Annotated in this window: 199 protein-coding genes (1 of these 199 only partly in view); 135 read left to right on the forward strand and 64 right to left on the reverse strand. The window is 65.3% G+C overall.

The window, feature by feature from the left end; all coding sequences use genetic code 11:
• Positions 1-285: 285 nt before the first annotated feature.
• Entirely contained in the window at positions 286-1,422 is a 1,137-nt protein-coding gene (locus tag RIdsm_RS05795; protein WP_201455558.1) for an NADH:flavin oxidoreductase/NADH oxidase, read from the forward strand.
• 37 nt (positions 1,423-1,459) lie between these two features.
• The gene (locus RIdsm_RS05800; RefSeq protein ID WP_057814398.1) at positions 1,460-1,837 is read left to right on the forward strand and encodes a cupin domain-containing protein; all 378 of its coding nucleotides are present in this window, start codon (positions 1,460-1,462) and stop codon (positions 1,835-1,837) included.
• Positions 1,838-1,864: 27 nt separating this feature from the next.
• Here RIdsm_RS05800 and RIdsm_RS05805 read toward each other — a convergent pair whose 3' ends face one another.
• The 3 genes from RIdsm_RS05805 to RIdsm_RS05815 form a co-directional block, all read right to left on the reverse strand.
• Positions 1,865-2,764, reverse strand: coding sequence for an NAD(P)-dependent oxidoreductase (locus tag RIdsm_RS05805; RefSeq protein ID WP_057814399.1), 900 nt, complete (start codon positions 2,762-2,764; stop codon positions 1,865-1,867).
• A gap of 64 nt (positions 2,765-2,828) precedes the next feature.
• Complete coding sequence (locus tag RIdsm_RS05810; protein WP_057814401.1) at positions 2,829-4,832, reverse strand: oxidoreductase; 2,004 nt, start codon at positions 4,830-4,832, stop codon at positions 2,829-2,831.
• 25 nt (positions 4,833-4,857) lie between these two features.
• Positions 4,858-5,637, reverse strand: coding sequence for an SDR family oxidoreductase (locus tag RIdsm_RS05815; protein ID WP_057814403.1), 780 nt, complete (start codon positions 5,635-5,637; stop codon positions 4,858-4,860).
• 302 nt (positions 5,638-5,939) lie between these two features.
• Between RIdsm_RS05815 and RIdsm_RS05820 the strand changes: the two genes are divergently transcribed.
• From RIdsm_RS05820 to RIdsm_RS05840, 5 genes are read left to right on the forward strand one after another with little or no spacing between them, the layout of a single operon-like run.
• Positions 5,940-7,118, forward strand: a complete 1,179-nt coding sequence (locus tag RIdsm_RS05820; protein WP_057814405.1) for an ABC transporter substrate-binding protein — start codon at positions 5,940-5,942, stop codon at positions 7,116-7,118.
• 35 nt (positions 7,119-7,153) lie between these two features.
• A complete protein-coding gene (locus RIdsm_RS05825; RefSeq protein ID WP_057814407.1) occupies positions 7,154-8,029 on the forward strand; it encodes a branched-chain amino acid ABC transporter permease in 876 nt (291 codons plus the stop codon).
• Positions 8,022-8,972 carry a branched-chain amino acid ABC transporter permease gene (locus tag RIdsm_RS05830; protein ID WP_201455559.1) on the forward strand — a complete coding sequence of 317 codons (951 nt, stop codon included), beginning with the start codon at positions 8,022-8,024 and terminating at the stop codon, positions 8,970-8,972. Before RIdsm_RS05825 ends, RIdsm_RS05830 begins: the two co-directional genes overlap by 8 nt.
• Positions 8,953-9,693, forward strand: a complete 741-nt coding sequence (locus RIdsm_RS05835) for an ABC transporter ATP-binding protein (protein WP_057814409.1) — start codon at positions 8,953-8,955, stop codon at positions 9,691-9,693. Before RIdsm_RS05830 ends, RIdsm_RS05835 begins: the two co-directional genes overlap by 20 nt.
• Positions 9,683-10,405 carry an ABC transporter ATP-binding protein gene (locus RIdsm_RS05840; protein WP_057814411.1) on the forward strand — a complete coding sequence of 241 codons (723 nt, stop codon included), beginning with the start codon at positions 9,683-9,685 and terminating at the stop codon, positions 10,403-10,405. The genes RIdsm_RS05835 and RIdsm_RS05840 overlap by 11 nt, the downstream gene beginning before the upstream one ends.
• Before the next feature lie 46 nt (positions 10,406-10,451).
• On the opposite strand, the gene RIdsm_RS05845 is transcribed toward RIdsm_RS05840, so the two are convergent.
• Positions 10,452-11,111 carry a GntR family transcriptional regulator gene (locus RIdsm_RS05845; protein ID WP_057814413.1) on the reverse strand — a complete coding sequence of 220 codons (660 nt, stop codon included), beginning with the start codon at positions 11,109-11,111 and terminating at the stop codon, positions 10,452-10,454.
• On the opposite strand from RIdsm_RS05845, the gene RIdsm_RS05850 reads away from it, so the two are divergent.
• The 6 genes from RIdsm_RS05850 (at position 11,110) to RIdsm_RS05875 (ending at position 18,419) form a co-directional block, all read left to right on the forward strand.
• On the forward strand, positions 11,110-12,171 hold the full coding sequence (locus RIdsm_RS05850) for an ABC transporter permease (protein ID WP_338049629.1): 1,062 nt from the start codon (positions 11,110-11,112) through the stop codon (positions 12,169-12,171). The two genes, RIdsm_RS05845 and RIdsm_RS05850, sit on opposite strands and share 2 nt — an antisense overlap.
• Positions 12,168-13,031 (forward strand): ABC transporter permease, encoded by an 864-nt coding sequence (locus RIdsm_RS05855; protein ID WP_082647300.1) that lies wholly within the window; start codon positions 12,168-12,170, stop codon positions 13,029-13,031. The genes RIdsm_RS05850 and RIdsm_RS05855 overlap by 4 nt, the downstream gene beginning before the upstream one ends.
• Before the next feature lies 1 nt (position 13,032).
• Positions 13,033-14,001 (forward strand): ABC transporter ATP-binding protein, encoded by a 969-nt coding sequence (locus RIdsm_RS05860; RefSeq protein ID WP_057814417.1) that lies wholly within the window; start codon positions 13,033-13,035, stop codon positions 13,999-14,001.
• Positions 13,998-14,969 carry an ABC transporter ATP-binding protein gene (locus RIdsm_RS05865; protein ID WP_057814419.1) on the forward strand — a complete coding sequence of 324 codons (972 nt, stop codon included), beginning with the start codon at positions 13,998-14,000 and terminating at the stop codon, positions 14,967-14,969. Before RIdsm_RS05860 ends, RIdsm_RS05865 begins: the two co-directional genes overlap by 4 nt.
• Before the next feature lie 72 nt (positions 14,970-15,041).
• Entirely contained in the window at positions 15,042-16,883 is a 1,842-nt protein-coding gene (locus tag RIdsm_RS05870; RefSeq protein ID WP_160325818.1) for a CocE/NonD family hydrolase, read from the forward strand.
• A gap of 18 nt (positions 16,884-16,901) precedes the next feature.
• Complete coding sequence (locus RIdsm_RS05875; protein WP_057814423.1) at positions 16,902-18,419, forward strand: ABC transporter substrate-binding protein; 1,518 nt, start codon at positions 16,902-16,904, stop codon at positions 18,417-18,419.
• 214 nt (positions 18,420-18,633) lie between these two features.
• Here RIdsm_RS05875 and RIdsm_RS05880 read toward each other — a convergent pair whose 3' ends face one another.
• Both RIdsm_RS05880 and RIdsm_RS05885 read right to left on the reverse strand, forming a co-directional pair.
• Complete coding sequence (locus RIdsm_RS05880; protein ID WP_057814425.1) at positions 18,634-20,820, reverse strand: xanthine dehydrogenase family protein molybdopterin-binding subunit; 2,187 nt, start codon at positions 20,818-20,820, stop codon at positions 18,634-18,636.
• A gap of 3 nt (positions 20,821-20,823) precedes the next feature.
• Positions 20,824-21,270 carry a (2Fe-2S)-binding protein gene (locus RIdsm_RS05885; RefSeq protein ID WP_057814427.1) on the reverse strand — a complete coding sequence of 149 codons (447 nt, stop codon included), beginning with the start codon at positions 21,268-21,270 and terminating at the stop codon, positions 20,824-20,826.
• Between the two features lie 450 nt (positions 21,271-21,720).
• On the opposite strand from RIdsm_RS05885, the gene RIdsm_RS05890 reads away from it, so the two are divergent.
• From RIdsm_RS05890 to RIdsm_RS05960, 15 genes are all read left to right on the forward strand, one after another.
• Positions 21,721-22,926: an acyl-CoA dehydrogenase family protein gene (locus RIdsm_RS05890; RefSeq protein WP_057814432.1), complete on the forward strand. Its 1,206-nt coding sequence runs from the start codon at positions 21,721-21,723 to the stop codon at positions 22,924-22,926.
• Between the two features lie 5 nt (positions 22,927-22,931).
• A complete protein-coding gene (locus RIdsm_RS05895) occupies positions 22,932-23,939 on the forward strand; it encodes a phosphotransferase family protein (RefSeq protein WP_057814434.1) in 1,008 nt (335 codons plus the stop codon).
• A 91-nt stretch (positions 23,940-24,030) separates the two neighbouring features.
• Positions 24,031-25,206, forward strand: a complete 1,176-nt coding sequence (locus RIdsm_RS05900; RefSeq protein WP_057814436.1) for an acetyl-CoA C-acetyltransferase — start codon at positions 24,031-24,033, stop codon at positions 25,204-25,206.
• Positions 25,206-26,012, forward strand: a complete 807-nt coding sequence (locus RIdsm_RS05905) for an enoyl-CoA hydratase/isomerase family protein (protein ID WP_057814438.1) — start codon at positions 25,206-25,208, stop codon at positions 26,010-26,012. Before RIdsm_RS05900 ends, RIdsm_RS05905 begins: the two co-directional genes overlap by 1 nt.
• Positions 26,009-26,980: an NAD(P)H-dependent flavin oxidoreductase gene (locus RIdsm_RS05910; RefSeq protein ID WP_057814440.1), complete on the forward strand. Its 972-nt coding sequence runs from the start codon at positions 26,009-26,011 to the stop codon at positions 26,978-26,980. Before RIdsm_RS05905 ends, RIdsm_RS05910 begins: the two co-directional genes overlap by 4 nt.
• Positions 26,981-27,002: 22 nt before the next feature.
• Positions 27,003-27,545 carry a TRAP transporter small permease gene (locus tag RIdsm_RS05915; protein ID WP_057814442.1) on the forward strand — a complete coding sequence of 181 codons (543 nt, stop codon included), beginning with the start codon at positions 27,003-27,005 and terminating at the stop codon, positions 27,543-27,545.
• A complete protein-coding gene (locus RIdsm_RS05920) occupies positions 27,542-28,846 on the forward strand; it encodes a TRAP transporter large permease (protein WP_057814444.1) in 1,305 nt (434 codons plus the stop codon). Before RIdsm_RS05915 ends, RIdsm_RS05920 begins: the two co-directional genes overlap by 4 nt.
• Positions 28,847-28,937: 91 nt before the next feature.
• A complete protein-coding gene (locus tag RIdsm_RS05925) occupies positions 28,938-30,071 on the forward strand; it encodes a C4-dicarboxylate TRAP transporter substrate-binding protein (protein WP_057814446.1) in 1,134 nt (377 codons plus the stop codon).
• Positions 30,072-30,160: 89 nt separating this feature from the next.
• The gene (locus RIdsm_RS05930; RefSeq protein WP_057814448.1) at positions 30,161-32,863 is read left to right on the forward strand and encodes a winged helix-turn-helix domain-containing protein; all 2,703 of its coding nucleotides are present in this window, start codon (positions 30,161-30,163) and stop codon (positions 32,861-32,863) included.
• 100 nt (positions 32,864-32,963) lie between these two features.
• Positions 32,964-34,517: a long-chain-fatty-acid--CoA ligase gene (locus RIdsm_RS05935; RefSeq protein ID WP_057814450.1), complete on the forward strand. Its 1,554-nt coding sequence runs from the start codon at positions 32,964-32,966 to the stop codon at positions 34,515-34,517.
• A 9-nt stretch (positions 34,518-34,526) separates the two neighbouring features.
• Positions 34,527-35,684, forward strand: coding sequence for an acyl-CoA dehydrogenase family protein (locus RIdsm_RS05940; RefSeq protein WP_057814452.1), 1,158 nt, complete (start codon positions 34,527-34,529; stop codon positions 35,682-35,684).
• Positions 35,685-35,696: 12 nt separating this feature from the next.
• A complete protein-coding gene (locus RIdsm_RS05945) occupies positions 35,697-36,902 on the forward strand; it encodes an acetyl-CoA C-acetyltransferase (protein WP_057814453.1) in 1,206 nt (401 codons plus the stop codon).
• The gene (locus tag RIdsm_RS05950; protein WP_057814455.1) at positions 36,902-39,013 is read left to right on the forward strand and encodes a 3-hydroxyacyl-CoA dehydrogenase NAD-binding domain-containing protein; all 2,112 of its coding nucleotides are present in this window, start codon (positions 36,902-36,904) and stop codon (positions 39,011-39,013) included. The genes RIdsm_RS05945 and RIdsm_RS05950 overlap by 1 nt, the downstream gene beginning before the upstream one ends.
• On the forward strand, positions 39,010-40,176 hold the full coding sequence (locus tag RIdsm_RS05955) for an acyl-CoA dehydrogenase family protein (RefSeq protein ID WP_201455560.1): 1,167 nt from the start codon (positions 39,010-39,012) through the stop codon (positions 40,174-40,176). Before RIdsm_RS05950 ends, RIdsm_RS05955 begins: the two co-directional genes overlap by 4 nt.
• Before the next feature lie 9 nt (positions 40,177-40,185).
• Positions 40,186-42,330, forward strand: coding sequence for a 3-hydroxyacyl-CoA dehydrogenase NAD-binding domain-containing protein (locus RIdsm_RS05960; RefSeq protein WP_057814457.1), 2,145 nt, complete (start codon positions 40,186-40,188; stop codon positions 42,328-42,330).
• A 20-nt stretch (positions 42,331-42,350) separates the two neighbouring features.
• Here the strand turns inward: RIdsm_RS05960 and RIdsm_RS05965 are convergent, their stop codons facing one another.
• Entirely contained in the window at positions 42,351-42,920 is a 570-nt protein-coding gene (locus RIdsm_RS05965) for a PAS and helix-turn-helix domain-containing protein (protein ID WP_057814459.1), read from the reverse strand.
• Positions 42,921-43,011: 91 nt separating this feature from the next.
• On the opposite strand from RIdsm_RS05965, the gene RIdsm_RS05970 reads away from it, so the two are divergent.
• From RIdsm_RS05970 to RIdsm_RS05990, 5 genes are read left to right on the forward strand one after another with little or no spacing between them, the layout of a single operon-like run.
• Entirely contained in the window at positions 43,012-44,184 is a 1,173-nt protein-coding gene (locus RIdsm_RS05970) for a thiolase domain-containing protein (protein WP_057814461.1), read from the forward strand.
• Positions 44,185-44,191: 7 nt separating this feature from the next.
• The gene (locus RIdsm_RS05975; RefSeq protein ID WP_057814463.1) at positions 44,192-45,736 is read left to right on the forward strand and encodes a class I adenylate-forming enzyme family protein; all 1,545 of its coding nucleotides are present in this window, start codon (positions 44,192-44,194) and stop codon (positions 45,734-45,736) included.
• A 39-nt stretch (positions 45,737-45,775) separates the two neighbouring features.
• Entirely contained in the window at positions 45,776-46,861 is a 1,086-nt protein-coding gene (locus RIdsm_RS05980; RefSeq protein ID WP_057814465.1) for a C4-dicarboxylate TRAP transporter substrate-binding protein, read from the forward strand.
• Between the two features lie 42 nt (positions 46,862-46,903).
• Complete coding sequence (locus RIdsm_RS05985; RefSeq protein WP_057814467.1) at positions 46,904-47,419, forward strand: TRAP transporter small permease; 516 nt, start codon at positions 46,904-46,906, stop codon at positions 47,417-47,419.
• A gap of 38 nt (positions 47,420-47,457) precedes the next feature.
• Positions 47,458-48,777, forward strand: coding sequence for a TRAP transporter large permease (locus tag RIdsm_RS05990; protein WP_057814469.1), 1,320 nt, complete (start codon positions 47,458-47,460; stop codon positions 48,775-48,777).
• 38 nt (positions 48,778-48,815) lie between these two features.
• Here the strand turns inward: RIdsm_RS05990 and RIdsm_RS05995 are convergent, their stop codons facing one another.
• Genes RIdsm_RS05995 through RIdsm_RS06005 form a run of 3 tightly spaced genes read right to left on the reverse strand, consistent with a single transcriptional unit; the run spans position 48,816 to position 51,998 of the window.
• Complete coding sequence (locus RIdsm_RS05995) at positions 48,816-50,366, reverse strand: TRAP transporter large permease (RefSeq protein WP_177228419.1); 1,551 nt, start codon at positions 50,364-50,366, stop codon at positions 48,816-48,818.
• Positions 50,363-50,857 (reverse strand): TRAP transporter small permease subunit, encoded by a 495-nt coding sequence (locus tag RIdsm_RS06000; protein WP_057815079.1) that lies wholly within the window; start codon positions 50,855-50,857, stop codon positions 50,363-50,365. The genes RIdsm_RS05995 and RIdsm_RS06000 overlap by 4 nt, the downstream gene beginning before the upstream one ends.
• A gap of 55 nt (positions 50,858-50,912) precedes the next feature.
• On the reverse strand, positions 50,913-51,998 hold the full coding sequence (locus tag RIdsm_RS06005) for a TRAP transporter substrate-binding protein (protein ID WP_057814471.1): 1,086 nt from the start codon (positions 51,996-51,998) through the stop codon (positions 50,913-50,915).
• Positions 51,999-52,379: 381 nt separating this feature from the next.
• Here RIdsm_RS06005 and RIdsm_RS06010 point away from each other — a divergent pair, with 381 nt between their 5' ends.
• Complete coding sequence (locus RIdsm_RS06010) at positions 52,380-54,467, forward strand: sensor histidine kinase (RefSeq protein ID WP_177228418.1); 2,088 nt, start codon at positions 52,380-52,382, stop codon at positions 54,465-54,467.
• 14 nt (positions 54,468-54,481) lie between these two features.
• On the opposite strand, the gene RIdsm_RS06015 is transcribed toward RIdsm_RS06010, so the two are convergent.
• The 6 genes from RIdsm_RS06015 to RIdsm_RS06040 form a co-directional block, all read right to left on the reverse strand.
• The gene (locus RIdsm_RS06015) at positions 54,482-55,636 is read right to left on the reverse strand and encodes a hypothetical protein (protein ID WP_160325819.1); all 1,155 of its coding nucleotides are present in this window, start codon (positions 55,634-55,636) and stop codon (positions 54,482-54,484) included.
• Positions 55,623-60,602 (reverse strand): carboxypeptidase-like regulatory domain-containing protein, encoded by a 4,980-nt coding sequence (locus tag RIdsm_RS06020; protein WP_057814477.1) that lies wholly within the window; start codon positions 60,600-60,602, stop codon positions 55,623-55,625. The genes RIdsm_RS06015 and RIdsm_RS06020 overlap by 14 nt, the downstream gene beginning before the upstream one ends.
• A 1-nt stretch (position 60,603) precedes the next feature.
• Entirely contained in the window at positions 60,604-61,629 is a 1,026-nt protein-coding gene (locus RIdsm_RS06025; RefSeq protein WP_057814480.1) for a DUF11 domain-containing protein, read from the reverse strand.
• Between the two features lie 48 nt (positions 61,630-61,677).
• Complete coding sequence (locus RIdsm_RS06030; RefSeq protein ID WP_057814482.1) at positions 61,678-62,709, reverse strand: DUF11 domain-containing protein; 1,032 nt, start codon at positions 62,707-62,709, stop codon at positions 61,678-61,680.
• Positions 62,710-62,756: 47 nt separating this feature from the next.
• Positions 62,757-63,230 carry a hypothetical protein gene (locus tag RIdsm_RS06035; protein WP_057814484.1) on the reverse strand — a complete coding sequence of 158 codons (474 nt, stop codon included), beginning with the start codon at positions 63,228-63,230 and terminating at the stop codon, positions 62,757-62,759.
• Positions 63,231-63,385: 155 nt separating this feature from the next.
• Entirely contained in the window at positions 63,386-63,895 is a 510-nt protein-coding gene (locus RIdsm_RS06040) for a TetR family transcriptional regulator C-terminal domain-containing protein (RefSeq protein WP_244955850.1), read from the reverse strand.
• Here RIdsm_RS06040 and RIdsm_RS30340 point away from each other — a divergent pair.
• From RIdsm_RS30340 to RIdsm_RS06070, 7 genes are all read left to right on the forward strand, one after another.
• Positions 63,885-64,124, forward strand: coding sequence for a hypothetical protein (locus RIdsm_RS30340; RefSeq protein ID WP_177228417.1), 240 nt, complete (start codon positions 63,885-63,887; stop codon positions 64,122-64,124). The two genes, RIdsm_RS06040 and RIdsm_RS30340, sit on opposite strands and share 11 nt — an antisense overlap.
• A gap of 180 nt (positions 64,125-64,304) precedes the next feature.
• Positions 64,305-65,699: an aminotransferase gene (locus RIdsm_RS06045; RefSeq protein WP_057814488.1), complete on the forward strand. Its 1,395-nt coding sequence runs from the start codon at positions 64,305-64,307 to the stop codon at positions 65,697-65,699.
• A 611-nt stretch (positions 65,700-66,310) separates the two neighbouring features.
• On the forward strand, positions 66,311-67,336 hold the full coding sequence (locus RIdsm_RS06050; RefSeq protein WP_074940191.1) for an ABC transporter substrate-binding protein: 1,026 nt from the start codon (positions 66,311-66,313) through the stop codon (positions 67,334-67,336).
• A 76-nt stretch (positions 67,337-67,412) separates the two neighbouring features.
• Entirely contained in the window at positions 67,413-68,465 is a 1,053-nt protein-coding gene (locus RIdsm_RS06055; protein WP_057814492.1) for an ABC transporter ATP-binding protein, read from the forward strand.
• Positions 68,462-69,370 carry an ABC transporter permease gene (locus RIdsm_RS06060; protein WP_057814494.1) on the forward strand — a complete coding sequence of 303 codons (909 nt, stop codon included), beginning with the start codon at positions 68,462-68,464 and terminating at the stop codon, positions 69,368-69,370. The genes RIdsm_RS06055 and RIdsm_RS06060 overlap by 4 nt, the downstream gene beginning before the upstream one ends.
• The gene (locus RIdsm_RS06065; RefSeq protein ID WP_057814496.1) at positions 69,370-70,185 is read left to right on the forward strand and encodes an ABC transporter permease; all 816 of its coding nucleotides are present in this window, start codon (positions 69,370-69,372) and stop codon (positions 70,183-70,185) included. Before RIdsm_RS06060 ends, RIdsm_RS06065 begins: the two co-directional genes overlap by 1 nt.
• Positions 70,178-71,812 carry an amidohydrolase gene (locus tag RIdsm_RS06070; RefSeq protein ID WP_160325820.1) on the forward strand — a complete coding sequence of 545 codons (1,635 nt, stop codon included), beginning with the start codon at positions 70,178-70,180 and terminating at the stop codon, positions 71,810-71,812. The genes RIdsm_RS06065 and RIdsm_RS06070 overlap by 8 nt, the downstream gene beginning before the upstream one ends.
• Here RIdsm_RS06070 and RIdsm_RS06075 read toward each other — a convergent pair.
• Positions 71,809-72,735 (reverse strand): LysR substrate-binding domain-containing protein, encoded by a 927-nt coding sequence (locus RIdsm_RS06075; RefSeq protein ID WP_057814499.1) that lies wholly within the window; start codon positions 72,733-72,735, stop codon positions 71,809-71,811. The genes RIdsm_RS06070 and RIdsm_RS06075 overlap by 4 nt on opposite strands.
• Before the next feature lie 222 nt (positions 72,736-72,957).
• On the opposite strand from RIdsm_RS06075, the gene RIdsm_RS06080 reads away from it, so the two are divergent.
• The 7 genes from RIdsm_RS06080 to RIdsm_RS06110 all read left to right on the forward strand — a co-directional run bounded on the left by RIdsm_RS06080 (position 72,958) and on the right by RIdsm_RS06110 (position 81,847).
• The gene (locus RIdsm_RS06080; protein ID WP_057814500.1) at positions 72,958-75,042 is read left to right on the forward strand and encodes an acetate--CoA ligase family protein; all 2,085 of its coding nucleotides are present in this window, start codon (positions 72,958-72,960) and stop codon (positions 75,040-75,042) included.
• 14 nt (positions 75,043-75,056) lie between these two features.
• Entirely contained in the window at positions 75,057-76,241 is a 1,185-nt protein-coding gene (locus RIdsm_RS06085; protein WP_057814502.1) for an acyl-CoA dehydrogenase family protein, read from the forward strand.
• Between the two features lie 11 nt (positions 76,242-76,252).
• On the forward strand, positions 76,253-77,680 hold the full coding sequence (locus RIdsm_RS06090) for an aldehyde dehydrogenase family protein (protein ID WP_057815081.1): 1,428 nt from the start codon (positions 76,253-76,255) through the stop codon (positions 77,678-77,680).
• 72 nt (positions 77,681-77,752) lie between these two features.
• Entirely contained in the window at positions 77,753-78,439 is a 687-nt protein-coding gene (locus tag RIdsm_RS06095; protein ID WP_057814504.1) for a hypothetical protein, read from the forward strand.
• Positions 78,440-78,813: 374 nt separating this feature from the next.
• Complete coding sequence (locus RIdsm_RS06100) at positions 78,814-79,395, forward strand: TRAP transporter small permease (RefSeq protein ID WP_057814506.1); 582 nt, start codon at positions 78,814-78,816, stop codon at positions 79,393-79,395.
• A complete protein-coding gene (locus RIdsm_RS06105) occupies positions 79,386-80,693 on the forward strand; it encodes a TRAP transporter large permease (protein ID WP_057814508.1) in 1,308 nt (435 codons plus the stop codon). The genes RIdsm_RS06100 and RIdsm_RS06105 overlap by 10 nt, the downstream gene beginning before the upstream one ends.
• 47 nt (positions 80,694-80,740) lie before the next feature.
• Complete coding sequence (locus RIdsm_RS06110) at positions 80,741-81,847, forward strand: mandelate racemase/muconate lactonizing enzyme family protein (RefSeq protein ID WP_057814511.1); 1,107 nt, start codon at positions 80,741-80,743, stop codon at positions 81,845-81,847.
• A gap of 36 nt (positions 81,848-81,883) precedes the next feature.
• Here RIdsm_RS06110 and RIdsm_RS06115 read toward each other — a convergent pair whose 3' ends face one another.
• Positions 81,884-82,807 carry a LysR family transcriptional regulator gene (locus RIdsm_RS06115; protein WP_057814513.1) on the reverse strand — a complete coding sequence of 308 codons (924 nt, stop codon included), beginning with the start codon at positions 82,805-82,807 and terminating at the stop codon, positions 81,884-81,886.
• A gap of 267 nt (positions 82,808-83,074) precedes the next feature.
• On the opposite strand from RIdsm_RS06115, the gene dctP (RIdsm_RS06120) reads away from it, so the two are divergent.
• The 4 genes from dctP (RIdsm_RS06120) (at position 83,075) to RIdsm_RS06135 (ending at position 86,962) form a co-directional block, all read left to right on the forward strand.
• Positions 83,075-84,106 carry a TRAP transporter substrate-binding protein DctP gene (gene dctP, locus RIdsm_RS06120; protein ID WP_057814516.1) on the forward strand — a complete coding sequence of 344 codons (1,032 nt, stop codon included), beginning with the start codon at positions 83,075-83,077 and terminating at the stop codon, positions 84,104-84,106.
• A gap of 85 nt (positions 84,107-84,191) precedes the next feature.
• Positions 84,192-85,301, forward strand: coding sequence for an NAD(P)/FAD-dependent oxidoreductase (locus RIdsm_RS06125; protein ID WP_057814518.1), 1,110 nt, complete (start codon positions 84,192-84,194; stop codon positions 85,299-85,301).
• Positions 85,285-85,575 carry a (2Fe-2S)-binding protein gene (locus RIdsm_RS06130; RefSeq protein WP_057814520.1) on the forward strand — a complete coding sequence of 97 codons (291 nt, stop codon included), beginning with the start codon at positions 85,285-85,287 and terminating at the stop codon, positions 85,573-85,575. Before RIdsm_RS06125 ends, RIdsm_RS06130 begins: the two co-directional genes overlap by 17 nt.
• Positions 85,568-86,962, forward strand: coding sequence for an FAD/NAD(P)-dependent oxidoreductase (locus RIdsm_RS06135; protein WP_057814522.1), 1,395 nt, complete (start codon positions 85,568-85,570; stop codon positions 86,960-86,962). The genes RIdsm_RS06130 and RIdsm_RS06135 overlap by 8 nt, the downstream gene beginning before the upstream one ends.
• Here RIdsm_RS06135 and RIdsm_RS06140 read toward each other — a convergent pair.
• Positions 86,946-88,400 carry an aldehyde dehydrogenase family protein gene (locus RIdsm_RS06140; RefSeq protein WP_057814524.1) on the reverse strand — a complete coding sequence of 485 codons (1,455 nt, stop codon included), beginning with the start codon at positions 88,398-88,400 and terminating at the stop codon, positions 86,946-86,948. The two genes, RIdsm_RS06135 and RIdsm_RS06140, sit on opposite strands and share 17 nt — an antisense overlap.
• 115 nt (positions 88,401-88,515) lie before the next feature.
• Here RIdsm_RS06140 and RIdsm_RS06145 point away from each other — a divergent pair, with 115 nt between their 5' ends.
• The gene (locus tag RIdsm_RS06145; protein ID WP_057814526.1) at positions 88,516-89,490 is read left to right on the forward strand and encodes a quinone oxidoreductase family protein; all 975 of its coding nucleotides are present in this window, start codon (positions 88,516-88,518) and stop codon (positions 89,488-89,490) included.
• Between the two features lie 14 nt (positions 89,491-89,504).
• On the opposite strand, the gene RIdsm_RS06150 is transcribed toward RIdsm_RS06145, so the two are convergent.
• From RIdsm_RS06150 to RIdsm_RS06160, 3 genes are all read right to left on the reverse strand, one after another.
• Positions 89,505-90,005, reverse strand: a complete 501-nt coding sequence (locus tag RIdsm_RS06150) for a TRAP transporter small permease (protein ID WP_057814527.1) — start codon at positions 90,003-90,005, stop codon at positions 89,505-89,507.
• A gap of 9 nt (positions 90,006-90,014) precedes the next feature.
• Positions 90,015-91,322, reverse strand: a complete 1,308-nt coding sequence (locus tag RIdsm_RS06155) for a TRAP transporter large permease (RefSeq protein WP_057814529.1) — start codon at positions 91,320-91,322, stop codon at positions 90,015-90,017.
• A 69-nt stretch (positions 91,323-91,391) separates the two neighbouring features.
• Complete coding sequence (locus RIdsm_RS06160) at positions 91,392-92,495, reverse strand: type 2 periplasmic-binding domain-containing protein (RefSeq protein ID WP_057814531.1); 1,104 nt, start codon at positions 92,493-92,495, stop codon at positions 91,392-91,394.
• Positions 92,496-92,723: 228 nt separating this feature from the next.
• Between RIdsm_RS06160 and RIdsm_RS06165 the strand changes: the two genes are divergently transcribed.
• Positions 92,724-93,443: a GntR family transcriptional regulator gene (locus RIdsm_RS06165; protein WP_057814533.1), complete on the forward strand. Its 720-nt coding sequence runs from the start codon at positions 92,724-92,726 to the stop codon at positions 93,441-93,443.
• On the opposite strand, the gene RIdsm_RS06170 is transcribed toward RIdsm_RS06165, so the two are convergent.
• The 6 genes from RIdsm_RS06170 to RIdsm_RS06195 are packed head-to-tail and all read right to left on the reverse strand — an operon-like array spanning position 93,440 to position 100,607.
• The gene (locus RIdsm_RS06170; protein ID WP_057814535.1) at positions 93,440-95,056 is read right to left on the reverse strand and encodes a GMC family oxidoreductase; all 1,617 of its coding nucleotides are present in this window, start codon (positions 95,054-95,056) and stop codon (positions 93,440-93,442) included. The two genes, RIdsm_RS06165 and RIdsm_RS06170, sit on opposite strands and share 4 nt — an antisense overlap.
• Before the next feature lie 19 nt (positions 95,057-95,075).
• Positions 95,076-96,023, reverse strand: a complete 948-nt coding sequence (locus RIdsm_RS06175; RefSeq protein ID WP_057814537.1) for a hydroxymethylglutaryl-CoA lyase — start codon at positions 96,021-96,023, stop codon at positions 95,076-95,078.
• A gap of 4 nt (positions 96,024-96,027) precedes the next feature.
• Positions 96,028-96,819, reverse strand: coding sequence for an enoyl-CoA hydratase/isomerase family protein (locus tag RIdsm_RS06180; RefSeq protein WP_057814539.1), 792 nt, complete (start codon positions 96,817-96,819; stop codon positions 96,028-96,030).
• On the reverse strand, positions 96,816-98,234 hold the full coding sequence (locus RIdsm_RS06185; RefSeq protein WP_082647306.1) for an MmgE/PrpD family protein: 1,419 nt from the start codon (positions 98,232-98,234) through the stop codon (positions 96,816-96,818). The genes RIdsm_RS06180 and RIdsm_RS06185 overlap by 4 nt, the downstream gene beginning before the upstream one ends.
• A gap of 20 nt (positions 98,235-98,254) precedes the next feature.
• The gene (locus tag RIdsm_RS06190) at positions 98,255-99,439 is read right to left on the reverse strand and encodes a CaiB/BaiF CoA transferase family protein (protein ID WP_057814543.1); all 1,185 of its coding nucleotides are present in this window, start codon (positions 99,437-99,439) and stop codon (positions 98,255-98,257) included.
• A gap of 10 nt (positions 99,440-99,449) precedes the next feature.
• Entirely contained in the window at positions 99,450-100,607 is a 1,158-nt protein-coding gene (locus tag RIdsm_RS06195) for an acyl-CoA dehydrogenase family protein (protein ID WP_420854110.1), read from the reverse strand.
• Positions 100,608-100,850: 243 nt separating this feature from the next.
• Between RIdsm_RS06195 and RIdsm_RS06200 the strand changes: the two genes are divergently transcribed.
• The 3 genes from RIdsm_RS06200 to RIdsm_RS06210 are packed head-to-tail and all read left to right on the forward strand — an operon-like array spanning position 100,851 to position 105,143.
• Positions 100,851-101,555, forward strand: a complete 705-nt coding sequence (locus RIdsm_RS06200; protein WP_057814547.1) for an ABC transporter ATP-binding protein — start codon at positions 100,851-100,853, stop codon at positions 101,553-101,555.
• A 9-nt stretch (positions 101,556-101,564) separates the two neighbouring features.
• Positions 101,565-103,928: an ABC transporter permease gene (locus tag RIdsm_RS06205; RefSeq protein WP_057814549.1), complete on the forward strand. Its 2,364-nt coding sequence runs from the start codon at positions 101,565-101,567 to the stop codon at positions 103,926-103,928.
• Positions 103,929-103,937: 9 nt separating this feature from the next.
• Entirely contained in the window at positions 103,938-105,143 is a 1,206-nt protein-coding gene (locus RIdsm_RS06210; protein ID WP_057814551.1) for an efflux RND transporter periplasmic adaptor subunit, read from the forward strand.
• 323 nt (positions 105,144-105,466) lie between these two features.
• Here RIdsm_RS06210 and RIdsm_RS06215 read toward each other — a convergent pair whose 3' ends face one another.
• Positions 105,467-106,147, reverse strand: coding sequence for a glycoside hydrolase family 25 protein (locus RIdsm_RS06215; protein WP_057814553.1), 681 nt, complete (start codon positions 106,145-106,147; stop codon positions 105,467-105,469).
• A gap of 385 nt (positions 106,148-106,532) precedes the next feature.
• Here RIdsm_RS06215 and RIdsm_RS06220 point away from each other — a divergent pair, with 385 nt between their 5' ends.
• From RIdsm_RS06220 to RIdsm_RS06250, 7 genes are all read left to right on the forward strand, one after another.
• Positions 106,533-107,801, forward strand: a complete 1,269-nt coding sequence (locus RIdsm_RS06220; protein WP_057814555.1) for a Zn-dependent hydrolase — start codon at positions 106,533-106,535, stop codon at positions 107,799-107,801.
• 27 nt (positions 107,802-107,828) lie between these two features.
• Complete coding sequence (locus RIdsm_RS06225; protein ID WP_057814557.1) at positions 107,829-109,364, forward strand: ABC transporter substrate-binding protein; 1,536 nt, start codon at positions 107,829-107,831, stop codon at positions 109,362-109,364.
• Positions 109,365-109,438: 74 nt separating this feature from the next.
• Positions 109,439-110,452, forward strand: a complete 1,014-nt coding sequence (locus RIdsm_RS06230) for an ABC transporter ATP-binding protein (RefSeq protein WP_057814559.1) — start codon at positions 109,439-109,441, stop codon at positions 110,450-110,452.
• Positions 110,453-110,454: 2 nt separating this feature from the next.
• Positions 110,455-112,281, forward strand: a complete 1,827-nt coding sequence (locus RIdsm_RS06235; protein WP_057814561.1) for an alpha/beta hydrolase family protein — start codon at positions 110,455-110,457, stop codon at positions 112,279-112,281.
• Positions 112,278-113,225: an ABC transporter permease gene (locus RIdsm_RS06240; RefSeq protein WP_057814563.1), complete on the forward strand. Its 948-nt coding sequence runs from the start codon at positions 112,278-112,280 to the stop codon at positions 113,223-113,225. The genes RIdsm_RS06235 and RIdsm_RS06240 overlap by 4 nt, the downstream gene beginning before the upstream one ends.
• Complete coding sequence (locus RIdsm_RS06245) at positions 113,222-114,130, forward strand: ABC transporter permease (protein WP_057814565.1); 909 nt, start codon at positions 113,222-113,224, stop codon at positions 114,128-114,130. The genes RIdsm_RS06240 and RIdsm_RS06245 overlap by 4 nt, the downstream gene beginning before the upstream one ends.
• A 21-nt stretch (positions 114,131-114,151) precedes the next feature.
• Positions 114,152-115,174 (forward strand): ABC transporter ATP-binding protein, encoded by a 1,023-nt coding sequence (locus tag RIdsm_RS06250; RefSeq protein WP_057814567.1) that lies wholly within the window; start codon positions 114,152-114,154, stop codon positions 115,172-115,174.
• Positions 115,175-115,180: 6 nt separating this feature from the next.
• Here the strand turns inward: RIdsm_RS06250 and RIdsm_RS06255 are convergent, their stop codons facing one another.
• Positions 115,181-116,056: a LysR family transcriptional regulator gene (locus RIdsm_RS06255; protein ID WP_064260305.1), complete on the reverse strand. Its 876-nt coding sequence runs from the start codon at positions 116,054-116,056 to the stop codon at positions 115,181-115,183.
• A gap of 545 nt (positions 116,057-116,601) precedes the next feature.
• Between RIdsm_RS06255 and RIdsm_RS06260 the strand changes: the two genes are divergently transcribed.
• Genes RIdsm_RS06260 through RIdsm_RS06275 form a run of 4 tightly spaced genes read left to right on the forward strand, consistent with a single transcriptional unit; the run spans position 116,602 to position 121,996 of the window.
• Positions 116,602-118,707, forward strand: a complete 2,106-nt coding sequence (locus tag RIdsm_RS06260; RefSeq protein WP_177228416.1) for a TonB-dependent hemoglobin/transferrin/lactoferrin family receptor — start codon at positions 116,602-116,604, stop codon at positions 118,705-118,707.
• A complete protein-coding gene (locus RIdsm_RS06265) occupies positions 118,708-120,438 on the forward strand; it encodes an ABC transporter ATP-binding protein/permease (protein ID WP_057814573.1) in 1,731 nt (576 codons plus the stop codon). It begins immediately after the preceding gene.
• Positions 120,435-121,154, forward strand: a complete 720-nt coding sequence (locus RIdsm_RS06270) for a ChuX/HutX family heme-like substrate-binding protein (protein WP_074940184.1) — start codon at positions 120,435-120,437, stop codon at positions 121,152-121,154. The genes RIdsm_RS06265 and RIdsm_RS06270 overlap by 4 nt, the downstream gene beginning before the upstream one ends.
• Positions 121,151-121,996, forward strand: coding sequence for a ChaN family lipoprotein (locus RIdsm_RS06275; RefSeq protein ID WP_057814577.1), 846 nt, complete (start codon positions 121,151-121,153; stop codon positions 121,994-121,996). The genes RIdsm_RS06270 and RIdsm_RS06275 overlap by 4 nt, the downstream gene beginning before the upstream one ends.
• A 31-nt stretch (positions 121,997-122,027) precedes the next feature.
• On the opposite strand, the gene RIdsm_RS06280 is transcribed toward RIdsm_RS06275, so the two are convergent.
• Positions 122,028-122,741, reverse strand: coding sequence for a GntR family transcriptional regulator (locus tag RIdsm_RS06280; RefSeq protein WP_057814579.1), 714 nt, complete (start codon positions 122,739-122,741; stop codon positions 122,028-122,030).
• A 276-nt stretch (positions 122,742-123,017) separates the two neighbouring features.
• On the opposite strand from RIdsm_RS06280, the gene RIdsm_RS06285 reads away from it, so the two are divergent.
• The 10 genes from RIdsm_RS06285 (at position 123,018) to RIdsm_RS06330 (ending at position 134,201) form a co-directional block, all read left to right on the forward strand.
• Positions 123,018-124,589: an ABC transporter substrate-binding protein gene (locus tag RIdsm_RS06285; RefSeq protein ID WP_057814581.1), complete on the forward strand. Its 1,572-nt coding sequence runs from the start codon at positions 123,018-123,020 to the stop codon at positions 124,587-124,589.
• 102 nt (positions 124,590-124,691) lie between these two features.
• Positions 124,692-125,669 (forward strand): ABC transporter permease, encoded by a 978-nt coding sequence (locus RIdsm_RS06290; RefSeq protein WP_057814582.1) that lies wholly within the window; start codon positions 124,692-124,694, stop codon positions 125,667-125,669.
• Positions 125,670-125,687: 18 nt separating this feature from the next.
• Positions 125,688-126,620: an ABC transporter permease gene (locus RIdsm_RS06295; RefSeq protein WP_057814583.1), complete on the forward strand. Its 933-nt coding sequence runs from the start codon at positions 125,688-125,690 to the stop codon at positions 126,618-126,620.
• Between the two features lie 12 nt (positions 126,621-126,632).
• Positions 126,633-127,622: an ABC transporter ATP-binding protein gene (locus tag RIdsm_RS06300; protein ID WP_057814584.1), complete on the forward strand. Its 990-nt coding sequence runs from the start codon at positions 126,633-126,635 to the stop codon at positions 127,620-127,622.
• On the forward strand, positions 127,622-128,722 hold the full coding sequence (locus RIdsm_RS06305; protein WP_057814586.1) for an ABC transporter ATP-binding protein: 1,101 nt from the start codon (positions 127,622-127,624) through the stop codon (positions 128,720-128,722). Before RIdsm_RS06300 ends, RIdsm_RS06305 begins: the two co-directional genes overlap by 1 nt.
• Complete coding sequence (locus RIdsm_RS06310; protein WP_057814587.1) at positions 128,722-129,345, forward strand: flavin reductase family protein; 624 nt, start codon at positions 128,722-128,724, stop codon at positions 129,343-129,345. Before RIdsm_RS06305 ends, RIdsm_RS06310 begins: the two co-directional genes overlap by 1 nt.
• 23 nt (positions 129,346-129,368) lie before the next feature.
• Positions 129,369-130,565: an amidohydrolase family protein gene (locus RIdsm_RS06315; protein WP_057815083.1), complete on the forward strand. Its 1,197-nt coding sequence runs from the start codon at positions 129,369-129,371 to the stop codon at positions 130,563-130,565.
• Positions 130,565-132,052 (forward strand): amidohydrolase family protein, encoded by a 1,488-nt coding sequence (locus RIdsm_RS06320; protein WP_057814589.1) that lies wholly within the window; start codon positions 130,565-130,567, stop codon positions 132,050-132,052. Before RIdsm_RS06315 ends, RIdsm_RS06320 begins: the two co-directional genes overlap by 1 nt.
• Positions 132,049-133,503 carry an amidohydrolase family protein gene (locus tag RIdsm_RS06325; RefSeq protein WP_057814592.1) on the forward strand — a complete coding sequence of 485 codons (1,455 nt, stop codon included), beginning with the start codon at positions 132,049-132,051 and terminating at the stop codon, positions 133,501-133,503. Before RIdsm_RS06320 ends, RIdsm_RS06325 begins: the two co-directional genes overlap by 4 nt.
• The gene (locus RIdsm_RS06330) at positions 133,500-134,201 is read left to right on the forward strand and encodes an aspartate/glutamate racemase family protein (RefSeq protein ID WP_057814594.1); all 702 of its coding nucleotides are present in this window, start codon (positions 133,500-133,502) and stop codon (positions 134,199-134,201) included. The genes RIdsm_RS06325 and RIdsm_RS06330 overlap by 4 nt, the downstream gene beginning before the upstream one ends.
• A gap of 176 nt (positions 134,202-134,377) precedes the next feature.
• Here the strand turns inward: RIdsm_RS06330 and RIdsm_RS06335 are convergent, their stop codons facing one another.
• From RIdsm_RS06335 to RIdsm_RS06345, 3 genes are read right to left on the reverse strand one after another with little or no spacing between them, the layout of a single operon-like run.
• The gene (locus RIdsm_RS06335; protein WP_057814596.1) at positions 134,378-135,793 is read right to left on the reverse strand and encodes a S8/S53 family peptidase; all 1,416 of its coding nucleotides are present in this window, start codon (positions 135,791-135,793) and stop codon (positions 134,378-134,380) included.
• 4 nt (positions 135,794-135,797) lie between these two features.
• Positions 135,798-136,724: a phosphatase PAP2 family protein gene (locus RIdsm_RS06340; RefSeq protein ID WP_236553197.1), complete on the reverse strand. Its 927-nt coding sequence runs from the start codon at positions 136,722-136,724 to the stop codon at positions 135,798-135,800.
• Positions 136,708-138,480: an AfsR/SARP family transcriptional regulator gene (locus tag RIdsm_RS06345; RefSeq protein ID WP_057814598.1), complete on the reverse strand. Its 1,773-nt coding sequence runs from the start codon at positions 138,478-138,480 to the stop codon at positions 136,708-136,710. Before RIdsm_RS06345 ends, RIdsm_RS06340 begins: the two co-directional genes overlap by 17 nt.
• Before the next feature lie 417 nt (positions 138,481-138,897).
• On the opposite strand from RIdsm_RS06345, the gene RIdsm_RS06350 reads away from it, so the two are divergent.
• From RIdsm_RS06350 to RIdsm_RS06370, 5 genes are all read left to right on the forward strand, one after another.
• A complete protein-coding gene (locus tag RIdsm_RS06350) occupies positions 138,898-139,188 on the forward strand; it encodes a hypothetical protein (protein ID WP_057814600.1) in 291 nt (96 codons plus the stop codon).
• Between the two features lie 85 nt (positions 139,189-139,273).
• Complete coding sequence (locus RIdsm_RS06355; RefSeq protein WP_057814602.1) at positions 139,274-139,564, forward strand: hypothetical protein; 291 nt, start codon at positions 139,274-139,276, stop codon at positions 139,562-139,564.
• 27 nt (positions 139,565-139,591) lie between these two features.
• Entirely contained in the window at positions 139,592-140,797 is a 1,206-nt protein-coding gene (locus tag RIdsm_RS06360; protein ID WP_057814604.1) for a lanthionine synthetase LanC family protein, read from the forward strand.
• Complete coding sequence (locus RIdsm_RS06365) at positions 140,794-141,816, forward strand: thiopeptide-type bacteriocin biosynthesis protein (protein ID WP_057814606.1); 1,023 nt, start codon at positions 140,794-140,796, stop codon at positions 141,814-141,816. The genes RIdsm_RS06360 and RIdsm_RS06365 overlap by 4 nt, the downstream gene beginning before the upstream one ends.
• A 14-nt stretch (positions 141,817-141,830) precedes the next feature.
• A complete protein-coding gene (locus RIdsm_RS06370) occupies positions 141,831-144,266 on the forward strand; it encodes a hypothetical protein (protein ID WP_143100443.1) in 2,436 nt (811 codons plus the stop codon).
• Between the two features lie 16 nt (positions 144,267-144,282).
• On the opposite strand, the gene RIdsm_RS06375 is transcribed toward RIdsm_RS06370, so the two are convergent.
• Together RIdsm_RS06375 and dctP (RIdsm_RS06380) are read right to left on the reverse strand one after the other, a co-directional pair.
• Positions 144,283-144,948 carry a GntR family transcriptional regulator gene (locus RIdsm_RS06375; protein ID WP_064261385.1) on the reverse strand — a complete coding sequence of 222 codons (666 nt, stop codon included), beginning with the start codon at positions 144,946-144,948 and terminating at the stop codon, positions 144,283-144,285.
• 155 nt (positions 144,949-145,103) lie between these two features.
• Positions 145,104-146,144, reverse strand: coding sequence for a TRAP transporter substrate-binding protein DctP (dctP, locus tag RIdsm_RS06380; protein WP_057814612.1), 1,041 nt, complete (start codon positions 146,142-146,144; stop codon positions 145,104-145,106).
• A 175-nt stretch (positions 146,145-146,319) separates the two neighbouring features.
• Here dctP (RIdsm_RS06380) and RIdsm_RS06385 point away from each other — a divergent pair, with 175 nt between their 5' ends.
• From RIdsm_RS06385 to RIdsm_RS06395, 3 genes are read left to right on the forward strand one after another with little or no spacing between them, the layout of a single operon-like run.
• Positions 146,320-148,377, forward strand: coding sequence for a TRAP transporter large permease (locus tag RIdsm_RS06385; protein ID WP_057814613.1), 2,058 nt, complete (start codon positions 146,320-146,322; stop codon positions 148,375-148,377).
• A gap of 33 nt (positions 148,378-148,410) precedes the next feature.
• A complete protein-coding gene (locus tag RIdsm_RS06390; RefSeq protein WP_057814615.1) occupies positions 148,411-149,301 on the forward strand; it encodes an NAD(P)-dependent oxidoreductase in 891 nt (296 codons plus the stop codon).
• Complete coding sequence (locus tag RIdsm_RS06395) at positions 149,298-150,629, forward strand: MmgE/PrpD family protein (RefSeq protein ID WP_057814617.1); 1,332 nt, start codon at positions 149,298-149,300, stop codon at positions 150,627-150,629. Before RIdsm_RS06390 ends, RIdsm_RS06395 begins: the two co-directional genes overlap by 4 nt.
• Positions 150,630-150,635: 6 nt before the next feature.
• On the opposite strand, the gene RIdsm_RS06400 is transcribed toward RIdsm_RS06395, so the two are convergent.
• The 3 genes from RIdsm_RS06400 to RIdsm_RS06410 are packed head-to-tail and all read right to left on the reverse strand — an operon-like array spanning position 150,636 to position 153,024.
• Complete coding sequence (locus RIdsm_RS06400; RefSeq protein ID WP_057814619.1) at positions 150,636-151,415, reverse strand: SDR family NAD(P)-dependent oxidoreductase; 780 nt, start codon at positions 151,413-151,415, stop codon at positions 150,636-150,638.
• 14 nt (positions 151,416-151,429) lie between these two features.
• The gene (locus RIdsm_RS06405) at positions 151,430-152,206 is read right to left on the reverse strand and encodes an SDR family NAD(P)-dependent oxidoreductase (RefSeq protein ID WP_057814621.1); all 777 of its coding nucleotides are present in this window, start codon (positions 152,204-152,206) and stop codon (positions 151,430-151,432) included.
• A complete protein-coding gene (locus RIdsm_RS06410) occupies positions 152,203-153,024 on the reverse strand; it encodes an N-acyl homoserine lactonase family protein (protein ID WP_057814623.1) in 822 nt (273 codons plus the stop codon). The genes RIdsm_RS06405 and RIdsm_RS06410 overlap by 4 nt, the downstream gene beginning before the upstream one ends.
• A gap of 149 nt (positions 153,025-153,173) precedes the next feature.
• On the opposite strand from RIdsm_RS06410, the gene RIdsm_RS06415 reads away from it, so the two are divergent.
• The 13 genes from RIdsm_RS06415 (at position 153,174) to RIdsm_RS06475 (ending at position 167,521) form a co-directional block, all read left to right on the forward strand.
• Positions 153,174-153,584, forward strand: coding sequence for a carboxymuconolactone decarboxylase family protein (locus RIdsm_RS06415; protein ID WP_057814625.1), 411 nt, complete (start codon positions 153,174-153,176; stop codon positions 153,582-153,584).
• 26 nt (positions 153,585-153,610) lie between these two features.
• Positions 153,611-154,543 (forward strand): sulfolactaldehyde 3-reductase, encoded by a 933-nt coding sequence (gene yihU / locus RIdsm_RS06420; protein WP_064261390.1) that lies wholly within the window; start codon positions 153,611-153,613, stop codon positions 154,541-154,543.
• A 202-nt stretch (positions 154,544-154,745) separates the two neighbouring features.
• Positions 154,746-155,741 carry a uroporphyrinogen decarboxylase family protein gene (locus RIdsm_RS06425; protein WP_082647313.1) on the forward strand — a complete coding sequence of 332 codons (996 nt, stop codon included), beginning with the start codon at positions 154,746-154,748 and terminating at the stop codon, positions 155,739-155,741.
• Positions 155,738-158,536, forward strand: a complete 2,799-nt coding sequence (locus RIdsm_RS06430) for an AMP-binding protein (RefSeq protein WP_057814629.1) — start codon at positions 155,738-155,740, stop codon at positions 158,534-158,536. The genes RIdsm_RS06425 and RIdsm_RS06430 overlap by 4 nt, the downstream gene beginning before the upstream one ends.
• 118 nt (positions 158,537-158,654) lie before the next feature.
• A complete protein-coding gene (locus RIdsm_RS30045; protein ID WP_057814631.1) occupies positions 158,655-159,302 on the forward strand; it encodes a TetR/AcrR family transcriptional regulator in 648 nt (215 codons plus the stop codon).
• 78 nt (positions 159,303-159,380) lie between these two features.
• Complete coding sequence (locus RIdsm_RS06440) at positions 159,381-160,424, forward strand: NAD-dependent epimerase/dehydratase family protein (protein ID WP_057814633.1); 1,044 nt, start codon at positions 159,381-159,383, stop codon at positions 160,422-160,424.
• An 88-nt stretch (positions 160,425-160,512) separates the two neighbouring features.
• Entirely contained in the window at positions 160,513-161,523 is a 1,011-nt protein-coding gene (locus RIdsm_RS06445; protein ID WP_057814635.1) for an ABC transporter substrate-binding protein, read from the forward strand.
• A gap of 62 nt (positions 161,524-161,585) precedes the next feature.
• Positions 161,586-162,365, forward strand: a complete 780-nt coding sequence (locus RIdsm_RS06450) for an ABC transporter permease (RefSeq protein WP_057814637.1) — start codon at positions 161,586-161,588, stop codon at positions 162,363-162,365.
• Positions 162,365-163,132: an ABC transporter ATP-binding protein gene (locus tag RIdsm_RS06455; RefSeq protein ID WP_057814639.1), complete on the forward strand. Its 768-nt coding sequence runs from the start codon at positions 162,365-162,367 to the stop codon at positions 163,130-163,132. Before RIdsm_RS06450 ends, RIdsm_RS06455 begins: the two co-directional genes overlap by 1 nt.
• Before the next feature lie 6 nt (positions 163,133-163,138).
• Positions 163,139-163,840: a DUF4286 family protein gene (locus RIdsm_RS06460; RefSeq protein WP_057814641.1), complete on the forward strand. Its 702-nt coding sequence runs from the start codon at positions 163,139-163,141 to the stop codon at positions 163,838-163,840.
• The gene (locus RIdsm_RS06465) at positions 163,837-164,685 is read left to right on the forward strand and encodes a fumarylacetoacetate hydrolase family protein (protein WP_057814643.1); all 849 of its coding nucleotides are present in this window, start codon (positions 163,837-163,839) and stop codon (positions 164,683-164,685) included. The genes RIdsm_RS06460 and RIdsm_RS06465 overlap by 4 nt, the downstream gene beginning before the upstream one ends.
• Positions 164,682-166,313, forward strand: coding sequence for a GMC family oxidoreductase (locus RIdsm_RS06470; protein ID WP_057814645.1), 1,632 nt, complete (start codon positions 164,682-164,684; stop codon positions 166,311-166,313). The genes RIdsm_RS06465 and RIdsm_RS06470 overlap by 4 nt, the downstream gene beginning before the upstream one ends.
• Complete coding sequence (locus RIdsm_RS06475; protein ID WP_057814647.1) at positions 166,310-167,521, forward strand: MFS transporter; 1,212 nt, start codon at positions 166,310-166,312, stop codon at positions 167,519-167,521. Before RIdsm_RS06470 ends, RIdsm_RS06475 begins: the two co-directional genes overlap by 4 nt.
• A 34-nt stretch (positions 167,522-167,555) precedes the next feature.
• Here the strand turns inward: RIdsm_RS06475 and RIdsm_RS06480 are convergent, their stop codons facing one another.
• From RIdsm_RS06480 to RIdsm_RS06495, 4 genes are all read right to left on the reverse strand, one after another.
• Positions 167,556-168,608 (reverse strand): dihydrodipicolinate synthase family protein, encoded by a 1,053-nt coding sequence (locus RIdsm_RS06480; RefSeq protein WP_082647344.1) that lies wholly within the window; start codon positions 168,606-168,608, stop codon positions 167,556-167,558.
• Positions 168,608-169,438 (reverse strand): GNAT family N-acetyltransferase, encoded by an 831-nt coding sequence (locus tag RIdsm_RS06485; protein WP_057814651.1) that lies wholly within the window; start codon positions 169,436-169,438, stop codon positions 168,608-168,610. Before RIdsm_RS06485 ends, RIdsm_RS06480 begins: the two co-directional genes overlap by 1 nt.
• A complete protein-coding gene (locus RIdsm_RS06490) occupies positions 169,425-170,477 on the reverse strand; it encodes an NAD-dependent epimerase/dehydratase family protein (RefSeq protein ID WP_143100442.1) in 1,053 nt (350 codons plus the stop codon). The genes RIdsm_RS06485 and RIdsm_RS06490 overlap by 14 nt, the downstream gene beginning before the upstream one ends.
• 142 nt (positions 170,478-170,619) lie before the next feature.
• Positions 170,620-171,276: a TetR/AcrR family transcriptional regulator gene (locus RIdsm_RS06495; protein ID WP_201259292.1), complete on the reverse strand. Its 657-nt coding sequence runs from the start codon at positions 171,274-171,276 to the stop codon at positions 170,620-170,622.
• A 286-nt stretch (positions 171,277-171,562) separates the two neighbouring features.
• Here RIdsm_RS06495 and RIdsm_RS06500 point away from each other — a divergent pair, with 286 nt between their 5' ends.
• From RIdsm_RS06500 to RIdsm_RS06525, 6 genes are all read left to right on the forward strand, one after another.
• Positions 171,563-172,216 (forward strand): cysteine hydrolase family protein, encoded by a 654-nt coding sequence (locus tag RIdsm_RS06500; protein WP_143100441.1) that lies wholly within the window; start codon positions 171,563-171,565, stop codon positions 172,214-172,216.
• On the forward strand, positions 172,207-173,154 hold the full coding sequence (locus tag RIdsm_RS06505) for an ABC transporter permease (protein ID WP_057814655.1): 948 nt from the start codon (positions 172,207-172,209) through the stop codon (positions 173,152-173,154). Before RIdsm_RS06500 ends, RIdsm_RS06505 begins: the two co-directional genes overlap by 10 nt.
• The gene (locus RIdsm_RS06510; protein WP_057814657.1) at positions 173,154-174,113 is read left to right on the forward strand and encodes an ABC transporter permease; all 960 of its coding nucleotides are present in this window, start codon (positions 173,154-173,156) and stop codon (positions 174,111-174,113) included. Before RIdsm_RS06505 ends, RIdsm_RS06510 begins: the two co-directional genes overlap by 1 nt.
• Before the next feature lie 64 nt (positions 174,114-174,177).
• Positions 174,178-175,215, forward strand: coding sequence for a substrate-binding domain-containing protein (locus RIdsm_RS06515; RefSeq protein ID WP_057814659.1), 1,038 nt, complete (start codon positions 174,178-174,180; stop codon positions 175,213-175,215).
• The gene (locus RIdsm_RS06520) at positions 175,212-176,732 is read left to right on the forward strand and encodes a sugar ABC transporter ATP-binding protein (protein WP_057814662.1); all 1,521 of its coding nucleotides are present in this window, start codon (positions 175,212-175,214) and stop codon (positions 176,730-176,732) included. The genes RIdsm_RS06515 and RIdsm_RS06520 overlap by 4 nt, the downstream gene beginning before the upstream one ends.
• Positions 176,729-177,565, forward strand: a complete 837-nt coding sequence (locus RIdsm_RS06525) for a carbon-nitrogen hydrolase family protein (RefSeq protein ID WP_057814664.1) — start codon at positions 176,729-176,731, stop codon at positions 177,563-177,565. The genes RIdsm_RS06520 and RIdsm_RS06525 overlap by 4 nt, the downstream gene beginning before the upstream one ends.
• Before the next feature lie 122 nt (positions 177,566-177,687).
• On the opposite strand, the gene RIdsm_RS06530 is transcribed toward RIdsm_RS06525, so the two are convergent.
• Positions 177,688-179,220, reverse strand: coding sequence for an ABC transporter substrate-binding protein (locus RIdsm_RS06530; protein WP_057814666.1), 1,533 nt, complete (start codon positions 179,218-179,220; stop codon positions 177,688-177,690).
• 427 nt (positions 179,221-179,647) lie between these two features.
• Here RIdsm_RS06530 and RIdsm_RS06535 point away from each other — a divergent pair, with 427 nt between their 5' ends.
• Entirely contained in the window at positions 179,648-180,271 is a 624-nt protein-coding gene (locus tag RIdsm_RS06535; protein ID WP_057814668.1) for a TetR/AcrR family transcriptional regulator, read from the forward strand.
• Between the two features lie 48 nt (positions 180,272-180,319).
• Here RIdsm_RS06535 and RIdsm_RS06540 read toward each other — a convergent pair whose 3' ends face one another.
• The 6 genes from RIdsm_RS06540 to RIdsm_RS06565 all read right to left on the reverse strand — a co-directional run bounded on the left by RIdsm_RS06540 (position 180,320) and on the right by RIdsm_RS06565 (position 186,792).
• Positions 180,320-181,981: an ABC transporter ATP-binding protein gene (locus RIdsm_RS06540; protein WP_057814670.1), complete on the reverse strand. Its 1,662-nt coding sequence runs from the start codon at positions 181,979-181,981 to the stop codon at positions 180,320-180,322.
• Positions 181,975-182,805 carry an ABC transporter permease gene (locus RIdsm_RS06545; protein WP_057814672.1) on the reverse strand — a complete coding sequence of 277 codons (831 nt, stop codon included), beginning with the start codon at positions 182,803-182,805 and terminating at the stop codon, positions 181,975-181,977. Before RIdsm_RS06545 ends, RIdsm_RS06540 begins: the two co-directional genes overlap by 7 nt.
• Positions 182,802-183,764 (reverse strand): ABC transporter permease, encoded by a 963-nt coding sequence (locus RIdsm_RS06550; protein WP_057814673.1) that lies wholly within the window; start codon positions 183,762-183,764, stop codon positions 182,802-182,804. The genes RIdsm_RS06545 and RIdsm_RS06550 overlap by 4 nt, the downstream gene beginning before the upstream one ends.
• Before the next feature lie 129 nt (positions 183,765-183,893).
• Positions 183,894-184,289 (reverse strand): RidA family protein, encoded by a 396-nt coding sequence (locus RIdsm_RS06555; RefSeq protein WP_074940182.1) that lies wholly within the window; start codon positions 184,287-184,289, stop codon positions 183,894-183,896.
• Positions 184,290-184,438: 149 nt separating this feature from the next.
• Entirely contained in the window at positions 184,439-185,401 is a 963-nt protein-coding gene (locus tag RIdsm_RS06560; protein WP_057814677.1) for a flavin reductase family protein, read from the reverse strand.
• A 164-nt stretch (positions 185,402-185,565) separates the two neighbouring features.
• Positions 185,566-186,792, reverse strand: a complete 1,227-nt coding sequence (locus RIdsm_RS06565) for an LLM class flavin-dependent oxidoreductase (protein WP_057814679.1) — start codon at positions 186,790-186,792, stop codon at positions 185,566-185,568.
• A gap of 272 nt (positions 186,793-187,064) precedes the next feature.
• On the opposite strand from RIdsm_RS06565, the gene RIdsm_RS06570 reads away from it, so the two are divergent.
• The gene (locus tag RIdsm_RS06570) at positions 187,065-187,778 is read left to right on the forward strand and encodes an alpha/beta fold hydrolase (protein ID WP_160325823.1); all 714 of its coding nucleotides are present in this window, start codon (positions 187,065-187,067) and stop codon (positions 187,776-187,778) included.
• A gap of 88 nt (positions 187,779-187,866) precedes the next feature.
• On the opposite strand, the gene RIdsm_RS06575 is transcribed toward RIdsm_RS06570, so the two are convergent.
• Positions 187,867-188,235 carry a RidA family protein gene (locus RIdsm_RS06575; RefSeq protein ID WP_057814683.1) on the reverse strand — a complete coding sequence of 123 codons (369 nt, stop codon included), beginning with the start codon at positions 188,233-188,235 and terminating at the stop codon, positions 187,867-187,869.
• 288 nt (positions 188,236-188,523) lie between these two features.
• Between RIdsm_RS06575 and RIdsm_RS06580 the strand changes: the two genes are divergently transcribed.
• The 3 genes from RIdsm_RS06580 to RIdsm_RS06590 all read left to right on the forward strand — a co-directional run bounded on the left by RIdsm_RS06580 (position 188,524) and on the right by RIdsm_RS06590 (position 191,231).
• Complete coding sequence (locus tag RIdsm_RS06580) at positions 188,524-189,987, forward strand: aldehyde dehydrogenase family protein (protein WP_057814685.1); 1,464 nt, start codon at positions 188,524-188,526, stop codon at positions 189,985-189,987.
• A gap of 68 nt (positions 189,988-190,055) precedes the next feature.
• Positions 190,056-190,445 carry a RidA family protein gene (locus RIdsm_RS06585; protein ID WP_057814687.1) on the forward strand — a complete coding sequence of 130 codons (390 nt, stop codon included), beginning with the start codon at positions 190,056-190,058 and terminating at the stop codon, positions 190,443-190,445.
• A 75-nt stretch (positions 190,446-190,520) separates the two neighbouring features.
• Entirely contained in the window at positions 190,521-191,231 is a 711-nt protein-coding gene (locus RIdsm_RS06590) for a carboxymuconolactone decarboxylase family protein (RefSeq protein ID WP_057814689.1), read from the forward strand.
• Between the two features lie 39 nt (positions 191,232-191,270).
• Here the strand turns inward: RIdsm_RS06590 and RIdsm_RS06595 are convergent, their stop codons facing one another.
• The 4 genes from RIdsm_RS06595 to RIdsm_RS06610 are packed head-to-tail and all read right to left on the reverse strand — an operon-like array spanning position 191,271 to position 195,740.
• Positions 191,271-191,582, reverse strand: a complete 312-nt coding sequence (locus RIdsm_RS06595) for an AtuA-related protein (protein WP_057814690.1) — start codon at positions 191,580-191,582, stop codon at positions 191,271-191,273.
• The gene (locus RIdsm_RS06600; protein WP_057814692.1) at positions 191,569-192,912 is read right to left on the reverse strand and encodes an acyclic terpene utilization AtuA family protein; all 1,344 of its coding nucleotides are present in this window, start codon (positions 192,910-192,912) and stop codon (positions 191,569-191,571) included. Before RIdsm_RS06600 ends, RIdsm_RS06595 begins: the two co-directional genes overlap by 14 nt.
• Positions 192,909-194,768 (reverse strand): TRAP transporter permease, encoded by a 1,860-nt coding sequence (locus RIdsm_RS06605; protein WP_057814694.1) that lies wholly within the window; start codon positions 194,766-194,768, stop codon positions 192,909-192,911. The genes RIdsm_RS06600 and RIdsm_RS06605 overlap by 4 nt, the downstream gene beginning before the upstream one ends.
• Positions 194,769-194,777: 9 nt before the next feature.
• Positions 194,778-195,740: a TAXI family TRAP transporter solute-binding subunit gene (locus RIdsm_RS06610; protein WP_057814696.1), complete on the reverse strand. Its 963-nt coding sequence runs from the start codon at positions 195,738-195,740 to the stop codon at positions 194,778-194,780.
• Between the two features lie 95 nt (positions 195,741-195,835).
• On the opposite strand from RIdsm_RS06610, the gene RIdsm_RS06615 reads away from it, so the two are divergent.
• Positions 195,836-196,744 carry a LysR family transcriptional regulator gene (locus tag RIdsm_RS06615; protein WP_057814698.1) on the forward strand — a complete coding sequence of 303 codons (909 nt, stop codon included), beginning with the start codon at positions 195,836-195,838 and terminating at the stop codon, positions 196,742-196,744.
• A gap of 60 nt (positions 196,745-196,804) precedes the next feature.
• Here RIdsm_RS06615 and RIdsm_RS06620 read toward each other — a convergent pair whose 3' ends face one another.
• The 8 genes from RIdsm_RS06620 to RIdsm_RS06655 form a co-directional block, all read right to left on the reverse strand.
• Positions 196,805-198,091 (reverse strand): TRAP transporter large permease, encoded by a 1,287-nt coding sequence (locus RIdsm_RS06620; RefSeq protein ID WP_057814699.1) that lies wholly within the window; start codon positions 198,089-198,091, stop codon positions 196,805-196,807.
• Positions 198,088-198,675 carry a TRAP transporter small permease gene (locus tag RIdsm_RS06625; RefSeq protein ID WP_057814701.1) on the reverse strand — a complete coding sequence of 196 codons (588 nt, stop codon included), beginning with the start codon at positions 198,673-198,675 and terminating at the stop codon, positions 198,088-198,090. The genes RIdsm_RS06620 and RIdsm_RS06625 overlap by 4 nt, the downstream gene beginning before the upstream one ends.
• A gap of 114 nt (positions 198,676-198,789) precedes the next feature.
• Positions 198,790-199,956, reverse strand: a complete 1,167-nt coding sequence (locus RIdsm_RS06630) for an acyl-CoA dehydrogenase family protein (protein ID WP_057814703.1) — start codon at positions 199,954-199,956, stop codon at positions 198,790-198,792.
• Between the two features lie 4 nt (positions 199,957-199,960).
• Positions 199,961-201,163, reverse strand: a complete 1,203-nt coding sequence (locus RIdsm_RS06635; protein ID WP_057814705.1) for a CaiB/BaiF CoA transferase family protein — start codon at positions 201,161-201,163, stop codon at positions 199,961-199,963.
• Positions 201,164-201,202: 39 nt separating this feature from the next.
• On the reverse strand, positions 201,203-201,574 hold the full coding sequence (locus RIdsm_RS06640) for a carboxymuconolactone decarboxylase family protein (RefSeq protein ID WP_057814707.1): 372 nt from the start codon (positions 201,572-201,574) through the stop codon (positions 201,203-201,205).
• Positions 201,571-202,626 (reverse strand): NAD(P)-dependent oxidoreductase, encoded by a 1,056-nt coding sequence (locus tag RIdsm_RS06645; protein WP_236553198.1) that lies wholly within the window; start codon positions 202,624-202,626, stop codon positions 201,571-201,573. The genes RIdsm_RS06640 and RIdsm_RS06645 overlap by 4 nt, the downstream gene beginning before the upstream one ends.
• Positions 202,533-203,561: a TRAP transporter substrate-binding protein gene (locus RIdsm_RS06650; protein ID WP_057814711.1), complete on the reverse strand. Its 1,029-nt coding sequence runs from the start codon at positions 203,559-203,561 to the stop codon at positions 202,533-202,535. Before RIdsm_RS06650 ends, RIdsm_RS06645 begins: the two co-directional genes overlap by 94 nt.
• A 287-nt stretch (positions 203,562-203,848) precedes the next feature.
• Positions 203,849-204,631 (reverse strand): IclR family transcriptional regulator, encoded by a 783-nt coding sequence (locus RIdsm_RS06655; RefSeq protein WP_057814713.1) that lies wholly within the window; start codon positions 204,629-204,631, stop codon positions 203,849-203,851.
• Positions 204,632-205,003: 372 nt separating this feature from the next.
• Between RIdsm_RS06655 and RIdsm_RS06660 the strand changes: the two genes are divergently transcribed.
• The 21 genes from RIdsm_RS06660 (at position 205,004) to RIdsm_RS06760 (ending at position 228,232) form a co-directional block, all read left to right on the forward strand.
• On the forward strand, positions 205,004-205,858 hold the full coding sequence (locus tag RIdsm_RS06660; RefSeq protein WP_057814715.1) for an N-acyl homoserine lactonase family protein: 855 nt from the start codon (positions 205,004-205,006) through the stop codon (positions 205,856-205,858).
• A complete protein-coding gene (locus tag RIdsm_RS06665) occupies positions 205,845-207,017 on the forward strand; it encodes an ABC transporter substrate-binding protein (RefSeq protein WP_057814717.1) in 1,173 nt (390 codons plus the stop codon). Before RIdsm_RS06660 ends, RIdsm_RS06665 begins: the two co-directional genes overlap by 14 nt.
• Before the next feature lie 17 nt (positions 207,018-207,034).
• The gene (locus RIdsm_RS06670) at positions 207,035-207,883 is read left to right on the forward strand and encodes a branched-chain amino acid ABC transporter permease (protein WP_074940208.1); all 849 of its coding nucleotides are present in this window, start codon (positions 207,035-207,037) and stop codon (positions 207,881-207,883) included.
• A complete protein-coding gene (locus RIdsm_RS06675; RefSeq protein WP_057814721.1) occupies positions 207,883-209,655 on the forward strand; it encodes a branched-chain amino acid ABC transporter ATP-binding protein/permease in 1,773 nt (590 codons plus the stop codon). Before RIdsm_RS06670 ends, RIdsm_RS06675 begins: the two co-directional genes overlap by 1 nt.
• On the forward strand, positions 209,633-210,355 hold the full coding sequence (locus RIdsm_RS06680; RefSeq protein ID WP_057814723.1) for a branched-chain amino acid ABC transporter ATP-binding protein: 723 nt from the start codon (positions 209,633-209,635) through the stop codon (positions 210,353-210,355). Before RIdsm_RS06675 ends, RIdsm_RS06680 begins: the two co-directional genes overlap by 23 nt.
• Before the next feature lie 516 nt (positions 210,356-210,871).
• On the forward strand, positions 210,872-212,275 hold the full coding sequence (locus RIdsm_RS06685; RefSeq protein ID WP_057814725.1) for an aminotransferase: 1,404 nt from the start codon (positions 210,872-210,874) through the stop codon (positions 212,273-212,275).
• 55 nt (positions 212,276-212,330) lie between these two features.
• Positions 212,331-212,594, forward strand: a complete 264-nt coding sequence (locus tag RIdsm_RS06690) for a hypothetical protein (protein WP_057814727.1) — start codon at positions 212,331-212,333, stop codon at positions 212,592-212,594.
• Positions 212,587-213,858 (forward strand): diaminopimelate decarboxylase, encoded by a 1,272-nt coding sequence (locus tag RIdsm_RS06695; protein ID WP_082647320.1) that lies wholly within the window; start codon positions 212,587-212,589, stop codon positions 213,856-213,858. The genes RIdsm_RS06690 and RIdsm_RS06695 overlap by 8 nt, the downstream gene beginning before the upstream one ends.
• Positions 213,859-213,916: 58 nt before the next feature.
• Positions 213,917-214,861 (forward strand): hypothetical protein, encoded by a 945-nt coding sequence (locus RIdsm_RS06700; RefSeq protein ID WP_057814729.1) that lies wholly within the window; start codon positions 213,917-213,919, stop codon positions 214,859-214,861.
• Between the two features lie 675 nt (positions 214,862-215,536).
• Positions 215,537-216,946, forward strand: coding sequence for an NAD-dependent succinate-semialdehyde dehydrogenase (locus RIdsm_RS06705; protein WP_057814731.1), 1,410 nt, complete (start codon positions 215,537-215,539; stop codon positions 216,944-216,946).
• Between the two features lie 13 nt (positions 216,947-216,959).
• The gene (locus tag RIdsm_RS06710) at positions 216,960-218,093 is read left to right on the forward strand and encodes a zinc-binding dehydrogenase (RefSeq protein ID WP_236553199.1); all 1,134 of its coding nucleotides are present in this window, start codon (positions 216,960-216,962) and stop codon (positions 218,091-218,093) included.
• Between the two features lie 29 nt (positions 218,094-218,122).
• Positions 218,123-219,145, forward strand: a complete 1,023-nt coding sequence (locus RIdsm_RS06715) for an ABC transporter substrate-binding protein (RefSeq protein WP_057814732.1) — start codon at positions 218,123-218,125, stop codon at positions 219,143-219,145.
• 100 nt (positions 219,146-219,245) lie between these two features.
• On the forward strand, positions 219,246-220,310 hold the full coding sequence (locus RIdsm_RS06720; RefSeq protein WP_057814734.1) for an ABC transporter ATP-binding protein: 1,065 nt from the start codon (positions 219,246-219,248) through the stop codon (positions 220,308-220,310).
• Positions 220,307-221,206, forward strand: coding sequence for an ABC transporter permease (locus RIdsm_RS06725; RefSeq protein WP_236553200.1), 900 nt, complete (start codon positions 220,307-220,309; stop codon positions 221,204-221,206). Before RIdsm_RS06720 ends, RIdsm_RS06725 begins: the two co-directional genes overlap by 4 nt.
• Entirely contained in the window at positions 221,206-222,024 is an 819-nt protein-coding gene (locus tag RIdsm_RS06730) for an ABC transporter permease (protein WP_057814736.1), read from the forward strand. Before RIdsm_RS06725 ends, RIdsm_RS06730 begins: the two co-directional genes overlap by 1 nt.
• Positions 222,025-222,026: 2 nt before the next feature.
• Positions 222,027-222,956: a hydroxymethylglutaryl-CoA lyase gene (locus RIdsm_RS06735; protein WP_057814738.1), complete on the forward strand. Its 930-nt coding sequence runs from the start codon at positions 222,027-222,029 to the stop codon at positions 222,954-222,956.
• 31 nt (positions 222,957-222,987) lie between these two features.
• The gene (locus tag RIdsm_RS06740; protein WP_057814740.1) at positions 222,988-223,722 is read left to right on the forward strand and encodes an enoyl-CoA hydratase/isomerase family protein; all 735 of its coding nucleotides are present in this window, start codon (positions 222,988-222,990) and stop codon (positions 223,720-223,722) included.
• On the forward strand, positions 223,719-224,897 hold the full coding sequence (locus tag RIdsm_RS06745) for a CaiB/BaiF CoA transferase family protein (protein ID WP_057814742.1): 1,179 nt from the start codon (positions 223,719-223,721) through the stop codon (positions 224,895-224,897). Before RIdsm_RS06740 ends, RIdsm_RS06745 begins: the two co-directional genes overlap by 4 nt.
• Positions 224,894-225,658, forward strand: a complete 765-nt coding sequence (locus tag RIdsm_RS06750; protein ID WP_057814744.1) for an enoyl-CoA hydratase/isomerase family protein — start codon at positions 224,894-224,896, stop codon at positions 225,656-225,658. The genes RIdsm_RS06745 and RIdsm_RS06750 overlap by 4 nt, the downstream gene beginning before the upstream one ends.
• Positions 225,651-227,270 (forward strand): AMP-binding protein, encoded by a 1,620-nt coding sequence (locus RIdsm_RS06755; protein ID WP_201455561.1) that lies wholly within the window; start codon positions 225,651-225,653, stop codon positions 227,268-227,270. The genes RIdsm_RS06750 and RIdsm_RS06755 overlap by 8 nt, the downstream gene beginning before the upstream one ends.
• Positions 227,270-228,232 (forward strand): NAD(P)H-dependent flavin oxidoreductase, encoded by a 963-nt coding sequence (locus tag RIdsm_RS06760; protein WP_057814748.1) that lies wholly within the window; start codon positions 227,270-227,272, stop codon positions 228,230-228,232. Before RIdsm_RS06755 ends, RIdsm_RS06760 begins: the two co-directional genes overlap by 1 nt.
• A 5-nt stretch (positions 228,233-228,237) precedes the next feature.
• Here RIdsm_RS06760 and RIdsm_RS06765 read toward each other — a convergent pair whose 3' ends face one another.
• Entirely contained in the window at positions 228,238-228,846 is a 609-nt protein-coding gene (locus RIdsm_RS06765; protein ID WP_160325824.1) for a MarR family winged helix-turn-helix transcriptional regulator, read from the reverse strand.
• Positions 228,847-229,068: 222 nt separating this feature from the next.
• Here RIdsm_RS06765 and RIdsm_RS06770 point away from each other — a divergent pair, with 222 nt between their 5' ends.
• The 3 genes from RIdsm_RS06770 to RIdsm_RS06780 all read left to right on the forward strand — a co-directional run.
• Positions 229,069-229,677: a flavin reductase family protein gene (locus tag RIdsm_RS06770; RefSeq protein WP_057814752.1), complete on the forward strand. Its 609-nt coding sequence runs from the start codon at positions 229,069-229,071 to the stop codon at positions 229,675-229,677.
• A gap of 205 nt (positions 229,678-229,882) precedes the next feature.
• Entirely contained in the window at positions 229,883-230,161 is a 279-nt protein-coding gene (locus tag RIdsm_RS06775) for a hypothetical protein (RefSeq protein ID WP_057814754.1), read from the forward strand.
• Between the two features lie 5 nt (positions 230,162-230,166).
• Positions 230,167-230,686, forward strand: the 5' end (the start) of a protein-coding gene (locus RIdsm_RS06780) for an ATP-binding protein (protein WP_057814756.1). Its footprint extends 2,810 nt past the window's final position; 520 of the gene's 3,330 nt are visible here — the first part of the coding sequence; its start codon is at positions 230,167-230,169; its stop codon lies beyond the right edge, outside the window.

Consider the following 230,686-nt stretch of genomic DNA (forward strand, 5'->3'; position numbering starts at 1 on the left):
CGGGCGCACAGGGGTCATAAGCTCACCCTATGGCCGGTCACGGGAGCATGGCATGGGGCGGGTGGGCCAATGCTGACGGAAGGTGGTTAAGCATTTGAAATGCCGTGAATTTGCGGTCTTCGCCGGTTAAGCCTATGCCGCAACGGCCCACCGGATCCCCCAAACCTCCATTTTGCCAAACTAACATTCGCTTGATAGCGCACGGCTTCAACGCTACCCGGGAAAGCATCACCGGGGCAGGGGCGCAGGTCACCGCGCCGGACCCGGACCAGCAAGGAGACAGCCGTGCCGGACACCATGCTTTTCGAACCGCTGCAACTGCGCGGGGTGACCCTGCCGAACCGCATCGCCGTTTCGCCAATGCAGGTCTACATGGCAGATGCAAAGGGCATGGCGAATGACTGGCATCTGCACCACCTCGGCAAGTTCGCGACCGGTGGGGCAGGGCTGGTCTTCACCGAAGGGCTGATCGTCGACCCGGTCGGCCGCAGCACGTACAGCGACTGCGGCATCTGGACGGATGCACAGATACCCCCATTGCGGCGAATTACCGACTTCCTGCGCGCGCAGGGCGCCGTGCCGGCCGCGCAACTTCATCATGCCGGCGCCAAGGCCGCCCGGCGCCGGGCATGGGAAGGTTTCAGCGCGCTCGACGACGAGGATGCCGCGAAGGGCGAGCCGCCTTGGCAACCCGTGGGCGTGAGCGAGGCGCGCACGCTGGCCAAGTACCACGCCCCTCGCGCCATGACCGACGAAGAGGTCGCCGCCATCCCCGAGACCTTCGCTCAGGCCGCCAGGCGAGCGGATACCGCCGGGTTCGACGTGGTCGAACTGCATGGCGCGCATGGCTACCTGATCCATTCCTTCCTGAGCCCGGTGTCGAACACCCGAGGCGCCCCATATGGCGGCAGCCCCGAGGCCAGGATGAAGCTCGCCCTCGACGTGGCGGAAGCGGTGCGAGAGGTCTGGCCGGCGCGCAAACCCCTGTTTGTTCGCCTGTCCTGCGTGGACGGCGTCGAAGGTGGCTTGTGCATCGAGGACAGCGTGAGGCTTGCCCATGAGCTGAAGGCCCGCGGCGTGGACGTGATCGATTGTTCGTCGGGCGGCATCCGGTCGGCAACGTCGAGTTCTTCCTCCGGCCCGCCAAAGCCGGGCTTCCAGGTGCCCTACGCCGACCAGATCCGACGGGAGGCAGACCTGGCCACCATGGCCGTCGGTCTGATCCTGAAGGCGCAACAGGCCGAAGATATTCTCCGGAACGGCGATGCCGACATCATCGCACTCGGCCGGGCCGTGCTTGAAGATCCGAACTGGGGCCTGCGCGCGGCGCATGAGCTGGGTCTCGACCCGAACCGCGACCGTTGGCCGAACCCATACGCCTGGGCGGTGCGGGCACTCGATGCCGCCCGCGATGCCGGGTGAAGACCCGACCGCGCCACGAAAGAACAGGAGATCAGGGATGTACGAGATAGACACCGAAACCGGCTGGAGCGAAATTCCAGGGACCTCCGGCCTGGCCGTGAAGCTGCTCAGCGGCGATTTCGACGAAGCGAACGCGCGCGGCTTCCGCACGCGGTATGTCCGGTTCGAGCCCGGCGGGGAGACGTTCGAACCCTTTACCCATACTTATTGGGAGGAAGTCTATCTCGTCGAGGGTGCGCTGGTCGCCAAGGAAGACGGACGGTCACTCGAAGCGCCCGCCTATGTGATCCGGCCGCCCGGCACGCCGCACGGCCCGTTCATTTCGCCCAAGGGCTGCCTGCTTCTGGAAATTCAGTACTTCGCGGAGCGTGCCCCGGGCGAAACCGATTATCTGGACCCCAAAGCCCCCACCTAGGCGCTTTTGTTACCGCCCGAAGGCGCATCACTTCGATCGAACCTGCGCGCCCGCGGCTTCTTCGATCAGCTGGATGATGCTGGTGAAGTCGTCGCCGCCGCGGCCCTCCTGCGCGGCGCGGTCCCACAGCCGGGTGGCGGCCTGCATCGTTTCCACGGGAACATCCAGCTCCGCGGCTTCGCTCAGGCCGAGCTTGGCGTCCTTCTCGACGATCGAGAGATGCGCGCCGAAGTCGAACCCACCCGTCAGGGCCGCCTTGGCCAGAATGGTGGCGGCGGCGCTCTGCCCGGTGCCGGCGGTCAGAACCTCCATCATGGCATCCGGATCGAGCCCGGCCTTGGCGCCCATGACCAGGCCCTCGGAGGCAATGACCATGTTGGCGGCCATCATCGCGTTGTTGACCACTTTCATCACCTGCGCCTGCCCGGGGGTCTGGCCCAGAACGTAGGTCTGCCGCCCGATCCGGTCGAGCCACGGCACTACGCGGTCAAGCGCCTCCTGCGCGCCGGCGGCCAGCATGGCCAGGCGGCCTTCTCGCGCGGCGGGCGGGCCGCCGGTGATCGGGGCGTCAACCGCCAGGATACCAGCCTTGGCAAGACGGTCGGCGATGCCCTCCATGCACGTCTTGCCGATGGTGGACATCTCTGCGTAGACGCGCACAGCGCTTCCGTGCACCACCCCGTCAGAACCGTAAGCGACGGCCTCGCTGACGCCTTGGTTCGGCAGGCAGGCAAAGACGACCTCGGCCGCGTCAGCCACTTCCCGGGGCGAGCCGTGCCCGATCGCCCCGCGCGCGGTGAAGCGGTTCATCGCCTCGGATGACGTGTCGAAGACGTGCAGTTCCGCGTCGTCCCCCAACAGCCGCTCGGCCATTGCGGCGCCCATCTGCCCGAGGCCGATATAGCCCAGTTTGGTCTTTTGGGTCATGTCCCTGTCACCACCTTTGTTGCCGGAGGAAAAGTCGAAGCGCGAGCGCTGTTACTGGCGCGATTCACATGTTGTTCCAAAGCGGGTCGAGCCCGGGCGTGTCGAGCGACCTTGCGCAAAGATGCCCTTCCCGGATCGCTGTCTGAAGGTTGCGCGGAGACATTGCGTCGCCAACGAAAAAGACGTTCGGCCCGGTCTCCGTGAATGCCATCCACTCGTCACGAAAGGTCTGCCGATAGGTCACCAGAACGGTCGTGTCGGCGGGCACGGTTTCCGGCCTGACGCCTTCGACGGGCCGAACCTCGACCGAGCCTTCGTTGATCGCCAGGACAAGCGAGTCCGCCAGTATGCGGAAGTTGCCAAGACGGTAGAAGCGGCGCAGCGCCGCCTGCGCGCGCCCGGTTTTCTCTATGTCCGGGGCAAAGATCGGGTGGCGCGTGACATAGGTGACGTCGAGCCCCCGCTCGAGCAGGTGCTCGCACACGCCGATCGCCTCGTAATGACCGACATCGTCCAAGACGACGGCACTATTCCCGAGATCCCGGCCGGCATCGTGGATCAGGTCGTCGGGCCGGATGACATTGGCACCGGGGGCGATTTCGACCTCGAGATGCGGAGCCGCCGTCTGAACGAACGCCTCCTCCATGTGCATGGCTCCGGTGGCGAGGATGACCACGTCCGGCCCCAGCGCGACAATCTCGTCCGGCTCCATGTAACTCGAGACGTGAACGTCGACACCAAGGCGGAAAATCTCTCGCTCCTGCCACTTGGTGATATCGCCGATGCCGTGGTTCTTGGGGAAATGCGCAGCCATGTTGATCTGCCCGCCCAGGTCCGGCGCCGCCTCGTAGAGCGAGACCTTGTGGCCGGCCAGCGCCGCAACGCGGGCGGCCTCCATCCCGGCCGGGCCACCGCCCACGACCACCACGTTCTGCGGCGTCTCGGACGGCACGATCAGGTGTTCGCCCAACTGCGCCTCGTACCCCACCACCGGGTTCACCGCACAGCCCATCCGGCCCGAGAACAGCCCACCGATACAGCCCTGATTGCAGGCGATGCAGGGCCGAACTTCCTCGGGGCGCCCCTCGAGTTCCTTCCGGACAAGATGCGCGTCGGCAATCGTTGCCCGCACCATGTTGATCATCTCGCCATCGCCCGCCCGCAACGCCTGTTCGGCATCATCCAGCGTGCCGAAGCGCCCGACGATCAGACGGGGAATGCTCACGCCCTTGCCGATCTCCCGCGCGTCGGGAAGCTGGTAGCCCGCCGACTGGTCCATCCCGGCATAGCGTTCGACATGGAAATAGTAGTCGCCCTGCGAGATATCGACGAAATCCAGCAACCCCTTGTCTTCCAGGTGCAGGATCGCGGCGTTGACATCTTCCGAGGCGAGGATGCTCTTGTCGCAGCTAGAGCCCATCCGCGCGCCGAGGGCGAAATCCGGTGGCACGCTGGCGCGGATGTCGCTCAGCACTTCCTCTAGAAACCGCATCCGGTTTTCGAGAGAGCCACCATAGGCATCTGTCCGGGTGTTCAGCCTGGGCGACAGGAATTGCGAGAAGAGATACCCGTTCCCGGCCAGAACCTCGGCCCCGTGCAAACCCGCCTTGGCCAGCCGCGCGGCAGCCGCGCCGTAAGACCGAACCAGCTCGGCGATCTGCCGCCCCGACATCTCGATCGGGGGCATGCGGGAATAGCGGCCGGGCAGGGTGGTCACCGACCAGGGCGGGCCGCCATTTGGCGCCGCCTCGATCCCGCCGCCATGCCACAGCTGGTTGAACAGCTTCATGCCCGTGGGTTCGATCGCCTCGACCAGCCGGGCGAGTTGCGGGATTGCGCTGTCGTCGGTCAGTTGCAGCGAGAAATTCGACGTCCGATGAATCGACACCCCTTCGAGGATCGACAACCCGATCCCGCCGCGCGCCCGCTCGAGGTGATAGTTGATATGGTCGTCATTCACTTCGCCCTTGGAAAACAAGGTCGCATGCGCCGACCTTACCAGCCGGTTGGGCAGGGTGACGGGCCCGACACGAAGTGGCGACATGGCGTGTTTGTACGTGTCTGACATCAGGCTAACCGACGTGCCGCGCGGATCAGATGGAGCGGCGTGACGTGATGCCGCCGTCAAGCGTGACGATTGTACCGGACGTGTAGCCAGATCGCGGCGAGGCGAGGAAGGCAAACAGGTCGGCCACCTCGCGCACACTGGCCGCCCGGCCCAGCGGGTATTGCCCCATCAGCTCCGTGTAGCGGCTTTCGTCATCCCAGGCCTCCTTCGCCCGCGTCTTCATGATCTTGACGATCCGGTCGGTGGCCACCGGGCCCGGGTTGATGCCGACCACGCGGATGTTGTCGTCAAGGCTCTTGCCGCCAAGCGCGCGGGTGAACCCCATAAGGGCGGCGTTCCCGGTAGAGCCGGCGATATAGCGGAAATCCGGGTTCTCGCCACCATTGCCGATATTGTTCAGTATGACACCGCCACCGGCCGCCTTCATACGCTTGTAGAACTCGCGGCACAGGTCGATATAGCCGAAGACCTTCACCTCCCAGCCGGCCCGCCACGCATCGGCGTCGACCTGCCACAGATCCCCCCCCGGGATGGCCCCGGCATTGTTGACCAGGATATCCACCGCGCCCACCGCCTCGGCAATGCCTTCGGCCGCATCGCGTGACGAGATATCGAATTCGTGAACGGTGACATCCGTGCCGTGTGTCTCGCGCAGCTTGGCCGCATTGGCGTTCAGCTTGTCGGCGGATCGGGCAACAAGATGCAGGTTGCATCCTTCCTCGGCGAATACCTCGGCCAATCCCGCGCCGATGCCCTGCGATGCCCCGGTGATGAGTACCGTCTTCCCGCTCAGTCTTAAGTCCATGCTGCATGCCTATTTTGCTGGATGTCCGAGGCCGTAAGGCCAAACCTGTATCCCGCGGCCCTGCACGCACGTCGAATTGAGCGTAGGCCCACTCCGATATTTCGCGCCAAGGCGCGACACTGTCCGTAAGGATGCCCCGGGATCATGCGTGGCACGCTATATATCTCGGGTCCGCTTGTGAACGAGGCGATTGATTTCGGGGACATAGGACCGGCCTATGGAGCCAAGCTAACTATTGTAAGTTTGGGGGTCGGGCAATATCCCTCGTAGATATTCATCCAAATGCAGGAGGAGGTGCTGAGATGACTATCTTCAACAAGTGCGCAACGTCGGGGGCTGCCATGCTGGTGGCGTCCTTCGCGGCGGCGCCCATGGCTCAGGCAGAGGAGGTCATCAAGCTTGGCCTGTCCACGCCGTTGTCGGGGGCTGCGGCCATCTGGGGCAAGGGCGCGGAATTCATGTGCGAAACCGCCGCCGAGGAAATCCGCGAAGCTGGCGGTGTCTCCGTTCAGGGCGAGACCTATTTCTTCGAATGCCTGTCCTACGACAACAAGTACAACGCGGCCGAGGGCACCAAGGTCGCCCAGGCGCTGTTCAACCGCGAAGGCGTGAAGTTCATCGGCGGCAGCCTGGGCACCGCGCCGGTCAAGGCCCTTCAGTCGCTCGCCGAGCGCCAGGGCGCGCTGGTCTTCACCACCGCATGGGGCGCCAGCCTGAAGGGGCCGGAACACCCGACCACCTTCACGCAGATGAACACCCCGGGCGAGATCCTGCCCGAGCTCATCGGTTACATCGTCGAGCAGCATCCGGACGCCGCGAGCGTGGCGATGCTCAACCCCAATGACGCGACCGGTCAGGAAACCGAAGAAATCGCCGCCCAGGTCTGGGGCGAAAAGGAAATCGAGATCGTCGCCAGCGACTACTACGAGCGCGGCACGACCGAGTTCCAGCCCATCGCGGCACGTCTGGCCTCGTTCGAGCCCGACATCATCGACCTCGGCGCGACGCCGCCGGCCGATGCGGGCGCGATCTTCAAGGAACTCGCCGTGATCGGCTGGGACGGCGTGAAGGTCGTCGAGGTCGGAACGGGCGCTGACGGCCTCAAGGCAACCGGCGGCGATGCGGCCGAAGGTGTCTACATGGGCGCCGGCGTGACCTTCAACCCCGACACCGCGACCGAGCACCAGATCGAGGTAAACGAGCGCGCGAAGGAAGCCATCGGTGAATCTCTGAACGCCGTGCAGATTGGCTTCTACGACTCGCTCTTCGCCCTGAAAGCGGCCATGGAAGCTGCAGACAGCGTCGAACCGCAGGCCGTCGCCGAAGCCATGCCCGACGTCACCTTCAAGACGTTCTACGGCAGCGAAATCGGCTTCTACGGTGAAGAGCGCTATGGTCGCGTCCAGCAGATGCGCCTGCCGATCATCGTGACCCAGGTGCAAGACGGCGAACTCGTCGAAGTCGGCCGCCTGACGCCCTGACGCGATAACAGCAACCGACCTACGGGGATCATACCGTGCAGACTTTCATCCAACTCAGTGCAACCACTCTTCAGATCGGTGCCGTCTACGTCCTCTTCTCCTTGGGCCTGACGCTGATCTTCGGGGTGATGCGCATCGTCAACTTCGTGCATGGGCACATCTTCGCGGTTGCGGCGCTCGTCGTGGCGTATCTTCTTCCGATCCTGGTGGGGGGCGGCCTTGCTGCCCCCGCCGCCTACGTCCTGGCCTCGCTCTGCGGCATCGCCGCATCGCTCGGGCTGGGGATCATCATCTATCTTTTCGGGTTCCGCTATTTCCAGCGCGACCTTGTCGGCTCGTTCATCCTGTCGATCGGCCTCGTGCTGCTGCTCGACGGCGTGCTTTTGCACGTGTTCGGCGGGGCCGTGCGCGGCGTGCCGGAAATCTTCCCCGGCTCCGTCAATATCGCGGGCGCCCAGATCACTGTTCAGCGGCTGTTCCTCTGCGGCGTCGCCTTCCTGATGGCCGGCATTCTCTATTGGACGCTCGGCCACACCAAGCTCGGCCGGGCCCTGCGGGCTGTGGCCTATGACCACGAGGCGGCCATGATGATGGGCGTGCCCTATGCGCGCATCGCCTTCTTCGGCTTCCTGATCGCCTCGCTTCTGGCCGCCATCGCCGGCGCCCTCATCGCGCCCGTGTCCATCGTCTCTCCGGTGATCGGCACTGATTACCTGATCAAGGGCTTCATCGCCGTCATCATCGGCGGGCTGGGCAGCGTGCCCGGCGCCATCCTCGGCAGCCTCTTCGTGGCACTCGTGGAAACGCTTGGTGGGTACTATTTCGACTCCTCCTACGCGACGATTGCGATCTTCGCGCTGGTGATCGTGGTCCTGCTGTTCCGTCCGAAGGGGGTGATGGGCCGTGCTTAAGTCGACTTCCACCATTAGCTGGCTCGTCTTCGCCGGCGCGGCGCTTCTGCTCTCGCTTCTGCTGCAGGATCTCTACCTGCGCAGCGTCCTGAACCTCATCGCCATCAGCGCGCTTCTGGCCGTCAGCCTGCGGTTCGTGATGCTGATGGGCGAACTGAACTTCGCCATCGCCGCCTTCGTCGGCATCGGCGCCTACGCGGCGGGCTACATGAGCACGGCGATGGAGGTGCCCTTCTGGCTTGCCATCCTGATTGCCGGCATCGGAACAGGCATCGTCAGCGCCGGCTTCGGGGCGGTCACGCTTCGCGCCAAGGGGCCGTACTTCCTGCTGATCGGCTTCGCCTTCACCGAGGCCATCCGCGTCGCCTATTCCAAGGTTCCGGCACTTGGCGGCACCTCGGGCATGATCGGGATCTTCCCTCCGATCGCGATGGACCCGTGGATGCCGTTCTTCGTCATGGCGACGGTGATCGTGCTGCTGCTCGTCTTCTTCATCCTCGAACATTCCGATTTCGGCCGGGTGCTCTTCGCCATCCGCGAAAAGGAAGAGGTCGCGCGCAGCGTCGGTATCAACACCTTCGTCTACAAGATCGTCACCATCGCCTTCGCCTGCTTCGCGGCCGGCATCGCGGGCGGCCTGCACGCCTTCGTCAACAACGTCATCAGCCCCGGCGATTTCAGCTACCTGATGGCGGCCTTCGCGCTGGCCTACGTGAAAGTCGGTGGCGAAGATCACTTCGTCGGCCCGATCCTCGGCGCGATTTTCCTGGTCTCGCTCTCGGCCTATGCCCTGGGCTTCGGCGGAGACGAGCATTTCATCTACGGCGGTGCCATCGTGCTGGTCGTCCTGCTGCTGCCGAAAGGTGCGGTGGGCGCGGTCGCCAACATGCGGCCGAAGAAATCCGACGTGAAAGGAGGCGCCAATGCAGCCCTCGAGCAATGACGCCCTGCTTCGGGTCAGCGAGCTCAGCAAGCGCTTTGATGGGCTGCTGGCCGTCGACAACCTCGAGTTCGAAGTCCGCCCCGGCGAGATATTCGGCCTGATCGGCCCCAACGGCGCGGGCAAGAGCACCACCTTCAACCTGATCAGCGGGTTCATCCCCTGGACCACGGGCAAGGTTCAGGTCTGCGGCAAGGAAATGCGCCGTGGCAAGCCGCTGGTGGCCAGCGAGGCCGGCCTCGTTCGCACCTTCCAACACGGCAGTTATGTCGGCGGCATGAGCGTGCGCGACAACCTCCGCCTCGGCACTATCGTCCGCAACAAGAAGGCGGATCGCGATGCCGGCGTGCTCGAGGCCGCCCGCCGGCTGGGCCTGTCGGACTATCTTGACGAAACCACCAGCAACCTGCCGCACGGGCTTCAGCGCCTTGTCAGCATGGCCATCGCCATCGCCGCACAGCCGCGCCTGCTCTGCCTCGACGAGCCGCTCACCGGCCTCAACGAGACCGAGGTCACCACCGTGCTCAATGTGCTCGACGACTACCGCAAGACGGAAGGCCGGGCGATCCTGCTGGTGGAACACAACATGAAAGCCGTTATGCGCATCTGCGACCGCATCCTCGTGCTGCACCACGGCGCGCACCTCGCCACGGGCAGCCCGGAAGACATCCGCGGCAACAAGGCCGTGATCGAAGCCTACCTGGGAGAGAGCCATGCAGCCTGACGCGCCGACCCTCGATCTGTCCGGGGTGTCATCCGGCTATGGCAGCTTCCCGGTTTTGCACAATATCGACCTCAAAGTCGAAAAGGGCACCATCGTCGCGCTGATCGGTGCCAACGGCGCCGGCAAGTCGACCCTCATCAAGACCGTCAGCGGCCTCGTCCGTACCAAGGGCGGCAAGATCGTCTTCAACGGTCAGGACTGCACCAGCCACAGCCCCGACAAGATGATCCGCGCAGGCCTTGGCCTCGTCCCGGAAGGGCGCCGTCTCTTCGGCGACATGACCCTGCGCGAGAATCTCGAAATGGGCGCCTATGCCCGGTCCGACAAACACGCCATCGCCAAGGATTTCGAGCGTGTGCTGGCGCTTTTCCCAGAGCTGAGAGATCGGCTTTCAACCGTGGCGTCCTCGTTCAGCGGCGGGCAGCAACAGATGGTTGCCATCGCGCGGGCCCTCATGGGCGCACCAAAGCTCTTGCTGCTCGACGAACCGACGATCGGTCTCGCCCCCGTGGTCGTGGAGCGCGTGGCCAACCTGATCCGGGAAATCTCCGAGATGGGCGTCGACATCCTTCTGATCGAACAGAACGCCGAGGTCGCGCTGACCATCGCGGATTACGGCTATGTTCTGGAGAACGGCAAGGTGGTGATGGAAAACAAGGCCGACGTGCTCCTCGACGACCCGCAGGTTCAGACGGCCTATCTGGGCATCTGACATCGCGGTGGCGCGGGCGCGGTCTGTGCCGGGCCCGGCCACCACTTCAGGTGCTGGCCCTGGTCAGGTGGTCGATGGTCGTGCGAATATGCCGTCGCGCGATGGCCTCGGCCCTGTCACCGTCGCCGCTGCGGATCGCCTCGACAATCTCCACATGCTCTTCGATGGCCCGGGTCGCGCGGTCGCGGTTAAGCATCGAAGACGGCGTGAATACCTGCGACGTCATCCTCACGAGCGGCAATTCTCGCGACAGGAACTTGTTGCCCGCGAGGTCCAGAATGGTGGCGTGAAACTGTACGTTCAGGTTCGTGTAGTCCTGGGGCACCCAGGGGTCGACTGACCGGCGCTGCTGTTTGACAAGGTCCAGCAGTATCTCGAGCGCGGCATCATCGGCATGTTTCGACGCCTCTCTGGCGGCAAGCCCGTCGATGACTTCGCGCATCGCGTAGGCATCGAGCAATTCATCGGGGCACACGCTGACAACCCGCACGGCGCCGCCGCTGCTCTGCGTCACGAGCCCTTCCTGCTCCAGCACGCGAAAAGCTTCGCGCACGGGGGTCCGGCTTACCTTCAGCGTGGTGGATATCTGAACCTGGCGAAGGTGATCACCGGGCGAGAGCTGCCCGGAATAGATGCGCTCGCGAAGCAGATTCGCAACTTCGTGAACCAGTCGGGTTCTGCTTTCCCATTCGAACGTTCTTTCCATGCACCTTACTTTAACAGGTTTTTCGCTCAAAAAAACGGCGACCTTGACGGCGTTAATCGTTAATGTATCCTGTATCCAAAGTCAACCATCGGTGGATCAGGGAGGCGAAGTGCTCGTACAGTTTGGTGCCAAAATGATCGGGTTCATTGGCACCGTTCTGGCGTCGATGGTCTTGATCTTCATCATGCTGGAGGTCCTGCCCGGGGATCCTGCACTGGTCATGCTCGGCCCCGATGCCACGCCGGACACGCTGGCCGCCCTGCGCACGGAAATGGGGCTGGACCGGCCAGTGCTCACACGGTTCTTCGAGTGGATCCTCGACATGCTTCGCGGCGATTTCGGCATCAGCTATGCTTATGGCGTGCCGGTTTCCGAGCTGATCCTGGACCGGCTTGCCGTGACCCTTCCGCTGGCAATGATCGCGATCGTGATAACGGTCGTGCTGGCGATCGGCCTTGGCGTATTCACGGCAATCAACAACCACAGGCTGCGCGGCCAGATCATCATGGCGCTGACCCAATTCGGAATTGCCATTCCCAGCTTTTGGTTCGGCCTGCTGCTGATCCTCCTTTTCTCGATCCACTTGGCTTGGGTCCCGTCCGGCGGTTTCCCCGGGTGGGACGAGGGGGTGGGCACGGCCCTCGAATCGCTGATCCTGCCAGCCTGCGCGCTCGCGCTCGTCCAGGCGGCGATCCTGACGCGTGTCACCCGTTCGGCTCTCCTCGAGGTGCTTCACGAAGATTACATCCGCACCGCCCGCGCCAAGGGGCTGGCAAGGCAGGGCGTGCTATGGCGCCATGCCTTGCAAAATGCGCTCGTCCCCGTGGCGACGGTCATGGGCCTGCAATTCGCATCCCTCGTCGCAGGCACGATCGTCATCGAGAACGTGTTCGCCTTGCCCGGCCTCGGGCGTCTGATCTTCCTGGCAGTCGAGCAGCGGGATCTGGTCGTCATCCGTGTCATCGTCGTTCTGCTGGTCGGCATGGTCATCCTGATGAACTACCTGGTCGATATCGCCTACCTCTTCATTGACCCGCGCCTCCGGAGGCGACCCGCATGACGGTTGCGACCGGCAGACGAGCCTCGGCATTCCGCAGGCGCCTGGGGTCGGCAGGGCTCAGCCTGTGGTGCGGCGGGGCCATCACGGTGTCCCTGATCGCCGTCACGATCCTGTCGTTCGTCTGGACGCCATACTCCCCCCTGAAAATGAACATGCGCGAACGGCTGCAGGCCCCGTCGATAGAGCATCTTCTGGGAACCGATCACTTCGGCCGGGATGTCCTGTCGATGCTCATGGTCGGCGGGCAAAGCGCCCTCAAGGTCGGGATCGTCGCCGTGCTTATCGGCGTCATCCTGGGGGTCGCCCTCGGTCTGGCCGCCGCCGCAAGGGGCGGGTGGTTCGAGGCTCTGGCGATGCGGACCTCCGATCTTCTCTTCGCCTTTCCCGTCGTCCTTCTCGCCATCATGCTTGCGGCGGGGTTCGGGCCCGGCAGCGTGACCAGCATGGTCGCCATCGGTATTCACAACGTGCCGATATTTGCACGCCTGACGCGGGCAGGGGCCAAGACGATCTGGGCGCGCGAGTTCGTGATGGCTGCCAAGGTCAACGGACGTGGAAATTTCTACATTTCGATGGTTCACGTGCTTCCCAACGTGGTGAACATCCTTGTCGTGCAGGCGACGATTTCATTCGCGATTGCCATTCTGGCAGATGCGGCGCTCGGGTATCTTGGCTTGGGCACACAGCCTCCGGTTCCGACCTGGGGGCGAATGCTGAGCGATGCGCAATCCTACATGGCGCAAGGCCCCTACCTTGCCATCTTTCCCGGCCTGACCATCGCGCTGGCGGTGCTGGGGCTCAATCTGCTGGGGGATGCGCTGCGCGATCTCATCGACCCAAGATCGTCGAAGGGGCACTGAGATGGCGTTGCTCGAAGTCGATGCACTCACGGTTGCGATCCCGTCCTTCGACGGTTGGATCAGGCCGGTTGACGACATCTCGTTCGAGATCAGCCGCGGCGAGATCGTCGGCATCGTCGGCGAATCCGGCTGCGGAAAGTCGACGACGGCCCTGGCCATCATGCGGTTGCTGTCGGAAAGCGTGAAGACGACCGGCAGCATACGATTTGCGGGCGAGGACCTTCTGGCCCGGTCCGAGGCCGAGATGTGCACCCTGCGCGGCAACCGCATCGCGATGGTCTTCCAGGAACCGATGACAGCCCTGAACCCGGTGAAATCCATCGGCTACCAGGTCATGGAACCGTTGCTTCTGCATACGAAAATCTCGCCGTCCGAGGCCCGGGCCGAAGCCGCAAGGCTGCTCCATCGGGTCGGCATCGATGATCCGGAACGGCGGCTGCGGGCCTATCCGCATCAGCTTTCGGGCGGGCAAAGACAGCGCGTGGTCATTGCCATGGCGCTGGCGTGCAAGCCCGACCTGATCGTGGCGGACGAGCCGACGACCGCGCTCGATACCACCGTCCAGCGGCAAATCCTCGATCTGCTCGTCGAACTGGTCGACGAAACGGACGTGGCCTTGCTGCTCATCACCCACAATCTCGCGATCGTCTCCGAGATCGCCGATCGTGTGCTGGTCATGTATGGCGGCCGGATCGCAGAGGCCGGGCAGGCCGACAAGGTCTTCGCCAACCCGTTGCACCCCTACGCCAAGGGTCTCATGCGGGCGCTGCCGCAACCCGGCGCCGCCCAAGGCGAACGCCTGAAGCCGATCGGCGGTGTGGTGCCCCGCCTGGCCGACATGCCGCCGGGCTGCCCCTTGGCCGACCGCTGCCCCGATGTCATTCCCGAGTGCCGGAGCGCGCGTCCCGACGTCCGGACGGTTGCCGATGACCACCAGGTCGCCTGCATACGTGTGGGAGGTACGCCATGACGACGACGACCGGCAATGTTCTCTCGGTCGACAGCCTGAACGTCGACTACGCGCTGCCCCGGCGCAGTCTTTTCACCGCACCGGGGCATTTCCGGGCGGTCAGCAATGCCACGTTCTCGATCAAAAGCGGCGCCTCGCTTGCCCTGGTAGGGGAATCCGGTTCCGGAAAATCCTCTCTGGCCAAGGCGGTGATGGGCCTCGAACCGGCAAGCAGCGGCACCGTGACGCTCTTCGACCAGGACGTGGCAAGCCTGTCGTCGGAAGCCTTCCGGAAACTCCGCCAGCGCTTCCAGATGATCTTTCAGGATCCTTACGGCTCCCTTGATCCCCTGCACTCGATCGAGCGCATCATCGTCGAGCCGCTTTTGGGCGTCGACAGGAAAACCGCCCGCGACCGCGCGGCAAAGGTCCTGTCCGACGTGGGCCTGTCGGCGGACGACCTGAAGAAATACCCGCACCAGTTCTCCGGCGGACAACGCCAGCGCATCGCAATCGCCCGCTCGCTGGTCACGCGCCCCGAACTGATCGTCGCCGACGAGCCGGTTTCGGCCCTCGATGTCTCCGTGCAGGCGCAGGTTCTGAACCTGATGCAGGATCTCAGGGCCGAGTACGGCATGGCCTACCTGTTCATCAGCCATGACCTCGCCGTGGTCGAATATCTCTGCGAGGATATCGTCGTCCTGTTCCGCGGCACCATCGTCGAGTCCGGCAATACACGCGACGTGATGCGCAATCCGATGCATCCCTACACGCAAGAGCTTGTCGCGGCGATGCCCCGGATCGGGCGGCGCAAACGCGGTGTCGACGCCGAACCCACCGCACCGGTCGATCGGGGTCCCAAGGACGTCTCGGAGAGCGGCGGCTGCCCCTACAAGGCCCGCTGCCCGCTGGCGGCGCCGGTCTGCGATGGCACGCCGAAACTTCGCCCCATCGAAGGGGGCCGCCATGTCGCCTGCCATTTCGCATGACCTGCCGATCCCCGCACCACGATCCACGACAGCATGTCGCGGCGGAAGCCATTCGAACAGAAGGAACAATTGATGCCAGGTTTTGAGGGCTCCTTTCAACAGTACGACTGCGTTGCCGACACGCATCATGGCGTTTCGATGCGCGACGGGGCCGTGCTCTATGCCGATGTCTACCGTCCGGCCCTGTCCGGGCAGGCCGTCGAAGGCAAATGGCCCGTCCTGCTCGAACGCACCCCCTACAACAAGGACCGTCTCTCGTATTCGGTATCGGGCCGGTACTTCGCCAAGCGTGGGTATGTCTACGTGGTGCAGGATGTCCGTGGCCGCTGGTCTTCCGAGGGTAATTTCGCGTTCCTGCGCAACGAGGCCGACGACGGTGAAGACACGATGACCTGGCTGGCAAGCCAGCCCTGGTGCGGCGACCGGATCGGAACGGTGGGCATTTCCTACACCACCGCCACGCAGCAGGCCCTTGCGATACGCCACCCCGAGAAGCTTGCCACGCAGGTGCTCTTCGACGGCGCCTACAACTACTTCCGCCAGACGATGCGCCACGGCGGCGCCTGCGAATACGCCATCGCCTTTCAGTATTCCGTCTCCATGGCCCGCACCGGCAAACAGGCTGTCGCCAACCCCCGGATCCGCGCCCAGCTCGACGAGATGTGGAAGGACCTGCCGAAATGGCTGCGTCACCAGCCGTTGCGCCAGGGCGCCTCGCCACTCCGGCTGACACCCGACTACGAACAATGGTTCTTCGACATGCTCACCAAGTCGGATTACGAGGACTGGTGGAAAACGCCCGACCTCGCGATCGAGGAGTATATCGACGACTACCCGGACATTCCCTTGCTCTTCGAAACCTCGTGGTACGGCCACCATATCACCGCCACCCTGTGGAAATACGAACAACTCAAGAACCGCCACAAGACGCCCAAGAAGCTGATCATCGGCACATGGCTGCACGGCGGCGACATGTTCGTCCAGACCTGGGCGGGCGATGTCGATTTCGGCTCGGCAGCGGCGCTGGAAGACAACAATTCCCTGCGCCTCCGTTGGCTCGACCACCAGATGAAGGGCATGACCACCGGGCTCGATGAAGAGGCCCCGGTGCAGCTCTTCGTGATGGGCGGCGGCAGCGGCCGCAAGGATGCGATGGGCCGTCTCTCGCACGGTGGGCGCTGGCGGGACGAGCAGGAATGGCCGCTCGCCCGCACCCGGATGACGACCTTCCACCTCAATCCGGACGGCCGGCTTGCGGAACAGGCACCGCCGGAAGATGCCGCGCCCATCACCTACGACTTCGATCCCGCCAACCCGGTCCCGACCGTTGGTGGAAACTTCACCAATTACGGCACGACCGGCTTCCTCGAAGGCGGTGGGTACAACCAGAACAGCGGCACGATGTCCGGCGACCACAGCCCCGACCTGCCGCTTGCCGTCCGCCCCGACGTGATCGTCTTCCGCACCGACCCTCTCGAAGATGGCGTCGAGGTCACCGGTGTCGTGACCTGCACGCTTTTCGTCAGCTCCTCGGCGCCCGACACGGATTTCACGGTCAAGCTCATCGACGAGTACCCCCCGAACGAGGATTACCCCAACGGCTATGCCCTGAACCTCGGAGATTCCATCCTTCGGATGCGGTATCGCGACGGATACGACCGCGCCGAGCTGATGACCCCCGGCGAAGTCTACGAAGTTCAGCTGCGGCTTCAGGCCACCAGCAACTTCTTCGCCCCCGGGCACCGCATCCGGATCGATATCTCCAGCTCCAACAGCCCGCATTACGACGTGAACCCCAACACCGGCGAACCCCTCGGGCTCAACCGGTGCCAGCAGGTCGCGCGCCAGTCCCTGTACGTCGATCGGGTCAGGTCATCGCATGTCGACCTCCCGATCATTCCACCTGAAGCTTAACCAAAGGAGAAGATAGAAATGCCAAATCGGTTTCTGAAAGGCCTGATGGCCAAGCGGCGAAGCGTGCTGATCGCATGTCTTGCCGTCATGATATCTCCGTGGCAAGCGGCTCACGCTCAATCGTCGGACAGTGAAATCGTCGTTGCGCTCGCGACAGAGCCGCCGGGCCTCGACCCGACGATGCAGGCCTCTGCCTCGGTCAGCGACGTCGTCTGGTACAACATCTACGAGGGCCTCACGCGCTACGGTCCCGACGGCAGCCTCGAACCGGGCCTGGCGGAATCCTGGTCGCGCGAAGGCGAGAACGTCTACGTCTTCAAGCTGCGCCCCGATGTCGTCTTCCACGACGGCACGCCTTTCACGTCCGAAGACGTCAAGTTCAGCTTCGAACGGAACGTGGCGGAAGAGAGCACCAACAAGCGCAAGCGCGTCTTCGAGAACTTTTCGAAAATCGAAACCCCCGACCCGCTGACCGTTCGCATCACACTGGCTGAGCCGTCTTCCCTTCTGCCCTTCGCGCTTGCAGAGGCAACCGCGGCCATCTCCTCGCCGGCGACGGCGGACGACAACCGGACATCCCCGGTCGGCACGGGCCCCTACAAGTTCGTCGAATGGGTGCGCGGCGACTCGATCGAGATGGAGCGGTTCGAAGACTACAACGGCCCTATCCAGCCGACGATCGACGACGTCACATTCCGCTTCCTGTCGGATGAAAACTCGCAGATCCTCGCGGTCCGCTCCGGCCAGGTCGACTACCTTCCGAGCATCGCGGCGGTGGAAGCCGTGGAAACCATCGAAAACCAGGGCGGCTATCAGATCACCCAGGGGCAAACCCAGGGCGTGCTGTTCCTCGGCATGAACAACAAGCAGGAACCGTTCGACGACGTGAACGTGCGCCGTGCGATGTACTATGCCGTCGACCCCGAAGTGGTGAATATCGGCACCCATGCCGGCCTCGGCAAGCTGGGCGGCGCCCAGACGAACGAACTCAACCCCTACTTCGTCGATGTTCTGGGCGAACGGCAGCCCGACCCCGAGAAGGCCAGGGAACTGCTGGCCGAAGCGGGCTATCCTGACGGTTTCACCGTCAATCTCCGGGTCCTGTCGAGCCCGTCCACCCGCCGCACGGCCGAGATCCTCGTCGGTGTTCTGGCCGAATCCGGGATCACGGTGGAGCTCGAAATCCTCGAGACAGGCCAGTGGATCGACACTGTCTTCCGTCAGAAGAACTACGACATGACGATCATTTCACACCCGGAACCCTGGGCGATCCTGAACTACACCGACCCGAACTATTTCTACCAGTATGACGGGCCGGAGTTCCGCGCCCTCATGCAGGAAGCGCAGGCCGCCACCGACGAGGAGGTCATTCGCGAGAAACTCGCCGCCGCGCAGGAACAGCTCTACGAAGATGCGCCGGTGGTCTGGATGTATGCGATGCCCCAGGTCGGTGTCGTGCGTGAAGGTCTGAAGGGCACGCGGGTCGATCTGCCCGTCTCGGCCTACCCGATCGCCGAGATGTCCTGGGAAGAGTAACCGTTGACCAAAAGGTTCGGGCTGTCCTTCAGCCCGAACCTGCCACGAGCCGCGATAGCACGTTACGCGAACTCTCTCTTTACCAGGCTCGGACCATTCGAAAACGCGACCCCCGAGCAAGCCGCCTTGCCACCGCCAGAAGCGCGCGGTGGAAAGGAAAAGGGGGAACCGAACGCTGCCGATCCCCCCTTCACACAAGTCTCAAATCGCGACGTCAGCCGAAATCATGCTTTGACAGGGGCAGGCTTCGAATGCGCCGCCCGGTCAGTGCGGACACCGCGTTCACGATGGCGGGCGGCACGGCAGGCAGGCCAGGCTCGCCCACACCCCCCATCTCGGCGCCGCTTTCCACGATCTCGACATGCACGTTCGGCATCTGGTCCGGCCGCAGGAACGGGTACATGTCGAAGTTCCGTGCCGTCGGCTCGCCGTTTTCATATACGAGCTCTTCAACCAGCGCCTCGGACGTGCCCAGCGCAGCCGCGGATTGCACCTGCGCTTCGATCACGGCCGGGTTGACGATCTGCCCTGGGTCCAGTGCGATCCAGAGATCGTGAACCCGAACCTCGCCACCGTCGATCGAGACCTCGGCAATCGCGGCCGCTTCCGACCCGAACGGAGAGGCCATCGCCACGCCACGCGCGCGGCGGCTGCCATCCTCTGCCTCGAACGGTCCGCGTTTCCAGCCGCCCGAGCTTTCGACGACCCGCTCCAGCAGCGTGCGCAGGCGATCGGACCCCGTCAGCAACCTGCGCCGCATCTCGACCGGATCCTGCCCACCGGCATCGGCCAGCTCATCAAGGAAGCACTCGTACATGTAATCATGCATCGAGTGGCCGACCGCGCGCCAATAGCCGATGACAGCCGGGTTCGGCTGGAACAACTGCCCGACACGGCTGTTCGGGATCGCATAGGATTTCCCCGAAATGCCTTCCGTCGCAGAGGCGTCGCTGCCGGGTTTGGCGTTGTACCACCGTCCAGTCGGGCCTTCGCCGACAACCTCGGCCACAAGGGCCGTCGGCCCGTCCGGCTCCACTGCGCCGCGGAAACGGGCCAGTCCGAGCGGGCGCACGGCGTCGCGCAGGAAATCCTCCTCGCGGCTCCAGATCAGCTTGACCGGCCGGCCGACCGCCTTGGCAAGCTGGATCGCTTGGGGAAAGGGGTTTGATGTCTCGTAAAGGAAATGCCGCCCGAAGAACCCCCCGAGAAGCTGAGAGTTGATCCGCACATTCGCGGGCTCGATTCCGGCAGCGGTGGCCGCCGCTTCGCGGAACATCTCGGGCGCCTGGTTGGGCAGCCACAGATCCAGCGAACCATCATCGTTGAACCGGGCCGTGGCCGATGGCGGCTCAAGCTGGCCGTGGACAAGGAACGGCGCGTCGTAGACAGCCTCGATCACCGTGTCGGTATTGGCAAGCGTCGCCTCCGCATCGCCCCGCGCCTCGACCTCGACGACCTCACCCTGCGCCGCCTCGAGCATGTCGCGGAACCCGGCGGAAGAGAAGCTTTCCGGCATCGGCCATTTCGCGTCTCCCTCGGTCCATTCGACCTCCATCGCGTCGATCGCGCGGCGGGCCTGCCAGAACCGGTCGGCGACCACGGCAACCGCGCCGTTCAGCACATGCACCGAGTGCACACCGCGCATCGCCTCGATGTCCTCGCGATTGACCACCGCACCGGCGGAAAGGCCAAGCCGCGGCGCATGTTTGACCGCCGCCAGCAGCATGCCCTCGACCTCGACATCGATGCCGTATTTCGCCTGACCGGTCGATTTCTCATGAATGTCGAGCCGCGGTTCCGGGCTGCGGATCCAGCGGAACTCGGACGGATCGCGCAAGGTCACATCCGCGGGCACCGGCATGTCCATCGCGGCCGTCGCCAGCTCGCCATATCCGGCGCGGCGACCGCTCGCATTATGCAGAACAGCACCCGGCTCCGTCGTCAGCTCGGACGCGTCGACGCCCCATTCCTGCGCGGCCGCCTCGATCAGCATGGCCCGGGCCGAAGCGCCCAGTTGACGCATGATCGGATAGGACGTGCGGGTCGAGGCGCTGCCGCCGGTCAGGCGGAAGCCCCCCATGAGGCCATAGGGGTTCCCCGCCGGCGCGCTTTCCACGGTAAACTGTGATGGCGCAAGGTCGAGCTCTTCGCCCACGATCTGCGCAAGCGCGGTAAAGATGCCCTGACCGCCCTCGATGAACGGGCTGAGCAGGCGGGCCGTGCCGTCCTGTCGAAGTTCGAGAAAGGCCTGAACGTCCGGGGGCTGTGCCCCCGCCGCCTCTTGTGCCCGACCCTGGCGGGCGGGCAGCGTCGTCGTCAGGACAAGGGAGCCCGTTCCGGCAAGGAAGGCGCGGCGGGAGACGTTGAGCGGGCGGCGCGGCTGTCTTTGCATGGCTGTCATTGCTCAGGCCTCCGACGCGCTGCGCACCGCGTCGCGGATCTTGTTGTACGTCCCGCACCGGCACAGGTTCACCATGGCGCCCGCGATGTCGTCATCGCTCGGGTTCGGCGTGTCATTCAGCAGCGACGTCGCCGTCAACACCTGGCCCGACTGGCAATAGCCGCATTGCGGCACCTGGTTTTCCACCCAGGCCGCCACGACCTTCCGGCCCGTCTCGGTCTCTTCCACAGTTTCGATCGTCGTGATCTCGGCATCCAGAACGCTGTCCGCAGGGGTCACGCAGGACCGCGTGGGATAGCCGTCGACAAGCACGGTACAGGCGCCGCACTGGGCGATGCCGCACCCGTATTTCGTGCCGGTAAGGCCAAGCTCTTCGCGTATCACCCAGAGAAGGGGGGTATCGGGCTCGACGTCGACATCGTGAGTCGTACCGTTGATGTTCAGCTGCATGTGGTCTCCTGTCATCCAAGATCGTGTGGCTGGCGAGTACCGGGCGCGCGACGGCCATGCTGACAAATCGGCGCGCATTACGGTGATCGCGGACAATATCGGACCGTATGTAGACGCTGCTGACCGGCTGTCTAAGGGCCCCTGCCTTATAGCGTTGATGAAGCTGAATCATGAATGGCGGCTGCGCTTCGGGACGGCCGCGCTCCGGGCGGGCCCTTGGCGCTTGCGCTGTCGGATTTCGTCGGTTGCGACGATCCCGGGAAAGATGTCCGGCCTTATGTAGCCGGGTAACGACCGCCGCGTCGGCGCGGCCATCGGGCCAGACCGCCGAGCGGCTGGATAAATGCGCCCGTGCGGTTGCTTGTTTCCGGCGAGCAGGGCTACATGGCGGGCGCCGGGCCCGGCCCTGATGCCGGCCCCACGTTCTTAGCCTGTGAAGGATAGTAGACCATGGATTTCAGAATTTCCGCCGACCTCGAAAACACCCGCCGCCGGATCGCGGCATTCGTCGAGGAAAGGCTTCTCCCGCTGGAGGCGGACAAGGCGAGTTATGACGACCATGAGAACATTGCCCTCGACGTGCTGGAGCGCGAACGCGCCGCGGCCCGCGAGGCGGGGCTGTGGTGCCTGCAGATGCCGCGTGAACTTGGCGGCGGCGGGCTGGGCAAGGCCGGGATGGCCGTCTGCTACGAAGAGATGAACCGCTCGATCTTCGGGCCGGTCGTGTTCAACTCGGCCGCGCCGGACGATGGCAACATGATGGTTCTGGGCGCGCTGGGCACCGAGGCGCAGCAGGAGCGCTGGCTGCAGCCGATCATGCGGGGCGAGGTGCGCTCGGCCTTTGCCATGACCGAACCGCACCCCGGCGGCGGCTCCGACCCGGGGATGATGCAGACCCGCGCCGAGAAGCGCGGCGACCGCTACGTCGTTCACGGCCGCAAGTGGTTCATCACCGGCGCCGACGAGGCCGCCCATTTCATCCTGCTCGCCCGCACGTCGGATGACGCGCGCCGCGGACACACCGCGTTCCTCTTCCACCGCGACGATCCGGGTTGGCGCATCGAACGCCGTATCCCGATCATGGGCCCGGAAGAGCATGGCGGCCATTGCGAGATCGTCTTCGACGGGCTCGAGATACCGGAAGAGAACGTCATTCTCGAAGAGGGGCGCGGCATGAAGGTCACCCAGACCCGCCTCGGCCCGGCACGCCTGACCCACTGCATGCGCTGGCTGGGTCTGGCCAAGCGCTGCATGGAGATAGCCACCGAATACGCCGAGGTGCGCGAAGGCTTCGGCCAGCGCCTGATCGAGCGCGAAAGCGTGGCGCAGATGCTGGGCGACGTCGCCATGCGCATCGAGGTCGGCCGCATGCTGGTGATGAAGGCCGCGCAGGAGATCGATCGCGGCGGCTTCGCCAAGAAAGAGATCTCGATGGCCAAGATCCAGGTGGCCAACGTGCTGCACGACGCCGCCGACGTGGCGATTCAGATCAACGGCGCCCGCGGCTATTCGAAGGATACCGTCGTGGAGTGGATCTACCGCTATGCCCGCCAGGCCCGCCTCGTCGACGGCGCCGACGAGGTGCACCGCATGATCCTCAGCCGCGAACTGCGCTCGGAAGGCCGCGACTTCTGGCGCTGGGGCGTGGCGGAGTAATCGGGATGAGCGAAACGGATTTCGACCCGGCCCGCCTTCAGGCCGTGCTCGACGCTGAACTCGGCGCCGCCCCGGTGTCCGAACTGACGCGCATTTCGGGCGGCCAGTCGAACCCCACCTATTTCGTCACCCACGGTGATCGCCGGATGGTGCTGCGCAAGCAGCCGAACGGCGAGATCCTGAAAGGGGCCCATGCCATCGACCGCGAACACCGCGTGATGAAGGCGTTGGGCCCCACCGATGTGCCCGTCCCCGACGCGGTGCTCTTTCACGACGACCCGGACGCGCTCGGCACGCCCTTCTACCTGATGGAGCGGCTCGACGGCCGCGTGTTCGACGATTGCTCGCTTCCCGGCATGGCGCCTGACGAGCGCCACGCCATCTATCTCGGCATGGCCGACGCCATGGCCAAGATGCACGCCGTTGACCCGGCCCAGATCGGCCTTGGCGACTACGGCAAGCCCGGCAATTACTTCGCCCGGCAGGTCGGGCGATGGACGAAACAGCTTCACGGCTCCACGGGCGAGCCCATCCCTGAACTGCATCGCCTCTCGGAATGGCTCGAGGCGAACCTCCCCGAGGATGACGGCAAGAGCGTCATCGCCCATGGCGATTTCCGCCTCGGCAACCTGATGTTCCACCCCACCGAACCCCGGGTGATCGCCATCCTCGATTGGGAACTGTCAACCCTGGGCCACCCGCTGGCCGACCTGGGCTATTGCTGCATGACCTGGCACACCACGCCCGAGGAATACGGCGGCATCCGGGGACTCGACCTCGAAAATCTTGGCATCCCCGCGAAAGACACGTTCGTCGCGCATTACGAGAAACAGGCCGCCTCCGGCCGTCTGAGCGATTTCCACGTCATCTTCTCGCTCTTCCGCTTCGGCGTGATCTTCGTCGGCATCGCCGACCGCGCCCGGGCTGGCACGGCCGCCGGCTCCGATGCCGCGCGTCTGGCGCCGCTGGCCCAGGCCTTCGGCCGGCGCGGGCTCGAACTGATCGACGGCTGAGGCGCGAATTCGTCGGTTGCGACGATCCGGGCAGGCCGCCCACATGACAGTGTGGCCAAGCAATATCTGAAGACCAGAAGGGAGGGGGCGGATGCCAGACGCCTATATCGTAGCCGCGAAACGCACGGCCGGCGGCCGCCGGAAGGGCGCGCTTTCGGGGTGGCACCCGGCAGACCTCGCGGCACAGGTCGTCGACCATCTCGTCGACCTCACCGGCGCCGACCCGGAAACCATCGACGACGTCATCGTCGGCTGCGTCGGGCAGGCGGGCGAGCAGAGCTTCAACATCGGCCGCAACGTGGTGCTGGCCTCCTCGCTGCCCGAAACCGTGCCGGGCACCTCGGTCGACCGGCAATGCGGCTCCTCCCAGCAGGCCCTGCACTTCGCGGCCCAGGCCGTCATGTCGGGCACGCAGGATATCGTGATCGCCGCCGGCGTCGAAAGCATGACCCGCGTGCCCATGGGCTTGCCATATACCCTGCCCAAGAAGAACGGGCTCGGCACCTACATCTCCCCCAACATGCAGGCGCGCTACCCCGGCATCGAGTTCAGCCAGTTTGACGGCGCCGAAACCATCGCCCGCAAATACGGCTTTTCCCGCGAACGGCTTGACGCCTTCGCCCGGCAAAGCCACGAGCGCGCGGCCCAGGCCACCGACCGTGGCCAATTCGAGGACGAGATCCTGCCGGTCGAAATTCGCCCCTTCGAAGGCGAGTCGGAGGGCATGCACGTCCGCGACGAGGGCATTCGCGCCGACACCACGCTGGAGGGGCTCGCAGGGCTCGACCCTATCGTCGAGGGCGGGCTTCTGACCGCCGGCAATGCCAGCCAGATGTGCGACGGCGCATCGGCGGTCATGGTGGTGAACGAGGCCGGGCTCAAGGCCCTGGGCGTCGAGCCGTTGGCACGCATCCACCACATGAGCGTCCATGGCGGCGACCCGGTCGTCATGCTGGAAACCCCGATCGAGGCCACCCGCCGGGCGCTGGCCAAGGCGGGCATGACACTGGACCAGATCGACCTCTTCGAGGTGAACGAGGCCTTCGCACCCATCCCGCTCGCCTTCATCGAGGCGCTGGGCGCCGATCCCTCCAAGGTCAACGTGCGCGGCGGGGCCATCGCCCTCGGCCACCCGCTCGGCGCCACCGGCACCAAGCTGATGGCGACGCTCGTGCACGCGCTTCGGAAACGCGACGCACGCTTCGGCCTGCAAACCATGTGCGAAGGCGGCGGCCTCGCCAACGTCACCGTGGTGGAGCGCCTGTAATGGCGGCCCCAACCCTGATCGAGCTCTCGACCGAGGGCAACGTGGCCGTCCTCACGCTCGCCAACGAGGCGACGCGCAACGCCCTCACCGTGGCGATGCAGCGCGAACTGCTCGACGCGCTCGACCGGATCGCGGCGGATGACGCGATCCACGCCGTGGTGCTCACGGGGCAGGGCAGGGGCTTCTGCTCGGGCGCCGAGCTTGGCGGCTTGAAACCCGAGGGCGACGAGACCCTGGGCCAAACCGTGGCCCGCCAGATGGACGAGACGACCCACCCCCTGATGGAACGCCTGCGCAACTTCGACAAGCCGGTGATCGCGGCGGTAAACGGCGCGGCGGCGGGCATGGGCGCCAGCCTCGCGCTCGCCTGCGACATGGTCGTGGCCGCCGAAACCGCCTTCTTCGTCTTCCCCTTCGCGCCCAATCTCGGGCTGGTTCCCGATTGCGGCGCGACATGGCACCTGGCCCGCCGCCTTGGTCCGGCGCGGGCGATGACCCTCGCGCTGACAGGCGAACGCCTGCCGGCTGCCACCGCGGCCTCCATCGGCCTCATCGCCGAGTCCGTCGACCCGGCCAGGCTCCACACCCGCGCCGTCGAACTCGCCACCGCCGCCGGCGCCGCGCCGCCGCACATGGTGGCCGAGCTTCGCGCCGCCTTCGATGCCGCACTCGCTTCCGATTTCTCTACCCAGCTGGAATATGAACGCCAGCGGCAGAAGGAACTGCTCGACGGCGCCGCTTTCGCCGAAGGCACCGCCGCCTTCCTCGAAAAACGCAAACCCGATTTCCGAAAGGCCGGCACATGACCAACCGCCTGACCGACATGCTGGGCATTCGCTACCCGATCGTACAGGGCGGCATGCAATGGGTGGGTTACGCCGAGATGGCCGCCGCCGTGTCGAACGCGGGCGGCCTCGGCACCCTCACAGCCCTGTCGCAACCCGACCCCGACGCACTCTCAAAGGAAATCGCCCGCACGCGCGAGATGACCGATGCGCCCTTCGCGGTGAACCTCACGGTGCTGCCTTCCATTAACCCGCCGCCCTATGCCGAGTATGTCGACGCCATCGTCGAAAGCGGCGTGAAGATCGTCGAGACCGCCGGCCAGTCGCCGCGCGAATTCGTCGAGACCTTCAAGGCCAACGATATCCGCATCCTGCACAAATGCACCCAGGTCCGCCACGCCCTCTCGGCCCAGAAATCCGGCGTCGACGTGATCTCGATAGACGGTTTCGAATGCGCCGGCCACCCGGGCGAAAAGGACATTCCCAACCTGCTGCTGGTGCCGCTCGCAGTGCGGGCGCTCGACATCCCCGTAATCGCCTCGGGCGGCATCGGCGAGGGCCGGGGCCTTGCCGCCGCGATGGCCATGGGCGCCGACGGCATCAACATGGGCACCCGCTTCTGCGCCACGAAAGAGGCGCCGATCCACGACAACATCAAGCGCGCGCTGGTCGAGGCCACCGAGCATGACACCCGCCTGATCTTCCGCACCATGAACAACACCGCACGGGTTCTCGCCAACGCCATCTCCGACGAGGTGGTCGCCACCGAACGGCGCGAGGGCGGCTGCGAGTTCAAGGATATCCGCCACCTCGTCGCCGGCCAGCGCGGCAAGGCGGCGCTGGAGGCGGGCGAGGTCGACAACGGTGTCATCACCGCCGGGCCGGTGATCGGCCTGATCGACGACATCCCAAGCTGCGCCGAACTGATCGAGCGCATGATGGAGGAGGCCCGCCGCCACCTGCGCGACGGGCTCGCGGCGCTCGTGTAAAGCGCGCCGGAAGGGAGGAGACATGAAGAGTTTCGGACGCGGGATCGACCGGCTCACCCGGGCGCTCGTCTTGCTGGGCGGGGTCTGCGTGGCGCTGATGATGCTGCACGTCACCGCCGAGATCGTGCTGCGCGCCACGCTGAACATGCCGCTGCCGGGCACCATCACCATCGTCGCCAACTACTACATGATCGTCGCGGCCTTCGCACCGCTGGCGCTTCTCGAACAGCGCAACGAACATATCTCGGTCGACATCTTCACCGCCGCCATGCCCGCGTTTATGCAGCGTATCATCGAGATCGCCGTGCGCGCCCTGACGGCGGCAGTCCTGTCGCTGCTGGCGGCCCGTACCTGGACCGAAGCCCTCTCCAAGGCCGATATCGGCGCCTCGGTCACGCAAGGCTCCTCCTCGATCCCGGTCTGGCCCGCCTATTTCGTGCTGCCCGTCGGAGCGGCGGCCATGGCGCTGGTCGCGGCGATCCGCATGGTCGAGGCGGCGACGCGCACTGATCTCGGCCTCCCCGACAGCCACGAGGCCCTGATGGCACAGGAGCGGGCGGAATGAGCGACGTAGGCATCGGTTTCACGGGGCTCGGCATCCTGCTTCTCCTCCTCGCCCTGCGCACGCCGATCGGCGTGGCGCTCATGTCGGTCTCCTTCACCGGGCTCTGGGTGCTGATGGGCTGGCGCGTGGCCTGGGGCTCGCTCGGCACGCTGCCCTACCAGTTCGCGGCCAACTGGGTGCTATCCTCCGTGCCGATGTTCCTCCTGCTGGGCTTCATCTGCTACCACACCCGGCTGACCGAGGGGCTTTTCGCGGCGGCGCGGCTCTGGCTCGGGCGCTTGCCCGGGGGCCTGGGCGTCGCGGCCATCGCGGGCTCGGCCGGCTTTGCCGCCGTCTCCGGCTCCTCGATTGCCTGCTCGGCCACAATGGGCCGGATCGCGGTGCCGGAAATGGTCAAGGGCCGCTACGACCCGGGCTTCGCCACCGGCATCGTCGCCGTGGCGGGCACCATCGGGGCGCTGATCCCGCCCTCGATCATCATGATCCTCTTCGGCATCGTCGCCCAGGAAAGCATCGCGGCGCTCTTCCTCGCGGGCATCGCGGCAGGGCTCATCACCACGCTCGCCTATGTCATCCTCGTTATCGTGCGCGTCCGCCTGAACCCCTCGCTCGCCCCGCCGGCCGAGGTCACCGCCACAAGGCGCGAGAAGATCGCCGCGCTGCGCGACACCTGGCCCATCGTCGCCACCATGATCGGCATCTTCGCCGGCCTCTTCGGCGGCATCTTCACCCCGACCGAAGCCGGCGCCGTGGGCGCGGCGCTGGCCACACTGGTGGCGGTCCTCAAGCGCAGCTTCACCTGGGCCCGCTTCCGGGCGGCCGTGTCCGAAACGCTGATGGCCACCGGCATGCTGCTCTTCGTCGCCATCGGCGCCAGCCTGCTGACCCGCTTCCTCGCCCTTTCAGGCGCCTCCGACGCGCTCTCCTCCGTCCTGATCGGCACCGACGTGCCCTTCGCCGTGATGATGCTCGGGCTGGTGCTGGTCTATCTGCTGCTGGGCATGTTCCTCGAACCCATCGGCGCCATGCTCCTGACGCTGCCCATCGTGCTGCCGGTGATCGACGCCTACGGCATGTCGGTGATCCTTTTCGGCGTGATCCTGACCAAGCTGCTGGAAATCGGCATGCTCACGCCCCCCGTCGGCATGAACGTCTTCGTCATCAAGAGCGTGGTCGGCAACCTTGTCCCGATCCAGACGATCTTCCGCAACGTGGCGATCTTCATCGCGGTCGACCTGGTTATCGTGGCCCTGCTCCTGGCGGTCCCGGCGCTCGCACTCTGGCTTCCCGGCCTGCTCTGATCGTCGCAACCGACGACGCGGCGCGCGCCCCGGCCCGCCAGACTGACCCTGACGATGCGAATCAGGCGTCGCTAAACCTCGGGAGGAAGAGATGATCACCAGACACACACTCGCGGCCAGCGTGCTGGCCCTGACGGCCGGCGCGGCCAGCGCCGACACCCTGACCTATGCCACCGGCTTTCCGCCGGGTTCAGACGCGGTGAAAGCCGCCGAAACCTATGCCGCGGCGATGGAGGAACATTCCGGCGGCGAGCTCGGCGTCAAGGTCTTCCCGATGTCGCTGCTCAGCTTCGCCGAAACCTCCTCGGGCCTGCGCGACGGGCTGGCCGATATCGGTTGGGTCGCCACCGCATACTTTCCCGCCGAATACCCGCATATCAACCTGATCGCCGAACTGTCGCTGCTGACCGCGGCGGATGACGTCGAGGGCGGCGAGGGGCTCGCCTATGCCGGCGCCATGGCCGAGTACATCTTCGGCGCCTGCGAAAGCTGCCGGGCAGATTTCGCCGCGCAGAACCAGGTCTTCACCGGCGCCGCCTCGTCGACGCCCTATGGCCTGCAATGTACCGAAGCCGTGACCAGCCTCGACGACCTTCAGGGCAAGCGCCTCCGCGTCGCCGGTTCGCAATGGTCGCGCTGGGCCGGGTCGGTCGGGGCGACGGCGGTGTCACTGCCGCTCAACGAGGTCTACGAGGGCCTCAGCCAGGGTGTGATCGACTGCGTCATCACCTCCGCGCCCGAGATCACCAACATGGGCCTCATCGACGTGATCAAGGCGGTCGACATGTCGACGCCGGGCGGCGTTTACGCCGCGAACGGTCCGATCAACATGAACAGCGCCCGCTGGGCCGGTCTCAGCGACGCGGGCCGCGAGGCCGCCCTGCGCGCCGGCGCCGCCTTCGCCGCTGACGTCTCCTGGCGCTACGAGGAAGGCTCGGCGCGCTCGCTCGACGCGGCCAGGGAGAAGGGCGTCGAACTGACCGAGCCGGATGAGGGCCTGACCAAGGCGACGGAAGATTTCATTGCGGCCGACGTGGACGCCATCGCCGAATATTATGCCAGCGAGCACGGCATCGAGAACGCCGCCGACATCGTCGCGGAATTCCGACCGATCCTCGAGAAATGGATCGACCTGACCAAGGATGTGGGCTCCGCCGAAGAGCTGGAACAGCTCTACTGGGACGAGGTCTATTCCACCGTGGACGCGTCGTCCTACGGGCAGTAACCTCAACGCTGCAACACCGGCGGACCCGGCGGCCAGGAATGGCGCCGGGTCCGTCTTGATGCGCAGGGGAGTGCGCAAGGGGGAACACGGTGTCGGATGGAAGTTACGCCCCGGCCAGGGGGCTGGGCCACAAGCTTGAAGCGCCCAAGGTCGGCGACGACGTGGTCGGGCGTGACGAGCATGTCCGCCGTCTCTGCGACGCCGAGGGCGCCAGGCTCATCCTCCTGCACGCGCCCTCGGGTTTCGGCAAGACCGTCGTCATGGCGCAGATCCTCGACGAGATGCGCCGCCGCGGCTGCGCCTGCGGCTGGCTGACCCTCGACCGTGCCGACAACGACGCCTCGCGCCTCGTGACCGGCCTTCAGGCGGCCATCGACCGGCTGGGCGCTACGCCCGGCACCCCGGCCGAAAGCGAAACCGGAAACGACGGCACCGCCATGGTCGAGCTTCTGGGCCGCGTCGCCGACCTCACCGAGCCCTTCGCGCTATTCCTCGACGATTTCGAAACCCTGCACGAGGATTCCGTGCTGACCCTGATCGCGCGGCTGATCCAGACCCTGCCGGCCCATGGCCGCCTGATCGTCGGCAGCCGCAAGATCCCCGACCTCCCCATGGCCCGCCTGCGCGCCACCGGCGAGATGCTCGAACTCGACATGCGCGCCCTCAGCTTCACGCGCGAGGAGACTGGCGCCTTCCTCGCCTCCGCCCGCGGCGTCGACCTGAACGAGGCCGACCAGACCCGCCTGCACAGCAAGACCGAAGGCTGGCCCGTGGCTCTCCGCCTGGCCTCGATCGTCCTCTCCGAAGCCCGCGATCAAAGCGGCTTCGTCCGCGATTTCTCCGGCTCCGACCGGCTGGTCTCTGACTTTCTCGCCGAGAACATCCTCGACACCCAGGACGCCGAAGTGCGCGAGTTCCTCCTGCGCACCAGCATCCTGCGCGCCCTCGAACCCCAGCTTTGCGAGGCGCTCGTGCCCGGCTGCGACGGTGCCGCGCTGCTGGAACGGCTCGCCGCCGCCAACGTGCTCCTCAACCGCATCGACGGCACCGCGCCGGTCTACCGCTTCCACTCGCTCTTCGCAGCTTACCTGCGCGCGCGGCTCGCCTCGCAGCACCCCGAAGAGCTGCCCCGCCTCCATACCGCCGCCATGGAATGGTACCTCGCCAACGACCGCCCCGTGCCCGCCATCGACCACGGGATCGAGGCACAGGCCATCGACCGCGTTCTCGCACTGGTGGGCGAGGTTGGCCAGGCCTGCCTCGAACAGGGCCGCATCCGCCTGCTGACCCGCTGGTTCGACATGCTGCCGGATGACCGCGTGGCCGACGAACCCCGCCTCTGCCTGATGAAGGCCTGGGCCTATTGCTTCACCCGCGGCCCGCGAGAAGCCGCTGCCGTGCTCGACGCCAACCGGCTCGAGGCCGAGGCCGGAGAGGTCGGGGCAGAAGCGCTCTCCATCCGCACCATGATCCGCGCCATGAGCGACGATTTCCGCGGCGCCGCCGAGATCGGCCGCGAGGCGCTCGACCGCGCGGCCTGCTCCTCACGCTACAGCCGCACGGTGCTGGCCAACTGCATGGCCAACGCCTTCTCGGTGCTCGGCGCCCCCGACGCCGCGCTCGAAAACCTTGACGAGGCCCGCGCCGAGCTCGGCGGACCCGAGGACGCCTTCAACACCATGTACTCCGAATCCGTCCAGGGTCTCATCGACCTTCAGGAAAACCGCTTCCGCGAGGCCAAGGCCCGCTTCCGCCTGGCCGCCTCCGCCCGCCGCTCCGACGACCGCCGCCGCTTCAACGGCAATGCCTGGGCCGGGGTGCCGCTGGCCTGCGTCCGCTACGAGGAAGACGCCCAGGACGAGGCGGAGCACCTGTTGCAGGTCTTCCTGCCCATCGTCCGCGATGTCAGCCTCCCCGATCACCTGATCCTCAGCCACGTCACCCTGTCGCGCATCGCCTTCTGGCACGGGCAGGTCGACCACGCCTTCCGCTACCTGGCCGAGTTGGAACAGGTCGGCCAGCGCCGCCGCCTTGACCGCGTGGTCGCCGGCGCCCGGCTGGAACGCACCCGGCTCTACCTGCGGCAGGGCAACCTTTCGGCGGCCCGCCACCAGATCGACCGCGCCCGCAACAATGCCCTGTGGGAGGAGGTCCGCGACCTGCGCCTGCCGGCCAATGACCTCGACACCCGCGACATCACCGAGGCGCGCGTGCTGCTCGCAGAGGGGCGCGCCTCCGAAGCGCTCGACATCCTCGACGCCGAAAGCGCTGCCGCCGAACCGCGCCACCGCCGTCGCCGCCTTCTGGTCCTGGACTTCCTGCGCGCCGCCGCGCTCCTGCGCCTCGGCGAAACCGGCCGCGCCCGCGAAACCGCGGGCAACGCCCTGCGCATCGCGGCGCGCGAAGGCTACCGCCGGCTGATCCTCGACGAGGGCGAGCCCGTCGCCGACGCCATCCGCGCCTGGGCCGGCCCCGCGCTTTCCGGCGACCTGCCGCGCCGCGACCCGGTCTTCGCCGAATGGCTTCAGGCGCTCTCCGACGCGCTCGGCCCCGGCCACGCCGCCGGCAGCACCGAGGTCTCCCGCCACGCCCCCCTCGACCCGCTCACCAAGAAGGAACTGCAGATCCTGCGGCTTCTTTCCGAGGGCTATTCCAACGCCGCCATGGCCGAGAAACTCTTCGTCTCCGACAGCACCGTGCGCACCCACCTGCGCAACATCAACTCCAAGCTCGACACCGCCAGCCGCACCCAGGCCGTCGCCGCCGCCCGCCAGCTCGGCATCCTCGGCTGAGAATCGTCGGTAGCGACGATGTTGCGCCGCCCCGCCCGGGGGTAGGTGTTGGGCCAAGGCCGGAGGAGACGTATCACGTGGGCCCTGAAGGGAGGATGCCATGTACCTGACACAACCGCTGCACAAGGCCCGCCGAGAACGGCCGGGCGACCTGTTCACGATCCACGGCGACCGACGGCAAACCAATGCCGTCTTCGCCGACCGTGTCGCACGGCTGGCCGGAGGGCTGGCGAGCCTTGGAGTGAAACCCGGCGACCGGGTCGGCATGCTCGCCGCCAATTCCGACCGCTATCTCGAATACGTCTTCGCCACCCTCTGGGCCGGCGGCGTCCTGAACCCCGTCAACACCCGCTGGAGCGTGCCCGAGATCGCCTATTCCCTCGATGACAGCGACACGCGCCTCCTCATCGTCGACGACAATTTCGCCCCGCTGGTCGAAGACCTGCGTGCTCAGGCCGATGTCGAGCTCACGATCGTCCGGCTGGGCGAGGCCGAGATCCCCGGCGCGCACGATTTCGAAGCGCTGATCGCCGGCTCCGACCCGGTGCCCGACGCCATGCGCCACGACGACGACCTCGCGGCGATCCTCTACACCGGCGGCACCACCGGCGCCCCCAAGGGCGTCATGCTCAGCCACCGCAACATGTATTCCGACGCGCTGGGCCTGACCGCGGCGGCCGATCACGGCGGCGACGCCCCGGGCCTGCACGTGGCGCCGCTCTTCCATGTCGGCGGGCTGGCGGTCGTCTTCCAGTTCGCCCTCCGCCGCGCGCCCCAGGTCACCATCCCCGCCTTCGACGCGGGCGAGGTGCTCCGCCTGATCGAGGCCGAGGGCGTCGGCGACATCTTCCTCGTCCCGGTCATGCTGCGCCGCCTCATCGAACATCCCGACATGGCCACCCGCGACGTCTCGGCCCTCCGCTCGATCCGCTACGGCGCGGCCCCGATCGATGTCACGTTGCTCGGCCGCGCCATGCGCGCCTTCCCCGAAGCGGGCTTCCTGCAGGTCTACGGGCAGACCGAATGCGCCCCCGTCGTCACCGTGCTTGCTCCGCAGGATCACGTCCCCGACGCCGAGGCGCCCCAGATGCGCTCCGCCGGCCGCCCCATCGCCACCGCCGAGATCCGCATCGTCGACCCGGAAGGTAACGAATGCCCCACCGGCCAGGTGGGCGAGATCGCCGTGCGCGGCCCGACCGTGATGCAGGGCTACTGGAACAAGCCCGAGGAAACCGCCGAGGCTTTGAAGGACGGCTGGATGCACACCGGCGATGCCGGCTGCTTCGACGAAGCCGGCTTCCTGCACGTGGTCGACCGCATCAAGGACATGATCATCACCGGCGGCGAGAACGTCTTCTCGACCGAGGTCGAGAACGCGCTTGCCAAGCACGACGGCGTCTCGCTCTGCGCCGTGATCGGCGTGCCCGACGACGAATGGGGCGAGCGCGTCCATGCCGTCGTGCTCTGCGTCGAAGGCCGCGACGACCTCTGCGCCGAGGTGCTCAGCGAACACTGCCGCGGCTTTATTGCCGGCTACAAGGTGCCCCGCAGCTTTGAATTCGTCACCGAAATGCCCCTCTCGCCCGCGGGCAAGGTCCTCAAGAAAGACCTCCGCGCGCCGCACTGGGCCAACCGCGACCGCCACGTCGGCTGAGGAGACCCCATGAGACCCCGACTGCATTTCGAACAGGAACACGACATGTTCCGCGACAGCGTGCAGAAGTTCCTGACGGCCGAGATGGCGCCCCAGGTCGACCGCTGGCGCGAGCAGGGCCATGTCGACCGCGCCGCCTTCCGCCGCATGGGCGAGGAGGGCTACCTCTGCATGTGGGCGGACGAGGCCTATGGCGGGCTCGGCATCACCGACCTGCGCTTTGAACAGGTGCTGCAGGAAGAAACCGTGCGCCTTGTCGATCCGGGTTTCTTCCACAACGCCCATTCCAAGCTGGTGGGCCCCTACCTCGAACGCCTCGCCACCGACGAGCAGAAGGCCCGCTTCCTGCCCGGCGCCGTCTCGGGCGAAACCATCCTCGGCATCGCTCTCACCGAACCCGACGCCGGCAGCGACCTCGCCGCGATCCGTACCCGCGCGGTCGAGCACGAGGATCACTGGGTCCTGAACGGCGCCAAGACATATATCTCCAACGGCGTCATCGGCGACCTCTTCGTCACCGCCGCCCGCACCGGCGACAAGCGCGGCCAGATCGGCCTCTTCGTCGTGACCTCCGACATGGAAGGCTTCTCGCGCGGCCGCCACCTCAAGAAGATCGGCCTGCACGCCCAGGACACCGCCGAGCTGCGCTTCGACAATATCCGGATTCCGAAAGAGAACGTGCTCGCCGACCCGGGCCGGGGCTTCACCTACATGGCCGAATGCCTCGCGGTCGAACGGCTGATGAGCGCGATCACCTCGATCGCCCACGCCCAGGCCGCCTTCGAGGTGACCACCGACTTCATCCTCGAACGCCGCGCCTTCGGCAAACCCATCGCCGCCTTCCAGAACACCCGCTTCCGCATGGCCGAGATGCGGGCCGAGCTGGACGCCGTGCAATCCTATGTCGACCGCTGCGTGACGCTCGCCAATAACGACCGCCTCTCGCCCGAGGCCGCCGCCGCCGCCAAGCTCGCCACCTCCGAAACCGAGGGCAGCGTGATCGACCAATGCGCCCAGTTCCACGGCGGCGCCGGCTACATGGACGAATACCGCATCGCCCGGATGTACGCCGATGCCCGCATCAGCCGGGTCTACGCGGGCGCCAGCGAAATCATGCTCGAGATCGTCGGCCGGGGTCTCGGCCTCGGCGAACGCGACCTGACCTGAGGATCTCCCCCAATGCCAGACGCCATCATCTTCGACCACGTCCGCACGCCGCGCGGCAAGGGCCGCCCCGACGGCGCACTGCACGGCGTGACCCCCATCCAGCTCGCCGCGCAAACCCTGCGCGAACTGCGCCGCCGCACCGAATTCGACCCCGCCGACCTCGCCGATACCGGGTTGGGCATCGTCATGCCGGTGGGCGAGCAGGGCTGCGACATGACCCGCTTCGCCCTGCTGGAAGCGGGTTATGGCGACGGGGCAGGGGGCTATCAGCTCAACCGCTTCTGCACCTCCGGCCTCGACACGGTGAAGATGGCGGGTGCCCTCGTCGCCTCCGGCCAGGCCGACGCGGCCGTCGGCGGCGGCGTCGAAAGCATGAGCCGCGTGCCCATCGGCTCCGATGGCGGTGCGGCCTATTCCGACCCGGCGGTCCTCGCCCGCTTTCCCTACGTCCCCAACGGCATCGCCGCCGACCTCATGGCCTCGCTCGACGGCACCACCCGCGAAGAGGCCGATACCTACGCCGCCGAAAGCCAGTCCCGCGCCGCCGAGGCCCGGCAGGACGGGCGCTTCGCTCGCTCCCTCTTCCCCGTGCGCGGCCCCGATGGCGAGGTGGTGCTGGAAGAGGACGAGGCAATCCGCCCCGGCACCTCGGCCGCCAAGCTGGGCGAGCTGCCGCTGGCCTTCGAAAGCCTCGGCGGGCTCGGCTACGACGACCTCGTGCGTGATCGCTACCCCTCGCTCGAACGGGTCTCCCACGTCCACACCGGCGGCAATTCCAGTGGCATCGTCGATGGCGCCTGCGCCGTCCTGGTAGGCTCCGAAGAGTGGGGCCGGGCCAACGGCCTCGCCCCCCGCGTCCGCATCCGCTCTGCCGCCTCGCTGGCCTCCGAGCCGCATATCTCGCTCGCCGGCGTCGTCCCGGCCACCGACGCGGCCCTCAGGAAGGCAGGCATGGAAATCGACGACATCGACCTCTTCGAGGTGAACGAGGCCTTCGCCGTCGTCCCCCTGCGCTATGCCCGCCACTACGGCATCGACCGCGACCTGATCAACGCCAACGGCGGCGCCATCGCGCTGGGCCATCCGCTCGGCGCGACCGGCGCCATGCTGCTCGGCACCCTGATCGACGAGCTGGAACGCCGCAACCTGTCGACCGGTCTGGTGACGCTCTGCGCCGCCGCCGGCCAATCGACCGCGATGATCGTGGAGCGTATCTGATGACCCAATCCACAGCCGCAGCCACCACGCCCGCCACCGGCACCGTCACGATCCGGCTGGCCGACCATGACTTCGACAGCCTCGCTACGGCGCTCCGCGACGCCATCGCGCAGCTGCCCGAAGGCATCCTGCTCGACGGGCGCGGTGGCGCACCGGTCGTCAACGATCCGCACGAAATCCTGCGCCTCTTCGGCACCGGCGCCGGGCGCGAGGCCGTGCGCGACTGGGCCACCCGCCGCGGCGCCGTGCTGCGCGCGCTCGAAACCTGCGGCGTGCCGGTGGCCTGTATCTGGTCCGGCCCGGCCTTCGGCCCCGGCTGGGAGATCATGCTCGCCGCCCACACCCGCTTCCTCGACGGCGAGGCGAAATCCTCGGCCCCCCGCGACCTCACGCTCGGCCTGCTGCCAGGCGCTGGCGCGGTGCAGCGGCTGGCGCGCATCCTCGGCGTCGAAACCGCCTCTTCCCTGCTGATGGGCAAACCGATGGACGGCGCGGCGCTGGAAACCGCGGGCCTCTGGACCCGCTGCGAGACCGGCACCGCCGAAACCGCCGCGAAGGACTGGCTCGCCGCCGCCGGCGAGTCGGCCCAACCGTGGGACGCCCGCCGCTACCGCATCGCCGGTGGCACCGGCGCCACCGCACCCCATGCCGCCAAGAGCTTCGCGCTTCCGGCCATCGCCGCCCGGGGCAGGGGTCATGACTGCGACCCCGCCCCGCTGGCCACCCTCCGCGCCCTCTACGAGGGCTCGCAACTCCCGATGGACGCGGCCCTGGCCCGCGAGGCCCAGATCACGGCCGAGGTCCTGACCGCGGGCGTCGCCACCAGCCGCATCCGCACCTTCGTCGTCAACAAGGCCCGCGCCGAGGAGGGCGCTGCCCGCCCCGACGCTCCCCGCCGCGAGGTGCGCAAGCTTGGCGTGCTCGGCGCCGGCATGATGGGCGCCGGCATCGCCCGCGCCGCCGCCGAACAGGGCATCGACGTCATCCTGCTCGACCGCGACCGCGACAGCGCCGACCGGGGCCGCTCCGGCGTGGCCAAGGCGCTGGAAAAGGCCGTCGCCAAGGGCCGCGAGACGGACGAAAAGGCAAACGCCACCCTGTCCCGTATCCACCCCACCGCCGATCAATCCGACCTCGCCGGCGCCGAGCTCGTGATCGAGGCGGTCTTCGAACAGACCGACCTCAAGCGCGAGGTCACGCAATCCGTACTCCCGCATCTGGCCGACGATGCCATCATAGCCTCCAACACCTCCACCATCTCCATCGACACACTGGCCGGCGTTCTCCCCGATCCCGCCCGCTTCATCGGGCTGCATTTCTTCTCGCCCGTTGACCGCATGCCGCTGGTCGAGATCATCAAGGGCCGCGACACCAGCGACGAAACCCTCGCCGCCGCGCTCGATTTCACCATGCAACTCGGCAAGACGCCCATCGTGGTGAATACCTCCCCCGGCTTCTTCACCAGCCGCATCTTCTGCACCTATATCGACGAGGCGATGGCGATGCTGGCCGAGGGCGTGGCCCCCGCCCTGATCGAGAACGCCGCCCGCATGATCGGCGCCCCGGTCGGCCCGCTGGCGGTCACCGACGAGGTCTCGCTCGACCTGCAGAAAAAGGTGATCGACCAGGCCGAGGCCGACGGGCTCGACCCACGCTTCCTGCGTGCCCGTGCCAAGCCGGTGGTCGAACGCATGGTCGCCCTCGGCCGGCTCGGCCGCAAATCCGGCGGCGGCTTCCACGACTTCCCCGAGGACGGCCCGAAACGCCTCTGGCCCGGCCTGGCGGAAGAGTTCCCGCCCGCCGCCACCCAGCCCGACGTGGAAGAAGTGAAGGCCCGGCTCCTCACCATCCAGGCCCTCGAATCCGCCCGCTGCATCGAGGAAGGCGTCGTCGAACGCCCCGCCGATGCCGATCTGGGCTCGGTGCTGGGCGTCGGCTTCCCGCCATGGACAGGCGGCGTGCTCAGCCATATCGACACCGTCGGCGCCACCGTCTTCGTCGCCGCCTGCGACGCGCTGGCCGATGCCCATGGCGATCGGTTCCGCCCCTCCGCCTGGCTCCGCGACCGCGCCGCCACCGGCACGCGGTTCCACGAAGGAGAGACCCCATGACCCTCATCCCCCGCACCATCTTCGAAGAAGAGCACGAACAGTTCCGCGATACCGCCAGGCGCTGGGTCGCCGACGTGCTTGCGCCCAAGGTCGAAAGCTGGCGCGCCAACGGCGAGGTCGACCGCGAAAGCTTCCTCAGTGCCGGCGAAAACGGCTTCCTCTGCCTCTGGGCCGACGAGGCCTATGGCGGCGCCGGCATACGCGATTACCGCTTCGACCAGGTCCTGCAGGAAGAGGTCGTGCGCGGCGCCGACCCGGGCTTCTACCAGAACCTCCACTCCCAGATCGTCGCCCCCTATATCGACCGCTTCGGCTCTCAGGCCTTGAAAGACCGCCTCATGCCCGGCGCCGTCTCGGGCGAAACCATCCTCGCCATCGCCATGACCGACCCCTCGGCGGGCAGCGACCTCTCCGGCATGAAGACCAAAGCCCGTCAGGACGGCGACGACTGGGTCCTTTCCGGCGCCAAGACTTACATCTCCAACGGTATCATCGCCGACGCTGTCGTCGTCGCCGCCCGCACCAACCCGGAGAAATCCCACGCCATTGGCCTCTTCGTCGTGGAAACCGGGATGCAGGGCTTCGCCCGCGGCCAGCGTCTCAAGAAAACCGGGCTCGACGCCCAGGACACAGCCGAGCTCTTCTTCGACGAGGTGCGCGTGCCCGCCGAAAACGTGCTGGGCGACCCCGAAAAGGGCTTTGCCTACATGAGCGAACTGCTCGCCACCGAGCGGCTCATGGTCGCCATCGGCTCGATGGCCCACGCCCAGGCCGCCTTCGACGAGACCATGGCCTACATCACCGAGCGCCGCGCCTTCGGCCGGCCCGTCGGCGCCTTCCAGGAAAGCCGTTTCGCCATGGCCCGCATGCGCACCGAGATCGACATCGCCCAGTGCTTCACCGACGACTGCGTGATGCTGGCCAATGACGGCCGCCTCTCGCCCGAGGTGGCCGCCGAGGTCAAGCAAGTCACCACCGATCTCGAAAACCGGGTGATCGACCGCTGCGTTCAACTGCATGGCGGCGCCGGCTTCATGGACGAATACCGCGTCTCGCGCATGTATCGCGACGCCCGGGTGAGCCGCATCTTCGCCGGCTCGAACGAGATCATGAAGGAAATCGTCGCGCGGGGCCTTGGCTTCGACGCGCGCAAGATGAGCTGAGGGAGAGAGATGTTGGACGACGCCGAAACCGTCTTCGACGGAAAAACCATGCGCCTGACCCGCGGGGCCGGCGGCATCGCCCGTCTGGTGATCGAAACCCCGGGGCCGCTCAACACGCTCAGCGCGGCGGTCCATGCCGATCTCGCCCGCGTGGTCGAGACGGTCGAGAATGACGCGCAGATCACCGGCCTCCTCGTCACCAGCGAGCGCGACGATTTCGTCGTCGGCGCCGATATCGGCGAGTTTGCCGAGCTTTTCGCGATGGACGAACCCGCCATCGCCACCCGTTGCCGCGATATGAACGCAGGCTTCGCTGCGCTCGAAGACCTGCGCGTGCCCACCGTCGCCGCGATGCCCGGCATGTCGCTCGGCGGCGGGCTGGAACTCGCCATGTGCTGCGACGCCCGCGTCCTCGCCGACACCGGCCGCGTCGGCCTGCCCGAGGTCACGCTCGGCGTCTTCCCCGGGCTGGGCGGCACCGTCCGCGCCCCGCGCCTCGCCGGCTGCGCGCTGGCGCTCGACATGATCGTGTCGGGCAAGCCCATCGACGCCGAGAAGGCCCGCAAATCCGGCCTCGTCACTGAAACCGCCGCCCCCGCCGCGCTGGGCGAAGCGGCCGGGCGCCTGCTGGCCGACCTCATCGCCAGCGGCGACTGGCGCGCCATGCGCGCCCGCAAGACCGCCCCCGCCGTCGGCATCGACCCCGGCGCCATCGACGCCGTCCGCAAGGGCGACCGCTCGGGCCCGCACCAGCCCGCCGCGCGCATGGCCATCGACCTGATCGAACGCACCGCCCCCCAGGGCCGCGCCGAGGCGCAGGAGGCCGAATGCCTGGCCTTCGCCGCCGTCGCCAAGACCCAGGCGGCCGCGTCCATGACTAAGACCTTCTTCGCCCAGCGCGCCGTCGCGAAAGCCGCCAAGACGGCCGCCGACGGAGCCGAGGCACCGGCAATTGTCGGCGTGCTCGGCGCCGGCATCATGGGCGGCGGCATTGCCTATACCCTGGCGCGCAACGGCGTGCAGGTGCCGATGCGCGATATCGCCGACACCGCCCTCGACGCCGCGGGCGAGGAGGTCGACCGCCTTGTCGCTGGCGAAATCAAGCGCGGCAAACTCGACGACGCCAAAGGCGCCGACCTCAAGGCCCGCATCGCCGGCAGCACCAGCCTCGACGGCACTGCCGACGCCGGCCTCGTGATTGAGGCCGTGGTCGAACGGCTCTCGGTCAAGCGCACCGTCCTCGCCGAGCTGGAACAGACGATCGCCCCCGACGCGGTCATCGCCACCAACACCTCGAGCTTGCGAATTGACGATATCGGCGCAGAAATGATCCACAATGATCGGCTGGTCGGCATGCACTTCTTCAATCCTGTCCCCAGAATGCCCCTTGTCGAGATCGTGCGCGGCACCCATAGCTCCGACGCCGCCGTGGCCCGCGCCGTGGCGACCGCGCTCAAGATGCGCAAGACGCCCATCGTCGTCGCCGACTGCCCCGGCTTCCTCGTGAACCGCATCTTGGTCGCTTACATCAACGCCTTCACAAAGCTGGTGTCCGAGGGTGTCGACTTCCGCCAGATCGACCGCGTGATGGAGGCGATGGGCTGGCCGATGGGCCCCGCGCTCCTGCAGGATGTCGTCGGCATGGATACCGGCGCCCACGTGATCGAGACCATCTCCGCCGGCTACCCCGACCGCATGACCCACGACTGGCCCGATGCCGTCGTCGCCATGTCCGGGGCCGGCCGCCTCGGGCAGAAATCCGGCAAGGGCTTCTACGCCTGGTCGCGCGACGACAACGGCCGCCTGCGCAAGCAGGACGACCCCGAGTCCGACGCGCTGATCGAAAGCATCCGCACCGCCCCGCCGCGCGAGGCCAGCGATACCGAGATCGAGGAGCGCATGATGCTGGCCCTCGTGCTCGAAGCTATCCACGCGCTGGAAGACAACGCCGTCGGCTCCGCGGCCGAGCTCGACATGGCGCTCGTCATGGGTATCGGCCTGCCGGTGCACATGGGCGGCGCGCTGGCCTGGGCCGACTGGACAGGCCTGCCAGAGATCGTGGCAATGTGCGACCGGTACGAAAACCTCGGGCCGGCCTACCGGGCAACGGAAGACCTCCGGCGCCGGGCCGAAACGGGCGACCCCTATCGCTGAGACGGCAGCGCTCGCGCCCCTCAGATGGCCACGACGATCTGCGAGACAAGTTCGGCGGTGTTGTTCACCCCGAATTTCTTCATCAGCCGCGCGCGATGCGTCTCGACCGTGCGGGTCGAAATGCCAAGCCGCTCACCGATCATGCGCGAGGTCATGCCCTGGCCGATAAGCGGCGCGATCTCGCGTTCCCGAGGGGTCAGGCGGACCGATTGGTATTGCCGCCCCTCGACGCGGTCGAAGGTCCAGATCATCAGGGCGAACGGGTCTTCCGGTGACAGGGTGCTGCCACGGGCGCGGGCCCAGAACACCTCCTGGTCGCTGGTCTGCATGAAGCGCTCGTCTTCCCAATAGGTCGCGCCCGTCTTGCGCATCTCCGTCTCGCAGACCTCGCCCAGCCGCTTGAAATCGGTGATCGAAGGATAGAGCCGCTGGGCCGAGCGGCCGATCAGATCGCTGCGGCGGTAGCCGAACATGCGTTCGAGCGCCCCGTTCAACTCGATAATGCGGCGATAGCGGACCATCACATGCGCCACGGGTGATTCTCGGAACGCCAGAAGCCCGGCCTTCTCGGGGGTGGACGTGTCGATCATGTACGTAGACCTACGTAGATAAGTGCGTATATCTACGCATATCCGGCGTTTCTTGTACATGTCATTCTTTCCGCAGTTGAGGGAGGACGACATGACCGGCAGGATTTCCATCGTTGGCAGCGGCCACACGAGTTTCGGCAAACGCGAGGACCGTCTCGAGGACATGATCGTCGAGGTCGTCCGCGAGGCCGTCGAGGATAGCGGCGTCGACCCCGCCGAGATCGATGCGCTGTTCCTGGGCCATTTCAATTCGGGCCTTGTGGCCGACGGGTTCGCCTCGTCGCTCATTCACCAGGCCTATCCTGAACTGCGCTTTACCCCGGCCGCCCGGGCCGAGAACGCCTGCGCTTCCGGTTCGGCGGCGATCCATGCCGGCATGAACGCGATCCGCGCGGGCCAGGCCCGCACCGTGCTGGTGGTGGGCGCCGAGAAGATGACCCACCGCTCGACCGAGGATGTCACCCACGCGCTGGCCGGCGCCGGCTACCAGAATGACGAGGAGGAGCGGAAACTCAGCTTCCCCCAGCTCTTCGGCGTCGCGGTGAAGGAGTACACCGGCCGCTATGGCAGCCCGCTCGACGCGATGGCACGGATCTCGGTCAAGAACCACGCCAACGCGATGAAGAACCCGCTGGCCCAGATGCGCAAGGAATTCACCTTCGAAGAGGTCTCGCAGGTCACCAACAAGAACCCCGAGATCGCCCCGCCGCTGCGCCTGAGCGACTGCTCGCTGGTAACCGACGGTGCGGCCGCCGTCGTGCTCACCACCGAGGAAGACGCCGCCCGCTTCGACCGGGCCGTGCGGATTCGGGCCGCCTCTCATGTCAGTGACCGTTTGCCGCTGCAGGGCCGCGACTTCCTGGCCTTCGAGGGGCCCGAACGGGCCTTTGCCATGGCCTTCGAAGAAGCGGGTGTGGCGCTGGACGACATGGATTTCGCCGAAGTCCACGACTGTTTCACCATCGCCGAGCTGCTGATCTACGAGGCCCTGGGCCTTGCGCCCAAGGGGCAGGGCGCCCGCGCGCTGGAAGAGGGCACCGTCTATCGCGACGGCGCCCTGCCGGTGAACCTGTCGGGCGGGCTCAAGGCCAAGGGCCACCCGGTCGGGGCTACCGGGGTGTCGATGCACGCGCTCGCCTACCGTCAACTGACCGGCCAGGCCGGCGAGATGCAGAAGGACGGCGCGTCTCTCGGGCTCGTCTTCAACATGGGCGGCTCGGCGGTGGCCAACTACGCCTCCGTGCTCGAAACCCAGAAAACCTGAGCCGACCATGAACATCGCAAGCTGGCTTCACCACACCGGCCTCGTGCGGCCGGACGCTCCCGCGATCCGCGCCGGGGCCGCGCTTCACGCAACGTATCGAGAGTTTGCCTTTCGCGCCTGGGCGGTGGGCGAGCACCTGAAAGCCGCCTACGGGGTCGGCCATGGCGACCACGTCGCGCTCTTCGCCAGGAACTGCCCCGAGTATCTCGAAATGCTCTACGGCGTGCTCTGGACCGGCGCGACGGTCGTGCCGATCAACAACAAGCTGCACCCGCGCGAGGCGGCGTGGATCATCGAGAACGCCGAGGCAAAGCTGGCAATCACCGAGACGGGCGACGTTTATGGCCCCCCCGACGAGCTTGGCGGGCATTGCGCCGAGGTGGGTATCCGGGCCGAGGAATTCGCCACTGCCGTCGCGTCTGCCCCTGCCGGGGCGTACAAACCGCCCGTCGCGACGGCGGAAGACGACACCGCCTGGCTCTTCTACACCTCCGGCACCACGGGCCGGCCCAAGGGCGTGATGGTCACCCATCGGAACCTGCGGATGATGGCCACGACCTACGCGCTCGATGTCGATACGGTCTCGGCCAGCGATCACTCGCTTTACGCCGCCCCGATGTCCCACGGGGCAGGTCTCTACAATTTCCAGTTCGTGCGCGCCGGCGCCTGCCATGTCATCCCCGCCTCGCAGGGCTTCGACCCCGCCGAAATCCGGCAACTGGCCGAGAGCCTCGGCAACCTCGTCTTCTTCGCCGCCCCCACGATGATCACGCGGCTTGTCCGCTATGCCGAGGCGAACGCCTATGACGGCGCGGGCATCCGCACGATCACCTTCGGCGGCGGGCCGATGTACCTGGCCGACATCACCCGGGCGCTCGACGTGTTCGGGCCCAAATTCGTGCATGTCTACGGGCAGGGCGAGTCGCCGATGACCATCACCTCGATGGCGCGCGACCTCGTGGCCGACCGGACCCACCCGAACGCCGACGCGCGCCGCGCCTCGGTCGGCACGGCGCAAGCCTGCGTCGAGCTGCGCGTGGTCGATGACGCCATGCACGACCGGCCCGTGGGCGAGACGGGCGAGGTCGTCGTGCGCGGCGACACCGTGATGAAGGGCTACTGGAAGAACGATAAGGCGACAGCCGAGACGGTGGTCGACGGCTGGCTGAAAACCGGCGATCTGGGCCGGCTCGATGCCGATGGCTTCCTGACGCTCACCGACCGGTCGAAAGACGTGATCATCTCCGGCGGCACCAACATCTACCCGCGCGAGGTCGAGGAAGCGCTGCTCACCCATGACGGCGTGCTCGAGGCCTCGGTCATCGGCTGCCCGCATCCCGACTGGGGCGAGGAGGTCGTGGCCTTCGTCGTGCTGACCAAGGGCAGCACCTGCGACGCCGGCACGCTGGAGGAGTGGTGCCGCTCGCAGATCGCCTCGTTCAAGAAGCCGAAACGATACATCTTCGTGCCCGAGCTGCCCAAGAACAGCTACGGGAAAATACTCAAGACCAGCCTGCGCGAACGCACCGCACCTCTGATCGAAGACGTGTGAGGCAGCCGCCAGGCATCAACGCTGACCAGGGAGGATATCATGCAGCGTAGAGAATTCCTGAAAAACAGTGCGGCCGTGGCCGGCGGTGCCTTCACATTGGGGGCCCCGTCGATCGTCTCGGCGGCGACGTCGCTGAAATTCGACAGCTACGTGTCCGACAGCGCCGGCCCCTCGTGGACCGACCGCTGGTATCTCGACGAGCTCGAGAAACGCACCAATGGCGAGGTCGAGGTCCGGCGCTACTGGTCCGGCTCGCTCAACAAGGTGGGCGAGCACCTCGCCGCAGCCCGTGACGGCACCTCCGAGATGACCCTGATCGCGCCGGGCTATTACCAGGCCGAGCTGCCGGTCACCCGTGGGCTCGACTGGTACTTCCGCATGAACCGCGCCGACGCGCTTCAGCGCGTCTGCCGCGAGACCTATGAAAAGTTCGACCCCCTCCGCGCCGAATGGGAAGAGCGTCACCGCTCCAAGGTGCTCTACTGGACCACGTGGAACTACGCCCCGCTGATCCTGCGCGAACCCATCGACTCGCTCGAAGGCCTCAAGGGCAAGCGCATCCGCGGCTACGGCGTCGCCACCGACGTGATCGAGGCGCTGGGCGGCACCGCCATCCCGATGGCCGCCCCCGAGGTCTACCCGGCGCTGGAACGCGGCATCCTCGACGGCGTCTACGGCTTCGATTTCGTCACCGCCGTGGCCTACAAGCTGCACGAGATCGCGCCGAACTTCTACGATATCGGCGACGGCCCGCACGGCACCTCGGCGGTCATCATGAACAAGGCCGTCTACGATGGCTTGCCCGATGACATCCGGCAGGTCTCCGACCAGATCGTCGACGAGATCTACGACCACAAGTTCGCCGAGATCTACGGCGAGGTGCTCGAGCGCTACGTCGACACCGCCAAGGCCGAAGGCGTGCAGATGAACACCATCTCCGACGCGGAGAAAGAACGCGCCCGCGGCCTCGTTCAGCCCGCCCAGGTCAACAAGTGGATCGAGAACGTCGCCCCCAAGGCCGGCGTCGACGGCGAGGAAATGCAATCGATCATCTCCGACGCCATCGCCAAGTACGACCCCGAAGGCGTGCTGCGCCGGCCCTACGAGATTGCCACCGGATCGTAAGCCCCGCACCATGTCCCTGCGACCACCCCGAAGGAGGACCCGATGAACATTGTCAGTCTCGCGCTGAAACGCGTCTCGGGTGCCTTCGGGGTGGTCGCGATGATCTTCCTGGCCTTCCTGATGTTCGGCACCACGGCCGACGTCATCACCCGGGCCGTTACGGGCGAGCCGATCTCCGGCGTCTTCGAGATGTCCGAGCTCAGCCTCGTCATGGTCGTCTTCCTCGGCGCCATGTGGGCGCAGGAGGATCGCGCCCATATCCGCGTCAACATGCTGTCGACGCGGCTTTCCGGCCTGCCGCACCGGGTGGCGATGGCCTTCGCGTGGGGCTGCGGGGCGCTGGCGCTCTTCATGTTCGCATGGCCCGCCACGCAAGAGGCGATCTATTCGGTGTCCATATGGGAATTCCGCTGGGGCTACATCCAGGTGCCGATCTGGTGGGCCAAGGTGGGGCTGGCGCTGGGGCTGTGGCTGGCGGCGCTGCAGATGGCGCTGCACGCGGTGCTCGCCGCGCTCCGGGACGAGCCGGAAGACACCACCACCGGCCCCGAGACGTAAGCCATGGCGCCGTGCTTCGCTGTTGAAAGGTAACCTGAATGGACCCGCTTCTCGCCACCTATATCGCGGTCGCGCTGATCTTCTTCCTGATGGCCACGGGCGTGCCGGTCTTCGCGGCGCTGGCGCTGTCAGGCGCGGCGGGGCTGATCATGGTCGAGGATCTCGCCTTCCTGATGACCCGGCTGAAGTCGCTGACCTACTCCACCACGGCCGTCTACACCCTCGTCATCATCCCGCTCTTCATCCTGATGGGGGCCTTCGCGCATCACGCCAAGATCGGCGAAAAGCTCTTCCACGTGGCCGCGAAATGGGTTGGCCATCTGCCCGGCGGGTTGGCCATGGCATCGATCCTGACAAGCGCGGGTTTCGCCGCCACCTCCGGCTCCTCGGTCGCCACCGCGGCCACCGTGGGCAGCGTCGCCCTGCCCGAGATGAAGAAAGCCGGATATGATCCATCGCTGTCGGCCGGGGCCGTCGCGGCGGGGGGTGTTCTCGGCGTGCTGATCCCGCCCAGCGTCCTCCTGATCTTCTACGCCGCCCTGACGGAAAGCTCGGCCGGCAAGATGCTCATCGCCGGGATCGTGCCGGGCCTGCTGACCACCTTCATCTTCATGATGGGCATCTGGCTCATCGCCCGCAAGGGCGCCTCTCGAACCGCCGTGACCCAACGCGCGGGCTGGGGTGAGGCGGTGGCCGGCACGGGGCAGGCCTGGCAGGTGCTGGTCCTCTTCATCGTGGTGATGGGCGGGATCTACATGGGCCTGATGACGCCCACCGAAGCGGGCGCGCTGGGCGCCTTCGCGGCCTTCCTGATGCTGCTCGCCCACCGCGCGTCGTGGCGCGAGGGGATGCTCGGAAAGATCACGGAAAGCTTCAAATCGACCATCGACACCACGGTGATGATCCTCTTCACCGTCATCGGCGCGGGCGTGTTCTCCTACTTCCTCACCCTCATTCAGGTGCCCAACCAGGTCGCCTCGGCGGTGGTCGACTCCGGCCTGCCGCCCTATCTGGTCATTGCCTGCCTGCTGCTGGTCTTCGTGCCGCTCGGCATGTTCCTCGATGCCTTCTCGATGATGGTGATCGCCATCCCGATCATGTTCCCCACCGTGCGCTCGCTCGGCTTCGATCCGATCTGGTTCGGCATCCTGACGGTGAAGATGTGCGAAATCGGCCTGATCACGCCGCCGGTCGGGCTCAACTGCTACGTCATCGCCGGGATCGACCGCGAAACCCCGCTGCCCACGGTGTTCCGGGGGGCATCGTGGTTCGTGGCGATGGAATTCGTCACAATCACGCTGTTGTTCTTCATCCCCTCGATCGTGACCTGGCTACCGGGGCTCATGACGGTGAACTAGGGCAGGGCGGCCCCGCCCCGACCCGCACCCGAGCCCGCCTAGAACAGCGCCCCCGGCAGCCACGTCGCCAGATCCGGCAGCAGCCACACCAGCAGCACGCCCACCGCCTGCAATCCGATGAACGGCAGCACACCGGCATAGATATGCCCCGTCGTCACTTCCGGCGGGGCCGCCCCGCGCAGGTAGAACAGCGAGAACCCGAAAGGCGGGGTCAGGAAGCTGGTCTGAAGGTTGATGGCGATCAGGATGCCCAGCCACACCGGGTCATGCCCCATCAGGATCAGCGTCGGCATCACCAAAGGCAGCACGATCACCGAGATTTCCACGAAATCCAGGAAGAAGCCCAGCACGAACACGAACAGCATGGTGAAAAGCAGCGCCCCGGTCGGCCCGCCGGGCAGGTTCTCCAGCAGATGCGCCACCCGCTCCTCGCCCCCAAGCCCGATGAACACGAGAGAGAACATGCCTGCCGCTAGAATGGTCGCAAAGATCATCGCGGTCATCGTCAGGGTCGAATACGCCGCATCGTGCATGACCCGCTCTCGCAGCGTGCCGCGCAGGGCCAGCAGCACCGCCACCACCCCGGCAACCGCCAGCCCCGCGTAGAGCGCGCCAAGCGCGTAATCGCCCGGCGACAGGTCACTCCGTTGCAGCCGCACCGGAAACGCCCCCGACAGAACCCCCAGCAGAATCAGCGCCCCGGCGCCGACCATGATCAGCCGCGGCGTATATCCCAGCCGGTGCCCCGCCATCAGCACCGCACCCACCGCCCCGACCGAGGCCGCCTCGGTCGGCGTGGCAACACCCCCGAGGATGGCGCCCAGCACGGCAAAGATCAGCAGAACGGGCGGCACCACGGCCCCCAGCACGTCAGCCCGGTCCGGCCGGGCCGCGCCGGCCTCGGCCGGCGGCATGTCCTGCGGGCGGATCATGCCGCGCAACAGGATGTACGCCAGGTAAAGCCCCACCAGCATCAGGCCCGGGATCAGGGCCGCGGCAAAGAACTGCCCGACCGACAGCGCCTCGACCGAGAATTTCCCCTGCTCGTACTGCGCCTGCTGATAGGCGTTCGACATCACGTCGGCCAGGATGATGAGCAGCGTCGAGGGCGGAATGATCTGCCCCAGCGTCCCGGCGGTACAGACGATCCCCGCCGCCACCCGCGGGTCATACCCGGTCCGAAGCATCGTCGGCAGCGCGATCATCCCCATCGCCACCACGGTCGCCCCCACGATCCCGGTCGAGGCCGCCAAAAGCGCGCCCACCAGCACCACGGAAATGCCCAGCCCCCCGCGCAACTGCCCGAAGATCCGCCCCATCGTATCGAGCAGCACCTCGGCGATGCGGCTTTTCTCCAGTATCGCACCCATCAGCACGAAAAGCGGTATCGCGATCAGCACATCGTTCGACAGAAGCCCGAACACTCGCTGTCCCATGGCCCCCAGAAGCGAGATATCCATCGCCCCCACCAGCCAGCCAAGATAGGCGAAACAAATCGCCACGCCGGCAATGCTGAAGGCAACCGGAAAGCCGCACAGGATCACCACGACCAGCGCCGCGAACATCAGAAGGTCGAGATAGGCTGTCACTTGGGTCCACGCACGATCAGCTTGATGATCTCCGACAGCGATTGCAGCATCACCAGGATGCAGAAGGCCGGGATCAGGGATTTCAACAGGAAGACCGCCTCGATCCCGCCGACGGAAATCGGCCCCTCGAGGATCTTCCAGGAATTGCGCACCGAGGGCCACGACCAGTAGAGCAGCGCCGCCATCGACGGCATCAGCAGGAAGACATGCCCGAACAGGTCGATGGCGCGGCGCGAGCGCGGGGCGGCCTTGGCATAGAAGATGTCGACCCGCACATGCTTGTCGACCAGCAGCGTATAGCCCGCGCCCAGCATGAACAGCGTGGCATGCATGTAGAGCACGCTTTCCTGCACGGCGATGGAATTGACGCCAAAGACATAGCGGCCCAGCACGATACCGAACTGCACCAGCACCATCAGCAGCGCCAGCCATTTCGTGACGGTCGCCACGATGGTGTTCATCCCGTCGAGCGTTGCGGCGATACGGTTCATCTGTCCCCCGGAAAGGCAGGTGTGGCGCGCCAGGCGCCACACCCTGGTCTTGCGATCAGTAGCCCATCACGCCCGCGCGGGCGTTCATCTGGCCGTTGTCGGCATAGGTCATGTAGCCGCCAACAAGGTCGCGATAGGCGATGAAGCTCTCGGTGATGCGTTTCACCAGCTCGTCCTCGTCCTGGCGCAGCTCGTCGATGACCTCCTCGGCCGCCGAGCCCATCGCCGCGATCACGTCGTCGGGCAGCTTGCGCACCTGCACGTCATGCTCTTCCACAAGGGTCTTGAGCGCCTGCGCGTGCTTGGTGGTGTACTCGGTCCAGACCGGGTTGTAGAGGCTTTCGCAGGCAAAGCTGACGACCTGTTGCAGGTCTTCGGGCAGCTCGCTGAACACCTCGGCATTGACGCCGCATTCCTCGGCCGAGGACGGCTCGCCCACACCGGGCCAATAGTAGTTCTTGGCGATCTGGTAATAGCCCAGCGCGCTGTCGGTCCACGGCCCGATGAATTCGCCCGCGTCCAGCGCCCCGGTCTGCAGCGCCTGGAACATCGCCGGCCCGCTCATCGCCTGCGCGGCCATGCCCAGCTTGCTGGCCATCTCCGAGGCAAGGCCCGTGGTGCGGAACTTCAGGCCCTTCAGGTCCTCGACCGAGTTGATCTCCTCGCGGAACCAGCCGGCCCATTGCGGCCCGGAATTGCCGCACAGGAACGGCTTGACCCCGAACCGGCCATACATCTCGTCATAAAGCTCTTGGCCACCGCCGTGGTAAAGCCAGCCCACCTGCTCGTCGGCGCGCAGGCCGAAGGGTTGCGACCCGAACAGCAGGATACCCTTCGATTTCGACCCCCAATAGGCCGGAACCGCGTGGTAAAGCTCCGCCGTGCCCTCGCTCACGGCGTCGAACACGCCGGGCCCGGGCACCAGTTCGCCCGCGGCAAAGAGCTTCACCTCGATCCGACCGCCCGAAAGCGTGGTGATCCGGTCGGCCAGCATCTGCGCGGCCACGCCCGGCCCGGGCAGGTTCTTGGGCCACGCGGTGACCATCTTCCACTGGCGCACATCCTGCGCGATCGCCGGGGCCGCCAGCCCCGAGGCAGCCGTCGCCGCGACGCCCGTTGCTAGAAATCTGCGTCGGTCCATTTTCTTATCTCCTTGTTGGCAATGTTGAAGCAAAGGGCGGGTGTGCGGTCAGAGACCGGCATGATCCGCCTTCCTGCACAAGCTGACCAGCCAATCCCACCCGGCGCAAGCCTGTTTTTCGCCCAACACCCGGCCCGCAGGCGATTTTCCCTGAAGTACCTAACCGCGCCCATGTCGCCGGGGCCACGGCCGGATCCGACCTGTGTGACACGGCCGCAACACCCCATACTTAACCATACCACTGTCCAAAAAAGGCCACATAAGACCGGTCATTTCCCGGGGCATCGGCGCGTCGTGACCTTCGGCGCAGACCCGGTGCCGCTAGGCAAGACGTGGCAGTGAACAGTTGATTGGGCCGGGGGCAGTCTCCGTATGAAGAACGTGAATCACCGGAATAAGACATCCCGGCTCGCCCGGGTGCTGATCGGCGTGTCCATCGTGCTCACGACGGCGCTTTTCTTCGTCGCCGTCGAGATCGATGATCTCCTGCGCGAAAACCATCTCAACGAAGTCCGCGCCGACAGTACGGTGAACCTCATCGAGGTCCGCGAGCATATCGAAGAGAGCATCTTCGGCCACTTCCTTCTGCTCCAGAAGGTCACCACCTATGTCGAGGAAAACCCCGACGCCACGCAAGAGGAATTCTCCGCCTATATCAGCACGCTCGATTACCTGCCCGAAGAGGTCATCAACTTCGCCACGGCGCGCGACCTCGTCGTGGACATGGTCTATCCGGTGGAGGGCAACGAAAGCGTCCTCGGCTTCGACTACCGCAGCAACCCCGACCAGCGCCCCGGCATCGAACGCTCGATCGAGAACCGCAGGGCAACCGTCGTCGGCCCGATCGATCTCGTCCAGGGCGGGAAGGGCTTCATCTTCCGGCAGCCGGTCTATGTGAACGATCCGTCCTCGGAAACCGGCAAGCGGCTGTGGGGCATCGTGTCGATCGTGGCCGAACACGATGCCTTCCTCGATGTCACCGGCCTGAACGATATGAGAGACGAGTTCGATATCCTGATCACTTCGGACCCTCTATACGCCGGGCGCGAGCGCGTGGTGCTCGGGAGCCCGGAAATCGCCAATCAGAATCCCATCAATCTCGAGCTCGAGTTTCCCACCGGTCATTGGGAGGTCGCAGCCATTCCGGCCGGCGGCTGGCCGACCAACTCGCCCACTTACGTGAAAGACCGCATCCTTCTGGGCTTCGGATCGGCGGTGATCATTGGCCTCGTGCTGCTGGTCGCGACCCTCGCCGTGCTCCAGCGCCGCGCCCAGGTCCGCCTGACCGAGGCGATCGAGGCGATGGATGGCGGCTTCGCCATGTTCGACCACAAGGGCCGCCTCGTCGCGTTCAACGCCAAGTACATGGAAATGTACGCGGTTTCCTCGGAACGCATCCGCGAAGGCGCGCGCTTCGAAGACATCATCCGGCTCGGCGTCCAGAACGGCCAGCATCCCGACGCGATCGGCCGCGAAGAGAAATGGATCCACAAACGGCTCGAGAGCTTCTTCGGCCCCGACACGGAATTCGAACAGGAGCTGTCGAACGGCCGCTACCTGCTCGCCTCCGACCGCGCCCTCAGCGATGGCGGCCGCCTCTGTGTCCGCACCGACGTCACCCAGCTCAAGCAGGCGGTCGACCAGGCCGAGGCCGCCAGCCGCGCCAAGTCCGAGTTCATCGACACGCTCTCGCACGAGCTCCGCACGCCGATCACCGTCATTCTCGGGCTGTCCTCGCTGGGCAAGAATTTCGAAACGCTGGGCATGACGAAAACCCTGCGCGAGAAGCTCGATGATCCCGAGGTCGAGATCGACGAGATCAAGGATGCCGTCTCGGTGCTGGTCAAGCATTTCACCGACACGATGGAAAAACAGGAACGGTCGGCCAAGCACCTGCACGGGCTGGTCGAGGACATGATCGATTTCGCGAAGATCGAGTCCCGCAAGCTGGCCGTGCGGCCCGAAACGGTCGATATCGTCGATCTCGTATCGTCGGTCACCGATCAGATCCGCATTAAGGCCGAGGAAAAGGGCCTCGCGTTCAAGGTCGAGGCCGAGAAGGGCGAGGTCTTCTGCGACCAGCTGCGCACGACGCAGATCCTCCTGAACCTGGTGGGCAACGCCATCAAGTTCACCGAGACCGGCGGCATCGAAATGAAGGCATGGCGCGAAGGCGACTCGGCGATCTTCGAGGTCTCCGACTCCGGTCCGGGCATTCCGACCGCCGATCAGAAGCGCATCTTCAACGCCTTCGAACAGCTGGAATCCTCCAACGTGCGCCGGCACAGCGGCATCGGCCTCGGCCTTGCCATTTCCCGCACGCTTGCCGACGCCCAGAACGGCTCGTTGCATGTCGACAGCGAACCCGGCAAGGGGTCGACCTTCACGCTCCGGCTGCCCTCCAACGAACGGCACGGCTCCGCACGCGATTACGGCGCGCATGCCAACAGGCTCGACTCGGCCGCCTGAGGCCCGCGCCCGCCTCACCGCACCGTCGCACGGATCACCACCTCGCCCGTCGCCCCGGCAGGCAGGGCCGCGTCGGCCAGGCTGACCCTACAGCCGCCGCCCGCGCAATCCTGCCCCGATACCGGCGTCGTCAGTCCGAAACCCGGCCCGTCCGCCTCGAACCCCAGTATCCGCGCGGCCCGGAACACGAGGCTGCCGTCAAGCTCGTCGGCAAGGCTCACGTCATCGGCCGGGCGCGTGCCGGTATTCGTCACCCGGATACGGTACTCGATGCAGGCGCCCGGAATGGTCAGCTCGGCCCCGCCCGGGGCGGGCGCGTCGAAATCGCCACAGGCCTGCGGGGTTTCCGAGATCACCGCCTGGGTTTTCGTGGCCTCGAGATTGGCGGGACGCACCGCGCAAAACTCGATATCCGACAGCGCGATCGCCTGCCGCTGCGGGTTGGGCGACGGGGCATAGAGCCCGTTGGTGTACTCGATCCGCACCGATGTCACCGGCTGCCCGAACCGCACGGTAACGTTGCCCTCGTCCGTGCCGGGCGCGGCATCGCCGCCGTAACCGACCACCTGGTTCGCGGCGAGCGGCGCGCCGAAATAAACCGTCGCCCTGTCGGACGTGGTCTGCCCCGCGGGGAAATACGGCGACCGCAGCGCGGGCAGGGCGGTGCCGCCGTCCTCCGTCACGCCGGTGACGGTCACGCCGTCGCGAAATCCCCGCTGAACCCGCTGATAGGGCAGGTAGTCCACATCGAGGATCTCGAAGCTCAGCCCGTCGACCGGCGACGCAAAATCGAGCCGAACAGTGACCGATTGCTGGTTGCTGCCGAAATCCACCTGCAAGGCCAGCGACTCATGCCCCGAACCCCGCCCGCCGGTGAACTCCGAACTCACGGCCGGGTATCCCTTTTCGAAGCGGTTGGTCGCGCCGGACAACGTGACCGTGACCGCCTCGCCCGTCCCGTCGCCCGAGGCACCCGTGCGCCCCGCGGTATACGTCCCGCCCTTGCTTCCAGCCGTCCAGCCGGTCTCCGACCAGTCGAGCCGAAGCGCATCGCCGGCCGCCGCACAGGCCTGCGCCCGCGCGGCCAGCGGCAGGGCAAGCCCCAGCAGCAGGGCGATGACCCCGGCCGCCATCGCCGGGCCCGCGGCGCGCCGCTCAGAAGATCTCATTGAAATTCTCCTGGTCGATCTTGAACCGGAACTGCACGAAGGCCCCCTCGTTCGTATAGCCGTTCTCGCTGAAATCCTCGTCGCGGAACCCGGTGACATTATAGCCCACCGACAGCCAGCCATTCTTGAACGGCGTCAGGCCCACCGACACCCCGGCCGAGAAATCGCTTGTCCTGCCCTCGGCCGACCACAGCGCCGCGCCATGCACGCCAATGTCGAACTTCTCGCTCAGGTCGTGGCGGTACTCGCCGCCCACCAGCATCAGGAAATCCGTCACCGTCTCGCCGTCGAAGGATTGCTCGATATATTTCATCCCGTGCCGCGCGGTCACCTCGTTCCGGTCGTCCAGCTGCTCGGTATAGATCAGCGAATTGATCACCCGGGTTTCGTCGACGACCTCGTCGCGTTCCCGGATCACCTCGAACTGTTCCAGCACGATGATCGGCCGCTCCTCCGGCCGCCAGGCCGAGCTGAACCGGACCTCGTGGTCAAGCTCCCGCGTGCCGTCCTTGCGCACCGCGCTGAAGAAATTCGCATAGGCCCCGACCGACAGGTTCGCGGTCAGCGGCGTCGTGGCCCGCGCCTGAAGGCGGACATGGTCGTTCTCGTCGGTATAGCCCAGCTCGGTATCGACCGAGGCCTTCCACCCCTCCGTCACCCGCTCGAACCCCGCGCGGTAAACGACGAACCCTTCCGACAGGCGCGGGTTGGTCAGCCCCGCCCGCTGCAACGGCCCGCTGTCCTCCAGGTTCCCGGCCAGCGAATCCTGCGCCTCGACACCCAGGTAACCGGTCGCATACTCGCTCATCTCCAGCTCCTGCCTGAGACCCAGGTGCCCCACCGTCTGCGCGTTCCTCCGTGTCATGGCATTCACCAGCCCGCCCGTCAGCACCGCGCCGGGCCAGACCGCGTAATCGGCCCCGGCGGCAAGGATATCGACCCGGAAATCCCGCCCCAGCGCCACCTCGTTCGTGCCCCACACCGACAGCCTCTCCGTAACGTCGTAGCGCAGCGTCAGCGTGCCCCGGTCGGCCTCGGCCAGCCCGCCGTCCTCCCATAGGCTCACCTCCTGTCCCATGGCCATCTGGAACCGCCCGTCCTCGCTTTCATAGGTCGCCCGGCCAATCGCCTTCAGCACCCGCCCGTCCGGCCCCTCCGGCGCGTTCCGCCGCTCGGCAAAGCGCAGCCCGATGCCCCGCGTTCGCCGGTTCTCCTCGCGCAGCACCAGCCCCTCGGCCAGCGTCAGCGTCTCGCGCGTGTCGACATTGTGCTCGCTCCGCGCGCTCGCCTCGAAGCGCAGGATATCGGTCTGGGTCTCGCCATCCTCGTCCACCTCGCTCCGGTCGGCCAGAACCACGCTCGCGGTCAGCCCGGCGCTGTTGATCGTCTGCGGACCCTCGACGATATTCTCGATCCCGAAGCCGGTGCTTTCCGTGCGGACATAGGCATCGACCACGCTCGCCCCGTCGTCATAGCGCAGCGTCACCTCGGCCGCATGCGCCTCCCGCCCGGCCTCCAGCACGTTCGACGCCTCCTGCTGCGACATCGCCACCTCGGCGCCGAAGGTCAGCGTGTCGCTCACCCGGTACTCCGCATCGACCCCCAGCAGACGGCCCGCGCCATCGGTATCGGCAATGTCGTCCTCGTGCACCAGCGTCAGCCCCGCCCGCAGCCGGTCATTCACCCGCACATCGTACCGCCCGCCAAGGATGAACCCGCTGCGCCGGTCGGTCTCGGTCTCGTAGGTCACCACGATGGTGTTGGGGTCCAGCTCCGGTGTGCGCGACAGGATCGGCGCCGAAAAGAAGATCCGCCCGTCGACGTAGTCGATCGTGTAATCCGACCCCCGGCGCAGCTCGACCCGGTTGATCACCCGCGCCGGGTCGCTGCGGTCCGTGGTCTCGATCACGATGGTTTCCGAGTTCGGCAGGATATCCGCCCGGCGCAGGTCGAACGGCCCCGACGTACCGTCGGCGGCAAAGCGATCCTCGGCAAAACCGAGGCTGGTCTCGGCCGCAAACAGCGTCAGCCGCTGCCGCTCGTCCTCGAAGATCGCTCGCCCGCCGGTCAGGCGGCGGGTATACTCGGCCAGCCTGTCACGCCCGACCCCGGTGTCGAAATCCCCGTATAGCAGGTCGACCCCCTCGCGCTCGAGGTGAAAGTAAAGCGGGCTCCGGCTGCTCGCGGCATCGCCCTCGCGGCTTTCGTCGCCATAGACGATGTAGTCGCGGTCGGGATCCTCGGCGAAGAAATCCCGCTCGTCGGGGTCGATGGCACTGTCATAGCGCAGGGTCAGAAGCCAGTCGTCGCGCACCACCCCCTCGGCATAGATCGCCGCCCGCCCGTCGATGGCCACGTCACCGAAGGACAGGATGCGCCGGTCGCCGGGGTCGGCCATGGCATCGGCCACCCGGTCCCCCGCCAGCGTCCCCTCGGCCAGCCCCACCACCGTCCAGGGCCGCTCGGCCGCCGAGATGCGCGCCGTCGCCACCGGCCGCTCATCCGCCCCCTCGATGGCAAACCTCGCCAGCCCCGACCGCCGGCTCGGCGCCAGCCGCATCCGGAAATACCCGTCGGCATCCACCGTCGCGGTGGTCCGCTGCATCGGCTCCGCCCCCTCGCGCGCGTCATGCATCCTTGCGTCGGCGGCGAACGCAAAGGGCCTTTCCACCGACACCGTGACAATCGCCCCCGGATGCAACGGCGTGCCCTCCGCATCCGTCGCTCGGAACACCACCCTCGGCCGGCTGCGCCCGTCCGTCCTCAGGTCCGACATCTCCTCCACCACCTCCAGACCGGCGGGCGTGTCGGCGAAACGGATGCTCCGCGTCTGCTCCCGCACGACGGCGCCATCCGCATCCCGCAACACCAGCCGCAGCCGGTTCACCCCGCCCTCCAGCTCGGCCCCGCGCCAGATCTCCAGGAACCGCTCGCCGCCATCCCCGGCAATCGCCGGCCGTCGATACAATTCCGGCACCGGCTCACCGTTCAGGTAAAGCTCCGTCCGTTGCCCCTTGCCCCGCACGATCGCCGCCGACAGGCTGCGCGTCGGCGGCAGGTGATTGTCCGGCGGAAAGGCGATCCCCACCCGCCGCGGTGCCGCATCCAGCCAATCCGCGTCATAGGCCTCGATCCCCGGCGGCATGGCGATCTCCGGCTCCGGCGCCTCGTCGATCCCGGTCTCGCGGATATGAAACCGCACGTTCCGCACGAATCCTTCCCGCGTCTCGACGAAGATCGATTGCGCCGACCCCGCCCGCCGCGTGTTGTTACCACACAGCACCGGCACATACCCGCGCGGCAGGGTCAGCGGATCGACCGCCAGCACATGCGTCCCCTGCACGATGCCGCGGAAGGTGAACCGCCCGCGCGCATCCGTCTCGGCAAACCGCCCGTTGGCCAGCATCACCCTGATGCCCGACAGGTCCCGTGCCGCCCGGCGCGGCGGGCCGCATCCCACCCGCACCTGGCCCAGCACCGCGCTCTCGTCCCGCTCGAAGGCCGGCACCACCTCCAGCCGGTGCGCGGCCGACAGCGTGGCGAACTCCTCGCCCGACGCGGTGCTGCGCGAGGTCAGGATCCCGCGATCGGGCGCCGCGGGCGTGACGCGCGCCAGGTAGCTCACCTGCCGCCGCGCCCCGGCACGCAGCTTCAGCCCCGCCAGCTCCAGCCTCCTCCCGTCCGCCGACACCTCCAGCCGGCCGCCAACCCTTTGCCCGTCAATCCGCAACGACCCGCGCACCAGGTTCAGCCCCTGCGGCAGCCGGTCTTCGAGATCGACCTCCGTGTCGCCGGGCACCGAGGCACCGACCGTGACGGTGAACCGAAGGGCCTCTCCCACCGCAAGCCGGTCGGACGAGGCCGACCGGCTGAGGTCAAGCATCGCCGCGCCATCGAGGGGGATATCGTAAAGCAGCGTCTGCCCGGGCGCGATCTCGAATGGTTCGAGATAGGAGGCGCCGGTCACCCGGGTTTCGGGGCTGACCGCCGCCCGTATCTGCTCGGGTGAAATGCGGCTCGGCGCGACATAGCCGTCGGGCGGCTCGAGGATGAACAGGTAGCGGCCCGGCTCGACATAGGGAAACCTGTAGCTGCCCGGCGCGAAGTCATAGCTTTGCCCCGAGGCATCGCTGGGCCGCCCGCCGCTGACCACGGTCGACGGGAAGGGCGAGACCAGATCCTCGCCATACACATCCGCCACCGCGCCGGTCTCGGCGTTCACGATGGTGATCCGCGCCCCGTCCAGCGGCGTGCCGCTGCGGCTGTCGAACACCCGCCCGGTGGGCGAAACCGGCCCGACCGTGACACTGTTCTCGAACTGCCGCTTGGGAAAACGCCGGTTGCTGCTCCGCGCGATCAGCCGCGAGTTCTCCCGCGTGGCCAGCCGCCCGTCGGCCTCGCGCCCCGACCCGTCGCAGGCGCATATGCCCCCGGCGAACAGCCCGGTATCCGCCCCGGTCTCGTGGATGCGCAGAAGCTCCGTATCGCCGCTCACCGAATCCTGCACCTCCAGCAGCGCGTTGTCCCGCCGCCCCGGATCGGTATTCGCCAGCGGGTCGTCGAGCACGAAGACAACCTGCTCGCCCGTCCGTACCCGGCCGGTTCTCGCAAGCCGGCTGATCACCGACGCCCCGGCGCCCGGCGCCGCCTCGGGAACCGGCCGGAAGGGGCCGCCGGCCCGCGCGGTGGTGCTGTAATCCGGCGGCGGAACCTCCAGCTCGATGGCATCCGCCTCTGCGCCCGACACACGATAGGCCGACAGCTCGCCGGGCAGGTCGGGGGCGACCACCTCGATCGTGCTTTCCGCCTCGATCGTGGGGATGCCGCCCGTGCCGAACTCGATCACGGCGCGGTTGGTGATCTCTCCGCCAGCCGCGCCCGGCTCAGGCGTCTGGGCCTGCGTCGTGCCCGCAATCAGCAGAAGGGCCGTTGCCGCTATCCGGAACGGTGCGCGCCATCTCGGCATGTCAATCCACTGTGGCGCGTATCCGGACAAAGGCCGAGCTGCCCGGCGCAAGCGTGGCCACCGCGCCGCTGATCATCGCCCCCTCGACATCCAACTCGTCGAACCCGTTATTGACCGCGACACTGTCGAAGGTCACCCCCTCGGGCAGGGTGTCGTTGAACTGCAGGAAGGTCGCCGGGCTGCCGGCCTCGGGCGCATTGCTCAGCGTGATCGTGTACTCGATGCAGGCGCCGGGGATGAACGCCTCGGCGTCCGGCTCGGGCGCGCCGCCGGAACAGGAAAACTCGCCCGAACGGTTTTCCGACACCACGACCACGTCCTTGGCCGCCGTCAGCTGCGGCGCCAGCACCTGGTAGCTCGTCTCGCTCAGCACGGTGCCGTCCTCGCCCTCGTCGGCATAGACGATATCGACCGCGCCAAGGCCCTGGCCGCGCACGGCACCCTGCGTGCCGCCGCCACCCGGCGTCAGCGGCGCGGCACTGACCTCGAAAGACGTCAGCGCACCATCGCCCGCGCTGCGCGGGATCGTCGCCCGGATCACCACGATCCGCGAGCCATCCGCCGGGATCGGGCCGGTCGAGACCACGCCGCTGGGGTCATAGGCCACGGCCGTGCCGCCGGGCTCGTCCAGAAGGAAGACCGAATAGGTGCCTTCCTCGCCGCCGCCGCCCGGGTCAAGCGTCAGGCCAAGCTGATCCGCCACCGCCGCGACATCGATGTCGAAGGGCACCGCCGCGTTGCCCGTGTTGGTCAGGATCAGCCGGATCTCCTGCGCCGCCGCGCCCGGTTCGACATTCACCGTCCCGCCGTCCTCCAGCGAGGCGAAGGTGAACGACAACCGTTGATCGACCGTAAAGCTCGCCTCGGCGGCCTCTTCCTGCGTGATCGTGTCGCCGCCGGTCTCGTAGCTCAGCGTCATGCTGTTCGAGACGATCTCGCCCGGCGGCGCGCCGGCAGCCGACGCGCCTTGCGCGAATGCGCCCATCAGCAGGGCCGCCGAAAACAGGGTGCGGGTGTCGCGTGGCATGGGGTCCTCCGGCAAGTCGTTGATCGGGTCGGCGGGCAGGTCGATGGGTCAGTCCACCGTGGCGCGGATACTTACGCTGGCGGTCGCGCCGGGGGGCAGGGCGGCCAGCTCGGCCGTGACCGTGCCGCTGGCTTCGTTCACCGCATCGAACCCGGTATTCGCGGCGATCCCGGCAAAGGTGATGCCCTCGGGCAATGCGTCTGTGAGGGTCACATTGACGGCGTCGGTGCTGGCCTCGTCGGCATTGCTGACGCTGATCACGTATTCCACGCAGGCCCCCGGCACGGCGGCCTCGGCCCCGGCTTCGGCGGCGCCCCCGCCACAGTCGAACTCGCCCGACAGGTTCTCCGACACGATCGCAGCCGTCTTCTCCGCGCTCAGCTGCGGCGCCTGGATCACGTAGCGTTCCGTCGCCTGCTCGGTGCCGTCCTCGCCGGGATCGGTGAAAATCGTGTCGACGCCCTGCAGGCCCTGGCCTGTCACTTCCGTCGTCACCGTGCTCGTCCCGGCATCGAGCGCCGTGGCGGTGACGTCGAACGTATCCTCCGCCGCATCGCCCACGTCGCCCGGCACATGCGCCACGATCTTCACGAAGCGTACCGCGTCGGCCGGAAGGTCACCGATCGTCGCGGTGCCGTCATGGTCATAGACGGCGTCCTCGGGCGCAACATCGGCCTCCGTGCCGACATAAACCGAATAGGTCCCCGGCTCGCCAGCCCCGGCCGGGTCATGGCTCAGCCCGATATCCCCGGCGCTCGCCACGTCGATATCATAGCCCGAACTGTCATTGCCCTCGTTCTCCAGCCGGAAGACCATCACCTGCCCGTCGGCGCCCTGGTCGGCCAGCACGGTGCCGCCGGCATCCTGCCCCTGGAAGCTGAAATCGACCTTGCGGTCGACCACGAATTCGACGCTCGCGGCATCGTCCTGCGTGATCGTCGTGCCGCCGCTCGAATACGAGATGCTGACCGTGCTCGACACGCTCGTGCCGGGTTCGGTCCCGGCGGCAAGGGCCGCGGCGCCGGGCAGGGACAGGATCGCGGCAGCCGCGACGGCTCGGAAGGTGGGGAAGAGTGGCATGGTCGGGTCCTGGGCTCGTGAACGGGCGGGCGCGGGGCCCGGGAAAATCAGCGGACGACGGCGTCGTAACTCACGGCGATCGTGCTTTCGGCACCGACTTCCGCGATCTCGATCCGCATATGGGTGAGGTCGGTCGCCTGCGCCTGGCGCGTCGTGCCGCCGTCCTCCACCGACAGCGTTTCGAAGGCCTCAAAGCTCTCGCCGCCATCGACCGAGAACGTGACGCCGATATCCGTCTCGGCCGACACCGATTGCGGGTCGATGGCAAGGCTGTCGTCAAGCGGCAGCGACAAGCCCACCGACGTCGCGGGAACGGGGTCGGTGTTTTCCAGCCGGATGCGGTAGATCAGCGGCTCACCGGGAACGGCGGTCTCGACCGGCTGAAGCTCGCTGTCGCCCTCGGCGCTGTCCACCTCCCGCACGACGTCGATCGAAACCGTGGTTTCGGCCTGGGCGGGCTGGATGGGCAGGAAGAATGCTGCGGCAAGCAGGCAAACCGGGATGCGGCTGTACTTATACACGTGACCTCCATTGCTGTCGGGCACCGTCGAAACACGACGATTCATCGTTACACCCCCACGCCTCTCATCCAAATGTGAAAGGAGTGTGGCATCAACCCGGACCAGCAAGAATTCGCAGGCCGGGGGCGCCGGCCCCGCGCTGCGGCCCCTAAGTATCAGAAATCTTTTGGAAAATGCAGGCGCAAAAAGGCCAGGCACGCCTCCCGGGCGCGGCTCTGCCCCTCGGATACCGGCCCGCCCGACACGATGCTCTCGATCCACAGGCCCGAGATCATCGCGTTGAGCGACACCGCCACCTGGTCTGCGTCGATCTCGACGCCGCGCATGCGGGCCAGCTCCTTCAGGTCGTCCGCCACCATGCTGTTGAAGTGGGCACGCATCTCGCCGCATCTCTCGCGATAACTGCCGACCCGCACCGACTCGGCCCAGAACGCCACCCACATCGCAACCGAGGCCCGCCCGCTGGCCCGCTTGCTGAAATCCGCCTGGATCATGCTGCGCACCCGGTCGGCCGGGCCGCTCGACGTTTCCCGCAATTCGGAGAGATAGGCTTCATACTCCTCGGCCGCATGGTCGAGCGCGGCGAAGATGATGCCCTCCTTCGACTGAAAGTGAAACGCGGCCACCCCGAACGAGCACTTGGCCTCGGTGGCGATGGAATTCATCGTCACCCCGGTCAGGCCCTTTTTCGCAATCACCTTGATCGCGGCCCGGATCAGGCTGCGCCGCCGTTCCTCTACCTTTTCCTCGCGGCGCGAGGCCCGCTTTCCGGCAGGCGCGTCCTTGCGGTTTTTCTCGCGGGTGGAAATCGGATCACCTTCCTCTGCATGGGGCCATATGCCTGATTTTTCGGCGTCCGGCGCGTTTTCCTACATGGGCGGGACAGCCCGATAATGTCAACGTTCTATCGGCTTTCGTGCAGCCGTTCCACCGGATGATTGCAAAAAAATGATTGATTAAGCAATCAAAAAAAGTTGACAGCAAAGATCCCCCGATGCACACAGTGCCGCCACGCGAACACCGCAGGATCATCCGCGCGAATCCCCTTGCGCGACGAAAAACGGAGGTAAGATCATGGCTGAAATTCAGGAAACGAGCGTCACCTCGGCGCGGCAGAAGCACATCGTGCGCCCCTCCCAGGAAATGGCGTCGCTCGGCAAGGACGACATGCCGGTCCTCACGAAGGCGGAAGGCATCTATGTCTATGCCGAAGACGGCCGCAGGCTGATCGACGGCCCGGCTGGGATGTGGTGCACCCAGATCGGCTATGGCCGCAAGGAAGCCGTCGACGCCATCGCGCACCAGGCCTCGACCATCTCCTTCGCCTCGCCCTGGTACATGAGCACCAGCCCCTCGGCGCGGCTGGCCGAAAAGATCGCCAGCCTCACGCCGGGCGATCTCAACCGCATCTTCTTCACCACGGGCGGCTCCACCGCCGTCGACAGCGCGCTGCGCTTCACCGAGTTCTACAACAACGTCCTCGGCCGCCCCGCGAAAAAGCGCATCATCTCGCGCATCGACGGCTACCACGGTTCGACCGGGCTTGCGGCCTCGGTCACCGGGCGCAAGGGCAGTTGGGCCAATTTCGACATCGAGACCGACCGCGTCTCGTTCCTGTCCTCGCCCAACCCGCGCCACGCCGGCAGCCGCACCGAGGCGGAATTCCTCGACGATCTCGTCAAGGAATTCGAAGACCGGATCGAAGCGCTCGGCGCCGACACGGTCGCCGCCTTCATTGCCGAGCCGCTTCTGGCCAACGCCGGCGTCATCATCCCGCCCAAGGGCTACCACGCCCGGTTCAAGGCGGTCTGCGAAAAGCACGACATCCTCTATATCTCCGACGAGGTGGTCACCGCCTTCGGCCGCTGCGGGGAATGGTTCGCCTCGGAAAAGGTGTTCGACGTCACCCCCGACATCATCACCTTTGCCAAGGGCGTCACCTCGGGCTACGTGCCGCTGGGCGGCTTCGCCATCTCCGACGCGGTCATCGCCCGCATCTCGGGCGAAAACGCCAACGGCAGCTGGTTCAACAACGGCTTCACCTATTCCAACCAGCCGGTTTCCTGCGCCGCCGCCATCGCCAATATCGACCTGATGGAGCGCGAGGGCATCGTCGATCACGCCCGCGCCACGGCGGGGTATTTCCGTAAGGCGCTGGAATCGCTGCTCGATCTGCCGGGGGCAGGGGCCGTTCACTCTGCCGGTCTGGTCGGTTGCGTCCAATGCCTGCTCGACCCCAGCCAGCCCGATGGCACGGAAGAGGACCGCGCCTTCGCCGCCCGCGTCGATGAGATCTGCTTCGATCTCGGCCTCATCGTCCGCCCGATCGCCGAACGCTGCGTGATCTCTCCGCCGCTGGTCATCACCCGCGCGCAGATCGACGACGTCGTCGGCATCCTGCGCAAGGCGATCACGCAGGCCGGGGAAGAGGCCGGGCTGAACGCCCCCGCCGGCGCGGCCGCCGGCTAAGCCGCCAGCCCCAAACAGCCGGGCGCCCCGCGCCCGCTGATCCTACCTCGCCCGTGGCGTCCTTCCCGGCGATGTCACGGGCGCTTCCGTTGCCGGGCCAGCCGGTCCGGCAAGGCCGCCGGACCTCGCCCGACCCGGGGCGCCGATACCCGCGCGATCGCGCCCGGGTATAAACTCAGCCACATCTCAAGCCCTGCCAAATACCCCGAAAACCTGCCGCCTCGCACGCGCGCAGGTGCCATTGTCCTGCGCGGCGTCGCAATGGTGCGGCCATGAAAAATCAATATTTAACAAGATATTAATCGCATACCGCTGACCCGGAGACACGATCCCCTGCATCGCCCCGACCCCCTGTTCCAACCCCCACACAGGGCCTCTCTAAACATTACTTCAGGTAATGCCCTTCTTACTATTTGTGACTTCGTCGAAGCCCCCTCCATCGCTACTCTTTTTTCAGTCGCGAAGGCCGCGCATGGGCAAGACACCACCCCCTGAACAGGCCTCCGAACCACGGCGCGCGAACCGGGGCGGGCCGGCCGAATGACACGGACGAAAACGAAAAGACCAAGAACCGAAACCGGAAACACGATCACACCGACAGGGAGAAGAAAATGAAACGCATTCTAGCAACCATGATTGCCGCGTCGGCGGGCCTGTCCGCCGCGCCGCTTCATGCCGAAGACTCGCTGACCTACGTCTCGTGGGGCGGCAACTACCAGCAGGCCGAGCGCGACGCCTTCCTCGACCCCATCGAGGACGAACTCGGCATCACCATCCGCGAGGAAACCTACACCGGCGTCCACGAAGTCCGCGCCCAGGTGCTCTCCGGCGCCGTGACATGGGACATCGTCGATCTCGGCGGCTTCGAATGCGCCCAGGGCCAGGCCGAAGGCCTCTTCGAAGACCTCGACTGGAACGTCGTCTCCACCGAAGGGCTCGACGAGAACGCCTGGTCCGACACCTGGGTCTCGATCCTCTATTATTCCACCGTCCTCGCCTATAACCCCGAGGCGCTGGAAAAGGCCCCGACCAACTTCACCGACTTCTGGGATGTCGAGAACTTCCCCGGCCGCCGCGCCCTCTACAACGAGGCGCCCACCATGCTCGAGGCGGCGCTGCTCGCCGACGGCGTGCCGAAGGATGAGCTCTACCCGCTCGACATCGACCGCGCCTTCGCCAAGCTGGAAGAGATCAAGCCGCATATCGACGCCTGGTGGGATTCCGGCGCCCAGTCGATCCAGCTTCTCGCCGATGGCGAGGTCGACATGCTGCCGATCTGGAACGGCCGTATCGAAGTCCTGAAGGAAGAGGGCTTCCCGGTCGAGATTGCCTGGGATCAGGGCACCCTCTCGGTCAGCTGCGTCGCCATTCCCAAGGGCGCACCCAACAAGGATCTCGCGATGAAGGCGATCAACCTGATGATCTCGCCCGAGATCCAGGCCAACCTGCCGCAATACATCAACTACGGCCCGGCCAACGCCCTTGCCTTCGACACCGGAAAGATCGCCGAGGACAAGGTCGCCACCAGCCCCTCCGCGCCCGAACACCTCAAGGTGCTGGCCGTCATCAGCCCCAGCTACTGGGGCGAGCGCCTGACCGAGCTCGACGAGCGCTGGGACGCCTTCATGCTCAAGTAAGCGACGCGTCCGCCGCCCGGGTTCACCGGGCGGCATCCCCCAATGACAGGAGGCGGAATTGAACGGCTCAACCGGAATGTCCATCAGCGGATTGTCGAAGCTCTACGGAGATTTCCGCGCCCTGGACTCTATCGACCTGACGATCGGGGCAGGGGAGTTCATGACCCTGCTCGGACCGTCCGGATCAGGCAAGACGACACTGCTCATGACCCTGGCGGGCTTCACCCGGCCGACAAGGGGCCACATCCAGATCGCCGGGCGCGATCTTGCGGCGGTTCCGCCGCACAAGCGCAATTTCGGCATGGTCTTCCAGCACTATTCGCTGTTCCCGCATCTGAACGTCGCCGAGAACGTGGCCTATCCCCTCCGGATGCGGCGCATGTCACGCGCCGATACCGAAGAGCGGGTCGCCCACGCGCTCGACCTCGTGCAGCTGCGCCACCTCTCCGACCAGCGTATCGGCAACCTGTCCGGCGGTCAGAAACAGCGCATCGCGCTGGCCCGCGCCATCGTCTTCGAACCCGACGTGCTGCTGATGGACGAACCGCTTTCGGCGCTCGACAAGAACCTGCGCGAGCAGATGCAGTTCGAAATCCGCAGCTTGCACGACAGGCTGGGCATCACCACCGTCTACGTCACCCATGACCAGCGCGAGGCGCTCACCATGTCCGACAGGATCGCGGTCATCAACCGCGGCCGGATCGCCCAGCTCGGCACGCCCACCGATCTCTACAACCGCCCGGCCGACAGCTTCGTGGCCGAATTCCTGGGCGAGTCGACCCTCCTTCCGGTCGATCGCACGGGCGAGGGCTATTCCCTCTCCGGTCAGCCGCTGCGCCATGACCACGCGGCGCCCGATGCAAGCTACCTGATGGTCCGCCCCGAAAAGCTCGAATTCTGGGAGCCCGAGCTCGAACCCACCCACAACCGCTTCACCGGCACGGTCGAGCAGAAGGTCTTTCAGGGCGACAGCCTGCAGATCCGCATCCGCCTGGCCAGCGGCCAACAGATCGTGATGCGCCGCTCCGCAAGGCGCACCGTGCTCGACCGGATCGGCGAGGGTGGCGCCGACATCGCGCTGGCCCTGCACGCCGAGGACACGGTCCTGGTTCCGGACGGTGCCGCATGACCGCACAAACCGACACGGCCCCGGCTGCCTCCCCCGACACCGAGGACAACACGCGCAAGCTTGCCGCCGCCGGCCGCGGCGAAACCTTCCGCCATTTCGCGCTGACCTTCCCGGCGCTCTTCCTGATCGTCGTGCTGGTCTTCGGCCCGGTCGGCTGGCTCTTCTGGCTCTCGCTGATCGAGGACGGCCAATTCTCGCTGGCCCATTACCGACGCATGTGGACACCCACCTATGTCGAGATCTTCAGCCAGACCTTCCGCATCAGCCTGCTCGTCACCGGCCTCGCCATCCTCGTTGGCTACCCGCTGGCCTACCTGATGAGCCAGCTGCCCAGGCGCATCGCCGGGCTGATGATGATCTGCGTGCTGCTGCCCTTCTGGACATCGCTTCTGGTGCGCACCTACGCCTGGATGGTGCTGCTGCAACGGCGCGGCCTGATCAACGACGCGCTGATCGGCACCGGCATCATCGAGCGGCCCCTGGCCCTCGTCAACAACCTCACCGGCACGGTGCTGGGCATGCTGCACATCATGCTGCCCTTCATGATCCTGCCGCTCTTCGCCAGCCTGCGCACCATCGACATGACCTACATGCGCTCGGCCTCGAACCTCGGCGCCTCGCCGATCCGCGCCTACTGGACGGTCTTCTTCCCGCTCTCCCTGCCGGGGGTCTTCGCCGGGGCAATCCTCGTCTTCGTCCTCTGCCTCGGCGTCTACGTGACCCCGGCGCTACTGGGCGGCGGCAAGGTGATGATGGTGTCGATGAAGATCCAGCAGAACGCCGCCCTCTATTTCGACTGGGGCGCCGCCTCGTCGCTCGGCGTGGTCCTTCTGGCCATGACGGTGGTGCTGTTCTGGGGCCTCAGTCGGCTGACCCGCATCGAAACCATGTTCGGAGGTGGATGATGCTGCAAGGCAATGCAACCGACACCCAGATCACCCACCTGCAACGGCTGTGGCTCTACGTCCTGTGCGGGCTGATCCTGATCTACCTGGTCTTCCCGATCTTCATCGTGGTGCCGCTCTCCTTCTCCGACAGCCGCTTCCTGCGCTTTCCCCCGAAAGAGCTGTCGCTGCGGTGGTACACCAACTTCATCACCTCGCCGGAATGGCGCGAGGCGATATGGGTCTCGATGCGGGCGGCCGTCTATACCACGCTGCTCGCCACGCCTGTGGGCGTGGCGGCGGCCTGGGGGCTGGCCCGCTCGCGCCTGCCGGCGGCCCGGCTGCTCGTGCTGGCGGTGATCAGCCCGCTGATCGTGCCGGTCATCATCACGGCGATCGGCCTCTTCTACCTCTATGCCCGGCTCAACCTTGTCCACACCATGACCGGCATCGTGCTGGCCCATACCTGCCTGGCCATCCCCTTCGTCTTCGTCACCGTCTCGTCGGCGCTCAGCAATTTCGACATCGGCTACGAACGCGCCGCGCGCAGCCTCGGCGCCTCTCAGCTGCGTGCCTTCATGACGGTCACGCTGCCTCAAATTGCACCGGCGGTGATGTCCGGCGGGCTCTTTGCCTTCTTCACCTCACTGGACGAAGTCGTGATTTCGTCGATTATCTCGGGCGGAGAGAACACGACTCTCACCAAGAAGATGTTCAGCGGCCTCCGAGACGAGCTCGACCCGACCATCGCCGCGGTCTCGTCGTTCCTGATCGGGGTCTCCCTCGTAATCCTGCTGCTTGCAGTAATGATGTCGAAAGGACGCAATGATGACTAAGGCAATGGCCGACACGATCCTCGTGAACGGCGACATCGTCACGATGGATCCGCTCTTGCCGCGCGCCACGGCGCTCGCGGTCCGCGACGGAAAGATCCTCGCCATCGGCGGGGATGACGACATCACCGACCTCAAGGGCCCCCTGACGCAGGTGATCAACGCCGGCGGGCGCATGGTTCTGCCGGGCATGCAGGACACCCATATCCACCTGCAGGACAGCGGCTACCAATACAGCGCCATGGCCGACCTGACCGGCGCGGTGACCCATGACGCCCTGCTCGACAGGCTGTCGGACTTCGCCGCCGGGCATGACGGCGAATGGGTGCTCGGCGTGGCCTACGACACCGGCGCCTTTTCCGAGGCCAACCTCAGCCGCGCCGACCTCGACCGCGCCGTGCCCGACCGGCCCTGCCATATCCTGTCGGCCGATCTCCATTCCTCCTGCCTCAACACCGCCGGCTGCACCGCCCTCGGCCTCACCCGCGACACGCCCGACCCCGACAACGGCCTCTTCGCCCGCGACGCCACGGGCGAACCCACCGGCATGCTGCACGAAAGCGCGATGGATTGGGCCCACAACCGCATGCCCCCGGTCACCGACGACGACTACGTCAACGGCATCGCCGAGGCCCAGGCGCTGTGCCACCGCAACGGCCTCACCGGCGTGATCGACCCCCGCGTCACCGAACGCCACGCCCGCGTCTACCAGCGCATGGCCGCCGACGGCAGCCTCCGGCTCCGGGTCGGCGGGGCCGGCCTCGTCCTCCCCGAGCTCAGCGTCGAGGACAACGTCGCCGGTCTCGTCTCCATGCGCGAAACCTATTCCGGCGGCCTCTTCCACCTCCATTCCGCCAAGTTCTTCCTCGACGGCGTGTTCGAGAACCGCACCGCCGCCATGATCGACGGCTACCAGGACGCCGCCGGCGGCAACTACCCCCTGATGTTCGACCCCGATCACCTCAACGCACTCTGCGTCGCCTTCGACGCGCTGCGCTTCCAGATCCACATGCACGTGATCGGCGATTACGCGGCCCGCGCCGGGCTCGACGGGGTCGAGGCGGCGCTCCGGGCCAACGGCGCATGGCCCTCGCTGCATCAGCTCACCCATGTCGAATGCGTCCACCCCGCCGATATCGGGCGCTTCGCCGAGCTGGGCGCCGTCGCCAACATGCAATGCCTCTGGGCCCGCAACGCTCCCACCGTCACCAAGGTCGCGGTGCCGATGACCGGCGCCGACCGCTCGGCCGACATCTACCCGTTCGGCGCCCTGATCGACGCCGGCGCCACCACCACGCTCAGCAGCGATTGGGGCGTCTCCAGCCTCAACCCGTTCGAAATCATGGAAGTGGCGATGACCCGCCAGAAGGTCGGCCAGCCCGACGATCCGCCCTTCCACCCCGAACATCGCCTCACCCGCGAGGATGCGCTGAAAGGCTATACCGTCAACGCCGCCGCCGCGGCGTGGCGGCCCGAAACCGGCAGGCTCTCCCGCCACACCGCCGCCGACCTCATCGTCATCGACCGCGATATCCTGACCTGCGACACCTACGAGATCGGCGCGACCGAGGTGCTGCTGACCCTCTTCGCGGGCACCGAGGTTCACCGCTCCGAGCGGTTCAACGGTTAGCCGGCCTGCTCCCGGGCCGGCGCCTCGCCACTGCGCAGCTCTGCAATGAGCCAGTCACGCACCTGCGCAGTGGTCTCCCGCATCGGGCTGTCCGCCGCGGCCACCACGTGATAGTCGAGCCCGGTCAGGTAATCCCGGTCGCACAGCGTCACCAGCCCGCCCTGTTCCAGCTCGTGCTCGACGATATACCGCCACCCCAGCCCGATGCACTGCCCCTTGATCACCGCCTGCATCAGCAGCGCGTAATCCGAGAACCGGATCTCGGCCGCCCCGCCCGGCGGCGGAAACCCCATTTCGGAAAGGTACTTGGCCCACGGCACGCGAAGCTGCTGGTTGAGATGCCCCAGCGTGTGCCCGGCGAGGGTCTCGCCATCGAGGGTGCCATGCGCCGCCACATAGGCGGGGCTCGCCACCGGCACGATCCGCTCCTGTTGCAGAAACCACGCCTCGAACCCGTGATCGGCCTCCTCGGTCCGCCGCACCCCAAGGTTCGCGCCGTCCAGCGGCCCGACCGCCTCGTCATGCAGGATCTGGAACCGGATGGGGATATCGGCGAAGGTGCTGCGAAACAGGTCCATCCGCGGCATGAACCAGTGCATCGCAAAGGCCGACGTGACCGACAGCGTCACCGTGTCCGGGTCGGATTTCAGCCGCTCGATCTCCAGAAACGCATCCTCGATCCGGCGGAACCCGCCCTCGACCGCATCCGCCAGGATCTGCCCGGCACGCGTCAGCGTCACCCCGCCCGAGCGCCGCTCGAACAACCGCACGCCCAGGTCATCCTCGAGCTGCCGGATGGTCTTGCTGACGGCCGGCTGGGTGACGTTGAACTCCCGGCTCGCCTCGGAAAAGCTCAGCTTCCGCGCGGCGCTCTCGAACACGAACAACGCGCCGGTCGACGGCAATCTCGAACGCAGGGTCATCGGCAGGCATCCTCGGTGACTCGCACCAGGTTATCATAACCTCAAGTAATGAAGTAGTGAGAAATCGCGGCATGGTGCGAGGCGCGCGATTTAAATACCTTTCCGACCAGAAACACCGCGCCCGTCCGCCCAAGCGATCCCTGGTCACCCATGCACTCACGCCCTCGCTCCCACCCCCAAGCCCTCGCACCGACCCGGGCCGACCCGGCCCGTGGCTCGGGCATGGATGCGCTCCTGCGTCCCTCGGGCATCGCCCTCGTCGGCGCATCGAACCGGCCGGGCTCGCCGGGACGGGTCATGGTGGAACAGGCCCTGGGCGGCGGTTATGGCGGCGGAATTTTCCCGATAAACCCAAGGGAAACCGAGATTTCGGGCCTTCCCTGCCATCCCGATCTCGCCGCGCTGCCGGCCCCCGTCGACCTCGCCGTCATCGCCCTGGGCGAGGCGCGCACCGAGGCCGCGCTGGCCGATGCCATCGCCCGGGGCATTCCCGCCGCGGTGATCTTCGCCGGCTGCGACGGCACCGACGCCACCGGTGACGGCGTACTGGCCCGCCTCACCGCCATGGCGCGCGAGGCCGGAATGGCGCTTTGCGGGCCCAACAGCATGGGGCTCGTCAACCCGTCCTTCGGGCTCAACGTGATGGCCTACGCGCCCCGCGTCGCTCTAAGGCCTGGTAATATCGCCCTGATCGCGCAATCGGGCTCCGCCTTCAGCGCCCTGACCTACAATCACGACCGTCTGGGCTTCTCGCTGGCCGTCTCCACGGGCCGCGAAATCGCCACCCGCAGCGAAGATTACCTGCACTGGGCGCTCGACCGGCCCGAGACCGGCGTCATCGGCCTCTTCCAGGAAACCGCCCGCGACCCCGACCGCTTCCGCGACGCGCTCGACCGGGCCGAGGCCCGTGGCATCCCCGTCGTCATCCTCAAGGTCGGCCGCAGCGAGGTGGCGGCCCAATTCGCCGCCAGCCACAGCGGCGCCATCGCCGGCAACGCCGCCGCCTACGAGGCCGTCTTCCGCGCCCATAACGTCATCGAGACCCACACGCTCGACGACTTCGCCGCCTGCCTGCAGCTTTTCTCCCATGTCGACCCGCTTGCGCTGCCCGACGGGCGGCTTTCCGGCGTCCACGATTCCGGCGGCGAACGCGAGATGGTCGTCGACCGCGCCGAAGACCTCAACGTGCCCTACGCCGTCCTCTCGGAACACACGAAAGCCCGCCTCAGCGAAAACCTCGACGCCGGCCTGCACCCGGAAAACCCGCTCGACGCCTGGGGCTCGGGGCAGGATTTCGAACCGAAAATCAACAACATGATGAACGCCCTCATCACCGACCCCGATGTCGGCGTGCTCGGCCTCTTCGTCGATATCCGCGACGGCTCGTGGACCTCGGGAACCTGCGTCGCGGCCCTCGCCAACGCCTCCGCCGCCAGCGGCAAGCCGGGCGTCGTGGTCAGCAACTTTTCCGGCGTGAACCACGCGGTGATGGCCAGCGACGCCATCGCGGCGGGCCTGCCCGTCATCGAAGGCACCGACGAGGGCCTCAGCGCCATCCGTGCGCTCTTCGACTGGCGCGACGCCCGCCGCCACGCGGCAACCGCCGACCCCCTCCCGCATGTCGCCCCCGGCATCGCCGCCAAGTGGCGCCTCCGCCTCACGAAACCGGCCCCCCTCGACGAGGCCGAAGCCCTCTCGCTCCTGGCCGACTACGGCATCCCCACCCCCCGGCTCGCCCGCATCTCCGGCCCGGCCGACATCGACGCGGCCGTCGCAACCGCCGGCCTGCCGCTCGTCCTCAAGACAGCCGCCCCCGGCGTGGCCCATAAAAGCGACGTGAACGGCGTCATCGTCGGCCTGCACACCACCGACGAGGTCCGCGCCGCCTATGCCGACCTCTCCGCCCGGCTCGGGCCTCAGGCGATCGTGGCCGAGATGGCCCCGAAAGGCGCCGAACTGGCCTTCGGCATCCTCCACGATGACAGCTTCGGCCCCCTCGTCATGCTGGCCACCGGCGGGATCTGGATCGAACTCCTCAAGGATCGCACCGTCGCCCTGCCGCCCTTCGGCCCCGCCGCCGCCCGCCGCATGATCGACCGCCTGCGCCTGGCCGCCATGCTCACCGGCGCCCGCGGCCGCCCCCCGGCCGATCTCGATGCCGTGGCCGACGCCCTCGCGCGCCTCTCCCGCCTCGCCGCCGATCTCGGCGACCTGATCGCCGAGATGGATGTGAACCCGGTGCTGGCAGGCCCCGGCGGATGCTGCGCCGTCGATGCCCTGCTGACGCCCCGGACCCCCAGCACATAACCGAAGGACAGACGATGGATTTCACCTTCACCGACCACGAACGCGCCCTCTCGAAACGCGGCCGCGACTTCTTCGAGCAGGTCCTCGAACCCCTCGAAGTCGTCACCGACGAGCACGGCGAACTCCCCGACGCCGAACGCGCCCCCCTGCGCCAGAAGGTGCGCGACTGGGGCCTCGCCGGCATCAACCTCGACAAGGATCACGGCGGCATGGGCCTGTCCATGGTCGAACAGACCCTGATCGAGGAACAGCTCGGCCGGGTGACCAACGGCCTCTGGTCCGCCGTCTGGCGCGCGCCCGTCAGCCTGAAATTCGGCACCGACCGGCAGATCGAGGAGTATCTCATCCCCTCCGCCGGCGGCGAACGCCGCGGCTGCTTCGCCATCACCGAGCCCGGCGCCGGCTCCGACCCGCGACAGGTCCAGACCCGCGCCGATTTCCGCGACGGGCACTGGCGGCTCAATGGCGAGAAGTGGTTCGTCACCTCCTACAACGCCAGCGATTTCATCATCGTTCACGCCCATGTCGACGGCGACCCAGACAAGCCCACGCTGTTCCTCGTCGACAAGCCCGATTACTACACCGCGCCCCCCAACACGACGCACAGCCGCTCGCCCAAGTTTATGCACAACTTCGCCTACGACCACGCCGAGCTGGTCTTCAACGACACCCCCGTGCCCGCCGACAAGATGCTGGGCGAGGTGGGGCAGGGCTTCGAGCTGACCAAGGACTGGTTCGTCGAGGCCCGTCTCCAGATTGCCTCGCACGCGCTGGGCGCCGCCACCCGCGCCGCCGAAATCGCCAACGCCTACGCCACCGAGCGCCGCCAGTTCGGCCGCGCCATTCGCGATTTCCAGGCGATCGAGTTCATGCTCGCCGACATGGCGGTCGAGCTTTACGCCGCCAAGTCCATGCTCTTCCGCGTCGCCGCCGAGATCGACAGCGGCGCCGACCGCTCGTTGATCCACTCCCACGCCAGCGCCCTCAAGCTGCACAGCTCCGAGGTGGCGGGCCGTGTCGTCGACAAGGCGCTGCAGATCCTCGGCGGGCGCGGTTACATGCGCGAAAACCCCGTCGAACGCCTCTACCGCGACATCCGGGTCGACCGCATCTGGGAAGGCACCTCCGAGATCCAGCGCAACGTCGTCGGCGGCCGCCTGCGCAAGATGGGCATGTCGCTTTACAGCGACGTGGCCTGATGGCGGCCCCTATGCATAGCCCGCACACAGGCGACATCTTCACCGGCGGGGCCTGGCACCCGCCGCTCGGCCGGGCGGTACAGCGCGTCATCAACCCCGCCACCGAAGAGGTGATCGCCGAGGTCGCCCTGGGCGACACCCGCGACCTCGACCGCGCCGTCGCGGCGGCCCGCGCAGCCTTCCCCGACTGGTCCGAAACCAGCCGCCAGACCCGCCTCGACCTGCTCCGGTCGGTGCTCGACATCTATACCCGCCGGATCGGCGATTTCGCCGCCGCCATCACCGCCGAACTCGGCGCGCCCCGCTCCCTCTCCGAAGACGCACAGGCGCCCGCCGGCGTGGGCCACCTCCGCGCGGTGATCGAGGCGCTCGAAGCATTCCCCTTCGAGACCCGCCTGCCCAATGGAGACCTGATGCTGCGCGACCCTGTCGGCGTCTGCGGGCTCATCACGCCGTGGAACTGGCCGATCAACCAGATCGCGCTCAAGGTCGCCCCGGCGCTGGCGGCGGGCTGCACCATGGTGCTCAAACCCAGCGAGTTGACACCGCTTTCCGGCCTGCTCTACGCCGAGGTGCTGGAAGAGGCGGGCGTGCCGCCCGGCGTCTTCAACCTCGTCAACGGCACCGGCCCCGAGATCGGGGCGGCCATGGCCGCGCACCCGGATATCGACATGATCTCCTTCACCGGCTCGACACGGGCCGGCAAGGCGGTGCTGCGCGGCGGCGCCGAAACCGTCAAGCGCGTGACGCTCGAACTGGGCGGCAAGTCGGCCAACATCATCTTCGCCGACGCCGACCTCGAAACCGCCGTTGCCAGCGGTGTGAAAACCTGCTTCCAGAACACCGGCCAATCCTGCGACGCACCGACCCGCATGCTGGTCGAGCGCTCCGCCTATGACCGTGTCGTCGCCCTGGCCGCGAAAGCGGGGTCAGAGGCCACGGTCGGAGACCCCGAACAGCCCGGCCCCCATATCGGCCCGCTGGTCAGCGACCTGCAATTCACCCGCGTGCAGGAGCTGATCTCGGTCGGCATCGCCGAAGGCGCGCGGCTGGTCACCGGCGGCCCGGGCAAGCCCGAAACCTGCCAGCGCGGCTATTTCGTCCGCCCCACCATCTTCGCCGACGTCACCCCCGACATGCGCATCGCCCGGGAAGAGATCTTCGGCCCGGTCCTCGTCATCCTGCCCTTCGACACCGAGGCCGAGGCGATCGCCCTGGCCAACGACACGCCCTACGGCCTGGCCTCCTACCTCTCCACGGGCGACCCCGACCGGGCCATGCGCGTGGCCCGCGCCATGCGGGCCGGCACCTGCAACGTCAACGGCGCCTATTTCGGCGCGGGCAGCCCTTTCGGCGGCTTCAAGCAATCCGGCCTCGGCCGCGAGGGCGGCGCGCTCGGCATCGAGGATTTCACCGAGGTGAAGGTGCTCGCCATCTGACCGCTCTTGCTGGCATACTGGCCGCCGGGGCACCTGGCCCCGGCAGGCAGATGGCAGGCGGAAGGATACACCATGAGCCTTTGCAGCGACGCGCTGATGGTTCTCTTCTACGACATCGAGGGCGACAGCCGCGATCACGACGCATGGCACAGCCACGAGCATTTTCGCGAACGTCTCTCGGTGCCCGGCTTCCTTCGCGCCACGCGCTGGGTTGCGGCGGGCCCGGGCCCCGAATTCATGGTGACCTACGAGGTCGACAGCGTCGATGTCGCCACCTCCGGCGCCTATCTCGACCGCCTGAACGACCCCTCCGACTGGACGAAATCCATGATGCCGCGCTTCCGCGGCATGGTGCGGGGCTTCTGCCACGTCGTCGCGGGCGCGGGGCTGGGCCTTGGCCATGTCGCCGCCGTCGTCCGCTTCGCGCCCGAAGCGGGGCAGGGCGGGGCGCTGTTCGACCGGCTGCGCGATGACGTGCTGCCCGGCCTCGCCGCGCGCCGCGGCATGGCGGGCGCGCACCTGCTCCGGCCCGCACCGCCCCCGCCCATGACCCGCGAACAGGCCCTGCGCGGCACCGACCGGCCCTTGCCCGCGCTGCTGATCGCCACCGCCTATGATGCCGCGGCCCTCGATCAGGCCGTCCGTGCCCTCCTGCCGCCCGAGGCGCTCCAGGCGACGCGGGCAGAGCCCCCGGCCGAAATCCTGACCTACACCATCGCCCACACCGCCACCGCCGCCGAGGCGCGCCCCGGCGGCTGACCCCGCGCCACCGAACGCCGTTGCGCCGCCCGCGCCCTGGCCGCGCGCCGCGTTAACCCCGCGACATCGGACAAAAATACCGACGTAATACCGACGTAATACCGACGCGATACCGACCCGGCTTTTCCGTTGTTAACCAGCCATTTGACCCCGATTCGGGCCCCGATCCCGGGACTCCGCCCGCACCCCTCGCCGAACCCCCGTCAACAGACAGGCCCGGCGGTCAAAATCATAACCCAAATCGATATTCAGACAGATTTTTTTAATTTGAATTTATGATCCGCGCCCATGCAATATCCCGCCACGGCGAAACGGCCCCGGAAAGCCGGGCCGATACCGGGCGATCACGTCGCCGACAGTACAGGAGACACCGAATGAACAGCGCGGGTGCAGGTTGGGCAAAGGCGGGCCACGTCCTCTGGAACGGCCTTCTCAGGCTGCAGCGCCTGATCATGCTCGCCGCCATCGTCTTCACCACCACCGCCATCATGATCGAGGTGGTGATGCGCTACATCTTCTCCTCCTCGATCATCGGCGTGCAGGAACTCGCGGCCTATTCCGCCCTCTGGCTCTACTTCTCCGGCGCCGCCTACGGCACCTACACCCGCGTCCACATCACCGCAGAGCTGACCCACCTGGTCTTCCGCTCGCCCCGCCAGATGCTGGCGCTCAAATTCCTGACGAACCTGATTTCCTTCGGCCTCCTGGCCTATATCGTCCCCTGGGGATGGCGCTATCTCGAATGGGGCCTCACCCGGCACGAGCAATCCTCCTCCACCTTCCTGGGCAGCACCTACGACATCGTCTTCTTCCAGTCCGCGATCTTCTACGGGATCGTCCTGATGACCTTCTATTTCTTCGTCGAGACGCTCCAGTGCCTGCGCGCACTCCTGTCGGGCGACGACACCCGCACCGACCTCCTGACCGACCGCCCCGAGGCCGACACATGGATATGATCATCCTCGCCTCGCTCCTGATCTTCACGCTGCTGATCTTCTCGGGCGTCCCCATCGCGCTGGGCTTCCTCGGCGCCACCGTCTTCGTCGCCGTCACCAAGGATTACGACCCCGATTTCCTGCTCCCGGCCGGCTTCGCCGCCTTCAACTCCGTCACCCTGCTGACGCTCCCCTTCTTCATCGCGGTGGGCTACCTCGTCACCGCGGGCTCCGTCGCCAGCCGCCTGATAAACCTCGCCGACGCCGTCTTCGGCCGCGTCCGCGGCGGGCTCGGCATCGTCGCCATCGTCGTCTCCTGCGTCTTCGGCGCCATCTCCGGCGCGGCGGCCTCCTCGGTCATCGCCATCGGCACCACGATGATCCCGCAGATGGAAAAACAGGGCTACCCCCGCGGCTACTCGGCGGCCCTCATCAGCTCGGCTGCCGTGCTCGCCACCATGATCCCGCCCAGCCTCGCGATGATCATGTTCGCCTTCGTCACCGGCCAGTCCGTCGCCGCCTGCTTCCTCGCCACCGTCGGCCCGGCCATCGTTCTGGCCACGCTCTTCAGCCTCCTCAACGTCATCATGGTACGCCGCATGCCCGGCGTCGTCTCGCCCAAGCCCATGTCCTTCAAGGGCATCGCCACCGACCTGCGCGACCGCACGAAACCCGCCATCGGGGCGATCATGCTGCCCGTCGTCATCCTCGGCGGCATCTACGGCGGCATCATGACCCCCACAGAGGCCGCCGCCGTCGCCGTCTTCTACGTCATCTTCCTCAGCCTCGTCGTCTACCGCGACATGAGCCTAAAGCAGATGGTCATCGCCCTGCGCGCCTCCGTGGCCAGCACCGGCACGATGATCGTGATGACCTTCTTCGCCGCCCTCCTCGGCCGCCTCTACACGATGGAGCAGGTGCCCAACCAGGTCAGCGACGTGCTGCTCTCCCTCTCCTCCGACCCGCTCGTCCTGCTGCTGCTCATCAACCTCCTGCTCATCATCACCGGCATGGTGATGGACGAGCTCAGCGCCATCCTCCTCGTCACCCCGCTGCTCTTCCCCGTGGTCCTGCAACTGGGCGTCCACCCGATCCAGTTCGCCGCGATCATCGGCACCAATCTCGGCATGGGCATGATGACCCCGCCCATGGCCGGCATCATGTACGTCGGCGCCCGCGTCGGAAGGGTCACGATCGACAAGATGATCGGCACCTCGATGATCCTGATCCTCTTCGGCTCGATCCCCGTGATCCTGCTGGTGACCTTCTGGCCGCCGCTCTCGCTGGCCCTGCCGCAACTCCTCGGCGTCGTGCGCTGAACCCTCCACCCAACCCGTTCGCTTCCAACACAAGAATGAGGCCCAAGTTGAAAATCACCGAGATCGAAATCTTCCCGGTCAGCATCCCCACGATCACGCCCTACTTCGTCTCCTCCGGCACCCTGACCGCCGCCAACTCCATCGTGATCCGGCTTCACACCGACACCGGGCTGTACGGCATCGGCGATACCTCCCCCTCGCCGCTCTTCTCGGAAGAGTCGCCCCAATCCGTCATCAGCACGATCCGCGATTTCCTGGCCCCCGCCATCCACGGCATGAACCCGCTCGAACTGGAAAGGGTCCATCAGCGCATGGATGCGGCGATCAAGGCCAACTCCTTCGCCAAGGCCGCCATCGGCATCGCCCTCTACGACCTGCTCGGCAAGCATTTCGACGTGCCCGCCTACCAGCTCATGGGCGGCCTCGTGCGCGATGAATTCCCGCTGCTCTGGCCCCTCATGGGCGGCGACGCGGAAACCAATGTCCGCGAAGCGCAGGACGCCATGAAGCGCGGCTACCGTTCGGTCATGATCAAGGTCGGCCACAACGAACCCGACATCGAGGTCGAGCGCGTCGCCGCCGTGCGCAAGACCATTGGCGACAAATGCGTGCTCATCCCCGATGCCAACCAGGGCTGGTCGCCGCAGGTGGCCATCCAGTGCATCCGCCGGATGGAGCCCTACAACGTCGCCTGGGTCGAACAGCCCGTGCCCCGATGGGATCTCGACGGCATGGTCAAGGTGCGCGAGGCCACCGGCGCCCTGATCTCGGCCGATGAAAGCCTGTGCTCGACCTACGATGCCATGGCACTGGTGAAATCCGGCGCGGTCGACGTGGTCAGCGTCAAGCTTCAGAAAAGCGAAGGCCTGCTCAAGGCCAAGAAGATCGCCGCCATCACCGAGGCCGCCAACATCCCGATCTTCATCAACAGCATGATCGAAACCGGCGGCAGCGTCGCTGCCAGCCTGCAATTCGCGGCCTCCACCCCCAACGTGGTGCCATACACCGCCGCGCTCATGTCCACCCAGCGCCTGCAAGACGACATCCTCACGCCCGGCAGCCTCGCCATCGACGGGCCCACCATCCGCGTGACCGACCGCCCGGGGCTGGGCATCGAGCTCGACGAGGCGAAACTCTCGAAATACGCCGCCTGACCCGGCCTGCCATCCCCCCGCCCGGGGGGATGGCGCCTAGCCCTTGTACGACGCATACGCCTCCAGCTTGCGCGCCAGCAGGTCCACCAGTTCCTCGGCCAGCTTCGACATCGGCCGGTGCGCCGGCGACATCAGCGACAGCTCGAGATGAATGGCCGGCTCGAACGGCCGGAACACGATCCCGCTGTATTCCTTGTACCCGCGCTGGTGGCTCAGTGCCGAAAAGCTGTCGCAGATCAGGTAACACATCCCCTCCGACACCAGCCTCAGCGCCGGCAGGACCGACTCGAACTCGAAGCGGTGGGTCAGCGGCACATCCGCTTCCTCGAAGGCCCGGCGCACCTTGGGGCCCAGCACGTTCTTCTGATGGATCAGTGCCAGCGGCCGGTTCGCCAGGTCGCGCGACGTGATCACCGGCTTGTCCGCCAGGTCGCTGGTCTCGGGAATGGCGCACAGGCAAGGCAGCGCGAACCGCCTCGCATTGATCGTGCTGCGCTCTTCCGAGGATTCCCCCACGCCGATGTCGTATTGCTGCGACGCGATCCAGTCGGTCACCACCGCCGACGACCGCATCATCAGCGAAACCTTAACGTTTGGCTTGTCTGCTAGGAACTCGGCCAGCGCATGGGGCATGAAATAGGAGGATGCGGTCGGGTTGCACGCAATGCGCAGCGTGCCCTTCTCCAGGTTGGCCACCTGCTGAATGGTCCGGCCCGCCTTGGTCAGCCTTTTGAGAACGGCCTCGGCTTCCTCTAGGAAGTAATGCGCCTCCGGCTTCGGCACCAGCCGCTTCTTCTCCCGCTCGAACAGGGCAAAGCCGATTTCCCGCTCCAGCCCCGATATGGTCGAGCTGACAGCGGGCTGCGTCCGCCCCAGGCTGCGCGCGGCCTCCGAGATCGAGCCGACGCGCATCACCTCGGCAAAGGTCTGAAGCTGGCGGATGGACAGATTCGTGCGCATCTTTACATATAAGCAGGAATTCTGTTTTCGGCGAAATAGAAAGATTAACCGGATGTTAACCTCTGGCGGGCCCGGCCATGGCCCCGTCTGACCGCTGGTCGAGGCCGGTCGCCCGGATATCATAAAGCTGATTTATGAATTTAGCGAAATTATCAATTTGGATTTCTGTATGCCCTTGCCCGATAGTGCCACCTGAGAAGCCCGCGCGCCCATCCGCAACCTGGCGCCGCTGGCTGTGAACGCACAAGGATAGCCAAGGAGGTTGGTATGACGGTTTCAGCATTGAAAGGCGCCACCCGCGCACTCGCATCGGTGGCCGTGGCGGCGGGCGTCATCGCGGGGGCGGGCCTCGCCCACGCCCAGGAGCACACGTTCAAGTGGTCGCACATGTCCCCGGTCGACTCCATCGTCGACCAGGCCACAAAGGCGATGATCGCGGAAATCGAGGAAAAGACCGAAGGCCGCGTCGCCTTCAAGCTCTTCCCCTCCGGCCAGCTCGGCGACTGGACCGAGGTCAACGAACAGGTCGTGCGCGGCGTCGTCGATTTCGCCACCCAACCCGTCTCACCTTCCTACGACCCCCGCCTTCAGATCCGGGTGCTGCCCTATTCGGTGATGAACTTCGCCGAGGTGGAAGAGGCCTATTTCGGCGAAGACGCCTACCTCTTCGACCTCATGAGCGAGATGATGGCCGAGAACGACATGACCGCGCTGGGCGTGGTGGCCCAGGGCTTCGGCGGCGGCGGCTTCCGCGAATGCCCCGAGGATGTCTTCGACACCGAGGCCAACAGCGGCCTGAAAATGCGCTTCCCGCCGGGCAACCAGGCCTGGCAGAACATGGTCGCGGCCCTCGGCTTCGAGCCCACCCCGGTGCCCTGGGGCGAGCTCTACCTCGCCCTGCAGACCGGCCTCGTCGACGCCCAGGTCGGCGGCCAGCCTTACAACACCTGGACAACCCACCGCGACGTCACCGAGTGCTGGGTGCAGTACAACACCCACTTCCAGAACTCCTTCGTCTTCGCCAACTCCGAGTCCTTCCAGGAACTCTCCGAAGCCGACCGGCAAATCGTCCGCGACGCGGTCATGACCCACGGCATGGCCAGCCTCGACATGGCCCGCGGCGAGGATCAGAAATACATGGATCTGATGGCCGAAGACGGCATCGAGGTCATCGTCCCGACCGAAGAACAGCTGGCCAGGATCGCCAAGCTCGCCCGCGAACAGGTCTGGCCCGTCATGGATGACGTCATCGGCAAGGACCTGATGGACATGATGCGCGAAAAAGCCGGCCTGATGTAAGCCGCGCGCCCTTGCGAAACCGAACCGGGCCGCCCCGAAACACGGGCGCCCGGTTCATCACGACAGGATACGACCGGATAGCGGAATGGGCTTTGACTACGCGATCATAGGCGGCGGCGTCGTCGGCCTCTCGGTGGCCTGGGGCCTGCTCAGGCGCGGCCACAAGGTCGTCGTGCTCGACGGAAGCGACGGCAGCTTCCGCGCCAGCCGCGGCAATTTCGGCCTCGTCTGGGTGCAATCCAAGGGCCTCGACCGCCCCGAATACGCCCGCTGGTCGCAACGCTCCACGGCCCTCTGGCGCAGCCTCGCCGACGAGCTACTCGCCAACACCGGCATCGACGTGGCCCTCAGGCAGACCGGCGGCTACTGGTTTTTCAAATCCGATACCGACCTCGCCGCCATGGTCGCGAAATACGAGGGCCTCAAGGCCCAGCTCGGCGGCGACTACCCCTACGAGATTCTCGACCAGGACCAGCTGCGCAAGGAAGAACCCCAGATCGGCCCCAAGATCACCGGCGCCATCCTTCACCACCAGGACGGCCACGCCAACCCGCTCAAGCTGCTCCGCGCGCTGGCCGCCGACACCCGCCGCCTCGGCGGCGAGGTGCTGACCGGCAAGACCGTCACCGCCATCACCCGCAACGGCCAGTTCCGCGTGACATGCGAGGATGGCACCGTGGTCGAGGCCGCCAAGACCGTCATGACCGCTGGCCTCGGCGCCGCGGGGATCGGCCCGCAAATGGGCTTCCGCGCCCCCGTCCGGCCCCAGCGCGGGCAGGTGCTCATCACCGAGAAACTGCCGAAGATCATCAACCGCCCCTCCCTGGTCGCCCGTCAGGTCGACGAAGGCGGCATCCAGATCGGCGCCACCAACGAAGAGGTCGGCTTCGACGACAGCGTCACCCTCGACGGCATCGCCGGGCTCGCACGCGAAGCCATCGAGGCCTACCCGATCCTCGGCCGCGCCCAGCTCATCCGCAGCTGGGGCGCCCTGCGCGTCCTCACGCCCGACGGCCTGCCGATCTACCAGCAAAGCCCCGAGATGCCGGGCGCCTACATGGTCACCTGCCACAGCGCCATCACCCTCGCAGCCGCCCATGCCCTGCTGCTGCCCGACTGGCTCGACGGCACCCAAGGCGCCCCCGATCTCGAGGTGTTCAGTGAAAGACGGTTCGACAATGCAAAGACTGGATGACCCCGCCGCCCTCGTGCAGGTGCGGTTCGACGGCACCACGCTCGAACTGGCCGAGGGCGGCAACCTCGCCGCCGAACTGCTCGCTGTCGGTGTCGCCGCCTTCCGCCGCACCCCGGTCTCCGGCGCCCCGCGCGGCCCGTTCTGCATGATGGGAGCCTGCTTCGACTGCCTGGTCGAGATCGACGGCGTCGTGCGTCAGGCCTGCATGACCGAGGTGCGCGACGGCATAGAAATCAGCCGCCCGTCGGCCGGCGCGGAGGTCTCGAATGACTGAGACCGATCTCGTCATCATCGGCGCCGGGCCGGCCGGCATGGCCGCCGCACGCCAGGCCGCCGACGCCGGGCTGTCGGTCGTCCTGCTCGACGAACAGCCAGGGCCCGGCGGCCAGATCTATCGCGATATCACCCGTGCATCCCCCACGCGCCGCGCGCTGCTGGGCAAGGAGTACGACAAGGGCACGTCACTGGCCGAGGGCCTGCAACACCCCGATATCACGCATATTTCCGGCGCGGTCGTCTGGCAGATCGAAGGCGACGCGCAGGTCGCCTACACTGCCAACGGGGTCGGCGCGCTGGTCACGGGCAAACGCCTGCTCATCGCCACGGGCGCACTGGAACGCCCCATGCCGGTGCCGGGCTGGACCCTTCCGGGCGTGATGACCGCCGGCGCCGCCCAGATCCTCCTCAAGCAATCCGGACTCGTCGTCGAAAACGCCGTCCTGGCCGGCGCCGGCCCGCTCCTCTACCTCGTGGCCGCCCAGATGTGCCGGGCCGGCACGCCGCCGCTGGCGCTTGTCGAGACCCAGGCCGCGTCAGACCGGCTTTCCGCCCTCCGTCACGGGGCAGGGGCGCTGCGGGGCTGGCGATACCTGCTCAAGGGCCTCGGCCTTCTGCGCGAACTCAGGCGGGCCGGCGTCAAACGCTACACCGGGGCCGACGACATCGCCATCGAGGGCTCGACCCACGCCGAGGCACTTCGCTTCTCCGTCAAGGGCAGGACGCACCGCTTGCCCTGCGACACCGTGCTGCTCCACCACGGCGTGGTGCCCAACACCCAGGTCGCGCGCGGCCTCGGCGTCCCGCACCGCTGGCATGCGGGGCAGGGGGCCTTTTGTCCCGAAAGGAACGACTGGGGCGGAACGCCGGTCGACGGCGTCTTCATCGCCGGCGATGGCGCCGGCATCGGCGGCGCCGAGGCTGCGGCGAACGCGGGCAGGCTCTCGGCACTCGAAATCGCCCGCCAGCTTGCGACCCTCACGCTGGCCGAGCGCGATGCCGCGGCGAAACCGCTGCGCCGCCGATTGCGGCGCGACCTTGCCGCCCGCCCCTTCCTCGACAGGGCCTATCCCCCCTATGCCGGCGCCCTGTCACCGGCCGACGACACGATCGTCTGCCGCTGCGAAGAGGTGACCGCCGGCGATATCCGCGGAATGGCCAGGCTCGGCTGCCGCGGCCCGAGCCAGGCCAAGGCCTTCGGCCGACAGGGCATGGGCCCCTGCCAGGGCCGCTATTGCGGCCTCACGGTCACGGGCCTGCTCGCGGCCGAGACAGGGCAGTCCCCGGACCAGACCGGCTATTACCGCATCCGGCCCCCGTTCAAGCCCGTGACGCTTCAGGAACTGGCGGATATCGCCCCGGATCAGCTCACCCGTGGTGATTGATGATCGTCTTGACCCGCGAAAACTCGAGCAGCGCCATCAGCCCCTTTTCCCGCCCGTGGCCCGATTTGCGTACCCCGCCAAACGGCAATTCGATCCCGCCGCCCGCCCCGTAGCCGTTGATGAACACCTGTCCACAGCGCAGGGCCTTGGCCACCCGGTATTGCCGCCCGCCATCCCGGGTCCAGATGCCCGCGGCAAGCCCGAACTCCGTGCCGTTGGCAATACGTACCGCGTCGGCTTCGTCCTCGAACGGGATGGCGGCCAGCACCGGGCCAAAGACCTCCTGCTGCGCCAGCCGGTCGGCCGGGTCCACCGGCCCGTAAAGCCGCGGGGCGACATAGTATCCCTCTTTCGGCGCCTCAGGGTCGACCTGGCCCTCGGCCATAAGGGGCGCGCCCGCCGTGCGCAGGAACTCCTCGACCCGGCCCTTCTGTTTCAGGGAGATCAGTGCGCCAAGGTCCCTGTCGGCGCCATGAGACGAGGCGACCAGCGTGCCGAACCGCTCGACAAGCCGCGCGGTCAGGGTCTCCCAGATGTCCCGATGCACCAGCACCCGCGAGCCGGCCGAACAGGTCTGCCCGCCGTTCTGAACGATCGCCCCGGTCAGCACCGGCAGCGCCTTCTCCAAATCGGCATCCTCGAACAGGATCTGGGGCGACTTGCCACCCAGTTCCAGCGTGCAGCCGATGAAGTTCTTCGCCGCCTCGGTCTGGATCATCACGCCAACTTCCGGCGACCCGGTGAAGGAGATGAAATCAATGCCCGGATGCGACGAAAGCGCAGCCCCGGCCACGTGGCCCCGCCCGGTGACCACGTTCAGCGCCCCGTCGGGAAACCCCGCCTCCTGCGCCAGCGCGGCAAGGGCCAGCACGGTCAGGCAGGCATCTTCGGCCGGTTTGACGACGGTGGCATTGCCCATGGCAAGCGCCGGCGCGACAGTGCGGCCGAACATCTGCGCCGGGTAGTTCCACGGGATGATATGCGCGGTGACCCCATGGGGCTCATGCTCGGCGGTGACCGCGTAGCCGTTGAGAAACGGAATGACCTCGCCATGCAGCTTGTCTGCGGCGCCGCCGTAGAATTCGAAGTAGCGGGCGGTCGCCACCATGTCGGCGCGCGCCTGCTTCATGGGCTTGCCACAGTCCAGCGCCTCGATCCGGGCCAACCGGTCGGCGTGGTCGTCGATCAGGCGGGCCAGCGCCATGAGCAGCCGGCCACGTTCGGTCGCCGTCAGCGCCGACCATGCCCCGCCGTCGAACGCCTCGCGTGCCGCCGCGACCGCCGCGTCGATATCTGTCGCGTCACTGTCGGCAATGGTCGCGAAGGGGGCGCCGTCGCTTGGGCAGATCATGTCGAGCGTCTTGCCCGACGCCGCGGGCTGCCAGCGCCCGCCGATCAGGTTGAGCGGGTCGGGAAGGGCAATGTCGAGGTCTTTCATCAGGGGCTCCTTTGCGGTTGCGTGGCGGGTCGCAGCTTGACCCGATTTATGTTCGAACATAATAAGGACGGCGAGGCCCGGTAGCGGCCAGACACCTATTATACGGGAGCGCGACATGCCGAACGCCATCGTCCTGCGGGAATTCGGACCGGCCGAAAACCTTGTCTTCGAAGAGGTCGCGCGCCCCGAGCCCGGGCCGGGCCAGCTGCGCCTTCGCGTCTCCGCGATCGGCGCGAATTACCATGATGTCTACGTGCGCACCGGTCTTTACCGCACGCTCGACCTGCCGGGCGTTCCGGGGATCGAACTGGTCGGCGTGGTCGAAGCGCTGGGCGAGGGGGTGACCGGCCCGGCCCCCGGCACGCGCGTCGCCTGCGTGACCGGCCGTTATGGCTGCTATACCGAGGAAGCGGTGGTGCCGGCAGAGCTGGTGCTGCCGATGCCCGATGCCGTCAGTGACGAGGCCGCGGCCGCCGGCATGCTGAAAGGGCTGACAGCCGCCATGTTGCTGACCGAAGCCTACCGGGTGGGGGCCGAAACGACCCTGCTGATCCACGCCGGCGCGGGTGGCGTCGGCCAGATCGTGACACGGTGGGCCAAGGCGCTCGGCGCGACCGTGATTTCCACCGTCGGGTCCGAAGCGAAGGCCCGCGTTGCCCAGGCGTGCGGCGCAGATCACGTCATCCTTTACCGCGAGGAGGATTTCGTCGCACGCGTGAAGGAAATAACCGGCGGCCGCGGTGTCGATGTCGCCTACGACTCGGTCGGGAAGGACACCTTCGCAGGCTCGCTCGATTGCCTTGCCCCGTTGGGGCATCTCGTGAATTTCGGCCAGGCGTCCGGCCCGGTGCCGCCGTTCGAGGTGTCGCGCCTCGCCGCCGGGTCGCATACGCTTCTGCGGCCGATCATCTTTCACTACCTGGCCGATCCCGCGCGGCGCGGACCTCTCTTCGAAATGTTGCTCGGGGCGATGGAGGCGGGCCTCGTCACACCCGACGTCGCCCTGAGCCTGCCCCTCTCCGAAGCGGCCGAGGCGCATCGGGCGCTGGAAAGCCGCGCGCTGGCAGGGGCGGTGATCCTGCGCCCGTGATCGCGCCGCGGTGGTCATCCCCTGAAGATCGCCACCGCGTCGACCCAGAACAGCCGCAGCATTTCCAGCAGCATGAGCAGGAAGGCAAGCGGCATCATCACGGCAATCGGCCAGAGCAGCCAGGTATCCGTGCCGATCTGCATCGTCCGGCCCGTGTCGACCGCCTTCATCACGAAGGTCGAGCTGAAATAGAGAATGGCGAGGTAGACCGCGATCTCGACCGCCAGCACGGCCGCCCCGAGGGCACGCGCGGCAAGACGCGGCAGATGCTCGGAGAGAAGCTCGAAGCGGGGAAACAACCCCTCGCGATGAGCCAGCGGCATCGCCCAGAACACGATCAGCGGGAACAGCACCCGCTCGATCAGGTTATAGCCGCCGGGAATGAGGTCGGTATGCAGGACATAGCGGCCGAAAACCCCGGCGACCGTGATCAGCATCACCGCAAGGATGCACAGCCCGGCTCCGATCCCGGCCATGTTCTTTTCGATCAGTCCGATTGCAGACCAGAAGCGCATTTCAAGCTCCTATCGGATATGGGCGGGCAGCCAGGTCACCAGCGGCGGCCAGAGCAGCATCGTGGCGGCCACGGTGACCGCGGCGATAAAGGCAAAGAGCGTCGTCGGCCGGAAGACCTTGGCCACCGGCACGTTCGACACGCTGGCAGCGGCATAGGTCGACAGGCCCACGGGCGGTGTCAGGAGGCCGAGCGTGATCATGAAGCTCGCAAGAATACCGAACCAAAGCATGTCGACCTGCGCGGCTTCCAGCATGGGCTGCACGATCGGGATGAGCAGGATGATCACCGCGATGGATTCCAGGATCATGCCGGCAATGAAGATGACAAGCATCAGAACGGCCACCAGCATCAGCGGCTGATCAATCATCGGCTCGGCAGCAGACAGGATCGTGCGCGGCAGTTGCGAAAAGCTCAGGAACCGCGAGAACACCTGGGCGGCGATCACCAGAAGCACCAGCATCGCCGTGACCTTGGCCGACTCGGTAAGGGCGGCGTAGATGTCGCGCAACCCGATCCGGCGCATGGCCAGCATGCCGGTCAGCGCGGCAAAGGCGCCCATGGCGCCGGCTTCGCCGACCGTGACGATGCCGCCGTAGATGCTGCCGAAGACGACGAACATCAGGAAGAGCACGAACAGGAACGAGATGATCGTGCCGGGCCCGATGGGTTCGTCCTCGATCACCGTGGCATCGCTGCCGCGGGCCTCGGGCCGGATGTCGGAAAAGGCCCAGAGGCAGAAGATGAAAACCAGGATGCAAAGGATCGCAGGCCCGATGGAGGCGATGAAGAGCGCCCCGATCGGCACCAGGGTCATGGAGCCGTAGATGATGACGATGATGCTGGGGGGGATGATGGCCGAAAGCGACCCACCAATGGCGGCCAGACCCACGGCGAAAACCTTGGTATAACCCGATTTTTCAAGCTCGGGCCCGGTAAGGACCGCAAGAGAGGCGGCGCTCGCGCTGCCTGACCCCGAAACCGCGCCGAGCATTCCGCCCGTGAGGATCGTGGCCACACCGAGCGGCAGCCGCCTTGGGCCCGCAAGACGCCGCCCGATACGGAAAAGATCGACGATCACGTTGCCCTTGAGCAGGGCCTGCGCCATCAGCAGATAGAGCGGCACAATGGAAAGCGAATAGGTCGAGGCGGTGAAGAAGATGTCCTGTCCGACCAGCCCGTGCAGCACGCGCGGCCCGGCCCACAGATAGACCCCGACCAGCCCGGCCCCGAAAAGGCAGGTTGCCACGGCCTGTCCGAGGAAAAGGGCGATGGCGAACCAGGCTCCGACGAACCAAAGCGTGAATTCATGGGACATGGCACTCTCCCCCCTGCCGATCCGGTCGGATACCGGCGGCGGCGCACCAGACGCGCCGCTGCCGTCGACTCAGAGTCCGAGATACTCGGAAATGCCGGTCGGAAGCACACCGCCTTCGGCAACGATGTACTCACCATAGAGCTTTGCCGCGGCCTTGGCAGGATGGCCCTGCGCTTCGAGCTTCTCGATCCACTCGACCCAGGTGTCCTCGGCCGCCTTGGCGATATGGGCCTGCATCTCGGGTGAAAGATCGTCGATCGCAACGAATTCCGACCCGGCATCGACGGCGACCTGGCGCACCGCGCCCACACCTTCTTCCCACTGCTGTGCCGCGTCGATCGACACCTGGCGGGCCGTCTCGTCGAAGATCTTCTGTTCTTCCGGCGACATCCGGTTCCATGCGTCCTGGGTGATCGCCAGATAGCTTTCCCACTGGCCGATCGACACGCCTTCGATCGTGTATTTCAGAAGCTGCTCCATGGAGTAACTCTTCCAGTCGACCACGGCGAGCACGATCCCCTCGATCGTGCCGCGCGACAGCGCCTCGTAGGCTTGAGAGGCGGGCATCGTGACCGGCGTGGCGCCGAGTTTCTCGAGCACGATGGTCTGAAGACCCGAGCCCGCACGCATGGGGACGCCCTGGAAATCGCCGGGCGCTTCAAGTTTCTTGCCGGTGGTCGAGATGGAATAGGCCGCGGTGGCGCCGATGCCCCAGCCGATGATGCCCTTGTCGCCGATCTCGTAGTCGTAGAACGTCTTGCCGTCGACCAGCTCGACGTCGCTGTCCATCAAGTTCTGGAACGCCCGGGTGACCATGACCGAGTCGGTCTCGTATGTCGGCAATTGCGTGACTTCGCTCAGCGGGAAGGCGCCTTCGTGGTAGGGCGCAACCAGCGGGTCGATGATGTCGACAACGCCGTTCTGCAGCGCATCGAGCTCACGGCCAAGGCCGGTCAACTCGCCCGCGAAGAACGGCGTGAAGGTCATCTCGCCACTGGTCTTCTCCTCGAGCCGTTCCATCAGCACCTCCTTGTGGGCCGAAACCCAGAGATGCGCGCGCGGCAGCGAAGAGGCGATTGAGAAATTGTCGGCGTGAGCGGCGCTTGCCAGCCCGATTGCGGTGGCGACAGCGGCCGCCCGTGTGCCGATACGGCGCACGACGTTGATGTTCATAATGGTAGTCCTCCCTAACCATCCCGACCCCTCGATCGGAACATTCGTCGGGTAACGCCGGCCCCGTCTGCGCGGTGTATTTTGGCATGATTACCCTAGGTATTATTATATTCGAACAAAATACCTCGCACAAGACATGTTGGCAAATTTATTCGGACTAAATATCATGGTCTGGACAAGTCCGCGACGCGCCGTGGATGGTGGAAGCCCCGATTCAGGAGACCATTAATGACCGACGGCAGGACTGCAACGATCCATCACTCGGTGCTGGCCGACGAATTGCAGCAGGAGATCGTCAGCGGCGCCTACAATGTCGGTGAACGGTTCCCGACCGAGGCCGATCTGCAGGAGCGTTTCGGCGTGGGCCGGTACACCGTGCGCAAGGCTTTGAAAGTGCTGACAGAGCGGGGCATGATCGCGCGGAAGCGCAAGAGCGGGTCTGTCGTCACCTCGACAAAGCCGCTCTCGCAATACATCCACAGCCTTCGCGACATCCGCGGCCTGACGGAATTCGGCCGCTCTACCGACCTTGCGATCAAGCAACAGGGGTTCGTCGTTCTCGAAAAGACCGATCAGGATACGGGCGGTCGGTATTACCGCCTGGCCGGGCTTCGCAGGCGCAAGGCTGACAACATGCCGCTTTGCTGGTCGGAGATCCTGATCGCCGAGGCCTATGCGGATATCCGTAACCAGGGCACGGGCGACGATTCTCCGATCTACGAGAAGATCCTCGAAAAGTACGAGCTGAAGCTGGGATATGTCGAGCAGAGCGTGTCGGCCATCCCTCTCAACCCCGCGATGCGCGACCTGCTGGAAGCCGGCGAGGAGGTTGCAGCGCTCATGGTCGAGCGAAAGTACTTCGAGGCGGGCGGCACCGTGTTCGAGCGGTCGCGCAACATCTACCCCGGCATGCGCTACGTCATGACCAACGTCTTCCGCGAACGCTAGGTCGCGCCGATGATCGTGTCGGCGGCTTTCTCGGCGATCACGTAGGTCGCGGCCATCGTGTTGGCCGATGGCATCGAGGGCATGATCGACGCATCGACCACGCGCAGGCCGTCGATGCCATGCACCTTCAAGTCGGGGCCGACCACGGCCATCGGATCGGTCTCGGGCCCCATGCGGCAGGTGCTGATGAAATGGAACACGGTCGAGCCGAGGGTGCGGGCATAATCGAGGATCTCGTCATCGGTCGTGACCTCTGCACCGGGGCTTTCGAGCGCGACGAGATATGGCGCCATGGCCTTGGAGTCCATCAGCTTACGGGTCCAGCGGACCGCCGAGACGATGACACGGCGGTCGGTCTCGGCAGACAGGTAATTGGGCTGGATCTCTGGTGTTTCGCGCGGGTCCAGGCTGCGGGCCCGCACGTGCCCCTTGCTTTCCGGGCGTTGTTGCCATGCGCCACAGGTCATGCCGTCATAGCTGTCGAGCAGGCCGACGATGCCTCCGGCAAAGCTGGCGGGGGCGAAGGTGAACTGGATGTCCGGCTGATCGAGCGCGGGATCGGATTTCCAGAAGGCATAGGCGAGCGATGGGCTCAGCGACAGGACGCTTGGCCGGCGCAGGGCGTATTTGACCGCTTCCATCATGAGGGGAAGGCCGCGCGTCATCCGGTTGATCGTGCGCACGCCCTTGACCCGCGCGGTCGCGCGGATGGCCCAATGATCCTGAAGGTTGGCGCCCACGCCGGGCAAGTCATGCACGACAGGCGCGCCAAGATCGTTCAGCAGGTCGGACGGTCCGACACCCGAGATTTGCAGAAGCCGTGGCGAGTTGAGTGCGCCGCCACACAGGATGACCTCTCGTTCCGCCCTTATCGTGTGTTCGGTTCCGTCTGCGCGCATCAGCACGACGCCGGTCGCACGTCGGCCGTCAAACTGGATGCGTTTCACCACAGCTTCGGAGATAAGGCGCAGGTTGCCGCGGCGGCGGGCGGGGCCGAGGAAACTGCGCGCGGCGCTGCGGCGACGCCCCCCCTCGATGACCCGCTGATAGAACCCAGCCCCGGCCTGATCGGGGCCGTTGTAATCGGTGTTGCGCGGGATGCCGTTCTCGACGGCGGCCTCGACGAAAGCGTCGCACAGAGTATGCGGCCAGTCGAGATCGGAAACCGGCAGCCCCCCCGATCGCCCGCGATAGGCGTCGTCCCCGCCCGTGCCGAGGCGCCGCTCGGTTCGGCGGAACAGTGGCAGCAGGTCGTCGTAACTCCAGCCCGGGTTGCCGCGCTGCGCCCAGCTATCGTAATCGGTCCGCTGGCCGCGGTTGTAGCACATCCCGTTGATCGAGCTCGAGCCTCCGAGGGTTCGGCCCTGGGTCGCCGGAATGGGGCGGTTCGCCGTGCCCTCACTCGGTTCTGAGGTGAATTGCCAGGTGTATCTGGGGTTCACGAGGGTCTTGATGTAGCCCGCCGGCATGTGAATGAACGGGTGGCTGTCCCGCGGGCCGGCCTCGATCACGCAGACATTGCGGGTGCCGTCTTCGGTCAGCCGGTCGGCCAGCAGGCATCCGGCGGTGCCTGCTCCGATGACGATGTAATCATGTGTCTCGCTCGCGGTCATGTCGTTCCTCTTGCGCGTATCAAGCCATGGCGGTGGCAAGCGATGGATAGCTTTCGGCCAAGCCTGGAATGCCCGCCTTTTGCACCGCGCCGCCCAGTGTTTCGTTCGGCAGCCAAGCCGACAGCCGGCTGCGAAGATCCAACAGCGCCCTCATGTCTATACCGGTGGAAAGCCCCTGCGTTTCCAGCAGGTAGACGGTATCTTCCGTGTCGATATTGCCCGTGGCGCCGGGCGCGAATGGGCAGCCGCCCAACCCTCCCAGCGAGGCGTCAAAGCGGCGGATGCCGGTCTCGACAGCCGCCATGACGTTTGCAAGGCCAAGACCGCGCGTGTCGTGAAAATGGGCGGCGACCGGGGTGCTTCCCGTTTCGGCCAGGACTGCGGCGAATAGCCGGCGTACCCTCAGCGGGTCGGCATAGCCCACGGTATCGGCGATCATGATCTCGTCGGCCCCGGCCTCGACTGCTTCCGCAACCAGCCGCAAAACATCGGCTTCCGCGACCTCACCCTGCAGGGTGCAGCCAAAGGCCGTGGCGATGCCACAGCTCAGGGCCACCTTCCCCTCGAGCCCACGGCTCCGGCGCTCGGCGGCCACTGCGCGAAAGGCCTCTACGGCTTCCTGGCGGGTGCGACGCACATTGGCGCGGCTGTGCATCTCGCTGGCCGAAATGACGTAGTTGATCTTGCCAATCCCGAGGTCATAGGCGCGCTCGGCCCCCTTCAGGTTGACGGCGAGGGCAGAGGCGAGCGTGCCCGGTACCTCGAGCGCGGCCGCAGTCACGGCGTCGGCATCGGCAAACTGGGGAATGACATGCGGGGGGACGTAACTTGTGACTTCGATTTCCGGCAGGCCCGCGCCGGCCGCGGCTTCGATCCATTCCAGCTTGAGCTCAGTCGGCAGGACATCTTTCACCAGCTGCAATCCGTCGCGCAGCCCCACTTCCCTGATACGAACGAGATCGGCCATGCGCCTATTTCCCCTCGAATTTAGGTGGGCGTTTCTCGTTGAATGCGGCGGTTCCCTCGTGCCTGTCCTGCGTATGGATCAGCCGGTAATAGGCCTCGATCTCGAAGCTGAGACCGTCCGACAAGGACATGTTCACCCCCTTCCGGATAGATTGCTTCGCCTGGTTGACGGCAAGCGGGGCATTGGCCGCGATCCGGTGGGCCACATCAAGCGCCGCTTGCATCAGTTCGGCGCCGGGCAGCACACGGTTCACCAGCCCCCATTCATGGGCCTGCGCGGCGTCGAAGGTGCCGCCGGTGAGGATCACCTCGGTGGCCCGCCGGGTACCCATGGCGCGGGGCAGGTTCTGCGTCCCCCCCGCTCCTGGAATGATGCCGAGCTTGACCTCGGTCTGGGCAAAGCGGGCGGTGTCGGCCGCGTAGATGAAGTCGCAACAGGCGGCAATCTCGCAGCCCCCGCCGAACGCCGCGCCGTTGACCGCGGCGATGATCGGTATGGGGCAGGCGATGATCGCCCGCGCCATGCGTTCGAAAACGAGGTGTTGCGCCGTCCATTCCTCGTCGGTCATGCCAAGCCGCTGCTTGAGGTCCCCGCCTGCGCAAAAGGCCTTGTCACCATCGCCCGTCAGCACGATGCAGCGCGCGCCGCAATGGTCGAGCTGATACCCCTCGAACAGGGAACACAGGTCCAGACCCATCTGCGTGTTGAGGGCGTTCCGCGCCTCTGGCCGGGTGAGGGTCACGACATCGACATGGTCACCATGCCGCGCAAGGGTGAGGGTTTCGTAGCTGGTCATATGTCATCCCGTTTCAAAGCGGCGAGGTCGGCCAGCCAGGCGTCGACCGGCATGTCGCTGTCCAGAGCAAGCCCGGCCTCGAAAGTGGCCCGCGCCGCAGAGCGCGATGTTCCGGGACGAAACCGTGACAGGCAATCGTGCCACTTGTCCAGATGGTCGTCGGGCAGGATGGGGTCTTCGGGCGAGCCCGGCGAGGTCGTGCAGGTGGCCTCGGCGGTCGATCCGTCGCGCAAGGTCAGGGTAACGGTTACAGGGGCTGAGCCGACGTCTCCGCCTCGCTGTGACCGGCCCTGTCGTTCAACCAGTTCCACATCGCCGAAACGGGCGCGCAGGGCAGGGCGGTCGACGGCGGCCTGGGTGAAGCTGGCCAGGTTGACCCGCCCGTCCGCCAGGCTGGCCACAACGGCATATGGGCCACTGAAAAGGGCCTCCAGCGCTGTCGTCGGGCGAGGGTGAATGAGCGGGCGGGTTCCGCCCGCTGGCATGTCCACACGGGCCGAAACCATGTCGTCCAGCGTAATGCCCTGTGCCTGTAACGACAGGGAAGCATGGATCATCCGGTGCAGCATGTAGCAGCAGGGATAGCGCTTCAGCTCGAAGCCGGGCGTTTCGATGACGAAGGGCGTGCCGAGGGTGACGTCGCCCGGCCAGGTATCGGTATGGCCGCCGGAAAAGGCATTCAGGAAGCCGTTGGTTTCGAAAGGCTCCCGCGATGCTTCAACCCCGGCCGCGGCCAGTGCTACGGCGCGAAGGCCGCTTTCCGCGGCAAGCCCCACGTGCAGTGACTTGACCGGCGTTCCGAAGTTTCGCCGCAGTCCCGACGACATACTGGCGGCAATGGCCAGAGATGCGGTGGTGCACGCGTGATCCTGGCCAGTCAGCCGGGCGACGGCCGCCGCCGCGCCAAGCGTTCCAAGGGTTCCGGTGGCATGAAAGCCCAGGTCATAGTGCCGGAAGCCAAGCGCCTCGCCCGTCCGGATCAGGACCTCTGTGCCGACGCAGACCGCGTCGATCAGGTCGCGCCCGGTCGTGTCGTGGGGCATTGCCGCGAGACAGGCGGCGAGGACCGGAGCCGTGGGATGGCAGATCGCGAGCATGGACACGTCGTCGTAGTCCAGAACATGGGATGCCATCCCATAGAGGCGCGCGGCGTCGTCGCGCCGCAGCATCCCGCCGGACCAGAAGTCACGAACGGCGTCCGCGTTCTCTGAGCGTTGCAGGGTTGCAGCCAGCCGGCCTACGGCGGGCTCGGTTCCGCCGGCGAGCATCACGGCCATGGTGTCGATGATCGAGGAAACGGCCCGTGTCCGGGCAATGCCGGACGGCTTGGCCGAAACCACGAAATGCGCCATTCGGCCGGTGGCTCCGGCTGTGGCCGGGCTCTCGGGGCGCTGGGCTGTCGATTGCACTGTCATGTCCTGGTCTCCTGTTCGTGCTACCCGATGATCCCGCTGTCGCGCAGCCGGGACACCTGGACCTCGTCGAGGCCCAGGCCGGAGATGATCCGGTTGGTATCGGCACCAAGGTCTGGCGGGGCAGACCGGGCGTGGGGCCGTTGCCCGTCGGCCCGTATCGGCAACCCGACGACCTGGCCGCCGGTGCCGGGCAGTGTTTCCAGAAGCCCGACCGCATCGACCTGCGGGTCGTTCACGATCTGCGAGACATCGTTGATGAGGGAGCAGGGCGCCCCCTCGGCCCGCAATCGGCTGACGATCTCTTCGCCATTCATGGCAAGCGTGCTTTGCTGCAACGCCTCTTTCAGCGCAGCGCGATTGGCCACGCGCGACGGGTTGTCTGCAAAGCGCGGATCCTCGGTCAGGTGCATGCAGCCGAGTCCGCGGCACACGCAACCGAAGAGCCGATCGTTGCCGGCCGCGATGAAGACATAACCATCCTTGCAGTGATAGACTTCGTAAGGCGCCGCCATCGCGACACCGGAGCCGAGACGTTTCTGTACCTGACCGGATACGAGGTAGCTCGAGATGACTATCGACATCCAGCCGATGCCCGTGTCGAGAAGGCTGGCCTCGACGGTGCAACCCTCTCCGGTACGGGTGCGGTTCAGCATCGCCGCCAGTACCCCGAGAGCGGCCCAGATGCCGGTGCCCAGGTCGACGATCGAGACGCCGGCCCGAACGGGTTCGTCGCCATCGTGACCGGTCACGCTCATGATGCCGCCAAAGGCCTGGATCAGGGGGTCATACCCCGGGAGCGACCGCAGCGGGCCGTTCTGGCCGAAGGCGCTAATCGCGCAATAGACAAGCTTCGGGTTGGCCGCGCGCAACTCGTCCGCTCCAAGACCCGCCTTCTCGGCGCTTCCAGGCTTGAGCGAATGGACCAGGATATCGCAGTCGGCCGCGAGGCGCCGCAATAGATCCTGACCCTCGGGGGTGGACGTGTCGACGCAGATGCTCTGCTTGTTGCGGTTGAGCGCGGAAAACGTGGCCGAGCGCCCGTCGTCTCCGATCGGGCTCCAGGCGCGGGTGTCGTCGCCCTTGCCGACACGTTCGACCTTGATGACCTCCGCGCCGAAATCGGCCAGGATCTGGGTCGCGAACGGACCGGCCACGTTTTGCGTGAGGTCGAGCACGGTGCAGCCCTTGAGAACGGTATCCAGCATCAGGGGCCTTTCAGTATGACCGCGGCAGGCCAAGCACATGCTCGGCGAGGTAACTGAGGATCAGGTTGGTCGATATCGGCGCGACCTGGTAAAGCCGGGCCTCGCGAAACTTGCGTTCGATGTCGTACTCTTCGGCAAAGCCAAAGCCGCCGTGGAACTGTACGCAGGCTTCGGCGGCCGCCCACGAGGCTTCGGACGCGAGCATCTTGGCGAGGTTCGCCTCCTCGCCGCAGGGTTCGTTTGCCTCGAACAGGTCCGAGGCGCGTTCGACCATCAGTGCGGCGGCCTGGGTTTGGGCATAGGCCCGCGCGATCGGGAACTGCACGCCCTGGTTCTGGCCAATCGGGCGGCCGAAGACCTCACGCTCCTGCGCATAGGCAATGACCTTGTCGAGAAACCAGCGGGCATCGCCGATACATTCGGCGGCAACGAGGATGCGCTCGGCATTCATGCCCGACAGGATGTAGCGGAAGCCTTTGCCTTCCTCCCCGATCAGGTTTTCGGCGGGAACGGGGACATTGTCGAAGAACACCTCGGTCGTGGAGTGGTTCATCATCGTGCGGATCGGCCGGATCGACATTCCCGCGTCGCGCGCGGCCTGCATGTCAAGCAGGAAGATCGACAGACCATCTGTTTTCCGGCCAACGTCCGAGAGGGGCGTCGTGCGCGCCAGCAACAGCATCAGGTCTGAGTGCTCCGCACGCGAGGTCCAGATTTTCTGGCCGTTCACCACGTAATCGTCTCCGTCCCGAACGGCGGTGGTGCGCAGGGCGCCGGTGTCGGTCCCGCTGGTCGGCTCGGTCACGCCGAACGCCTGCAAGCGCAACTCGCCCGACGCGATCCGGGGCAGGTAGGTTTGCCGCTGCTCGTCGCTTCCGTGTCTGAGCAATGCTCCCATGATGTACATCTGCGCATGGCATGCGGCGCCGTTGCAGCCGGTTCGCTGGATTTCTTCCATGATGGCGGATGCGGCGGGCAGGGGCAGGCCGGCCCCCCCGAATTCCTCGGGAATGAGGGCTGCAAGGTATCCGGCGTCCGTCAGCGCCTGAACGAACTCGGACGGATAGGCCATGTCACGGTCCTTGTCCCTCCAGTAGCTGCCGGGGAAGCGCTCGCAGACTTTCCTGACGCCCTCCCTGATCTCAGGAAAGGTTTCTGCAATGGGCATCATGTCCTCCCTTGTGCCGCTGTATCGGCGGCACATCTCGCTGTTTATATTTATTCGAACATAAAAATTCTGCCGAGTCGAGATTGATTGCCGGTAAAAAATTTATATTCGAACAAATATGGTGAAAGCCGGTCATGTCGCGCCGCGCGGAGGCAGGATTCTTCCCGAACAAAGCTGAGCTTGACATGCATCAATGCTGAGCGGCCTCGCACCCGTACACTGCACCTCGAAAGGGGTTTCGTCATGGGCGCAGTGTTTCGCACACAAGGCCTGAGCAAGGTCTACGACACCGGCGATCTGAAGGTCAGGGCGCTGGATGGCGTCGACCTCGAACTGTTTTCCGGGGAACTCGCGGTGCTTCTCGGCCCATCGGGCAGCGGAAAGTCGACCCTTTTGAACATTCTCGGCGGACTCGACCATGCGTCGTCGGGCAAGGTCTGGTTCCGGGATATGGATCTGTCGGCCATGAGCGACCGGGACCTGACGCTCTATCGCCGTAATCACGTCGGCTTCGTGTTCCAGTTCTACAACCTGGTCGCCAGTCTTACGGCGCGAGAGAATGTGCACCTGGTTACCGACGTGGCGCCGAACCCGATGCGCGCCGAGGATGCCCTGGCGCAGGTCGGGCTCGATCATCGCATGGACCATTTCCCGGCTGAACTTTCCGGGGGCGAACAGCAAAGGGTGGCTATCGCACGGGCGATCGCCAAACGGCCGGAGGTTCTGTTGTGCGACGAGCCTACGGGTGCACTGGATAGCAAGACCGGTGTTCAGGTGTTGGAGGTTCTGCGCGACGTCAATGACAGGCTGGGCACCAGCACCGTTGTGATCACCCACAACGCCGCCATCCGGCAGATGGCGCACCGGGTGGTTTATTTTCTCGACGGGCGGATCGACCGGATGGAGGTGAACGACGCCCGAATGGCACCTTCCGATATCAGCTGGTGAGGTCAGGGTATGCACGCGCTTGACCGCAAGCTGTTGCGCGACTTCCGCCGCCTCTGGGCCCAGGCTCTGGCCATTGCGCTGGTGCTGGCCTGCGGCGTCGCGATCCTGCTGACCACGTTTGGCACCTATATCTCGCTAGAGGAGACGCGAACCGCCTATTACGAGCGCAACCGTTTCGCCGACGTCTTTGCAGATGCCACGCGCGCGCCACGATGGCTGTTGCGCGACATTCGCGAGATCGAGGGCGTTCGCGCGGCCGACGCCCGGATTGCGGAATTTGCCGTGCTTGACGTGCCGGGGCGCGAGGAGACTGTGACCGCGCGCATCTTGTCGCTGCCGGCGGGCGGCCCCGGGCACCTCAACACTCCGATCCTGCGGCGGGGCCGTTTGCCGGCGCCCGGCGCTGTCGACGAGGTCGCCGTGAACGAACCCTTCGCGGAGGCGAACCACCTGGGCCCCGGCGATACCTTCCTTGCCAATCTCAACGGGCATCAGCGCGAGCTGACACTGACCGGTACGCTTTTGTCGCCCGAGTTCATCTACACCATAGGCCCGGGCGCGCTGATGCCGGATAACGAAACCTTCGGCATTCTTTGGATGCCGGAAACCGCGGTCGCCGCCGCCTTCGACATGGAAGGAGCGTTCAATAACGTGACGCTCAAACTCAACCGCGGCGCCAGCATCGATGACGTGATTGATCGCCTCGACGATCTGCTCGATCCCTATGGCGGGTTTGGTGCCTACGGCCGTGATGTACAGATCTCCAACAGTTTCATCGAGTCCGAGCTTGAGCAGCAGAAAACCGCGGCGATGATCCTCCCGCCGATTTTCTACGTGATCTCGGCTTTTCTCGTCAGCATGGTGATTGGCCGGATCATCGCCCTTGAACGCAGCGAGATCGGCTTGCTCAAGGCGATCGGCTATTCCGACGTGGAAATCTGCGTGCACTACCTCCTTCTGGCGGTTCTGATTGCCATGGCGGGCACGCTTATCGGCTGGGGCGCGGGAACGTGGCTGTCGCGGGCGCTGGCCCGGCTTTACGCCAGGTTCTTCGATTTCCCCTACCTGATCTACAATCTAAGCTATTCCGCCTATGCGCTTTCGGGGCTTCTGGCGGTGGCCAGCGCGGCGCTGGGGGCGGCGCGCAGTGCACTGCGGGCGGCCCGCCTGCCGCCTGCCGTTGCCATGGCGCCGCCCGCGCCGCCAAGGTTCAAACGCACGCTCTTCGATCGGATGGTGGCGGCGCTGCACCCGACACAGCCGGTGGTGATGATCCTGCGCAGCCTGATGCGCTGGCCCGTCAGGTCGGCCTTTACCGCGCTGGGGCTGGCGCTTGCCGTTGCCGTACTGGTGGCGACAAGCTTTTTCCCCGCAGCGCTGAACGAGATGATAGCCACCACCTTTGACCGATCGAACCGGCAGGACGCCATGCTGATGTTCGAACCCGACGTGCCGGAAACCGCGCTTGCCGCCGTCGCGGGCCTGCCGGGCGTGCTGCGGGCCGAGGGGCAGTATTACCAGTCGGCTGTGTTGCGCCATGCCCATCGCGAAAAGGATGTCGCCATCGAGGCCCGCCGCCCCGGAGCTGACCTTGCCCGCATCATCGGCGCAGATGGGGAGGTGGTTGATCCGCCGCCGCATGGTTTGTTGCTGTCGCGGCGGCTTGCCGGTCAGCTTGTCGTCGGGCCAGGCGATGTCATCGAGATCGAGCTTCTCGGCGGCGTCAACGAAACCCATGAGGTGCCCGTGGCCGGAATCGTCACGCAATATGTTGGCCTGGGGGCCTATATGGACGTTGAAACACTCAGCCGCCTGTTGAGGCAGGCACCGCGCATTTCGGTGGCCAACCTCGAGGTGGACACCGGCGCACTTCCGGAGTTGCACAAGGTGCTCAAGGATACCCCGGAACTGAGCGGGCTGATCATGCTCAACAAGATGCAACGCTCTTTCGAGGCGACGATCCGTGAAAACGTCACCATCATGACTACGATCTACATGACCGTGGCCGTGATGATCACAATCGGCGTGGCCTATAACGGCGCCCGCATTCAGCTGTCGGAGCGCGCAAGGGAGTTGGCCAGCCTGCGCATATTGGGATTCTCGCGGGCTGAGGTGTCGTTCATTCTCGTCGGGGAAACCATGCTTCTGGCGCTGGTGGCGCAACCCGTAGGCTGGCTTCTGGGAGCCGGCATAGCCGGTGCGCTGGCGCATGGGTCCGCGAGCGATCTTTATGAAATTCCCCTGATCCTGAAGCCGGCGGGCTTCGCGCAGGCCAGTCTGGTGGTGTTGGGGGCTGCGCTGGTATCGGCGCTTGTCGTGCGCCGCAGGCTCGACCGGCTCGATCTCGTGCAGGTGATGAAAACACGTGAGTGAGGATGAGTCATGAAAACAAGAACTGTTGTACTCACGGCATTCGGTATCCTGACGGCAGGCATGCTTGGCGTTGTGGCGTTTCGGACAGATCCGGTTCCGGTGGACCTTGTAGAGGTCACTCGTGGGCCGATGCAGGTGACTGTCGATGTCGAGGGCAAGACGCGTATCACCGAGATCTACGAAGTGGCGGCGCCCATCCGGGGCGTGGCGCGACGCTCGCCGGTTCGGGTGGGCGACGATGTCAGGGCGGGGCAAACGGTCGTTGCCATCCTCGATCCGGCCGCGTCAGACCCGCTTGACCCGCGCAGCCGGGTTCAGGCCGAGGCGGCGGTGCGTGAAGCCGAGGCAGGTCTGCACATGGCCCGCAGCAACCTTCGCAAGTCCAGAGAGGAACTGGACCTTTCAGAGAGCGAATTCCGCCGGGCCAAGGAACTGGTTGACCGTGGTGTGGCCTCGCTGACCCGTTTGGAAAATGCCGAGCAGACCCTGGGGGCCCGGAGGGCGGCGCTGGAAGCGGCGATTTCGAACCTGGAAATGGCCAAGGGGGCGCTTGACCGGGCCCGGGCGACGTTGATCGAGCCGAGTAATGCCGTACAGTCTTCCGGCGATTGCTGCCTGAAGATCACCGCGCCGGTGGACGGTCGCGTTCTCAAGATCGAGGCCGTGAGTGAGCGGCCGGTCGCTGCCGGGGCGCATCTGCTTTCGGTCGGGCAGCCTGATGACCTCGAGATCGTGGCGGATGTGCTGTCGACCGATGCCGTCCGCCTAGCGGTCGGAAACCCGGCCCGGGTCGAGCGGTGGGGTGGTGATGGCGCGCTTGACGCTGAACTGGTCGAGATCGAGCCCACCGCCTACACGAAGGTTTCGGCGCTTGGCATCGAGGAGCAACGCGTGGACGTGGTGTTCAGCCTGCTCACGCCCGTAGATCGGCGTTCCTCCCTCGGGCATGGTTTCTCGGTCTTCATGCGGGTGGTGGAGTGGCAAGGGAATGACGTCCTCCAGATCCCGTTGAGTGCGCTGTTCCGGCAGGACAAGACATGGGCGGTTTTCGTGGCCGAAGGCGGCGTCGCTCGCCTTCGCACGGTCGAGGTTGGCCGGATGAACGATCTTACGGCCGAGATCCTTGGTGGCTTGGCGGACGGAGACCGGGTGCTTGTCCATCCCAGCGACAGAGTTGACGACGGTACACGGATCGTGCAGCGGTCGGAGGGTTGAGCGGCGAATGGCGCGGATGTCGCTCCGTGGGCGTATGGGCGTGGCGCCTATACGCCTCCGCAATCAAGTGCCGGGGGCGCGGAACCAAATGCCCGAAGGCGCCGGCGTTGCCCTGTGAACTGGGTTTTGACTACCAGATGCCCGATGCTCAAGAACCGCTTTTTGAATGAGTGTCTTGTCGCACTCTTCCGAAGCTGGCGGAACGCGTAGCTTTCTCGAAAAAAGACGCATCAGCCAGTCGGTTCAGCGGTCAGCCGATGCCTCTTGCCAGGCCGGTGAACCACAGATGCAGGCAGTCGGACCTGTGCAGTCGAGGGGACTTCTCACTTGATCAACACTGCTTGAAAGTCGTCAGCGCTCCCGTTGAAGTAGCTCGCGTCGACCTTGCCGGTGACCCCGGAAAGATCGAAGGAATCCGTGTACTGCCAAATCGTCCAGTCGTTCCAGCCATCCGGGATTTCTGGGTGGTCCACGTTGTAATCGGCAATCCAGAGCCGCTTGCCGGGCAAGCTTTCCTTCATCGCATGATCCCAGAAATTGGGACCCGTATAAATGATTGGCGCATGGCCGTAATGGTCCTCGAGCTTGCCGAGGAACGTGTCGAAATCCTTCAGCAGGTCATCGTCGATCGGGGCTGCGATATGCTCGATATCAACGATGGGGGGAAGGTCACCCGCTTTCAGAGTGACGTTCGAAATGAACCATTCCGCCTGCTTGGCGGGGTCGTCGTCGGTTTCGTAGTAGTGGTAGGCGCCACGCACGATACCTTCATTTCCGGCAGACCGAAACCGATCGACAAAGGTCGGGTCGAGCCAGTCCAGACCGTCGGTCGCCTTGAGGATCACGAAGAGTGGAGACGCTTTGCCGATCTCCGACCAGTCCGTCACCTCGTTGTGGTGCGACAGGTCGATGCCGGTCTTGAGCGCCGCATCGTCGGCCCAGGCCGATCCGGACACGAGCAGCAGTGCCAGGGCCGAAACGAGGGCCCGTCTTAAGTCAATCATTTCAGGCCTCTTTTCTGGTTCTTGCTCGAAAGTCGAAGACACGCACGGCGCCGCCTGGCGGAGCTTTCGACCCTGGTGACGTTCTACTCGTTTCTTTTGAAACCGCCAAGCGGCGGAACGGCGGAGGCGAAATTCACGTCCTCGGCAGTATCACCATCCACGACACTCAGTATAACTAAATGTAAAATAAAACAAAGCAATTGACAGAAAATGAAATCTGGAAAAGGGTCGCCCCATCCGAAGTCTGCAGTACGGATTCGGAAAATTGGCTTGGGACAGGTGCGGATCCGTTCTGAGCTCAAAGACCTAAAAGACCGCTCCGGCACGGCGAAGCCAACGGTTCGGTGCCCACCGAAGGCGAGCGGGAAAGTAACGAAGGATCAAGATGGAGCTCAGCGAAAACCGGCTGCTACAAAGGTTGGACAGGCTGTCCGAGTTCACCGAACCCGGGCGCCCCTGGACACGCCGCGCGTTCACCGACCGCTATGCGTCGGCAAGGGATTGGCTGCGGAAGGAAATGGAGCAGGCCGGCCTGACCACGCGCATCGATGCCGGTGGCAACCTGATCGGAACGCTTGCCGGTTCAGAACCGGGGGCGGGCATTCTTGCCAGCGGCAGCCACATAGATACCGTCGTCGACGGTGGAAGGTATGACGGTATTCTTGGCGTCGTTGCCGCACTGGAAGCTGTGCAAGCCATCCATGAAGCCGGTGAGACGCCTCGCCACACTCTCGAGGTGATCGACTTCCTGTCGGAAGAACCCAGCGACTATGGGGTTTCCTGCGTCGGGAGCCGGGCCATGGCTGGTAATCTCCCCGCCGACCTTCTGGAGTACACCAACTCCTCTGGCGAGAGGCTTGGGGAGGCCATCAGGCGGGCAGGCGGCTCACCTGAGAAGCTAGATGGCGCCCTGCGGCGCGAGGGTGAACTGTCAGGTTTCCTGGAACTGCACATTGAACAGGGCCGGGTTCTGGAATCCTCCGGCACGCAAATCGGCGTCGTGACCAACATCGTCGGGATACGGCGCTACGAGATTATCATCAGCGGGCGTGCTGACCATTCTGGCACGACTCCGATGAACCTCCGGCAGGACGCACTTGTCGGCGCATCACGGATCGTGGAGCGGGTAAATACGCAAGCGAAGGAACGGCAGTCGTCGAACGGCTACCTTGTGGCAACCGTCGGCAAGATCAGCGTCCGCCCGGATGCCGCCAACGCCGTTCCGGGTGAAGCCCGGCTTACGGTCGAGGTGCGAAGCGACAGCCAGGATCGGCTGGATAACTTCCTCGAGCCCCTGATCAAATGGGCCGAGGACGCTGTTTGCCGGAACGACCAGTTGCGGATCGAGGTACGCCCGCTCAGCGCCTCGCATCCGACCGATTGCGCGGAACCCATCGTCAACACGGTGGCCGAGGCCGCCACTGAACTCGGTTTCAGTTCGATGAAAATGCCGAGCGGCGCCGGTCACGACGCCGCCCACATGGCGCGGCTCTGCCCGACGGGGATGCTCTTTGTGCCCTGTCTGGATGGAAGAAGCCATTGCCCGGAAGAGAGCATCACGATGGACGATGCGCTCAACGGTGCCCGGGTTCTGCGCCGGGCGCTGCTCTCACTGGATTGCACGGCACCGCAAGGGGTCGCGCAAGCGAAATAGTCACGGATCTCAACAGAGGAGAAGACAATGCTGAACAAACTGAAGACATCTGCCGCCATCGTGGCGGTCGCCCTGATGGCGGCCGGCGCGCATGCGCAGGACCGGACGGAAGTACGCATCGCGTACGACACCATTCCTCCGACCATCGACCCCCACATGTCGACGGCCTACTCCACGATGGATTTTGCCGCCCAGATCTTCGAGCCGCTGGTGACGCTCAATGCCGATTACGAGCCGGAGCTCGTGCTGGCCGACTCCATCGAAGTGAGTGACGACGGCAAGACCTACACGATCAAGCTGCGCGAAGGCATCACCTTTCATAACGGCGAGCCGCTGACGGCCGATGATGCCGTGGCTTCGATGAACCGCTGGAAAGAGAAATCAATCCTCGCGCGCGGAACTCTGTCGGACGCAACCTTCGAAAAGGTCGACGACCTGACGCTCGAACTCAAGCTGGCCGAGGCTGCGCCGCTGACCCTGTCGGTCATCGGCAACCCGATGCAATTCGCCGGCATCATGCCGCAGGAAATCATCGAGAACGCCCCTGCACAGGGCGTGACCGAATACGTCGGCACCGGACCTTACGAGGTCGCCAACTGGGACACGGATCAGGAGATGCACCTCGCCAAGTTCGAGGATTACAGCTCCGTCGACACGGAGCCGAACGGGCTTGCCGGATCGAAGAACCCGGGCGTCGATGACGTCTACATGGAAATCGTGACGGACGATTCGACCCGCGTGTCGGGCCTACGGTCGGGTCAGTACGACATTGCCCTGCGCCTGCCGCATGACAATGCCGATCAACTGCTGAATTCGGACGACCTGAAGATCTTTGCAGAGGACTATGCTTTTCTTGGTATGTTCTTCAACAAGAAGAGCGGCCCGTTCACCGACATCAAGCTGCGCCAGGCTGTCGCCGCCGCGCTCGACATGAACGAAATTCTCTATGGCGCGCTGGGTAACGAGAAGTTCTATTCGCTCGAGCACTCGCTCGCCTCGCCGAACCAGGTGCTCTGGTACAACGACGCCGGAGAGGAATACTACAATCAGGACGACGCAGAGAAGGCTCGCAAGCTGATCGAGGAATCCTCCTACGACGGCGAAGAGCTGACCTTCCTGGTGACACGCGCCTACCCGCTGCACTTCTACGCGGCGGTCATCGTGCAGCAGCAGCTTCAGGAAGTCGGTCTGAACGTGAAACTTGCGGAATATGATTGGGCCACGCTGCTCGAATACCGCTCCGACCCGGAAGCATGGGACATGTTCGCCTCGGAGTTCACGTTCGAGCCGACGCCGATCAACGCGATCTTCCTGCACTCGCGCAACGAGTATGCCGGCTGGACGAACAGCCCGGAGGTCGACGCCCTGATCGAAGAGATCCGCGTGACCGAAGATCAGGACAAGGCGCTTGAACTGTTCACGGAGCTTCAGGCCGAGTTGATGGAGTACACGACCTACATTCGCTACGGCAACTACAAGCCGCTGCACGGTCTTTCAGCAAAGATCGAAGGGTTCACTGTCTCAAACAACATCATCCTGTCGAACCTGTCGGTTGCTGACTAAACAGAAATGACAACCAGCGAGGCGATGCGTCCGGCATCGCCTCGCGTCTGCCACCACTCGCCAAGGAATGCCCCATGTCGCGTCCCGCCACAGCTGATGTCACCCCGCAACCTGCTGCGGAACCGCTGCTGCGTGCCACGGACATCCGGCAGCATTTCCCGGTCCGCCGGGGATTCTTCAAGCCCAACGCCTATGTGAAAGCCGTCAACGGTGTTTCGTTCGACCTGATGGAAGGCGAAACATTTGGACTGGTCGGGGAATCCGGCTGCGGCAAGAGTACCCTGGGACGCACGCTCTTGCGGCTGATCGAACCGACAGACGGCGCGTGCTTTTATCGGAACGAGAACATCTTCGAGAAAACGCAGGCCGAGTTCGGCAAGTATCGCCGCGAACTCCAAATGGTGTTTCAAGATCCCTATTCGTCGCTCAATCCCAAGATGCGCGTCGGCTCGATCCTCGAAGAGGCCATGACCATCCACGGCATTGGCACACGTAAGGAACGCACCGATCGTGTGATCGATCTGCTCGAAACCGTTGGCCTGTCGAGCGAGCACTACTTCCGCTTCCCGCACGAGTTTTCCGGCGGTCAGCGGCAAAGGATCAACCTCGCCCGTGCGCTATCACTCACCCCCAAGGTGGTGGTCTGCGACGAGACTGTCTCGGCGCTCGACGTGTCGATCCAGGCGCAGGTCTTGAACCTGATGAAGCGCATTCGGAAGGAGTTCGACCTGTCCTACCTGTTCATTTCGCACGACCTGGGCGTGGTGAAATACATTTCCGACCGGATTGGCGTCATGTATCTCGGCAACCTGGTGGAGGTCGCCACCTCGAAAGAGCTTTTCGAAGCGCCGAAGCATCCCTACACGCAAGCGTTGATTTCTGCGCTGCCCAAGACGAATCCCAAGATCGACAAGCAGCGGATCAAGCTGTCGGGCGAGGTGCCCTCGCCCCTCAATCCGCCAAGCGGGTGCTGCTTTCACACGCGTTGCCCGCACGCGACCGACATATGCCGCAAGGTCGTTCCGACCTCGCGCACCATTTCCGGCACGCACAAGGCGGCCTGCCATCTTTACGAGGACAACGTGTGAGCATGTATCGGCACGTCGTCACTCCACTTGAGCTAAAGGATGGGACGCGCTCCCGGCACACGCGCCTGAATTCGGTGACGTGGGACCCGACATCGCGTGAGCTCATCTACCTTAGCAACGAAGCCGGGCTCACCGGCCTATGGAGCTGCGACCCGGCCACCGGCAAGCGCAAGGCGCTGACAGATCCTTACTTGAACGTCGTGCGGTATTGGCCGGTCGAAGATCCAGTCGTGAGACTGGTCCTTGCCTTAGACCCGGCATTCACCGAGAGAGAGCAACTTTTTCTTCTGCATCATGACGGTACACTGCGCGCATGGATCGAAGCGGAAGACGCCTACCACTATTTCGGCGGTCAACTTTTCGACGGCGTGGGGTTTTATGTCTCGAACAGTGCGTCGGACACCCGCCACCGCATCATGCAGGCGGATAGATCGACCGGCCGAGACCGAGAACTTTTCGCGTCGGATGCGGTGCTGACGACAGTAATGCCGCTCTCGTCAGAGCGCCTCTTGCTGCTTGAAGAATACACCAATATCGACCGGAGGTTCCGCGTCTTCGACACGCAGACCGGGGTGCTCACCGCGCTTGCCGCCGGATATGGCCGGATCGGTCAGATACGCCCCATTTCCGCGGATACTGTCATTTTTGCCGGTGATCTCGGCGGCGAAAGGGTCGGGCTTCACACCCTGAACCTTGATAGTGAAGCGGTGTACACCGTCTTGGAAAGGCCCGATCAGGACGTGCTGGCCTTTTGCGTTCATCCGACGACCGGTCGCATCGCCATGACTCTGAGCAAGGAATGCGCGTCGGAGCTCGTTACGACGACACTTGATGCGCCACACGTCGCGGTGGCGCTGACGCGTGAGCCGATCCACGTGCATTCCATGTGTTTCCTCGGTGAGGACGACTTGCTTACCGTAACCTCCGGGCCGTTCCAGCCACCCGAAGCACAAGTCCATGCGCTGGCGAAACCGGCCGAAGCGCCGGATGCCTCCTGCGCAACGACAGAGGCCGGCGCCGAAACGGTGGAGCGGTTCACCTCCTTCGACGGACGGGAAATCGAGTATGTGGTCATGGGCTCGCCCGACAGCGGGCGGGCGATGATCTATCTGCACGGTGGCCCCGAAAGCATGTTCGAGCGGTCTCATTCCCCGGTCCTCGAGCAACTCGTTGACAACGATGTGCTGGTCATCGCCCCGAATATCCGTGGCAGCGAGGGGTATGGTCGATGCTTCATCGGCCTCGATGACGGGAACAGGCGCACCGATGCTCTGGCGGATGTGATTGCCCTGCGTGAACATGTTCAGGCACGCCATGGGCTGGATGACGACAAGATCGGCGTTATGGGGCACAGCTACGGCGGGTTCATGACCCTGATGGCCATATCGCACCATCCCGGGCTCTGGGCTTGCGCGGTGGACATCGCAGGGATGTCCCATCTCGGTAATTTCCTGAAAACCGCGCCCGCCTGGCGGCGCAGGCTTCGCGCGATGGAATATGGCGACGCTGCCACGCATGCCGACTTCTTCGACGACACCGCGCCGCTCAACAAGGCCGGCGAGATCCGTTGCCCCCTGCTTATCCTGCATGGCGACAGCGACACGCGCGTCCCGACGACCGAGTCTTTGGCCATGGCTGAAGCCATGGCGGCGGAAAACAGGGATGTCGAACTTCGGTGGATCGAAGGAGAAGGGCACTTCCTGACCAGGCGCACATCGACCGAATGCGCGGCGTCGACGATCGTCGAATTCGTCAAAGCCAGACTTGCGACACCGAGCGAAACGCCTGGGCGCCCTGCGCATTCCTACTCCATTCCGGGGGCAACATGATCACCTATATCGTCAAGCGAATCCTGTCACTCATCCCTGTCCTTGGGGTGGTCGCCGTGGTCGTCTTCGCCCTCGTGCACCTCTCGCCGGGCGACCCCGCCAGCGTCATTCTCGGCCCCGACGCATCGGCTGCCGATATCGACCGCCTGCGCGAGGAACTCGGCCTGAACCGCCCGGTGCCGCAGCAGTTCTTCATGTGGCTCGGCAATGCGCTGACCGGGGATCTGGGCAATTCCCTCTATAACGGCACGCCGGTCACCGAGGTCTTCCTCAACTATTTTCGCCCAACGCTCTCGCTTGCCATCTTTGCCCAGATCATAGGCATCGTCGTGGCGTTGCCGATGGGCGTCTTCGCTGCTCTCAACAGGGGAAAAGGCGTGGACGGCGCGCTGATGAGCTTTGCCCTTGTTGGCATCTCGGTCCCGAGCTTCCTGATGGGTCTTCTGCTCATCCTGTTCTTTGCCGTCTTCCTCAACTGGCTCCCCGTCGCGGGCTATGCGCCACTGTCCGAAGGCCTTCTGACACATCTCGAATTCCTGTTGCTGCCGGCAATCTCTCTGGGCTTCATCCAGGCGGCGCTCATCACCCGCATCACCCGCTCCGCGATGCTCGAGGTGATGAACAACGCCTATGTCAAAACGGCGCGGGCCAAGGGCCTGCCGCGCGCTGCCATCGTGATCAAGCACACCCTGCGCAACGCCTTCATCCCCATCCTCGAGATCATAGGACAAACCTTCACCACGCTCATCGCCGGCGCCGTTGTGGTCGAGTTCGTCTTCAACATACCCGGGCTGGGGCAGCTCATCGTCAATTCCGTCGAGCGTCGCGACTTCCCGGTAATCCAGGGCACAGTCCTTCTCGTTGCCTTCGGCTATGTGCTGATAAATCTCATCATCGACCTGATCTACGGAATCGTCGACCCGCGCGTGAGGCTTGACCAATGACCGATACGCCCCCCACTGCCGAAGAGCTCAAAGCGGCGAAAAACCGGCTGAAGCAGGAACAGCGCAGCCTGACGATAAAACGATTCATGGCGAACAGGCTGGCGGTTTGCGGCCTTGGTCTTACCGTCGTGATCTGCCTCGTTGCCTTTCTCGGGCCGCTGATCTCGCCGCACGGTCCGCTCGACATCAATCCGATCAACCGCCTGAAGCCGCCATCAATGGAAAACTGGATGGGCACCGACAACTTTGGCCGGGATATCTATGTCAGGGTCATGTACGGGACGCGCGCCTCGCTTCTGATCGGTTTCAGCGTTGCCTTGCTATCCTCGGTGATCGGTGTGGCGATCGGCCTGTACTCGGCCTATTTCAAGCCGCTCGATCACTTGCTGATGCGCATCACCGATGGGCTTATGGCCTTTCCGGCGATCCTGCTGGCGATTTCGGTGATCGCCGTGTTCGGACCTACGACGCAGAACGTGATCCTGACTCTGGTGGTTGTCTACACGCCGTTGATCGCGCGGGTGGTGCGGTCCAATGCGCTTGTGGTCAAGGAGCAGCCCTATATCGAGGCGCTTCATGCCCTGGGCTCCAGCACGACCCGGATCATCTGGCGGCACATCTTCCCGAACACCGTTTCCTCGCTGATCGTCCAGGCCAGTTTCGTCTTCGCTGTCTCCATCATCACCGAGGCCATGCTGAGCTTCCTCGGCGTGGGCATTCCCGCACCGCACCCGAGCCTCGGCAACATCCTCTATGACGGGAAGAACGTCATCACCTCCGCCTGGTGGATGACCGTCTTTCCCGGCGCGATGATCATCGGGATCGTGCTGGGACAGAACATCCTCGGCGACGGTCTGCGCGACTTCCTCGATCCGCACACGAACAAGGCCGTGTCCAAACGCTAATCCGAAAGAAAGGGCTTCGACATGTCCGCGTCTCACGTCATTGATGTCCAAAACCTGCGAACGCATTTCCACACCGAGAAGGGCCGGGTTACCGCCGTGGACGATGTGTCGTTTCACGTCGAACGAAACGAAGTTCTCGGTGTCGTCGGGGAATCGGGCTGCGGCAAGAGTGTGACGTCAGAGGCGATCATGCAGCTTCTCAATACCGATATCACCGACTTCGAGGGTGAGATCATGTTCGACGGCGAGAACCTTCTCACGCTGGATGAAGACAGGCTTGCCCGGATCCGGGGCAAGGACATCTCGATGATCTTTCAGGATACGACCAGTTCGTTGAACCCCCTCTACACCGTTGGAGATCAGATTATCGAGGCATTGCAGACCCATGGCCGCCGTAACCGCAAGGCAGCCGCAGAGGCCGCTCTGAAAGTGGTGTCTGCCACCGGTATACCTTCGCCGGAAAAGAGGCTGCGGGAATACCCTCACGAGCTCTCGGGCGGTATGCGACAGAGGATCATGATCGCCATGGCCCTCGTGTGCGAACCCAAGCTTCTGATCGCGGACGAGCCGACCACCGCACTGGATGTCACCACACAAGCCCAGATCCTCGATCTGATCGTTCAGATGAAAAGCGATCTTGATATGGGGGTGATTTTCATCACCCACGACATGGGCGTTGTCGCCGAGATCTGCGATCGCGTCGCCGTCATGTACCTTGGCCAGGTGATCGAGGACAGCACGGTGGAAAGCCTGTTCGAAGCGCCGCTGCATCCTTACACCAAGGGTCTGATGCAGGCGATGCCCACAATCGAGAGCGATCCCCAGGCCGATCTTTACACGATCAAGGGCAAGGTCCCGTCCCTGTCCGACGTGCCCAAAGGTTGCCGGTTCGCGGCACGCTGCCCCTACGCGACGGACAAGTGTGTTTCGGAGGCCCCGTCGCTGGAAGTGGCGACAGAGGGGCACAAGGTTCGCTGCTGGCATTGGAAAGCGATTGCCGAGGGCAATGCGCCGGCACATGAGAAGGCCGCAGAGATGACCTGAGAGAGGTCATTCTTCCAGAATTCCCATCCCCTTCAACCGGGCGACCTGCAATTGTATCTCGGTGAACATGGATTCCGAAACCTGACTGACGGGAACGCCGTCGGGTGTCAGGAAGACAAGATCCCACTCGATCCTGGGTACAAGCCTCTTTGATACAACGGATGTGCCCGCGAGAAGCAGTTCCGCGAACGGGTCGACAATCGCGACACCCACACCTCGATCGACAAGGGCGCAAGCCCCGCGCATGGTGCCCATTTCCACGACGGTGCGGCGGTCCTTGCTTTCGGTCTGGATCACTTCATCGACGCGTTTCCTCAGCGGGCTGTCAGGCATGAGGTCGATGAAATCCTCGTTGTGCAGCATGTCTTGCGATATTTTATCCTGCTTTGCCAACGGGTGGTCCCGGTGCATGATGCAACGCGCCTCGCACCGTGCGAGCTTGCGTACCTGCGCGCTGTAATTCCCGGCCTCGAGCGTAATTCCCAAGGCAACATCGCAGTATTTCTTGTCGAGCGTCCTGAGCAACTCGCGCATGCCGACGTCGAGAACGCGAATCCCGACATCGGGGTGGGTTTCATGAAAGCTGCGGATGGCGTCGAGTAGAAACGTATCCACGAAGGTCGGCTGCGAGGCGACAACAATGTTGCCAAGCTGGTTGTTCGCGATGGCCGCGGCATCCTGAGTGGTTTCCCGCACCTGCGAGATCAGGCGCATGACCGAAGCGTGGTACAGGTGCGCTTCCGGTGTGGGCTTCAGCTGGTTTCGTTTCTTTTCGAATAGGGCGAAGCCGAGTTTGCCTTCAAGCGTGCCCAGAAGTCTCGAGATCATGGGCTGGCTGACCCCGATTTCTTCTGACGCGGCCTTCATCGTGCCGTACTTCATATATGCGTCGAACGCTTCGAGTTCCCGGAGTTTCAATTGGGCTTTCTCCTGCTTGGTACCGGAGAGATATCCTGCCTTGGACTGTTTGTCTTTCGATTCCGAGGCCGGGAAAACGTGAAGCCCGGCGAAGGGGAGAGCAGGGCCATGGCGTGAAGAAGGCAGAACTTTCCTCTCTGAAACGAACGCCCTGTGCTACCGGGCAAAGGCCACGTCCCTCTACCTCAAAGGGTATGGAGGTGCGCAATTCAGCGCGACGCGTGTGTTTCTGAGAGATCGTGGCCGTGGCACTCAGATTAAGTTGACTTAAATTATAAGGTTTAGTACGGACCGTATCGGAAGCAAATTCCGAACAAGCCAGCCCCCGTGCGCCCGCTATCAACAATAAACGCGCAGAGGGATGGAAAATGTCCAAGCCACTGAATGTTGCGGTGCGCCTCATGGCGGGCCTGTTCTTGGGGGTGTGCCCGGCCACGTTGGTGTCGGCGCAGTCTGGTCACGTAGAACTGGGGACGATAACACTGAAAACGGACCGTGCAGGCGGGCAGGTGCTCGATGTACCAGCCAATGTCACGGTGATCGACGAAGAGGACCTGGAAGATCGGCACATCACCGATATGGAGGAACTGGTCCGCAACGTGCCAGGCGTGACCGCGCCGCGCCAAACCTCCGGTACCGATCCGTTCAGCACGTTCGGCGGTTTCACCATCCGCGGGGTCGGCGGGAACCGCGTGGCCATGCAGGTCGACGGCTCGCGTGTCCCCGAGCGGATCATCGACGGCACGCGGGATTACCTGGATTTCAGCTTCACGAAGCAGGCAGAGATCGTGCGCGGCCCGGCTTCGGTGCTCTGGGGTGCCGATGCCCTCGGCGGCCTGGTGGCACTTGAAACTCTTGACCCCGAAGATCTGCTCGACGGCCGGGACAGCGGGCTGAACGTCAAGGGTGGTTTCGACAGCTTCGACAGCAGCACCGACGTCTCTCTCACCTTCGGCCAGCGCTTCACGGACGACCTTTCGATCCTCGTCGGCCTCAAGCGCAGCACGGCGAACGAGCCGGAATTGTCGAACGCCCGGGATGATGGCGGCATTTACGGCTGTCCCCGGAATATCGGCTTCGGTGCGATCCCCTGTGGCGAATTCGACCCGATGAGCACCGAGTCCACGCGCACTCTGGCCAAGCTGGTCTGGACTCCCGGCCAGAACCACCGCTTCGAATTCAGCGCCGACATTACCGGCCGCGAAACCGATGTGCGCCAGCTTGCCTCGCTGGGCCCCGTCTTTTCAACCGTCACCGGCTTGCCTACCGGTGAGGTCATCAACCAGAAAGACCGGTTCCTCGACCTCTACCGCGAGCGCTATGCGGTCGAGCACAGCTATACCCCTGGTGGCGTAACGCGAGAGTTGCGTACCACCTTCGCCTATACGCCCAACGGATACTCCCGCACCGGCACCGAAGCCTCTACCTCCGCCGCAGGCGACAGCATCATCACGCGAGATTTCCTGGGCTATTCCGAGGATTTCTACGAGCTCGACGTTCAAGCCACGTTCGACTTCATGCTGGGCCAGACCGAGCACGAGCTGATCATGGGCTTCGACGGCGACGTGGCGCGTACCGATTACCAGCGGCGCGATATTGAGACCAATCTGACGACGGGCGTCGTCACCGATACGCGTGCGGGCGGCTTCAACTTTGCCAACGCCACTACGACCCGGGCTGACGTCTACGTGCAGGACCAGATCACCTTCGCCAACGGCGCGTTCGAACTGACGCCGGGACTGCGCTTCGCCACCTACAGGATCGAACCGCGCCCCGACGCCAACTATCTGGCCGTGCCGGGCAAGGAGCCGCGCACGCGCGAAGAAGAGCGCCTGCTCGCCAGCCTCGGGGCGATCTACAGGTTCGACGATACTTGGTCGGTCTGGGGCAAGTACGGCGAGGGCTTCAAGATGCCCACCGCGCAACAGCTCTACACCTCGTTGCCCGGCGCCTTCTTCAACCTGATCCCCGCGCCCAATCTGCGCCCGGAAGAGGTCAAAAGCTACGAGCTCGGCCTCCGCTTCGAGAAGCCCCTCGGCTTCTTCGCCATCAACGGCTTCTACGCCCAGTATGACGACTTCATTCAGGATTTCTACAACCCGCCGGGCACAACCGACTATACCTACCGCAACATCTCGAAGGTCGACATCTGGGGGATCGAGGCCTCGGGTGCGTGGCAATTCACCGATCGCACCGGCGTCGATTTCTCGGCCGCGTGGCAGAAGGGTCGTCAGAAGGTTTCGCCCGCGGCGGTCGAAACGCCGCACACCCTGCCGCCGCTCACCGCGACCGTTGCGCTCAAGCATGAGTTCCCGGCTCAGAAACTCACGCTGGAAGGTGTGGCGACATTCGCCAGCGACGTGAAGGAGACAGCAAACCCCACCGACTTCAAACCCGACGGCTACGCGCTGCTCGATCTCTACGCCAAATGGGAGGTCGTCGATAATGGCTTCGTGAAGTTCGGTGTACAGAATGTCTTCGACACGCGTTACTTCGTGCCCAATGCCGCGACCTACAGCACGACCGCATCGTCAAGCGTGGCGCGCACCAACCCGATCGAGCTGCAGACCGGGCCTGGCCGGACCTTCATGGTCAGCTTCGACAAGACCTTCTAGATGCGCGCCGTATTCCAGCGCATCTATCGCCTGACCCGACTCGCGGCCTCCGGGCCGCGGGCCTGGGTCGGGCTTACCATGTTCGGCTCGGTGCTCGGCCTGCAATTCGCCGACATCTGGGTCGATGTGCAGATGATCGCCTGGTACAAGCGGTTCTACGACGCGCTGGAAAACCTCGACGCGTCCGCCGCAATCCGCGAACTCTGGGTCTTCGGCGCCATCGTCCTCCTGTCGTCCATGATTTTCCTGCTGGGCGACTACATCCGCAAGCGGCTGCTCCTGCGCTGGCGGGCGCAGCTCACCGACCGCGCCCTCGATGCCTGGACGAACGGGCACGCTTACTGGCACCTGCGCCCGGGGCTCTCGCCCAAGTCCGTCGACAACCCCGACCAGCGCATCGCGCAGGATTGCCGCCTCTACATCGAGCTTCTGCTGCAGGAAACGCTCGACCTGATCGGCCGCATCGTGGCGCTGGTCTCCTATGTCGTGATCCTCTGGAACCTCTCCGACTTCGTCCTGCACCTGCCGATCTTCGGCCGCGAATTCGCCATTCCCCATTACCTCGTCTGGCTGGCCTTCCTCTACGTGGCGGTCTCGAGCCTGTTCACCCACCTGATGGGCCGTCCACTGAAATCGCTCGTCTTCCGGCAGGAACGGCGCGAGGCCGATTTCCGCTACGCGCTGGTTCAACTGCGCGACAACGCGGGCGAGGTTGCCCAGTCCGCGGGCGAGCCGGCCGAACGCCGCCGTCTCGCGCAGCGCTTCGATGGCATCCGTCACAACTGGTATCGCCTCATCGGGCGCGAGTTCATCCTCGGCCTCTTCACCCGGCCCTATTACCAGTCGATCCTGCGCATCCCGCTCTTCTTCTCGCTGCCCGCCTATTTCGCCGGCGCGGTCACGCTGGGCGGGCTGATGCAGCTCTCCAGCGCCTTCGGCCGCGTGACGCAAACGCTCAGCTGGTTCATCTTCTCCTACCGCGACCTGGCCGAGTTCGCCGCCGTCGCCGAACGGCTCGACGACCTCTTCGCCAGCGCCGACCGACCGCCGCCGATGCCCGGCGCGGCCCGCGACATCATCCGCACCACCGCCTCCGACGACGCGCTGCACGTGCGCGGCCTGCGCCTGGTCACGCCGCAGGGCAGGGCGCTTTTCCCGGTGCCCGACCGCACCATCTACCCCGGCGAGCGGGTCTGGATCGCCGGCGCCTCGGGGCAGGGGAAAAGCACGCTGCTCGCGGCTGTCTCGGGCGTCTGGCCCTATGGCGAGGGCCAGATCGACCGCCCGGCGAACCGCATCCTTTACCTGCCGCAGAAACCGCACCTCTTCGGCGAGGGGCTCGCCGCCGCCGCCTGCTACCCGGAAGATCCCGCGGATTTCGCACCCGAGCGCATCCGCCAAGTGCTGTCCCAGTTGGGCCTCGACCACCGCCTGCCGGCGCTGGACGATGACGGCCCCGGCGCGCTCGAAGGGCTGTCGATGGGCGAACGCCAGCGCCTCGCGCTGGCCCGCGTGCTGCTGCTCCGCCCCGACTGGGTGGCCCTCGACGAGGCCACCAGTAGCCTCGACGCCACCGCCGAGGCCGAGATCCTGTCGCTGATCAACCGCTCGCTTCCCGACACCGCGATCCTCTGCGTCTCGCACCGGGATCCGTTCCCGCTCGCCCCCTATTCGATCTGGCAGATCGGCCTGCCGCAACAGGACCAGACCCAACAAAGGAACACCGCATGACCCAAGCTGCGCAAGACACCGTTGAAACCGCCATGGGCCGCTGGCGCCTCGACGGGGCCGACCCCGCCGCCATCCTGCAACACCTGCCGAAGATGGATCGGGTGATGCTCGCCATCCGTCTCGAAAATTTCATGCATGAACGGCTCGGCACGGTCGACAGCGTCACCGTCGAAGGCGGCCGCATCCAGATCACCGGCCCCGAACAGGCCGCCAACCTGCCGGCCGACGCCTTCGCCTCTGTCGTGCTCGACATCAGCACGATCATGCGCGACAAGCTCTACCCCCGGCTCGAATTCCTCGACGCCGCGGGCGAGCGCATCTTTTCCGTGACCGGGCTCGAGGGCGCCGCACCCATGGAAACCGCGCTCGACGGCCTCGCTCGCACCACGCTGCCCGCCAATCCGCCCGCCCCCCGTGACGAGACCGCCGAACCGGCCGAGATCGACCCCGCAGACCCCGGCCTCGCCCTTCTCGAAAAGCTGCAGGAAAGCGCCCAGCCGGTCACCATCACCGCAGAGTTTTCGGGCCTCACGCAAAGCTGGCAGGGTACGATCGAGAAAATCGTGCCGATGGGCGGATATATCAACGTCATGACCAAGGGCTTCCACCTTCACCTCGCCGGCGGCAGCGTTGCGGGCTGGGAAACCGATGCCAACGGCCACCGTGCGCTCGACGCGGATGGCGCGCCCACCGGCCTTCTCGTGGTGCCGTCATGAGGGCGGGTGAGTGGTTCGAGCCCGGCACCGGGACGTCGCTCGCTTACTCTGACGTGCTGGCACGTGCCGCACGTGCCCCGGCAGTCCTGCTGGGCGAGACCCACGACCGCGCCGACATCCATCGCTGGCAGTTGCATGTTTCCGCAGGGTTATTGGGGTGCGGTCGCCCCCTTGTCATGGGCTTCGAAATGTTCCCGGCGCGCCTCAATCCAGTGCTGGCCGAATGGGTGGCTGGCGGGTTGAGCGAGACGGCGTTCCTCGAGCGCGCCGAGTGGGTGGAAGTCTGGAATTTCCCTCCGGACCTGTACCTGCCTCTCTTCCGGTTCTGCCGCGACACCGGAACGGAGATGATCGGCCTCAATTGCCGAAGGGCGCTTGTCAGCGAAGTTGGCAAGCTTGGATGGGACAACATCGAAGAAGAGGCGCCGGAAGGCCTGACGCCTGCGCGATCAGCTACGCCGGAATACCGCCAGTATCTTTTCGAAGTGACAGGCGGCGCGCGGCCCGATCGGCAGGCTAAATCCGCTGAAGACCCGGCTTTCGACCGGTTCGTCAGGGCCCAGCAGACCTGGGACCGATCCTTTGCCTGCCGGATAGCGACGCGGGCGAAACAGGACGATGAACCGCTGGTGATCGGCATCATCGGGCGTGGACACCTGGAATTCCGCGGCGGCACCCCGTTCCAGCTGGATGATCTCGGGTTAAACGGTGCTGCCGTGTTGCTCCCGTGGGACAAGGACATGCCGCATATGAAAGGGCAGGGCGACGCTCTCTGCTGCATGCCCGATGGCAAGGAGAGGATCTCGCGCTCAGACCCGAAAGGTGATGTCAGTGCAGCCTGACTACCTGTCCAAGCGGGAGTGACGCTTCCCGTTATCCATCAAGCAGGCTCGCCCGAAGGTCGAGCTTGCTGTCTTCCTTGGAAGAGAAATCCAATCGGCTTTCGATCCCGCGCAAGTGGCTGTCCATAAGGGTCGAGGCCTCGCCTCCTTTGCCCTCGAGGATCAGCTCGGTCAGCCTGGTGTGTTCTTCCAGTTCCGCCTCGTCCGGGTTCTTTGCCTCGTAAACCGCGATGATCAGCGAGGAACGGGCGATCAGTTCGCGAACGAAATGCGCCATGATCGGGCTGTCGGCCTGGTCGGCAAGCACCTGGTGATATTTGCCGCAGCGCTTGATGACCTGCACCACGTCGCCGGCTGCCCGGGCGATGTTCTCGTGCTGCAGGTGAGCATGCATGGCCTCGCGAATCGTGTCACTTGCAGTCTCGGCTGCGCGGGCGGCCAGGTGGCACTCGATCACCCGGCGGGCACGGAAAACCTCGCGTGCTTCCTCGACAGAGGGCTGGGCCACGAAGGCCCCGCGATTGGCTACGAGGGTGACCACATGGTCGGCCGCGAGACGCGAGAGAACTGCCCGCATGCGGGTGCGTCCGATGCCGAAGATGTCGCATAGCTCATCTTCCTTCAGGTGCGTTCCCGGTGCGAGATTGTGGTCGACGATCGCGTCGAAAATTCGGTTGTAAATCTGGTCACTATCTACGGTTTCGGCGCCTCCGGACGCTGTGGCAAGAGTCGATGTCTTGTTCATGATGCCTCTCTCTCCGGCGTCGCGTGATGGCTGCGGCGAACGTGCCGCGTAAGGCCCCGTGCAAACCGCCAAGCCAATACGTGCGATCATACCGTATACAATGGTTGTATGAAAGCTGTTCAAATATTGTGTACGATTTTATTTTACTTTTGTACACAATTATGAAAACCTTTGGTCATTGGCCCTGGTGCAAGCACATCACTCAACCGGGCCGCCGCCCCAGAAACAGCGCCTTAAGAAGCGCGCGGGGCATTCACAAACCAACGGGAGTTGCAGATGAACTTCAGACTTTTCACCGGAACCGCGGTCGCGGCCCTGGGCCTCAGCCTCAGCCTTGCATCGGCGAACACGCTGCGCATGGCCGATTCCACCGATATCGCCGCGATGGATCCGCACTCCATGACGGAGAGCAACACGATCGGCTTTCTCAACCATGTCTACGAGGGGCTGGTGCGCTACAACGAAAACCTGGAGGTCGAGCCGGCGCTCGCCGAGTCGTGGGAATTCGTCGAGCCGACACGCGTGCGTTTCAAGCTGCGCGAGGGCGTGACATTTCACAATGGCAACCCCTTTACCGCGGATGATGTCGTTGCCTCGCTCGAGCGGGCAAGCCACGACACGTCACCCGTCAAAAGCAACCTGCCCGGGCTAGAGCGCGCCGAGAAGGTCGATGACTTGACGGTCGATCTCGTCCTGAAAGGGCCGGATCCGATCGTGCTCAACTACCTCACCAACATCTACATCCTCGACAAGGAGTGGATGGAAGAGCACGATGCCCTGCTCCCCGCCGACATGCGCCGCGGCAAGGAGAACTATGCCGTCGCCAATTCCAACGGCACCGGCCCCTTCGTCCTCGAAAGCCGCCAGCCGGATGCGCGCACGGTCCTGACCGTGAACGAGGGCTGGTGGGACGAGCCCCGGCACAACCTGACGCGGATCGAGTTCAGCCCCATCGGCTCCGATGCCACGCGCATCGCTGCACTGCTCTCAGGCGAATTGGATTTCATCACGCCGGCGCCACTTCAGGATATCGAGCGGATCAACCGGGCGAGCGGTGTTTCCGTGATCGAGACCCCCAGCCTGCGGACGATCATGCTGGGCCTGAATTATGCGGATACGTTGCACAATTCGAACCTCACCGACGACAACCCTCTGAAAAAGCAGAAGGTGCGCGAGGCTCTGCAACTTGCGATCAACATGGAGCTGATCCGCGACAAGATCATGCGTGGCCGGTCACGCAACGCAGGCCTACTCGTGGCGCCGCAGGTTCCGGGCTTTGACGAGGCGCTGGATACGCGCCCCGCTGCCGATGCGGATGCCGCCCGGGCCCTTCTGGAAGAGGCCGGCTACCCCGACGGGTTCGAGGTGGGGCTCGACTGCCCGAACGACCGCTATGTCAACGACGAGGAAATCTGCCAGGCGATCACTGCCATGTGGGCCCGCATCGGGGTCGATGCGCAACTGACGGCGCGGACCAAGTCGAAGCACTTCGAGAAGGTGCTCGCCGGCGGTGGTGACATCTACATGGTGGGCTGGGCGACGCTGCCGATGCTCGACAGCTACAGCGTCCTCTCGGCCCTGCTGCACACGCCCGGCGACCGTATGGGCGCTTGGAACCCCGGCGGATATTCGAACCCCGAGATCGACGCGCTGACCACCAAGATCGCGACCGAACTCGACGAAGAAAAGCGAACGCAGATGATGAAGGATGCGTTGAAGATCGCGCGCGACGACGTCGCCATCATCCCGCTGCACCAGCAGCCGCTGGCCTGGGCCGTACGCGACGGGGTCAACCTGAGCGTCACCGCGGATAACAAACCGCGCCTCTGGTACGCCACCATCGACTAAGGTGGGTCATGGCCCGGCCCGCGCGGAACCTCTCCCGACCGCGCGGGCCGACGGCCGAGACATACGCGACCACATCAAACCCAACATCCGGAGTCCGTTCCCATGACAGCCTTCATCCTCCGGCGTCTGATCCAATCCATCCTGGTCATGCTGGCCGTGGCCCTGATCGCCTTCACCATGTTCCGCTTCGTCGGCGACCCGGTGAACAGCATGCTGCCCGAAAACGCCACCGCCGAAGAGCGGCAGGATCTGCGCGAACAGCTTGGCCTGAACGCCCCCGTCACGACCCAGTTTGCACGCTTCGTCACTGGCGCGGCGCAGGGCGAATTCGGCATTTCCTACCGCAACAAGCGCCCGGTCAGCGACCTGATCGCCGAGCGCCTTCCGGCGACACTGGAACTGGTGCTGGCCGCCGCGATCTTCGCGCTGGCGATGGGGGTGCCGATGGGTATCTACACGGCACTCCACCGAAAGGGTTTTCTCAGCAATTCCATGCAGATCCTGTCGCTGATCGGCATATCGGTGCCCACCTTCGTGACCGGTATCCTGCTGATCCTCGTCTTCTCGGTCTGGCTGAACTGGCTGCCCTCCTTCGGGCGCGGCGACGTGGTCCAGATCGGCTGGTGGTCGACCGGCCTGCTGACATGGAGTGGCCTGAAATCGCTGGTGCTTCCGGCAATCATGCTGGGCCTCTTCCAAGTAACGCTGATCATGCGGCTTGTGCGGGCCGAGATGCTCGAGACCCTGCGTTCCGATTACGTGCGCTTTGCCCGGGCCCGGGGCCTGACCAACCGCGCCGTGCATTTCGGACATGCGTTCCGCAACACGCTGATGCCGGTGATCACCATCGTTGGGCTGCAACTGGGCGCGATGATCGCCTTCGCCATTATCACCGAGACCGTCTTCCAATGGCCCGGCATGGGCCTTCTGTTCATCCAGGCCGTCAGCTTTGGCGACATCCCGGTGATGTCGGCCTACCTCGTGTTGGTCGCGCTGGTTTTCGTGGTCATCAACATGATCGTAGACCTGCTCTACTTCGCCATCGATCCGCGCCTGTCGATCCGCGCGGGCCGCGCCTGATCCAAGGAGACCAGACCCATGGCAACCCTCATCGGAAAACACTCACGCCTCACCGCCTTTTTCGAAAGCGACCTGTTCTACAACTTCCGCACCTCGCGGATCACCGTGATCGCGTTCATCGTGACGATCGGCATGGTCCTCGCCGCCGCGCTGGCGCCGTGGATCGCGCCGCATGACCCGTTCGACGTCTCGACCCTCAGCCTTCTGGACAGCGAACTGCCCCCGGCCTGGGTCGAGGGAGGGGATGCCCGCTTCCTGCTGGGCACCGACAACCAGGGGCGCGACGTATTCTCGGCCATCCTCTACGGCTCGCGCATCTCGCTGGCGGTGGGCTTCATCAGTGTTGCACTGGCCATGGTGCTGGGCGTCATCGTCGGCCTCGTCAGTGGCTATTTCGGCGGCATCGTCGATGCCTTCTTCATGCGCATCGCCGACGTCATGCTGAGCTTCCCCACCATCCTCGTCGCCCTCCTCGTCAGCGGCATCGCGCGGGGCATCCTGCCACGCGAACTGCATGACAGCGCGGCGCTGGTGGTGCTGATCTTCGCCATCACCATCACCACCTGGGTGCAATATGCCCGCACCGTGCGCGGCTCGACGCTGGTCGAGAAGAACCGCGAATACGTGCTGGCCGCCCAGCTCGTGGGCCGCCGGCCGCCGGCGATCATCTTCAGCCACATCCTGCCCAACGTGATGGGCCCGGTGCTGGTGATCGCGACCATCAACCTCGCCATGGCGATCCTGATCGAAGCGACGCTGTCGTTCCTCGGCGTCGGCATGCCGCCGACGAACCCCTCGCTCGGCACGCTGATCCGCGTCGGCAACGAGTACCTGTTCTCGGGCGCCTGGTGGATCGTGATCTTCCCCTCGCTGACGCTTGTGGTGCTGGTGCTGGCGGTAAATCTGCTGGGCGACTGGCTGCGCGACGCGCTCAACCCGAAACTGCGCTGAGGAGACGGAGATATGCAAACCATGACCCATTCCGCCGACCCGCTTCTGCAGGTGCGCGACCTGTCGATCGCCTTCGACACCCGCCACGGGCCGCTGCGCGCCGTCGACAACATCACCTTCGATCTCGCCCCGGGGGAAATCCTCGGCATGGTCGGGGAATCCGGCGCCGGCAAATCGCTGACGGGCACCGCGATCACCGGCCTTCTGGAACGGCCCGGCCATATCAGCGGCGGCGAGATCCATTTCGAGGGCCGGCGCATCGACACCCTGTCGAAGGATGCGATGCGCCCGCTGCGGGGCCGCAAGATCGGCGCGATCTTCCAGGATCCGCTGACCAGCCTGAACCCGCTACTGACCGTGGGCAAGCAGCTGGTCGAAACGATCCAGACGCATATGTCCATGTCGAAGGAGGCCGCCCGGAAACGCGCCATCGACCTTCTGTCCGAGGTCGGTATTCCGGCCCCGGAACAGCGAGTGGATCACTATCCGCACCAGTTCTCGGGCGGGATGCGACAGCGGGTCGTCATCGCGCTCGCGCTTTGCGCCGATCCAAAGCTGGTGATCGCCGACGAGCCCACCACGGCGCTCGACGTCTCGATCCAGGCGCAGATCCTTGCCCTGCTAAAGAAGATGTGCCGCGAGCACGGAGCGGCGGTGATCCTCGTCACCCATGACATGGGCGTCATCGCCGAAACCGCAGACCGCGTGGCCGTGATGTATTCCGGCCGCCTGGTCGAGATCGGGCCGGTCGAACAGGTCGTGAAAAACCCGCGCCACCCCTACACCAAGGGGCTGATGGGCTCGATCCCCGTCGTCGGCGGCGGGCTGAAGCGGCTAACCCAGATCGACGGTGCCATGCCCCGGCTGACCGACCTGCCGTCGGGCTGCGCCTTCCACCCCAGGTGCCCCAAGGCCACCGAGGCCTGCACCCGCGTGAAACCCTCTGCCGTGAAGGTGGAGGACGGGCAGGTTGCCTGCCTGTTGTATGAAGGAGCCCAGTGATGCAGACCGTAACGAACCAAGGCGACGCACCGCTTCTGTCCATCACCGGAATGAAGAAGCATTTCGACCTCTCGCCGCCGCTTCTGAACCGGGTGATCGAGCGCAAGCCGGTGCAGCATCTGCGCGCCGTCGATGGGCTGGATATCGCCGTGCCGAAGGGCAAGACCTTCAGCCTCGTGGGCGAGTCTGGTTGCGGTAAGTCGACGGTGGCCAAGCTGGTGGTCGGGCTCTACGGGCCGACCGAGGGCAAGGTGATCTTCGACGGGGCCGACCTGACCGATCTCGAAGCCTCGCAGCGGGCCGAGTACCGCCGGCGCATCCAGATGATCTTTCAGGATCCCTATGCCAGCCTCAACCCGCGCTGGCGGGTGCGGGACATCATCGCCGAGCCGCTGCGCTCGTTCGGGCTGGTGGGCTCGAAGCAGGAGGAGCGTGACGAGGTCGGGCGTCTGCTCGAACTGGTCGGGCTGAACGCACGCGACGGCGAGAAATTCCCGCACGAGTTCTCGGGCGGCCAGCGTCAGCGCATCTCGATCGCGCGGGCCATCTCCTCGCGCCCCGATTTCCTTGTCTGTGACGAGCCGACCTCGGCGCTCGACGTGTCGGTGCAGGCGCAGATCCTCAACCTGATGCGCGACCTGCAGGAGGAACTGGGGCTGACCTATCTCTTCATCAGCCATGACCTTGCCGTGGTCGATTTCATGTCGGATTACGTGGGCGTGATGTACCTCGGCCGGCTGGTCGAGGTGGGCCCGGCGGAGCAGGTCTTCCACAACCCGACGCACCCCTACACCCGCCTTTTGATGGACACGATTCCCGACATGGAGATGACCCGGCGTGACCGGGCGCCGGTGGCGGGCGAGGTGCCCAACCCGATCAACCCGCCGCCGGGCTGCACCTTCCACCCGCGCTGCCCGCTGGCCAATGCCCGCTGCAAGGCGGAGCCGCCGCAATTGCGGGCCATGCCGGGGGATGCGCGGGTGTCGTGCCATGCAGCCGAGGAAGGGCGCATACCGCCGCTGGTCAAGGGCCCGGCCGGGCTCGCCGCCGACGACGACGCGCCCGTGATGCAACTGCGCGCAAGCGCCGGAGGTGCCTGATGGAAGTCGATTTCACCAAGCTCGACCAGCGCGACCGCTACCGCCTGCTGTGCAGCTTCGTCGCCCCGCGCCCGATCGCCCTTGTCACCACGCTGGACAAGGACGGCACGTCGAACGCCGCGCCGATGAGCTTCTTCAACGTCTTCTCGCAGGATCCGCCGCTGGTGATCCTGGGGATACAGGTCAAGCCCGACGGCGCGCCGAAGGACACGATCACCAACATCCGCCGCAGCCGGGAATTCGTGGTGAACATGTGCGACATGGCCATTGCCCAGCAGATGGTGGATTGCGGTATCAACTTTCCGCAGAGCGTCGATGAGCTCGAGGTGACGGGCCTGTCGCTTGCCCCTTCGCGGCAGATTCAGCCGGGGTGGGTGGCTGAGGCGCCCTGTGCGATGGAGTGCCGGGTAGCGCAGATTCTCGAATATCCCCGGCGGTCGATTGTGCTGGGCGAGGTGGTTCAGATGCACGTGCGCGACGAATGTCTCGACGAGAACGGCCGCTACGTGCGCCCCGACAAGTACCAGCCCATCGCCCGGCTTCACGCCGACAATTACATCGTCTCGGACGACCAATTCGAGCTGTTGCCCACGGCCGCGCTGCAAAGCGCCCGCACTGCATGATGACCGAACAGGAAGATGGTGAAATGAGTAAAGCGCTGTTGTTGCAAAATGTCCGGCCCTGGGGGGCGGAGGCCACCGATATGCTGATCCGCGACGGGCGGATCGCCAGGATCGCCCAAGGGCAGGCGGCCGACGGTGCCGACACCGAAGACGGGGCAGGGGCCATCCTCCTGCCCGGGTTGGTCGAGGCGCATACCCATCTCGACAAGTCCCTCTGGGGCATGGGCTGGCGCCCGCATCAGGCCGGCCCGCGGCTGATCGACAAGATCGATACCGAGCGGCGCCTCAAGACCCAGTGGAACATCGACCCCCACCGCCAGTCGATGCGTCAGGCGCTTCTCTCGCTGTCCCATGGCTCGACCGCGATCCGCAGCCACGTGGATATCGACACCGAGATCGGCCTCGCCGGGTTCGAGGGCGTGGCGCAGACCCGCGATACCCTCAAGGGGCAGGTCGACATCGAGATCGTCGCCTTCCCGCAATCGGGCATGATGAGCCGCCCCGGCACCGCCGAGCTGATGGAAACCGCGCTCGCGAACGGCGCCGAAGTGGTCGGCGGGCTCGACCCCTGCGGCATCGACCGCGACCCCAAGGGTCAGCTCGACGCCGTCTTCGCGCTGGCCGAGAAACACGGCAAGCCGATCGACATCCACCTGCACGAACCCGATGAGCTGGGCGCGTTTTCGATGGAGATGATCCTCGACCGGATCCGCGCCCACGGCATGCAGGGGCAGGTCACGATCAGCCACGCCTTCTGTCTCGGCATGGCTGATCGTGCCCGCGCCCACGGGCTGATGGAGCGGCTGGCCGAGGAGAAGGTTTTCATCGCCACCGTCGCCACGCCATCGCGGCCCGTGCCGCCAGCGGCGGAGTTGCGTGAGCGCGGTATCACCCTCTGCGCGGGCTCCGACGGCATCCGCGACACGTGGGGGCCCTATGGCAATGCCGACATGCTGGAACGTGCCATGCTGCTGGGATTGCGCAACAATTTCCGCACCGACCCGGATGTCGAACATGCGCTCTGGTGCTGCTCCTATGGCGGGGCCGAGGTGATGGGGCTCGAGGGTTACGGCCTGACCGAAGGCAGCGCCGCCGATCTCGTGCTGGTCGATGCCGAGGCCGTGGCGCATGCCGTCGTCGCCCACCCGCCGCGCCGGCTGGTGCTCAAGGGCGGCGCCGTGGTGGCCCGCGACGGCCAGACCCTGACCGAGGCCCCGTGATGCCGGCACAGGAACAAGGCACCACGCTGATGACGGCCCGCTGGGTCGTCGGCCACGAAGACGGGCGGCACGTGCTGTTCGAGAACGGCGAAGTGGCGTTCGAGAACGGGCGGATTACCTTTGTCGGGCATGGTTTCCCCGGCGAGGCCGCCCGGCGGATCGACTGCGGCGATGCGGTGCTCGGCCCCGGCTTCATCGATCTCGACGCGCTGTCCGATCTCGACACCACCGTGCTTGGCTTCGACAATCAGCCGGCTTGGAAGAAAGGCCGGGTCTGGCCCGCAAGCTATATGCGCGCCGGCCCGCGAGAGATGTACACGCCCGAGGATCTGGCCTGGCAGAAGCGCTATGCTTTTACACGCCTGATCCGAAACGGAATTACCACGGCGTTGCCCATCGCCTCCCTATTCTACCGCGAATGGGGAGAGACGCCCGAAGAGTTTGCCGCTGCGGCCGACGCGGCAGAGGAGCTTGGGCTGCGGGTCTACCTGGGGCCAGCCTATCGGACCGGGAACACTTTCGTCACCGATGATGGAGAGATCGATTTCCATTTCGACGAGGCCCGTGGGCTCGATGGTCTGAAGGCGGCGGAAGCCTTTTGCCGCGATCATGAAGGCCGGGCCGGCGGGCTGATCCGCACCATGCTTGCCCCTGACCGGATCGAGACCTGCACCGAGGAATTGCTGCGCCGGACAGCTGCTGCCTCTGCCGACTTGGGCGTGCCCGTGCGGCTGCATTGCTGTCAGTCGGTCTTCGAATATGAAAGCGTGTTGCGTATGCACGGGAAAAGCCCGCCGGAATGGCTGTTGAGCCTCGGTTTCCTGTCGGAGCGCAGCATCCTGCCGCACCTGACCGTCATCTCGGGGCGCAACGGTATCACCCACGACGGGCCTGACCTTCAGATCCTCGCCGACTCGGGGGCCAGTCTGGCCCATTGCCCGCTGGTGATGGCGCGGGGCGGGCTGGCGCTTGATGACTTCGCCACCTACCGCGAAGCAGGCCTGACCATCGGTATGGGCACGGATACGCACCCGCCTGACATGATTTTGAACATGCAGGCGGGGCTGCTGATGGGCCGGCTGAGCGCGGGTCGCCCGCAGGCGGTGCGTTCAGAGGACATGTACGACGCGGCGACGCTTGGCGGGGCCAAGGCGCTGGGCCGGTCCGATCTTGGCCGGCTGGAGCCGGGCGCCTGTGCCGATATCACCGTGATCGGGCTGGACGACCCGGCGATGGGGCAGGTGATCGACCCGATCCAGACGCTGATGCTCAACGGCTCGGGCCGCGACGTGCGTACCGTGGTGATTGACGGGCGCGTGGTGATGCGCGACGGGGTGATCCCGGGGGTGGACGAGGCGGCGATGCAGGTGCAGGCGCAGGCCCAGTTCGACGGGCTTGTCCGGCAATACCCCGACCGGACGCATGGGCATCCGCCGTTATCCGATATTTTCTCGTCAAGTTACCCGCTTCGGAGGGCTGCCTCATGACCGACCTGCTGATCCGCAATGTGACCGCCGTGACCGTGGATGCGGGGCGCCGGGTGATCGAGAATGCCGCCATTGCCGTGCGTGGGGACCGGATCGTTTACGTCGGGTCTGATGCCGATCTTCCGGCTGAGTTTGAGGCGGCGAGGAAGGTGATCGACGGGCACGGAATGGCGGCGATGCCGGGGTTGATCGACAGCCATTCCCATGCGGGGCACGGGCTTGTCCGCTCGCTCGGGGCGGGCAATACCGAGGTCTGGTTTCAGGCGTGCGAGGAGATTTACGCGCGCGGCTCGACGGTGGATTTCTGGCGCGCCGAGGCGGAACTGGCGCAGCTGGAACGGCTGATGGCGGGCGTGACGACCAACCTGACCTTGCTGGGGGGCGGGGCCGATATCTATCGCACGGACGACCCGGTTTATGGCGATGCGCATTGTGCGGCGACCACGGCTTCGGGGCTTCGTACCGTGCTGGCCGTGGGGCCGGGGCGACCGCCTTTTCCCAAGCCATACAAGGCGTTGCAGAACGGCGAGGCACAGGATGTACGCCTGAGCTTCGCGCGGCAGATGGAGGTGAGCGAGGACCTGATCCGCCGGCATGATGGCGTGCTGGACAAGCGCACCGGCATCGCGCTGATCATGCCGGTTTACCACGCGCATCACATGGAGGACGCCGCTGATGCGAAGGCGATCCGCGAGATGTCTGAGGTCGTGGCCGACATGCGGGCGCGGCACGGGGTGCTCTACACGCAGGACGGCCATCGCGACGGGACCATCGCGCTGGCGCAGGGGCTTGGCACGCTGGGGCCTTTCGCGCTGTTGTCGCATAGCGTCGACCTGACCGACGCGGATTTCGCGGCGCTGCGGAAGACGGGGGCCAGTATCGTTCACAACCCGACGGCGATCATGTCGATCTATGGTCGCTGCCCGGCGCCGGAGCTGATCGACGCGGGGGTTCGGGTCGTGCTGGGCTCGGATGCCGGGGCGCCGGACCGGGGGTTCGACATGTTCCGGCACATGAAGCAGGCGATGCTGTATCACCGCCGTCACTTCGCCGATCCGGCATATATGCCGCCCGGCAAGGTGCTGGAAATGGCGACGATCGACGCGGCCGACGCGCTTGGGCTGGGCGACGAGCTGGGCTCGATCGAGACTGGAAAGAAAGCCGACATCATATTGATAGATATGAAAAAACCGCATCTCTCCCCGGTCAACATGCCGCTGACCCGGATCACTCATTTCGCCACCGCGGCGGATGTGGATACCGTGCTGGTCGACGGGCGTGTGGTGATGGAGGGGCGGCAGGTGAGGACGCTGGAGCCGGGGGCGGTGATGGAGGCCGCCGGGGTGGAGCTGGCGAAGGCGCTGGAGCGCACAGGGCTGACGGCGCTGACGGAGGAGCCTGCGGGCATGTGGGGGGCGACGCGGTTTGCCGGGGGGGAGGCGGGCTCATGAAAATCCACGTGGTGAACCCCAATTCGACCGCCGCGATGACCCGCACGATTGCCGAGACGGCGCGGGCGGTGGCGCGGGCCGGAACGACGATCACGGCCAGCAACCCGGCGCATGGGCCGGCGAGCATTCAGGGCTATTACGACGTGGCCGCCTGCATGCCGGGGCTGTTGGAGGAAGCAGGCCGGCACCGGGATGCGGATGCGGTCATCGTGGCCTGTTTCGACGATACCGGCGTCGATGCCTTGCGGGCGATGCTGGATGTTCCGGTCATCGGAATAGGCGAGGCCGCCTATCATGCGGCAAGCCTGATTTCCACGCGATTCTCGGTGGTTACGACCTTGCCGCGCTCGGTTCCGGGGCTGGAGGCGAACCTTGTGCGCTATGGCTTGATGGCGCGCTGTGGCTCGGTGCGGGCGAGCCGTGTGCCGGTTCTCGACCTGGAGAAACCGGGGGGAGAGGCCGAGCGGCTGATCGCCGCGGAGGTGCGGCTTGCGGTCGAGGAGGACATGGCGGAATGCATCGTGCTGGGCTGTGCGGGGATGGCGGAGATGCGGGCGCGTCTGGCGGAGGCGTTCGGCATTCCGGTCATCGACGGGATCGGCTGCGCGGTGGGGTTCGTCGAGACGCTGGTGGCCGCGGGGCTGAGCACGTCGAAGGCGGGGGGCTATGCCTCGCCGTTCGTGGCGGAGATGGCGTGAGATTTTCCGGTTAACGAGGCGGTTTCGGGCATTTGGGCGCGAATCAGGGTTAATGCCCTGATTTTGCGTGAAAACCGCATGTCGGTATCGCGTCGGTATAACGTCGGTATTACGTCGGTGTTTTTTCCCGACGCGAGGCGGGTTAACGCACCGCGCGGGCGGTGCGCCGGGCCCGTTCAGGCCGGGGCGGTTGCCGGCGGGGTTTCGGCGGGCGCCGGGCTGTCGGGAAAGGACAGCTCGCCGTTCCAGGCCGGAACGGTGATTTCCTGACCGGCGCGCGAGACCTTGACGCCCAAGGTGAGCAGGAAGCTCTTGGCCTCGATCCCGTCGGCGTCGGGAGACAGGCGGCCCGTGGAGCGGGCCAGCGACAGGACCCCCGCGACGATGGCCGAGGCGGCGGAGGTGCCGCCGAAGCGGCAGAAATAGGAGCCGAATTCGCGCAGGCCGATTTCCGGCTCGTCGCCCAGGAACGGGCCGCCAGCATAGCCGTAGATGCCCGGCACGTCGGTGCTGATGATGTCGAAGGCGGAGAATTTCTCGTTCGAGGCAGCCGAGGCATGGGCGGGCAAGGTCTGATCTGCGCGGTGCGGATCGAGGCGGATTTCGCCCCGGTCGTAGGTTTCGCCGTCATCGCTTGGCCCGCAGAGCGTGACGTGGCGGGTGTCGGAATAGCTGCTGCCGACACCCTTGGCGTTGATCGCGCCGACCGAGATGATGCCGTTATGTTCGGAGGCGAGGTTGGCGGGGTAGATGCCGTGCTCCTCGTTGCTGTTGCCGGCGGCGCAGACGATGGGGCGCTGATGCGAGACCTGCACCAGAAGCGTGGCGAGTTCTTCCCACATCTCGAGCTCGGCCGGGGTGATGGCGGTGGGGGCCACGAGGTCGCGCAGGGCATGGTCGCTGATCATCCGGTTGAGCTCGGGCACGGTGCGGCTGGGGTCGGAGATGGTGCGGGGGATCAGGACGACATCGGCGTCGATCAGCTCGGCATAGAGCAGGGCGAGGATGAGCTGCTCGGGGTCGGGATTGTAGTTGGTCGAGATCGGGACGATCTCGCAATGCGGGTCGACGCCGGCATAGGGCAGGGGGACGTTGTCGTGACCGGGGACGGGGCTTGGGTAGCCGTCGGCGGCGCGGGCGATGGCGGGCCGGGCGCCGACAAGGCCGCAGATGGCCGTGCCGTGAGAAGAGAAGTCGGCCCCCGTCATCGGCTGGATGCCGTCGAGCCAGGCGGTGCCGTCATGCGACAGCCGGTCGACCATCTCGGCCAGCAGCTCGGAGGCGCGGGGCAGGCCATCGACGACGGGCGTGCCGGCGTTGAGGTCGAGGGCGCCGATCCTGGCGGTACCGTCGCGATAGGGGAAGGCGCCGAGGCGTGTCGAGAAGAGGTCGAGCGCGAGGTCGCGGTTGATGGCGGGGCGCAGGTTGGGGTGGTCGGCCGCGACGGAAGTGTCGATCACCGCCACGCGGGTGGGGCGCGGGGCGTCGGGTGCGACCTGCCAGCCGTTGGGCGCGTGATCGGGCGTCAGGATGCCGAGGGCCACGAGATGCCAGAGCGCGTCGTAATCGGGGTGTGTTTCGGGTTTGGTCATGGTCTCAGATCCATTCCTGGTAGGCGGCGAGCATCTGCTTGCGGAGGACTTTTTCGAGCACCGGCGCGATCATCCGGGCGAGTTCGTAGCCGGCGCGGGAGTCGGAGGCGTAGTGCACCCCGGCCCATTCGCGGTTCTCGGCGATCCGCCGGGCGCTGTGGAAAAGCTCGGCGCTGCCCGGGTGTTCGGGAAGCATGCGCGAGAAGATGAAGGCGATCGAGAAGGACTGGAACGAATGGTTGCTTGGATAGGAGGCGTGCGCGGGGTTGGGCAGGCAGGGCCTGAGCCTCGGTTCGGCCTGGTTCGGGCGCAGGAGGCTGAACCGGTCCTTGAAGCGCAGGCCGATCTCGTCGGTGAGGGCGAGCACGGTGAGGAAAAGCGCGACCGTGGCGCCGTAGCCGCCGTATTCCTCGATGCCGAGGGGGCGGAGGTAGCCTGAGAGCTCGAGGCTGGCTTCGCGGAAGATCTCGTCGCGGCGGGTGGCGGCCTCGGACTGGGTGCGCAGGTGCTGCTTGACCAGAAGGTCGATGCATTCGTGGCGCAGCTGTTCCATCGTGGGGGGCGGTTGCAGGGGCAGGCCATCCCATTCACCGAGGATCTCGTAGAGCGCCTGCCGTTCTTCCCAGGGCTCGAGGATGCCGAGGCCGCCATCGGTGTCGAGGTTGCCGGCGTCGCGGTTGCGGTTGCGATTCCTGTTGCGATTGCGGTTTCGGTTCCGATTGCGGTTCCGGTTCCTGTTGCGGTTCCGGTTCAGTGCCAGAAGGCTGCCAAGGGCGCCGCCCGCGCCGGCCGCGGGGCCGCCGGCGGCGGCCGGGTCGGCCTGTGGCGCATCGGCCCGGCCTTCGAGGGCCAGCCCTGCGGCGGTTACCACGAGCCGGTGCCGCTGAAGCAGCCCGGCGGTGTTCAGTTCCTGATCATAATCCACAAACATTCAGCCCCCTGAGTATCTGGTCTTCGGTTTCCCGGTGCAGGACGCGGAACCGCTTGCGGCGGATCTCCGGGTCGCTGAAATCCGGATCTTCGATGAGCAACCGGTCGTAGATGCCGCGCGCCTCTTCCGGGCGGTTCTGCAGGCCGTAGGTTGCGGTGAGGTATCGCATCGCCGCCGAGAAGCGCGGCTGGCGGGTGAGGGCGGCGCGGCCGGAGGTGACGGCCTGGCCCAGCTCGCCCTTGAGCATGGCGGTCATGCAGAGCGTGGTGTCGAAGCCGAAGCGCAGCGGGCTGTACGCGCCCAGCCGGACGGCGCGGCGGGCGGCGTCATAGGCGGCGTCGATCTCGCCGGTGTAGAGCTTGTGGAGCGCGTAGTGATCCCAGACGAAGGCCTGGGTGGGGTTCAGCTCGACCGCCCTGTTCAGCAGGGTGGCGGCGGCCGCGTGATCGCCGAAGCCGTAGCCCAGCACGTGGCCGAGGCTGGCGAGCGTGATGCTGTTGAAGGGGTTGCCCTGGAGCACCTCGCGGACGAGGGCGCGGGTTTCCTCGGCCTCGCCCGAGGCGAGCTGGCCGACGTTTTCGCCCAGCTTGAAGGAGAGGCCGTAGCATTTCAGGGCCGGGTAGATCGGGTCGGGGGAGATGTCCTGGGCCGCGTCGAGGAGGGTCTGGGCGTTGTCGAGCGCGTTGTCGTCGAGGCGGAACATGAGGTTGAGGGCGGTGTAGGCCACCTGTTGCGGCGGGGGCGGCTGGCCGCCGGGGGTGCCGCGGCGTTCGAAGAGGAACCGGGCGAGGCGGTCGACATTCTGCGAGATGAAGCCGTGCATGAGGCCGAAATCGTCCTCGATCACGTCGCGGCGCTGGGCCTGGATGGACTGGGACCATTCGAGGATCATGTTGGGCGCGCGGTAGAGGAAGAAGGTGAAGGTCATCGCCTCGCCGATCTGGAGCGTGCGCAGGCGGACGTAATATTCGACCTCGACGGCGCCGGTGAGCGTGTCGCTGGGCAAGGTGGCGTTGCGGAAGTCGTAGATGTTGACGGGTTCGAGCTCCTTGAGGTTGCGGGCGATGCCCTCGAGGATGAAATCGGCCAGGTACATGGTGCTGTCGTCGCAGCCGTGCTGGATGCTGGGCAGGTAGCCGATGCAGAGTTTCGAGGGGTTGGGGGGCGCCATGCGTTGCAGCAAGGGCTGCGGATCCGGCCGGGCGGGCAGGGCCAGGCCCGAGGCGGGGGTGCGGGGCGAGGTTTCCGCCATCCGGGTGAGCTTGTCGGTCCAGAGGGTGCGCTCCGTGCGGAGCCAGTCCTCGAATTCCTCGTCGGCGATATCCATGCCTTCGAGAAGCTGGGTGTCGGGGTTGAGCGCCAGTTTGCCGTAGAGGCCGGGGGTGTCGTCGAGCGCCCAGGCATCGACCCAGAGCGTGTCGGCCCGCAGGCTGATGGTCTTGCTGTCGATGACGAGGATATCGTCGATCAGTTCGCCCAGGTCGCGTTTCAGCTCGAAGACGGTCTGGCGGAGGTTGGTGGCGGCGCGTTTCTGGTTGCTGCCGCTCCAGAGCCGGTCGCGGAGCCAGACGCGGGTGCGTTCGTTGCGGGGGGCCAGCGCCAGCAGGGCGAGAAGGCCCTGCGCCTTCTGGCCCTTGGGCGTGATGCGGCCGAACCGGGTGTCGGTAAGCGCGAAGGGCCCGAGGAGGTACATGCGCAGCCGCGGCGGCCGGTCGTTCGCGGCCTGCGATGCGTCGATGTCCTGGACCAGTGTCACGGAACGACCCTTTCGTCGGTCTGAGAATCGGAGTGCGACACAACTTGAGCACGAAATAATGGCAAAACCGGGAAACCGACCGTAGACCTTTGAAACCGCTGCCGAACTCACTCGCAGTCACTCCTGTTCAACTGCGAATCATCCTTGGTAATCTGGCGTTATGGGAGCGTTAGGCGCGGCGCCTGCCGGGCGTTATGCGCCGGTTTTCCGTCTGTTGGCCCGCGGACACCCCCACACCAAGAAGCTGAAACCCTTTCACTTTTACACCCGTATGGCGTGTATCGGTGCGTCGGTAAATGCCTAACCTTTCCCTAACGTCAATTTCGGCAGGTTTGTACTCAGCCGGGCGGTCGGATGGCCGCAAACCACGCGGCCCCGGCGCGACGGCACATTTGAAACCTCATCAGGAGAAGACCCATGGCTGATACCAAAGTTGCCGCTCTCGAAGCGAAAATCGCAGAACTCGAAGGCCGCATTCGCGGCGTGAACCCTTCGGTGATCGACAAGATCGGCTCGCTGGCGAATTTCAGCGCCGGCAGCTGCACGAACGAGTGCACCGCCGCCTGTACCATCGGCTGCACCAAGGGCTGCACCGGGACCTGTGTCACGCAGGAACCCGAGCTCGATGTCGAGGTGGCCACCACGGTCGTGGACCAGGGCGAGGTCGCGCGCGGCGTGAACCTCTTCAACAGCCTCGCGAAGCGGTAAGCCCCGGCGGCCCGGCCCGGCGGCGGTGCCGTCGGGCCTATCCCGCGGAGATTTCCTGTCACCCTCAACCGAACGGGGACGTCCCATGAAAAAGATACATCTGCTCGAAATGCAGCTGACCAATCTCGAACTGCAGATCCGCAACCTTCAGCTTGTGCAGGGCCTCGTTTCGGAAGCCCGCACCCATGGCTGCACCGGGGGTTGCACCGGAAGCTGCCCCGACCCGACAGGCGATTGCACCTATGGCTGCACCAACGGCTGCACCAATGGCTGTACCGACGGGTGCAATGACGAGGTGGGCGGGGTGTTCGGCCCCGATGACCTTGTCGGCGATCCGGGCGATCCGGGCGGGCCGCAGGGGCCGGGCAAGTCGTAAGCCGGACCAATCACAGGGAGAGAACAGATGCTGACCGAAACCGGGGCGGCGCTGCCGCCGCAGGAGACACACGATAGCGCCGCGCGCCTGGCGCGCGAGGCACTGCACCTTTTCGCCGCGACGCCCCAGTCGCGGGACATGCCGTGGGACCCGGGGCCCATGGTGCTGGCCGATCATGCCAGGCTTGAGGCGGGCCAGCTCGAGACGACCAGCGCGGCCTGGTTGGAGCGGATACCGGCGCCTCCCGGCCCGTTTTCCGTCTTCGCCGGTCACGCGGGCCTGGTCATGGGGCTTTGGCATCTCTCCCGTGCCGGGCTGCCTGACCAGGCCGTTATGAAACGAACACATGCCCGGTTGCGCGACGAGCTGCTTCTGGCGAGCCGCCGGGCCGGCTGGGCCCGGCCGGTCAGGGACTGGTACGATTACGACCTGGTGACGGGGCCGGCGGGGCTGTTGCTGTCGATGCTGCCCGACGGGGCGGTCGAGGCGGAGCAACTGGCGCCGGTGGTGGCGCATTTGGTGGGTCTGCTGGAGGCGGAGGACCTTGCCGGGCTGCGGCCGGACGGGTGCGGGGCGGATGCGCAAAGGCGGTGGAACCTTGGCCGGGTGAACCTTGGGCTGGCCCACGGGGTGCCCGGGGTGATTGCGGCGCTGAGCGGGTATATCCGGCGTTATGCGCCGGAGGATGAGCGGGTTTACATGGCGCTGGAGCGGGCGACCGGGTGGCTGATCGCGCAGGCGCATCGTGACCGGCGGGGGCTGACGACATGGGCGCCCGGTTCTGAGGCCGGGTTGCCGGACCCGGCCCCGGCGAGCCATCGCGAGGCGTGGTGCTATGGCGCGCCGGCGAATGCCTGGGTGATCTGGGAGGCGGGGGATGTGCTGGACCGCCCGGCGTTCCGGAGCTTTGCGCTGGAAACCTTCCATGCCTATGCCAGCCGGTTCGACCCGGCCTTTCACCTGGATCGGGACCCGCTGGAACGGCTGGCCATCTGTCATGGGGCGGCGGGGATCATGCTGATCGCCGATGCCTTCGTGCGGCATGCGGGGTTTGCCCCGGCCGAGGCGTTGCGCGGGGCGACGCGGGAGCTTGTCGAGCCCCGGCTGGGCGATGTGCCGGCGATGATGGTCGCCAACCCCACCATGCTGAGCGGGGCGAGCGGCATCCTGTCGGCGATTTTCACCATTCAAGGAGGGCGGCGCGACTGGCTGTCGGCGCTGGGATTGAGATGACACATCAGATGACGAATTTCCTGTGCGATCCGCGGGACGAGCCCGTGCTGTCGCTGAAGAACGAAACGCTGGCGTTGAACCATATCGCGACGCTGATGGGGGCCGAGGCCGAAAGGGCCGTGCTGAACGGTGCGCCGGACGAGGCGCGGCTGGCGCTGGCGCGCTGCGTGTTCCGCGAGGCCGGGATGGCGGCGGTGGCGCAGTTCTACGAGAACGACGGCTGGGTTCAGCTTGGGCTGAGCCCCTGCCCGGGGATGCGAGCGGCGCTGTACCGGGAGGTTGAAAAGCTGCCGGCGCGGCTGCGTGGGCGGTTCCAGGTGCGGGCGGCGTTCTTCATGCACAAGCCGCCGGGGCTTCGGCTTCGGGTGCAGGCGGCGCTGACGGATGCCGGGGCGCTGGGCTTCGAGATGGCGGACGCGGCCAGGGGCTGGCGCGAGGCGGGTCTCGTTTCGGATGTGCGGGAGGAGATCTACGAGCCGGAGACCACTCTCTTTGGCGGGGCGGGGTCGATGCGGCATGTGCACGGGCTGTTCTCGGAGGATAGCGGGTTCTGGCTGGCGCATCACGCCAGGCCCGAGCAGGGGGAGCGGACGCTGGAGGTGGCGCTGATCCTGTTGCGGTACGTGTTCTCGGGGCTGGGCGTGGTCGACTGGGAGGATATCGACGTCTGGGAGAAGGTGCGGTCGCGCACCGGGCGGGCGTTTCCGGCGGGGTTCGACGCGGATGGCAGTGCGCTGGGCGAGGTCGGGGCGACGATCCTGCGGCTGTGGTCGGAGCCGGGCGGGGTGTTGCGCGCGCTCGATGCGCGGACGCGGGCGCGGACGGAACGGGCCGGGGCGCGGCTGGTGAAGCTGGCGGCGGACTGGAAGGCCGAGTGTTTCGATGCGGGGCGGGCCGGGACCGGGGTGCGGTCGGCCGCGGCGCTTTACACGATCTTCTTTTTCAACCGCGCGGGGCTGCCGCTGGAGCGGCAGATCATCGTGGCGGAAACGCTGGCCAGCCGACAGGTGATGGAATGAAGGATATGCATGTTGTGTCTGACACGGCCGTGGCGACCTGCGTGATGATGCGGGTTTGTGCGGTGCCGCTGGAGCTGTACCGGGAGGCGGTGCCGCCCGATCTGCATGGGCTGTTGCTGGAGCACGAGGCGTGCCGGGCCGGGCTGGAGAGGGCGGCGGAGGCGGCGGTTGCGGCGCTTGATGACGTGGTCAATGCCGGTGGCTGGAGCCGGGAGGAGACCAAGAAGCTGGGCACGCTGCGCCGGCGGGTGGCGCGGCGGGCGCCGCCGCAGCCGGTGGATGGCGAGACGCTGGGCTGGCTGGCGGAGCGGGCTGCGCCGCTGGCGGCGGAGATCGAGGGGGTGTTCGGGGCGCTGGCGAGGCGCGACGGGCTGCTGGACGAGATCGCGGCAAGGTTGGAGGCGGGGGCCGAGGCGGTGCTGCCGGAGGTCTGGGCGCGGATCGCGGGGGCGCCGGCGCTGGCGGCGCTGGTGAGGGAACATGATGCGGCGTTCTTCGGGCTGTGTTCGGAGGGGGCGGAGGAGGCCGGGTTCTGGAGCGGCAAGCGGGGGCGGCACCGGGCGAAGTATCTCAAGACGATCCTGCAAAGGGGGACGTTCCGGACGGTGCCGCGCGGGTGGTACACTTATGCAGGGTTTGCGGCTGTTCAGGGTGGCCCGACGGGCCCGCTGGTCGTAGCCGCGCGAAAGGCGGCAAGCCATGCGGTGAACTTCCATGACCTGCGGCGGCGGGCGAGCGAGGATTGGGCGGAGGGGGACGACGTGCCGCTGATGCTGTCGCCGCTCAACTGGCGGGACGGGGAGCGGATAGGCTTTTGCGTCTCGGGCTGGGCGAACCCGGCGAAGGTGTCGGAGATCAGCCTGCGGCGCAGCGATTTCCTGGGGCGCGTGCTGGAGGCGATGGAAGGGCACGTGCTGTCGGCGAAGGAGATTGCCGGGCGGATGGATGGTGCCGTGACGCCGGAAGAGACGGAGATCCTGCCGGCGTTCCTGGCTCATCTGCTGGAGAAGGGGGTGGTGCAGGCCTGTCCGCAGGCCGGGCAGAGCTTGAGCGGGTGGGCCGCGCCGGGGCGGCTTTCGGCGCCAGCGCATATCCGGGCTCGGCCGCATAGTTTCACGGATGTCTATACCGGGATCGAGGGGGCGGTGAGTGCTGACCAGCTTGAACGGGTGCAGGCGGGAATGGCGGATGTGGCGCGGCTGTCGGCCTTGATCGAGGGCGATCGGGCCGGGCAGGCGGGGCCGGGGGATGCGCGGGCTGCGAGCGGGAGCGTGCCGCTTTTGTCGGTGGTCCGGGCGCGGCTTCTGAAGGAGGAGCGCGCAGGTGGCGCGCCGGTGCCGAGCGGTGGGACGCCTGCGGCGTTCCGGGCCTGCGACTGGCCGTTGCCGTCGTCGAGGCAGGGCGCCTATGCGCGGCTGCACGGGCATATCGGGTCGCGCCTTGGCGGGGCGGGGCCAATCACGCTGCCGGGGGCGTTGCTGGAGGGCGGCGGTGCGGCGCCGGTCTGGCCGAGGGACGCGATGGTCAGGCTGGCCGGGCCGGCGGCCGGGTTCTGTGGGGTCTTCGACGAAAGCTTCGTCGCCGGGTCGATGGATGCGCGGTTTCTTTGGGCGGCGGAGCGGCTGGGCCATGACCTGCCGCAGAAGGCGTTTTACGAGGAGTTCCTGACGGCCCTTCAGGGCGATCATGGCATCCGGTTCGTCGAGCTGCTGTTTCCGCCGCTTTCCCTGGGGGCCGCCAACGCGGTGATCCGGCCGCGTTACCTGGACCGCTGGACGGGCGACCCGGATTGCGGAAGCTACTTTCAGTCGGAGACGGCGGGCATGGAGTTCCTGTCGCTCGAGCGGTTCGGCATCGAGCGGACGGCGCGGGGGCAGCGGCTGACCTGCGACGGGGAACGGATTTTCGCGATGTACCACGCGACCCGGCTGCCGCTGCCGCCCTGGGACGTTCTGACCAACCAGATGCTGAACGCGGCGCCGCCATTCATGCGGGTGTCGTCGCGGCGGTTGCACCGGGTGCTGGATGCATTTCCGGAGGCGGCGTCGGCGCCGCCCGTTCAGACGGAAAGCGGGCTGGTGGTGTCCTGTGCGCAGTGGCGGTTGCGGCCGGAGGAGCATTGGGCGCCGGAAGACGGGCTGCTGGACAAGATGCGCGGGCTGGCGCGGCTGAGGCGGGACCGGGGCGTGCCGCGTTTCGTGTTCCTGTCGCCGGGGCCGGGGCTGCGGCCGGAGGTGTGTGATCTGGATGACCCGCTGAGCCCGCGGAAGATCGAGGAGGTGGCCGAGACCGCGCCGGACCTGCTGGCGATCGCGATGACGCCGGACGAGACGACGAGCCTTGTGAAGAGCGCGCTGGGCACGCATGCGGCCTGTGCGCTGGTCCGGTATCCGCTGGGGCGGGGGCCGGGTGCGTTGGCGGAAGGGGCGGCGGCGGAGCTGAAGTGGTGAAGATGCGCCGGGCTGGTCAGGCTTCCTTCGCCTCGGCCTCGGCCAGGAATTTCAGCGAGATCTCGGCGGCCTTGGCGACATGGGCCTGCGCGGCCTTCTTGGCGCGCTCGGGGTCGCGGGCTTCGAGGGCTTCGAGCAGTTCGCCGAGTTCCTCGATGGATTTGTCGAGCCGGCCGCCGGCCTTCAGCGAGGTGGCGCGCAGCAGGAGGATGCGGGAATTGAGGAAGTTCAGGCTGGGCCCGAGGGCCTTGTTGCCGGAGCCTTCGATCAGTTTCTCGTAGAAACGGTTCTTGGCGGCGACGCGGACGACCGGGTCGCTCGAGCCGGAGATGGCCTTGAGCCCTTCATAGGCTTCGCGCAGGGCCTGCAGGTCGTCTTCGGTGGCGCGTTCGGCGAAGATGGCGGCGGCGAGCCCTTCGAGTTCGGAGCGGACCATGTAGATGTCGCGGGCCATCGAGGATTCGATCTTGGCGACGACCGGGCCGCGATGCGGGACGACGTCGATCAGACCCTCGGATTCGAGCTGACGGAGCGCTTCGCGGATCAGGGTGCGGCTGACGCCGACCATTTCGCACAGGCGGCGTTCGAGAAGCCGTTCGCCGGGCGAGAAGCGCCCCGCGACGATGGCGTTGCGGATGGCTTCGATCACCTGAATCCGCAGGGGCGCGGCAACGCGTTCCACCCGGAATTCCGTATTCGGATCGGCTGATTTACCTGTCGTCACGATGGCAGCCTTACGTTTCTGACCTGACAGAGCATAGGCAATCTCTGCGTAGACGGGAACCCCTGCAACCCACAGGGGATCCCGCTTTTTTCAAGACGTTGCACGACGTCGGGTCAGGAGCCTTCGCGGCCGAGCGCTTCGCGGATCTGCTCGACATAGGCCTGGCCGTCGACACCGATTTCCTCGGCGCGGTCGTACCAGCCTTCGAAGGCCGCGGCCGAGTATTGCTCGGAGCTGACTTCTTCCTGAAGCTCTTTCGGGGCGACCCAGAGTTCGGAGCCGAGTTCGGCGAATTTCTCTTTGGCCGTGTCGATGTAGGTCTGGTAGGTGCCGAAGGCTTCTTCCTCGAGCTCGGCCATCGCCTGGCTGATCTGGCCGCGCACGTCTTCGGGCAGTTCGGCCCAGGTGTCGGCGTTCACGAGGATGACCCAGCCGGTGATCGGCGAGATTGCCCAGTCCTGCACGTGGGGTGCGACGCGGGGCAGTTCCATCGCGGCGCCGACGCACATGGAGGTGAAGACGCCGTCGATGACGCCGCGCTCGAGTGCCGGGGTGACTTCGGAGGTGGGCATCGGGATCGGCTTGGCGCCGAGCGAGCTCATCAGGGCGGCGCTTTGCGGGTTGTGGATCCGGATGCGCTTGCCTTCGAAATCGGCGACCTCGTGGATCGGTTCCTTGGAGAAGAGGGCGGTCGGGCACCAGGCGCCGTCGGCCAGCATCTCGGCGTTCCAGTTCTCTTTCCAGATGTTCTTGACGTCTTCGCGCCAGAACGCCTCGCGCACCTCGACATAGTCGTCGATGCCGTTGATGAGGCCGGGCAGGTTGAAGATGCCCATGCGCGGATCTTCGGCGGAGATGTAGGTGTGCAGAGCGGCGGACATCGGCACGCGGCCGTCGCGGACGGCGCCGGCGACTTGATTCGAGGCGACGAGAGAGTCGCTCACGGTGATTTGAACGCGGCCGTCGGTGGCTTCGTCGATTCGCTCTGGAATGCCCTGGGTGAGTGCGGTGTAGACGTCACCGGGCGACACGATGACAGCCATCGTGAAGTCGAATTCTGGTTCCTGTGCAACGGCTTGGCCAGCCGTGAGGGACAGGCCCAGGGCCGCTGCGCCCATCACGCCGCGCGCCGTGGATTTAAGTGAAATGGTCATTGAGTTCCTCCCAAAAAGTGGAATTTCGCCGCGATCGAAAGGATCCGGAATCGTGCGATCGTGGTAGGAGCATACGATAATACAAAATGTTGCTTGTCAACCTTCGCCCTGATACGGTTCAAGCCAAGGGAGCGGCGTGGGAGCGCGTCGACGGCTACGGAGGATGAGGAATCTCATGAGCAACGACACTACGCTGAGCGTCCCGCAGGGGGGCTCCGACGGTAACCTGTTCATTGCGTCGGTTCGGGGTCTGACACAGCTTGCAGGTCTTCTGGCGGCGATGACGCTTCTGTTCATGACGCTGATCGTTTTTTACGAGGTCGTCATGCGGTCGGTGTTCAACGCGCCGACCAGCTGGGTCGCCGAGATCAGCGTGTATTCCTTTGTTGCCATGGTGTTTTTCGGGATGGGCGTGGCCCAGACGAAGGGCGCGCATATCCGGGTGGAAGTGCTGCTCGATTCCGTCAAGGACGAGACCCGCACGCTGCTGATGCTGCTGGGGGACTGGCTGCTGCTGGTGCTGGTGGCGCTGAGCGGCTGGGAGATGTTCTGTTTCACGGTGTCGGAATTCATCAACGGCACGCGCGACTGGGGGCTTCTGGCGACGCCGCAGTGGATTCCCGAAACGCCTGTCGTGATCGGTTATGCGCTGTTCTTCTTCTCGATTCTACAGACGGCGTTCGATGAGCGCGCCCCGAAGACCGAGGCGCGGATCTGGGCGGCGCCGGCGATCGTGCTGGCGGCGATCGGGGCGCTTGCGCTGATCGGGCGGCGGGACTGGTTCCCGTTCGACTGGCTGCCGGTGGATATGGCGACGCTGGTCATCACGGCCGCGATCCTGCTGATTGCCGCCCTGTGGAGCGGGGCGCGGATTGCCGGCATCCTTCTCGGGCTGCTGGTGGTGATGGCGGTGCTCTTTTCCTATGCGCAGGACGCCTCGCTTGTGTTCACCGGCGTGCTGATGACGGTCTCGCTGCTTGGCCTTCTGCTGCTTGGGGTTCCGGTCGGTGGCACGCTTGGGATGGTCGGGCTGATGGGGCTGGCCTTCACGCTGAACAACCCGCAGCTGCCGATCCTGGCGGACCGGTCCTGGACGAGCATCAACTCGTTCACGCTGACCGCCGTGCCGGCCTTCGTGCTGATGGGCACGCTGCTGGTGCATAGCGGGGTCACGGTGCGGCTGTTCGACATGCTGGTCTGCTGGTTCGGGCGGGCGCGCGGCGGGCTGGGCCATGCCGCGATCGGGTCGTCGGCGATCTTCGCGGCGGTGTCGGGGTCGAGCCTGGCGACGGCGGCGACGCTGGGCCGGGTGGCCGCGCCGGAGCTCAATTCACGCGGTTACAGCCGGCGCCTGACCTATGGTGTGGTCGCGGCCGGCTCGACGCTGGGTATCCTTGTGCCGCCGAGCATCGCGATGATCATCTACGGCAACACGGTCGGCGCGCCGATCACCGTGCTGTTCGTTGCGGGCGTTGTGCCCGGTCTGGTGCTGGCCTGTCTTTTCGCGCTGACCATCTTGATCTGGTCCTACCTGTCGAAAGAGGCGGTGCCGGAGGGCGAGCGGTATTCCATGGGCGAGAAGTTCCGGTCGACGCTGGGCGTTCTGCCGTTCCTCGTGCTGATCGCGGCGGTGCTGGGGTCGCTCTATTTCGGGATCGCCACGCCCACGGAAGCCGGGGCTGTCGGGGCGGTCGCCGCCTTTGCGATCTGTGTTGCGGCCGGGCGGGCCGCGCCGATGGATATCTATCACGCGCTGACCGACACGGTGAAAGTGACCGCCTTCATCATGCTGATCGTGGTGGGCGCGTCGATCTTTTCCTGGGTGTTCGATTTCCTGCGGCTGCCGCGCGAGCTGGTCAGCACGGTGACGGAGGCCGAGTTGCAGCCGTGGCTGGTGATGCTGCTGCTGGCGGTGTTCTACCTGCTGATGGGCACGCTGATCGAGTCGATCTCGATGATGCTGATGACGCTGTCGGTGACCTTCCCGATCGTCGTGGCGCTGGGCTTCGACCCGATCTGGTTCGGCGTGGTGCTGGTGCTGCTGGTCGAGATCGGCCTGATCACACCACCGGTCGGCATCGTGCTGTTTATCCTGCGAGGGCTGGGAGACGTGTCGCTCAGGGATATTACGCTGGGCGTCATTCCCTTCATCCTGGTGATGCTGTCGATGCTGGTGCTGCTCTACTTCTTCCCTGACATCGTGCTCTGGCTGCCAGAGCAGATGGAAGGCTGACATTAAAATAACCACTACCAAGGAGTTATCGGAATGAGCCTCAAGCTTGGCTTTGTCGGAATCGGTCGTATGGGCAAACCCATGGCCGGACATCTACTGGACGCGGGCTATGACCTGACCGTGTTCGACCCGAACAAATCGGCCGTCGAGGCGCTGGTCGCCAAGGGGGCCAAGGCCGCGGAAAGCCCCAAGGCCGTGGGCGACGAAGCGGAACTGATCCTGATGTCGCTGCCGACGCCGGATGTCGTGACCGAGGCCGCGACCGGGGCCGAGGGGATTTCGAAAGGGTCGAAGGCGCGGGCGGTGATCGACCTGTCGACGACCGGCCCGACCGCGGCAAGGGCGCTGGCAGAGGGGCTGAAGGCCGACGGGCTTGGCTGTGTCGACTCGCCGGTGAGCGGCGGTGTGGCCGGGGCCGAGAAGGGCAGCCTGACGCTGATGACGGCCTGTACCGACGAGCTTTTCGCCGAGGTCGAGCCGATCCTGAAGCTCTTTGGCAAGGTGACCCATGTGGGGCAGGAAGCCGGGCAGGCGCAGCTGATCAAGGTGATCAACAACCTGATGTCGGTGACGGCGCTGGCGATTGCGTCGGAAGGTATCGTGCTGGCCGAAAAGGCGGGCGTTTCGGGTGAGACGCTGATGAACGTGGTCAACCAGGGCAGCGGGCGGTCGAATGCCAGCGAAGACAAGATCCCGAAATACGTGCTGAGCCGGAAATTCGATTTCGGCTTTGCGCTGGGGCTGTCGGCGAAGGACGTTCGGCTGTGCATCGCGGAAAGCGAGGCGCTTGGCGTGCCGATGATCGTGGGCAGCGCGGCGAAGATGCTGATGGGCATCGCGCATACGCAGCAGGGGCCCGACGCGGACCTGACCGAGCTGATCAAGTCGGTCGAGCGGCTGGCCAACGTGGAGCAGGCCTCTTGACCGAGGTCACCCGGGCGCTTGCAGAGTTTGCCGCGACGGCCGAGGTGCCCGAGCCTGTTCGGGAGGAAGCCAAGCGCTCGATCCTGAACGGGCTGGCCACCGGGATTGCCGGTGCGGAGGATGACGCGGTGCGCATCGCGCAGGCGACGCTCGACCGGCTGGAGCCGGGCCAGGGCGTGGGCCTGATTGCGCGCGACCAGGAGGCGGGGCCGCTGACGGCGGCCTTCCTGAACGCGATGGCGATCAACGTGCATGATTTCGATGACACGCATCCCGGCACGATTCTGCATTCGACGGCGCCGGTGCTGCCGGTGCTGCTGTCGCTGGCGGCGCAGCAGACGGTGAGCGGGCGGGCGTTTCTGGAGGCCTATGCGGTGGGCGTCGAGGTGGAATGCCGGGTCGCCAACGCGGTGTCGCCGGGGCATTACCGGCGGGGCTGGCATATCACCGGCACCTGCGGGGTGTTCGGGGCGGCGGCCGCGGCGGGGCGTATCCTCGGGCTGACGGCCGGGCAGATGGTGGATGCGTTCGGGTCGGCCTCGGCGCAATCGTCGGGGCTGGTGGAAACGCTGGGCTACATGGCGAAAAGCGTGGGTGTCGGCGGGGCCGCGCGCGGCGGGCTGCTGGCGGCCTGGCTGGCGAAGGACGGGCTTTCGGGCCCGGCGGCGCCGCTGGAAGGGCCGCGGGGGTTTCTGCGGGTGACGTCTGATGCGCCGGATTTCGAGCAGGCGATGCCGCTCATTGGTGGCAAGTGGGAACTGATGCGGATCACCTATAAGCCTTACCCCTGTGGCGTGGTGCTGAACCCGGTGATCGAGGCGGCGCTGACGCTGGGCGGGGGCAAGAGCCACGCGCCGGGCGAGATTGCGTCGGTGACGGTGACGGGGCACCCGCTGCTGGCCGAGCGGGCCGACCGGCCCTCGCCGGAAAGCGGGCGGACGGCGCAGGTGAGTGCGCAGCATGCGGTTGCGGCCTGTTTTGGCCGGGCGGCGGCCGGGTTGCCGGAGTTTTCCGACGCGGCCGTGGCGGATGCGGCGCTGACAGAGCTGCGGGCGAAGGTCGTGGTGGTGCAGGACGAGAGCTATCCGGTGGGCGCGGCCCGCGTGGACGTGGCGCTGGCGGATGGCGGGACGCGCACGGAGACGGTGGACGTGGCCGAGGGCGACCTCGGGCGGCCGCTGTCGACGGAGCGGTTGCAGCAGAAGCTGGCGGACCTTGTGGCGCTGGGCGGGTCGGGGTGCGACCCGGTGGCGATTGCCGAGGCGGTGCTGGGGCTTGACCGGGCCGACGATGCCGCGCCGATCTTGCGGCTCGTCCGCCCGGGCTGAGCGTGTTCAGGTGGCGGGCGCGCGATCGCCCGCCGTCACACCGCCGTCGATGGTGAAGGCCTGTCCGTTGACCATCGCGGATTCCTCGGCGCAGAGATAGACGGCCATCTGGGCCACCTCGTCGGCGGTGATCATCCGGCCGGTGGGCTGGTATTTCGAGAGCGCCTCGAACCGTTCTTCGACCTCGTCGGGGTAGTATTCCGTGAGGTAGGAGCGGATGAAGGGTGTCTCGACCCGGGCCGCGCAGATGCAGTTGGCGCGGATGCCTTTTGCCACGTAATCGACGGCGACCGAGCGGGTCATCATCACGATGGCCGCCTTGGAGGCGCCGTAGGCGAAGCGTTCGTACATGGCGTGCACCCCGGCGAGCGAGGCCATGTTGAGGATGGTGCCGCCGCCGCGGGCGATCATGCCGGGCATGAATCCCTGCATCATCATCATCGTGCCGCGCATGTTCACCCGGTAGACGAGATCGAGATCCTCGGGCGAGGCGTCGAGCAGGGCGCCGATGCGGATGGCGGCGGCGTTGTTGACGAGCACGTTGATGGGGAGGTTTTCGGCCTCGAGGCTGTCGTTGAGCGCCGCGATGGCGGTGGGGTCGGTGATGTCGAGCGCGCGCAGGTGGAGGGTGTCGGTCTTCGCGTCCGCGAACTTGGTTTCGAGGGCGGCGAGGTCGAGATCGGTGGCGATGACCTGCGCGCCCTGCGAGAGGAAGAGCTTGGTCAGGGCCGATCCGATACCGCCGGCGGCGCCGGTCACGAGGCATGTCTTGCCGTTCAGTCGCATGGAATGGTCTCCTTTCACGCCACGGACCAGCCGCCGTCGATCGGCAGGTCGGCCCCGTTGATGTCTGCGGCCGCATCGCTGCACAGGAAGGTGGCGGCGGCGCCGACGGCCGCGAGGTCGACGAAGCGGCCGTTGGGGTTGCGGGTGGCGAGGTAGGTCTGCTTCGCCTCGTCCAGAGTGATGCCGGCGTCGCGCGCCTGTCCGGCGATGCGGTCCTCGATCGGTTCGGAGAGGACGGTGCCGGGGGAGATGGCGTTGCAGGTGATGCCGGTCTGGGCCAGTTCCAGCGCGAGGGCGCGGGTCATGCCGATAAGTCCGGCCTTGGTGGTGACGTAGTCGATGCGGTTGGCGGCGCCCTTGGTGCCGTAGATCGACGCGACGTTGAGAATGCGGCCCCAGCCCTGTTGTTTCATCGCCGGCACGCAGAGGCGGGCGAAGTTGAAGGCGGCGGTCAGGTTGACCGCGAGGGAGGCATCCCATTCGTCGGGGTCGCAGTCTTCGACCGGCTTGAAGTGGCGCAGGACGGCGTTGTTGACCACGATGTCGACGGGGGCGCGGGCGGAGGCGCGGTCGACAAGGGTTTCGGTTTCCGAGCGGGAGCGCAGGTCGGCGGGGTCGTAGGTGACGGTGCTGCCTGTCTCTTCTGCCAGCGAGGTGGCGACGGCGTCGCCGTCTTCCTGGCTGAGGATGCCGGTCAGTGTGACGGCGGCGCCGGATGCCGCGAGAGCGCGTGCGATGGCGAGGCCGAGGCCGCTGGTGGCGCCGGTGACGAGGGCGTGGTGTTGGGTCATGCCGGCCCTCCGGAAACGGGGTGGGGGCGGGGCGCCACGTCGAGCCGGACGGCGATGCCGTCGAGCGCGTCGGTGACGGGCGGGTAGAGGCTCATGACGAGGGGGTCGTGGCCGGGGATGACGTGATCGGCGCTGTCGGCGAGGTCGAGGGCGGACTTGTAGCCCTTCAGCAGTTCGTCGACGCGGTAGACGAAGGGGAAGGGGCGCGCCTTGAGGAAGTTCTCGTAAAGGTGCGAGGCGTCGGAGGCGATGACGACCCAGCCCCGTTTTGTCCAGACCCGGGCCATTTGCAGCCCGGCGGAATGGCCGCCGACATGGTGCAGCGAGAGGCCCGGCACGATTTCGCGGTACCCGTCGTGGAAGACCGCGCGGTCGGCGTAGACCAGCCGGACCATTCCCACCACGTCTTCGACATCGAACGGGTGGCGCAGGAAGCTGTCGCACATGCAGCGGCCGGTGGCGAAGGCCATCTCGCTGTCTTGCAGGTGGAAGCGGGCCTTGGGGAAATCGTCGAGCCCGCCGGCGTGGTCGAAATGCAGGTGGCTGAGGATGACCTCGTCGACCTGGGCCGCGTCGATGCCGAGCTCGGCCAGGCCCTGGGCGGGCGTGCGCAGCAAGGTGCGGCCGCGTTCCTTGGAGGCGCGGGCGTTGAAGCCGGTGTCGATCACGAAGCAGCGGTCGGAGCGCTTGGCGACCCAGACGAAGTAATCGAGGGGCGAGCTGGCCTCGTGCAGGTCGTCGCCGCCGATGAAATTGTCGGCCCCCGTGCGGCCCTCGTGGCGGCCGTACTTGATTGCGAAAAGTTCAAATGGTTCCAAGGCTCGCTCCCTTCCTCCGTCTTGCGGGCGGATGCTATCGCAGAGCGGAAAGATGAGCAATGATGATAAGACCGTAATACAATCGTTGACGCCATCGGGCAATGCGATGTAATTTCGTCATACAGCCCGACAAAATGGAAGGAGAGCATATGACCATGCGGCCAGAGTTTGAGACCGAGCAGTTCCAGAAGGGGCTGGAAGTGCGAAAAGAGGTGGTTGGCGAGGAGTATGTCGAACGCTCTTTGAATGCGGCGACCGATTTTACCGCCCCGCTGCAGAAGCTGGTGACGGAATATTGCTGGGGGGATGTGTGGACGCGGCCCGGCCTCGACCGGCGGGCGCGCTCGATTCTGAATCTCGGGATGCTGATGGCGCTGAACCGGAAGGATGAGCTGAAGCTGCACGTGCGCGGGGCGCTGAACAACGGGATGACCCGCGAGGAAGTGGGCGAGGCGGTGCTTCAGGCCGGGATCTATTGCGGTGTGCCGGCGGCGCTGGATTCGATGCGCGTGGTGGTCGAGACGTTCAAGTCTATCGACGAAGAGAGTTCCGAGGGCTGAACGCCCCGCTGTCAAGGAGGATGACGATGAAGATAGGTTTCGTGGGGCTTGGTGCGATGGGGCTTCCCATGGCGATGAACCTGGTCAAGGGAGGGCATGACGTCACCGGGTTCGACCTGTCGGCGGATGCGCTGGCGGAGCTTGAAAAGGCGGGCGGCACGGCCGGGGCATCGGGCGCGGCGGCAGCCGAGGGCGCCGACCTGGTGGTGACGATGCTGCCGAAGGCGGAGCATGTCGAGGCGGCGATCTTTGGCGAGACCGGCATTCTCGAGGGTGCGGGCGCCGAGACGGTGCTGGTCAACATGTCGACCATCCTGCCCGAGGAGACCGATGCGATCAGTGCCCGGCTTGCGGGGCGCATGGCGATGGTCGATGCGCCGGTGGGCCGGTCGGCGCTGGAAGCCAAGCGCGGGGCGCTGCTGATCCTGGCGAGCGGGTCGGAGGCCGACAAGGAAAAGGCGCGGCCGGCGTTCGAATGCATGGGCAACGAGACGATCGACTGCGGCGCGATCGGCAATGGCTCGCGGGTGAAGATCATCAACAACTTCATGGGCGTGTCGCTCAATGCGCTGACGGCGGAGGCGCTGACGCTGGCCGAGGCATCGGGGCTGGATATCCGGCTGGCGCTGGACGTGATGCGGGGCACCATCGCCGGGATCGGGCATATGAAGGTGACCTATCCGAACAAGGTTCTGAAGGGCGATCTGCTGGCCGGTTTCCCGTCGGACCTGGCGCACAAGGACCTTGGGCTGGCGATCCGGCTGGCGGAGAGCACCAACGTGCCGACCTATATGGGGGCGGCGGCGTTGCAGACCTATTCGATCGTCCGGGCCGAGGGCCGGGGGCGGCAGGATTACACCGCCGTCTACCCGACGTTGCGCGGTCTGGCGGGGCTGCCCGAGGCGATCCCCTATGACGCGAGCGGCGACGAAGAGTACGACCCGTTCAAGAAGGACTGAACGCTCGGCAGGAGTGTTGAGACGGCGCCGTCAGGTACTGGCGGCGCCGTTTTGCGTGTGGGGCGATCTGGTGGCGGTGATAGTGGGGATGCGGGGTACGGATTTAGCGGAAGCCCGATGCGAGAAGAGCGGTTTCCGGTTCTTGCTCTCCCGCCGTGAGTTCTGAATTGTCGAACACTACCACTAGTGGTACGCACGGGTCATGTCGGCAAGAGACCACTACATGGAGAAGGTCGAGCAGGCCAGGCACGGGGCCGTGCCGGGCGGCGCGACGCCTGTGGCGTTCTGGACGCATCACCCCGTGGCGGATCAGCGGGCCGAGACGCTTGCCGACGCGACCTGTGCCTTCCAGGACCGGTTCGGGTGTGACCTTGTCAAGATCACCCCGGCGTCGAGTTTCCAGCTGCGCGACCTGGGCCAGACCGACAGTTGGAACAACGACCCCATCGGGCGGCGGGATTTCGGGCCGCCTATTTTGCGGCAGGCAGAGGATTTTGACCGCCTTGCCGAGAGCATGGCACGCGAGACGCACCTGTCGGAGCATCTGCAGGCGGCACGGATGATCCGGGCGCGGGTGCCGGGGCATATTCCGGTCCTGCAAACGGTGTTCGACCCGCTGTTCCAGCTTCGCGTGCTGGCGGGCGACCATTGGCCGGCGCATTGCCGCGAGTGCCCTGAAAAGATCGCCCCCGCGCTGGAGGCGCTGACGGCGCGGACACGGCGCACGATCGAGCGGTTCATGGAAGCCGGGGTCGACGGGATCTTCCTGGCCGTTCAGCATGCCGGACAGGAGACGGACCGGGAGGCGAGCTTTTTCGAGATCGGTTTGCCGGAGACCCTGTCCTGCCTGTCGACGACCGGCCGGGACAGTCTGAATTTCGTGCATCTGCACGGCAACGGGATACCCGCCGACCTGCTGGATGCCTATCCGGAGACGACCGTTCACTTTTCCTTCGACGCCAACCCGGCGCTGGACGAGGGGCGGCGGGCGCGGGCCGATGCGTTGCTGGCCGGGGGCATGAGCCCGTCGCGGCTGGCGGTGATGGAGGGCGACGAGGTGGCCCGCGAGACAAGGCGCTTGATCGGGCGCATGGAGGGCCGGAACTTCACGCTGGGCGCCGGGTGCGCCTTGGTGCAGGCGACGCCGGAGCGCAATGTCATGGCCGCGATCTCGGCCGCGCGGGGATATGTGCAATGAACGTGCGCGAGGTTCTCGTTCCGCCGCTGTCGATGGCGGATCTGGAGCATCCCTTGCCGAGCCGGTTCGCGCAGGTGGCCGGGGCCTGTGCCGACCGGCCAGCGATCATCGACGACAGCCGCACCGTGACCTATGCCGAGCTTCAGGACCTGGCCGGCCGCTACGGGGCTTTCATCTCGCGGCATGTGGCGCCGGGAGAGCCGGTGGCGCTGTGCATGCGGACGAACCGGCACGTGGTGGCGGCGATGCTGGGGGCCCTGATGGCGGGGCGGCCTTACGTGCCGCTCGATCCGGCCTATCCGGCGGATCACTTGGCGCGCGTGGTGCGGCACAGCGGCGCCGGGCTTGTCATCGGTCACGTGGCCGAGGATTTGGCGGCGCTGGCCGGGGTCGAGGGGTCGGCGGTGGAGAGCGTGACGTCGATGGATGTGCTGGAGGCGTCCGGCGCGGGCCGGTTCGAGGCCCGCCCGGAGGCTGCCGCCTACGTGATCTATACCTCCGGCTCGACCGGGGCGCCGAAGGGGGTCTGGCAGGATCAGCGGGGGCTGCTGCACGATATCCTGCAGTATTCGCAGGTGGTGCAGCCCGGCCATGCGGACCGCCACAGCCTTTTGTATTCGCCCTGCGTGAACGGGGCCCTGCGTGACATCTACGGCTCTGTGCTGAACGGGGCGACGCTTTGCATGTCGGACCTGCGGCGCGAGGGGCTGAGGGCCGTTCTGCGGAGCCTGACCGATCGGCGGGTGACCCTTCTGCACGCGATGCCGCCGGTGCTGCGCAGCCTGGCCCGCGTGGCCGATGGGCCGATCTGCCCGGAGGCGCGGGTTTTCTACACGGCCGGCGACCGTTTTCTGACGCAGGATCTTCTGGCGGCGCGCGCGAGCCTGCCGGAGGCGTGCGAGATCTATACCGGCATCGGCTCGACCGAATGCGCGACGCTTTACCGGCACTGGATCGTGCCACGGAATTTCGTGCCGGAGGGGGAACTGGTGCCCGTCGGTTTTCCGGTCGAGGATCGGGAGATGCGGCTGGTCGACGAGGCCGGGCAGGGGATGGCGGACGGTGAGATCGGGCAGATCCGCGTTTGCAGCCCGTATATCGCGCGGGGGTACTGGAAGGACGAGGCGCTGACGCGGGAGACGTTCCGGCCCGATCCGGGACGGCCGGGATGGCGGTGTTTCCAGCCCGGCGATCTTGGCCGTGAGCGCCCGGACGGATTGCTGGAGTTTCTCGGGCGAGCCGACCGGCAGATCAAGATCCGGGGGTACCGGATCGAGCCGGCGGAGACCGAGGCGGCCCTGCGCCGGATCGGTGGCGTGGCGGAGGCGGCGATCGTTCCCGAGGAGCGGCTGGGCAAGACCAGCCTGATCGGTTTTGTCGAGCCCGTGGAGGGCGCCGCGCTGGACGGGGCGGCGTTGCGGGATGCGCTGGCGCAGGCGCTTCCGCCGCAGTTGCTGCCGAGCCGGGTCATCGTGCTGAACGCGTTGCCGCGGCTTGGCAATCTCAAGCTCGACGTCAAGGCGATGCGGACGATGCTGACCGACGAGGGGCGTGCGCCGGCGGGGGCGGCTGAGCTGCCCGACGGGTACATGGCCCTTTGGGAGAAGGTGTTCAAACGGCCGGTCGATGCCGATATGGCGCTTGAGGCGCTGTCGGCGGATTCGCTCGAGCTGCTGGAGCTCGAGCTGTTGCTGGAACGGGATCTGAAGGTGTCGGTGAGGGATGCCATCGGGCCGGAGGCGACCCCGCGCACCGTTTGGGCGCAGGCCGTTCCGGCGCCGGAGCGGCGCCTGACCCGATACGGGGCGATCGATGACAGGCTGAATGCGCTGGCGTCGCTGATGGCACGGTCGAACGGCATCGCGCTGGACCCGGACGGGCTGGTGCGGCTTCACAATCACGGTGGCAGCCGCATGCCGCTGATGTGGTGTTTCAACCAGGTGAGGGAGGCCAATGCGCTGGCCGCGGCGCTTGGGCCGGACCAGCCGTTGATCGCCATGCGGTCGCTGGCCGGGCTTTACACCGGCGACCGGCCGCCGCCGCACGAGGAGCGGCAGGTGGCCGAGCATTATGTCGGGATCGTCCTGGGGCGTGATCTGCCGCAGCGGGTGGTGGTGGGCGGCAATTGCCAGGCCGCGCCGCTTGCGTTCTACATGGCCAATGCGCTGGCACTGTCGGGGCATGGGGCGGCGTCGCTCGTGCTGCTCGAGAAGCTGCTGCCGGTGCCCTATGCCGGGCGCGCGCTGATCCTGTTCGGGCGCGACAGCCGGCTGCACAACCCGTCTTTCCAGTTCGCCGAGCCCACCGCTGCGTGGGACCGGTACCTGAGCCGCGGGCAGACCGCCCTGGTCGACGGGTCGCACGGGAAGTTCTTCGACCGGCCGAATGTCGTCTCGCTTGCCGGGGCGTTGCGGGCCGAGATCGACCGGGCCGGCGAGGTTGGCTGGCTGCCGGAAAGCGCGCGTCGGGTCGTTCTGAAGGTTGCGGGGGCGCCGGACGGGCGGACGGTCGTGCATGTCGGTAACCCGAACGAGGTCGATCTTGTCGAGGGCGCTCGGAGCCGGATCGGGATTGCGATACATGCGCTGGGCCCGGAGGAGGCCGATGCCCGGCCGGCCCGCGTGCCGGACCTTACCGTGCCCCTGCCACGGCGTGTCGCGGCCGGGGAGAGCGCCGATTTCGAGGTGGCTTTGCCGCCGGACAGGCATGGGACGGGCCGCTATGTCGTCAGCCTTTGCGAGGAAGGCGTGGGCTGGTTCGCGTTGCTTGAGGGGTCGGCGCCGATCTTGGGGTGACCCGGTAGCGGGGCCGGCGCGACCGGTTGCCGCGTGGCGCCGGACGCAGCAAGACGCTTTAAGTGTTCGTCGAAAAATAATAGAATACTTAAATATACGCAATTGGGACGGTTTGCTGATGACACAAGCGCGCAGGCGGGGCCGGTCTAGGAAGGACTCGGCGGATCTGAGGGCGGCCATACTCGGGGCCGCGACGGAGGAGTTTTCGGCAAAGGGGTTCGACGGGGCGCGCGTGGGGGCGATCGCGGAGTCCGCGGGCGTCAACATCAACCTCGTCTACCACTATTTCGGCAACAAGGAGAGCCTGTTCATTTCGGTGATGGAGGCGACCTATCGGACCATCCGGACCCACCATAACGACATGAACCTTCGGGCGCTCGACCCGGAAAGGGCGATGTCGGACCTGGTGCGGTCGACCTTCGACCTGTTTAGCCAGAACCACCATATAATAGGGCTTCTGAACTCGGAAAACATGCACGAGGCCCGGCATATCGCGCAGTCTGACGAGATCAGGAACCTGTATAATCCTCTGCTGGAATTCATCAGCGACACGCTGGAGCGCGGCGTGGAAAAGGGGGTGTTCCGGAGCGGTGTCGACCCGATCGAGCTGTTCATCACGATCAACTCGGTCAGTTACTTTCACCTGTCGAACCAGCACACGCTGGGCTTCATTCTGCACCGCGATCTGTGCAGCCCCGAAAGCCTTGACGCGCGCAAGGCGCATGCGGTGGACGTGGTGCTTTCGTTTCTCAAGAACACCGGGTGATTTAAGCGTGAGCTTAAAAAAGTTTGACAGGAATCGCGACCCTCATTAAGCATTTACTTAATTAAGGAGGAGGGAAGCATGTCATCTGGCTATGGGTTCGGCGATCTGCCGGAGAGCATCGAAGACGAGGAGGCGCTGGAGGAGTTGCTGTCTCGTCCGCCGCAATGGCTTTGCGACAAGCTCGGCTCGCTGGAGGGCGACATCGCCGTTCTGGGCGTGGGCGGCAAGGTCGGGCCGACGCTGGCGCGCATGGCGAAGCGGGCCGTGCCGGACAAGAAGGTCTTCGGGGTGGCCCGGTTCTCGGACCATGAGGTGCGTGACCGGCTGGACAGCTGGGGCGTCGAAACCGTGGCCTGTGACCTGCTTGACCGCGCGGCGGTGGCCGAGCTGCCGAAGGCCGCGAACGTCATCTACATGGCGGGCAAGAAGTTCGGGACGGATGACGACCCGTCTTTCGCGTGGGCGATGAACACGCATGTTCCGGCGACGGTTGCCGAGGCGTTTCGCGAAAGCCGGATCGTCGCCTTCTCGACGCTGTGCGTCTATCCGTTCGCCCCGGTGGCGGAGGGCGGTTTCAGCGAAGAGGTCGAGCCGGGGCCGACGGGCGATTACGCGACGAGCTGTGTCGGGCGGGAGCGGATGTTCAGCTATTTCTCGCGCAAGTACGACACGCCCGGGCGGCTGGCGCGGCTGAACTATGCCATCGACATGCGCTATGGCGTTCTGCACGACATTGCGGGCTGGGTGCGCGACGGCAAGCCGATCCCGATCGGGACCGGTTATGCGTCGGTCATCTGGCAGGGCGATGCGATTGCCCAGATCCTTGGCGCGCTGGCCCATACCACGGTGCCCACGAGCCCGCTGAATGTCGGCGGGCCGGAGCATATGAGCGTCGTCATGGCGGCGCGCGCGTTCGGGGAGCGGTTCGGCAAGGAGCCGGTCTTCGAGGGCGAGGTGCAACCGGATGGCTGGTACAACAACACGCTCGCGGCGCAGCGCCTGTTCGGCTATCCGTCGGTTCCGCTTGCGGTGATGATCGACTGGGTCGCCGACTGGATGCTTCGGGATATGCCGAGCCACGACAAACCCACCCATTACGAGGAGCGCCGGGGGGCTTTCTGAGCGGTCCGGTGGAGGAAACGGCGCGTTCGCCCGGGGCGCGCCAGGATAAGACATAATCCCGGGCATTTCGATCTAGGGAGGACGAACAATGAAACCGCAATCGCGACTGGGAATAACCCTGTCGATCGTGTCGGCCGGCATTCTGAGTGCCGGTGCCGCCGCAGCGCAGGACAAGGTCAGCTTCATTCTCAATTGGGTGACGGCCGGCGAGCATGCCGCCGTCTATTATGCCGATCATGCCGGCTGGTTCGAGGAGGCCGGTCTGGATGTGAGCATCGAGCAGGGCAAGGGTTCTGCCGTGGCCGCGCAGCGCGTGGGTGTCGGCGCGGCGGAGATGGGCATCGCCGATCTTGGCACGTCGATGGTGGCGCGGGGCGCCGGGGCGGATATCGTTGCCGTCATGAACATCTATGCCAACTCGCCCTACCAGATGTACTGGCTGGCGGAGTCGGGCATGGAGGATCTGGACGATTTCCCGGGCCACAAGTTCGGCAACCCGCCGGGCGATGCCGCGCGTGCGATGTGGCCGGCGCTGGCCGGGGCGAACGACATGTCGCCGGATGACATCACCTGGGTCAATATCGCGCCCAACGCGAAGGTCAGCGCGCTGGCCTCGGGGGCGATCGACGGGACGACCTTCTTTGCCAACTATCACCACGTGATGGCCAATGCCTTTGGTGACGACCTGCGCTGGTTCGCGTGGTCGGAGAAGGGCGTGAACCCCTATGGCAACTCGATCATCGCGAATGGCGAGTTCCTCGAGGAAAACCGCGATGTGGTCGGGCGCATGGTGGAAGTCCTTCAGCGCTCGCACCGGTATTGTGTCGAGAATGGCGAGGAATGCGTGGGGGTGCTTTCGGACTATGCCAGCGGCATCACCGTCGAGAACGAACAGGCCAACTGGGACGTGACGACCCGGCTGATGTCGGACGAGTTCTCGACCACGAAGGGCCTTGGCTATTTCGATCCCGGCCGGATCGCTTCGGATTACGAGCTGGTCAGCAAGTATTTCGACATCGCGAGCCCGTTCGATCCGGAGACGATCTATACCAACGAGTTCATCGACCCCGAGATCACCATGATCGAAATCGGGAATTAACGCACCTGACCGGCCAGCGGGCCAGGTTCTGACGGCCCGCACCCGACCGAAAGATGAGCGTGATGAAGTCTATTCTCGAATCCGCAGCCGCGAGGCTGGGCCGTGGTCCCGTGGGGCCCATCCTGGTGCATCTCGTCGTGATTGCGATCTGGCAGATCGCCGCCGATTTCGGCGGTCTGCCCCGATATTTCCTGCCTTCGCCCACCGAAACGCTGGCCACGCTGTTCGAGCCGCGCAACCGGTGGGCGGAGAATACCCTGGTCACCACGATCGAGATCTTCGGCGGTTTCCTGATCGCCGTGGTCGTGGGCGTGGCGATCGCGCTGTTCTTCAGCTGGAGCCGGCTGTTGCTTGCGCTGTTCATGCCGCTGCTGGTGTCGCTGAACATGATCCCGAAGGTCGCGCTGGGCCCGCTGATCATCGTCTGGTTCGGTTATGGCATCGGCACGAACATGGCGATTGCCTTTGCGATCTGCTTCTTTCCCATCGTCATCACCACGGCGCGGGGCCTGAGCGAGATCGAGCCGGAGATGCTGTACCTGGCGCGGACCGTGAATGCCTCGAAATGGCAGATCTTCCGGAAAATCCAGTTTCCCGGTGCGTTGCCCTATATCTTTTCCGGCATGAAGGTGTCGGCCGTTCTGGCGGTGGCCGGGGCGATCGTGGGCGAGTTCATCGGGTCGGAGAAGGGGCTCGGCTACCTGATGCTTCAGGTGCAGATCAATCTCGACACCGCGACGATGTTCATGTCGGTTCTGATGATCACGCTGATCGGGGTCGTGCTTTACGGTGCGGTCGCCTTTCTCGAGTGGCTTCTCGTCAAACGCGGAGGCAATGCGTGATGCAAAAACCGTTCATTCATATCTCGGGCCTGAGCAAGGTTTACAACAAAGGGAAGGCCAACGAGTACCCGGCGCTTTCCGATGTCAGCCTTGACGTGAAGGAGGGGGATCTTGTCTCGATCGTCGGCCCGTCGGGCTGTGGGAAATCCACCCTGATCATGATCATCGCCGGTCTGCTGGAGGCCACGGAGGGCACGCTGGAAATCGGCGGCGGCGACGGGGGGTTCGACGTCAACCGGCATGTCGGCATCGTCTTCCAGCAATCGCTGCTGCTGAAGTGGCGCACCGTGCTCGACAACGTGCTGCTGCCGGCCGAGTTCCTGGGCCTGCCCATGCGAGAGGCGCGGGACAGGGCGCGCGACCTGCTGGCGCTGGTCGGATTGCAGGGGCAGGAGGACAAGTACCCAAAGCAGCTTTCGGGCGGTCAGCAACAGCGCGTCTCGATCGCGCGGTCGCTGGTGCATGACCCGAAGCTGGTTCTGATGGACGAGCCGTTCGGCGCGCTGGATGCGCTGACGCGGGAGCACATGAACCTCGAACTGCTGCGCATCTGGGAGCAGAGCGGCAAGACGATCCTGTTCGTAACGCACGGGATCAGCGAGGCGGTGTTCCTTGGCTCGAAGATCGCGGTGATGACCTCGGGCCCGGCGCGGCTGGCCAAGGAAATCGACGTGCAGCTGCCCTATCCCCGCCGGCTCGACATGAAGACACACGAGGATTTCGGCGCCTATGCGCGCGAGGTCTACGGCTTGCTTGGCATGGAGTGAAGGACGATGACCAGAGTGACGGATGCAACCGGCCTGATGGCGTTCTGGGCGGATATCGAGCCCGGTTACGTGTTGCGGTACCAAGAGTGGCACAATTGCGAGCACGTGCCGGAGCGGGTGTCGATCCCCGGTTTCCTGCGGGGGCGCCGGTACCGGGCGGAGGACGGGACGCCGCATTTCCTGATGATTTACGAGACCGAGGCGCCGGAGGTGCTGTCGTCGGACGCCTATCTTGCGGCGCTCAATGCCCCGACCGACTGGACGCGCGAGGCGCTGACGTATTTCCGCAACCCGACGCGGAATATCTATCGCCGGGTCGAGGCGGCGGGCCGGGAGCTTCGGTTCTGCGCGCCGTGGCTGATTTCGCTGCAGTTCAACCGGGACGAGGCGCCGGGCGGGGCGGACGTGGCGCCCTGGCTTGCGGCCATGGCCGAGGCGCCGGGGATCGGGCGGGTGCAGCTTTGGGCCGTGGACGAGGCGGTATCGGGCATCCAGACATCGGAACGGAAGATCTACGGAGGCGGTCCGGGGGAGCAGAAATACCTGCTTCTAGTGGAGGCCGAGGCGCCGCACCCGTCGGCGAGCGAGGCGCTTGCGGCTGCTGACGCCGCGGCGCCCGCCATGGGCGCGCGGAAGAACGAGGTTCCGGGGCGGTTCTGGCTTGAGATCGCGCATGAAGACAAGACGGCAGGGAAGGACGAGGCATGAAGCTTTTCAGGTTTGGCGAACGGGGCAGGGAAGAGCCGGGGATCTTGGCCGCGGATGGCACGCTGCGCAGCCTGGTTGGCGTGATCCCGGATATCGACGGGGCGGCCCTGTCGCCGGAGGCGCTGGAGGTGTTGCGCGGCACGGATACGGCGGCGCTGCCGCCCGTGCCGGAGGGCGCGCGCATCGGCCCCTGCGTGGGCGGCGTGGGCAAGCTGATCGGGATCGGGCTCAATTACTCCGATCATGCCGAGGAATCGGGCCTGCCGATCCCGAAGGAGCCGATCGTTTTCCTGAAGGCCAACACGTCGATTGCCGGCCCCTATGACGAGGTGGTTCTGCCGCCCGATGCGAAGAAGGCGGATTGGGAGGTCGAGCTGGCCTTTGTGATCGGCACGCGCGCCAAGCATGTGGCCGAGGCGGACGCGATGGCGCATGTCGCGGGCTATTGCATCGTCAACGATATCTCGGAACGTGCCTGGCAGGCCGAGCGGGAGGGGCAGTGGACCAAGGGCAAGAGCTATGACGGCTTTGCGCCGATGGGCCCGTGGCTGGTGACGGCGGACGAGATTGCCGACCCGGGGAATTTGCGCATGACCTGTGACGTGTCGGGCGACCGGCGGCAGGATGGCAGCACCAGCACGATGATCTTCGGCGTTGCGACGCTGGTCAGCTATCTGAGCCAGTTCATGACACTGGAGCCGGGCGATGTGGTGACCACCGGCACGCCGCCGGGCGTGGGGCTGGGGATGCGGCCGCAGGTCTGGCTGAAGGATGGTGACGTGATGCGGCTGGAGGTTGCCGGGCTCGGACACCAGGAACAGGCGGTGCGGGTCGCGGCCCCATGACAGCGGGCGCTGGCGAGGGGGCGAGCGACGAGGGGGATTACGATTTCATCGTCGTCGGGGCCGGGTCTGCGGGCTGCGTGCTTGCGAACCGGCTGTCGCGCGATCCGAAGCGCCGCGTGCTGCTGTTGGAGGCCGGCGGAAGCGACAACCATTTCTGGGTTCACGTGCCGGTCGGGTATCTTTACGCCATGGGGAACCCGCGGCTTGACTGGTGCCTGAAGACCGAGCCGGAGCCCGGCCTGAACGGGCGGGCGCTGAACTATCCGCGGGGCCGGGTGCTGGGCGGCTGTTCCTCGATCAACGGCATGATCTACATGCGCGGGCAGGCACGGGATTACGATGGCTGGCGCCAGATGGGCAATACCGGGTGGGGCTGGGACGATGTCCTTCCGTATTTCAGGCGGTCCGAGCGCCATTACAGGGGGGAAAGCGCCACGCATGGCGGCGACGGCGAGATGCGGGTCGAGCGGCAGCGGCTGAACTGGCCGATCCTTGACGCGGTGATCGATGCCGCGCGCGAGCTGGGCATCGCGCCGACGGAGGATTTCAATTCCGGTGACAACGAGGGCGCGGGCTATTTCGAGGTGACCCAGAAGGGCGGGGTGCGGTGGAACGCGCGGAAGGCGTTTCTCGACCCTGTGCGGCGACGGCCCAACCTGCGGATCGTGACCGGGGCCGAGGTGACGGGGCTGGCTTTCGAGGGTGGGCGCGCGACCGGCGTTTCGTTTCGTCATCGGGGCCGGAAATGTCATGCGCGGGCCGGGGCCGAGATCGTTCTGGCGGCGGGCGCCATCGGCTCGCCCAAGATCCTGCAGCTTTCGGGCGTCGGGCCGGGCGATGTGCTGCACCGGCATGGGATCGATGTCAGGCATGAGCTGCCCGGGGTCGGGGAGAACCTGCAGGATCATCTTCAGATCCGGACGGTGTTTCGGATCAAGGGCGCACGGACGCTGAACGATCTTTATGCCGCGCCGCTGGGAAAGCTGCGGATCGCGGCGGACTACGCGTTGCGCCGGTCGGGGCCGATGTCGATGGCGCCCAGCCAGCTGGGGATTTTCACCCGGTCGGGCCCGGAGCACGAGACGGCCAATATCGAGTATCACGTGCAGCCGCTGTCGCTCGACAGGTTCGGCGAGCCGTTGCACCGTTTCCCGGCGCTGACCGTGTCGGTCTGCAACCTGAGGCCGGAGAGCCGTGGCACCTGTCATATCACCAGCCCCGACCCCGCTGCGCCGCCTGCGATCCGGCCGAATTACCTGAGCACGGAAGGCGACCGGCAGGTGGCGATACAGTCGATCCGGCATGCGCGGCGCCTGATGCAGACGGCGGTGATGCGGGCCCATGCGCCCGAGGAGCATCTTCCCGGTGCGCATCTGGACAGCGATGCGGAGCTTGCGCGGGCGGCGGGGGATATCTCGACCACCATCTTTCATCCGGTGTCGACCTGCCGGATGGGGACGGACCAGGGGGCCGTCGTATCGCCGGAGCTGACGGTGAATGGCGTTGGGGGGCTGAGTGTCGCCGATGCGTCGGTGATGCCGGCGATCACCTCGGGCAATACCCATGCGCCCGTGACCATGATCGCCGAGAAGGCGGCCGACATGATCCTTCGGCGGGCGGCCGGATGACAGGCCGGGACGACGGGCGCGGCGCCCCTGGGGGTGATGCCGATTGGCTGGTGATCTGTGCGGCGATCCTTGCCGGGGTCGTGACGGCCATGCAGATCGGCAAGGCCAGCGCGGCATTGCCGGCCCTGCGGGAGGGTTTCGGGGTCGGGCTTGCCGACGCCTCGCTTTACTTTTCGCTGTTCAGCCTTGGCGCGGCGTTGTTGAGCACGGGGGTGGGCATGGTCGTGCTGCGCATCCGGCCGTTGCGGGCCGGGTTGACGGGGCTTGTGCTGATCGGTTGCGGGAGCCTTGCCGGGGGGATGGCCGAGGGCTGGGCCGGGCTGCTGGCGGCCAGGGTCGTCGAGGCGCTTGGCCTGCCCTTGGTGGTGTGTGCGATGCCGGCGCTGATCCAGTCGTGCAGTTCGGGGCGGCAGAGGGTGCTGGCGATGGGGTTCTGGGCGGCGTGGCTGCCGCTTGGGCTGGCCTCGGCGATGGTCATTCCGGTGCCGTGGGAGGCCGAGGGAGCGTGGCGGCAGTTGTTCATGATCTGCGGCGTGCTGCCGCTCGTTTCGGCGGGTTATCTTCTGGTCATCTCGCCGCGTGTCAGGACGCATACCAGCCGCGAGATCCGGCAGGCCGCCGCGGGCTGGCCGGACGCGGCGACGGTGGCGGCGGCGGTGCTGTTCGCCCTTTTCCAGGGGTCCTACCTGACGGTGCAGGGGTTTTTTCCGACCATCGCGCTGGACGCCTGGTCGCTTGACATGACGCAGGCGGCGCGGCTTGGCGGGCTGTCGGCGCTGTTCGTCATCATCGGGAACGTGGCGGCCTCGTTCCTGCTGTCGGGGCAGGTTTCGGCGGCCAAGCTTCTTGTCGTGTCGTTCGCGGTGATGGGGGTGTGTGCGCTGGCGTTCTTCTTCGAGCCGCTGCCGCTTTCGGTGAGGCTGGGGGCGGTGCTGATCTTCATCACGCTGGCCGGGGTTCCGCCTGCCGTGATCTGGGGGCTCGTGCCGCAGTTGGCGGCGCGGTCGGGGGCAGGGGCGGCGATAACCGCCGGGGCCGTGTACCAGGGCGCGGGCACCGGGCAGCTGGTGGGCCCGCTTGCGGCGGGCACCGCGGTGGATGCGATGGGAAACTGGAGCGGCGGCGCGCTGGTGACGACCGCCTGTTCGGTGGTGGCGATCGTCATCACGGTGCGGTTCGTCGGCGGGCTATCGGAGAGGCCGGCGTGACGCACGCGGTTCGGGCGGGCGGTTGCGGCCGGGCTCAGCTGTCGAGCCACCTTTCGAGGTTGGCCGAGACGAAGGCGTCGTCGGACAGGTCGGGGTGATCGCGCAGGACCCGGTCGATCCGCTGGCGCTGACCGGGGCCGAGGCTTTCTTCGGGATCGAGGCACCAGAGCCCTTCCAGCAGCCCCTGCCGGCGCAGAACCTCGTGGCAGCCGGCGATGCAGCCGGCGAAGTCGTTCTCCACGTCGAAGAAGGCCGCGTTGCAGTCGGTCACCCGACTGTCGAGTGCCAGCAGGTCGGGCGGGACGGCACCGGCTTCGGCGGCCTGCCGGCAGGTGTGGTAGAGCGCGACGGCGTTTTTCGTCCAGACGGACCAGTGCCCGAGCAGGCCGCCCTTGAAGCGGACTGTCACCGGGGCGCCCTCGCGCATGACCTGGAAGGGGAGGAGCAGGTCGAGCACGATATGGTCGTCATTGCCGGTGTAGAGCGTGATGCGGTCTTCGGCGCCCGCCTCGACGAGGCCGCGGATGACATCGAGGGTTCGGTAGCGGTTGAACGGGGCGATCTTGATGGCGATGACGTTGGGCAAGGCGCAGAAGCGCGCCCAGAATTCCGCGTCGAGATGCGCGCCGCCCACGGCGGGCTGAAGGTAGAAACCTATGAGCGGGATCTGGGCCGCGACCTCGGCGCAATGCGCGATCATGTCGTCGGCCGGGCGGGTGGACAGGGCGGCGAGGCTCAGCAGGCCGGCGTCGTAGCCGAGTGAGCGGGCGGTTTTCGCCTCGGAGGTCGCCTGTGCCGTGTCACCCGCCAGCCCCGCGACCATCGCGAGGGACCGGTCGGTCCACTGGCGTGCCGTGTCGGCGGCGATTTTCAGCACGCGGTCGTAAAGCCCCGCCTGCCGGATCTGGAACTGGGTGGTGTGCACGCCCACGGCCAGGCCGCCGGCGCCCGCGTCGATGTAATAGCGCGACAGGGCACGCTGCCGGCGTTCATCGAGGGTGCGATCGGCGGTCAGCGCGAGTGGATGCGCCGGAATGGCAGTGCCCTGTCGCAGAAGCGTCAGGCCGGGTGTTTCTGTGGCTGTCATCATCCGTACTCCGGCCCTGCGGTTGCGAACAGTCTGTCGGGCGCGCCGAAGGGCGCGCGCCGTTCGAAAGCCATGCGTGCGAAGCGGCGCTGAACGGCGAAGCCCCGTGCCGCGAGCCACGCGCCGATCTTCTGCCACCCCTGTGGCACGTCGATGAAGAGGGGCGCGTCGCCAAGGGGCAGTTGACTGATCAGGTGGATGGCGCCGTCTTCCGAGGTCGAGACGACCGGCCCGGCCTGCCAGGCGCGACGGCCGCGGCGGAGGAGGGCGAAGCCGGTGTCGGCGGTGCTGATCGCGATCGTGTCGGGCCTTGAGAGAAACGCGCGCAGGAGCGCCGGGCGTGCGGCGCCGAAGGCCTGTGCGTCGAGGTGCGCGATGGCCTGTGCGTCGGTGGCGGGCCCGGGCCGCAGTGCCGGCATTGATCCCTCGCCGTCGCGTTGCCAGCGGTCGTAGCGGAACTGGGGCACGAACCCCTGTTTTTCATAGACCGGCTGCCCCTGTTCGGTGGCGTCGAGCACGGGGACGAGGCCGCGCGCCCGCAGATCGTCGGCGCAGATCCGGACGAGCGCGCTTGCCAGCCCGCGCCGGCGCATGGCGGGCGTCACGATGACCATGCTGACAAAGCCGAACGGGCCGTCATAGGGCAGGGCCGCGCTCGTGGCGACCAAGCGGCCGGAGCGATCCCTCAGGCCGATGGTCAGCCCCTCCTGGATGAAGTGCGTCCAGTCTGCGGCAAGCTGGTTCCAGCCCACGTCGCGGGACAGGGCCAGGGCATCCTGTTCGTCGCCCGGGGACAGCCGGACCTGGTGCAGCCCGTCAAAATCCGCCATCGCGGACCTCGTACTTGGTGGGCTTGTTGAGGCTTGGCATGTCGCGCATGACCCAGTCTGCCACCCAGTCGAGCATCACGCTGACGGGGACGGTCGGATAGCCGAAGAGCCGGGCCGCCTCGGCGCTGTTGGAGAGCCACGCGCTGCCGGGCTCTGTGCCGGTCAGGCGGGGGGTGATGCCCATGCGCTGGCACAGTTCCTCGAGAAGCCAGCGGACCGAAAGGGTTTCGGGGCCGCTGACGTTGATGGGGCTTGTGGGCGTGGTGCAGTGCCGGAGGGAGCGGAGGGCCTGGGCGTTGGCGTCGCCCTGCCAGATCACGTTGACATGGCCCATCGGCGACAGGTCGATCGTCTGGCCCGCCTTGAGGCGGGTGGCGAGATCGTGCAGGACGCCGTAGCGCAGGTCGATGGCGTAGTTCAGGCGGAAGAGCCGCCCGGGCGCGCCGTGCAGGCCCGAGAAATGCTCGAAGATGCGTTCGCGCCCGAGGCAGGATTGCGCGTATTCGCCGCGTGGGCCGGGCGGGGTGTCTTCGGTGGCGCCCTGGTGAAGCACGTCGATCAGCGGATAGACGTTGCCGGTCGAGAAGGCGATGATGCGCGAGGCGTGGAAGGCGGATGCGACAAGGGCCGGGCAGTAGGTGTTCATGGCCCATGTGAGGGGCTGGTTGCCGCTGGCGCCGAACTTCATGCCCGCCATGAAGATCACGTTTTCCAGTTTCGGCAGGTTCTGGACCTGTTGCGGGTCGAGAAGATCGGCCTGGATCGTTTCTATGCCGCAATCTTCCATCTGTCGCCGCGACTGCGGGTCGGAAAACCGGGCCACGCCGACGATACGCTTGTCGGGGGCCGCGTTGCGGGCAAGCCGGGCCAGCGTGGGGCCCATCTTGCCGGCGGCGCCGAGGATGATGATGTCGCCCTCGACGGCTTTCATGTCTTCGATCAGGGCCGCGTCGGGGCGCGACAGGAAATCGTCGAGCTCTTCCGTGCTTCCGAAACGCGCGGGCAGGGTGCGCAATCCGTCGGTCTCTTTCTTCAGCATTCGCTACCTCCCGATCGGCGCGCCGTCAGAGCGGCGGCGTATCAATATATAACTATTTGGTTGAAAGCTAGAGAAACGATGTCTTCATGGCAAGTGAAAACGTTCACCTGGAGAGTTGGGGAGGGGCGGGTGCCGGGTGCGATCAGGCCCGGAGGCCGTTGATCGTGAGGGTGACGATGTGTTCGCGGTAGGCCGCGATCGTTTCCGTGCGGTCGAGTTCCCTGCCGAAGATGGCCGAGAGCGTGGCCGCGTTCGCGAAGTAGAAGAACGTCATGCCGGAGATGGAGATATAGAGCTCGAGCGGGTCGACCCCCTTGCGGAACACGCCTTCCTCGACGCCGCGTTCGAGAATTTCGGAGACGAGTTTCAGGATCGGCGAATTGGTGTTCTTGGCGAATTCGGAATTCTTGATGTGCTCGGCGCCATGGGTGTTCTCGTCGGACAGCAGGCGAATGAATTCGCGGTTCGAGGCGAAATAGTCGAGCGAGAACTCGATCAGGCGTTTCATAGCGGTTTCAGGGGGAAGTGCGCTCAGGTCGAGCTCGGTTTCGCGCTTCCGGATCTCGGCATAGGTGGCTTCGAGGGCGGCGCGGTAAAGCTCTTCCTTGCCGCCGAAATAGTAGTAGACGAGTTGCTTGTTCGCCTTGGCGCGGTCGGCGATCCGGTCGATGCGCCCGCCTCGGAGGCCGTGTTCGGCAAACTCTATCTGCGCCGATGCAAGGATCGACGCGCGGGTGGCTTCGGGGTTGCGGCGATGCCGGCCCTGGGCTTTGGAAAGTATGTTGTTGGATAACGACAAGATCTTCTCGCACCTGTTCAATCGACGTTCTCAAGACCAGATGGCGCAGCGTAATGCCAGCGCTTTCTGGCCTTCCGGTGAATGGATGGATCGCGAGCCTGAGCCTGCGTGCCGGTCGTGCTGCCGGCAATTTGAGCATGGTCGCCGGGCGAAGTCAATTTTATAACTAAATAGTTGGTTGCAATTGACAGGAAACAGTATCTCGCTCATTTTTGACTCGAATCGAGGTCGTGCGCCCGTTCGTGCGACCGTGGGCCGACAGGATCGGGCGGGAAGGGAACAGCGCGTGCTTCATTCCGGAGAGCTTGCATCGTCTTCGCAGGAGGTGCCGACATCGGAACGTGTCCGGAGCGCGGCATTGGTCGTCGTGGACATGCAGAACGACTTCGTTCGGCAGGGCGCTCCGTTGGAGGTGCCGACGTCGCGGGCAACCATCCCTGTCATCTCGGGCCTCGTCGACACGTTTCATGCGCGAGACCTGCCGGTCATTTTCACCCGTTTCGTTTCGGGTCCGGAGCCGGGGCTCATGTGGCTCTGGTCGCCGGAATGCCGGCCGGACACGAAATGCTGCTGGCCCGGGCGTCTGCGGAGCTACGATGACGCGGACGGCGCGCTGGACTGTGCCGCGGTTGTCGACGAGCTGCGCCCGGAGGCCGGGGATATCGTGATCGACAAGCGGGGCTATGGCGCGTTTCACGGGACCGACCTTTCGGCGAGGCTGCGGTATCTGAACGTCTCGTCGCTGGTGGTGACCGGTACGGTGACGCAGATCTGCGTGGAGGAAACCGCGCGGGAGGCGTTTCACCACGGGTTCAGAACCACGATGGTTTCCGACGGGGTTTCCTCCTATGCGCCGGACCTGCATGCCGCGACGCTGAAGAATTTCGCGCTGAAGTTCGGCTGGGTGGCCGGGGCGGAGGAGGTGGCGTCATGGCTGTAGGCGCCGCGCGCCTTCGGTACGATGCCGGCCAGTCCGGCATCTGGGTCATTCTGGCGGCGGGCTTCGGCTTTGCGCTGCTGTTCCTGCCCGATTTCCGCACCTTCGAGAACCTCGCCAATATTCTGCGCCAGTCCGCGGCGCTGGGGTTGATCGCTGTCGGGCAGACCTTCGTCGTCCTTCTGGGGATGGTCGATCTCAGTGTCGGCATGACGGCGGGGCTGGTCGTCGTGCTGTCGTGCTGGGCGCTGGATATCTATCCGGCCCTCACCGTGCCGGTCGCGCTTGCCATGATCCTGGTGGGTGTGTCGATCGGTGCCCTGAACGGGGCGCTGGTGCGGTGGCTGAGGCTGCATCCGCTGATCCTGACCTTCGGCATGCTGTCGGTTCTGCAGGGGCTGATCTTTACCTTCACCGACCGGAGCGTCGGGCGTGCCTCTGACCCGCTGAAGGAACTGGCGAACGGTTCGCTGTTCGGGGTGCCGCTGTCGGCGATCCTGCTGGTGGGGCTGGTGCTGGTGACGCAGGCGGTTCTGTCGCGCACGCGCTTCGGATTTCACCTGCTGGCCGCGGGGGGCAACGCGGACAGTGCGCGGAAGGCCGGGATCAATGCGGGCGGGCTTCAGGTGGCCGCCTTTGCCATCGCCGGAGGGTTCGCGGCGGTGGGAGGGCTGGTGCTGGCCGGTCGCCTGGGGACCGGCTATCCGCTGGCGGGTGTGGGGCTGGAGCTCGATTCCATCGTGGCTGTCGTGCTTGGCGGTGCCGCGCTGAGCGGCGGGCGGGGGAGTGTCGTCAATACGCTCGCGGGGGTTCTGGCGCTGACGCTGGTGTCGAACCTGCTCAACCTGTTCGGCATCTCGGCCTTTGTCCAGATGTTCGCCAAGGGGGCGATCGTGGTGGCGGCCATCCTCGTCAACCAGCCGAGGGAGACCGCACGGTGATGGCGATGACCCCAAGCCGCGACGGCGTGCTGCGCTTCCTGTCATCTTATGCCATCCTTGCCGTGCTGGCGGCCGTGTTCCTGCTGGCCGTGCTGATCTCTGACGCGTTCCTGCAGCCGAAATACCTTTTCAACGTGATCCGCCAGATCGCCCCGGTGGGCATCGCGGCGGTCGGTGTGACCTTCGTGATGATCCTTGGCGGGGTCGACCTGTCGATCGGGGCGATCATTTCACTGTGCGCGGTGGTCGGCGCCGTGCTGATGGACGGGCAGGCGGCGAACCTGCCGATGGCCATCGCCCTGACCTGCGGTATCGGCGCCCTGGCAGGTGCGTTCAACGGCGTGGTTCTTGCGTTTTCGCGGGTGTCGCCGTTCATCCTGACGCTTGCCACAGGTATCGCCATACTCGGGATCACGCAGATCTTCTCGGGCGGTACGGCACGGGGCATCGTTTCGCCGGGGTTTCGGGAATTCTTCAACTATCGCATCGACGGCGTCGTTCCGGTTCTGTCGCTTGCGTTCCTGGCGGCGGTTCTGGTTGGCGTGGTGATCCAGAAGCGGACGCTGTTCGGGCAATACGTGTTCCTGACCGGGTCGAACCGCCGGGCGGCGCTGCTTGGGGGGATCCCGGACCGCGGGGTCATCATCGCGGCCTACGCGCTTTCGGGCCTGTTCGGGGCGCTGGGCGGGCTGGCGCTGCTGGCGCGGTCGGGTGTTTCCAGCACGCTTTCGGGGCAGGGGCTCGAATTTCAGATCCTGGCCGCCGTCGTGCTGGGCGGGACGACCTTCGAAGGCGGGCGCGGCGGGGTCATCGGAACGCTGGCCGGGGTGCTGGTGCTGGTGATCGCCTTCAACATCGTGAACATCAGCGGGCTGCCCTACCACCTTCAGATGGTGGTCATGGGGCTCATCATCATCGCGGCCTCCGCCATTTACGGCCAGATCAATGCCCGATCATGACGACAACAATGAAGACCCAATACGGAGAGGTGGACCAAGAATGAAACTCACGAGACGACTGCTCATGACAACCGCCGCGGCCCTTGCCGCGATCAGCCTTGCCGGTCCGACGTTTGCGGACAAGCAGACCGAGGAACGGCAGGCCGCCGCGGCGAAGGAGGCCGTGGATACGTCGAAATTCGCCAAGGAGGGCCCCTACAAGATCGGGGTGTCGGCGGGGTACCTGTCGAATTCCTGGGTGGTGTTCGCCCTGCAGCATATCCACTGGGAGGCGTCGAAGCATGACGAGATCGAGGAAGTCATCGTCACCGACGCGGCCTTCAACCCGACCAAGCAGATTTCGGATATCGAGGATCTGCTGCGCCAGGATATCGACCTTCTGATCTATTGGCCGGTCGACGATGCCGCCATCGCGAGCGTTCTGGAACGGGCGGTTGCCGAAGGGACGCCGACGGTTCAGGCGGGCGGCGGGTTCACCGACAATGCCGGGACCGTCTCGAACGCGTATATCAGCCAATGGCGGCTGGGGGAGATGGTGGCCCGCAGCCTGATGGACGACCTTGGCGGCGAGGGCAAGATCATCGCCATGCTGCCGATTGCGGGCACGACGGCCGCCGTCGATCAGCTCGATGCGCTGAACACGGTGCTTGAGGAATATCCCGACGTGGAACTGCTGAGCGCGGAATACGGCGACTGGAACCGCGCGAAGGCCAAGCAGATCACCGAGAACCTGCTTCAGCGCTTCCCGCAGATTGACGGTGTCTTTTCGCCGGCCGGCCAGATGTCGATCGGCGTGGCCGAGGCGTTCGATGAGGCGGGACGGCTGGACGAGGTGACCATGTCGCCCGGCGATGAATACAATGGCTGGCTGAAATGGGTTGCAGAAAACAATCAGGGTGGCGCCGTCACCTTCCCGACCCGCGCGGGGCAGGAAGCGGTGAAGATCGGCCTGTCGATCCTGAAGGGCGAGGACGTCACCCGCGGCACGGCGGTTGAATCCGAATACATCGCGCCCGAGGATATCGGCGATTATGTCGATGCGGATGCGCCGGATGACTGGTGGTCCACCGAGTTGCCGGACGAGTTCCTGCCGAAGCAATGACGGTGATGGCTGCGCCCGACCTTCTGGAAACCCGTGATCTGAGCAAGCAGTATCCGGGGAACACCGCGCTGGACGGGGTGTGTTTTTCGGCAAGGGCGGGCGAAGTGCACGCGATTGTCGGCGCCAATGGCGCCGGCAAGTCGACCCTGATGAACATCCTGTCGGGCGCCACCCGGCCCAGCGGCGGCACGGTTTGCCTGTCGGGACAGGATCGGGCCTTTGCAAGCCCGGCCGACGCGCTGTCGGCCGGGGTGGCCTGTGTTTACCAGGAGCTCAGCCTGGTCACCCAGCTTGATGTGGCCCGTAACGTCTTTCTTGGCCGGGAGCCGCGCACCCGCTGGGGCGCCGTGGATATCCCGCGGCTTTACGAGCAGACCACTGCGCTGCTCGCGCGGTTCGGCCTGAAGGTGAGCGCCCGGGCGAAGGCCGAGGCGCTGAGCGTCGCCGATCAGCAGCTTGTCGAACTGGCGCGCGCGCTTTCGATGGAGCCGCGTGTGCTTATCCTCGACGAGCCGACCGCGGTGCTTTCGATGGCCGAAAAGAGGAACCTTTTCGATATCATCCGGCGTCTGCGCGACGACGGGATCCTAGTGATCTATGTCTCGCATTTCCTGGGTGAGGTGATCGAGATTGCCGATAGGGTGACTGTTGTGCGTGACGGCCGGCTTGTCGGCATGCACGATGCCAGGGGCATGAGCGTCGAGGGCCTGGCCGACCTCATCACCGGCGAGGCCGGGATGAAGACGCCCGAGGCCGGGCCGGCGCCGGTCTCGGCCGATGCAAGGACGCTCGACATCACGGTCGAGCAGGGCGGGCGCCGCATCGAGCTTGGCCTCCGTTCCGGGGAGATCGTCGGGATCGCGGGGCTGGGCGGGTCTGGGCGGACGGCCTTTGCCCGGACGCTGGCCGGCGCCGGGCGGCGCCGGGCGCGTATCCGGCTGACGGACGGAGATATGACTGTCAGTTACACCAACGTGGCACAGGCGATCGCGCGCGGGGTTGTCTACCTGACCGAAGACCGCAAGAGCGCCGGGCTGTTCCCCAGCCTGAGCGTCACCGACAACGCGACGGCCGCGGCACTTGGCAGCTTTTCCAAGCTGGGCTTTCGCAGCCCGCGAAGGGAGCGCGCGGCCGCGTCGGAGTTCATGGAGCGGTTGAAGGTGGTGGCCGCCAGCCCCCGGATGCCGGTTACCGAACTGAGTGGCGGCAACCAGCAGAAGGTGATGCTGGCGCGTGCGCTGCTGACGCGGCCACGGCTGCTGATCGTCGATGAGCCGACGCGCGGGGTGGATATTGCCGCCAAGGGCCAGATCCACCGCATCCTGCGCGACCTTGCGCGGGACGGGGTGGCCATCATCGTGGTGTCTTCGGAGAACGAAGAGCTGTTGAGCCTGACCGACAGGCTGTTGCTGATGAAGAATGGCACGCTTGCCGGCGAGCTTCAGACCGCCGATACAGATGAGACGCAGTTGCTGGTCGCGATTTCCGGCGGCCCGCGGAACGGAGAATCCGAATGACCGACAAGACAGTTTCTGCCCCTGCGCCGTTGCAGGTTTCCGTGGCCCAGATGCATTGCGTTCCGGGGGATGTGGAGGCCAACCTTGGCATTACCGCCCACCTGGTGGCATTGGCCGCGCAGGAGGGCGCGGGGCTGGTGGTGCTGCCGGAGATGGCGACCACGGGGTATTTCATCAGCGACCGGTTGGATGAGTTGGCCGAGGAGGAGGACGGGCCGGTCTCTTCCCGGTTGGGCGAGATCGCCAAGCGCCACGGGGTGTACCTTGTGGTCGGCGCGCCGATACGGGCGGAGGGGGCATATTATGATGCCCAGTTGATGTTCTCGCCCGATGGCACGCGGATCGCGACCTATCGCAAGGCGCATCTTTTCTCTGCCGAGCGCGAGTGGTTCTCGGCCGGGGACGCGCCGATGGTCGTCGAGACCCCTGTCGGCCGCATCGGCATGACGGTGTGTTATGACCTGATCTTTCCCGAATACGTGAGAAAGCTGGTCGATATGGGGGCCGATCTTGTCATCAACAGCACGAACTGGATCACGGATGGTTTTCAGCGCCACAGGTGGGGCTGGGATGCGCCGACGGTGACGGCGCTTGCGCAGACGCGGGCGTTGGAAAACGGGGTGTGGCTGGCGATGTCCTGCTGTGTCGGGCCGGAATGGCAGTTCGACTCGATCGGTCATTCCTGCATCGTGGCGCCGTCTGGCAAGGTTGTGGCGTCGCTTGGCCGGTCTGTAGGGGCGGCAAGCCACGAGGTCGTGTTCGAGGACGAGGATCTGGACCGGTGGCGGGCCATCGCCACGTATCGTGCCGATAGACGGCCGGAGCTGTACTGAGCCTGGCCGGGGCTGACAGGGCAATGTTTCATGGGCCTGACCGGCGCGGAAGGTGTTGCCAGCCGCTTTCGTGCTGATTTGCGATTGGGCGGCCCGGGGATGGCCCGGGCCGCCCTGGCCCCTTACGAGACCTGGTAGACGTCGTCGACGAAGCTGCCGTCGCCGACCGGCGAAATCTGGAAGCCGGCGACATTGGAGCTTGTGGCCGAGAGGAGCGCGGTGAAGTAGGGGATGATCGTCCCTGCGTTCTGGTTCACCATTTCCTGGGCATCGAAATAGAGCTGGCGGCGCTTGTCCTCGTCAAGTTCCGAGCGTGCGTCGAGCAGAAGCTGATCGAGCATCGGATCCTTGTAGTGCGAGCCGTTATAGACCGCTTCGGAGTGGTAGGCCGAGGTGAGCATCTGGTCTTCCGTCGGGCGACCGAACCAGCCACCGGCGAAGAAAGGTCTTTGATTCCAGACGTTTGCCCAGTAGCCGTTGTCGGGCACCCGATCGATGGCGAGGTTGATGCCGGCCGCCTTGAGCTGTTGCTGATAGAGCTCGGCGACTTCGAGGCCGCTGGTATAGAACAGCATCGGGGCCATGGCGAGCGCCGGAACGTCGCCGGAGATCCCGGCCTTGTCGAAGTGGTACTTTGCCTTGTCCGGGTCATAGGCCGTCTGGGGCAGGTCGGCGGCATGGTACCGGAAGAAGCTGGGGATCGGGTGGTCGTTGCCGATATCGCCGACGCCGAAGAACACCTTGTCCATCAGGTCCTGACGGTTCAGGCCGTATTTGAGGGCGAGCACGAGATCCTTGTTGGTGAACGGGTCGTTGTCGACCTGGGCCACGATCTCGGAGAACGCTGCGGCGGGGCGCTGGTGAATGCTGAAGCCGGCCATTTCGAGCAGGCGGGCGATTTTCGACGGCACTTGCAGCGCAAGGTCGATCTCGCCGGTCTGCAAGGCGCTGGTCCGGGCGCTGGCGTCGTTGATCGCGTAGAACTCGATCGTCTCGTAATGGGCGACGTCATCGCGCCAGTAGCGCGGGTTTCTCTTGAGCAAGGCGCGGTTGCCGGGCTCGTAGGCTTCGATGGTGTACGGCCCGAGGCCGAGGCCTTCGTCGGTCGGTGCGCCCTCGGGCTGCATCAGAAGGTGGTAGTCGGTCAGGACGTACAGCCAGTCGGCGTTTGCCGCCTTCAGCTTGAAGGTGACCTCGGTTGGGGAGGTCGCCTCCATGCTCTCGATCTGCGAGAGGTTGGATTGCAGGCCCGAGGCCATGCCTTCCTGCCGGTGCCGGTTGATCGTCCAGACGGCATCGGAGGCGGTGAAGGATTTTCCGTTCGGGAATTCCAGGCCCTGGCGGATCTTCACGATCCAGGTTTTCGCGTCGGGTGTCACGTCGTGACCTTCCGCCGCATCGGGGACAAGCTCCATGTTGCCGTCGACGCGGAACAGGGGGCGGCCCCACATGTAACCGAGCGTCATGGGATAGTTGCCGGCATAGGTGGTGGGGTCGAGGCTGTCGCCCGTGGAAGACCCGCCGGACGCGACCTTGAGCGTTCCGCCTTTCTTCGGCGTTTCCGCGAATGCCCCTCCGAATATCGATGTATTCAGCGCTGCGGCGCCAACGAGCGATCCTCCCGTCCGCAGCAAGCTTCGGCGTGAAATGGTCATTTGGTCTTCTCCCTGTTTTGATCGGTTACAAACCGGTTGGTTTAATACGAAATATTATAAGATGAGTCTAAACCTGACAAGAAAATCTTTGGAAATGCACGGTATGAGAGGCTTATTAAACCGATAGGTCTGTTTGGCGGCTTCGTATCCGCGGGCCCGGGTGCCGAAGTGCCGGTTCCGACGAGGAAAAACCGAATCTTTGGCTGTCGCGACGTGAAGCTGCCGAATCTGTGTGCATGTCGGTTTGCCGGTCTTGCATTGTCGTGCGGGTGGCTTGACACTCCTGTACGGATCGGCCAACATACTAACTAGTTTGTTTCTTTTTCGATGCATCGAGTGGAGACATGTAACATATCGTGCCTGTCGGGTTCACGGTGTTTCGCAGCGGGCAGGGTGCCCCGTTGGAATTTGAAGAATGGGAATTGTCATGGCCCCTAGAAACTCTTCCAAGAACCTCATTCTGGACAAGGCTTATGAGCTTGTGATGGTGAATGGGTATGCCGGCACGTCGATCGACATGATCCTGCAGGCGACCGGCCTTACCAAGGGGGCGTTCTTTTACCATTTCAAGTCGAAGACCGATCTCGGGATGGAGCTGGCCCGGCGCTATGTGAACCAGGACAGCAGCAAGTTCTACCGGATCATCCAGGCCGTCGACAAGCAGATGGACGACCCGCTGGAACGCAACCTTGTCTTCATCGAGCGCCTGGCTGAATGGTACGAAGAGCAGACAAACATGCCGGGCTGTCTTTTCGCCTCGTTCAGCTATTACAAGGTGTCCGATGAAACCGCGCTGTTCATGAAGAAGGCGCAACGGAAATGGCGCAAGTTCTACTCGCAGAGATACGAAGAGATCATGCAGCAGTATCCGCCACGCATCCCGGTCAGGAGCGAGGACCTTGCCGATCATTTCATGGGGACGGTCGAGGGTGGTTTCGTGCTGAGCCGCATCTATCAGCAGCCCGAGCACGTCGCCATGCAGCTGCGGCAGTTCAAGAATTACGTGCAGCTTATCTTCGAACCGGAGGCCGGACAGGCCGCCACGGGGTGAGGCGGCCCGACCGGTATTGTTGGAGCCCGGCCTGACGGGGCGGGCGTGTCAGGCCGCGTTGTCTTCGAACATGGAGGCGCCGCGCTTCTCGACGACCTCGTCCAGCCAGCCGAGCCGCATTTCCGGCACCGAGGCCAGGAGCTTTTCGGTGTAGGGATGGTGCGGCGGGCTGTAGACCTCTTCGACCGTGCCTTCATCCACCACTTCGCCCTTGAACATGACGAGAACCCGGTTGGCGGTGCGGCGCACCAGGCCAAGGTCGTGAGTGATGAAGAGGATGCCGAGGCCGACCTCGTTCTGGATGCGCGCAAGAAGGGCGAGCAGTTCCTCGGCGACCAGCGAGTCGAGCGCGCTGGTGACCTCGTCGCAGACAAGGACATCGGGTTTGGCCGCGAGCGCGCGCGCCACGCAGACCCGCTGCTTCTGACCGCCCGACAGGTCGCGGGGCAGGCGGTTCGCGAAATCCTCGGGAAGGTCGACCATGCGCAGGAGCTCGGCCACCTCGGCATCGACATTCGCCGAGGCTCCGCCGTTGAAATGCCGCACGGCGCGCCCGATGATCTTGCCGATCTTGTGCCGCGGATTGAGGGCCATGTCGGGCATCTGGTAGACCAGTTGCATCTTCTTCAACTGATCCTTCGACCGTTTTGAATAGGCCAGCGGGATCGCATCGCCGTTGAGCTTCACGGATCCTTTGTCGATCTGCACGAGGCCGCAGATGGCGCGGGCCAGGCTGCTTTTGCCGCTGCCGGATTCGCCGACCAGCGCCACCGTCTCGCCGCGCTTGATGTCGAAGGTCACGTTTTCCACGACCTTGAGCAACGAGCGGTAGCTGGCGGTGAGATTGTCGACTTCCAGCACCTTCGCGGTTTCACTTTTGACCGGGGGAAGGAAGGGTTTCTCGGTATCGCTGGCGCGGACGGCGAGCAGGTCCTTGGTGTACTGCTCGCGCGGGTGATACATGATCTGCTCGGCGGTGCCCACTTCGACGCATTGGCCGTTGCGCAGCACCATGATCCGGTCGGCCACCTGGGCCACGACGGCAAGGTCGTGGGAAATGTAGAGGGCCGCGGCGTTGTGGTTGTGGATGAGCTTGCGCAGGGTCATCAGCACTTCGATCTGGGTGGTCACGTCGAGCGCCGTTGTCGGTTCGTCGAGCACCAGAACGGAGGGGTTGCAGGTGACTGCCATGGCGGCCATCGCCCGCTGCAGCTGGCCGCCCGACACCTGGTGCGGGTACTTGTCGCCGAAGTGCTTGGGCGAGGGGAGGTTGAGTTCCTCGAAAAGTTCGACCGACCGTTTGTCGGCGCCGGCCCAGTTCTCGAGGTTGTGGCGCACCGCGGTTTCGCCGGCCTGCCGTTTCAGGCGCAGGGCCGGGTTGAAGGAGGCTGCCGCGCTCTGGGCGATGTAGGCCACCGAGCGGCCGCGGATATCGCGGACATGGTCGGGGCCGGCGGTGCGAAGGTCGGTGCCGTCGAAGTCGATCCGGCCGCCGGAGATGCGGCAGCCGGGGCGGCTGTAGCACAGGGCCGACAGGCCGATCGTCGTCTTGCCGGCGCCGGATTCGCCGATCAGGCCGAGAACCTCGCCGCGTTGCAGCTCGAAGCTGACGCCCTTGACCAGCTGCTTGTTCTTGCCGGTGGCCGGGTCACGCTCGAGATCGCTTTCGATCACGAGGTCTTCGACCTTGAGTATCGGATCGTTTACCATTCCTCACCCTTTCTTTGTCCGAAGGACAGCACCCAGTCGACCACCAGGCTGACGCCCACCGCCAGCAGCGCCAGGGCGCCGGCCGGATAGAGGGCCGCGAAGCCGCCGAAGCCGATGACCAGCACGTTTTCCCGCACCAGCGAGCCCCAGTCGGCCAGCGGAGGCTGGACACCGAAGCCGAGAAAGCTGAGCGACGAAATGAACAGCAGGCTGTACGAGACCCGGAGGCCGAATTCGGCCACCAGCGCGGGCAGCGCGTTGGGGGCGACTTCCTGGAAGATGATCCAGCGCAGGGGCTCGCCGCGAAGGCGAGCCACCTCGACGTATTCGAGGGCCGTGATGTCCATCGCCACGGCCCGCGCGATGCGGAACACCCGCGGCGCGCTCAGGATGCCGATCGCGGCAATCAGGGCAAAGATGCCGTTGAAGACCGTCAGCAGGGCAAGCGCGAAAACCAGCGTCGGAATGGCGAGGAAGACATCCATCACCCGCGAGATGATGCCGTCGACGAAGGAGGACGACATGGCCGCGATAAAGCCCAGCGTGCAGCCGATCAGGTAGGAGAGGATCGAGGCTGCGAGCGCCGTGCCGATGGTGACCGGCGTGCCGTAGATGATCCTCGACAGCATATCACGCCCGAGGTTGTCGAAGCCCAGCCAGTGGCCCCATTCCGGCGGCCCCCAGACTGGCCCGAGCGTCTCGGTCGCGTCGTAAGGCGAGATGATCGGCGCAAAGAAGGCCAGGATGGCGTAGATGCCGATGATCGTGAGGCCAATAAATGCCTGTGGCGTCACCGGTTCGCCGAATAGGTGAAGTTTCTTCATTTCGGGTACCGTAGCCTTGGGTTGACGAGGATCGCGAACAGGTCGGCGAGGAAGTTGAGGCCGACGAAGAACGAGGCGAAGATCATGCTGCAGGCCTGGACGACCGGCACGTCACGCCGCGAGACGGCGTCGACCATGTAGCGGCCCATGCCAGGGTAGACGAACACCACCTCGAGCACGACCGTTCCCACGATCAGGATCGCGAAGGAGAGCGCCACGATGTTGGCCAGCGGGCCAAGGCCGTTGGGCAGGGCGTGCTGCATGACGATCCGCCATGTCGGAAGGCCTTTCAGAACGGCCATCTCGATGTAGGGGCGCGACAGGATGTCGGCGATCGTCGCCCGTGTCAGCCGCAGGATGTAGGCGAAGTTGATGACGACGAGCGTCAGGACCGGCAGCGCCATGCGGTGGAGCCGTTCGGCCAGTTCCATGTCGGCGTTGACGTTCGACACCGAGGGGAAGATGCCCAGCTGAACGGAGAACACCGCGATGAACACGTAGGCGATGAAGAAGTCGGGCAGTGACACCGAGATCACGCTGGTGGTGTTCACGACCCTGTTGATCAGGTGCTTGGGCCGGATCGCCGCGAAGACCCCCAACAGGATCCCCGGGATGGCGGCCAGCAGCACCGCGGCGCCGGCAAGCGCGACGGTGTTGCCGAGGCGCAAGGCGATTTCCTGGTTGATGGAGGAGGCGTTGCCGAAAGCGTTGGCCGCCAGCGAGCTGCCAAAGTCGCCCCGCACGAAGTTCCAGAGCCATTCGAAGTAGCGGATGTGGGCGGGCTCGTTCAGGCCGAGGTTATCACGGATGGCGGCCAGCCCCTCGGGGGTGGCGTTGGTTCCGAGGATGATCTGCGCGATATCGCCCGGAAGCACCTCGGTGCCTGCGAAGATGACGATTGAAACGCCGAGCAGCGTGACAATGGAAATCAGTAACCTGCTGATGATCAGTCGTAACATCTGCCGCCTCCGCGGTCCGGTGCAATCTCGGGCGTCATGTCATTCGGTCCTTTGCCTTGTGCGACGGGTGGGCTGTACCGCCGGTGGCCGTTTCGGCCTGTCCCGGCGCCAGGGGCGCCGGCCGGTCGATCAGCTGTCTGCGGGCTCGGGCCGTACGGCGGTCACCTCGATCTGAACCCGGCAGTCGCCGGCGAGGCTGGCCGACACCGTGCCGCGGCTCGGGAAGGGGCCCGGGGCGAAATAGTCGCGGTAGGCGTGGATGAATTCGAATCGGTAGGCTTCGTCCGAGACCCAGCAGCTTGTCTTTGCCACGTCTTTCAGGCTCAGTCCTGCTTCGGCCAGGGTGTCTTCGATTCTCTGCAGGCAGATCCGGGTCTCGTTCTCGATCGTGTCCGCCTCGGGAACGCGCCGCATGGTGGCGCCGTCGATGGCGAGGCCCGCGGCATAGACGAAATGCTCGGTCGCAACCCCGCGGGACACACCCGCGTCGTTGTTCGGGTGGATATGTGTAATCGCGTCTGTCATGGTCCCGTGCTCCTTTTTCATACCAACTAGTTTGTAATCTGCATCCCGCCGTTGCTTCGAGTCAAGCTGGCGGGTGTTTTCCGGGCAAAGTTTCTGTCGCCTGCTGGCTGCTTCCGTGGCCTTTCGTCGCCGGCCATGCCGGCCGGGTTTCAGGCCGTCCCGGCGCGCTCGCCCGGGTGAAGCCAGTCGCCCTTGGTCGAGGTGCCGCTGTAGATGGTGAAGTTCTGGCTTGCGTGCTCCTCGGCGTAGCGGGTCAGCAGCCGCGCCTCGTAGGGCCCAAGCCTGTCATAGGGAATTTCGTCGACCTGGAATGTCTTTAGCCGGTCGGTTTCGGGGGTGTTGCTGGCGGTGCCGCGGTAATAGACGCTGAACCCGTCGGCGTTATCCTCTTCCCACACCGCGAAGACGAACTCGATGCCGAACTCGATGCCCAGTGACATGAGGTGACCGTAAAGCCCATCCTTGGCCTCGGGCGTACCGAGCTTCGGCGCGCTCGGCAGTTTGAGCATCCCGTCGCGGCCCGTCTCTTCTAGGATCACGCCGCCGGGGCCTTCCAGGATCACCCCGAAATTCCCGCCGTGCTTCGGGTAGCCGGCAATCTGTTTTTCCAGCTCGAACAGCACGTAATTGCCGCGGAAATAGGCCAGCGGGCTTTGCGTGCCGTAGCCGTAATCCTCGACCCGGCCCACGAGGATCTCGTGGTCGCCGGCGTCGAAACGGTCATGCATCGCGCATTCGAACCAGGACAGCGAGTCCGGGATCACCGGGCTGCCAAGCGCGCCGGTTTCGCAGGCGATCCCCTCGAAACGGTCGATGCCGCTGGTGGCGAATTGCTGCGACACGTCGCGTTGCGCCTCGGCCAGCACGTTGATGCAGAAATGATCGGCCTTCTGGAACTTCGAGAAGTTCGACGAGGTCTTGCCGATGCAGACCAGGACAAGCGGCGGATCGAGCGACACCGAGCAGAAGGAATTGGCCGTGAAGCCGCACCGTTCGCCATCGATCTCGGTGGTGACCACGGTCACGCCTGTCACAAAGCCACCAAGCGCATTGCGAAGATCTCTTACGGATTTCTCTGGGCCGGTGGACGGCCGGCTTTTGTCTTCGGGCATGGCAGGTTTTCCTCTTTTTCCGAATATGTGAGTGCTGGGGAAAGGGGATGATCGCAACGCGGCAGCCATGACTCCTGCGCGCAGGCCATCGGTCACGCCTTCTATCGGGCGCCGTACCAACGGGGCAGGGGCGGCCACCCGGCCATCATGGCCGGGCGTACATCTTACTCGGCGTTTACAAGGGCTTCCCGGGCTGCGGGCAACACCTCGTTGCCCATCATTTCCAGGGATCGCTGACTGTCTTCACTGGTGATGGCCGCATCTGCGTCGCCTCCGAACAGCCAGTGCCGGATGCCGAATTCCTTCGACATCTCGACGATCTTGTTGGTCACCGTTTCCGGGGAGCCGACGAACAGGTGCCCGCGATCGAAGAGCAGGTCGAAGGCGCTCATGTTCTGGAACTTGGGGTCGTTCTCGTCTTCGCCCTCGTCGAGGAACACGCCAAGGCCGCGCACCTTGGTGTAGACTTCGAGCCGCTTCTCGGCGATGGGCTTATAGATCCGGCGGGCTTCTTCATCCGTGGGTGCCACGAATACCTTGCGGGCAAGCGCGCAGTTGGCGCCGAGCGGCGGCAGAACGCCTGTCACGCCGCGGCGTGCCTCCTGGTAGGCCTCGAGCAGTTTCATCAGCTTGCGGCCGTTGGGGAAGAGCGTGATCCCGCCAAGCCCGGCCTCGGCCGCGTTGACGAAGCCCTCGATGGTTTCCGAGGTTGCCCACATCGGCGGTGTCGGCTCCTGCAGGGGGCGGGGCACGAGCATCATCTTGTTCCAGTTGCCGTCGCTGTCGGTCACCCCGTCGAGCGTGGGCGTTTCCGGGTTCGGATGATACTTGATGCCGGGTTTCGGGAACTGGTGGCGTTCGCCGTCCCAGTCGAATTTCTCCTGCGTCCAGGCCCGTTTGATGATCTCGAGGTTCTCGGCGAAGATCGCCTTGCTGACCTCGGGCTTGGTGCGGTCGGCGTCGGGGTTGATGTTCACGATCTCGAACGGAATGATGCCGCGCGAGAAGCCGACTTCGAGGCGGCCGTTGCTGAAGTGATCGAGCATTGCCAGGTCTTCGGCCAGGCGCAGCGGGTGCCATGTGGTCAGGGTGACCGCGCCCATGCAAAGCCGCAGCGTCTTGGTGCGCGCGGCGAGGTCGGTTGCCAGCATGACCGGGTTGGGGCAGGCATCGGTGCTGTAGACGTCGAAGTGATGCTCGCCGAACCAGGCCCCGTCGAAGCCCAGCCGTTCGAGATCCTGCACCCGGCGCCGCGTCTCGTTCAGAAGCTGCGGCCAGCTTTTGGTGCCGTTGATGTTGGACAGGGTGACGAGCATGTCGAACCGCAGTTCGTCGGGCCCCGGCACCACCAGATTATCGGCCCCGCCTTTACCTTCAAGATCGTCCTTCAAGGCCTCACCTCCTGTTCGTTCGCGCTTCCTTGGGTCTTGGTCCGACGATAAGTGGCCTTCATCAGCGCTGTCAATGAAAAGAAGCAGACCAGTTGGTATAAACCTACTAAACAGTCTGTAAAATTGACCTGGGATTGCTTGAACAAACCAAATGGTATGCTGTATTCTTGGGTGCAGGACGCAAAATCGGAAGGAAACCCGCGCCAATGGCCGATGCATTTTTTAGAAACAGGACGATCGATACGAGATACCGAATCGAAGGGGAGGGGCCCGTGGTGACGTTCATCCACGGAATCGGCTCGAATCTCGACGCCTGGGATTCCGTGCTCGAGCATTTCGGCCCCGGCTACCGGATCCTGCGCTACGATCTGCGCGGTTTCGGCCAGTCGACGCGAATCAAGGGGCGCTACGAGATCGGCGCTTTTGTCGAAGACCTGATGAACCTGCTTCACCACCTGGAGATCGAGCGATGCCATCTTGTGGGGTTCTCGCTCGGCGGCCTAATCGCCCAGGCGGCGGCGCTGATGTATCCCGATACGTTCGACCGCCTTGTGCTGGCTTCGACGCTCGGGGCGATCGATGAGGATGACCAGGCTTTTCTCGATGACCGGTATGCCCAGCTTCTCAAGGGGGATCCGGGCTGGGAGAAGGCCATCGCGAACTACTTCTCTCCGGAATTCCTTGCTGCGAATCCGGGCCATATCGAAAAGCTGAAGGCGGATCGTGCGAAGAACGATCCCGAGATTTTTGCCATGGCTTACAGGATCATCGCCGAAAGCGATTTTGCGCCTTACCTGCACCAGATTCGCTCGAAAACACTGGTCTTTACAGGGGAGCACGATCGCGCAAGTCCGCGCATGGCGCATGCCATGGCGGCGGAGATTCCCGATGCGGAGGCGAAGGTGCTGGAAGGGCTGCGGCACAATCTACTGGTCGAGGACCCTCGGCTGATGGCGGCGACGATTCGCGACTTTCTCGACGGTTGAGCCAGGTCATCTGCTTGGAAATGGAAAAAGCGCAGAGCTGGGGCTCTGCGCTTTCATTTTGGTTGGGGTTGCCTTGCGGGCGTATCGCTCAGGCGCCGGTGTTGACGGCCACGGCGTCGAGCTGAACCCGACAGCCGCTGGGCAGCCCGGTCACGAAGGTGCAGCGCGCGGGGTAGGGGCCCGGTGCGAGCATCTTGTTGTAGGTTCCCCAGAAATCCGCGCGGTACGAATCCTCGGCGAGGAAGGAGTTGCACTTGGCCAGATCGTTCAGCGTGAGGCCGGCCTTTTCCAGTGCGGCCTCGAGCTTTTCCACGCAGATGCGCGTCTCGTCGGCCACCGAAAGGCCCTCGGGCAGCTTGCCCGTTGTGCTGTCCGCCGCGTTGACGACGAAAAAGGCGTAATCCTTCGTGACGGAGCCGAGCGTCCTGTCGCTGTCTTCGTGTTTCAGCCTGATCATGTGTCGCTTCCTTACTAAACTGACTGGTCTGTTTTTTAGCGTAGAGAGTAAAGACTGTTCGGTCAACGGCGGAATTCACGCAAGGGGTGGGGCTGAGAGCGGTGCGTTTTTGTCAGGTTTTATTTATTATAAACAGATGCATGCGGGGTGCATGGATCGCTTGCGCCAACGCTTGCCGGCTCTGGCTTCAAGAAAATTGGTGAGTTTTTTCTTAATCTTGTTGCATTGCGCGCCTATCGACCTCTAAGTTACAAACCAGTTGGTTTTCAAAATTCGGAGCGAGACAAGATGGTGAAGCAGATCTTCCCAAACGCGACGCAGCACCTGATCGGTGGAGAGTGGCAAGACGGCGCCGGCGACAAGGAGATCACGATCGTGGATCCCGCCACCGGCAAGACCCTCGAGACGATGCGCGAAGCGTCGATCGACCAGGTCGATGCCGCCGTCGCCGCCGCGGCCAAGGCCCTGCCGGAATGGTCGTCATGGTCGATCAACCGCCGGGCGGACCTGCTGCTCAAGGTCCGGTCGAAGATCGAGGCGAATATCGACGACCTTGCCATGGTTCTCAGCATCGACAACGGCAAGACGATTCCCGAGGCGAAGGGTGAAATCACCCGGGCCTGCGAGGCAATCGCCAACGCGGCGAGCGCGCCGATGATCTATCACAGCGAGGCCGGCAACATTGCCCCGGGTCTCGACGCCCGCCGGAACCGCTATCCCATCGGGGTGTGCGTGGCGGTGACCCCGTTCAACTTCGCTGTCATGAACCCCTCGATGTTCTCTGCGTGGTCGCTTGTCTGCGGCAACACCCTGGTGATCAAGCCTTCGGAACAGACGCCGATGGCGTCGAACTTCCTTGTCTCGCTGTTCAAGGAGGCGGGCGTGCCCGATGGTGTTCTGAACATCGTGCACGGGTTTGCCGAGGTCGGACAGCGGCTGGTTGCCAGCCCCGAGGTTGCCGGCATCTCGTGCATCACCTCGACCCCTGTTGCCCGGGCGATCTATGAAACCGGTACCGCGCAGGGCAAGCGGGTTCAGGCCAATGGCGGGGGCAAGAACCCCTATGTGGTGCTGTCCGACGCCGATATCGACCGTGCGGCAGACGGCATTTCCGATGCCGCGTTCGGCATGGCCGGGCAGCGCTGTCTTGCCGCCAGCCGTTGCATCGTGATGGAGGACGTGTTCGACGAGTTCGTTGAGAAGATCACCGAACGCGGCAAGGCCTTCGTTCTGGGCGACGGCCGCAATCCGAAGGCCACGATGGGGCCGCTCATCAATGCCAAGAGCCGTGACCGGGTCGCCAAGGCGATCGAGGATGCGGCCGAGGCGGGCGCGACGGTTGTTCTCGATGGCCGCGATCACCCGGTTGAGGGCGATGACACGGCCGAAGGTTTCTTCGTCGGGCCGACCGTGATCACGGGCCTGTCGCACAAGCACCCTGTCGATGCGCAGGAGACCTTTGGTCCCTTCCTGGTGATCCACAAGGTTTCGAGCCTCGAGGAGGCGCTCGAGATCGCGAACGACACCGAGTTCGGCAATGCGGCGGCTGTGTATACGTCGAGCGGCAAGACCGCGCAGGAATTCGAGCTTGGCTGCAACTCGGGCAATATCGGCATCAATACCTTCCCTGCGCCGCCGATGAATTTCACCATGGGCGGCATGGGCACCTCGTTCTTCGGGGATATCCACGTCTGCGGGGATGGTGCGATGCATTTCTATACCGACCACAAGGTCGTCGTGACCCGGTGGTGAATCGGAACGCGCCGGGCCCTTGCGGGGCCCGGCGCAGCCAACCAATATCTACATGAAAGGCATATCGCATGATCGAGTACCGGGCTCCCAACGCGGAATGGACGAAGAATTACGGGCTGTCGACGGCGGCGCTGACTGGCCGCTACATGTTCAACGGCGCCATGGCGCTGGACGTGGACAAGCTGAAGCGCCTCGATGAGGCCGACACCGTCGCCAACGAGGTCATCTTCTGCCTCAACAAGCTGAAAACCACGATCGGCAACGAGGGGTTCGGGCCCGAGAGCATCGTGAAGCTGACCATGTACCTGAGCGACATGGCCTACCAGGACGAGGCCGAGACGGCGCTTGTCGAGTTTTTCGGTGCCGCGGATCAACCGCTCTATATTACCATCGGCGCAGGTCTTGCCGCGGATTGCCGGGTGGAGATCGAAGCCGTGACCGAGGCGCGCACGGCCTGACTGTGCTACGCGCCGGCCGGGTCGCAGCCAGTCTGCCCCGGCCGGCCCCATGATTGACCTGCAAGGAGCCGTCACATGACAGATGCACCGGCATGGATCATCTCCGCCGCAGCCCGCGACGCCGCGCCGGGACTGGCCGACTATTCCACGCGCGTCGTCGGTGACAGTGTCTGGGCTCGCCCCGGGCTGAGCCGGCGTGACAAGAGCCTCGTCACCGCCGTCGTGCTGGTCTGCGTCAACCGGCCGGCCGATTTCGGGGCGTTCGCGCCCGTCGCGCTGGATAGTGGCGTCACGCCGCGAGAGTTGAGCGAGATCGTCACCCATCTCGCCTTCTACTGTGGCTGGCCTTATGCCAACGCGGCGGCCACGGCACTTGCGGCGGCCTATCGCGAGCGCGGGATCGATGCCTCGGAGATCGTTTCGCTTGGCGCGCCGAAGATCGAACCCGACGCCGAGGCCGAAAAGGCCCGGCAGGAGGGGCTTGCCCTGGCCGTCGCGCCGGTGTCGCAATCGCTGGTCGACTACACCGAGGACGTGCTGTTTTCGGATCTCTGGCTTCGGCCGGACCTTGCCCCGAGAGACCGGTGCCTCGTGACGGTTTCGGCGCTGGTCACGTTGGGGCAGCCGGAGCAGCTGGGCTACCATGCGCCGCGGGCGCTTGATCATGGCGTCACCGAAGCGGAGCTGGGCGATGTCCTGACCCATCTTGCCTTCTATGCCGGGTGGCCGAGGGCCATGTCGGCGGCGGGGGTGATCAAGCGGGTGATCGAGGACCGGAAGGGCTGATCGCCGGGGTGGCGGACCATTGGGCGCTTCGGGGACGGTTTAGCGCTCCGGACCGACCTCCATGGTCAGCAGGACCGAGGCGAGGCATTTGCCGTGTGCGTCTTGCGCCAGTGAACGGGTTACGCCGCCGGACAAGGCGTTCCGGATGACGAAATTCAGAGCATACAATTGCGGCAACTCGTACCGGGTGATGTTGTCTGCCGGAAAGGTGGCGAAATGCGCCGCTACGCGTTCCGGTGTTACGTAGTTGCGCAGCATCTGGAAATCCTTCGGGTCGTAGGCGATCAGGGAGATGTTCGAGGTGTCGCCCTTGTCGCCCGTGCGGGCATGCGCAATGTCATGCAGTTTCATTCTGCACCTCCATCATTTCGACGTGCGTGGTGACCTGCGATGCGGGTAGCAGCGTGGAGGCGATTGCCAGGCATACGCGAACGCCCTTGGTCACCCCGCCGCCGCCGGCGGGGCCGGCGAGGTAAAGCCCCTCGACCTCTTCCCCGATCATGCGAGCGGTTTCGGCGTCTGAACAACGGGCCGCATAGCGCATGCGAACTTCGGTGGGCTGGCTGGTGGCGGTGGCGGCGGGCCAGACCGAGTTGACGCCAATCAACTCGCCGCGCTGTTCCATAAGGCTGTCCGTGTAGGGGGTCAGCCGCTCGCGCATGAGCGAAATGGCCATGTTGCCCCGGGCCAGGCAATTAGCGCCGGCATATGAAATCTGGCCCTCGCCGATCCAGCCGTCGAGATATCCGACCGACACCTTGAGGAACCCCGTGGCGGAGGCACCATCTGCCCCAGACATGGCGATGCTGTCAGGGCCGATCTCGTTGAAGCACACGCCAGAAAAATCCGCCACGACGTCTGGCTGAAGGTAGCGGGCCGGATCGTGGATTTCGTAGAGCAATTGCTCGGTGCACGAGGCCACGGAAATGCGCCCGCCGGTGCCGGGCAGTTTCGACAGAACCGCGGTGCCATCCGCCGAGACCTCGGCGAAGGGATAGCCGACCTGAGCGAGGCCGGTGACGTCCTTCTTGCCGGGGTCGGCGAAATAGCCGCCGGTGACCTGTGCGGCACATTCCAGCATGTGGCCGACCAGCGTGCCGCGGCCGAGGCGCGTGACATCATCGGGGGCCCAGCCGAATTCGTGCATCAGGGGGGCCAGAAACAGCGTGGGGTCCGACGCGCGGCCGCAGATTACCACGTCGGCGCCTGCGCTCAGCGCCTCGATCAGGCCTGTCACGCCGATATAGGCGTTGGCCGAAACGAGCCGGTCGCCCAGTTCGGCGGCGGGCGCCCGGGTTTCATCGAGCACGCTGCGGCCGATGATGCCGGTCACGTCATCGCCTGTGACCGCCGCGACCTTGAGGCCGGTGAGCCCCAGGTCGCGGGCGATGGCGATGGTGCGTTCCGCCGCCGCAAGGGGATTGGCGGCGCCCATGTTGCTGACGATGCGTGTGCCGTTTCGCGCGCAGATGGGGAGGATCGCGCGCATCCGGCGTTCCAGGTTGGGGTCGTAGCCGCCCGAGGGATCGGCAATGCGCGCCTGCTGGGACAGGGCAATCGTGCGCTCGCCCAGACATTCGAAGACGAGGAAGTCGAGCTCGCCACGCTCGGCCAGATCCACTGCCGGTTCTATACGGTCTCCCTGAAATCCGGCGCCGGTGCCGATACGGATCGTTTTCATGCAATGACCTTTCTCTGCGGTCTGCCCGCGACATAGGCGCCGCCCAGCAGGATGAGGGCGGCAAAGGGTGTGACCGGATGCGGGTAGAGCGCCAGGCCGATGACAAGGATGTAGATCGTCACGTTGACCGCCTTGTGCGCGAAAAGGCGCATGCCGGTCAGCAGGGCCGGCACCGCGATCACGAGGGCGAGGCCCGACGAGACCGCTTCCATGATATCGACGGGCCCGCCGCCGAGCAGCATGCCGGGATAGAGCAGGAGCAGGAACGGCACGATATAGGTGACCGCGCCGAGGCGGACGGCCTCTCCGGCGGCGGGCAGCCAGTTGGTGCCGGCAATGCCTGCACCGACGAAGACCGCAACGCAGACCGGCGGCGTGATGACGGAGATCGTCGCGAAGTAGAACACGAAGAGGTGTGCGGCCAGCGGCTCTACCCCCACTGCCGTCATCGCCGGGGCCAGGACGGCCGCGACGAGCACATAGGCTGCCGTCGTCGGCAGGCCCATGCCCATGATGAGGCAGACCGCGCCGACGATGAGCGCCACGAGAACGACGCGGTCGCCCGCGACGGACACGATCAGCGAGGACAGGGTGACGCCGATGCCGGTGAGATTGATCATGGACACGAGCACCTGCGCGCCCGCGAGCAGGACGCCGATGATGACCATGCCCTTGCCCGCATCCTCGAGGCCATTGAGCAGCTTGCCCAGCATGTCGCGGAAGGGGAGGCGGCCGATCTCGGTCGCGACGAAGGCGATGAGCAGCCCCACGATGCCGTAGAAGGCCGAGGTTGCGATCGACCGGCCGAGGTAGATACCGATCCCGAGCCCCGAGAGGGCCGCCAGGATCGGCGCCACCCGGCGCGGGGCAAGGATATGCGGCCACGCCGGCATCTCATGCTCGGGCACGATGGCGAGGCCCCGGCGCAGCGCGACGAAATGCACGGTCACGAAGACGGACACATAAAAGAGAATGGCGGGCAGGACGGCGCCGACGATGATGGTCCAGTAAGATACGCCAAGGATCTCGGCCATCACGAAAGCGGCCGCGCCCATGATCGGCGGGGCGATCTGGCCGCCGGTGGAGGCCACTGCCTCGACGGCCGCCGCGAAGGGGCGTGGATAGCCGAGGCGGGTCATCATCGGGATGGTGAAGTTGCCGGTCGTGGCCACGTTGGCCACCGCCGATCCCGAGATCATACCGAAGAGGCCGCTGGCAATGGTGGATATCTTGGCCGCGCCGCCGGGCTGTCGCCCACCCAGCCGCATCGCGAGGTCCATGAAGGCCTGCCCGCCGCCCGTGTGCAGGAGCAATGCGCCGAAGAGGACGAAGGCGGATACCACGGTCGCCGCAACGCCGGTGAGCATGCCCCAGATGCCCAGATCGCTGAGGAAGATCGTTTCGGTGATGAAGGCCGGATCGAAGCCGCGGTGCCGCAGGGGGCCGGGGAGAATGTTTCCGAAGGCCGCATAGGCGATGCCCAGTAGGACGAGGAGCGGAAAGATCGGCCCCACGGTGCGCCGCCCGAGTTCCAGCACGGCGAGTACCACGCCGGCTGTCAGCGCCATGTCCAGCGTCGTGGCCCAGGGCATTTCCGTCATGATGCGGTCGTAGTTCACGACAACGTAGGCGCATGCGCTTGCGGTGGCGGCCATCAGCGTCAGGTCGATGGCCAGACCAACCGGCCGCCATGTCTTGCCCTTTCCGAGAGGATAGAGGGCAAAACCGAGTGCCGTGACCAGCGCGAGGAAAAGCGCGCGCTGGATAAGCCCCTCGAATGGGCCGGTTGCGGCGGTATATAGAACGAAGAGACCAACGGCGAGCGCCAGTCCCTTCTGTATGCGTTCCGCGGTCATGGCCGTAGGTTACTCGGCCGGTTTCAGTTTTTCGGGCAGTTCAATCCCTTGTTCCTCGAACCAGCGCGCGGCGCCGGGGTGCAGGGGAATGGTGCCATACTGAAGCGTGACGTCGGCAAGGTTCATGCCCTTCAGGCTCGACATGGCGTTGGCCTGGGCTTCCTTGTCTTCCATGATCACCTTGACGACCTGATAGACCACGTCCTCATCCATCGTGGAGGGCGCGGCGACGCCGACGCCGAAGCTCCACGCCGTGTAGGCGGGAAGCCCGTCGGCGGCGCCTTCCGGGACGTCGACGACTGAGATGTCGGGCATCTCGGAACGCAAGGTCTCGGCCTGGTCATCGGTCAGCCCGAGGATCGAGATATCGGTCGAGGTGGCGATATCCATGGTCGACCCGTCGAGCTTGTTGCCCGCGCCAGACTTCACGTATCCGGCGACGCGGTTGTCCTTGATCATCCCCACGATATCGGTGGTCGAGCCGCGAACGAAATCCGCGCTCAGGCCCAGTGTCTCGAAGACGGCTTCTGTCGTGGCTTCCGTGGCGGAGCCCCTCATGCCCGGGTTGAAGCGGACCTCTTTCAGGTCTTCGAGGCTGTCGACGTCGGCATCTGCGCGGACGACCACGTTCTGGGGCGCGCCGGTGTATACCCAGAGCAGGGTAAGATCCTGCGCGTTGCCCTCGAACTCGTTCGTGCCTTCGGCGGCGTGGCGCTGGACATTGGTGGTCACGGTGCCGAAATCCACCTGGCCGCGGGCCATGCGGCGGACGTTGTCCATCGTGCCGCCGGTTTCGACGACGGAGGCGCGAAGCCCTTCGGCGTTTTCATTGATCAGCTGACCGACAGCCACGAAATAGGCGTAGTGACTGGACGAGGCCGAAACCGAGCCGATGAGCAGGTCGGTTTCCTGAGCCGCCAGCGGACCGGCAAGCAGCGTCGAGCCCAGAAAAGCATAGGCAAAGTGTTTCATATTTTCCTCCCTAGATACGCAGCGATACGTACACAGCCACGAGGATGGCGCAGAATCTCTGTTGCGAGAATTGCGATACTGGCGATAATTGTTGCATGAATCGCAATATACCCTCGCTGACGGATTTTCGGATCGTGGTCACGCTGAAGGAGGCCGGCTCTTTCCGGGCGGCAGCCGAGACGTTGGGCATGTCGACCTCGGCGCTGTCCCGGCAGCTTGCGGCGCTGGAACTGCGGCTGGGATCGCGGCTCTTCGATCGCGACACGCGCAATGTCACGCCGACGGCATCGGGCCTTGCCTTTGCCCGGTCGGCGGAACGCATGATCCACACGGCCGAAGACGTCATGACCGAGTTCGATGCCTACCTTTCGGTCAGCCACGGGCAGCTGACCATCGCCGGGCTGCCTTCGGTGACGGCCGGGCTGTTGCCCGGCTTGTTGTCGAGTTTTTCCAGGGCACATCCGGATCTCGACCTGCATATCATCGACGGGCTCTCGGGGAGTGTCGTTGACCTGGTCGAGACCGGGCAAGCCGATCTCGGGTTCACGGCCGGCACGATCTCGGCGCGGAAGCGGCTTTCCTTCAGGCCGCTGATGGACGACACGTTCGTGGCCGTCGGTGCGCCGGATGGTCCGTTGGCGGAGGACCGTGTCTACAGCATGGTCGAGCTTGTGGAGATGCCCGCCATCGCGATGGAGAAGGGTGCGAGCGTGCGGGAATTGCTGGACGGGGCGTATCAACGGTTCGACACGGCCCTGACGCCGCGGTTCGAGGTGGCGCTTCTTGCCACGGCGGGGGCGCTCGTGGCCGAGGGGCTTGGTATCTCGATCCTGCCGACGATGACGCTGCCGGTGCTGCCGATGGAACGGTTGGTCCAACGTCCGATCAGTGATTTCGGTGCGAAACGCAGGATCGGGCTGGTCTGGCAATCGGGCCGCTCGCTTTCGCCGGCTGCGGCGGCTTTCCTGGGGCATGTGCAGCGGAATCTGCCGGCGATCGCTTGATGGCGTGCAGCGGTTTCGATCTTGTTGCCGCAGGGTCGGCGTGGTGGTCCTTCAGGTGGGTTACCGCATGGTCGAAGGAAGCCAGAGCGTGATGGCCGGAAAGGCGGCGAGCAGCGCGATGATGACGAGGTGGGCCCACACGTGAGGGGCGACGCCCCGGAACAATTCACCGAGCGGCCGGCGCGTGTATCGCGCCACGACAAAGACGTTCATGCCGAGCGGCGGCGTCACCATTCCGACCTCGGCGGTGACGACCACGAGGACGCCGAACCAGACCGGATCAAAACCAAGCTGGAGGATCAGCGGCAGGATCACCGGTACCGTCAGGATCAGGATTGCGATCTGGTCCATGAAGAACCCCAGAACCAGGTAACCGAGCAGGATCACGGCAAGGATCGCCCACCGCGAGGTTTCGAGCCCGCCGACCCAGAGGGTGATGTCGTTGGTCATGCGCGTCAGGGTGAAGAAGTAGCCGAAGATATGCGCGCCGAGGATGATGAAGAGGACCATGCAGGTGGTTTGAACGGCCGATCGAAGCGCCCGCATCGCGGCGGGCAGGGTGAGCCGGCGTTCCCATGCCGCGATGAGCATCGCGCAGAAGGCGCCGATGCCTGAGGCCTCGGTCGGCGTTGCGATGCCGGAATAGATTGTGCCGGTGACGGCGAGGAAGAGAAGCAGCACCAACCCGACGCGCTTCAGGGCTCCGAACTTTTCACGCAGGGTATAGCTGCGGCCGAGCGGCGCCACAGAGGGGTCACGCCAGACGAGAAAGGCGATGGTGGCGATGATCGTGGCCGTCACGATCAGGCCGGGAATGACGCCGCCGATCAGCAGGGCACCGATCGGAATATCCGCGATGATCCCGTAGAGGATCAATGCCACCGAGGGTGGGATCAGCATGGCAAGCGTCCCCGAGATCGCGACGACGCCGCAGGCGAGTTTCGGTTCGTATCCTTCCTTGAGCATCGCGGGGATCGAAGTCGAGGCGAGCGTCGCTGCCGCCGCCGTCGATGAGCCCGAGATGGCTCCGAAGCCGGCGCCGGCGAGCGCGGTTGCCATGGCGACGCCGCCGCGCAGGCGCCCGACCCAGATTGTGGCCGCGCGAAAGAGATCGTTGGCCACGCCAGATAGGATGACGAATTCGGCCATGAGCATGAACATCGGGATGGTGATGATCTCGTAATCGTTCGCGGTCGAAAGGGGGGCGGTCTGGAGGATGCCTTGCAGCACCGGCCATCCGCCGAAGAGGTAGAGGCCAAGCGCGCCCGACACCCCCATGGCCAGGGCCACAGGAAGCCCGAAGACGAGCATGATGCAGAGAGTGGCGAGGGCGATGGCGACTGTCATTCGTCGCCCCTTGTCTGCGTGGCTGCCGTCACGGGAGGCGGGGGCAGTTCGACCTGCACGCGGCCGGTCGCCGCCGAGAGGCAGTGGAAAGCCGAGAGATAGGCGCAGCGCAGGGTCAGCACGGTGACGCCCAGCACGAGGATCGCATGCGCGATCCAGGTCGGCCACGGAATGATGGTTGCCAGCCGGTCATCGCGGATGAAGGCCAGCCAGGTTTCCTGTGCTTCGAGCCAGGCAATGAGCCCGACCAGCACGGTGCCCGCCGCGAACCCGGCCGCCTGGACCGCGTGGAGGAGCCGCATTGGCACAAGCGGTACGAAGATATCGAGGGCGATATGGCCATGCTGATGCATCGTGTCGGAGAGACCGAAGAACAGAACCGCCCCGACCAGGTAAAGGCCGATCATCTCGTAGGACCATGACAGGGGCGCGGCGAAGGCATAGCGCAGGACCACGTCGATCGTGACAATCACCATGATCGCGGCCATCGCGACGCCGGAGAGGCCGGCGAGGATGACCTCGATCCGTGCAATCCAGCGGGACACCTGGTTTGCGTGGGCTGGTTCGTGTCCCGGTGTGGTCATGTCTTTTCCTCCTGTCCGTCGCTCTTGCCGGCACGCCGGATGGTGGCCTTGAGCGGTGTCGGCGCTCGGGTGGCATGGAGATTATTGCAACCGGCTTCGGACATCGGCCTGTTCTCAGTACGACTTTGGCAGACCGAGCACGCGCTCGGCAATGTAGCAAAGAGCGAGTTGGGGCGAGACGGGGGCGATGCGCGGAATCAGGCTTTCGCGGAGGTAGCGTTCGACATGGTACTCTTTCGCGTAGCCGAAGCCGCCATGGGTCATCACCGCCTGCTGGCAGGCATTGAACCCGGCCTCGCCGGCCAGGTACTTCGCCATGTTGGCCGCGGCCCCGCACGGCAGGTCGTGGTCATATTCCCAGGCGGCCTTGAGGGTCACCAGCCACGCCGCCTCAAGTTCGGACCGGCAAACGGCCAAGGGGTGCTGGATCGCCTGGTTCTTCCCGATCGGCCTGTTGAAGACATTGCGATCGCACGCATAGGCGGTGGCCTTTGCCAGCGCGGCGAAGCCCAGCCCGATCGCCTCGGCGGCGATCAGGATCCGCTCGGGGTTCATGCCGTCGAGGATGTATCGGAAGCCTTCGCCCTCCTCCCCGATACGATCGCTTTCCGGTATCTCGAAATCCTCGAAAAACAGCTCGTTGGAATCGACGGCCTTGCGGCCCATCTTCTCGATTTCGGAGACGGTGATGCGGTTGCGGTCGATCGGCGTATAGAACATCGACAGGCCCTCGGTCGGGCGGCGGACCTCTTCCAGCGGGGTCGTGCGGGCCAGCAGGAGAATGTTGTCGGCGACCTGCGCGGTGGATATCCAGACCTTCTGCCCATTCACGACGTAGCGGTCGCCGCGCCGCTCGGCGCGCAGTTTGAGCTGGGTGGTGTTCAGCCCCGTGTTCGGCTCGGTCACGCCGAAGCAGGCCTTTTCGCGGCCTTCGGCCATCGGCCGGACCATGCGGTTCTTCTGGTCTTCCGTGCCGAAGACATCGACCGGTTTCAGCCCGAAGATGTTGATGTGCACGGAAGAGGCGCCAGACAGGCCGGCGCCGCTTTCGGCGATGGACCGCATCATGATCGCGGCCTCGGTGACCCCGAGCCCGGCGCCGCCCTGGGCCTCTGCCGTACAGATGCCCAACCAACCTTCGCGGGCCAGCGCATCGTAGAAGTCCAGCGGGAAGCCGCCCTCCCGGTCCTTTTGCAGCCAGTACTCGTCTCCGAAATCACCGCAGATCCGCTCGATCGCGTCCTTGATCGCCTGCTGCTCTTCGGTAAGTGCGAAATCCATGTGGTCAAGCCTCCTTGGGCAGGGTCAGCACGCCGGCGTCGACAAGCGCCGCGATCTCTTTCGGATCAAACCCGGCTTCGGCCAGCACGGCGGGGCCGTCGGCGCCCAGTTGCGGCGCCAGGCGCTCGGGCTTTGCGCCGGTGCGCGAAAAGGTTGTCGGGACGGCCATCTGGCGCATGGGGCCCTCGGTGGGATGGTCGACATCCTGGAAGAAGCCGGTGGCGGCAAGGTGGGGGTCTTCCAGTACCGATTTGAACGAGTGCATGGGCATGGCCGGCACGTCGGCACGGTCGAACAGGTCGAGCCATTCCCGGGTGGTGCGGGTGACCATGATGCGCCCGAGCTCGGCATAGACCTCGTCGATATGGGCCATGCGCGCGTTGAAGGAGGCGAACCGGGGATCGGCAGCGGGCATCTCGGGTTGGCCGAGTTCGCGGTAGAACCGCTCCCAATGGCCATCGTTGTAGATCAGGGCGCAGACATAGCCATCTTTCGTCTGGTACGGGCGGCGGTCGGGTGACAGGTGGCGGGAATATCCGCCTTCGTCCATCGGGGGTTCAAAGGTGAGGCCGCCCAGGTGATCCCCGAGGATCATCGAGAGCATGGTTTCGAACATCGGCACCTCGACCCGCTGGCCGTGGCCTGAGCGCGTGCGCTCGATCACCGCTGACAGGATGGCGTTCACCGCCGACATCCCGACGATGCGATCCGCGATTGCCGCGGGAACGTAGGAGGGCTGCTGACCGGCGCGGATGAAGCTGTGAGCGATACAGGCGCCACCCTGGATCAGGTCATCATAGGCGGGGCGCGCGGCGTAGGGGCCGCGCTGGTCAAAGCCCACCAGCGCCGCGTAGATCAACCGGGGATTCTGTGGCTCGAGCGCGTCCCAGCTCAACCCGAGCCGTGCCATCGCCTTGGGCCGTATATTGGTGATCAGGACGTCTGCCTTCTCGACCAGACGCATCAGGGACTCGCGCCCCGACGGGTGCTTGAGGTCAAGCGCCACGCTGCGCTTGGAGCGGTTCGTATTCATGAACAGAGGGCCCATGCCTTCGTGCCGCTTGGGGCCGATCTGCCGGATCAGGTCACCGGATGGGGCCTCGACCTTGATCACGTCGGCCCCGTAGTCGCCCAGGATCTGGGTGGCGTACGGGCCCATCAGAACCGTCGTCATGTCGAGGATTCTCAATCCGTCCAGTGGTCCCATTCCGAATGTCTCCTGCTTTTGTCCGGTCCGGATCGATGGTCAGTCGATCTCGGCCAGGACTATTTCGGCGGAGCGGAATCCTTCGACCCCGGCCGGAATGCCCGCGTAGATGCCTACCATCGTCATCGCATGGCGGATCTCTTCAGGGGTGCAGCCGTTGTTCAGCGCGCCGCGCAGATGCGCACGGAGCTCGGGCACCCGGCCGGTTGTTGCGAGCATCGTGATGACCAGTAGGCTGCAGTCGCGCGGGGTGAGAGGGCCGCCGGCCCATCCCTCGCCGAAGCAGTAGCCGTCTATCAGGTCACGATAATGCCCGTTGAAGTCGTTCCGGCCCGACGCGCGCGCTTCGTAATACTCGTCGCCCATCGTCTGCCGCAGGATCGCGCGACCCGTTTCAAGCCTGTCCGTCATATCTCTTCTCCGTTCCTGCGGCCGACTTCTGCTCCGGCCCATCCTTCGTAAAGCTTGATAACGTTGGCATAATCCTGTTGGGCGTGGCCGGCGCCCATGCCCATGGCAAGCATCTGCTGGACCAGCCTGTTGACCGGCATCGGCACGCCGAGGCGTTCCGCTTCGCCAAGGCAAAGCCTTACGTCCTTGTCCAGAAGCTCGGTCGTGAACCGCATTGGAAAGCTGCGGTCCGCTATGCATTGCGGGATCTTCACCGAGGTGGCGAAGCTTTGTCCGCTCGAGGCGTTGAGCACGTCAAGCATCGTGTCGGTGTCGAGCCCGGCCTTGGCGCCGACCACCAGCCCCTCGAACGCGGCGATGACCGAGGCGGCGCAAAGCGTATTGTTGATGACCTTCATCAACTGGCCGGCCCCCGGTGTTTCGCCGAGATAGAATACCTTGCTGCCGATCGGTTCCAGCAGGGGCGTGATCTCGTCGTAGGTTTTGCGCGGGCCCGATGTCATCAGTGTCAGTGAACCGGCCTCGGCGCCCGAGATGCCGCCACTTACCGGTGCATCGATGAGGGTGACGCCCTTCTCCCCGAGCCTGGTGGCGAGCGATTGCGTGACCGTCGGCCCGGTGGTGGAAAGATCCACGATGATGCGCACGCCAGCCTCGGCCAATCCACCGGATCCGAGCGCCACGGCTTCGACGACGGCGGGAGTGGGCAGGCTCAGGACCACGATGTCAACCTTTGCGCCAAGCTCGGCGAGGCTTGCGGCCGGTGTGGCGCCGGCTGCGGCCAGATCCTGTAGCGCGTCCGCGCTCGTGTCGCTGACCACGAGGTCGTGCCCAGCCCCGATCAAGCGCCGCGCCATGGGATTGCCCATTCGGCCCAGCCCGACGAATCCGACTTTCATTTCAGGTATTCTCCTGGGTGAAAGGCCCCTGTCAGCATGTCCGGCAGGGGCCGGTCTTTTCAGTTTGAATCGCCGTCGCTGGCAAGCGAGGCACGGAAGGCTTCCAGGACTTCGGTGCCCTTCTTGCCGCGCTCGTCCAGTTGGCTGGCCCACTCGGTGCCGACTTCGGCCATCAGGCCGGAGATTTTCTGTTGGTCCGCGTCGGAGAGAGTGACGTATTCGACGCCCGCTTCGGTGATCGTCTGCTTGTCGGCGGCGTTCAGTGCGTCCACCGCTTCGCAGCCCGACTGGATCGCGGCCTCGCTTGCGGCAGTCATCGCCTCCTGTACCTCGGGCGACAGGGTGTCCCACTTGTCTAGGGAAATCGCGTAGGTCGTCACGAAGGAGCCGAGGTTCAGGCCCTCGGTGGCATAGTCGAGCGCGGTGGCCAGATCGTAGGGCAGGATGCTGGGCGTGGGAAACAGCAAGGCGTCGATGGTGCCGCGGGTCAGCCCGTTGCGGGCTTCGGGCGCGGCCATCTGAACCGGCACACCGCCCAGTTTGACCGTTGCGATTTCCTTGGCGCCGCCGGTCGTGCGGATCTTGAGCCCCTTGAAGCTGTCAACGCCGTCGATTTCGTTTCCGCGCACGTAAAGCTGATAGGGGGGAAGCACCATGACCATCAGCACGCGCACGCCGTTGGGTTTGAACTCGATCTCGTCGAGCAGCCCGCCGGGTTGTGCCAGTTTCCAGTAGGCCCAAGTGCCTTCGCAGGCTGTCGTGAAAGCTTCGGGCAGTTCTGCCACGGAAGACATCGGAAGCTTGTCGCTGACATAGGAGGGCGCGACGTAGGCGATGTCCAGCACGCCGGACTGCGCCAGTTTCAGATGATCCTTGGCCTTGCCCAGTTGCCCGGCCTGAAAATACTCGAACGATACGCCCGGAGCGTTTTCCTCGACGCCGGCCATCCAGACCTTGACGAGATTCTCGGGCGTGTAGTGACCGACGGGGAAGGTGTCCCCGATCCGCAACGTGACCTCCTGCGCCACAGCGCCCGTCGCGGAAACTGCGATGCAGGCGGCCGCGATCCATTTTGCCGAAATGTTCATGTCAATTCCTCCTCCACTGTCACTGCGACGGGGTTCGAGCCCATCGAAGTTCGTTCATCATGTTGATGATATTTGTTCAATATGTGAATTGATAGTGAGGAGAGTCGATACTTGTCAAGCCGCTCAAGCGGTTCTTCGGCAGGGCGGGTCTGGATGGAACATGGGCGCACACGGAGAGGGGACTGGCCGCTGGGTCAGTTCAGGTATTTGAAGTTAAACATTAAAAACCGGCGGCGCCCTGTCGTTTCTTGCGCGTTCGGTTTGCCTGTTATGGTCCGGATCAGGCCCTATTCCGTGGTGGCGAGCGGTTTCAGCCCCTTGACGCTGTCGCTGAAGAAGTCGGTGCCGAGATAGGCCGGTACGCGGTCGTGCAGGAGTTTGACGTAGTCAAGCTGACGCGGTTCAAAGCGTGACAGTGGGCCCGCCACTGTGATCGCGTAGGCGCGCCCGTCGATCACGAGGGGTACGGATACCCCACCAAGGTCTTGCGAGTAATTCGATGCGCTCACGAAATAGCCCCGACGCAAGGATTGCCGGATCGAGCGCATGACCTCGTCGATGCTCATCGGGGTGCCGGGCCCGTAGCGCTCGAAGCGCACGCGGCGCAAGATACTGTCGACATGGCGTTCCGGAAGCTGGCTCAGGATCGCCTGCCCCGTGGCGGTGGCGAATAGCGGGATCTGGCCGCCGACATCGGCGAAGTAGCGTACCCTGTGCGGGGATTGGCGTACTTCGAGAAAGACGGCCTGAAGCCCGGATGGGGCGGCCAGGAAAACGGTTTCCTCGGTGTCCTCGGCCAGTTCGTCCAGCAGGCTGATGACCGCGTCGGGCAGGGGTGCGCCTGCGTTGATGGATTGGGCGACGCGAAACAGCCGGGACGTTGGGTAGTACTGGCCCTTGCCGCCGGACTCGTACAGGTAGCCGCGCGATGACATGGTCGTCAGGATGTTGAACGTGCTCGACCTGGGCCAGCCGAAATGCTGCGAGACTTCGGATATGGTCGCGGGCTTCTGGAATTCGGCGTAGAACTCCAGCAATTCCAGAACATCTTCTACGCGTCTCACCAGCATTCGCAGGTCACTTTCTCTTTCCAGTCGCCGTCGAGCTACGATGATGTAGCGGAAGGCGTGTGCATATGTAAGGCCCGCCCGGCAAGGGGTGCACAAGGTCACGCCTTCGGCGCCAACGCTGACGGGCGGGCCGCCGTTTGTCCTTGATCATAAATATATCACATATGAGCAAGTAAACCTCAATATTGTGAAGTGATGTTGGGCCGATGCTTTCGTATGGAGCGCCCGCGTGTGGAAAATATATGTAGTACAGGTGTTTATATGATGATCTGTCGCGCACTTGCCTCAGCGCCCGCTTCCATACTTGACAAAATATGGACAAATATAAACAAATATGTGTCAGATTCGGTCTGATTGGGAGGAGGACCCGTTTTGAGCGCCCGCAACAAGGTCTTTGCGATACGATATGCCAGCCGGAAGGCCGAGCGGTCGTCGTGTTTCCTTGGCGGGCCTGCCGATGATGCGCCTGTGCAAATGGACTATTTCGTCTGGGCGATCATCGGCGAGGCGCGAGCCTTCGTCGTGGATACAGGCTTTTGCGCCCCGTCCGGTGCGAAGCGGGGGCGGGTTGCGGACCGGGACCCGGTGCACGCGATCGAACGGGTCGGGTTGCAGGCTGATACCGTGACGGACGTCATCCAGACGCACCTGCACTATGACCACGCCGGTGGATTGTCGGCGTTTCCCGCAGCAAAATTTCATATGCATGCAAGGGAGCTGGAGTTCGCTGCAGGCCCCTTGATGCGGTTCGATCACCTCGCCCAGCATTACGAAAGGGCCCATGTCGACACCGCCATGTCCCTGACCCGTGCCGGACGTGTCGCAATCATGGAGGAGCGTGTCCGCACGCTTGCGCCGGGGGTCGAGCTGCACCACGTGGGCGGTCATTCCGACGGCCTGACCTGCGTGCGCGTCATGACCAAGGCCGGGTGGCTGCTGCTGGCATCGGACATCTGCCATTTCCGGGAGAACCTGACAGACCGGCGCCCGTTTCCGGTGGCGGCCAATGTCGTGGACATGCTGCGGGCCTATGAAACGGCCGAAGCCCTTGCAGACGGGGCGGATCTTATCATCCCCGGGCACGACCCGGACGTGATGGAGCGCTTTCCGGCCGCCGGCCCCAAAGAAGCGGGAATCGTTGCGCGGCTCGATGGGGGGGCCGAAGGAGACACCACTATCCAATTTCTGAAGACCAAAAAATCGGGAGGAAACGATGTTAACACGTAGAGATTTCTCGCTGGCCGCACTGGCGGCCGGGGTTGCGGCCCCCAGCCTTCTCCGGGCGGCGGAGCCGCTGAAGATCGGCTGGATCACCGTTTTGACCGGGCCAAGTTCGGCGCCGGGCCACGGCTATCAGCGCGGTATGGAATTCGCGGTGAAGAAACTGAACGAGGCGGGCGGGATCGCCGGGCGGCCCATAGAGATCGTTCTGCGGGACACGGCCGGAGACCCGGCCAAGGCCGTCAACGCGGTGACCGAACTTGGCGCGCGCACCAAGGTCGATCTGATCTGGGGGCCAAGCAGCTCTGGCGAATCCCTTGCGTCGACCGCCGTGATGCAACGGTATGGCATTCCAAACCTGATCCCGGGCTTCCTCGACGCGCTGATCACGCCGGAGACGTCGAACATCTTCCGCCTCGCGCCGAAACAGAGCCAGCTCGAACTGGCGATCACCGATTACATTGGCAATCGCCTGGGCGTGACGGATGTGGCCGTGATCAGCGACATCGCCGGGTATGGACTTGCGGCGGCGGAGGCACAGGTTACCTCGCTCGAAGCGGCGGGGGCGAATGTCGTTTACCGCGCGCAGATCGACCCGGCGCAGCCCGATGTGACGCCGGATGTATCACGCGCCATCGAAGCCGGCGCCAAGGCCCTGGTTCCGTGGACCGTGAATGCCGGGTTGATGGCGCGGCTCATGAATACACGGGCCACTCTGGGCTGGGATGCGCCAATCGTCGGTCATTCCGCGCTTGGTTCGGGCGAAGTGCAGAAGCTGCTGGACAAGCCGGAGAACTGGGAAAACGTCTACTCGGTGGGGTTCCGCAATTGCAGCTATCAGAGCGATGGCAAGCTGCCTGACTTCACGGCCGACTTCGTCGAGGAATTCAAGCAGTCCGGAGAGCTTTCCGATACGTTGCTGTTCTGGGTCGCCACCGGCCGCGATGCGGTCATGTCCTTCGCGCAGGCCGTTGAAGCTGCCGGCAGCACCGATGCCGATCAGGTCAATGCCGCCATGGTCAGCGCCAGCCCGTTCGAGGGCGCGATGGCAAACTGGCGTTTTACGGCCGACAATCACAACGGTCTTGCAGACGGCGATGTCGTTATGGTCAAGGCGAATTCCTTCAGCGACGGCGCCTTTACCCTCGCGCCCGGCTATTCGTGATCGGACAGGCCATGTGGATGTCCATTCTTGTTTCGGGGCTCGCGCTCGGATCTGTCTACGCGACGATCGGGATCAGCTACAACACCATGTTCCAGGCCTCGCGCGTGATGAGCTTCACGGCAGGGCAGGTGGGTATGCTGGGCGGCGTCCTCGGGGCTGCGTTCATGCTGCATGGCCTGCCGCCCTTCCTCAGCCTCGTGGCGACATTGCTGTGTTGCGCGGTTGTCGGGCTCATCGTCGAGTTCGTCGCCGTGCGGCCCGTGCTGGCCCGGATCGACCAGCATCTCTATGTCGTGTCGACGCTGGCCTTCGCGATCGTGATCCAGCAACTTGTCGCGATCTTGTGGAGTACGGAGCCTCAGCCCTTCCCCCGTCTTTTGGGCGAGGGAACCGGGCTGGCGGACGAAAAATACTGGTTGCCCATGGTCGCCTGTGCGTTCGTCTTCGTCGGGCTGCACCTGCTGCTGTCGTACACGCTGACCGGGCGCGCCTTTCTGGCCGTGGCCGAGGACACGTACCTGGCCCGGGCGCTGGGCCTGCCGGAGCGTGGTTTGCGAATGGCAAGTTTTGCCCTTGCCGGTGCCATCGGCGGGCTGATCGGTTTTGCCAGTGGCCAACTGCTTCTGGCGTTCTTTGCCAATGGCGCGATGCTGATCGTGTTCGGCTTCATTCCCGTGGCACTTGGCGGTTTGGGAAGCGCGACCGGGGCGTTGATTGCCGGGTTGGCGCTTGGGCTGTTGCAGCAAACGGCGAATTTCCTGGTCGGCGGGGTGTTTTCCAGCATCGTTGTCTTCTCGGTCTTCATTCTCGCCATGCTTCTGAGACCTAACGGACTGTTCGGCGACACACGCGAAAGGCTCGTCTGATGGATACGACCCGACCGGCTGCGCCGGCTTTCGCCTTCAATTCGGTGATGGCGATCGCGGGTGTTGCCGTGCTTGCGGCGCTGGTCTCGCTTCCAGTTTGGGGTGATGACTATTTCGTCGTGATTGGCACGCGCATCCTTGTCTACTGGTGTCTGATCAGCGGTCTGAACCTCGTGGTCGGGTTTGCCGGGCAACTGGCCATTGGCTATGTCGCGGTTCTGGCGGTGGGCGGGTACACGGCGAGCGCGCTGTGTTTCCATCTCGGGCTCGATCCGTTCCTGTCGATGGCGGCAGCCGCGGCCCTTTGCGCGCTGGCCGGGCTGATTGTCGGGATACCTGCGCTCCGGTTGCGAACCTTCTACTTTGCCGTGGCAACGCTCGGGGCTGCACAAATCGTGACCCAGATCGCGTTTTCATGGACCAGCGTCACGGGCGGCGGGATCGGTATTCCCGGCCCGATGTTTCCGGGGGCGCTGGGGTCGGTGAGCGGGCTGTATTACGTGTGCATGGTGGCGGCGATCCTCTGTACGTGGCTGACGACCAACCTTGCCTTCAGCCGCTACGGGAGAGAACTGGTTGCGTTGCGCGATGCGGGTGTCGCGGCTGCATCCTGCGGGCTGTCAAACCGGCGCTCGCTGGTGCCGGTGCTGATCTTCGCAGGCGCGCTTGCCGGGGTCGCGGGTACGCTTTACGCATCCGTGCAGACATACATCACCCCGGAAGCGTTCAATTTCGACCTGTCACTGCTGTTCTTCGTCGCCATCCTGGTCGGAGGGCGCGGTACAGTTCTGGGGCCGGCGCTGGCGACCGTGATCCTGACAATCCTGCCAGAGCTGTCGGTCGATCTGGCGGCGTGGTCGACACTGATCCACGCGGCGCTGTTGCTGGGCATTACCCTTCTGGTTCCCGGGGGTATCGGCGAGGGCCTGCGCAAGCTTACCGAGCCCCCGTTGCCCGAAAGCCGGGTCATCCGCATTCGGCCGGAGCTGGCGCGTGACCATGACCGCACTGAAAAGGCGCCGCTTGAGGCCAGTGAGATCAGCATCAGTTTTGGCGGGCTGAAAGCCGTGGACGCGGTGTCGCTGTCGGTGGTGCCGGGGGAAGTGCACGGATTGATCGGCCCCAATGGCAGCGGAAAGACCACGACGCTGAATGTCATCTGCGGCTTCAACACGGCCTCGGAAGGGGCCGTGCGCATCGGTTCGGACCTTCTGGCCGGCGGCGTACCGCAAGAGGCCGCGGCGAAAGGGATCGCGCGGACATTCCAGACGCCGAAGGTGGTCGGCGAGGCAACCGTGCTGCAGAACGTCCTGATCGGCGCGCAATCTCCGTCCACCGGATTTGTCAGCGCGGCGCTTGGCCTTCCTGCACAGCGACAGGACGAGCGCGCCATGCGCGAGCGCGGTATGGTCGCGTTGCGCACTGTCGGGCTGGACGCCTTTGCGGATCTGTCCTGCGAAAGGCTGCAGCACAGCGAATTGCGGTTTCTGGAAATTGCACGCGCCCTGATGATGGAACCGCGGTTTCTTTTGCTGGATGAGCCGGCGGCCGGCCTGAGCCGGGACGAGATCGAGCGGCTCGACGAGCTTATCGCCCACCTGGCCCGTGATGCCGGCATCGGTGTTCTGATGGTGGAGCATCATGCCGACCTGATCTTCAAGGTCTGTGACAGGATCACGGTGCTTAACTTTGGCGCTGTGCTCGCATCCGGTACGGCGGACGAGGTGCGCACAAACAAGGAGGTGCAGAATGCATATCTCGGCACCGGCTGATCCCGTTCTCTCGGCCAGCGGAATCGCGGCGGGATACGGCAAGATCGCCGTGCTCGAGGATGTTGCGCTTGATATCGGCACGGGCGAGGCCGTGGGTCTGGTCGGGCCCAATGGTGCCGGGAAGACCACGCTTCTGAACGTGCTTTCCGGGCTGCTGCCTCGGAGCGCGGGAGAGGTCCGGTTCGAAGGTGCCGGTCTGCCCTCGGGAGCGCCGCGCGCGACGGGCCGGGCCGGGATCGTGCAGGTGGTCGAAGGTCACAGGGTCTTTTCCAAGCTCAGCGTGCGCGACAACATCGAACTTGGGGGGTACGAGATGCAGGCCGCCGCACGACGGGCGCGGCTTGACGATGTGCTTCAGACCTTTCCCGAACTGCGCGACCGGCTTGCCGAGAAGGCTGGCGCCCTGAGTGGTGGACAGCGGCAGATGCTTTGTATCGCCCAGGGGCTGATGCGTGCCCCGAAACTTATCATGCTTGATGAGCCGTCCGCGGGGCTGGCGCCGATTCTGGTCGATCGGGTCGTGAAGCTTGTGGAGGATCTTTCGACAAGGGGCGTGTCGGTTCTCTTCGTCGATCAGCTTGTCGATCGCGTGGCGGCGACCTGTGATCGGGTGTACTTGATGCGGCAAGGGCGGATCATCGGTCAGACATCTGCGGCCGACCCGGGCTTCAAATCAAGGTTGGAAGACGTCTTCTTTTAAGGCCACGCCGGCGGACAAACCGCGTCGCACCGGCATGAACGCCGGACTGTCTTTTTGTAACTGCGAAAGGTCAGGCGGGTTCGACCGGAGGCGCGCTGCGTTTTTGTCACGAGGTCTTCCACGGCTCCGGTTTCATTCAGCGGGTGCCCATTAATCCGACATTGGCAAGTTTCGGGGCTCAGCAAGCGGTCAAAATCCGGTCAATCGGCAATTAAGGCGGATTTCTGAGCCCCAGCCCTGTCGTGAGGGGCGTGGTTCTGTAAGCTACAGTACATAGACGTCAGTGAGAAAGCTGACGGCCTGACGGCGAAGAGCGGGTGTGACAGAGCGGAAATCCGTTCCCTGCGACTCGCTACAGCAAGACCGGGGGCGCGAAGAGCGTGATGGCGCGGGACGACTTCGTTCAGCGTGTGGCCGCCCCGGAACCAAAAATCCAACTGCCCCGAAGGGGGATCGCAGTTCGTGCGTGTTACGCCCAGAAAGCGGAGCTCGCCGGGCAAAGGAGCATAGCGACTTATGAATGCACTCGCGGAAACCGCAGAGCTGAGAAACGACCTGGACCTGCCGGCGAAGGATGCGCGGCACGTGCTGCACCCCTGGGCCGATCTTCAGGCACTTGGCAGTGACCGGCCGGTTGTCATGAACAGCGCCAAGGGCGTGCGGGTGAAGGACAGCGAGGGCACGACCTATCTCGATGCGATCGGGGGCATGTGGTGCATGACCGTGGGCTACGGCTGCGAGGAGCTGGCCGATGCGATCGGGGATCAGGCGCGGCAGATGGCCTATTACACGTCGTTCGGGGATGTCTCGAACGAGCCGGCGGCGCAGCTGGCCGAAAAGCTGGCCGAGTTGTCGCCGGGCGACCTGAACCGGGTGCATTTCACGACAGGCGGGTCGACGGCGGTGGAATCCGCCGTGCGGATTGCGCATTACTATTTTGCTGCGCAGGGCAAGCCCGAGAAGCGGCACGTGTTGTCGCGGGTCAATGCCTATCACGGCGGTACATACCTGACGCAGTCCCTGTCGGGGAAGGCGGCGGACAAGACGCACTTCCATTACGAGACCGAGTTCATCCATCACCTGTCGAGCCCGGGCCATGATCCGGACCGCGACCCGCTCAGCGCCGAGGCGCGGCTGACGGAACTGCTCGACGAGATGGAAGCGGAGATCCAGAGGCTTGGGCCGGAGAACGTGGCCTGTTTCGTGGCCGAGCCGATCCTGGCGTCGGGCGGTGTTCTGACCCCGCCGAAGGGCTATCAGAAGGCGACGCTGGAGCTGTGCCGCAAGCATGGTATTCTTTACGTTTCCGACGAGGTGGTGACCGGGTTCGGGCGGCTGGGGCATTTCTTTGCCTCTGAGGCGCGGTTCGGGATCGTGCCGGACATGATCATCACGGCCAAGGGCATCACCTCGGGCTATCAGCCGCTGGGGGCGGTGCTGGTCTCGGATCGGATTGCCGAGACGATTTCTAAGGCCGCGCCGTCGGAGAAGCCGGTGTTTTCCAACGGGTTCACCTATTCCGGCCATCCCGTCGCCTGTGCGGCGGCGCTGACCAACATCAAGATCATGACGCGCGACGATATCTGCGGCCATGTCCGCGATGTCGGCCCCTATTTCATGGCGCGCCTGCGGGAGCTTCTGGATTCGCCCATCGTCTATACCGTGCGGGGCGACCACCTGATGGCCTGCGTCGAGTGCTGGACCGGGGAAGAGGCCGGCCCCAACGACAAGAACATGGCGCTGGCTGCCCGGGTCGATGCGTATTGCCAAGAGGCCGGCCTGTTGGTGCGGCCGTATGAGAACCTTTGCATCCTGTCGCCGCCGCTCGTGATTTCGCGGGACGACATCGATGAGATTGTCGGCATCATGGGCAGCGCGCTGACGCGCGCCGCCGCCGACCTGGAGGCCGGCCGGCTGTGAGGCTGGCTGCGCCCTTCTTCTACCCAATTGAGTTCAACAGGAAAGAGGACAGACTATGACCCAACCGACCACATTTCTCGATTGCCGCGGCCTTTCGGCTGCTTTGACAGTTCTGCGTATCAAGCAGACGATGATCGGTCGCGCGGATTGCGGGCTGCCGATCGACGTTCTGGTCGACGAAACCTGCTGCAATGCCGAGCGTGTCTCGGCCAGCCTCACCGGCGAAAGCACGGATGTGCAGTTGTTTTACTGCGCCGAAACCATGCCCGGCGTGATCGCGCAGGGCGAGGCTGAAGGGACTGCGCCGCGGCATGTCTGAAGCCGCAAGCGCACCGTTAGCCGAACCACGAAACACCAAAGACCGGAAGAGCGAACCGCCCGGTCCACCAGAGGCCTGGTGGGCGCGCGAAGACCTTTGCTACAAGGCGGGCCGGCTTTGCCTTGGGGATGCAGACCTTGACGCCCTGGCGGACAAGGTCGGTACGCCGGCCTATGTCTTGCGCCCACCCCGCGTTCTGCACAATGCGCGCCGGCTGAAAGCGGCGCTGGCCGGGGCAGGGGTCGATCACCGTCTTTACTATGCCATCAAGGCGAACCGCACGCCGCAACTGCTGTCATACCTGGCTGCACAGCGCGAAGTGGGGGCGGATATCTGTTCGCCCGGCGAGTTGCATCACGCGCTGGCCTGCGGGTTTCGGGAAGAGGATATCTCGTTCACGGCAACATCGCTGGCACCTGCGGATTTCGAAGCGCTGGCAAAGTTCGACCGTCTGAACATCAACCTCGACTCGCTGTCGGCGCTGGAAAGCTTCGGTCAGCTCTGCCCGGGGCGTGAGATCGGGATCCGGATCAATCCGGATCGCGGGATCGGGTATGCTGGCAACGACATGCTGCAATACAGCGGTGTAGAGGTCACCAAGTTCGGCATCTACATCGATCGCTTGCCCGAAGCGCTCGAGATCGCTGCAAAGCAAGGGTTGACCATCAAGCGGGTCCATTTCCATGCCGGATCGGGCTACCTTGACCGGGAGCTTTCGCAGCTGTCGGACGTGCTGGCGGCAAGCCGGGATTTCCTTGCACAGCTGCCAGATGCGGTCGAAGTCAATATCGGTGGGGGGCTGGGTGTGCCACACACCCCGGATGACCGACCGCTCGACCTGGAGAAATGGGCCAAGACGGTAGCGGATGCGTTCGCCGGCAGTGGGTTGAAGATCGCGGTCGAACCCGGCGATTTCCTCGTGAAGGACGCGGGCGTACTTCTGACCCGCGTGACCTATGAAGAACGGCGGCGCGAGGTCGCGTTCCTCGGTCTCGACGCCGGGTTCAACCTTGCCATGGAGCCGGCCTTCTACGGGTTGCCGTGCGAGCCCGTGCCGGCGGTGCCGAGAGATGCGAAGACGACCCGCTACACCGTGGTCGGCAACGTGAACGAGGCGTTGGACAAATGGGCGGTGGATCACGCCATGCCGGAGCCACGGCCCGGCGATGTCGTCGCCTTGATCAATGCCGGCGGTTACGCGGCGGCGATGCGGTCGGATCATTGCATGCGCGGCGAAGCAAAAGAGGTGCTGCTGCTGGATTGATGGCTGCAAGGCCTCACCTGCGCACCCGAGATACAGGCGACAACAAGGACAGGACAGTATGACCGATTTCAAAACGCCCGAGACGGTGGGCGACTCCGAAGAGCCGGTGGTCACACCGCATGCGCCGGAATTCGCATTCGACCCGACCGACCCGTGGACAGAGACATTTCAGAGAGGGTTGGAAATTGCCGGGCTGGGGGGCAAGCGGGTCTATGAAGTCGGTATCGGCACTGGGATCAACGTCGCCTTCATGCTGCAGATTTGCGAGGCGGCCTTGGTGTCGGGCAGCGACCTCGACCCGCGGCTGGCCGGTCTGGCCGAGCGCAATGTCCGGGATCTGGCGCCACGCAGGGCGGACCGGTTTCACCCGGTCGAGGGCGCGGTCAGCCTGATCGACACGCCCGAAGCGCGGGCGCAGGTTGGGCGGTCGGACGTCATCGTCGGCTGCCTGCCGCAGGTCGGCGAGCCCGACGATGTGCGGCTGCGGGCCTTTCGCACGGCGCAGAAGGCGAAGCTTGCGAAGGGGGCAGATACCCGCGACGAGGATCATATCGCGCATTATTACCCTTGGGCGGAGTTCGATTCCTATCCGTTCAACTCTGTGGGGCTTGGGCTTAACGAGGCGTTGTTGCGCCGGACCCGGGCGACTGCGCCGGCGGCAGATGTGGTGCTGAATTTCGGCGCTCGTGTCGGTTCGGCTGTTCTCTTCGAATTGTTCGAGGCGAACGGCTATGTGCCCGAGAAACTGCATTCGCAGATCGTGCTGCAACATGCGGGCACCGACATCTCGTTCTTCGTCGCGCTGGAGAATGCCCTGGCGCAGACCGGACTGGAGCGGGAGTTCACCTGCGAGTTCTACGGTGACCCTGAGGGTGCCACGCGGCTGAGCGCGACCGAAGCGCAGGCGCTTGTCGACACGGACAGCGCGGCCGAGATCTATCATGAAGTCTGTGTGATCCGTGGCCGACCCGCACTCTCGGAAAACGATCCGTCCGATAGTTGACGCCGGCGACGGTCGCAGGGGGCAAACGTTGCCGATCCTGTAAAAGATGTTGGGGTGGCACCCGGGACACCACATTCGCCTTGGATATCAAGGCGGAAGACGGAGTCGGTCGGGTGCCGCCTGAACCCGGTTGGTATGGGTATTGAACGTAATCGCCCGGGCCGGTCGTCAAGCATGACGCCATGCTGTCGCAACATGTGCGATCTTTGGGTCGTCCTTGGTGTGAAGTCGCGCCAAGCGTTCGCCAATATGGTCCGGCGCGTCGGAAACTAATGGGCCGTCCGTCAGGTGCTTGCCCTACAGCTTGTCCGGCCCCATCGAGCATTCTTCTTCCAGATAGCGGAACTCCCAATGGCTAGTTGCGCCATTTTGGCCATGTGACCGCGTTCGGGGGGGGGGGGGCGGCTGTGCGCCGTTCGCCGTGCCGGTGGCGATCAAGACATCCCCCGAATACAGTTTCCAGGTCGCACGATATGGTCCACTGAACAAATGCTGAGGGGCGACATCCACCGCGAGAGCCCAAATCACCGCTTCGGTCCTGCCTGGCTTTCGGTCCTGAAATCAATCGCTTGAATGTTTGATAAAAATATATCGTTGACGAAAGCAACGATATAGGTGATTGATGTAACTCGAGGATGGAATCGGAGGAGGACAGACGTGGTTAAGCCAGCTCAAATGTTCATTGCCGGCGAATGGTGCGATGGGCAAAACGGATCGGCGGAGGTATTGGATCCGGCGACGGGCGAGACGGTTGGGGCCGTCGCCATTTCGGGACCTTCCGATCTGGATCGTGCGCTGGAGGCCGCGGAGACAGCTTTCAAATCGTGGTCGCAGACATCCGCGTATGAGCGGTCTGCCATGTTACGCAAGGCGGCCGATCTGCTGCGTGAGCGGGCCGAAGACATCGGCCGGCTGATGGTAAGCGAACAGGGCAAGCCGTTTGCGGAAGCGAAGGGCGAAGTCATAGGCTCGGGCGATCACATTGACTGGGCGGCCGAAGAGGGGCGGCGCATGTATGGCCGGGTCATACCGGCGCGCGCCGCGAATGTTCAGCAGATCGCCTACAAGGTGCCGCTGGGGGTCGTGGCCGGGTTTTCGCCATGGAACTTCCCCGTCAGCCAGGCCGTGCGCAAGATTGCCGGCGCGCTTGGCGCGGGCTGCACGATCATCATCAAGTGCCCCGAGGAGACGCCCTATAGCTGCGCCGAGCTGGTCCGGTGTTTCGAGGATGCCGGCGTACCGAATGGGGTTGTGAACCTCGTTTATGGCGTGCCGAACGAGGTGTCGGAGTATCTCATCCCCGCCCACCCGGTGCGCATGGTGTCGTTCACCGGTTCGATCCCGGTGGGCAAGACGCTGGGCGAGATCGCCGCGCGCCACGTCAAGCGCTGTACGCTGGAACTGGGCGGGCATTCACCCTTTGTCGTGGCCGAGGATGCCAATGTCGATGCCGCCGTGAAGCTGGCGGCGACGCTGAAGTATCGCAACGCCGGTCAGGTCTGCGCCGCGCCGTCGCGCTTCTATATCCACGACGCGCATTACGAGCGGTTCGTGGACGGGTTCGTGGCCGCGTCGAAGGAGCTGAAAGTCGGGGCCGGGTTCGATGACGGTGTGCAGATGGGCCCGCTGGCCAACGCCCGGCGGCTCGATGCGATGGAGGGTTTCGTTGCGGATGCCGTCGATCGCGGGGCAAAACTGGTGACCGGCGGCCGCCGGATCGGGAACAAGGGCAATTTCTTCGAGCCGACCGTACTGACCGAGATTCCGGAGGACGCGCAGGTCATGGTCGACGAGCCGTTCGGCCCGATCGCGCCGATCCTGCCGTTTTCCTCGCTCGAGACGGCGATCGAGAAGGCGAACGCGCTGCCCTATGCGCTGGCGGCCTTCGCTTTCGGAACGTCGCAGAGCACGGTGGACCAGCTGAGCCGGGGGCTCGAGGCGGGCATGGTGTCGATCAACCATTTCGGCATCGCCAGCCCGGAGACGCCCTTCGGGGGCATGAAGGAAAGTGGCTACGGCAGCGAAGGCGGCGTCGAGGGCATGGATGCCTTTGTCACGACGAAATTCGTCAGCGCCGCGGCGTGAAGGAGACGTTGGAATGAGCCTGAAGACAAAAGCCGCGCTGTTGCTCAAGCAGGGGATCGAAGGCCCCTATGCCAACAGCCGGCCCATCGAGATTGCCGAGATCGACCTGACGCCGCCGGGCGACGAGGAGGTCCTGGTCAAGGTGACGGCCGCGGCGCTGTGCCATACCGACCTGAGCTTCGTCAGCGGGGACCGGCCCAAGGAAATGCCGATGGTTCTCGGGCACGAGGCCTGTGGCGAGGTGCTGGAGACCGGCGGCCGCGTCAGCGACCTGTCCGCCGGCGACCAGGTGATCTTTTCCTTCATGCCGCGCTGTGGCCATTGCCCGGAATGCATCGATGGGCGCCCGGTTCTGTGCGAGGAGGGGACGAAGGCCAACGGGGCGGGCACGCTTCTGTCCGGTCATCGCCGGATGCATTACAAGGGCCAGGACATCCATCATCAGGCGGGGCTTTCAGCCTTTTCCGAGATGGTCGTGGTGTCGCGTCATTCGCTGATCAAGGTGGACGATCCGGTCGAGCCGACCCATGCGGCACTGTTCGGCTGTGCCATCCTGACGGGCGGCGGGGCGGTGGCGAACTCGGCCGGTGTGGGCGTCGGGGATACGGTGGCCGTTGTCGGGCTTGGCGGTGTCGGGCTGTCCTCGGTCATGATGGCGCGGGCCTGCGGGGCGCGCGAGATCATCGGGATCGACGTGAACGAGGACAAGCTGGCCCAGGCGCGGGAGCTGGGCGCGACGGCGACCTTCAACGCGCGCGACGAAGGCTGTGTCGAGGCCGTTCTCGAGCACACCAAGGGCGGCGTTCAATACGCGCTGGAAATGGCCGGCGTGCCGTCGACGATGGAGATGGCCTATGCCATCACCCGCCGCGGCGGCACGACCGTCACCGCAAGCCTGGCCCGGAACGATACCATCTGGAACCTGCCGCCGGTGTCGCTGGTGGCCGGCGAACGCACGGTCAAGGGCAGCTATTTCGGCTCGAGCGTGCCGCCGCGCGACGTGCCGCGCTATCTCGACCTGTTTCGGCAGGGACGGTTGCCGGTCGAGAAGCTGCTTTCGGGGACTTTGAAGCTGGATCAGATCAACGAGGGCTTTGACAAGCTCGCCGCGGGGGCGGTGACGCGTCAGGTCATCACATTCGACTAACCATCCATATCTTCAATAGGGAGGAAACCATGAAGAAGGTACTGATTACGGGGCTTATCCCGATGATGGTGGCGGGCGCCGCGTCCGCACAGGAACTGACGATCGCAGGCTTCGGAGGCAAGGTGCAGGAGGATCTTGCCTCGACGTTGTGGATTCCCTCGGCGGAACAGGCCGGGATCGACCTTCGGCAGGAAAGCCATGACGGCATCGCCGGTGTGCGCGTGCAGGTTCAATCCGGAAATCCGGGTTGGGATATCGTGCACCTGGGCGCCGACAACTGCGCCGTAGGGGCGCGCGAAGGACTTTACGAACCGCTCGATTACGACGTGATCGACGCCAGCGGCATCGACGAGGCGTCGCGTGGCGACGAGTGGATTTCGATCAACTCCTACTCGGTCGTGCTGGGTTACCGCACCGATACCTATGGCGACAACCCGCCCAAAAACTGGGTCGATTTCTGGAATATCGAAGACTTCCCCGGCCGGCGCGCGCTGGGTGTCTATCCGCAGGAGATGATGGAAATCGGTATCCTCGGTTCGGGCGTGGCCAAGGAAGACGTCTATCCGCTCGACATCGACAAGGCGATCGCGTCGCTCGAGAAGATCCAGCCGAATATCGACGTCTGGTGGACGTCGGGCGCGCAGTCGGCGCAGCTCATCGCCGATGGCGAGGTTGACATGCTGGCGATCTGGGGCAGCCGGGTGACCGGGGTCATCAACAACGGTGCGCCGGTGGCCTATACCTACGAGGACGGCATTCTCGGCACGGGTTGCCTTGCCATTCTGAAGGGCTCGGACAATGTCGAGGCGGCGCAGAAGCTGATCTCGCTGGTCGTGTCGCCCGAGATGCAGGCCCGCATCCCCGAAGAGATGCCCTATTACGGACCGGCGAACCAGAAGGCGTTCGAACTGACCGAGGCGCCCGAGGACGTGGTGAAGGCGTCGAACACCGCGCCCGAGAACGCCTCGAAGCAGCTTATCCTCGACGTGGACTGGTGGGCCGAGCATGCCGCCGACGTTCAGGAAGAGTACAAGATGATGATGGTCCAGTAAGGCCCGTCGCATCTTCGGAACACTGCCCGGCACATGGTTGCCGGGCAGCCAGGGAAGGACCATGCTCCGACCCAATCAGACCCAGAAAAGGTTAAACGACATGCCCGGTCAGGTCGCAATCCGCGAAGTGAGCAAGAATTACGGGGCCTTCGTAGCGCTCGACGAAGTGAGCTTCGATATCGAGCCCGGCGAATTCATCACCCTGCTTGGACCCTCGGGGTCGGGCAAGACGACGCTTCTCAATGTGTTGGCCGGTTTCACCCGGCCGAGTAGCGGCAGCGTGCAGCTTGACGGCAAGGAATTCCTGACACTGCCGCCGCATCGCCGCGATGTTGGCATGGTCTTTCAGAGCTACGCGCTTTTCCCGCACATGACGGTGATGGAGAACGTGGCCTATCCGCTCAAGCTGAGGAAATTCGGTAAATCCGAACGGGAACGCCGGGCGACCGAGGCGCTATCCACGGTCAAGATGGACCACCTGGCCGACAGGGCGATCCAAGCGCTCTCGGGCGGTCAGCGGCAGCGGGTGGCGCTGGCGCGGGCGATGGTGTTCGAGCCCCGCATGATGCTCATGGACGAGCCGCTTTCCGCGCTCGACAAGAACCTGCGGGAGCATATGCAGATCGAGCTCAAGCGCCTGCACGGGATGCTGGGGACGACGACCGTCTACGTGACCCACGACCAGCGCGAGGCGCTGACCATGTCGGACCGGATCGCCGTGATCAACAACGGCAAACTCATGCAACTCGACACACCGAGCCAGCTTTACGATTTCCCGGCGAACCGGTTCGTGGCCGAGTTCATGGGCGAATCCTCGTTCCTGCCGGTCAAGATCTCCGATGGTACGGCACGTCTGTTCGGCAATCCGATCGTCACGCGCGAGCCGTGGAGCGGCGACCACGATGCGTGGTTGCTGATCCGGCCCGAGAAACTGGCCTGGAACGCGCCGCAACAGGGCGAGGCGAACCGTATCGAGGGCACGGCCCGCGAGGTGATCTACCAGGGCGACAGCTATCTGCTCGATATCGCGCTGCCCGAAGGTCATTCGGTGGAAGTGCGGTGCAACCCGCACACCGCCGGTATCGAGATACCGGAACCTGGCGACAAGGTTTCCTTCTGGATCAAGCGATCCAGCACGATCCTGGTTGAGGACGCAGGACAATGACCGATTACGCAATGTCCTCTTCAGGCAGCCCCGGCAAGCTGAACGCCGGGATACTGCGCCGCAAGGAAGTCATGGAGCGGTTCAGCGCGACGTCGCTGACCTTTCCCGGCCTGGTACTGATCGCGCTGGTCCTTCTGGTGCCCGTGCTGTGGCTGTTCTGGCTTTCAGCCTTCGACGCCGCTGGCGACCTGAGCTGGGCCAACTACGAGCGCATGGGCAAATCGATCTACGTGCGAACCTTCACCACGACATTCCGGATCGCCATCATCGTGACGGTGTGCTGCGCCATTCTCGGATACCCGGTCGCCTACCTCATGTCGCAGGCTGGGCGGCGGCTTTCGCTGGTGATCCTGCTGTCGGTGCTGCTGCCGTTCTGGACGTCGGTTCTGGTGCGGACCTATGCGTGGCTCGTGCTGCTTCAGCGCACGGGGCTGATCAACGGCTGGCTTCAGAACTGGGGCATCATCGACGAGCCGCTGGCGCTGGTCCACAATGAACTTGGTACGATCATCGGCATGATCCACGTGATGCTGCCCTTCATGATCCTGCCGCTCTACGCCTCGATGAAGGCGGTCGACCCCTCGCTGATGCTGGCCGCGTCCAATTGCGGCGCCACGCCGGCACAGGCGTTCCGGCAGGTCTATTTCCCGCAGACGGTTTCTGGACTCAGTTCCGGTGCGGGCCTGATCTTCGTGTTGTGCCTCGGCTTCTTCGTGACGCCCGTGCTTCTGGGTGGTGGCCGGACGTATATGTGGGCCATGCAGATCGCCGACAACATCTCGCTTTACGGCAACTGGGGGGCTGCGTCGGCGCTGGGCGTGGTGCTGGTCATCGCGACGGCGCTGGTGCTGCTGGCCGTCCAGTTCGTGCTGCGCCGGGCAGGGGGGACCAAGTGATGCTGTCGAAACCCGTCACCCGCACACAGATCACCCGCGGCCAGCGCCTCTGGCTCTACATCGTCGTGGGCCTGGTGATGATCTTCCTCGTCGTGCCCTGCCTGCTGGTTGTGCCGATGTCCTTCTCGGCTGGCGAGTACCTCGAATTCCCGCCGAAGGAGCTGAGCCTGCGCTGGTACAGGGCCTTTCTCGGCTCGCCCGAATGGCTGAACGCGCTTTGGGTTTCCGTGCGCGTCGCGGTGCCGACGATGATCATCGCGACGATCATCGGCACGGCCGCGGCATGGGGGCTGCACCGCCGCACGGACATCTTTGCCACGGGCGTGCGCGGTATCTTCATCCTGCCGATGCTGGTGCCGCTGATCCTGATCGCGGTCGGCGTGTTCTTCGTTTACGCCAAGGTCGGGCTGAACGGCACGATCGGCGGGCTCATCCTGGCCCATACGATGCTGGCGCTACCTTTCGTGCTGATCGCCGTTGGCAATGGGCTGGCCAGCTTCGACATGGCGCTGCACGAAGCCTCGCGCAGCCTTGGGGCGACGGAGCTGCGGGCGTTCCTGTCGGTCACATTGCCGCAGATCCGGATTTCGGTGATGTCCGGCGCGGTCTTCGCCTTCGTGACGTCGTTCGACGAGGTGGTGGTCGCGCTCTTCGTGTCCTCCGGCGAGAACGAGACGCTGACGCGCCGGATGTTCGCCAACATCCGCGACCAGGTCGACCCGACTGTCGCTGCCATCTCCTCGTTGCTGGTGGGCATGGTGATCGTCGGCATGATCGTCTTCCTCTTCGTCGGCCGCGACGAAACGCAGGAGCACTGAGGATGACGGGCCCGCTTGTGATCTGCGAATGTTTCGCCCGGGACGGGCTGCAGCACGAGACCGTTCAGGTCGCCACCGGCGACAAGGTCGCGCTGATCGACGCCATGACCGAGGCCGGCTTTCCGCGCATCGAGGCGACGAGTTACAGCCATCCGAAGCGCGTGCCCGGGTTCTCCGACGCGAGCGAGGTTCTCGCGGGCATCAAGCGGCGCGACGGCGTGCATTACAAGGCGACCTGTCCCAACCCGAAGGCGGTGGAACGGGCGCTGGCGGATCTGGAACAGGGCCACGGCGCGACCGAGCTGAGCTTCCTCGCCTCGGCCACGGAAAGCCATTCGCAGAGAAACCTGCGCGCGACGCGCGAGGAGCAATGGGCCCGCGTGGAAGAGATGGCGCGGCTTGCGGGCGGAAAGTTCCGCCTCGTCGGGGTGATCTCGGTGGCGCTGGGCTGTCCGTTCGAGGGCCCGGTCGACCCGGGCCGCGTGGTCGAGGACGTGGCGCGTTTCGCCGCGCTGGGCGCCGAAATTGTGACGGTGGGCGACACCGTCGGCACCGGCACGCCGACGGCGGTCAGGGCGCTGTGGGAACGGTTCGCCAGGGAGGTGCCCGAGGCGACCTGCGTCGCGCATTTCCACGACACGCGCGGCACCGGCATCGCGAACTGCCTTGCCGCGCTCGAGGGCGGGGCCACCCATTTCGACAGCGCCTTTGGCGGGGTCGGCGGGCACCCGTCGGAAATTCAGTACGGGACCGGGCGGACAGGCAATGTCGCGACCGAGGATCTGGTCTCGCTCTTCGAGGCGGAAGGCCACGAGACCGGGATCGATATGGATCGCATGATGCGGATCTCTGAAGAATGCGAGCGTGTGCTTGGCAGGCCGCTCGACAGCAAGGTGGCGCGCGCAGGGCTGTTGCCGCGCCGGGCCGCGTGACGATGGCAGGATTTCGACAAGGGAAGGGCGCATGACCGACAGATTGGTAGACCTAGAGGATCGCGACGGCGTCCGGATCATCACCATGAACCGGCCGGACAAGCTGAATGCGCTCAACACCGCGCTGACGCAGCAATTGCTGACGACGTTGGAAGACCTTGCGTCTGCCCCGTCGGTGCGCGCCGCCGTCATCCGCGGGGAAGGCCGGGGCTTCTGCGCGGGCGCCGACCTGTCGGAGTTCAAGGACCTGACGCCGGATCAGTCCGACCGCGTTCTCGCCCGGGCCGACCTGACCTGCCGGCTGCAATCGGTGGCCAGCCAGTCCCCCGTCCCGGTCGTCGCCGCGGTGCATGGTGCGACCGTCGGCGGCGGGGCCGGTATCGCACTGGGCTGCGACATGGTCGTGGCGTCGCGCGGTCTGAAACTCGGCTACCCCGAAACCAAGCACGGGATCGTGCCGGCGCTTGTGATGACCGGGTTGCAGCGTGCCCTCGGCCGGAAGGCGGCCTTCGAGATGATCTCGCTCGGCCGCCTGATCGACGCGGACGAGGCGAAGGAGCTTGGGCTGGTCAACCGCGTGGTCGATGGCGACCCGCTGCCCATGGCGATCGAGATCGCCAATGCCTGGGCCGAAATCAACCCGAAGGCCATGGCCGCCACGAAACAGCTTTTCTATCGCGTGGGCGAGCTGCCATTCGATGCGGCCATGGCCGCCGGGCGCGACACGAATGCGCTGATGCGCTCCTTCCGGACGGAGGAGCAATGAAACCGCTGGACGGAATAAAGGTCGTCGACTTCTCGCGCGTGCTGGCGGGGCCCATGGCGACGCAGATCATGGCCGATCAGGGCGCGGAGGTCATCAAGGTCGAGCGCCCCGGAACCGGGGATGAATCCCGCAGCTTCGAACCGGCCTTCGAGGGCGGCCAGAGCGCCTATTTCTGTGCCTTCAACCGCGGCAAGAAATCCGTCGCCATCGACCTTCGGTCAGAGGAGGGCCGCGAGATCGCCCTCGATCTTGCCGCCGCGGCCGATGTCATCGTCGAGAACTTCCTGCCCGGCGGGATGGAGAAGCTGGGGCTGGGCTACGAGGCCGTCAGCGCCCGCAATCCCGGCGTGGTCTATATCTCGAACACCGGGTTCGGGCAGACCGGGCCCTACAAGGATCGCAAGGGGTACGACACTGTTTTCCAAGCACTTTCCGGCGTCATCGACCTCACGGGCCATCCTGACGGGCCGCCGGCCAAGGTGGGCGTGCCCTTCGCCGACATGACCTCGGGCCTCTGGATCGTGATCGCGGCCATGACCGGGCTTCTGGGGCGGGCGACCTCGGGGCGCGGCTGCCATGTCGATCTGGCGATGATGGATGTGCAGGTGAGTCTGTTGAGCCTGCCGGCCATGTGGTGGTTCGCGCAGGGGCGCAAGCCGACGCGGACCGGGACGGAACATCTCGGCCGCGTGCCAAGCGCGGCCTTCGAATGCCGCGACAACGAATGGATTTTCATTTCCGCAAGCGACCAGCACTGGCCGGCCATCTGCGACGTGCTGGCGCTCGATGCGCCGGAGTGGATGGAGAAGAACGCGGCGCGGGTGGAGCGCCGGGAGGAGGTCATGTCGATGCTGCGGGCCGCGATCCTGCCCCATGCGCGTGCCGAGTTGGCCGATACGTTGCGCGCGGCCGGCGTTCCGGCGGGAGAGGTCAACACGGTGCCGGAAATCCTCGGCGATCCGCATACGCGGTTCCGCGGGATGGTTGCCGGGTTCGACGACCCGGACCGGGGGGAAACGCAGTGCCTCGCCACGCCGGGCCGGTTTTCGGGCTATGACCCGATCGAATTCCTCGCGCCGCCACGGCTGGGCGCGGATACCGACGCGGTGCTTCGGTCGCTGGGGGTCGGGGATGCGAGATTGAGCGAATTGAGAGACAAGGGAGTGGTCGCATGACAGGGAAGTCCGACCTTGTGAAGGTGGAACGGCGGGGGGCCGTCTGTGAGGTGATCATCGACCGGACCGACGCCCGCAACGCCGTGAACCTCGAGCTTTGTCACGCGCTGCACGAGGTCTTTTCCGGCTTCGAGATGGGCGAAGAGACCCGTGCCGTGCTGCTGCGTTCCGAGGGGCCGGTTTTTTGTGCCGGCGCCGATCTGAAAGAGCGCAACGGCCGCGACGAGGCCTGGGTGATTGCACGCCGTCAGGCCGCCTTCAAGGCGTACATGTCCATCGAAACCTGCCCGCTTCCGGTGGTCTGCGCGGTGCAGGGGCCGGTCGTGGGTTCGGGCGGCGAGATTGCCATGGCGAGCGATTTCATCGTGGCCTCGGAAAAGGCGACGTTCCTATTTCCCGAGCCGCAATGGGGCACTGTCGGGGCGACCCAGCGGCTGCAGCGCGTGATCGGGGTGTCGAGCGCGAAGGAGCTGCTTTTCACCGGTCGGAAACTGGGGGTCGAGGAGGCCCATGCGCGTGGTCTGGTGGCCCGTATCCTGCCGGCCGACGGGTTTCTTGACGCCGCCCGAGAGGTTGCCGCCAAGGTGGCCGGGGCGCCGCATCTTGCCATGCAGCTGACGAAGCGGGCCGTCGACGAGGGCGGGCAGACCGACCTCGCCTCGGGTATCGAGATCGAACTGGGGGCGATCCGGCAGGTGCTGAGCAACAGCAACTGGCGGGCGGGGATCGAACGGTTCAACAACGAGGTGGGCAATGGCTGACATGCCGTCCATTCGAGAGGGGCTGCTTTGCCCGGTCACCGCCGCCGGGGCCCTGGCGCGGGCCCGCAGCCTGGCGCCCGAGGTCGAGGCGATTGTCGCACCTGACGGCCGCCGGACATATGCCGAGCTGGCCGAGGATGTCGGGCGCCTCTGCCGGTCGCTGCATGCGCTGGGTGTGCGGCGCGGGGATCACGTGGCGCTCTGCCTCGGCAACGGGGTGCAGTTCCACGGCCTGTTCCTGGCGCTGGCCACGATCGGCGCCGTGACCGTTCCGGTCAACACGCGCCTTCGCGCCGCCGAGATCGCCTATTGCCTGCGTCAGTCGCGATCGAAGTTCCTTTTTGCAACGGACAGCCTGCTGAGCAGCGATTTCACCGCCATCCTGCGCGAGATTCTGGGAAACGACCCGCTTCCCTGCGCCGATCTGCCGGATCTGGAAACGGTCGTTCTCAACGGGACCGCCGACGCGCCATGGGCCCGAAGCTGGGCGGCGTTCGAAGGGGAAATGTCCGACGCGCCCGCCGATAGCTCGGCCGCCGACGATGTCATCCTGATCCAGTATACCTCGGGCAGCACCGGCTTCCCCAAGGGCGTCATGCTGCGTCAGCACAGCCTTCTGACGAACGGGTTCGTTTCGGCCCAGCGCATGGGACTTCGCGCCGGCGACCGGTTTCATTCGGCCCGGCCGTTCTTTCACGTCGCCGGCACGTCGCTGTCGATCATGGCGTGCCTTCAACATGCCGTGACGCTGGTAACCATGGCGCGGTTCGACGCCGCCGAGGCGCTGGACCTGATGGAAGCCGAGCGATGCACGCATTTCTCGGGCAACGACACGATGGCGCTGATGCTGCTCAATCATCCCGACCGGCCGAGCCGGAAGCTCACGCTGAAAGGCGGCTGGGTCGCCGGGTCGCAGGCCGTGCTGAAGCGAGTCGTTCGCGAACTCGGGGCCACGCAATGCGTCTCGGGCTACGGGCTGTCGGAAGCGTCGCCCAATATCGCGCAATCCTGCTGGTGGGAGCCGGAGGAGGTGAGAACGGCCGGCCTGATGCGCCCGCAGCCGGGCCTCGAAGTTCGGATCGTCGACCCGCAAACCCGAGAGGTGCTACAGGCCGGCGGGCGCGGAGAGATCCAGGTGCGCGGCTGGTCGGTGATGGAAGCTTATTTCGACATGCCGGAAAAGACAGCCGAGACGCTGAGCGATGAGGGTTGGCTGTCGACCGGCGATCTTGGTGCACTCGATGCCGAGGGGCGACTGGCGTTTCTCGGGCGGCTGAAGAACATCGTCAGGGTGGGCGGCGAGAATGTCTCGCCCGAAGAGGTCGAGGATCTGCTCCATCGCCACCCGGCGATCCGGCAGGCACAGGTCGTCGGCGTGCCCGATGCGCGCCTTGTCGAGGTCTGTGCGGCGTTCATCATTCTCAACGACGGCCACACGCTTGATGCCGACACGCTTGCCGATTGGGCGAAACAGAACATGGCCGGATTCAAGATCCCGCGGCATGTCTGGTTCGTGGACGGGTTCGAGGATATCGGCATGACGGCAAGCTCGAAGATCCAGAAAAGCAAGCTGGCCGAACATGCCCGGTCGCTCATGTCGGAGAAGGCCTGATGCGGATCGAGACGGATGTCACCCGCCTTCTTGGCATCGACCTGCCGATCCTTCAGGCCGGCATGTCATGGGCCTCGTCCTGCACGGCCCTGCCGCTTGCCGTCAGCCGCGCGGGTGGCCTTGGCGTGCTGGCCGCCGGGCCCATGTATATCGACGCGCTGGAACAGTGCATCGACGAAATCAAGGCCGGCACCGACAAGCCCTTCGCCGTCAACATGCCGCTCTATCGCAAGGGCGCGGAAGAGGTGCTGGACCTGCTCGAGGCGAAACGCATCCCCGCGATCATCGCCTCGCAGGGCGGGCCGAAGAAGTATCTCGACCGGTTCAAGGCGATCGGCACGAAATGCATTCATGTCGTCGCCGGCGAGGAGCATGCCGTCAAGGCCATGAACGCCGGGGTCGACGGTCTGGTCGTTGTCGGTGGCGAGGCGGGCGGGCATCCGCCGCCGTCTCTGGTATCGACGCTCGTTCTGGTGCGCGCGGTGTCGAAGGTCACGGGAGGGCGTATTCCGTTGATTGCGTCAGGCGGTTTCGCGGATGGGCGGGGCCTTCTGGCGGCCCTGTCTCTGGGCGCGGGGGCGGCCAATTTCGGCACGCGGTTCATGGCGACGCCCGAGGCCAATGTGTCCGACGGTTACAAGCAGGCGGTGCTGAATGCCGGGGTGTCGGATACGCGCACGGTCGGCAACGGGCTGGGGATGATCCGCGCGATCGGCAACAGGTTCACCGAGCGCATGCTTGAGCTTGAGGGGCAGGGGGCGGATATCGAGAGCCGGAAAGACGTTTTCATGGCCGCGACCCTCAAGATGGCCGCGTTCGACGGGGATGTCGAAGAGGGCAAGCTGGAGGCCGGCCAGAGCACGGGCTTGGTCGACCGGGTGATGCCGGCGGCGGAGGTCGTCGAGGAAATCGCGTCTGACTATGTCCGCGCCCTGCAAGAGCTTCCGTCGGCGGTGGGCTGATACGGCTAGAGTTCTTCGAAGAAACTCGCGGGTTCGGTGGTTTCCTCGTAGGTGTCCGTGTCGTCCTGCTTGAGTTCTTCGAGGTAACGGAACGACGAGTTGATGGCCTTGCCGAGTAGCGCCATGAGTTGCACGCGCTCCTCGTCGCTGAGACCATCCAGCATCTTTCGATTGCGAATGCGCGACTGGGTCAGGATCTGCTGTACAAGATCCGCACCCGTTTCAGTCAGCGAAAGCAGGGTGCTGCGTTTGTCGCTTGGGTGGCGTTTTCGTTGAATGTAGCCACGTTTCGACAGGTCCGCGATCAATCGGCTGGTCTGGCTCTTCTGGATGCCGGCCCGCTGGGCGAGGATGTAGAGCGGGGCATCGCCGAGAAAGTCGAGTACGGCGAGAGCGCGCCATTCCTGTACGGTCAGTTGGAAATCATCAAGCATGTAACGCGTTGCAATTCTTGATGAAACAGACGCCAGCCTTTGGAGATTGTAGGAAAACAGGTGCCGGACATCTGAGGATTCGTCACCTATTCCATCAAGGGGCGGCTGGGCCTTGGTCTCGGCGGGCGTACTTTTCATGTCGATGACGTTGTCCTTTGCGCGACGGCGGCGGAGTGCCAATGGAACACAGATTGCGTGCAATTAGTGTACTTTGTCAACTATATGGATGCAGATTGTATTATATGCGGCGAGAGTGGCGAGTGCCTTGAGTGTCGGGATCGACATCGACCTTAGGGGATATCCTGCGGGGCAAGAAGACATTAAAGATGCATGAATCAACTATATAGTAGACGCCTGTATCTGGATTGAGTATTTCCATCCCTGTCGCTTAAGGAGGACAGAATGCGCTTTGGAGATACGCTTCCACCCGAGCTGGACCATGATCCGTTCAAGGCCATCCTGACCCCGCGCCCCATCGGTTGGATCGGCAGTCGGAGCGCAGGCGGCGTGGCAAATCTTGCGCCGTATTCCTTCTTCTGCGGGGTATGCGCGAAACCGAATATGATCGGCTTCGCATCCGAAGGGTTGAAACACTCCTTTGCAAACGCGCGTGATCGTGGGTGCTTCACATTTTCGCTCGTCAGTTCCGGGCTCGTCCAGCATATGAACGTAACCTCTTCGGCTGAGGAGGAAGAGGTCGATGAATTTCAGCTGGCCGGGCTGACCAAGGCAGAGTCGGTGGAAATAGATGCGCCCTTCGTGGCAGAAGCGCCGGCGGCCCTGGAATGCGTGACGATTTCCGCGACACAATTGAAAGACCGTTTCGGGGCCCTGCTCGACCGGTACTTCCTTATCGGAGAAGTCGTTCAAACCCACATTCGCGATGAGTTCATTCGAAATCGCCGGTTCGATACCGAGGCGGCGCAGCCCGTCTCGCGCCTGGGATATTTCGACTACGCGACGGTGACCGAAACATGGGAACTGGATCGTCCCGACCCACAGATACTGTAATTTCAGATCATGATTTGCTCGCGCTCCGCCTCAAAAAAGTGTTGCCGGCACACAACATTAGCACAGTCAACATTGGCGGCAGGCTCGAACGTTAACGCTGAATTAATCCGCGGAGCGCTTTGTAGGAAGAGCAGTACACTCTAACGACAAAAATAATAAACGTCGCTCGACAGATTTGAGTGAATGACAGGCAAGGAAGGGCCAGATGGCAAACGGGCTGCAATTGGCGGCGGGCGCGAGTATTGACGCGACGCTGGCGCACGCGCGTATGCGGCTTGCGCAGCGATTGCCGGAACTGGAGCATGGGGCGTTCGAGGAGAAAAAGTCTTTATCGAATATTCCGTTCAATCGAGAGCAGGCGTATGCGCACAGGCCGCGTGGACTGGTCCCTGTGGCCGGGGTGCCCGGATTTTTCGTGGATTTTCCCAGGACCCCGACTGGTCACAACCCTGCACTTTTCGTTCCGACCGGGGCGAGCGGTTGAGCGACATGTGCGAGCAGAAAAGCATACGTTACCCGTTTGCCAGCCTGCTTGCGGCACTCGTGATTGCGCTTGTCTTGAACTGCTTCCTTGCGACGGTAGCGTCTGCACAGGAAGACGGTCAGGAAGCATCGCCGCCTCAGACACTGACGATCGGCGTCCTGGCCCTGGAGGGCGCCACGCGTGCGCTTGAGGCTTGGCAGTCTACCACTGACCTTTTGAACAGATCAGCAGCGCGGTCGAACCTGCCATACGAGTTCGCGTTGCAGCCGCATACCCATTCTTCGCTTATCGAAGCCGTTGAAAACGGCGCCATCGACCTCATGCTTACCGACCCATCCATGTTCGCCGGGTTTGAGATGGAAAACGGGGCGCGTGCGGTCTTGTCACTTGCCCGCATGTGGGAGGGCGCCGCCATTGATGTGAGCGGCGCCCTCGTATTCGTTCGCCAGTCCGAAACGGCGCGGTCGCTTTCCGACCTGGAAGGCAAGCGCGTCATGGCGGTTGCGCCGAACGATTTCGCGGGCT

The organism is Roseovarius indicus, assembly GCF_008728195.1.
GTDB lineage: Bacteria > Pseudomonadota > Alphaproteobacteria > Rhodobacterales > Rhodobacteraceae > Roseovarius > Roseovarius indicus.

Coding starts and splice junctions, on each gene's coding strand:
- RIdsm_RS05800 (WP_057814398.1), top strand. CDS start 1,460: ATGTACGAGATAGACACCGAAACCGGCTGGAGCGAAATTCCAGGGACC.
- RIdsm_RS05805 (WP_057814399.1), bottom strand. CDS start 2,764: ATGACCCAAAAGACCAAACTGGGCTATATCGGCCTCGGGCAGATGGGC.
- RIdsm_RS05810 (WP_057814401.1), bottom strand. CDS start 4,832: ATGTCAGACACGTACAAACACGCCATGTCGCCACTTCGTGTCGGGCCC.
- RIdsm_RS05815 (WP_057814403.1), bottom strand. CDS start 5,637: ATGGACTTAAGACTGAGCGGGAAGACGGTACTCATCACCGGGGCATCG.
- RIdsm_RS05820 (WP_057814405.1), top strand. CDS start 5,940: ATGACTATCTTCAACAAGTGCGCAACGTCGGGGGCTGCCATGCTGGTG.
- RIdsm_RS05835 (WP_057814409.1), top strand. CDS start 8,953: ATGCAGCCCTCGAGCAATGACGCCCTGCTTCGGGTCAGCGAGCTCAGC.
- RIdsm_RS05840 (WP_057814411.1), top strand. CDS start 9,683: ATGCAGCCTGACGCGCCGACCCTCGATCTGTCCGGGGTGTCATCCGGC.
- RIdsm_RS05850 (WP_338049629.1), top strand. CDS start 11,110: ATGCACCTTACTTTAACAGGTTTTTCGCTCAAAAAAACGGCGACCTTG.
- RIdsm_RS05845 (WP_057814413.1), bottom strand. CDS start 11,111: ATGGAAAGAACGTTCGAATGGGAAAGCAGAACCCGACTGGTTCACGAA.
- RIdsm_RS05855 (WP_082647300.1), top strand. CDS start 12,168: ATGACGGTTGCGACCGGCAGACGAGCCTCGGCATTCCGCAGGCGCCTG.
- RIdsm_RS05860 (WP_057814417.1), top strand. CDS start 13,033: ATGGCGTTGCTCGAAGTCGATGCACTCACGGTTGCGATCCCGTCCTTC.
- RIdsm_RS05865 (WP_057814419.1), top strand. CDS start 13,998: ATGACGACGACGACCGGCAATGTTCTCTCGGTCGACAGCCTGAACGTC.
- RIdsm_RS05870 (WP_160325818.1), top strand. CDS start 15,042: ATGCCAGGTTTTGAGGGCTCCTTTCAACAGTACGACTGCGTTGCCGAC.
- RIdsm_RS05875 (WP_057814423.1), top strand. CDS start 16,902: ATGCCAAATCGGTTTCTGAAAGGCCTGATGGCCAAGCGGCGAAGCGTG.
- RIdsm_RS05880 (WP_057814425.1), bottom strand. CDS start 20,820: ATGACAGCCATGCAAAGACAGCCGCGCCGCCCGCTCAACGTCTCCCGC.
- RIdsm_RS05885 (WP_057814427.1), bottom strand. CDS start 21,270: ATGCAGCTGAACATCAACGGTACGACTCACGATGTCGACGTCGAGCCC.
- RIdsm_RS05890 (WP_057814432.1), top strand. CDS start 21,721: ATGGATTTCAGAATTTCCGCCGACCTCGAAAACACCCGCCGCCGGATC.
- RIdsm_RS05895 (WP_057814434.1), top strand. CDS start 22,932: ATGAGCGAAACGGATTTCGACCCGGCCCGCCTTCAGGCCGTGCTCGAC.
- RIdsm_RS05900 (WP_057814436.1), top strand. CDS start 24,031: ATGCCAGACGCCTATATCGTAGCCGCGAAACGCACGGCCGGCGGCCGC.
- RIdsm_RS05905 (WP_057814438.1), top strand. CDS start 25,206: ATGGCGGCCCCAACCCTGATCGAGCTCTCGACCGAGGGCAACGTGGCC.
- RIdsm_RS05910 (WP_057814440.1), top strand. CDS start 26,009: ATGACCAACCGCCTGACCGACATGCTGGGCATTCGCTACCCGATCGTA.
- RIdsm_RS05915 (WP_057814442.1), top strand. CDS start 27,003: ATGAAGAGTTTCGGACGCGGGATCGACCGGCTCACCCGGGCGCTCGTC.
- RIdsm_RS05920 (WP_057814444.1), top strand. CDS start 27,542: ATGAGCGACGTAGGCATCGGTTTCACGGGGCTCGGCATCCTGCTTCTC.
- RIdsm_RS05925 (WP_057814446.1), top strand. CDS start 28,938: ATGATCACCAGACACACACTCGCGGCCAGCGTGCTGGCCCTGACGGCC.
- RIdsm_RS05935 (WP_057814450.1), top strand. CDS start 32,964: ATGTACCTGACACAACCGCTGCACAAGGCCCGCCGAGAACGGCCGGGC.
- RIdsm_RS05940 (WP_057814452.1), top strand. CDS start 34,527: ATGAGACCCCGACTGCATTTCGAACAGGAACACGACATGTTCCGCGAC.
- RIdsm_RS05945 (WP_057814453.1), top strand. CDS start 35,697: ATGCCAGACGCCATCATCTTCGACCACGTCCGCACGCCGCGCGGCAAG.
- RIdsm_RS05950 (WP_057814455.1), top strand. CDS start 36,902: ATGACCCAATCCACAGCCGCAGCCACCACGCCCGCCACCGGCACCGTC.
- RIdsm_RS05955 (WP_201455560.1), top strand. CDS start 39,010: ATGACCCTCATCCCCCGCACCATCTTCGAAGAAGAGCACGAACAGTTC.
- RIdsm_RS05960 (WP_057814457.1), top strand. CDS start 40,186: ATGTTGGACGACGCCGAAACCGTCTTCGACGGAAAAACCATGCGCCTG.
- RIdsm_RS05965 (WP_057814459.1), bottom strand. CDS start 42,920: ATGATCGACACGTCCACCCCCGAGAAGGCCGGGCTTCTGGCGTTCCGA.
- RIdsm_RS05970 (WP_057814461.1), top strand. CDS start 43,012: ATGACCGGCAGGATTTCCATCGTTGGCAGCGGCCACACGAGTTTCGGC.
- RIdsm_RS05975 (WP_057814463.1), top strand. CDS start 44,192: ATGAACATCGCAAGCTGGCTTCACCACACCGGCCTCGTGCGGCCGGAC.
- RIdsm_RS05980 (WP_057814465.1), top strand. CDS start 45,776: ATGCAGCGTAGAGAATTCCTGAAAAACAGTGCGGCCGTGGCCGGCGGT.
- RIdsm_RS05985 (WP_057814467.1), top strand. CDS start 46,904: ATGAACATTGTCAGTCTCGCGCTGAAACGCGTCTCGGGTGCCTTCGGG.
- RIdsm_RS05990 (WP_057814469.1), top strand. CDS start 47,458: ATGGACCCGCTTCTCGCCACCTATATCGCGGTCGCGCTGATCTTCTTC.
- RIdsm_RS06000 (WP_057815079.1), bottom strand. CDS start 50,857: ATGAACCGTATCGCCGCAACGCTCGACGGGATGAACACCATCGTGGCG.
- RIdsm_RS06005 (WP_057814471.1), bottom strand. CDS start 51,998: ATGGACCGACGCAGATTTCTAGCAACGGGCGTCGCGGCGACGGCTGCC.
- RIdsm_RS06015 (WP_160325819.1), bottom strand. CDS start 55,636: ATGAGATCTTCTGAGCGGCGCGCCGCGGGCCCGGCGATGGCGGCCGGG.
- RIdsm_RS06020 (WP_057814477.1), bottom strand. CDS start 60,602: ATGCCGAGATGGCGCGCACCGTTCCGGATAGCGGCAACGGCCCTTCTG.
- RIdsm_RS06025 (WP_057814480.1), bottom strand. CDS start 61,629: ATGCCACGCGACACCCGCACCCTGTTTTCGGCGGCCCTGCTGATGGGC.
- RIdsm_RS06030 (WP_057814482.1), bottom strand. CDS start 62,709: ATGCCACTCTTCCCCACCTTCCGAGCCGTCGCGGCTGCCGCGATCCTG.
- RIdsm_RS30340 (WP_177228417.1), top strand. CDS start 63,885: ATGGAATTCATCGTCACCCCGGTCAGGCCCTTTTTCGCAATCACCTTG.
- RIdsm_RS06040 (WP_244955850.1), bottom strand. CDS start 63,895: ATGAATTCCATCGCCACCGAGGCCAAGTGCTCGTTCGGGGTGGCCGCG.
- RIdsm_RS06045 (WP_057814488.1), top strand. CDS start 64,305: ATGGCTGAAATTCAGGAAACGAGCGTCACCTCGGCGCGGCAGAAGCAC.
- RIdsm_RS06050 (WP_074940191.1), top strand. CDS start 66,311: ATGAAACGCATTCTAGCAACCATGATTGCCGCGTCGGCGGGCCTGTCC.
- RIdsm_RS06055 (WP_057814492.1), top strand. CDS start 67,413: ATGTCCATCAGCGGATTGTCGAAGCTCTACGGAGATTTCCGCGCCCTG.
- RIdsm_RS06060 (WP_057814494.1), top strand. CDS start 68,462: ATGACCGCACAAACCGACACGGCCCCGGCTGCCTCCCCCGACACCGAG.
- RIdsm_RS06065 (WP_057814496.1), top strand. CDS start 69,370: ATGCTGCAAGGCAATGCAACCGACACCCAGATCACCCACCTGCAACGG.
- RIdsm_RS06070 (WP_160325820.1), top strand. CDS start 70,178: ATGACTAAGGCAATGGCCGACACGATCCTCGTGAACGGCGACATCGTC.
- RIdsm_RS06075 (WP_057814499.1), bottom strand. CDS start 72,735: ATGACCCTGCGTTCGAGATTGCCGTCGACCGGCGCGTTGTTCGTGTTC.
- RIdsm_RS06080 (WP_057814500.1), top strand. CDS start 72,958: ATGGATGCGCTCCTGCGTCCCTCGGGCATCGCCCTCGTCGGCGCATCG.
- RIdsm_RS06085 (WP_057814502.1), top strand. CDS start 75,057: ATGGATTTCACCTTCACCGACCACGAACGCGCCCTCTCGAAACGCGGC.
- RIdsm_RS06090 (WP_057815081.1), top strand. CDS start 76,253: ATGCATAGCCCGCACACAGGCGACATCTTCACCGGCGGGGCCTGGCAC.
- RIdsm_RS06095 (WP_057814504.1), top strand. CDS start 77,753: ATGAGCCTTTGCAGCGACGCGCTGATGGTTCTCTTCTACGACATCGAG.
- RIdsm_RS06100 (WP_057814506.1), top strand. CDS start 78,814: ATGAACAGCGCGGGTGCAGGTTGGGCAAAGGCGGGCCACGTCCTCTGG.
- RIdsm_RS06105 (WP_057814508.1), top strand. CDS start 79,386: ATGGATATGATCATCCTCGCCTCGCTCCTGATCTTCACGCTGCTGATC.
- RIdsm_RS06115 (WP_057814513.1), bottom strand. CDS start 82,807: ATGCGCACGAATCTGTCCATCCGCCAGCTTCAGACCTTTGCCGAGGTG.
- dctP (WP_057814516.1), top strand. CDS start 83,075: ATGACGGTTTCAGCATTGAAAGGCGCCACCCGCGCACTCGCATCGGTG.
- RIdsm_RS06125 (WP_057814518.1), top strand. CDS start 84,192: ATGGGCTTTGACTACGCGATCATAGGCGGCGGCGTCGTCGGCCTCTCG.
- RIdsm_RS06130 (WP_057814520.1), top strand. CDS start 85,285: ATGCAAAGACTGGATGACCCCGCCGCCCTCGTGCAGGTGCGGTTCGAC.
- RIdsm_RS06135 (WP_057814522.1), top strand. CDS start 85,568: ATGACTGAGACCGATCTCGTCATCATCGGCGCCGGGCCGGCCGGCATG.
- RIdsm_RS06140 (WP_057814524.1), bottom strand. CDS start 88,400: ATGAAAGACCTCGACATTGCCCTTCCCGACCCGCTCAACCTGATCGGC.
- RIdsm_RS06145 (WP_057814526.1), top strand. CDS start 88,516: ATGCCGAACGCCATCGTCCTGCGGGAATTCGGACCGGCCGAAAACCTT.
- RIdsm_RS06150 (WP_057814527.1), bottom strand. CDS start 90,005: ATGCGCTTCTGGTCTGCAATCGGACTGATCGAAAAGAACATGGCCGGG.
- RIdsm_RS06155 (WP_057814529.1), bottom strand. CDS start 91,322: ATGTCCCATGAATTCACGCTTTGGTTCGTCGGAGCCTGGTTCGCCATC.
- RIdsm_RS06160 (WP_057814531.1), bottom strand. CDS start 92,495: ATGAACATCAACGTCGTGCGCCGTATCGGCACACGGGCGGCCGCTGTC.
- RIdsm_RS06165 (WP_057814533.1), top strand. CDS start 92,724: ATGACCGACGGCAGGACTGCAACGATCCATCACTCGGTGCTGGCCGAC.
- RIdsm_RS06170 (WP_057814535.1), bottom strand. CDS start 95,056: ATGACCGCGAGCGAGACACATGATTACATCGTCATCGGAGCAGGCACC.
- RIdsm_RS06175 (WP_057814537.1), bottom strand. CDS start 96,023: ATGGCCGATCTCGTTCGTATCAGGGAAGTGGGGCTGCGCGACGGATTG.
- RIdsm_RS06180 (WP_057814539.1), bottom strand. CDS start 96,819: ATGACCAGCTACGAAACCCTCACCCTTGCGCGGCATGGTGACCATGTC.
- RIdsm_RS06185 (WP_082647306.1), bottom strand. CDS start 98,234: ATGACAGTGCAATCGACAGCCCAGCGCCCCGAGAGCCCGGCCACAGCC.
- RIdsm_RS06190 (WP_057814543.1), bottom strand. CDS start 99,439: ATGCTGGATACCGTTCTCAAGGGCTGCACCGTGCTCGACCTCACGCAA.
- RIdsm_RS06195 (WP_420854110.1), bottom strand. CDS start 100,607: ATGCCCATTGCAGAAACCTTTCCTGAGATCAGGGAGGGCGTCAGGAAA.
- RIdsm_RS06200 (WP_057814547.1), top strand. CDS start 100,851: ATGGGCGCAGTGTTTCGCACACAAGGCCTGAGCAAGGTCTACGACACC.
- RIdsm_RS06205 (WP_057814549.1), top strand. CDS start 101,565: ATGCACGCGCTTGACCGCAAGCTGTTGCGCGACTTCCGCCGCCTCTGG.
- RIdsm_RS06210 (WP_057814551.1), top strand. CDS start 103,938: ATGAAAACAAGAACTGTTGTACTCACGGCATTCGGTATCCTGACGGCA.
- RIdsm_RS06215 (WP_057814553.1), bottom strand. CDS start 106,147: ATGATTGACTTAAGACGGGCCCTCGTTTCGGCCCTGGCACTGCTGCTC.
- RIdsm_RS06220 (WP_057814555.1), top strand. CDS start 106,533: ATGGAGCTCAGCGAAAACCGGCTGCTACAAAGGTTGGACAGGCTGTCC.
- RIdsm_RS06225 (WP_057814557.1), top strand. CDS start 107,829: ATGCTGAACAAACTGAAGACATCTGCCGCCATCGTGGCGGTCGCCCTG.
- RIdsm_RS06230 (WP_057814559.1), top strand. CDS start 109,439: ATGTCGCGTCCCGCCACAGCTGATGTCACCCCGCAACCTGCTGCGGAA.
- RIdsm_RS06235 (WP_057814561.1), top strand. CDS start 110,455: ATGTATCGGCACGTCGTCACTCCACTTGAGCTAAAGGATGGGACGCGC.
- RIdsm_RS06240 (WP_057814563.1), top strand. CDS start 112,278: ATGATCACCTATATCGTCAAGCGAATCCTGTCACTCATCCCTGTCCTT.
- RIdsm_RS06245 (WP_057814565.1), top strand. CDS start 113,222: ATGACCGATACGCCCCCCACTGCCGAAGAGCTCAAAGCGGCGAAAAAC.
- RIdsm_RS06250 (WP_057814567.1), top strand. CDS start 114,152: ATGTCCGCGTCTCACGTCATTGATGTCCAAAACCTGCGAACGCATTTC.
- RIdsm_RS06255 (WP_064260305.1), bottom strand. CDS start 116,056: ATGAAGTACGGCACGATGAAGGCCGCGTCAGAAGAAATCGGGGTCAGC.
- RIdsm_RS06265 (WP_057814573.1), top strand. CDS start 118,708: ATGCGCGCCGTATTCCAGCGCATCTATCGCCTGACCCGACTCGCGGCC.
- RIdsm_RS06270 (WP_074940184.1), top strand. CDS start 120,435: ATGACCCAAGCTGCGCAAGACACCGTTGAAACCGCCATGGGCCGCTGG.
- RIdsm_RS06275 (WP_057814577.1), top strand. CDS start 121,151: ATGAGGGCGGGTGAGTGGTTCGAGCCCGGCACCGGGACGTCGCTCGCT.
- RIdsm_RS06280 (WP_057814579.1), bottom strand. CDS start 122,741: ATGAACAAGACATCGACTCTTGCCACAGCGTCCGGAGGCGCCGAAACC.
- RIdsm_RS06285 (WP_057814581.1), top strand. CDS start 123,018: ATGAACTTCAGACTTTTCACCGGAACCGCGGTCGCGGCCCTGGGCCTC.
- RIdsm_RS06290 (WP_057814582.1), top strand. CDS start 124,692: ATGACAGCCTTCATCCTCCGGCGTCTGATCCAATCCATCCTGGTCATG.
- RIdsm_RS06295 (WP_057814583.1), top strand. CDS start 125,688: ATGGCAACCCTCATCGGAAAACACTCACGCCTCACCGCCTTTTTCGAA.
- RIdsm_RS06300 (WP_057814584.1), top strand. CDS start 126,633: ATGCAAACCATGACCCATTCCGCCGACCCGCTTCTGCAGGTGCGCGAC.
- RIdsm_RS06305 (WP_057814586.1), top strand. CDS start 127,622: ATGCAGACCGTAACGAACCAAGGCGACGCACCGCTTCTGTCCATCACC.
- RIdsm_RS06310 (WP_057814587.1), top strand. CDS start 128,722: ATGGAAGTCGATTTCACCAAGCTCGACCAGCGCGACCGCTACCGCCTG.
- RIdsm_RS06315 (WP_057815083.1), top strand. CDS start 129,369: ATGAGTAAAGCGCTGTTGTTGCAAAATGTCCGGCCCTGGGGGGCGGAG.
- RIdsm_RS06320 (WP_057814589.1), top strand. CDS start 130,565: ATGCCGGCACAGGAACAAGGCACCACGCTGATGACGGCCCGCTGGGTC.
- RIdsm_RS06325 (WP_057814592.1), top strand. CDS start 132,049: ATGACCGACCTGCTGATCCGCAATGTGACCGCCGTGACCGTGGATGCG.
- RIdsm_RS06330 (WP_057814594.1), top strand. CDS start 133,500: ATGAAAATCCACGTGGTGAACCCCAATTCGACCGCCGCGATGACCCGC.
- RIdsm_RS06335 (WP_057814596.1), bottom strand. CDS start 135,793: ATGACCAAACCCGAAACACACCCCGATTACGACGCGCTCTGGCATCTC.
- RIdsm_RS06340 (WP_236553197.1), bottom strand. CDS start 136,724: ATGTTTGTGGATTATGATCAGGAACTGAACACCGCCGGGCTGCTTCAG.
- RIdsm_RS06350 (WP_057814600.1), top strand. CDS start 138,898: ATGGCTGATACCAAAGTTGCCGCTCTCGAAGCGAAAATCGCAGAACTC.
- RIdsm_RS06355 (WP_057814602.1), top strand. CDS start 139,274: ATGAAAAAGATACATCTGCTCGAAATGCAGCTGACCAATCTCGAACTG.
- RIdsm_RS06360 (WP_057814604.1), top strand. CDS start 139,592: ATGCTGACCGAAACCGGGGCGGCGCTGCCGCCGCAGGAGACACACGAT.
- RIdsm_RS06365 (WP_057814606.1), top strand. CDS start 140,794: ATGACACATCAGATGACGAATTTCCTGTGCGATCCGCGGGACGAGCCC.
- dctP (WP_057814612.1), bottom strand. CDS start 146,144: ATGACCATTTCACTTAAATCCACGGCGCGCGGCGTGATGGGCGCAGCG.
- RIdsm_RS06385 (WP_057814613.1), top strand. CDS start 146,320: ATGAGCAACGACACTACGCTGAGCGTCCCGCAGGGGGGCTCCGACGGT.
- RIdsm_RS06390 (WP_057814615.1), top strand. CDS start 148,411: ATGAGCCTCAAGCTTGGCTTTGTCGGAATCGGTCGTATGGGCAAACCC.
- RIdsm_RS06400 (WP_057814619.1), bottom strand. CDS start 151,415: ATGCGACTGAACGGCAAGACATGCCTCGTGACCGGCGCCGCCGGCGGT.
- RIdsm_RS06405 (WP_057814621.1), bottom strand. CDS start 152,206: ATGACCCAACACCACGCCCTCGTCACCGGCGCCACCAGCGGCCTCGGC.
- RIdsm_RS06415 (WP_057814625.1), top strand. CDS start 153,174: ATGACCATGCGGCCAGAGTTTGAGACCGAGCAGTTCCAGAAGGGGCTG.
- yihU (WP_064261390.1), top strand. CDS start 153,611: ATGAAGATAGGTTTCGTGGGGCTTGGTGCGATGGGGCTTCCCATGGCG.
- RIdsm_RS06425 (WP_082647313.1), top strand. CDS start 154,746: ATGTCGGCAAGAGACCACTACATGGAGAAGGTCGAGCAGGCCAGGCAC.
- RIdsm_RS06430 (WP_057814629.1), top strand. CDS start 155,738: ATGAACGTGCGCGAGGTTCTCGTTCCGCCGCTGTCGATGGCGGATCTG.
- RIdsm_RS30045 (WP_057814631.1), top strand. CDS start 158,655: ATGACACAAGCGCGCAGGCGGGGCCGGTCTAGGAAGGACTCGGCGGAT.
- RIdsm_RS06440 (WP_057814633.1), top strand. CDS start 159,381: ATGTCATCTGGCTATGGGTTCGGCGATCTGCCGGAGAGCATCGAAGAC.
- RIdsm_RS06445 (WP_057814635.1), top strand. CDS start 160,513: ATGAAACCGCAATCGCGACTGGGAATAACCCTGTCGATCGTGTCGGCC.
- RIdsm_RS06450 (WP_057814637.1), top strand. CDS start 161,586: ATGAAGTCTATTCTCGAATCCGCAGCCGCGAGGCTGGGCCGTGGTCCC.
- RIdsm_RS06455 (WP_057814639.1), top strand. CDS start 162,365: ATGCAAAAACCGTTCATTCATATCTCGGGCCTGAGCAAGGTTTACAAC.
- RIdsm_RS06460 (WP_057814641.1), top strand. CDS start 163,139: ATGACCAGAGTGACGGATGCAACCGGCCTGATGGCGTTCTGGGCGGAT.
- RIdsm_RS06465 (WP_057814643.1), top strand. CDS start 163,837: ATGAAGCTTTTCAGGTTTGGCGAACGGGGCAGGGAAGAGCCGGGGATC.
- RIdsm_RS06470 (WP_057814645.1), top strand. CDS start 164,682: ATGACAGCGGGCGCTGGCGAGGGGGCGAGCGACGAGGGGGATTACGAT.
- RIdsm_RS06475 (WP_057814647.1), top strand. CDS start 166,310: ATGACAGGCCGGGACGACGGGCGCGGCGCCCCTGGGGGTGATGCCGAT.
- RIdsm_RS06480 (WP_082647344.1), bottom strand. CDS start 168,608: ATGACAGCCACAGAAACACCCGGCCTGACGCTTCTGCGACAGGGCACT.
- RIdsm_RS06485 (WP_057814651.1), bottom strand. CDS start 169,438: ATGGCGGATTTTGACGGGCTGCACCAGGTCCGGCTGTCCCCGGGCGAC.
- RIdsm_RS06490 (WP_143100442.1), bottom strand. CDS start 170,477: ATGCTGAAGAAAGAGACCGACGGATTGCGCACCCTGCCCGCGCGTTTC.
- RIdsm_RS06505 (WP_057814655.1), top strand. CDS start 172,207: ATGGCTGTAGGCGCCGCGCGCCTTCGGTACGATGCCGGCCAGTCCGGC.
- RIdsm_RS06510 (WP_057814657.1), top strand. CDS start 173,154: ATGGCGATGACCCCAAGCCGCGACGGCGTGCTGCGCTTCCTGTCATCT.
- RIdsm_RS06515 (WP_057814659.1), top strand. CDS start 174,178: ATGACAACCGCCGCGGCCCTTGCCGCGATCAGCCTTGCCGGTCCGACG.
- RIdsm_RS06520 (WP_057814662.1), top strand. CDS start 175,212: ATGACGGTGATGGCTGCGCCCGACCTTCTGGAAACCCGTGATCTGAGC.
- RIdsm_RS06525 (WP_057814664.1), top strand. CDS start 176,729: ATGACCGACAAGACAGTTTCTGCCCCTGCGCCGTTGCAGGTTTCCGTG.
- RIdsm_RS06530 (WP_057814666.1), bottom strand. CDS start 179,220: ATGACCATTTCACGCCGAAGCTTGCTGCGGACGGGAGGATCGCTCGTT.
- RIdsm_RS06535 (WP_057814668.1), top strand. CDS start 179,648: ATGGCCCCTAGAAACTCTTCCAAGAACCTCATTCTGGACAAGGCTTAT.
- RIdsm_RS06540 (WP_057814670.1), bottom strand. CDS start 181,981: ATGGTAAACGATCCGATACTCAAGGTCGAAGACCTCGTGATCGAAAGC.
- RIdsm_RS06545 (WP_057814672.1), bottom strand. CDS start 182,805: ATGAAGAAACTTCACCTATTCGGCGAACCGGTGACGCCACAGGCATTT.
- RIdsm_RS06550 (WP_057814673.1), bottom strand. CDS start 183,764: ATGTTACGACTGATCATCAGCAGGTTACTGATTTCCATTGTCACGCTG.
- RIdsm_RS06555 (WP_074940182.1), bottom strand. CDS start 184,289: ATGACAGACGCGATTACACATATCCACCCGAACAACGACGCGGGTGTG.
- RIdsm_RS06560 (WP_057814677.1), bottom strand. CDS start 185,401: ATGCCCGAAGACAAAAGCCGGCCGTCCACCGGCCCAGAGAAATCCGTA.
- RIdsm_RS06575 (WP_057814683.1), bottom strand. CDS start 188,235: ATGATCAGGCTGAAACACGAAGACAGCGACAGGACGCTCGGCTCCGTC.
- RIdsm_RS06580 (WP_057814685.1), top strand. CDS start 188,524: ATGGTGAAGCAGATCTTCCCAAACGCGACGCAGCACCTGATCGGTGGA.
- RIdsm_RS06585 (WP_057814687.1), top strand. CDS start 190,056: ATGATCGAGTACCGGGCTCCCAACGCGGAATGGACGAAGAATTACGGG.
- RIdsm_RS06590 (WP_057814689.1), top strand. CDS start 190,521: ATGACAGATGCACCGGCATGGATCATCTCCGCCGCAGCCCGCGACGCC.
- RIdsm_RS06595 (WP_057814690.1), bottom strand. CDS start 191,582: ATGAAACTGCATGACATTGCGCATGCCCGCACGGGCGACAAGGGCGAC.
- RIdsm_RS06600 (WP_057814692.1), bottom strand. CDS start 192,912: ATGAAAACGATCCGTATCGGCACCGGCGCCGGATTTCAGGGAGACCGT.
- RIdsm_RS06605 (WP_057814694.1), bottom strand. CDS start 194,768: ATGACCGCGGAACGCATACAGAAGGGACTGGCGCTCGCCGTTGGTCTC.
- RIdsm_RS06610 (WP_057814696.1), bottom strand. CDS start 195,740: ATGAAACACTTTGCCTATGCTTTTCTGGGCTCGACGCTGCTTGCCGGT.
- RIdsm_RS06615 (WP_057814698.1), top strand. CDS start 195,836: ATGAATCGCAATATACCCTCGCTGACGGATTTTCGGATCGTGGTCACG.
- RIdsm_RS06620 (WP_057814699.1), bottom strand. CDS start 198,091: ATGACAGTCGCCATCGCCCTCGCCACTCTCTGCATCATGCTCGTCTTC.
- RIdsm_RS06625 (WP_057814701.1), bottom strand. CDS start 198,675: ATGACCACACCGGGACACGAACCAGCCCACGCAAACCAGGTGTCCCGC.
- RIdsm_RS06630 (WP_057814703.1), bottom strand. CDS start 199,956: ATGGATTTCGCACTTACCGAAGAGCAGCAGGCGATCAAGGACGCGATC.
- RIdsm_RS06635 (WP_057814705.1), bottom strand. CDS start 201,163: ATGGGACCACTGGACGGATTGAGAATCCTCGACATGACGACGGTTCTG.
- RIdsm_RS06640 (WP_057814707.1), bottom strand. CDS start 201,574: ATGACGGACAGGCTTGAAACGGGTCGCGCGATCCTGCGGCAGACGATG.
- RIdsm_RS06650 (WP_057814711.1), bottom strand. CDS start 203,561: ATGAACATTTCGGCAAAATGGATCGCGGCCGCCTGCATCGCAGTTTCC.
- RIdsm_RS06655 (WP_057814713.1), bottom strand. CDS start 204,631: ATGCTGGTGAGACGCGTAGAAGATGTTCTGGAATTGCTGGAGTTCTAC.
- RIdsm_RS06665 (WP_057814717.1), top strand. CDS start 205,845: ATGTTAACACGTAGAGATTTCTCGCTGGCCGCACTGGCGGCCGGGGTT.
- RIdsm_RS06670 (WP_074940208.1), top strand. CDS start 207,035: ATGTCCATTCTTGTTTCGGGGCTCGCGCTCGGATCTGTCTACGCGACG.
- RIdsm_RS06675 (WP_057814721.1), top strand. CDS start 207,883: ATGGATACGACCCGACCGGCTGCGCCGGCTTTCGCCTTCAATTCGGTG.
- RIdsm_RS06680 (WP_057814723.1), top strand. CDS start 209,633: ATGCATATCTCGGCACCGGCTGATCCCGTTCTCTCGGCCAGCGGAATC.
- RIdsm_RS06685 (WP_057814725.1), top strand. CDS start 210,872: ATGAATGCACTCGCGGAAACCGCAGAGCTGAGAAACGACCTGGACCTG.
- RIdsm_RS06690 (WP_057814727.1), top strand. CDS start 212,331: ATGACCCAACCGACCACATTTCTCGATTGCCGCGGCCTTTCGGCTGCT.
- RIdsm_RS06695 (WP_082647320.1), top strand. CDS start 212,587: ATGTCTGAAGCCGCAAGCGCACCGTTAGCCGAACCACGAAACACCAAA.
- RIdsm_RS06700 (WP_057814729.1), top strand. CDS start 213,917: ATGACCGATTTCAAAACGCCCGAGACGGTGGGCGACTCCGAAGAGCCG.
- RIdsm_RS06705 (WP_057814731.1), top strand. CDS start 215,537: ATGTTCATTGCCGGCGAATGGTGCGATGGGCAAAACGGATCGGCGGAG.
- RIdsm_RS06710 (WP_236553199.1), top strand. CDS start 216,960: ATGAGCCTGAAGACAAAAGCCGCGCTGTTGCTCAAGCAGGGGATCGAA.
- RIdsm_RS06715 (WP_057814732.1), top strand. CDS start 218,123: ATGAAGAAGGTACTGATTACGGGGCTTATCCCGATGATGGTGGCGGGC.
- RIdsm_RS06720 (WP_057814734.1), top strand. CDS start 219,246: ATGCCCGGTCAGGTCGCAATCCGCGAAGTGAGCAAGAATTACGGGGCC.
- RIdsm_RS06725 (WP_236553200.1), top strand. CDS start 220,307: ATGACCGATTACGCAATGTCCTCTTCAGGCAGCCCCGGCAAGCTGAAC.
- RIdsm_RS06730 (WP_057814736.1), top strand. CDS start 221,206: ATGCTGTCGAAACCCGTCACCCGCACACAGATCACCCGCGGCCAGCGC.
- RIdsm_RS06735 (WP_057814738.1), top strand. CDS start 222,027: ATGACGGGCCCGCTTGTGATCTGCGAATGTTTCGCCCGGGACGGGCTG.
- RIdsm_RS06740 (WP_057814740.1), top strand. CDS start 222,988: ATGACCGACAGATTGGTAGACCTAGAGGATCGCGACGGCGTCCGGATC.
- RIdsm_RS06745 (WP_057814742.1), top strand. CDS start 223,719: ATGAAACCGCTGGACGGAATAAAGGTCGTCGACTTCTCGCGCGTGCTG.
- RIdsm_RS06750 (WP_057814744.1), top strand. CDS start 224,894: ATGACAGGGAAGTCCGACCTTGTGAAGGTGGAACGGCGGGGGGCCGTC.
- RIdsm_RS06755 (WP_201455561.1), top strand. CDS start 225,651: ATGGCTGACATGCCGTCCATTCGAGAGGGGCTGCTTTGCCCGGTCACC.
- RIdsm_RS06760 (WP_057814748.1), top strand. CDS start 227,270: ATGCGGATCGAGACGGATGTCACCCGCCTTCTTGGCATCGACCTGCCG.
- RIdsm_RS06770 (WP_057814752.1), top strand. CDS start 229,069: ATGCGCTTTGGAGATACGCTTCCACCCGAGCTGGACCATGATCCGTTC.
- RIdsm_RS06775 (WP_057814754.1), top strand. CDS start 229,883: ATGGCAAACGGGCTGCAATTGGCGGCGGGCGCGAGTATTGACGCGACG.